This is a genomic window from Bacillus pumilus, assembly GCF_038738535.1.
Classification (GTDB): domain Bacteria; phylum Bacillota; class Bacilli; order Bacillales; family Bacillaceae; genus Bacillus.
Genome location: NZ_CP046128.1, coordinates 1,091,043 through 1,318,984 on the forward strand (window position 1 = coordinate 1,091,043; position 227,942 = coordinate 1,318,984).

A 227,942-nucleotide genomic window follows, 5' to 3' on the forward strand; every position below is an offset into this window, starting at 1 on the left:
TTGAGAGCAAAAAACCACAAGTGAAAGCTGTTGTTGTGTATGAAGCAGCTGATCATTTCTCTCATCATCTTGCAGCGGTTAGCTTAAAAGATTATTTACAGAAGTGGAACATTCCGCTTCTGACGCATACAGATACACGTGCAGTCGTGCAAAACATCCGGGCAAATGGGACGATGAACGCTGTGATCAGTGTAGACGAAAACGAAACACCGCCGGCCATGAAACAAGACAATGTGGTCGCACAGGTGACAGAGGACGAGATCTACACACAAGGCAGCGGCGAGGAACATGTAGCGCTCATTGATTTTGGCTTTAAAAAATCAATTGCAGATTCGCTTGAAGCGCGCGGCTGTAAAGTAACCGTCATTCCGTACAAACAGCTGGAAAAGGTGTTTGAGATCAAGCCAGATGCGATTCTGCTGTCAAATGGACCTGGTGATCCCAAAACAATGAAGCCATATTTAAAAACCATTCATGACATCATGATGACCTTCCCGACACTTGGAATCTGCTTAGGTCATCAATTAATCGCTCTCGCACTTGGCGGGGATACGTATAAGCTTCCATTTGGCCACCGCGGGGCGAATCACCCTGTACAAGATACAGAATCCAAACGTGTTTTCATGACAAGTCAGAACCACAGCTATGTGGTGAATGAAAAAAGCATGAATGACAAAGAAGTGGACGTGAAATTCCTTCATGTCAATGATGGATCTGTAGAAGGTTTCATTCATAAAGAGAAGCTAATTATGTCAGTTCAATTTCATCCAGAAGCACACCCAGGTCCTGCTGAAAGTGAATGGGTATTCGATGATTTTATTGAGAAAGTGAAACAAGCAAGGAGAGAAGTTGCACATGCCTAAAGATCAAAGCATACAAACCATTCTAGTCATCGGGTCTGGTCCAATCATCATTGGTCAGGCAGCAGAATTTGATTACTCAGGAACACAAGGATGTATGGCCTTAAAAGAAGAGGGCTACAAAGTCATTTTAGTGAATAACAACCCAGCAACCATTATGACAGACGAATCATTTGCTGATGAAATCTATTTTGAACCGCTTTCAGTTGATTCAGTGACAAGAATCATCGAAAAGGAAAAACCAGATGGTCTTTTAGCCAACCTTGGCGGACAGACCGCTTTAAACCTTGCTGTCGAGCTAGAAAAAGCCGGTGTGCTGAAGAAGCATGGGGTAACCCTGCTCGGAACGTCAGTTGAAACAATTGAAAACGGTGAAGATCGAGAGAAATTCCGTGCTCTCATGAAGCAGTTGAACGAACCTGTGCCAGATAGTGAGATTGTGGATAATGCGAAAGATGCCCTTCAATTTGCAAAAGAAGTAGGCTTCCCAGTCATCCTAAGACCAGCATACACACTTGGCGGAAAGGGCGGCGGAATTGCCTTAACAGAAGAAGCGTTTAAACCGCTCATTGAAGGAGCCCTTTTAGCGAGCCCGATTCATCAGTGTTTAGTTGAAAAAAGCATCGCTGGCTTTAAAGAAGTCGAATATGAGGTCATGAGAGACCGTCAAAATACGTGTATTACGGTTTGTAATATGGAAAATATCGATCCAGTTGGTGTGCATACAGGAGACTCGATTGTCGTTGCACCTTCCCAAACATTAACAGACCAGGATTATCAAATGCTTCGTTCAGCGAGCCTGAAAATCATTTCAGCACTGGATGTAGTCGGCGGATGCAACATCCAATTCGCCCTTGATCCACTCAGTAAAGAATACTTTGTCATTGAGGTGAATCCACGGGTCAGCCGTTCATCTGCTCTTGCCTCAAAAGCAACAGGCTATCCAATTGCTAAAATGGCGGCAAAGCTTGCGGTAGGCTATACACTAGACGAACTCAAAAACCCGCTCACAGGCACAACTTATGCTAGTTTCGAGCCGGCACTCGATTATGTCGTCGTGAAATTCCCACGCTGGCCGTTTGATAAATTTAAACAGGCAGATCGTCAATTAGGAACAAAAATGAAGGCGACTGGCGAAGTCATGGCGATTGACCGTAATTTAGAGTCAGCCATTCAAAAAGCCGTCGCCTCCCTTGAAATCAAAACAAAGGGCTTCCACCTGCCAGAATTGAAAGACCAATCGACTGAACAACTATTTGAACTGATCAAAACACCAGACGATCGACGTTTCTTCGCTGTCATGGAGCTTCTTTCAAGACAAGAAACGGTCGAAACGATTCATCAAGCGACGAAAATTGATCTATTCTTCTTACATGTGTTCAAGAATATGATCATTCTCGAACAGGAATTGAAGAACCATGAGGGAACGCTCTCAAAAGACACCTTGAAAAAGGTAAAGGAAAAGGGCTTCCTTGATGAAACGATTGCTCTTCTTACAGGCCACAGTGAAGAGGCCATTAGACAGCTTCGTCAAGAATATGACATTACGGCTTCATTTAAAATTGTCGACACATGTGCGGCAGAATTTGATGCAAAAACGAACTACTTCTATTCCACATACTTTGGCAAAAGTGATGGAGAGCATCAGGAGAAAACAAAGCAGCGTGCACTCATCATTGGCTCTGGTCCGATTCGAATTGGGCAGGGAGTCGAGTTTGACTATAGTGCAGTTCATGGCGTTCTTACCCTGCAAAAGCTTGGCTTTGAAACCATCATGATGAACAACAATCCAGAGACGGTCAGTACGGATTATGAGATCGCAGATCGTTTATATTTTGAACCCATTACATTAGAGCACATCTTAAACGTTGTCGAAGCAGAAAAAATTGATTTCGTCATCGTCCAATTTGGCGGACAGACTGCCATCAATGTAGCAGAAGGCTTAGAAAAAGCCGGCGTCACGTTGTTAGGTACATCCTTTGACACGCTAGATGCGCTCGAAGATCGTGATTTGTTCTATCAGCTTCTTGATGAACTGAATCTTCCTCATGCAGAAGGAAATACGGCTGACTCAAAAGAAGAAGCACTCGCACATGCCAGAATCATTGGTTACCCTGTGTTAATTCGCCCATCGTATGTCATTGGCGGAATGGGGATGATCGTTGTCCAGTCAGAAGCACATTTGACATCATTGCTTGATCAGCCAGATCATTTGCCGTACCCGATCTTAATTGATGAGTATGTCACTGGAAAAGAAGTTGAAGTGGATCTGATTTCTGACGGAAAAACGACCTTCATTCCAACGATCGTGGAGCATATAGAGAAAGCGGGCGTCCACTCAGGTGACAGCTTTGCCATTTTACCAAGTGTCTCCATCAGCGAAGACATCAAACAGCAGGTGCATACTGCGTCCGAACAAATAGCGAAGAAATTAGCGTTTAAGGGCATTATGAATATCCAATTTGTGATCAAAGGGGATCAGGCGCTTGTACTAGAGGTAAATCCGCGGGCAAGCCGGACGGTTCCAGTCGTCAGCAAAGTAATGGGCATTGACATGATTCCGCTTGCGACTCAATTATTAGCGGGTGCGACGCTTGAAGAACTGAACCCTGCAACGAAAAACAAAGGGGGAACAGCGGTCAAATTCCCAGTCTTCTCATCACATGCCATTCAAGATATTGACTTAAAGCTGACACCTGAAATGAAAGCGACAGGAGAAGGAATGTGTGTAGGCAAGAACGCCGAAAGCGCCTTGAAAAAAGTGTTTGCGTCAATCTGGCATCAGAAAGGCAGCCTCTTTATAAAAGGCAGTGAACAATTGGTAGATAAAGCGAAACATGCAGGCTTTGACGTCTGGACGGACAGCTTTGAAACTTGGCTGCAAAACGAAGATAAGTCGCTTCATATCCATTTAGGGGAAGATGAAGAGGCAAAAGAGCAGCGTGTAAAAGCACTCACACATGGCGTCCAAGTTCTAACCGAAGATGAAACAGCTCAAGCATTCCTGCAAGGAAAAAATGGAGATGTATCACCAGTATCGCTCAAAGAATTATATAAAAAGGAAGTGACGGCATGAGTCAAGTCGACGTGCAACCGGCATTATACGGAAAAGACTTTTTATCGTTAAAAGATTTCTCAATCAATGACATTGCTTATTTAATTGAAAAAGCGGAAGAAATGAAACAAAATCCCTATCAGGATTTATTCAAAGGGAAAACGTTAGCGATGATCTTTGAAAAATCGTCAACTAGAACTCGTGTATCGTTTGAAGCGGGAATGACGCAGCTAGGAGGACATGCGCTCTTCCTCAGCTCAAATGATTTGCAAATTGGCAGAGGAGAAACGATCAGTGATACTGCACAAGTGCTGTCTGGCTATGTGGATGGCATTATGATTCGGACCTTTGAACATGAGAAGGTCGAGGAGCTAGCACAATACGCGTCTATTCCTGTCATCAATGGACTGACTGACTACTCCCATCCATGTCAGGCACTTGCTGATTTATTGACAATCAAAGAAGTAAAAGGAACATTAAAAGGAATCAAAGTAGCCTATATTGGTGACGGAAATAACGTGGCTCACTCCTTGATGGTTGGCTGTGCGCAGCTAGGCTGTGACATTGCTGTTGCATCACCAGAAGGCTATGAACCGCTCCAAGAAGTAACAGACACGGCACGTGAGTTTGCAAAACAATCAGGCGCAGAAGTCATCGTTACGACAGACCCTGTCGCTGCTGTCCAAGATGCAGATGTCATTTATTCCGATGTGTTTACAAGCATGGGGCAGGAAGCAGAAACAGAGAAACGCCTTGCTGAATTTAAAGAATATCAAGTCAATGACGAACTAATGAGTTATGCAGCAAAGGATTATATTTTCCTTCATTGTCTCCCGGCACACCGCGGAGAAGAAGTGACAGCGGACATTATTGACGGGCCGCACTCAAAAGTTTTTCAGCAGGCAGAAAACCGTTTGCATGTACAAAAAGCGTTAATCAAAGAGCTCATGTATCAACAAACCAATTAAATGAAAAGTGTCCCTGACTCGTAGGAGCAGGGACTTTTTGCATAAAGGATTGGAGAGGCAAGTGACGGGACATAATAACATCATCGAGAAAGGAGGATGGGAATGGGTCAGAAGCATCAATTTAAATCAGGGAATAAAGCACCGAATAATGGTGTGTATATCGAGATCGGTGAAACCGGCAGTATGGTGAAAGATCCTTTAAAGATTAAGCTTCAAGCAGGCGACGTCTTTCCGGATAACTCGAACCATAATCGTGTTTGGACCTATCAAAGAAAGCCATAAGCAATTGACTAAGAGTCAGAAGGAATAAGTCTTTAGAGGCATGTGTCATGCCTCTTTTTTCTTTATAATAAAAATCAATTAAGTTCCAATTTTCAAAAAATAGTATGAAAAATAGAGAATTCAAGGTAAAATATGTAATTGGAATATATTGTTGAAAGGATTTGTGTGATGGAAAAGACGAATCTCAGTGAAAGTGTTTGGAATAAACGCTTCACCTCATTATTCATATCAAGACTGATTAAAAACACAGGAGAAAGTTTTGCTTTTACATCCGTCCTTTGGCTATTGATTTTGAGAGGGGATGGAGCACTCGGTACAGGACTTCTCCTAGCAGTAACCGTTCTTCCTTCATCTTTGTTAGCCCCAATACTAGGACCTCTTATGAAAAAGCACCATTTGTCTAAATGGATGTTCGCTTCAGACGTCGTTCGAGCAACAATTGTACTCATTATTCCGCTTCTGCATTTTTCACATCTATTGCCTTTATGGTTATTGATCTCATTAATGGTTATTCAATCGGCAACAGGTGCAGCATATAATCCAGCCTCTGTGGCCATTTTACCGCAGATTGTTCCGAAGCATCTGATTCAAAAAGCAAATGCCATCCTGCAATCTTCTTTTGAGATTGTCGCACTTGCAGCAGTCATGGTGGCTGGTCTCTTGGTCAAATTAATCGGACCTGCAGATACCCTGCTCATCACCACTGCCTTATTCATCATATCCGGCCTGTTTATTATCGGCGTCAAACTAAAGAAAACCGATGAAGAAAAAGCAGCAGGCATTAAACAAGCAAAGAATACATATTTGTATAACTTAAAAAGAGGTTTTCTCGTCGTCAAAAATCATCACATTTTATTTGCACTGACGCTGTATTGTATTTTAATGAATGTCGCCGCAGCACCGTGGCAGGCACTATCTGCTGTATACGTAGCAGAAGCACTGCAAAGCGATTCCATGGTGTATTCCATTTTAAGAGGTGTTGCCGCAGTCGGCGCGTTTATGATGGGCTTTGCTCTAGCGAAAGTGAAAATTAAGAGATTTGGTTTGTTCTTTATTGTCGCTGGTATGATTGAAGGAGCTGCGTTCTTTATCACAGGGATGAGTACATGGCTGCCGGTCGTTCTACTTGCATCCTTTATATTCGGTGCCGCCGTTAGTGCGATCAATGTACCGGAAATGGTCATTATTCAAACGTCTGTCGACCAAGACGATCAGCCGCAAGTATACGCCGTGATCAATGCTTCATCAAATGTTTTTCTCCCGCTTGCAGCTGTCGTATCAGGTGTTCTGGCAGAAAGGTTTGGAGCAGGACCTGTCATTGCTGGCGGTGGGGTCCTTGAAATTTTATCTGGTATCGCGATCTTCCTGTTTACAGGGCTTGCGAAAAGCCATTTGACAGCAGACAAACAGAAGTCCGAAACCGTCGAGGTGTAATCGATAAAAAAACCCCCTGTGGCTGCAGGGGGTTTTAGCGTACCGCTTTTCAATCAAAAAGAAAAAGAGCTAAAATCAACATCATTTTAGCTCTTCCTCAGCAATCAAGTCTTACGTATTAAGAGTGTTTTGTTGAACTTTCCGTTTCTTTCATTGGACTTACTTCAGCAAAGATGAATAAAATAACCGTAAACACCACTGCAAGAATAGAAGTCAAAGTAAAGTCATAAGCAGCGCCATTCATCGAGGCAACGATGTAGCCAGCCATATGTGTCAGCAGAAAAGTCCAAATGAGGGTGATAATATAATGCATAATCCCACCGTCCTTTATGTAACAATCTATTGATTATCATACCATAGATACGAGTGAGGGGAAAAGACTGTTTTAGCCTTTATGTGACCATTTTGAGACCTTCTGCTATAAAAATAAAAAGAATTCTTCTCTCTTTAGGGGATTTCCTTATTCCTACAAGAGTTGTTGTTCATATCATAGAAAGCAGAATCACTGAAAGGAGGCTGGCCATATGGGTGTAAGCGAACGGTTTTTCCAGCTTGGTTCCCAGTGGAACGTCATTCACCTTCCTCAAAAACCAAATGGCTTTGGCATTCTTATCCTCGGTGACCGAAATCACTTTGTGCAGGAAAATACATCATTCTGGCTTCAGCACTATGGAAGAAACCAGCTTTTAACTGCCTTAAAGGATGAAGGATATACATTGTTTAATAGTCATCTTCATGGGAATCACTGGGGATGCGAAGATGCTGTTTTTAGTGCAAAGCAGCTCGTTCATCACACATTAAAACAAGAAATATTAAACCGGGAAATTCATGTGCTGGCAGAGGGGATGGGCGCACTCGTTGCCATGAGCCTTGCTGAAGAGATGCCAGAAGTGCTAAGGTCCATTGCGCTCGTGAATCCATGTCTGCATCTCTATGCACAACGAGAAAGAGAAAAGGAACACAAATTCTTTTATAAACAGATGATCAAAGAATTAGCGAAGAGCTACGGCTGCTCTGAAAAGGAAGCGGAAACGTACCCGCTCCCTGCTTGCCCTGTTCATTCTGCTCATGTACCGATTCACATATGGCAAAGACTAAACGGCGCACCGTATGCATATGAACTGCATGCAAAGCCTTTTATAGATCAGCATATGAAGAATCCAGAGCATTGTCAGATCGATCTCACCTTGCATATGTTTGATCATCCGAGAAGAATCTTTCAATCCATTCACAAGTTTTATAAATCGCATGAAAGAGAATTGTGATGAATAGGATGATAACAGCCCTTCATGGAAAGGGCTCTTCTTTTTATTCGATAAGCTAAAAAAGGGGACATGAACATGGAAACAGGACTGATCATAGGAGCAGATGAATTTTTTGGTCTAGCGCTGTGTGAATATATGATGAAAGAGGGCATTCAAGTGGATATCACATGTCCTCATGATCATACAGAAGAGCAAAAGATGTTATTAGAAGAGCGAATGATGTGGCTCGGCAGAAATGATCTCTTCCGTGTCATTGACCTTCAGGATGGAAAAGACACGTATGACCTCATCTTTATTCAATCAGAGGAATCAGATAAACGACACAAAGACATGAAAGCGAAACATGGCATGTACCGGGTTCTTTACGAAAAACCCGAAGACGAATCGTCCAATCAGAATGTGCCGGCTGTTATTCTCCCTCGCATGTTCGGACCATGGGCACTTAATAAAGAAAGAACTAAGCGTGATGAAGCATTTTTTGTAGAAGATGTGGTAAGGGATTTGTTCAAGTGGGCATCGGGCACTGAACAAAGACAGGAAATGATATATGAATTGAAGGTAGAAAGACAAACGGATGACAAACAAGCAGAAGAAATGATGGTAGAATGGAAAAGACAAAACTCAACATTTTTCGACAAAAAGCAAGAATGATCTTCCATCTTATCTTTTTTCAGTATAAAATAAACCTATATTTAACATACAGGTTCATGCCTGCATGTGGCAAAGGGAGTTGAACATGGCATGAAGTATCAGCGGCTTGTCATGATCTTTTCGTTCCTTCTCCTATTATCTGCCTGCTCACAGGCACCTTTAAAAGGACAGATTGAGAAGGTGGGTTTACTCGTCCCCGATACAATTAATGATCAAGTTTGGGGAACGAAAGGTTATAAAGGCTTATTAAATATTCAATCAACATTTGGTGTAGATGTTTATTATAAGGAAGGAATGGTCGACAAAGAGAAAATCGTTGATGCCATTGAAGAATTTCACAAAAAAGGAGTCAATTTGATTATTGGCCATGGCAATGAATACAGCGAAATTTTCAACTTAATTAGTGAAGATTATCCGAAAACACAATTTATCACGGTAAATGGAAACAAGCCTCAGGCGGATAATGTCGCGAATGTGACGTTTAAAGGTGAAGCGATGGGCTTTTTCGGAGGCATGACAGCAGCACATATGTCAAAATCAAAAAAGATTGGTATTCTTGCTACATATGATTGGCAAAGCGAAGTAGATGGCTTTATCAAAGGTGCAAAATATCAAGATGAACATGTACAAGTGCTTGCCGAGTTTGTCGAAAACTGGGATGATGCTGACAAAGCCGTGGAGCTCTATCAAAAATTGAAAAAGCAGGGCGTAGATGTTGTATATCCAGCAGGCGATGGTTATAATATCCCTGTCATTGAACAAATCAAAGCCGATAATTTATCAGCGATCGGATATGTCACTGATCAATCCAACCTCGGCAGTCATACCGTCTTAACAAGCACAGTCCAGCATGTGGATAAAGCGTACACTATTATTGCGAAGAAATTTAATGAAGGCAAGCTAAACGAACAAGGTGACTACTCCTTTGATTTTAAAGAAGGAGTGATCGAAATGGGGAAATTTAGTTCCACCATTGACCGTGCTTTTGTGAAAGATATTGAAAGTGATATTGCGACTTACAAAAAAACTGGCAAACTGCCAAATGAAAAGTGAGGATACGACGATGCAGCACGAAAAATCGATGGAGTTTTTACAAATTGCCATGAAGTATTTTCCGCAGGCAAAAGAAGAATTAGATAAAGCGGGTATTCAGCTTGAGCCCGAAGCTCTTCAGCCGCTTTTATCATTGTTTACATCTGTCATGCAAGAGGCATATGAGCTGGGGAAAGCAGATGCAGAATCAGAAAAAGCCACAGAATAGTGGCTTTTTTTATGATAATTTTTTCTTGAAGGCACTAATCATAGGGCCAACATCTTTAAACACAGGCTTCAGTTCATCGATGGAGTTCATAATGTTCCCAATTTGATTCATGACATGCATGTAATCAATTGAGTCTTCACTTGGAGATGTCTCCTCACGTTCCTCCTTTGCTTCTGTCTTGCTTTTCTCCTTTTCAAGCGGCTGGCCAAACATCATAGCCGAAAAAATATCTTTTTGCGCCATATCACATGCTCCTTTCTACTATCGGTATATCAATAATCTATGAAAAAAGTGAGAGGAAAGGTTAGACGTTTGTATTGCCAAGGAGAAAAAAATAAGGTAAAATTAGTACCAGATACTAATATAAGATCACAATATTACATGCTCGTATGAGTAAAAGGAGTCTTATTCAATGAATGCTGGAATTATTGGCCTTGGCCGCTATATACCTGAAAAAGTGTTAACAAATCTTGATTTAGAAAAAATGGTTGAAACTTCTGACGAATGGATTCGTACTAGAACAGGTATAGAAGAAAGAAGAATTGCTTCTGATGATGTCAATACATCTCATATGGCGCTTGCTGCTGCAAAAAAAGCATTAGCTGACGCAGATGTGGCTGCAGAAGATATCGATATGATTCTTGTGGCGACAGTCACGCCAGATCAAGCATTTCCGACAGTCGCTTGTATGATTCAAGAGCAGCTCGGTGCACATAAAGCATGTGCAATGGATATTAGCGCTGCGTGTGCTGGCTTTATGTATGGGCTTGTTACTGGAAAACAATTTATTGAATCAGGTACGTTCAAGCACGTGCTCGTCGTTGGCGTTGAAAAGCTTTCTCGCATTACCGACTGGGATGACCGCAATACAGCTGTTCTGTTTGGAGATGGAGCAGGCGCTGCTGTGTTAGGAGAAGTCAGCGAAGGTAAAGGAATTCTCTCATTTGAGCTTGGAGCCGATGGAAGAGGCGGGAAGCACTTGTACTTAGATGAAAAAGATCATACAATCATGAATGGACGAGAAGTATTTAAATTTGCTGTAAGACAAATGGGCGAGTCAAGCGTAAACGTCATCGAAAAAGCTGGACTATCAAAAGAAGACGTTGACTTCTTGATTCCGCATCAAGCAAATATTCGCATTATGGAAGCAGCCCGCGAACGCCTAGAGCTGCCAGTTGAAAAAATGTCGAAGACAGTCCATAAATATGGAAACACATCAGCAGCATCTATTCCAATTTCACTATGTGAAGAAATCGAAGCCGGAAAAATTCATGACGGCGATGTGATTGTAATGGTTGGTTTTGGTGGCGGATTAACGTGGGGCGCAATCGCTATGCGATGGGGCCGATAAAAGAGTGAGGTGCACAAATTAATGGATAAAAAACGAGTAGTTGTTACAGGATTAGGTGCTTTGACACCTCTTGGCAACGATGTAGAGTCAACATGGAAAAATGCTGTAGCAGGTGTATCAGGAGTTGGACCAATCACACGTGTCGATTCAAGTGAATATACCGCAAAAGTAGCAGCAGAACTAAAAGATTTTAACATTGAAGATTACATGGAGAAAAAAGAAGCGCGAAAAATGGCACGCTTCACGCAATATGCAGTCGTTGCTGCTCAAAAGGCGCTAGAAGATTCACGTCTTGAAATCACAGATGAAATCGCACCGCGTGTTGGTGTATGGGTTGGGTCTGGTATTGGCGGACTTGAAACATTTGAAGAGCAGTTTGAAGTGTATTCAAATAAAGGGGCAAGACGCGTAAGCCCATTCTTCGTTCCAATGATGATTCCAGATATGGCAACAGGCCAAATTTCAATTGCACTTGGCGCAAAAGGGGTTAACTCTTGTACAGTGACAGCATGTGCAACAGGGACAAACTCAATTGGTGATGCATTTAAAGTCATTCAGCGCGGAGATGCAGATGCGATGATCACAGGCGGAACAGAAGCGCCGTTAACAAAAATGTCGTTTGCAGGTTTCTGTGCGAACAAAGCCCTTTCGACAAATCCTGATCCAGAGACAGCAAGCCGTCCATTTGACAAAAACCGTGACGGATTTGTTATGGGTGAGGGTGCAGGGATTATTGTTCTTGAAGAACTCGAGCATGCGTTAAAACGCGGGGCGACGATTTATGCAGAAATTGTTGGATATGGTTCAACTGGAGATGCGTATCATATTACAGCACCGGCTCCAAACGGAGAAGGCGGCGTCCGCGCAATGAAAGAAGCGATTCGAGATGCTGGTTTGTCTGTGGAAGAAATTGATTATATCAATGCCCACGGAACAAGCACACCTTACAATGATAAATTTGAAACAATGGCCATTAAAGAAGTGTTCGGAGAGCATGCGAATCAGCTTGCAATCAGTTCGACAAAATCAATGACAGGTCACTTACTTGGCGCAGCAGGCGGAGTAGAAGCTATTTTCTCTGTTCTTGCGATTAAAGACAGCGTCATTCCTCCAACCATTAACCTTGAAACACCGGATGAAGAATGTGATCTTGATTATGTGGCAAATGAAGCACGTTCAAAAGAAGTACAAGTGGCTCTAAGTAACTCACTTGGCTTTGGCGGACATAATGCGACAATTATCTTTAAAAAATACGAAGCGTAATATTTCCTAAGAAGGCGGCGATCTATAAACAGATCGCCGCTTTTTTGCATATGATGAAAATGGAGGTGTTTAGCGGTATGGGTCTAGTCAATACACAATATCTCATTCATCAATCATCATCATTTCAGGAGCTGGCATCGCGCTTTATTCCTTATTTTAAAGGGGCAGAGGAAAAAGAATGGTCCTCTATTCTCTCCCACCTGCAGCATCACGGAATGATTCGGTCTTTTAGATCATGCAAAGACATGATCGACAAGCTCAAAGAAAAAGGGTACTTCCAGCTCGTCATGAAAGAATACCAAACGCTGCAAAAGCAGTGGAAAGGCCCTGACATTCCTGTCTTTATTTTGCCAGTTAATGAGAGCAGCAAAGAAATTAGAGAACAATTTTATTATCAATCCGGCATGGCATTTGACGACAAGGTCTTTCTCTTTTTGTCGCCAAATACTCCGAAAGAACGTATCGGTACATTGCTGACTCATGAATATCACCATGTATGCAGGTTGCATTTTCTCACGAAAGAAGAAAAAGATTTTACATTCCTTGATACAATCATGATGGAGGGGCTCGCTGAATATGCTGTGTATCATAGATACGGAGAAAGCTATACAGCCAAATGGACCACTCTCTATGACGAAACGCAGCTTCAGCACTTGTATAAGAAATGGGTATCCAGTCATCTTGATCAAAAAGTGCAGGACGACGAAAGACTGATACAGAACCTCCTTTATGGAAAAGGGAACTACCCCAAAATGCTTGGTTACGCCACCGGGTTTTATATCGTGAAAAAGTATTTCAGTGAGCACCGAATCAGCGAGGAGTCTATGATTGCAGAGCCGTCCGAAACTTTTTTAAAGGCGGTAGACTCATAAAGTGAATGATTAACATAAAAAGAGACATATTACAAATTTACTAAATTCTTCTTGATTTCGTCATAACAATGTAATAATATACAAATATAAATTTTGATAATTCTTTTTATTCAAAAAAGACAGAATTTTTTATTCATTTCTATTGTCTATGGAGAAAGGGGCGAATGAATGACCAAGCTGCTTGAAGTGCAAAACTTAAAAACATATTTTTTTCGAAAAAAAGAACCGATACCTGCTGTTGATGGCGTTGATTTCAGCATCAACAGAGGAGAAACTGTCGCATTAGTCGGTGAGTCTGGATCTGGTAAAAGCATTACGTCCTTATCCATTATGGGGTTGATAAACGGCACTGGTGGAAAAATTATGGACGGTTCCATCAAGCTTGATGGAAAGGACCTAGTTACATATGGAGAAAAGGAATTATGCAGCATTCGTGGTAATGACGTATCTATGATCTTTCAGGAACCCATGACCTCACTTAATCCCGTCCTAACCATCGGGGAACAAATAACAGAAATCCTCATCTATCACAAAAAACTTTCAAAAAAAGAAGCGACGAAAAAAGCGATTGATCTGCTGAAGATTGTTGGTTTTTCCAGACCGGAACAAATCATCAAAGATTACCCGCACCGTTTATCAGGCGGCATGCGGCAAAGAGTGATGATTGCCATTGCGCTAAGCTGCGATCCGAAGCTTCTCATTGCAGATGAACCGACAACTGCCCTAGATGTAACGATTCAAGCCCAGGTGCTCACATTGATGAAAGATTTATGCACGACATTTGGTACATCTATTCTTCTCATTACTCATGATCTAGGTGTCGTGTCTGAAGTGGCAGATCGAGTCATTGTCATGTACTGCGGACAGGTTGTTGAAAATGGGACCGTCGAAGAATTATTTGATCAGCCGCTTCATCCTTACACAGAAGGGCTGCTTGAATCGATTCCTGTCATTGACGGAGACATACAGCCGTTAACGGCGATCAAAGGGAATGTCCCTGCGCCAGATCAGCTTCCGGCTGGCTGCCGCTTTGCTCCTAGATGCCCGCAAGTGAAGGAGCGCTGCCTAGGAGAGCTGCCTAAGCTGAGGACATTTGAGAATGGCAGAAGCGTCAGATGCTTCTTATATGAGGAGGCAGACCATACATGACCCTTGCTCAAAATCAACCACAGCCAACAGATCTAACAGAGAAAGAAACCATCCTTGAACTGAAACAGATCCGAAAACATTTTCCGATTAAAGCGGGCGTCTTTCAGAAGAAAGTCGGTGCAGTTAAAGCTGTTGACGGCATAGACTTGAAGATTTATAAAGGTGAAACGTTAGGCATTGTTGGGGAGTCAGGGTGCGGTAAATCTACACTAGGCCGGACAATGATTCGCTTATATCAGCCAACTGACGGTCAAATCTTTTTTAAAGGGCAAGATATCTCCCGCGTATCAGAATCAAAGCTAAGACAATCAACACGAAAAAACATCCAAATGGTTTTTCAAGATCCCTTTGCATCACTCAACCCTAGAAAAACACTTCGAAGCATCATCAAAGAACCCTACAAAACACATCACTTATATTCCTTAAAAGAAAGAAATGAAAAAGTAGAACAGCTTTTATCAAAGGTGGGCCTTCATCCAAGCTTTGCAAATCGCTACCCTCACGAATTTTCTGGCGGGCAGAGGCAGCGAATCGGCATCGCTCGTGCGCTTGCCATGAATCCCGAAATGATCATCGCAGATGAGCCGGTATCAGCACTTGATGTATCCATTCAGGCGCAGGTGATTAATCTGATGGAGGAGCTTCAGGAGGAATTTGACCTGACATATCTATTTATCTCTCACGATTTAAGTGTGGTCAGGCACATTAGTGATAGAGTCGGCGTGATGTATCTGGGCAAAATGATGGAGCTTGCCGATAAGCACAGCCTGTATGATGAACCGCTCCATCCATATACACAGGCACTGCTTTCTTCTGTTCCTGTTACCCGTAAAAAGGGTCAGATCAAAAGAGAACGTATCATGCTTCAAGGCGATCTGCCAAGTCCTGCGAATCCGCCAAAAGGCTGCGTATTTCACACAAGATGCCCGCATGCAAAGGGAATCTGTAAAGAAAAAATACCAGCATTTCAGGAATTAAAAACAAACCACTTCGTTGCCTGCCACCTCTACGACGCTTAATCAGCTTGGAAGATCTCATCTTTGAGAGGAGGGATGAAGCGGCATCTGTCGTCATTTCTAAAAAAAGATAGGGGGAATTGTATATGAAAGGTAGAAATAGAAAACCCATTTTGGTCAGTTTACTGCTGATCTTTACACTCATGCTTGCGGCTTGCTCTAGTGGAAATAAAACATCTGGAGATAGTGAAAAGAAATCAACTGGAAAACCTGTACAAGGCGGAGACCTTGTCATCGGTTCAATTGCAGAGCCTACGTTATTTAACTCGCTGTATTCAACAGACGTGGCAAGCTCTGATATTGAGGAAAGAATCTACAGCTTCTTACTTCAAACTGACGGAAAGCTGAACCCTCAGCTATCGCTGGCAGAGGATATTAAAGAATCTGATGACGGCAAGCAGTTTGATGTGACCATTAAAAAAGGCGTAAAGTTTCATGATGGTGAAGAACTGACGGCTGATGATGTTGTGTTTACATACAGCATTCCGATCAATAAGGACTACAATGGAGAGCGCGGATCAGGCTTTGAAGTATTAGATTCCGTTAAAAAGACAGGGGATTACTCAATCGAATTCAAGCTCAATAAAAAAGATCCCTATTTCTATAATGTCACACTAGGAAGCTATGGCATTTTGCCTAAGCATATTTTAGGTGATGTGCCTGTAAAGGATCTCGGTGAAAATGAATTTAACCGAAAAAATCCAATTGGTTCAGGTCCATTTAAATTTGCCGAGTGGAAAGAAGGAGACTACGTTAAACTAGAAGCCTTTGACGATTATTGGGATGGACGTCCATACCTTGATACCGTCACGATTAAAACCATTCCTGATCAGAATGCAGCGATTGCCCAGCTGTCAGCAGGCGATATTGATTTCTTTGCTGTACCGGGAGCAGAGCTGCAAACAGCTGAAAAAGTCAGCAACATTAAAATTGAATCTGATCTAGGGCTCAATTATTCATACATTGGCTGGAACCAAAAAAATGATCTCTTTAAAAGTAAAAAGATCCGCCAAGCGCTGACACATGCCATTGATCGCCAAACGATTGTCGATCAAGTGTTAGATGGAGACGGCAAAGTAGCCAACATTCCAGAAAGTCCGCTGTCATGGAACTATCCGAAGAATGATCGTGTTCCAGTATTTGAGTTTGATCAAGAAAAAGCGAAAAAGATGCTGAAAGAAGAGGGCTGGGAGGATACAGATGGAGATGGCTATCTTGATAAGAACGGCAAAAAATTCTCCTTTGTCTTAAAGACCAACCAAGGAAACAAAGTCCGTGAAGACATCGCTGTCGTTGTCCAGCAGCAGCTCAAAGAAATTGGTGTTGAAGCGAAGCCGCAAATTGTGGAATTCAGTGCACTCATTGAGCAGACGACACCGCCTAAATGGGATTACGATGCGCTGCTGCTCGGCTGGAGCCTTGCCACATTCCCTGATCAATTCAGCATCTTCCACTCAAGCCAGTCAGAAAAAGGCTTGAATAACATCTGGTATAAAAATGAAGAGGTCGATAAGCTGTTAGTGGATGCTAAGAACTTAAGCGATCGAAAAGAATATTCAAAGGCATATGAAAAAATTTATGAACTGATCGCAGAAGATCAGCCATATACGTTCCTTTATTATGCCAACTCACATCGCGCGATGCCATCTAATCTCCAAGGCTACTCTTACCACCCGAAAGATGAGTATTACAAAATCGAGAAATGGTGGATTGAACAGTAGGCTGCTATTGAAGAAGGGGAGGGTTCTCCCCTTTCAGTGTGAAGACAAACCTTTCTATTCGGTGTCAGTCCGGCGCGCTGGTGCTCACGGTGATTTCATTCACCAAGCACCAGTTAGATTTAAAGGGTTCTCATATCACGCTGCAAAGAAGACAGAGGGCTAAAATAAAGACTATTTTAGCCCTTTTTCATCACAGTATGGCGATCCGATGAAAAAGGAGTTGTGCATATGGTTACATATATCATTAGAAGGACACTGCTTTCCATTCCCATCTTATTTGGGATTACCATTTTGTCCTTCGCCATTATGAAAGCAGCACCAGGCGATCCGATGTCACTCATGATGGACCCGACCATTAGTGCCACAGACCGGGAAGCCTTTATTGATAAGTACGGCTTGAACGATCCTGAATATGTGCAATATATGAAATGGCTTGGCAATATGCTTCAAGGTGACTTTGGCACCTCCATTGTTAAAAAGGGAACGCCCGTGGCTGATTTGATTTTTGCCCGGCTGCCAAATACCCTCATCCTCATGATCTTTTCTACATTAGTCGCACTGATTATCGCCATCCCATTTGGTGTTCTTTCAGCAAAACGTCCATATACAAAGCTTGACTATGGCATTACGGTTACATCTTTTATCGGACTGGCTATTCCGAACTTTTGGTTTGGACTCATTCTGATTATGGTTTTATCTGTGAATCTAGGATGGTTCCCGACAGGCGGTGTTTCTACCTTAAATGCCGATTTTAATGTGTTTGACCGGCTCCATCACATCATTTTACCAGCCTTTGTTTTAGCAACTGCTGATATGGCAGGGCTCACCCGGTACACAAGGTCGAGTATGCTTGATGTCATGAGGCAGGATTATATTCGCACCGCAAGAGCGAAAGGCTTTCGAGAAAACAAAGTCATTTTCAAGCACGGGTTAAGAAACGGTCTTATGCCTGTCATTACGATTTTCGGATTGATGGTTCCATCCTTTATTGGCGGCGCAGTCGTGGTGGAACAAATTTTCACTTGGCCAGGGCTTGGAAAGCTGTTCATCGATTCTGCCTTTTCGAGAGATTATCCGGTCATTATGGCGATGACTGTTATTTCCGCAGTGCTCGTGGTGGTTGGAAATTTAATAGCGGATATTCTATATGCGATCGTTGATCCGCGTATTGAATATTAGAAGGGAGCTGAAGCACAATTGGCACAGCCTAATATGGGAACACGTCCTGTTGATCTCAAATTAAAAGAGGGTCTTCCGCCAAAGCCAGAGACGATGCTGCGTTTATTTTGTGAGAAATTTTTCAAAAATAAACTGGCGGTTGCCGGCTACGTGATCTTATTGGTCATTATCTTTTCAGCCATTTTCGCTCCAGTGATTGCCCCTTATGCACCAGAGCAGCAAGATTTATTGAAGCGGCTCCAGCCGCCAAGTGCTGAGCATTTGATGGGAACTGACAAGTTTGGCCGAGATATTTTCTCAAGGGTGCTTTATGGAGCGAGGGTCTCTCTGCTAGTTGGCTTCGTCTCAGTGGTCGGGGCGATCACCATTGGCACCGTCGTTGGAGCGGTAGCAGGGTATTTCAAAGGATTTGTTGATTCTATCTTAATGAGATTTGTTGATGTGGTATTGTCGATTCCTGACATTTTTCTATTGATCACGCTTGTTACCATTTTCAAACCGGGCATTGATAAATTGATATTAATCTTTGCTTTGACCGGCTGGACCACAACCGCGAGACTGATCCGCAGTGAATTCTTATCACTACGAACAAGAGAATTCGTACTTGCGGCAAGAACCATTGGAACGAAAAACCATGTCATCATCTTTTCGCATATTTTACCGAACTGTATCGGTCCTATTATCGTGTCAGCTACACTTAAAGTAGGTTCCGTCATTTTAGCCGAATCAACGCTGAGCTATCTAGGGTTTGGTATACAGCCGCCAACAGCAAGCTGGGGCAACATGCTGCAAGATGCACAAAACTTCTCGATTATGGTGCAAGCGTGGTGGTATCCGCTCTTCCCAGGTTTACTGATATTGCTGACCGTTTTATGCTTTAATTTCTTAGGAGATGGGCTGAGAGATGCGCTTGATCCTAAAAAGCTAAAGTAATGCCTCATTTTTTATGACAAGATGAAAGGGACTCTGCACACGCACTTTGTTTTCTTTATAAAAATAAAAAAATGCACGCCATCATTCGCTCCGCTTGAAGTTTTGATAAAGTTGGAATAATTTCTCTATCCCTTGCCCATACTGTGGACAACAGTTTTTAAAAAGTGAGGGATTGGTTATGTTATTTCTTCATGACGTATGGGTGAATTGGTTTGAAGGGGAAGAAAATGGCTACAATGTGTGTCATTTTCATGAGTGGCGCAAGGAGGACAGCGTTGAGCTGTTAGATCAAGTGCCTTTACTCAAGGTGCAGAGTCCTTTGTTTGATTACATAGAGAATGATCTTTCAGAGCTGCCGAAGACGCTGCTAGAATCTGTATTTGAGAAATCATATATTCGAAAAAATCATGAACGGCGTAAATTAGAGTATTGCTTTGTGGTCACGGACGGCATTCGAATCATTGCTGTGGATACGATTGGGTATTCCATTCCTGTGAGGAAAAGCCGCTTAATCCCAAGGCAGGAGCAATTGGTGTATGAGATGGTGAAAGATGTAAAGGCTGAGGAATATGAATTTTCTCTGGACAGTCTTGAGTCGGCGAAGGAGTATCATATTTTGTCTTTGCCGCCGCAGCACATCAGTGGATTAACGAGAAAAGAAAGACAGCTGAAGCAGCTAATGTTTATGGCGCTCGATCAATTAAAAGGTCTTCAAAACAGGGCGGAGATTGCGTATTGGTATACGGAATGGAACCCGCACATGTACAACCAAATCAAACGAATGTCATTCGAAGAGATTTGGAACATGCTTTACAATGAAACCATTGATGGATGGTCAGAGAATCATTTAGCTTTCTGTGAAAAAATGATTAAAGGACAGCCGTTTTTTGAAAAGCTTTGGGAAATGGAAAACGAATCAAAGGTGAATTAGAAAAAGCTTGCAGCGTGATGTGCTGCAAGCTTTTTTTATTTGCGTTTTCTGCCAAGACCCATCGCATTCTCCATTTTTTTCAGCATTTTGTTTGCTGCGCGGTTTGCTTTTTCAGCACCTTCGTCAAGAATGCGGTCAAGCTCGTCTGACTCAATGAGTTCATAGTACCGATCTTGTATTGGTTTTAAAGCATCAACGACTACGTTCGCAAGATCTCCTTTAAACTCACCATACCCTTTGCCTTCGTACTTTTGTTCCAGCTCTGAAATCGATACGTTACCTAATACAGAATAAATCGTCAGCAAGTTGGCAATACCAGGCTTGTTCTCTTTGTCGTATTTGACGATGCCTTCTGAATCCGTCACAGCACTTTTGATTTTCTTTTCTAGCTGCTTTGGTTCATCTAATAAGGTAATGAAGGATTTTTGGTTCGGATCGGATTTGCTCATCTTTTTCGTTGGATCTGTTAAAGACATAATCCGAGCGCCTTCTTTTGGAATTTTCACTTCAGGTACAGTGAAGATGTCATTGTATTTTCGATTAAAACGTTCAGCAAGCGTTCTAGTCAATTCAAGATGCTGCTTTTGATCTTCTCCAACAGGGACTAAATCAGTACCGTATAATAAAATATCGCCAGCCATTAATGGGGGATACGTTAATAGGCCTGAAACAACCGCTTCCTTACCAGCGGATTTGTCCTTAAATTGGGTCATTCTTTCTAATTCCCCAATATAAGCAACACATTGCAGCATCCATCCTGCCTGGGCGTGAGCAGGTACCTCTGATTGGATAAACAATGTTGCCTTCTCTGGATCAAGTCCAACTGCTAAATAAAGAGCTGCTAAGCTTCTAATATTTTGGCGAAGAGCTAGCCGGTCCTGACTCACCGTAATCGCATGTTGATCGACTACACAAAAATAGCCATGATAATCATGCTGCAAATCGACAAATTGCTTCATTGCTCCAATATAGTTCCCTAAAGTCACAGAACCGCTCGGCTGAATGCCTGAAAAAATTGTCTTCTTTGTCATACTAAAACCTCTTTTCTTCAATATAAAAAGGCCCACCCGTCACTTTTCAACAGAAAAGGGACGAATGAACCGTGGTACCACCCTTGTTATTTCACATAGAAATCACTCAAGACGTTGATATCGGAGACTGCTCCGTCTAAGCCTACTAACTTTCAAAAGTGTTCGGTTAGCTGCTCCAAAGCCCATTCCATACATGCCATTATCTGCTCGCACCAGCCGCAGACTCTCTGTAAATGGTGAATATATGTACTCTTCTTTTTCATCGCAACAGTATGTCTATCTATTATAAAGGATGACCATAAAAAAGTCACGAAGCCCTCATGTGACCTTCTCATCATGCCGTTTGACACTTAAAATTTTAGATAAAAAACCAACTATCTGTCAGAATTTTTTAAAAAAGGATGATTAATTATATGTATAAAACATTATTCCTGCTGAATTTGTTAAATTATTTTAATCAATTTACGCTTTAATTTGTTGAAGTGATTGAGACTTTAGTTTATAAAAATCCCTCTTTATCCCCATTTACGTTTTTTAAAAATATATGAAATTGATATTGCAATAAATTATTCTATTCATTATAATTAATTTGTTCACACGTTTGTGCTAGGCTCTATACATAGTGAAAATTCAGAAAAAACAAAAGAAATAGAAAGTAAGCTATTTAGGGACTTTTTTACGCTATTTCTTAAATCTGAATCTCATCTTCTATCGAGACCTTTGAACTAAAACATATTATAAGGGGGAATACAGTTGAAAAAGCGTTGGTCTGTTGTTACTTTAATGCTTATTTTCACACTTGTATTAAGCGCTTGTGGTTTCAGCGGAAACAAATCAGGCGACAGCACGAGCAGTTCTGGAGAGGCTAAAACAACATTAAATGTGAATATCTCCACTGAGCCTTTTTCTCTACATCCGGGATTGGCAAATGATTCAACTTCAGGAAGTGTCATCCGTCAGACTTTTGAGGGATTAACAAGAATTAACGCTGAAGGTAAGCCAGAAAATGCAATGGCTTCTGATATCAAAACAAGTGCTGATGGTAAAACATACACATTCACACTTCGTGATGCAAAATGGTCTAATGGTGACCCTGTCACAGCTAAAGATTTCGAATATGCTTGGAAATGGGCATTAGATCCTAAAAATGAATCTCAATATGCTTACCAGCTTTACTATATTAAAGGTGCTGAAGCAGCGAACAAAGGGAAAGCGAAAGTTGCTGATGTTGGCATTAAAGCTAAAGACGACAAAACGCTTGTAGTTGAGCTAGAGAACCCAACACCGTTCTTTACTGAACTAACTGCATTCTATACGTATATGCCAGTCAACAAAAAAGTGGCTGAAAAGAATAAAAACTGGTTCACAAATGCTGGTGAAAACTACGTATCTAACGGTCCATTCGTTCTTTCTAAATGGAAACATGGCGGTTCTATCACGCTTGAAAAGAACAATGAATACTGGGATAAAGATACTGTGAAATTGAAAAAGATCAACATGTCTATGATCAAAGATACAAACACTGAGCTTAGCATGTTCAAAAAAGGCGAGCTTGACTGGGCTGGTTCACCAACTGGAAGCCTTCCAACTGAGTCTTTAAAAACATTGAAAAAAGAAGGCGGTCTTAAAATCCAAACGATCGCAGGTATCTATAACTACAAATTCAACACAGAAGTAAAACCTTTAAACAATGCAAACATCCGTAAGGCCCTTGCATACTCAATCAACCGTCAAGCGATCGTTGACAAAATTACGCAAGGTGAGCAAGTGCCAGCTATGGCAATCGTTCCTCCAACAATGGAAGGATTCACTGATAACAAAACGGGCTACTTCAAAGATCACGATGTAGCAACTGCGAAAGAATTTCTTGAAAAAGGTGTGAAAGAATTAGGTTATAAGTCAGTTTCTGATCTTCCAGCATTGAAACTTTCTTACAACACAGATGAAGGCCACCAAAAGATTGCTCAAGCAATTCAAGAAATGTGGAAAAAGGATTTAGGCGTGAAAGTTGAACTTGATAACTCTGAGTGGAACGTATACATCGACAAAATCCACAGCGGAGATTACCAAATCGGACGTATGGGCTGGTTAGGTGACTTCAACGATCCAGTGAACTTCCTTGAGCTTTACAAAGATAAAGACGGTGGAAACAACGACACTGGATGGGAAAGCAAAGAGTACAAACAATTGTTGAATGATTCTGCTAAAGAAACAGATAAAACGAAACGTGAAGAAATGCTGAAAAAAGCAGAAGAAATCATCATCAACGATATGCCTATAGCACCAATTTACTTCTACACTCAGCTTTGGGTACAAGATCCAAAACTAAAAGGTGTGGTTGTATCTGGACTAGGTGATGTTCAATACAAATGGGCACATTTCGAAAAGTAAGAATTATAGTGTAAGAGATCTACGGCAAGGATCTTAAGGTATATGGAGGATGTCTCTCCATATACCTTTCTTGCTGATTAGAGAAAATGTTGTAAAATCATGGAGGTGCAATTCCGTTGCTTAAATATATCGGTAAGCGATTAATATATATTTTAATCACACTGTTTGTTATTGTAACTGCAACTTTCTTTCTCATGCAGGCAGCACCGGGTGGTCCATTCTCTGGTGAGAAGAAACTTCCTGCTGAAATTGAAGCAAACCTAAACGAGCACTACGGGTTGGACAAGCCCTTATTTGTTCAATATGTAAACTACTTAGGTTCAGTTGCAAAATTAGATTTTGGTCCCTCATTTAAATATAAAGGACAAACTGTAAATGACTTAATCAGTTCTGGATTCCCCGTTTCCTTTACCCTCGGAATTGAGGCAATTCTCCTCGCATTAGCATTTGGTGTATTGTTTGGGGTCCTTGCAGCGCTCTATCATAACAAGTGGCAGGACTATACGATTGCCATTTTAACGATCTTTGGAATTTCAGTTCCAAGTTTCATTTTAGCTGCGCTGCTACAATATGTATTTGCATCTGAGGCAAGCGTTATAGCGATTTTCCCAGTTGCAGGATGGGAGTCTTGGGCCAGCACCGTACTACCTTCTATTGCACTTTCCTTCATGCCTATGGCATTTATCGCTAGACTTGCACGGTCAAGTATGCTTGAAGTTCTAAACAGTGATTACATTAGAACGGCTAGAGCGAAAGGATTAACGAAATCAGCTGTGACGATTAAACACGCAATTCGAAACGCATTGTTACCTGTCATTACATATATGGGACCAATGGCTGCTTCAGTGTTAACAGGTAGTTTTGTCGTGGAGAAGATTTTCGGTATTCCTGGATTAGGCTCTCACTTTGTCACAAGTATTACAAACCGTGATTACACCGTCATCATGGGTGTCACAGTCTTCTACAGTATTATTCTATTAATCAGTATTCTAGTCGTTGACGTCCTCTACGGTATTATCGATCCTAGAATTAAACTGACGAAGGCGAAGAAAGGGGTCTAACACATGGAAGAGATGAGAAAAGATTTATTTGTTCCTGCGACAGCTGACGCAGCAGAATCTGAAAAAATTTCTAAACCTAGTCTATCTTTATGGAAGGATGCTATGCTTCGCTTCCGTGCAAATAAACTTGCAATGGTTGGTCTTTCAATCATTTTTATTATTGTGATGCTGGCCATCTTTGTTCCGATTTTTTCTAAATATGATTACTCGACGACCGATTTACTGAATGCAGACCAGCCACCTTCAAAAGAGCACTGGTTCGGTACAGATGATTTAGGACGTGACATGTTTGTCCGTACATGGGTCGGGGCAAGAATTTCGATCTTCATCGGTCTTGCTGCAGCGGTCCTTGACGTGATCATCGGTATTATCTGGGGAAGTATTGCTGCGTTCAAAGGCGGCCGTACAGATGAAGTCATGATGCGTATCGCAGACGTTTTATGGGCAATTCCAACACTATTAATGGTTATCTTAATGATGGTTGTTCTGCCAAAAGGATTATTAACAATTATCCTCGCCATGACAGTCGTAGGCTGGATAAACATGGCACGTATCGTTCGGGGACAGGTTCTACAATTAAAGAGTCAAGAGTACGTTCTTGCTGCACAAACATTAGGTGCGAAAACATCTAGACTTTTATTTAAACACTTAATTCCAAACTCAATGGGACCAATTCTTGTCACAATGACACTCACCATTCCTTCAGCTATTTTCACGGAGGCATTCTTAAGCTATCTAGGACTTGGTGTACCGGCTCCATTAGCGAGCTGGGGAACAATGGCGTCTGACGGAATTCCGGCCATGACGTACTATCCTTGGAGATTATGGTTCCCAGCCGCATTTATCTGTATAACAATGTTTGGTTTTAACGTGGTTGGAGACGGACTAAGAGACGCTTTAGATCCGAAGTTGCGTAAATAAGGAGTGATTAGGATGGAACGTGAACGTATTCTAGAGGTGAAAGACCTTGCAATCTCATTTAAAACATATGGTGGAGAGGTTCAAGCCATTCGTGGTGTGAACTTCCACTTAAATAAAGGCGAGACACTTGCTATTGTAGGTGAATCTGGCTCTGGTAAAAGTGTGACATCACAGGCCATCATGAGATTAATACCGATGCCGCCGGGTTATTTCAAGCGCGGACAGATCCTGTTTGATGGGCAAGATATCGTCAAGAAAACAGAAAAACAAATGCAAACCATTCGAGGAAAAGACATCTCAATGATCTTCCAGGATCCGATGACTTCTTTGAATCCAACGATGAAAGTCGGGAAGCAAATTACAGAAGTACTGTTCAAGCACGAACAAATTTCAAAAGAAGCGGCTGAAAAAAGAGCCATTGAATTACTGGAGCTTGTTGGAATTGCAATGCCTGAAAAAAGAATCAAGCAATACCCGCACGAATTTAGTGGCGGGATGAGACAAAGGGTTGTCATCGCGATGGCGCTCGCAGCAGATCCAAAGCTATTGATTGCCGATGAGCCGACGACAGCACTAGATGTAACGATTCAGGCGCAAATTTTAGAATTAATGAAAGAAATTCAGCAAAAGGTGGAAACATCTATTATCTTTATTACGCATGATCTAGGTGTTGTCGCCAACGTCGCTGATCGTGTAGCCGTTATGTATGCAGGACAGATTGTGGAGACAGGGACTGTTGATGAAATTTTCTACAATCCAAAACATCCATATACGTGGGGGCTTTTAGCATCAATGCCGAGCCTTGACACAGATGGCGGAGATGAAGGAAAGCTGACTGCAATCCCAGGAACACCGCCAGATCTGACAAACCCGCCGAAAGGAGATGCATTTGCACTCCGAAGCGATTATGCAATGAAAATTGACTTTGAACAAGAACCGCCAATGTTCAAAGTATCAGATACGCATTATGTGAAATCATGGCTACTTCATCCAAATGCACCTAAAGTTGAACCGCCTGCTTCTGTAAAGGCGAGAATGCGTGAACTAGAAGGTAGCTACGAAAAACCTGTATTAGTAAAAGAGGGTGAATAGCATGGCAGAAAAACTGTTAGAAATCAAAAATTTGAAGCAGCATTTCCATACAGCAAGAGGGACTGTGAAAGCAGTTGACGGAGTTTCATTTGATATTTATAAAGGTGAAACACTTGGCCTTGTAGGGGAGTCTGGTTGTGGTAAATCCACTACGGGCCGCTCCATCATTAGACTTTATGATGCGACAGATGGTGAGGTTCTTTATAAAGGGGAAAGTGTACACGGGAAGAAATCAAGACAAAAAATGCTTGAGTTCAACCGTCAAATGCAGATGATCTTCCAAGATCCATATGCCTCACTCAACCCTAGAATGACAGTGCTTGATATCATTGCAGAAGGCATCGACATTCATGGCCTTGCGAAAACAAAGCAAGCACGTAAAGAGCGTGTATACCAATTGCTTGAAACCGTTGGATTGAACAAAGAGCATGCAAACAGATACCCGCATGAATTCTCAGGTGGTCAAAGGCAGCGTATCGGAATTGCCCGTGCATTAGCAGTTGAACCAGATTTCATCATTGCCGATGAACCAATCTCTGCATTAGATGTGTCGATCCAAGCACAGGTTGTCAACTTAATGAAAGAACTTCAAGAAGAAAAAGGCTTAACGTACTTATTCATTGCCCATGACCTGTCTATGGTAAAATACATCAGCGATCGTATTGGTGTGATGTATTTCGGAAAATTGGTAGAGCTGGCACCAGCGAATGAATTATACGAAAATCCGCTTCATCCATATACAAAATCATTACTATCTGCGATTCCGCTCCCAGATCCAGATTATGAGCGTAACCGCAAACGAATCAAGTATGATCCATCTGTTCACAAAGGAACGAACACCGAGTTCCGTGAAGTGAAGCCAGGTCACTTTGTGAGCTGCACAGAGGAAGAATTCAAAGAGCTTCAAGCTAAACAATCATAAGAAGAAAGAAGCGCTGCTATGTCAGTGCTTCTTTTTTTATTTTACAAAAAATAAGATGATGGTAATTTCTAGATAACAACAAGCGGTTTCTAGGAGGAAATCAGATGTCGATATGGAAGACGTTTCGCTGCTCATTGGCATCGTGTCTTTTTCCGTGGAATATATGCTAAACCGAAAGACAAGCAATCAGAAGCAAGAATCACGGCGCATGAAGTATCTTTATTTCATTATGTTTCAAACTGGGATGACACTCATCCTCTTTGTTTGTTTTCAATTACTCATGGACCGTACGATATAAAACTTTTTTCTGTTGTTTGAAAAAAAGTGAAACTAGTGAAGTCTTTACTGCGTCTTACTAGTACAGGCGTTTAAATAGCAGAAAATCGGGAATATCTAAGGAAGTGGTTCTTAACGATATCATAAGGAGCGGATCCATGAATTGGTATGAAAAGCTCAGTGAATACTTCCCGATAGAAGAAATGAAGTCAAAAGAGCATATGGAAGCTTTATTAAAGGAAAGAAGTGATATTTATCATAAGGAGGAAGGACCTCATCATGTGATGATGTACGCCGAATTTGATTCTTTCATCTTTATTGATTATTTATTTGTTTCCAGAGATGCAAGAGGTGAAGGCCTCGGATCAAAGCTCATTCATAAGCTGAAGGAAAAAAAGAAACCGATCTTGCTTGAGGTCGAGCCTGTAGATGAAGATGATGCAGATACTGCAAAACGCCTAAAGTTTTACCAAAGAGAGCACTTCAAGCACGCAGAATCAATCGGTTATAAACGCAGGTCACTTGCAACAAATGAAGTGAACCGCATGGAAATCCTTTATTGGTCGCCTCTTACAGATAATGAGGAAGAAATGATGGAGGCTATGAGGAAGACCTATGAACGAATCCATACGTATAAAGATGAAGAATGGTATGGGCAGTCGTATGAGGATGTTGATGATGTATTGAAGGTCATTGAAAATAGAAAACAAAAAAATATTTTCGATCATCTCGACTAAATGAGAATGTTCAGACATCAAACGGCACCATAAAATGAATGAAATTGTCTAGTTTTTGTCACAAAAATTGCAAGAAAATCTGTTCACACTTACTTTTTTATAGTATAATCACTATAAAGATTACTTATTTAGAACAATTTTAATTTAAGAATACAGATCAATATTCATTCTACAAATTGAGGAGTGAAGATTTATGGTAACATTATACACATCACCAAGCTGTACATCATGTAGAAAAGCAAGAGCGTGGTTAGAAGAGCACAATATCCCGTATCAAGAGAGAAACATCTTTTCTGAGCCTCTTTCAATCGATGAAATCAAAGAAATTCTTCGAATGACTGAAGACGGTACAGATGAAATTATCTCAACACGTTCAAAAGTATTTCAAAAGCTAAATGTGAATGTTGAGACAATGCCGCTTCAACAATTGTATAAACTGATCAATGAGCATCCAGGTCTTTTAAGACGTCCAATCATCTTGGATGAAAAAAGACTACAAGTTGGCTACAATGAAGATGAAATTAGACGTTTCCTTCCAAGAACGGTTCGTACATTCCAACTAAGAGAAGCTCAGCGACTTGCTAACTAATAGAAAATTGAAAAGCTGCCGATCATTTGGCAGCTTTTTTTATTTGTTTTCAGCTGTTTGTTCGTAAAATAGGCTGGCTAAAATGACCATTACGACCGTTAAAAACGGAAGCATAAATTCGAGAGTCGCATGCTGAGCCATAAATTCATTCAATTTCACATCACGAACAATCATTTCACCGCCAGTAAAAGCCAAAAGAGCACTTCCTCCGTATAAAAGAAACGGGAATTTGGTTAAAGCGGCATGAATCAGTTTACTTCCCCAAATAATAATCGGTACTGAAATCATAAGGCCGAAAGCGGTCAGCAGCATGTTGCCTTTTGCCGCACCTGCAACTGCAATCACATTATCAAGTGACATAAAGAGATCTGCAATCACAATGGTCTGAACCGCACGCCAAAGGGAGCCGCTGCTTTTAATGCGAATCGATTCTTTCTTTTGTTCAATTAACAAATTGTATCCTATATAAAGGAGAAAAAGCCCGCCGATAAATTGCAAATAAGGGATGGTCAATAAATAAACTGCGGCACCCGTCATCATAATTCTCATCAGCACTGCCAAAAGTGTGCCGATCCATATGGCTTTATTGCGTTTGTCATTTGACAAGCTGCGGCTAGCCATCGCAATGATCAACGCGTTATCCCCGCCTAAAATCAGATCTATGCCAATAATCATTAGTAAGGATACGATCCACTCTGTTTCCATCCATTTCACCTCATGTCTAATAGAGCTCGTACAACCAATATATGAAGACAATTCAAATATATGTTTCTACAAGTTTTCTCTGCAAAAAATGCGTTTTTATTTCTTTTATTCATGTTTTATCATAAAATAGACAGTACGAAGTAATACCTCAATTCTTTAAACGGTTAACATGTAGACGGAACGGGTAAAGTGTAGTAAAGTACTATTAATTGGGAGCTTGTATGTCCCTTCAACATCTTATATAGAAGGGAAGGTTGGCAAAATGGAAATTGAAAGAATTAATGAACATACAGTGAAATTTTATATTTCCTACGGTGATATTGAAGATCGCGGATTTGACCGTGAAGAGATTTGGTATAATCGTGAACGCAGTGAAGAGCTGTTTTGGGAAGTAATGGACGAAGTGCACGAAGAAGAAGAATTTGCAGTAGAGGGACCGCTTTGGATTCAAGTGCAGGCACTTGACAAAGGTCTTGAAATTGTCGTGACGAAAGCCCAACTTTCTAAAGATGGACAAAAGCTCGAATTGCCGATTCCAGAAGATAAAAAAGATCAAACAGATGAAGAAAGTCTAGACGCACTGCTTGATGATTTTCAAAAAGAAGAGCAGGATCAAGAAGACCATAATGAGAAAGACAAAAAACTTCAACTTCAATTTGTGTTGAAAATGGATGACTTTGAAGATTTGATTGCACTTTCTCAATTAAATATGCAGGATTTTACCACAAGTTTATATTCGTTTGAAAACCGTTATTATCTATATGTTGACTTCCACGAGGATTTGTCAGATGAGCAAGTGGAGAATAAGCTCAGCATTTTGCTTGAATATGCTCATGAATCAGTGGTCAGCATTTACAGACTGAAAGAATACGGTCAGCTGATTATCGAAGGAAACGCCCTTGAAACGATTCAACAGCACTTCTCGTAACCAACAAAAGTCGATTTCTATAGAGGAATCGGCTTTTTTATCTGAATGAATAGGTAAATAAAGAGATCGGCAAGGAGAAAATGAAATGAGAAATTTAGTCAAAGTTCTATTTTTTCTTATCATTACGATAGGTGCTTATTTAGTCATTCAATTAATTGCCGGTGATTTAGCGGTAAGTGTATTAAGTTCTGTCAGTGTTCTATTCACTTTATCGATTATCTTCATCGGGTTTGTCATATTCTTGGAGAACCGGAATCCATCTCAAACGATTACGTGGCTTGTCCTGCTTGGCAGCTTTCCGTTATTCGGCTTTTTGTTCTACATTTTCTTTGGACGCAATATCAAAAAGCGCCGGCTGTTTGAAAAGAAAGCCATCCTGGACGAACAGTTAATCCAGGAAGATGAACATATTCATAGAGAAGCGATTGAGAAAATGACGCATATGGGTGATCATCAGCAGCTCTTATTTAAGCTGGCTCACAGACTTGGACATACCCCTATTACGTATCGCACGTCCTCTAAAGTCCTGACCAATGGAGAAGAAACATTCTCTCATATTTTTGAAGAAATCAAAAAAGCGACACATCACATTCATCTAGAATATTATATTCTCCGCCACGATGACCTTGGGCAAGAATTAAAGGATATTCTAATTGATAAAGCGAAAAATGGCGTGATTGTCCGCTTTTTATATGACGATGTAGGAAGCTTAAAGCTCTCTCGTCAATATATTGCTGACCTCGAAAAGGCTGGCGTTCAGATCGTTCCGTTTTTACCAGTCAGGCTCCCCCTGTTAAATAATAAAATCAATTTCCGAAATCACCGAAAAATTGTCGTGATTGATGGAGAAGCCGGATTTGTCGGCGGGCTGAACATTGGAGACGAATATATGGGCAGAAGCAGACAATATGGATTTTGGCGTGACACGCATTTGATGATTAAGGGGGAAGCTGTTCGTGACCTGCAGCAGATTTTCATGCAGGATTGGTACTATATGACGAATGAGAGATGCGCAGGTGTGGACTACTTCAAAGATTTCAGCCACCTTGAGAGCACAACAGAAGGCGTACAAATGATTGCTGGCGGTCCTGATAAACAGTGGGAGGTCATTAAAAATCTCTTTTTCTCCATGATTATCTCTGCCAAAAAGTCTATTTGGATCGCTTCACCGTATTTTGTGCCGGATGATGATATTTTGTCTGCATTGAAAATTGCTGCATTAAGCGGAGTAGACGTACGGATTATTGCTCCGAAGAATCCAGATAAACGGATCGTCTTCCATGCGTCCCGTTCATACTTCCCAGAGCTTTTAGAAGCAGGAGCAAAGGTGTATGAGTATGATCAAGGCTTTATGCATAGTAAATTTATCATTGTGGACAGCGAGCTGGCTTCGATAGGAACGGCCAACATGGATATGAGAAGCTTTCATTTGAATTTTGAAGTGAATGCCTTCCTATATAAAACGAAAAGCACAGAGAAGCTCGTGAACGACTTCTTAGGTGATTTAGAGCAGTCGCATGAAATTGTCCCAGAAGAATTTGCAAAGAGACCGTTAAGGGTAAGACTGTTTGAATCCACAGCAAGATTATTATCACCATTACTATAAAGATTGTATTTTCCCCCTTTTTATCAGGGGGTTTTTTCATTTTCCTCAGGAAAACATCAGTAAAATCATGTTTTGATACGATAAAAGTTCATTTTGCCTATTCGCTTCATAATAGACGAACAAGCTATAATACGGTCATCAAAGAGTAAGGGGCGAGCTGAATGAATACAGCGATCATGGATAATGGAAAGCTTATTCGAATTACACATCATTTATCGAAAAACCGGCTGGAGCATGTAAGAACGACATGCAAATTTTATTGTCCTGATTGCAGGGAGGAGGTGCAATTAAAGCTTGGTGAACAACGTGTCTATCATTTTGCACATAAACAGCTGACAGCATGTCCACTAGCCTCAGGCGAAACGGCTTATCATCAGGCGGGGAAAGAAGCCATCATGAATTGGCTTCAGCAGCTGGGACATAAACCGGTGCTTGAAAAGTATGTGTCAAAAGTTCATCAGCGTCCTGACGTGGCCGTCTCTATTGGAGGAACAAGCTATGCAATTGAATATCAATCTTCAAATATTTCCCGGCAAGAGCTGCGTAAAAGAACAGCAGGGCTCCGTGAAGCGGGGCTCATCCCTATATGGGTAATAGGGGCAAATCGTTTAAAGCGAATATCTGCCCAGCTCTTTTCCTTCTCCTCCATTCATTGGGGAATGTTAAGGGAATCACAGAAAGGGAGTCTGATTTTTTACTGTCCGCTCCAGAATAGATTCATCCATCTTGCTCAACTTCTCGTATTTCAACCAACGAAAATATGTGCCGCCATGACTGTCAGACCGCCAACAGCATACCGCGAACTTTCGGCGCTCCTATCTCAGCCCTCAAGCAAGCGTCCAGTCTACAAGCAATGGCTTAGATGTATACAGCAATTTAGGCAGCGGCCTCCCCGCATTTTATCAAATGAAAGCAAACGGTTGAGAGACATTTTCTATGAGCATCATCAAATGGCTTTCCCTTTTCTGCCAACTGAATTATTTATCCCGCTGAAAGAAACGTATATTTTTACAAGTCCTGTTTATGTCTGGCAGGGGTGTCTGTATGATTGGATGATGAGGAAAAAAGGAAGCAGTCCAGTAACGGTTCAACTGCTGATGAAAGAAATCAAGCGGTGTGTCCAGATGAAAGAAGTAAAGCTCCGATACGGTGATGTTTCAATAGAAGAAATACAAGAGGTCATCACTGCATATGTTAAGGCGCTTGTCAGACAAGGGTTTTTACACATGACGAAAGAGGGTAATTATGAAGTAGCGTCGAATCAAATGCCGATACGAACAGTAGATGAAGCGTTCAAACGAGATGCTTTCTTATTTCATTAGCATGTTTCATGCCCACTTTGATCATGATAAGAAAAAGGTGGTGCTGCGATTGAATAGAAAGAAACGCTTTTTTCTTATTTTTTTAGTCTGTTTGGTATTTATTTCTGCATATGATTTGACAAATATAGTTCAAAACAAAGAAGATAAATACAACACCAATTTCTTTCACTTTCCGAAAGGTTGGTTCAACACAACTTATGCAAGGGGGATTCATATGACTTCACAAAGCAAAAATAACCATTTACCAGACAGAAGCGAAGTAAAAGAAGAAAACAAATGGCGTCTTGAAGATATTTTCGAAAGCGTTGATGCATGGAACAAGGAATTCGAAGCTGTCAAAAAAGAAATTCCTAAGCTAGCCCAATTTAAAGGCAAGCTGGCCCATTCTGCTGATGTGCTGTATGAAGCCCTAACCTTTCAGGATCAGCTTTCTGAAAAGCTTGGTAAGCTTTATACATATGCGCACATGAAATACGATGAGGATACAACTAACTCATCATTTCAAGCGCTGAATGATAAAGCATCGAATTTATTTACACAGCTCTCTAGTACTTCTGCTTATATTGTTCCAGAGATTTTATCGATTCAAGAAGATAAGTTGCAGCAGTTTATTCTGGAAAAAGAAGAATTAAAACTGTATTCCCATGCTCTCGAAGAAATTAATAAAGAGCGTCCACATATTTTAAGTGAGGAGCAAGAAGCTTTATTAGCTGAGGCCTCTGAACCACTCTCAACTTCATCTACTACTTTTAGTATGTTTAACAATGCTGATATTTCGTTCCCTTCTGTAAAGGATGAAAATGGGGAAGAAAAGAAGATTACCCACGGCAACTTTATCACATTTTTAAACAGTGATGACCGTGAAGTGAGAAAGAATGCCTTTAAAGCTGTGTATAAAACGTATGATCAGTATAAAAACACGCTTGCTTCGACACTGAGCGGTTCGATTAAAAAGGATAATTTTTATGCAAAAGTACGAAATTATAACTCAGCAAGAGAAGCGGCACTATCTCGGAACAGTATTCCAGAAGAAGTATATGACAATCTGATTGATACAGTTCATCAATATTTACCGTTATTACACCGTTATATTGAATTGCGTAAAAAGGTATTAAAGCTTGATGAAGTGCACAATTATGACTTATATACACCACTTGTAAAAGATGCTGGTATGAAGCTAACCTACGATGAAGCAAAGGATTATATGCTAAAAGGGTTAGCGCCATTAGGAGAAGAATATGTGTCCGTGTTAAAAGAGGGACTGAGCAATCGCTGGGTAGACGTTTATGAGAATAAAGGGAAACGCAGCGGTGCGTATTCATCTGGAAGCTATGGCACAAATCCATATATCCTCATGAACTGGCAAAATAATATTGATAATTTATTTACTCTGGCTCATGAATTTGGGCACTCTGTCCACAGCTACTATACAAGAAAGCACCAGCCATATCCGTATGGAAACTATAGCATCTTTGTAGCTGAAGTGGCTTCTACGACAAATGAAGCGTTACTAGGCGAATACCTGCTGAATCACCTAGATGATAAAAAGCAGCGTTTGTATGTGTTAAATCACTTGTTAGAAGGATTTAGAGGAACGGTATTCAGACAGACGATGTTTGCTGAGTTTGAGCATCTTATTCATGTGAAAGCGCAAGAAGGAGAGGCTTTAACGCCGGAATTTATGACGAACCTTTATTACGACCTGAATAAGAAGTATTTTGGAGACGGCATGGTTGTGGATAAAGAAATCGGATTAGAATGGACGAGAATTCCTCACTTCTATTACAACTATTATGTCTATCAATATGCAACAGGCTATAGTGCTGCTCAGGCATTAAGCAAGCAAATATTAGAAGAAGGAAATCCTGCGGTGGAGCGCTACACAGACTTCCTTAAAGCAGGAAGCTCTGATTATCCAATCAATGTGTTGAAAAAAGCAGGCGTTGATATGGCTTCCAAAGAACCAATCAAAGCAGCATGTCAATTGTTCGAAGAAAAGCTGAAAGAAATGGAAGAGCTCATCTCTAAAACGGGTGAGTGATGAAAAGACTTCTGTCAGACGCGTGAGTGCAAACTCATCTTTTGACAGGAGTTTTTTTCTCATAAAAAAAGACCTCTTCGCATGTAGAGGCCGTTCCTTATCATCACCCTTTAAATCCCTTAAAGGTCTTCCGGTGGTTCATTCGATAAAGTGTAAAAAGAATAGAAGCAAATAAGAGTGGGGATGTTAGATAAAGAGGAAGCATTTTCATTAAGCCTAATATATTTAAAAAGAAACATAAGCCAATGGAAACAAGTCCAATGGTTGTGCTGCGCATGCAGATCCCTCCATTTTTTCGTTACTTTCACTATATGAAAGTGACAACCCTCTTATGTTTTGTGACAAAAATATGAACATATAGTATATCTGTTGTCATAAGTCGACAAAATTTGATATACTACAGATGTGAAATTAATCACATACAAACATTACCCCTTTGTTTGACCGTGAAAAATTTCTCCCATCCCCTTTGTTGTCGTTAAGACATAGTGAAACCGCGCTTATCCCGGCGCGGTTTCTTCGTGCTTAAAAATAGAATGTATGTTCCTTTTTAGGGTAAAGAAAAAACATGGGTCAGCACCCATGTTCATTCTCACAGCGGTAGAGATCAAGATCTGAATGATGATCATCTACTTTATAGCGCCAAAACATTTCTTGATGTACTTGTACACGTTCTACCTTTTTAGCGAAAGCCAGCTTTTTCATTTCTCGTTCAACTTCTTCAAGTGTCAGGTCATAAACGACAGCAATCTCTTTTGCAGATGCAAATTGAAAGTAAGCAATAAACCATTCAATTGGAGGCCGTTCTGAAGGTGTTGGTTTTTCACCAATCATTTCAAAAAGGATTTCCTCGTATACATCATAAGAGTACGCACCTGAAATTTTTAATCCTTCATCCCCGTTTACTGTATTAAAAAAGGCAAAGGTCGGAAGCTCAGATACGTCCATTTCAGCTGCAATTTTCATATCACATTGTAGTGCTTTAACAGCACTTTGAGAATGAATATCGCGCTGGAATTCCTCGATGTCCAGTCCAGCACTTTTTGCATTTTCTAGCAGCACATGTTCACTTGTCACATCTTGCTGATGGCAAAAAAGTGATTCTTGAATGAGACGCAGAAACTTCATTCCGCATTTTCTGCCTTGAAGCTCAGCCGCTTTTAATGCAAGCGAGGCGAGGTAGGGAGAAGTCACAATTTGTTCGGACAGCATTTGTTCTTTTTTGGTCTGAGTTTTGGTAGCAAATTTCCCCCATGCTTCGGTCAGTAAATGCTTTTTTCGTTTTCGATTCAATGCATTAATACTAGAACTTGTCACCGTTCGTAAAGTGAAAAAACGGCCGTACTTCATTTTCAATTTTTTAATGGATGGCTCTAATAACCAGCAGTCTGGACTTAGAGGGTCAATGAATACATAGATTTCAATCGGCTTTTGAGGATGTCCGTGACAGTGTGAGAAATATTGATCGTGCGTATTGCAGCTCAAGATCGTCCATCCTTTTCAGGTGTTTGATTGACCATATGACGAGCCGTTAGAGAAAGCCGCTCAAATAAAAAGTCACGAATATCGCCGGTTAATCCTACTTGATCCATCGCATCCTCCATGCATTCAAGCCATGCGTCAGCCCGCTCCTCAGTAATCGGAAAAGGGAGATGTCTCGCCCGCAGCATAGGGTGGCCATGCTCCTCTGTATAAAGCGAGGGTCCGCCTAAATATTGAGTTAAAAACTGTTTTTGTTTTCTTGCTGTTTCTTTTAAGTCATCCGGGAAAATAGGATGAAGCAAAGGATGACACTTTACATTTTCATAAAAAGTATCAACAAGTTGCGATAGAAGTTCCTCTCCAACCGCTTCGTAAGGTGCGTTAAACGATTGTACCATGTTGACTACTCCTTTTACTCGTAGTTAATAGGATGAAGCGCCCTATTGTAAATTCATTTATTTCAAAAGTGATATTCAGTTTGTTCTATTTTATTGTTTCTATTCTTGTATACTTATTTTAACAACCTCAACTCAATTCCACAAACAAACCGCTTTGGTCTATTGGAAATAAGGGGAGAGGCGGGTTCCGTGATCAATTGACCATATCATAACACATTCAGTCAAAAAAGGGTGAAAAGCGACATACAAAAAACCGAAGAGGTTATTCTCTTCGGTTTAAGCGAAATATTGTGCTGTGATTTTCTTTACATAATTTTGTGTTTCTTTAAATGGTGGTATGCCACCGTATTTATCAACATTTCCTGAGCCTGCATTATAAGCAGCTAAGGCGAGTGAGACATTTCCATTATATTTCTGAAGCATTTGTTTTATATACTTCGTGCCGCCTTCGATGTTTTGAGCCGCATCAAAGGCATTATTCACACCAAGTGACTTAGCAGTAGATGGCATAAGCTGCATGAGGCCAAGTGCTCCTGCATGACTGACTGCATTCGTACGATAGCCGGATTCTTGCTTGATGACCGCATGAATCAGCTTCTCTGGAACGCCATGCTTTTGAGCCATTTGTGACACGATTTGATTAATTTCTTTTGATGATGAGCCGTTTGAAACAGCCTTTTGAAGCGGCGGCGTGTAGCTGTTGTTTAAGACATTCCCAATGCCGTTCGCTGTATTCAATTGAGCGTCATTCGCATATGAAGATGGAGATTGAAGCTGCTCACTGCCAGCGATAGCAGACAAGTATGGGTTTGTACGTGCGTATTGCGTGTTCGGAGCCGTTGATGGGTCCGTTCCCATAAACGCAGAAATAGAAAGCGGCAGGCGTGATAATTCTGATCCGCCTAAAAAATCTTGCAGCAGCGACTGAAATGAAGCTTGTGCATTCGATTCTTGGCCGGCCGGTATTTGTGTTTGTCCAGGGTCTGATTGTAACGTTTTAAGCGCTTGAAGCTGCATAAAGGATTGAAGTTGATTGACGTTCATCATGTTCCTCCTTCAAGGAATTCATCTATTCTGTGTTTTCATTTTCTCTTCATAAAAACGTACGACTTTGTTTTTCGTGTTTCGTACAGGGATTTGGAATTTTTGGAGCAATGCGGAGAATGCGGCTTGTCCGATTTCCAGGTCGCTCACTTCAAATTCAAGTTCATAGTCCTCTACTGTTAAATATCGGCTGTGATCCAAAACAATTAAGCCTTCTTTGATCATTTTTTCAGCTCTTGATGTTTCAAGTGAACCAAAATACACAATTTGATCCTTTTGAATGTTCAGATGGTCTAACCTGTCAGCTACTTCACCTTCTGGCAGCTGAAAATCGTCAAGGCTTGAAGGAGGAGCGATCGTTTGGTGGGTTTCGAGCAAGCCTATTTCGTGTGGTTCCTTTAACGTGAGAACCCACTGACCGTCTTTTTCTCTCATTCTTAGTGCAGCGAATTGAGATTTTATATCAAATTGAGGTGTATCAAAGTAATAGTTGGTTTGTGTGTGAAAATCCGAATCCTTCAATTGAAAATGTTGTTTCAGCTGTTCAAATTCTTCTTTCATTAACAATTGCTTTAGCTCTATTTCAATTTCCTGTGCCATTTTGACATCAACCTTTCATTTAGAGGAAATATGATTATTGTACATGAAGTGTGTTCATCATGTAAAAGGCTGTTTTTATCTCTTATTTCTCTTTCCACATGTGCCAAAATAAATGGAGAATCATGTGAAAGGATCATTTATAAGAAGAAAATAGGATTTTCTCAAAAAGTTCGGTTTATCAATATTGAACTTGATATGATAAAATAAAGCTGTACTTTGTTGTAAAGGAGATCATGATGCAAAACCGAATTGAAATCACAGAAGCAACTTTAAAAGAAGACAGGCTAATTTTGACGACCACGTCAGAAGAGCAAATCCAAAAAGCAAAAGCATCAGGACAAATGCTTGTTGATTCTGATCACTTTGCGTTCGTTTACATACTTGAAAACGAGGAGTCCTTTTCGTATCTTATCTTAGGGGAACATACATGGGCTCCATTAAAAGAAGCAATGAATCTTGACATCCCTGTCTATTTGGCAGCGGGAGAACATTCGTTAGAACTCATTCAGCTTCATCAAGAATTACATTATTTAATCGACAATATTAAAGACAATGCCAATTACGGAGATATGGAAGAGAAAGTGAAGAGCACATTCCTCTGAAATAATTAGGTATATGGAATTGGGGGAAGTTTCATGGACAAAAAACAATGGGATCAATTCCTCGCACCGTATAAACAAGCAGTCGAAGAATTAAAAGTGAAACTAAAAGGCATTCGAAAGCTGTATGAATTCGAGGATGACCATTCACCAGTAGAATTTGTCACAGGCCGAGTGAAACCTGTTGCCAGCATATTAGAAAAGGCAAAGCGTAAAAACATCCCGATGCATGAAATTGAAACGATGCAGGATATTGCTGGGCTTCGCATTATGTGCCAGTTTGTAGAAGACATACAAGTCGTGAAAAAAATGCTCCAGTCACGAAAAGACTTTGTGGTTGTTGATAAACGCGACTATATTGCAGAACATAAAGAAAGCGGATACCGTTCGTACCACCTTGTTGTGTTATATCCGCTGCAAACGATCAGCGGAGAGAAGCAGCTCCTCGTCGAAATCCAAATTCGTACACTTGCGATGAACTTTTGGGCGACCATTGAGCATTCTCTGAATTATAAATATAGCGGGAATATCCCGGAGAAAGTCAAGCTGCGCCTTCAAAGAGCTTCTGAGGCAGCATCTCTTCTTGATGATGAGATGTCTGAAATTAGAGGGGAAATTCAAGAAGCACAAGTGGCATTTTCCCGGAAAAAGAAAAACGACAGCTGAGCCTGAGCTTGATCAAATATGATGCTGCCCTCTCATAGCAGCAAGGTGGAAAAGGAGAAGAATTCATGAAATTTGCAGTTTCTTCGAAAGGGAATTCTGTATCTGACACACTCAAAAATAAAATTCAGACCTACTTATTGGATTTTGGGATGGAACTCAATGAAGAGGAACCGGATCTTGTCATTACGGTTGGTGGAGACGGCACCCTTCTTTATGCGTTTCACCGCTATAGCAACCGTCTGAATGAAACAGCTTTTGTCGGTGTTCATACAGGTCATCTTGGTTTTTATGCTGACTGGGTGCCAAGTGAAATTGAAAAACTCGTCTTAGCTATTGCGAAAACGCCTTATCACATTGTGGAATATCCGATCTTAGAAGTCATTGTCAGATACAACGACGGCGGCAGAGAAGAGAAATATTTAGCGATGAATGAATGTACCATTAAAAGTATGGAAGGGACGCTTGTGGCAGATGTTGAAATTAGGGGTCAGCTGTTTGAAACATTCAGAGGTGACGGTCTTTGTCTGTCTACACCGTCTGGCAGTACAGCCTATAATAAAGCACTTGGGGGCGCCATTATTCATCCTTCCATTAGAGCCATTCAGCTGGCAGAAATGGCTTCAATCAACAACAGAGTGTTTCGAACGGTCGGTTCACCGCTTATTTTGCCAGACCACCATACTTGTGTCATTAAACCGATGAATGATGTCGATTTTCAAGTAACCATTGATCATTTGACGCTGCTTCATAAGGACGTCAAATCCATTCAATGCCGGGTAGCCGATGAGAATGTCCGTTTTGCCCGATTTAGACCATTTCCGTTTTGGAAAAGGGTGCAAGATTCCTTTATCGGAAAAGGAGAATAAGAAAGAGGTCGTTCTCGCTGGAATACTTTACGCTAAACAAAACCATGACAGCCAAAGAAGAAGGGCTGCTTTTAAAGAATTATTTAATAGATCTTGGCATTTCAAAAAGAATGCTGGCGGATATTAAATTTGATGGCGGTGATCTCCTCATTAATGGAGAGCATGTGACTGTGAGATACAAGCTGCATAACAGAGACAGGCTCACCATTTTATTCCCAGAGGAAAAAGTGAGTGAAGGGCTGAAGCCTGCTCCGATTCCGCTTGATATTTTATTTGAGGATGAGCATGTCCTTGTGCTGAATAAAAAGCCATATATCCCGTCCATTCCTTCTCGGGAGCACCCAGAGCACAGTATTGCGAATGGATTGCTGCACCATTATACAGAGCATTCTGTTCGGCTGACGGTTCATTTGGTGAACCGCCTTGATCGTGATACATCGGGCGTCATGCTCGTGGCCAAGCATCGCTTTGCCCACAGCCTTTTATCAAAGGCGCAAAAAAGTGGAGCGGTCAAACGAACATACAGAGCGTTTACACATGGCATGATCTCGGAAAAGTATGGAACCATTCGTGCAAAAATTGCCCGAAAAGGAGATAGTATCATCGAGCGAATGGTCGATGATACTGGACAGGAAGCAGTGACGCATTTTACAGTGCGAGCGGTGGACGCTGAGTTGAACATGTCAGATGTGGCTCTATCACTTGAAACTGGGAGAACACATCAAATTCGTGTTCATATGAAGTATCTTGGTCACCCCCTCATCGGAGATACGCTATATGGCGGAACGAGTGAGCGGATGAACCGACAGGCACTGCATAGTGAGACTCTTGTCTTTCCTCATCCGATGACTGGGGAGGAAATGACATTCTCGGCTCCGCTTCCTGAAGACATGAAATCATTGCTGCTTTAAATAGAGAAACCCGGCTACCTGCAAGCGCAGGACCGGGTTTTTTTATGATGTGAAATGCTGAAACCTTGAATCGTCATAAGGCATAGAGGAAGGAACAGAGACCGTTTCAAGCTCAGGATATGTGAGGGCAGACAGCCGGTGGCCAAATACGCAGCCTGTATCAATATTGACGGTTCTGCCAACGAATCGGGGTTCTTTCACTGGTGTATGTCCGTATACAATCCACGGTTTTCCGCGATATTCCTTTGCCCAATCCTTCCGCACAGGTCGTCCATCTGGCCATGTTTCTCCTGTGACCGCGCCAAATAATAGATAGGATCGCATCTGTTTGTTCGGCTTTCTTCCAATGTCCTTTTCCTTCATCGCTGCGTGAGCAATAATCAGTTCATCAGGAATGAGTACATCGTAAAGCGGAGCCTTCTCAAATAGCTGCTTAAATTCATGTGACAATTTGGTTTGTTCATGAAGGGGCAGCTTTTTTATTTCGTTCACTGTGGTTTCGATGCCATGAAGTAATTTCACGGGATTTCCTTTCAAATAGCGATAAAGCTTAAAGCAATGGTTGCCAGGTACGTAGCGGATCGCGCCGTGTGCGTAGGCATGAATGACAAATCGCATCACATCTACTGACTGAGGGCCTCGATCTGTTAAATCACCGACAAGGGCTAGCGTTCTCTTATCAGGATGGACGGGTAATCCATGTTTGAGTTCGTATCCTAGTTTGTGTATGAGGGTAAGCAGCTCTTCGTAGCAGCCGTGGATATCTCCAATGATATCAAATTTCATAAGATTTCCTCCTGATCTTTCTCATCCATTCATCGGGGTTAAAGAAGTTTGAATTTTAGAACATATAACGAATGGCTTTCTTTTCATTTAGGCAATTGTTAGAATCAATGCTTTAACGTAAAACTTAAAAGATTAAACATCAATGTTAGGAGGCTTTAGCCAATGGAGCATACATCTGTTTCATCACTCGTTGTCGTTATTATTGTCGCCTTTTTCACCCCACTTTTATTGCACCGATTTAAGCTGACCATTCCGGTCGTTGTTGCTGAAATCATCATGGGGCTCATCATTGGAAAAAGCGGTCTTCAACTGGTAGTTGAACATGATGCATGGTTAGACACGTTATCCATGCTCGGTTTTATTTTTCTGATGTTTTTAAGTGGACTTGAAATAGATTTTTCTTCTTTTGAGTCAAAGAAGAAAGCACGAGAACTGCCAAATGGTCTAAAAGAACCAAATACGTTTAAGGCAGCCACGATTATTTTTGTTGGCGTATTTAGTATTTCTTTTATCCTGTCCTATGCGTTTGTACTTGCAGGGTTTATCCAAAATGCCTTTTTAATGACGCTCATTATATCGACCATCTCATTAGGGGTCGTGGTTCCCACCTTAAAAGAGGAAAAGTTAATGCAGACGAATATCGGTCAAATCATCTTGCTTGTCGCCGTCATTGCTGATTTGGTGACGATGATTTTACTTGCTGTGTTTTCCTCCATTTATGGCGATGGTACAGGGAATATGTGGCTTCTGCTCTTATTATTTGCTGCGGGCATTCTGCTTTATTTATTTGGCCGCGTATTTAAGACAAAGTCAATTTTTCAGTCCATGTCAAAAGGGACCGTGCAAATTGGGACAAGGGCGATCTTTACTCTCATTATAGTCTTAGTTGCCTTATCTGAATCACTCGGTGCTGAAAATATTCTTGGGGCGTTTTTAGCGGGCGTACTTGTGTCCCTTCTTTCGCCGAATAAAGAGCTTGTCCAGCAGCTGGATTCATTTGGCTACGGATTTTTGATCCCCATCTTCTTTGTGATGGTCGGAGTGGATTTGAATATATGGGCACTGTTCAAGGACCCAACCATTATGATCATGATCCCGCTGCTGTTTATTGCATTACTGGTTAGTAAGCTCATCCCGATTCTTTATTTGAAAAAATGGTATGACATGAAAAAAGTGATCGGTTCTGGCTTTTTATTAACATCGACGTTATCACTCGTCATTGCAGCTGCGACGATCGGGGAGCGGCTCGGAGTCATTGACCATAAAATGTCTGGAGCGCTGATTCTAGTCGCGGTACTGACGAGTATTTTAACGCCTGTTTGGTTTAAAGCGCTGTTTAAAAAAGAACAAGCTGCGAGCCATAAAAAACGTGTGACCTTTATTGGTGCAAATCAGCTGACCTTACCTGTCACACTTGATTTACATCAGGATGAATATGATATTCGGATTTTGCATGTCTTTCAAGAAAATAAAGAAGCGCTGCTTGCTGACTCCATCTTTGAAGTCGAATCGATTGAAAAGTACGACGATGAGACGCTGCGAAAGGCAGGCGTTGGCCAGGAGGATGTCCTCGTCGTCGCAACAGGCAGTGAGACGAAAAATAAGGAAATTGCTTTATTTGCAAAGGAAGAAGGAGCGAAACAAGTCATTGCTAGTGTCAACAAAGCTGAGACAGAGCTGACATTGAAGGAAGCAGGCATTGATACGTTTTCTAATTTCCTATCATCTAAAACGGTGCTAAGAGCCTTGATTGAAGCACCTGATGCGATTCGATTATTAACAAATGAGGATACTTCCTTGTATCAAATTCAAATGAACAATCATCGTTATCACAATGTCATGCTGAGGGAATTTCCGTTTACCGGTGATTTGGTCTTTGTCCGTATTTTCAGAGGGGTAGACAGCTTAGTACCACATGGAGATACCACGCTTAGAAGCGGCGACCGTGTGCTTGTGTCAGGCTCTCGTGAGTATGTGGCAGGACTAAGAGCCCAATTAGAGTAAGAATGAACCCTTGACCAATGAACAATTCCTGATTAAGATAGAAGTACAACATCATATATTTGATCCACTAGGGGAGTCCTTTAAAAGGGCTGAGATAAAAGTGTCGACTTTTAGACCCTCATTACCTGAACAGGTTCATACCTGCGTAGGGAAGTGGTGCGGTTTTTGACTATGCTTTTTACAAATTCCAAGCCACTTTCCACGAGGAAAGTGGCTTTTTTATATGGAAAAACAGGAGGAGAGAAACATGACGTTTTCAACTGAATGTAAAGAAGCAGCAGCAACATGGTGGAATGGAAGCTTCACACACCCATTTGTCAAAGGGATTGGAGATGGCACGCTTTCACTCGATCGTTTCACGTATTATGTGATGCAGGATTCATATTATTTAACTCATTTTGCAAAGGTGCAAGCATATGGCGCAGCGATTAGTGAGGACTTACATACGACGGGCAGAATGGCGTATCATGCGCAGGGTACGTATGAAGCAGAGCTGTCGCTGCATAGAAAGTTCACAGAGCTTTTGCAGATTTCAGATGAAGCCATCGAGAACTTTAAGCCTTCTCCGACTGCTTATGCGTATACCTCTCATATGTACCGATCTGTGAAAAGCGGACGATTTGAAGAGATTTTAGCCGCATTATTGCCGTGCTACTGGCTATATTATGAGGTGGGTGAAAAGCTGAAACAAACCACACCTGACCATCCGATTTATCAGGAATGGATTTTGACATATGGAGGGGATTGGTTTAAGGAGCTCGTCTTTGAACAGGTCAACCGCTTTGATGAACTAGCTGAGAAAGCACCAGAACATGTACGGGCCAATATGAAAGAAAATTTTGTGATTTCAAGCTATTACGAGTACCATTTCTGGGAAATGGCGTATCAAAAAGAAACATGGCAAACAGCATGCTTAGATGGGGTTGGTGCAAATGGAACTCCACGCAGTGACAAATGATTCGCTTCCTGTGGATGAACTGATCAAACAAATAAAAGCCATCGCACCTGAAGTGGATTTTATTCATATCCGGGAACGGTCTAAAACAGCAAGTGAGCTTGTTGATCTCGTGAAAAGACTCTTTTTAGAAGGTGTACCGAAAGAGAAGCTCATCATCAACGACAGAGTAGACGTTGCACTGCTCACCAATATTCACCGGGTACATCTCCCAGGCCATAGCTTTTCGCCAAAAGAGCTGCGGCAAAAATTCCCTCACCTTCATGCGGGTGTCTCTGTTCATTCGATAGAAGAAGCGAAAGCAGCGGAGAAAAATGGAGCAGAGTATGTCATGTTTGGGCACGTATATGACACTACTTGTAAACCAGGACTTCAGGCAAGAGGCGTACAGCTTGTGAAAGAACTGACATCTGCACTGTCTATTCCAGTGGTGGCGATCGGTGGATTGACACCTGACCGCATTCCAGAATTGAAACACGCGAATGTGAAAGGGATTGCTGTCATGTCTGGGATTTTTACTCATCATCAGCCGCGCATGATGGCACAAGCATTTTCTAAACAGGTAAAGGAGCATCCTTATGAAGAAGCATTATGACGTTGCAATCATTGGTGGTGGAATCATAGGAATGTCCATTGCCTATCACCTTGCAAAAGCAGGAAAGCATGTCGTCTTACTTGAGGCGAATGAGGTAGGGAAGCAAACGACAAGTGCGGCTGCTGGGATGCTCGGTGCACATGCTGAAGGAGAGGGTCATGAGGATATTTTTTTTCAAGCAGGCAGAGCAAGCCAGGCATTGTACGAGAAGTTAAAAGTCGATCTACAGCATGAATCTGGCATTGATATTCGGACATCAGCGGGCGGTATCATGAAGGTAGCCTTTACAGAAGAAGAGAAACAAGCACTTTGCCGGATGCAGTATTTGTCTACATTTGATTGGCTTGACGCAAGCAGCGTAAAAAAATGCATGCCTCAAATGGCAGATAACATCTTAGGGGCAGGTTTGATTAAAGAGGATGTTCATGTCGAACCTTATGCGGTATGCCGGGCATTTTGGCAGGCGGCGGTAAGGTTCGGGGCAGATGTGAAAGAATGTACACCCGTGATCGAAGTGAAGCGGGAGAAAGAAGCGTTAGCAATTAGAACAACGAAGGGAACATTCACATGTGATGATCTGACTGTAGCGAGTGGTGTATGGTCTGGCCGTTTTTTTGAAGAGCTTGGATTATCTCATTCTCTTTATCCAGTAAAAGGGGAGTGTGTGTCTGTATGGAATAATGGTCCAGCACTCGCGCACACCATTTACCATGATCATTGTTATATCGTTCAACGAGATAGCGGCAAACTGGTCGTTGGCGCAACGATGAAGCCAAACGAATGGCAGGCTGTTCCAACGCTTGGCGGCATCGAAGCTGTGATTCAAAAGGCGTCTCAGCTTATGCCTTCGATCAAGGAGATGCCGATTGATCAGTGCTGGGCTGGTCTTCGTCCGGCTACAACTGACCGGCATCCCTACATTGGAAGACATCCAGAAGATCAGCGTATTCTTTTTGCTGCAGGGCATTACAGAAATGGCATTTTACTTGCCCCGATTACTGGAGAGATCATTTGCGACCTGATATTAGGTGAACCGGTCAAAAAGGAATGGCTTCACGCGTTTCGTATTGGCCGAAAGGAGGCACTGTTTGTATGAAAATTCAATTGAATGGCAGAATCGTTGATTTCGATCAAGAGAATGGAACGATCTATGATCTGCTATCAGCCTATCAGCTTGAAAATCGAGTAGTGATCGTGGAAAAGAACCAAGAAATTATTGACAAAGAAGCGTTTCAACAAGTAAAAATTCAATCTAATGACACGATTGAAATCGTTCACTTTGTAGGAGGAGGATGACAACATGCTGCACATTGGCGGAAAAACATTCACATCAAGATTATTACTTGGTACAGGGAAGTATCCATCATTTGAAGTTCAAAAAGAAGCCGTGAACGTATCAGAAGCAGAAATTTTAACCTTTGCTGTGAGAAGAATGAACATTTTTGAAGCATCTCAGCCTAATTTTTTGGAGCAGCTTGATTTATCAAAATATACGCTGCTTCCGAATACAGCTGGTGCAAGTACTGCGGAAGAGGCAGTTCGTATTGCTCGTTTAGCGAAGGCTTCTGGACTGTGTGACATGATCAAGGTAGAAGTCATTGGCTGCTCAAGGTCTCTTCTGCCAGATCCAGTCGAAACGTTAAAAGCAGCGGAAATGCTACTCGAAGAAGGGTTTATCGTGCTGCCCTATACATCTGATGATGTGGTGCTGGCGAGAAAATTAGAAGAGCTCGGTGTCCATGCTATCATGCCAGGGGCTTCTCCGATTGGTTCAGGTCAAGGCTTACTAAACCCTCTGAATCTCTCATTTATTATCGAGCAGGCGAAGGTACCGGTGATTATTGATGCTGGTGTAGGCTCTCCAAAGGATGCAGCTTATGCGATGGAGCTAGGGGCTGACGCTGTATTACTGAACACAGCTGTGTCTGGTGCAAAGGACCCTGTGAAAATGGCAAAAGCCATGAAACTGGCGATTGAATCAGGAAGACTAGGCTTCGAGGCAGGACGGATTCCTTTGAAAAACTATGGGACAGCAAGCAGTCCGCAGGAAGGAATGCCGGCATTTTGAGCACACGTTATTCGCGCCAAGAGCTATTTCAGCCAATCGGCACAGAGGGGCAAAAGCGGTTAAAAGACTCAAAGGCTGTCATTATTGGCGCAGGGGCACTTGGAACAGCCAGTGCTGAAATGCTCGTTCGTGCTGGCGTTGGATCTGTCACCATTTTGGATCGAGATTATATTGAATGGAGCAACCTTCAGCGACAGCAGCTTTACACGGAGCAAGATGTGCATGATCGGCTGCCAAAGGCTGTGGCGGCTGAAAAAAGACTCAAGCAGGTGAACAGTGACGTGCATGTCAAAGGAATTGTCATCGATGTGACCGCTCAACATATTGATGAACTTGTCAGCGGGGCTTCGATTATCGTGGATGCAGCGGATAATTTTGAGGTGAGGATGATTGCAAATGATGCTGCTGTCAAACATCAAATTCCGTTCCTTTACGGAGCCTGTGTAGCCAGCTATGGTATTCAATTCACTGTGATTCCTGGTGAGACGCCATGTTTACACTGCCTGCTTGAACATTTACCCGCACAAGGCATGACCTGTGATACAGCCGGTATCATTAGTCCAGTGGTGCAGCAGGTGGCGGCATATCAAGTGGCAGATGCCCTTAAATATTTAACAGGCCATCAAGTGACGCCAATTTTAAGATCCTTTGATTTATGGACCAATGAACGATCTGACATCCGATCAGCCAGTTCCTTAAAGAAGAAGCAATGTCCAAGCTGTGGGCTGAAGACATATCCTTTTCTCTCCTATGAAAAGAGAGCGAAGGCAGATGTACTATGCGGCCGCAATACGGTACAAATCCGCAGTGCTGCTGAAATCCCGCCGCCATTACACGAAGTGGCTATTCGCTTAAAGAAAGCAGGAATGGATGTGCTTGAAAATCCGTATTTACTTTCTTGTCAAAAGGATGAATATAAGCTTGTTTTATTTAAAGATGGCAGAGCACTTGTACATGGTACAAATGATATGGCCAAAGCAAGAACCATTTATCATCAATGGATTGGCTAATGAGAGGTGTGATGAAATGACGATCAAAAAAGCATTCACCATCGCGGGTTCTGATTCTGGCGGCGGAGCTGGCATTCAGGCAGATTTGAAAACCTTTCAGGAGCTCGGTGTATATGGAATGTCTGCGATTACAGCGATTACAGCGCAAAACACACTTGGCGTTCACGGGATATATCCACTTTCAATCGAGGCGTTAGAGCGCCAAATAGATGCAGTGGCAGAAGATTTACGGCCAGATGCCGTCAAAACAGGAATGCTGTGGAGTGCCGAAATGATCAATACGGTTGCTGAAAAAACGGTTCAATATGAGATGAAGCTGATTGTCGATCCAGTCATGATCGCAAAGGGAGGGGCTTCTTTATTAAATGAAGATGCGGTCTCTGCGTTGAAAACACACTTGCTGCCTGTCAGCTATGCCGTAACGCCGAATCTTCCTGAGGCAGAAGTGCTGACAGGCATGCGTATTCAGACAAAAGAGGATCGCTATCTAGCAGCGGAACGTCTATATGAGCTTGGTATGAAACATGTCGTGATCAAAGGGGGACACGGCCCCTCTGGCGGTATGATAACAGATCTGTTGTATGATGGAAAAGGCTTTATAGAAGTCACAAACGAACATATTGATACCCCACATACACATGGCACAGGCTGCACGTTTGCAGCGGCATTAACAGCTGAAATTGCGAAAGGATACTCCATGAGAGAGGCTTTTGAAACAGCAGAAACCTTTGTCCATGAAGCCATCAAATTCCCTTTGAATATTGGCGCTGGACATGGACCTACCAATCATTTTGCTTATCAGCAAAACAGGCTCAAACGATAAGAGAATCGAACCGTCTTCACTTGCGAGGACGGTTTTTTGATGAAAAAGAAACTTTCTTTCAGCGGAAATTGTCATTCTCTCATGATCTGTGATAATATTATGATCAGGTACTAATACTATGTCTTGAAAAAATAGGAGGCTTTATTACATATGAACTTTTCTTTAGAAGGCCGTAATATCGTGGTGATGGGTGTTGCCAATAAACGAAGCATCGCTTGGGGAATTGCCCGCTCACTTCACGAAGCTGGAGCTCGTTTGATTTTTACTTATGTTGGAGATCGTCTTGCTGAATCTGTAAAAGAACTTGCAAGCACACTTGAGCGCAATGATTCAATCATTCTTCCATGTGACGTGACAAGTGACGAAGAGATTGAAAAATGTTTCGCTACAATTAAAGAAAAAGTACAAGTCATTCATGGCGTTGCGCATGCGATTGCATTTGCAAACAAGGAAGAGCTTGTCGGTGAATACTTAAACACGAACCGTGAAGGTTTCCTTTTGGCGCACAACATTAGTGCATACTCATTAACAGCTGTAGCAAAAGCAGCACGTCCATTGATGACAGAAGGTGGAAGCATCGTCACGCTTACATACCTAGGCGGAGAGCGTGTGGTATCTAACTACAACGTAATGGGTGTAGCGAAAGCAGCACTTGAAGCAAGTGTGAAATACTTAGCAGCTGATTTAGGCGCAGAAGGTATCCGTGTGAACAGTATTTCTGCTGGTCCAATTCGTACGCTGTCTGCAAAAGGCATCAGCGGCTTTAATACAATCCTGAAGGATATTGAAGAACGTGCACCGCTTCGCCGTACAACGACTCCTGAAGAAGTTGGCGATACAGCTCTATTCTTATTCAGTGATCTATCACGCGGCATGACAGGTGAGAATCTGCATGTTGATTCTGGCTTCCATATCATTGCCCGCTAAACGAATTATTGACTTGCAGCATACCAAAGATGGTATGCTGTTTTTTTATTTTTCTTCTGATTTGAGACATCCGCTCATATATATAAGGAATGAATCATTCGGGAGGGATTAGTATGTCAAATAAAGGTGATGAGAACCAGAAGCCGCTTATGTATATTGTTCAGCCGAGTTATGATGAATCAATGCCGGCCATGCAAAATATCGTGAGAAAACGAAAGAAATCAGAAAAACCGCAAGAAAGTCATCAGAGTGCAAAAGACGTGATCGAAGAAAGCACGCACGAGGAACCCGTGGCTCAAGAAATAGAGAAGAAAAAAGAAGTCGGGCCGCCTGAACTTCAGCAAGAACAAGACATGATGCAAGAAGCAGAACTTGCACAAGAACAAGACTTCACACAAGAAGCAGAGCTTACACAAGAACAAGACATCACGCAAGAAGCAGAGCTTACACAAGAACAAGACATCACACAAGAACCAGAACTTATACAAGAACGAAAACCCCAGCGAGAAGAGGAAAAGCCGCCAGAAGGTGTATTTCATGAAACAAAAGAAGAACGTAGAAGAAAACGAGTGAAAAAGCCTTTAAGTCAGATGAGTATTGACGAAAAAGTCGATTTTCTCACAAGCCTGCCTCATAATATGCCAAGAGCCCTTTGCCTGATTGAAGCTGATGGTAAAACATATAGAGGGATTATCATGGATCGAAAAGAAGATCTAGTGGTCATTCGAACAGCGGGCGGGGGAAATCCAGTTGAATTAGCAATAGATGAAATTTCCTCGATTCATCCGCTTGGCTTTTAACGAATAAAAAAAGTCCCATAGAGGGACTTTTTTTGTTAGCAGTTACGGTTGATGAGTCGTGGATTTAAGCACTCGATTGCGCAGAAGCAGTCAAGATCTACTTCAATGCAATACTTCGATTTTTCTAATCGGAACACATCACATAAGGAATCTTTATCTGTAAAATCTAAAATATGACGGTCTTTGTCAAATGCAATAAGCAAGCTGAGTGTTGCGCAGTGATCACAGATGTGTTCGACTCTGAAAAATGCAGTGCTGAAGCAAGGACCTGCATCTACTTCTCCGACGTTTCCGAATGCGACGAATGGTTTTGATTTGGATGTAAAGAGAACAAACGGGACAGTGTCACCTAATGAATGGGATGTAGAAAGGAGATTGCTGTAACAGCTGGTCGGGCAATCTTCTTCGACGGCACTTTGTAAGTCGTTAATATTTTCAACAGCCTCTGCTACACAGCTCCATGAATGTTTGCGGCTCATATTCAACCCTCCTATACTAGGAAATTTGTTTGAGTGTTTGAGCACTGTCATCATCTACAAGCTTTTTTGTTTTGCCAGTTGATACTTCTACTTTCAATCAATGCGGAAGCGGCAGCTCTTATGCTGACTGCTCCGCATGATTGGCTGTCATTCGTAAGGAAGGGGATGCTTTGACTAATGACAAGTTAGGTCAACGGACGATTGGTTTAGCCGTGGTGATGATGCTTTTTATCTTTCGATGGCATGACTCTGTCGACAAGCTCTGGGTTTAAACATTGGATCGCGCAGAAGCAGTTTAGATCAACCTCAATACAAAAGTCCGTTTTTTCTAGACCAAAGAAGTCAGGGTCACAAGGGTGACACACGCTTAGCGTATGTCCGTGTACATCAACAGGTCTTAATACAGATAACGTAGCACAGCAGTCGTGTAATTTTTCAACCCGGAAGAAAATGGATTCGAAGCATTGGCAATCGTCAACAAATCCTCCAATGTTTCCGAAAGTAGAAAACAATCCGCCCTTTTTATCAAAAATTAAAAACGGAATTGTATCTTTTCCAGAAACTGTCGGGCTTAATAAATTACTGTAGCAGCTCGTAGGACACTTATCTTCTACAGCTTCCTGCTCTGCTAAAATCTTATCAACCGCATCGCATACACAGTTTTCATCATGTCGGCCATGGTGTTTTCCGCAGCTCATGGATTTCAGCTCCTTTAACAAGGTATTTGACTTTAGTCCTTAACAACATATGTATGCGCCCTCTAGTTGGTGTGGGTAAATGACTATTTATATTTGTTGTATTTTTATAAAAGGAAAAGCAGAGCTTTTCGCTCTGCTTTTGGACATTAGAGGATACCAATTGCAACGATTGTCGCAACAAGTGTTTGAGTAAGTGTTTGAATCGCGATCGAGATATCCGCATCGATTGTCGATACTGTAACGTTTCTAGAGTTTTCGATGACAAGTTTCTGGCGGTTTGTTTGTTTGTGAGTAGCGGCTTGTAAAAGATCTTGTGTGACGCGGTCAGCCAGATCACCGTCTGCGATTGAGATATTTGTAATGGTGATGATCGCTGTTTGAACAGCTACTTGGATAGATGCTGCAACCTGTGCATCAACAGAAGAGACGTTAATGTCACAAGAGTCTCTGACGATAATGACTTCCTCAGATGTCTGCTTTGTAAAACTCAATTGATCAAAGTCTTGCAAGACATCTTCATCATCATAATAGTGGCCATCACAAACTGCTTTTCTTTCATAGTTGTAATCGCCGTGGTGTCCGTGGTGTCCGTGGTGTCCGTGGTGTGTACAGTTACGATCTAGAGCGACCCAAGAATATGGTTTAGAATCCATTTCTATTCCTCCTTCCGTTTACTTTATTAAATGCTGGAATGCGTGGTTTTGTCTCGGGCATTTACCCTAGGAGGCAACCCATTTTTATTTAATCGTTATTACGCTGCGCATCACGGCGCTGCTGAATACGATCTCGAAGTGAATTTCGTTTTGGACGTACTTTTGGTTCAGGCTGTACTTCTTCCGCATGTTTTGCTGCCTCAGCCTGCCTTTTTTTCTCCTGCTGCTGTTCTACGAAATCATTTGCTTTCTTTTGTAAGTCCTCGACTAATTTCAAAATCATTCTTCTTTGATCATCTGAGATATTTGCTTTCTGATCATCTGTGATATTGTTTTTGTTTAACACATCACTTACAAGAAGACTCGTTAATGGATCAACATCAGTATTGATTTGAAACTCCTTTTTTTCGTTCTCTTCAGCCACGATGATTTCACCTCTTTCATACGTCATGTTAGAAAAGAAAGGGTCAAAGAATGCCGGCTTCAACTAAGAGTACATTCAATGTTTGAGTGAGAATTTGGACGGAGTTCATAATGGATGCATCTGATAATGTAATCGTAATGTTATAGCAGTTGATGATTTGAATCACAGTTTTCTTTTGGACTGTCACTTGTTGTGTGGATAAAAGCTGATCTGTGATGTCTGCAGCCAATTCATCGTCTGGTACAAGAAGTTGAATTAAAAGAGTAATGATTGTCGTTACGGTCGCTTGAAGGGAGAGTGCAGCTGTTACATCTGTTTTATGAATTGTGACATTTTCGGAATCTTTGATCTCAATGAAATCATCATAATTGCTGATTAATTCGTTTAACAGTTGTGTGTATAATAAATCAGCACTTTCTTCAATAGACAATACTTTCACTCCTTTCTTATCTATACATTATTTAATGCAGCAGAGGCTCAAGGTGGAATCGGAAAGCGTGAAAAAGTACAACCCAATTTTATTTCCGCTCGATTCATCATGGCGGTCTTTCTTTTTGCATATATAAAGAAAGGACGCAAAAAAGAAGAAAGAAGGAGGTGGAGGCTCCTGAGCGGTGCTTTGTCATTTGTCGTGTTTGCCCTCGCATCCTTTAGACTGACGAGGCTGATTGTGTTTGATACCATTACTGCTCCTTTCCGCCGTTTATTTCATGAAGAACAGGAAGAGGTCAATGAACAAGGTGAAGTGGAGACATATATCATCATTAAAGGTAAAGGGCTGCGGTCTTGGGTAGGAGAGCTGTTAAGCTGTTATTGGTGTACTGGCATGTGGTGCACTGCTGCTTTACTTCTGATATACATACTATTTCCTGTCTTTAGCATGTGGCTTAATTTACTATTAGCAATTGCCGCAGCAGCAGGCATTATTGAAGCGATCGTCTCAAAGCTGGTGAAATAAACAGGCATACTGATCAGACACGCTTTCAAAAAATGCATATACTATCATGGAATAGGAAAGGAAGGGTTGCGATGAAACCAACTGAAACACCGTCACATATGCTTCAAGGTTATCCAGCGCAGTCAAATCAACAATCTGTTTATACGAAGAAAATCAAAAAAGCAGATTGCGGCTGTGGAAAGAAAAAGAAACCTCAATAGAACAAAAAACAAAAGCCGGATTTATCCGGTTTTTTTGTTGCCCTTTTTTTGAGTGATGCATATGTAAGAGAGAAGGGGTGACCAGAATGGATGCATTCGAACAATTAATCGGCTCCTTGTTCACTAAACCTCATGATGGAAAAGAACAAGCGCACGAAAAGAGTGAAATGGATCTAGCGGATAAAGCGAATGATCTTGAGCAGCACTTAAAGGTATTTGGCGAGAAGATGGATGCTTTTGCGAAAGAAACAGAAGCATTCATGATGCGTCATGGAGAGGCAGATTACGTCTTTAAACAGCAGAAATAAAAATTCCGCACTTTTTTATGTGATCGTCCAAACCATTTGTAGTATTTTTCATATTTTGTAAGGGAGAAGAGGAGGTGCTTATATATGAGTTGTTACGGTTACGGTGGCGGTTCTTGCGGCGGCTACGGCGGAGGTTATGGCGGCGGATATGGATCAACATTTGTTCTTGTCGTCGTGCTTTTCATCCTTCTAATCATCGTTGGTGCTTCTTTCTTTAACTAAACAGTAAGAAGGTGAGGGAAGCAATGGGGGAGCCTTTTGCTTTCCTTTCTCTTTGGGCAAACAAGGCTTTAGGATAGGCACATATCTCGCCTATTTTCATATAGTAAGGTGATTACTCCACAAAGAGGAGGCAAATGAATGGATAATAAATTCTTTAAAAGCGTTGAAAATAAAACGGGTGTGAATATGAATGATGTTTTTAAGCTTGCAGGTTCTTTGCAAAATGCCAACTTTAAAGATGAAGCAACGGTTCGAGGCGTCATTAAAAAAGTAGCGCAGCTTGCGAATAAGCGTGTACCTAAAGAAATGGAAGACAAAATCGTTCAATCGATTACAAGTGGAAAAGAAAAGCTTGATTTCAATACAATCGCTAAAATGATGAACAACAAAAAATAAACAACAGGTCCTCCGCTTAAAGGGGGGCCTGTTGTTTTTCTGTGAATAATTCTCGGTTTTTCTTTAGTAGGGGATACAAAAAGCGCGAGCGATGAGCGGTTTTTCCACGTCTAAATGATGGAACAGATAGATAAAGAGATTGTTCAGCTCTTGTCATGGCCACGTATAATAAACGGCGTTCTTCTTCTAGGGCTTCTTCATCACCGTTTCTTAGTTCATCGAGTGAGAAATCATGAGGCAGTGCTCCGTCGACCACGCAAGTGATGTACACCGTTTGGAATTCAAGTCCCTTTGCGCGGTGAATCGTCATGAGCTGAACACCTGGTTCATCTGTTTTTTCCTTTTCGGCAGATTTCATATGTTCGGCATGTGCGAGAAAGGCTTCAATCGTTTCAAAGCGTTTGGCGGCGGTTTTTACATCTCGTACATCATCCGCCCCTTTTTCAAGCACATTCGTATCGTTCACTCGTTTTTTTAAGTAATCACCAAGTCCCATCTTTAGTTCAATAAACGCCACAGCGTCAGACGGCTTTAACGTTCGTAACGTGCGGAACAGAGGAACAATGGATTGCAGCTTTTTCCGTTGAAACGGCTGAATATCTGTTAGTTTTCCGAGTGCGTCTACCATTGAACAATCTTCCGTGATGGTCAGTGCCTTCATCGTGTTCAAGGTCTGCTGCTTTAAAAAGAAAACCGGAAGCAGCTGTTTCATAGCAGCCACATCATCGGCATCCTGACTTAAAGAGAGGAAGGCGAGAAGAACCCGAACAATTCGTCTGCTGTAGAAGGCTTTGACACCAGCCTCCGTCTCATACGGAATCGCGGATTGATGCAGACGCTCATAAATCGCGCGGCCTCCTGTATTGGTGCGAAAGAGCACGCAGATATCATTCGGCTTTGTGCCGTTTTTAATTTTCTCCTGAATATCTGCCACGATCATGGTCGCTTCCTCTTCCTCGTCATATGGATAAAAGAGCGTAGGCGGGATTGTCTCCGCACGGACGGCTTTTAACGTTTTTTCATAACGATGCTGATTTTTCTTAATAATGGCATCCGCACTTGCGACAATCGTATGATGCGACCGGTAATTCGCATGTAAATGGACGATTTGAGCCGAAGGATAGTCACGTTTGAATTCAAGAATGAAAGCAGGATTGCTGCCCCTAAAGGCATAAATGGCTTGATCATCATCACCTACACAAAATAGCTGCTCAGATTCTCCAGCTAACAGCTGAATCAATTGATATTGAACTGGATTAATATCCTGAAATTCATCCACTAAAATATACTTGAACCGTTCTTGATATCGTTTCAGCAGTTCAGGCTGTTCTGTCAGCATGTGCAAGCAGGCAATCGCCATGTCATCAAAGTCAAATTGCTGATTGTCTCGTTTTTGTTGTTCATAAGATTGATAAATCGTCCACATGTGCTTTTCCTTTTCATCTTTCAAATCAGGAAGCTCGCCTGGTAAAAAAGCATTTTTCCAAAAGCCGATCGATTGCAGTACTTGATCGGTAGGGTAGTCTTTCTCATCAAGTCCTTCATTCATGATGGCTTTTCGAATGTACTGTTCCTTCTGCCAGTCAAACTTGATCAGGTGCTGGCCGTTCCATTTGCTTGCGTCATCGTGAAGCAGCATTTTATAAAAAAGACTGTGGAAGGTGCCTGTCACCACTTGGCTTGCTTGTGATGGGTGCAGCTGGTATTGCTTGCGCAGTCTTTCTTTCATTTCACTGCTGGCTTTTGTGGTGAAAGTCACGAGTAAGATATGGTGAGCAGGAATATGATGATGTGACATGAGATATGCCGCTCTTGCTGTCAGGACTCTTGTTTTCCCGCTGCCAGCGCCAGCCAGCACAAGCATCGGACCGTCTTTATGTGTGACAGCTTGAAGCTGCGGTGTGCTAAAGGTAATATGCGGAAAGAGATCGATGGTATGTGCTTGTTCATTCTCTTCTAAATGTAACGCATCGCTAAATTGAATCGACCTTGGTTCCTGCCAGTCATATGATTCATTCGTTTGCGAGATGATTTGTTTACCTGTTGGAAAACGGAAGCCCCCAAGTTCTTTATAGGAAGCACTTTCCTCTTGCTCTGCATTTTTTTTCTGATCTTCTTGTTCTTCTGCTTGTTCACACATCTCTTGCTGAGTCATATGTTTATGAATAAAGGCAGGTTCTTCATGTATATTTAATCTGAAAAAGACTGGTTGTCCGCAATATGGGCAGGATAAGTGCCCTTTTTTTCCCTCGTCATGGAGGAATTGATAATGTTCTCTCGAATACGTATGTAATGAGATCGTTCGATCATGTCGTCGTGCGCATTTCAAAGCTAGTCCTCCAATAGTTAATCAATCTTAAAAAGAAACACATCTAATCATATCAAATGAGACGTGTTTCAAACAGTCATAATTAGGGAATAGTAGAGTAGAAGAGAAGCAAAGGAGGCGTTCTTGATGGGATATATAGCCCCGATTCAGCCGGATCTGTATTTTCAATATATCAATCGTCCTGCTCCTCAGGATAAAGAAGACTACGCGAAAGTAACAAAGGTTACTCGCACCTTTCATGACAAGGTATACAGAGAGCTGGAGAAAAAAGAGGACTTAGTGACAGAAGCAGAAACGAAAGTCCAGCAAAAAAAGCGGGAACGCTTTGTACGAGATATGTTTATGGAAGAAGGCAAAGGCGTTCATATTAATGCGTATATATAAATGATTACGCTTTCTTCCCTTGACGAACGATGATAAAGAAAAGCGAGGGCATCATGGATGCTCTCGCTTTTTCTTTTGGTCAAACAGATAGTGTTTTTGTCATTTTGACATGTGTGATCCCTGCTTCTTCAAACGGTTCAGAAACGGCTTTGTAGCCTTTCTTTTCGTAGAAAGGAAGAGCTTGGACTTGTGCGTGCATAACCGCTTCCTTCGCTCCATTAGCAATGGCTTCTGTTTCCAGCGCTTCTAATAGTTTGTGGCCAAGGCCGAAAGCGCGCGCCTCTTTTAACACACAAATTCGTTCCAGCTTTGCCTTTGGCCCTTCAATGATCCGCAGTCTAGCGGCTGCCTGAGGCTTCATTTCATCATTATAAATGACAAAATGAATGGCCTCGTCCTCTAGTTCATCTATTTCAATCTCTAACGGGACTTCTTGTTCTTTTACGAACACTTCTTTTCGAACGTAGTATGCATCTTCTCGTTGTATTTGTGCTGTTGCGATGACTGTTTTCAAATGTCTTTAACCCTCTTCTCCTAAAATAAATGTTTCATAGACGGTCCAAGATCCGTTCTCTAACTGATATAAAAGGTGGAAGCGATCCACGGTTTCTTCATGGTCAATCTTTCTCAGCTTTAATGTACCAAGTACGTCTGAATGCTCATCATCTGATAGTTTTTGAGCTACTGTCACATGCGGAACAAAAGCATATTCAGGTGTGCCAGCAAGTGGATCTGCGTACAACCTTTCATTGAGCGCCATGATTTCCTCGTTCGGTTCTACTTTCATATAAATGACGTTGTTTACAGGAGCGAATGAACTGAATTTTTTAATACGTAACGTAATAGGAGAAGCATTTTTTGCATACTCTCTTAACGTTGAGACGACCTCAGCCGCTTCTAGATCCGTTAATTCAAAAGGTGTTCTTAATGTTAAATGAGGCGGTATGAGTGCATAGTTCGGATCATAACGCTTCCGGTAAGAGTTCGCAATATCTTGCAATTTTTTTGATGGAAATATAACAACTCCGTATTTCATCGTGTTCCCTCCTGATTAAGAAAGTATTTATTATTGTTTATTATAACAAAATTCAGTTGATTAACGAATATGGGAGCATTCTTTTTAACGAAGGCGCAATGAGCGGCTGCCAAAACGTCCATTTATGATCCCCTTCGAATGTCTCAAATAAATAATCCGCACCTGACTGTTCAAGAAGGGCTTTTAAATCTTCGTTCGTCTGAATAAAATCAAGCACTTGGCCATCTGTCGTTTTCACAGCCGTTTCTTCCACCCCAATTTGATGGATAATGGCATAAGGAGAAAGGGCTGTCGACTGTTTAACGGCTTCTAGGACTGAATCATCAACGTAAGGAGACTGCAAAATCAGCCCGCCAAATAAAGAAGGATAATCAATCGCTGTCATAAGAGAAATCGTAGCACCTAGCGAATCACCAATAAACGTGCGTCCTGATCCAATTTGATAGGTTGGATAGTGCGTATCAATATACGGGACAAGTTCATTTGCTAAAAAGCGTTTATATGCTTCAAACTTTGTGCCATCTGGATGATACGTATTCCGTCTTTCCGAGACATTTTCATAAGGGACACCAATGATAATCGAGCGTTCCATTTCTTTGTTTTGCATCAATTCTTCCGCCTGTCTGCCTATTTTGCCTAAGCGGAAATAATCATGACCATCTTGGGCAATGATGACATGATATGTATAAAGGGGGGAGTAATTGACTGGCAAATAGATCAAAAGGGTCATATCCGCCCCAAGTTCTTTTGAATGTAAGGTTTCTTCTTGAATAATGCCTGTTTTCTTCACCATAATCCATTCCTCCAGCTAACCAATTTCATCACAAAGTGAAACGTTTCCATTCATTGTAACATGAAAAACAGCGTTGTTCCTATATGCTAACATGCAATCCATTCAGTTGACATCGAATCTGTTATAAAATACAGAAAATTTTAATTAATTGGTCCGATTCCTCTTGAAAAATGAGATTTAATGCGTTACAGTATTAAGAATTAGAACAGACAGACAACACATTCTTATCGTGAGAGGTGGAGGGACTGGCCCTTTGAAACCTCAGCAACCGGTATGCATCACTTCATGTGATGTACCAAGGTGCTAAATCCAGCAAGCAGCTTTTTTGCTTGGAAGATAAGAGGAAGCGATTAAAACCCCTTCTTCTTATGAAGAAGGGGTTTTCTGTTTTGAAATCAGATTTTTACTTAGGATGGTGTCAAATGACAGAACATGTGGAAACGACATTAGCGCAAATTGGAAACCGCAGCGAAGAGGCGACTGGCACGGTCAGTCCCCCCGTTTATCTTTCAACAGCATACAGACATAGAGGCATAGGGGAATCAACCGGATTTGATTACATTCGAACGAAAAACCCAACAAGGCAGCTTGTAGAGGATGCGATTGCTTCACTCGAAGAAGGGACGGCCGGCTTTGCCTTCAGTTCGGGAATGGCTGCGATCCAAACGATCATGGCATTATTTGAAAGCGGAGATGAACTCATCGTCTCATCAGACCTATATGGCGGTACATACCGTTTGTTTGAAAACGAATGGAAAAAGTACGGCTTACGTTTTCTTTACGATGATTTTTCAGATGAAGACTGTTTACGTTCTAAAATCACGCCAAACACAAAAGCGGTCTTTATTGAAACGCCGACAAATCCACTTATGCAGGAAGCGGATATTCAAAAAATAGCGAAGATTGCAAAAGAACACGGCGCTTTGGTCATTGTCGATAACACCTTTTACACACCCGTTTTGCAAAAGCCGATTACGTTTGGAGCGGACATTGTTATCCATAGCGCAACCAAATATTTAGGCGGACACAATGACGTCCTTGCCGGTCTTGTGGTGACAAAAGGAGAGCAGCTGTCTGAAGACATGTTCCAGCATCAAAACGCAATTGGAGCCGTTTTATCTCCGTTTGACTCATGGCTTTTAATGAGAGGAATGAAAACACTGGCTCTTAGAATGCGCCAGCACGAGGCAAATGCGAAGGAGCTGGCAGAGTTTTTAAAGAAACAGCCAGAAATTCAAGATGTCCTTTACCCAGGCAAGGGAGGAATGCTGTCATTCCGTGTAGCCAAGGAGGACTGGGTCAATCCATTTTTGAAGCAGCTGAAAACGATCTGTTTTGCTGAAAGTCTTGGCGGAATCGAAAGCTTTATTACGTATCCTGCAACGCAAACGCATATGGATATCCCAGAGGAGATTCGCATTGCAAATGGCGTTTGTAACAAACTGCTCCGTTTCTCCGTTGGCATTGAGCACGTAGATGACCTGAAAGCAGACCTGAAACAGGCACTATCACAAGTAAAAGAGGAGGTACACGCCAAATGACCACACACGATTGGACACTCGAAACCCAACTCGTTCATAATGCATTCAAAACAGATCGTTCAACAGGTGCAGTCAGTGTGCCAATTCAGCATGCATCCACCTTTCATCAAAGCAGCTTCGATGATTTTGGCCAATATGACTACTCAAGATCGGGGACTCCTACACGTCAAGCGTTAGAGGATACGATTGCGGCGCTAGAAGGAGGAACAAGAGGGCTTGCTTTTGCATCAGGCATGGCAGCCATTTCAACTGCTTTTCTACTATTATCAAAGGGAGATCATGTCCTTGTCACAAGAGATGTGTACGGTGGTACATTTCGAATGATCACCCAAGTTCTTTCGCGATTTGGCATCGAGCATACCTTTGTGGACATGACCGATTTGAATGAAGTCAAAAGAGGCATTCAATCAAATACAAAGGTCATTTACATGGAAACACCGTCCAACCCGACTCTAGGTATTACGGATATTGGGGGCGTCGTCCAGCTTGCGAAAGAACATGACTGTCTGACTTTTTTAGATAATACATTTTTAACGCCTGCTCTTCAGCGTCCGCTGGACCTTGGCGTTGACGTAGTCCTGCACAGCGCAACGAAATTTTTGAGCGGTCACAGTGATGTACTGTCAGGCTTAGCTGTCGTGAAAGACGAGAAGCTGGGAGAAGAACTCTATTCGCTGCAAAACTCCTTCGGTGCGGTGCTTGGCGTGCAGGATTGCTGGCTCGTGTTAAGAGGGTTAAAAACCCTTCAGGTCAGATTAGAAAAAGCAAGCCAAACGGCCTTCGAACTGGCCTCATTTCTCAAAGAGCATCCTGCGGTGAAAAAAGTGTACTATCCAGGCTTAGATGACCATCCAGGGGCGGACATTCAGCGAAAGCAGGCAAGCGGAGCAGGAGCTGTTCTTTCATTTGAATTAGAAAACCAAGCAGCTGTCAAAGAATTGGTGGATGCTGTCACATTACCTGTATTCGCCGTCAGCCTTGGCGCCGTCGAATCCATTCTGTCATACCCAGCCAAAATGTCACATGCTGCTATGCCAAAAGAAGAAAGAGAAAAAAGAGGGATTACGGACGGCCTGCTTCGATTAAGTGTAGGGGTCGAAAACGGAGAAGACCTCAAACGCGACTTCAAACAAGCACTAGATCAACTTAAGCCTGTTCTTGTAAACCAATCATAAAAGAGAGAAAAAAGCCGGTCCGGTTACCGGCTTTTTGACCTTTTTTGAACAAAACCATTGACGACTGATCATGATGGTTATATAATAGAGAATGTCAGTAACAGAAAGCCCAGAACTGATACATAACCCGATTCCGTAGCTCAGCTGGGAGAGCGCTACCTTGACAGGGTAGAGGTCGCTGGTTCGAGCCCAGTCGGAATCATCGTTGAAACCCTTGCACAGCAAGGGTTTTTTGTTTTTTTGACAACGAATATTTGTTCTGTTTCTCTTGATTGGGGACGAATTGGGGACGAACTTTATCCACCAGATTTTGTTTCTGAGTATTTTTAGGATTAAAACGATTAAAGTGTTCAACTTACCATCTGGCATCGTTAAAGTGACCGAATTGACAAGGGGCGCTAGAGTAAAAGCCCTACAGGGAGCACTGGCTGCTGTATTTTTTTATCCTGAAAAGGAAGTCAAAAACAATGGGAAAGATGGCTACTTTGGAACAAAACAGAAAATGCGGTCAAACGATTCCAGCACATGCATGGGCTTAGCGCTGAAGGTATCTATGGTCCGAAGACAAAAGCAGCTCTTCAAAGGTTATAAGGGTAGGTAAAACGTGATATGATTGTAAAAAGGAGGTAATATGATGACATTTAAAAGAGCGTTCAATATAGGTTATTTTGTTTTGCTTTTATTTTTTATTGTCGTATATTTCTTGCTTCCAGTCGATCAAATATTTACTGCAATCATCATCCTAACCGTACTATTTGGAGTATATCAATTTGTGATTTTCAAAAAACTAAAAGAACAAAAACAGCAATAAAAGACGCCCTAGTGCATTAGACTGGGGCGATTTTTTTCAACCAGTTCCACACATATACACTTTTCCTGGAGAACTTATTTCGTCCAGTTTTTTATTTTTACGTTTACTGTCTGAGAACATTTTCAAATGGCTCTTTCTTCATAAGTAACAAATGTCAGTGTCTGCACGTGTTCCCCAACGTACGGAGAAGTAACCTGTTTTCATTTTCAATTGGATCATTACTTGAGCAGCAGCAATCCAGCCAACATAAGGAATACGGTTTAAAATTGCTGCTGCAATTACTCCTACAGCTGCCTTTCCCTCTACTGTAACACGGTAATGATCATATTTGGACCACGCCCATTTTCCCTTTTGTTTTTGTGTTGTGAAATTATTATTCGCTAACTGTTCAAGAGAATTACTAACTTTATTCATATGATTTTCTAATACAATGCTATTTGCAATCTTATTTACTTGTTCTTCAATTGCGGCTATTTCGTAAGATTTTAGTTAGTTACTAGAAACAGAAATATTACCTGTCTCTTTGTTAGAGGTATAGGTGGTTGTTCCAAGTTCAGTTTTAAAAATTGTAGATTAATAGCTTTATGCACTTTTCGAATAAATTAAAAGAAGCCCTAATCTAGAAATAACAGAGGAAAGATAAACTGATAACGTTCAGGAGAATACACATTTGATAAAATATTTAGTGGAGGAGAGAAAGATATGAAGTCACTTTTACTAATTGGACAATCAAATATGGCGGGGCGCGGCTTCAAGCATGAAGTGCCTCCGATTTATAATGAAAGAATCATGATGTTGCGAAATGGTAGATGGCAAATGATGACTGAACCCATTCATTTTGATAGGCCGGTAGCTGGTGTAGGACTGGCGGCTTCCTTTGCGGAGGCTTGGTGCAAGGATCATGAAGGAGAGAAGATTGGTCTTATTCCATTTGCAGAAGGTGGCAGTTCCATTGATGAGTGGTCGCTAGACGGAGCATTATTTCGTCATGCAATAAATGAAGCTAAATTTGCAAAGGAAAATAGCGAATTGGTCGGGATATTATGGCATCAAGGAGAAAGTGACAGCCAAGATGGGAAATACAAAGCATACTATGAAAAAATACTAAGATTATTTCATGAACTAAGAACTGAATTATCTGTACCTAACATTCCGCTTTTAATAGGAGGTTTGGGCGATTACTTGGGAAAAGTGGCATTTGGCGCAGGGTGTGTGGAATATCAACGTATTAATGAGGAACTACAAAAATATGCACATCATCATGAAAATTGTTATTATGTTACTGCGAAAGGTCTTATATCTAACCCAGACGGAATTCACATCAATGCGATGTCCCAGAGAATATTTGGTATAAGATACTATGAAGCTTTTCGAAAAAAAGAACATATACATGAGCCATTACCAAATGAAAATGAGTTAGTCAATGAATGTCATAATAGAATGAATACCTCAGCGGAGAAAAAATACATAGCACTAGAAAAGTTCACGTTGGGCAAGATTACTTACGAAGAGTTGCTGGAGGCTTTATCGTAGGTTAAGCTTATGGTAGCCTTTGAATGAAACCGTTATAACTCATAGTTGTGATAGACAGAAACATTACATATCTCTTGAAAGGATGATTGTGGTGGTGAAATCAGATAAAGTCTCCTCCTGAATACATGAAATCACATTCAGGAGGAGATAAAAAATGTTTAAACAAATAGACGAAAATTACCCGCGAAAAGAGCACTTTCATCATTATATGACGTTAACCCGATGCTCATATAGCCTGGTGATCGATTTAGACATTACGACTTTGTATTCCATATTGAAAGAAAAAAAGCTAAAAGTATATCCTGTGCAAATTTATTTGTTAGCAAGAGCTGTGCAAAAAATACGAGAGTTTCGAATGGATCAAGTGAACGATGAACTTGGCTACTGGGAACTTCTCCATCCTAGTTATACGATTCTAAATAAAGAAACAAAGACATTTTCAAGTATTTGGACGCCTTATGACGAAAACTTTGCTCAGTTTTATAAAAGCTGTGTAGCCGACATTGAAACATTTAGCAAAAGCAGCAAGCTGTTTCCGAAATCTCATATGCCAGAAAACATGTTCAATATTTCAAGTCTACCGTGGGTTGATTTTACTTCTTTTAACCTTAATGTATCTACAAATGAGACTTATTTACTGCCAATATTTACGATAGGCAAATTTAAAGTGGAAGAAGGAAAAGTCATTTTGCCCGTTGCGATTCAAGTACCTCATGCTGTTTGTGATGGCTATCACGTCGGTCAATATGTGGAATATTTGAGGTGGCTTATAGAACATTGTGACGAGTGGTTAAATGATACAATGCAAATTACCTGAAGACAACAGGTACTCCCATGGAAATCTAGAAGATGAAGGCAGACTGAAATGAGTCTGCCTTTTTGTTTTGTGATGAATGTACAAGTACTTGTGCTAAAGGTTATTGGTGTGCAAAATAGCAATCAAGTTATGTTTCTCGGAAGTTCTTTATTGCGGTTTTTTTGCGGTGCTTTATAAATCCCTTTATGTGATAATAAATGTAATATAAGGTAATTTAATGGAAGTGAGTAGGAGGTGTGGGGAATTCTAGTTTAAACTGTCTTAAAGAGTATGCCTGTAAACTTGATTGTTACGATTCTGAGTGTTTGTTATATATGTTTTTTATCAAATATTATAGGTGATGAACTACGGAATTAAGAATAATCTTTCCTTTTAGTAAGAAGGGTGGGGTAGACTCTAAATAAAGAATAACAGTTATTTGTTAAATATACAAAACTTAATACTCACTGAAACTTCATACCGTTATATTGTACTATCAGTATATATTTTACTAGAAATTGACTAAAGGTGGTTTAAATTATGAAAAAAAGCAATACATTATTACTTTCTTCAATACTTTTAGCTGGAACGATATTCCCAGCAACTGTTTCAGCAACAAATGTTGCTAAAAATGAAAATGAATGGATAACGATTGCAGAGGATTCTGCAAGGGATTCTGTATCGCATTCAATTAACAAAAAATCGGCTAAATCTGACTATGTTACTAATTGGAAACTAAGAAAAACTGGTGGAGCGATTGGTGAGATATTTCAATGTAAATACAGCATGTTAACTACAGCGAAGTCAAAGGGGAAAATTGATTATATTGAAGCAAAATCTCGACTATATGGAGGAGATGGAGGACTTTCTAAAAGCAAAACCGATTCTGCAAAGAAATCTAATTATGCTGGAGCAAATGCTGCCGGTGGTGTAAGTGGGGGTTGGGGATGTAAAGGTAAAGCGATAGGAAACTCATTATATAAAGATAGTGGTTATAAAACTGTTAGTCGCCAAAAGACTTTTAAAATATAATATTAGTGATGAGACATAGAACAATTTTATTCATAACAATTTTCATAGTGTTACTAGTGACACTTATTTTATTTCTCAGACAAGAAAAAGTCTCTAGTGATAAAGAGTATAATGATGAAATGATGGATTTTACTGGTCCAGGAACAGATACCGTTTCATATGGTATGTATGAACCTGAGGGGAAATTGCTTGATACACTAGATATCGGTTTCATTAAAAATAACCAAATTAACAAAGTTCTTTCCTTCTCACATTACATAGATGCAGATAGAAAGTACACGTTACTCTTACTAGCAAATTTTAAACAAATAGAATTCTCTGCAGATAATCATAAGCCATCTAAATCATACACATTTGAGATGACTAAAGATCAGGTGATCGCATTACCAATTAAAGCTAAATTACCGAAAGATGTTGGAGAAATCGCGTTTATTATCGTTCCTGAGGCAAAGTATCATTTAAAAGACAATGATATAGAAATAGCCACTGGCTTACAAGAAAACTATATTATGCGCTACATTACAAAAAAAGCTTCATCTAATAAGTTTGGAAGTGAACTTCACCCCACATATAAAACGGATGAATTAACTGGAGAAGAAATTTTCATGGCTTCAGGAAAAATGTCAAATAAGGTTTTATATACTTCCAAAAGTCAAATGCCTGTCTATCTCCAATTGTATAATAACGGTAAAGAAAAAATGAATTATGCTTTAGTGGCTTTCTCGGAAAACAATCAACAAAAATTTAATGGGAAACATGTGATGTATGTATCTGTAGAGAATGAAAAAACAAATGTTTATAAAATAAAATTGCCAAAAGTTAAAAAGGAAAATAATTTTCAAATAATTGCTTTTCCTGCACCTTTTGATAATAGTACTAAATTTGAGGAAGTTAATTTTAGAGGCTATTCTTCAATTAGAACGTTAATTCAACCATAGGGGGCAATTTTATGTGGATTATCATTATTTTGTTAATCATATTGATAGGATTTACAGGAAACATTGTGTCGATTTTAAGGAATATAAAACAATCTAATGAAAAAATTATAAAATTATTAGAAGAAAATCAGCCACCAAAATAGATCATCAGTTCATAGTAACAAGCATAGAGCTAAAGTTTTATTACAGCTCAAAGAGAATAACAAATTAAGTATCAGCTAAAGAAAAGGTTATCTGACAACCTATGTATAGTTACACTACTATTCGTGTATTTTTTACATTGCTCCTTTGAAGGAGCTCTTTTTTATTTTTTAGTTGGTTTTCGGTGATTTGTAAATTATTGTATGTGATAATAAATGTAATATAAGGGAGTTTAGTGGAAGGGGAATAAGGGATGGAGAAAGTTCTTTCTTCACATGTAGGTGTGAAAATAAATGAATGGTATAAAATGATTCGGCAATTCAGTGTACCCGATGCAGAGATTTTGAAAGCTGAGGTAGAACAAAAAATTGAACGGATGGAAGAGGATCAAGATCTGCTCATTTATTATCAATTAATGTGTTTTCGACATCAGCTTATGCTCGATTATATTAAACCTTCAGAAAAACGATCGCCTTCTGTTTCTGATTTGGTTGATAAAATCGAAAATTCAAATCATCAACTTTCTGGTATGCTGCAATACTATAATGCTTTTTTTAGAGGAATGTATGAGTTTAGTAAAAAAGAATACATACAGGCTATCCAATATTATAAGATCGCTGAAAGGCAGCTCGCATTGGTTGTTGATGATATTGAGCAAGCAGAGTTTCACTTCAAGGTGGCTGAAGCCTACTATATTATGAAACAAACTCATGTTTCTATGCATCATATTATAAAGGCCTTAGACATCTATAAGCAGCATGAACAATATAAAGTTCGCCAAATACAAAGCTTGATTGTTATTGCAGGAAATTATGATGATTTCAAGCGATATGACAAGTCATTAGAGCATCTAAATACAGCTTTTTCTATAGCAGAAGAGCTCGCCGATAATATGTTAATTGCTAAAATTCTATTGAACATAGCGAATACATATGATCGACAACAAAAGTACACTGAAGCAATCATACGCTACAGAGAAGTTTTAGACATTATTACACCACGAAGTATTGATATAAAACCAATCACCCTATTTAGTTTAAGTTGGTCGTTGTATAAGTCTAGTCAACATGATGAAGCCGCTCCACTCGTAGAAGATGGTCTTAAGTGCTCCTTAGAGAGAAATGATTCGTTGTGTTTGATGTTATTTAAAGCTTTAAAAGCGATTTATATAGATGGTAATGAGAAAGCAATTCAAGAAGTGCTAGATTATTTTGAGGAAAAGCAACTATATGTCTATGTCGAGGCATTTGCTCAAAGTATAGGATTATCTTCTGAAAAAAAGGGGGACTTTGAAAAAGCTGCCGAATATTATAGAAAGGCTCTTAAAGCTCAAAATGATATTCAAAAAGGAGAGTGTCTGTATGATTATTAAAAAATTACTAGTCATTGTATCCATTGTATTGTTAAGTGTTTCAACAGCAGAAACTTTGAAAATCATTGGAACAAAATCAATTCGGAATACAACAATGGAGGAACAACAAAAATCAAATCGAAACACGACTATGATTGATCGAAATACAACCTCTGAAAACGTATAGACAAGATTAAAACAGACTTTAATAGTCTGTTTTTTTATGAAGTAGAATGAGCAAATGAACAGTTGGTCAATATTATACTTATCTCAATAGATATAGGGAGGCACCCACTTTGAAGCCATTTTGGGAGAAAGAAGAAGAGAGTCCTTTCACGTTAGAAAAGGTAGATGAGGAAAAAATTCGTGAAGCAGAAGGAAGACTTGGCGTCACTTTACCTGATACATATAAAAAGCTCATTTTAGATTGGAACGGTGGTTTTACAGTTCGTAATGCTTTTCCAACCGAACGGCCAAATTCTTGGGCAGAGGATCATGTTCAATTTGACCATCTAAGAGGAATCGCAAAAGGTGTTGGAATTATGAACAGTCCTCAGTTAAGTGATGAATTGGATCTGCCTGAGGGACTTATTTTCATCAGCGGGGAAGAAGATACATGGATCGCAATGGACTACCGAGAAACGAAGGAACGTCCTCCTATTCACTATTTTGATTTAGAGCTGGAAGTAGATTTTAAGCTGGCAGATACTTTCGATGATTTTATTGAGAAGTTATATACAGCTGAAGATGCGATGGTCGAAGTAGTAGAGATTGAGGAGGAAGCTTCGGATTTATATGTCTGTAAAGAAGAGCTTGAACACATATTTGATAGGCAGGACCTTCGTCAGCAGAATCTATTCAAAATGGCACATTATCCGATGGAAGAAACAGAAGAGATCGAATGGTTTTTCAATCGTATGAAACAATGCATCCAACAGATAAAAGATCAACATGTTTTGTATGAAGCAGCGACAACGATTCACTCCATCCTTCTGTTAAACCCGGATATGCCAAGGAATGACCGTATCAATCAAGAGTTGAAAGAAATAGCGGAGTTTCTAGAAAATAGTGGTGAGCCTAATACCGCTTTTTTGGGAGAAGACATTCATCCAGTGAAAAAACGATAGTGAAAGAATAAAAGCCCCTGAAAAGGGCTTTTAAAATGTAGTTTAAGACCTCTTTTTATTTAAAGTTTTCATGATGAATAATGCTATATATGAAGCAATGAATGAGCCTAAAGTGTAAACAACTGACCACCCTAAGAAAGAGCCATTAAAAAGTGTAAATGTCAGGATGAGCAAAAGATAAAGCTCACAACTGGCATGAAATAAACCTTTTGTACAAACAATGTGACGATAAAAGAAGCGATGATCGTACTTACTGGAAGCAAGCCGAATACGAATTCTAAATGAGTCATACCAATTCTCCCTTTAAATGACTTAGCTACATTTGATTTGTTCTAATTGCCTCTCATACACTCAAAATTCATAGTACATCGGGTTTTTGAGTTTAATAAATTTATTAGACAAAAGAATCAATAACCATATCATAACATAAGTAAATACATTTATTACATTATATGTAATTCGATGGGAAGTCGGATGATTTTAAATCCTTTTTTTTGTAATCTTATTGAAAGTCATATTTAAATAAAGTATAGTAACTTTATATGACAAAGAGGAGGATGGTTAAAGATGATGCATGCAGGAAGATTACGCCAGCAAACTTTGAACAATCAATAATTTCATATGTTCAAAGGCTCTGTTTTCATCAAACAGAGTAAACGGGGTAGTCTGCACATTTTTAAACATCTTCAGCGGTCAAGTATGTAACTTTACTTGAAGACAGACAGATATCGTTTCTGTCTTTTTTTGTAATTTTTTATTGATATAAAGAGAGATATGAGTCTAGCCGTGTTTACTCTAGCCACAGATAGCAGCCTATTTGTGGTTTTTTTGATGATTTTCTTAACGCCTGTTGATCATGAATAAATGAGCAATTGGAGGAAAAGAATATGAATAGACTAGATTTAAAGCAATTAGCCAATCATCACGGATTAGAGATTTTAGAGAATACCATCAAAATAAATGAATCAGGTGTTGATTTCCGTGTCGCACATGTCGAAGATTTACATGGTGATCAATGGATATTAAGAATGCCTCGCAGACCTGAATCAATGAAACATGCCTTACAAGAAAAAAAGACATTAGATCACATTAGTAAGCAGGTTCACTTTCAGGTCCCTAAGTGGTCTATTTTTACAGAAAGTCTGATTGCTTATAAACAATTAGAGGGTGTACCGGCGGCTAGTATTGATGTGGAACAGCAATCTTATGTGTGGAGTTTTGATCAAACGAATGTACCACAAGCTTATTATGAATCATTAGGAAGCGTTTTAGCGAATGTACATTCCTTAGATCAACAGCCTTTTAAAACGATCGGAGTGGAGATGCTCAGTGCTCATGAATTAAGAGCATCAATGAAACAGCGAATGGAACGTGTCAAATCGCAATACACCATTAACAGCGGTTTATGGGAGCGCTGGCAAGCATGGCTAGCTAAAGATTCTTTATGGCCGCCTTTCGTGGGGGTGAAGCATGGAGATTTACATCCTGGCCACATTCTGATTGATGAAAATCAATGTGTTACGGGTGTTATTGATTGGTCTGAAGTGGGGGTTGGTGATGTATCTGCAGACTTTTTGTCGCATCAACTTCTCTTTGGGAAAGAAGGATTAACAAAACTTATCCATGCGTATGAAAAAGCAGGCGGGAGAACTTGGTCAAGAATGGATGAACATATAAAAGAGCTTCTGACTACAAGTGCGATCACTGTGGCCGAGTACGCACAGAGATCAGGATTGAAAGATATGCATGAAACTGCAGCATACATGTTGGCAAACGAAAGATAATCAATCAGAACGTATCCAAAAAAAGCCCTGAAAAGGGCTTTTTTTAATCTAATTCATGAAAAAACTGTTTGAGCTGATCAATGAAAACTGATTTGGATTTTCCCTTTTTATAAATGAACTCGATATTGATGTTGAAATTGATGGATGGATCGATTGAAATTTGTTTTAATGTTCCTTGTTCTACCTCATTTCTAACGCAATGATGAGGTAGAAACGATAGCCCCATTCCTTGCAGCACTAAATTTTTTGCGGTTTCCATATGATCAACCTCAATGGAAATGTTCGGTGTGATGTTGTTCTTTTGAAATAATCGGTGGAGCATCAGCCAATCAAATGACCCATAGTCAAAGAAAATAAAAGGCTGTTCTTCTAGTTCTTTCATATTGATGTTGTCAAGGCTGGCAAGCGGGTGATGAGTTGGGACGAACAGCCCGATAGGATCACTGAAAATAGGGATCGATTCAATTTGAGGATGTGTTTCAGTCCTGACAATCCCAAAGTCCACTTGATTGTTGATGACTTTTTGAACAACATCCTTTGAATGTCCTGTTACAATTTTCACTTTCAGGTTTTCGTATTTTTCTTTCAGGGCAGGCAATATGTTAGGCAATAGATTATTGGAAATAGAGGATGCGCATCCAATCGTCAATTCATAAGGGATCATCGTTTGTTTGAGACTATGCTTTGCTTCTTGATAAGAATGGAGGATCTTTTTGGCATGCGGGTAAAACTGTTCACCTTTTTCCGTCAGAGACAGCTTATTTCTCTGCCTATCAAATAATTTCAGGTCTAATTCTTTTTCTAACGATTGAATACGTGCCGAAACAGAAGGCTGGGTTAAATACAGTGCTTCCGCAGCTTTATTGATACTGCCTAGCTGGCATACATAAATAAACGCTTCTATATTCTCAATATTCATTTTATCCCCTTATGTTGCGTTCTTTAAATGTTTAGCTTTTCAAGCTCATACACTAATTTTACAGCTTCTTTCGCCAAAATGACAGTAGGGTCAATCATTTTCACATCTTTAGTTGACCTTAGGACTAAGGGGATTTCTGTACAGCCGGCTATGATGGCTTCTGCCCCTTGATTGATTAAAATTTCTGCAGCTAACGCCAATTCACTTTCGCCTTTACTTAATTTTCCTGCTTTCACCGCATATATCCCATTCATAACGTTTTTCTGAAGATTTTCACTAGGAGTCATGACGTCAATCTTGTGATGAGCACAAGCCTTTTGATAGAGCTGGGTTTTTAATGTTCCATCAGTACATAGTAAGCCCACAGATGTATAGTGATGTTTGTTCAGGTAATTTGCGGTTTCTAATGGCATATTCATGATAGGGATATGAGTGGAATGTCGTACGTTTTCTAAAAAGAAGTGAGCGGTATTGCATGCAATGAGAATAAAGTCCGCTCCTGCACGTTCTAATCTCTTAGCTGATGAAATCATATCATCTGTAGGATCTTCGCCTTTCCCAAATATGGCATTGGTTCTATCAGGGATTTGAGGATAATTATCAGCAATCACATGGAGATGATCCTGATCTTTTATCGCTGGAGTATGTGAAATGATTTTTTTCATCAGATCTATCGTTGCTAAAGGACCCATCCCGCCCATAATTCCGATCGTTATAGACATATACGCCACCACATTTCTTTTTTTTCTATTATAAAAAAAGAAAGCATGGTGATCGTTATAGAAAAGTTCTATATGTATATAGAAGGTTTATCAAAAGCGTCTTTTAATGGCGCTTAGCGGCCCACTCCGATTGAAGAATCGCATATTGATATTCATCAATTCAATGTCCTTTTGACATATAATTTTGAAGTAAATGTCCTTCGCGTCTCATCTTTAAACGTTCCAGCACTTGAATAGATTTTTCATTGCGCACATCAGTAAAGGCAATGATTTTATACTTGTCCAGTGTAGTGAAAATATATTCGATCATTGAACTCAAGGCTTCGTGAATATAGCCCTTTCCTTGAAATTCAGGTGGGAGAGTAAATCCGATTTCAACGTTTCTGGGCTCACTGGCAAGTGTGTGAATTGCGCAATCTCCTATCAGTTGATTGGATTCAGGTAAGGCAATAGCGTATTGAAACCATGTCCCCGGTTGATTAGGTTTTTTTTGATGTTAAACAAATGATTCAGCTTCTTCGTACGTATAGTTTTCCCAAGATTGATATGTTGCAATAGAGGGATTTGCTCGGTACTGATAAAATGCTTCAATATCTTGCAGATCAAATTGACGAATAACTACCGGTTTGTCCTTGTGAATATGCTGTTTGCATTCTTCATGTTTTACCCTCATTTTTTAGTTTGTTTTTGATTTGAAAAAGTCTATCAGCCATTCAGATAGCTGCTGCTGTGCTTTACTGACAAATCGATCTGCATAATAAGTTAATTCTAAGTGACGAACAGGTGCCGGATCAGCAATAGGAATCGAAACAATATTTGGCCACGTCGAATGGTATTGCAGCAATCCTCGCGGCTGAATGGTTGCACCGATGCCGGCTTCAACCAGCTGCAATAATGAAGATGCGGACCCAACCTCCATGACAGTGTCTAGTTCAACACCCTGTTCTTTACATACGTCATCTACTAAATCCCTTCCTAGATATCCCTTCGGATACATGACCAAAGCATGCTGCATCAGCTCTTCCAATGTCACTTCACTCTTTTGGGCTAGATCACTTTCTGAATGAACAAATAATTCGTAGGGCTCACTTCCAAGTGGAATTTGAACGAGACGCTTATCCGCAGGCCCTCGCAGCCCGATGCCGAGATCCACTTTATGCGACAGTACTTCTTCACGAACGTAGATCGTTGAATATGCTTTCAGATTGGTTTCAGGATAAAGTGTTTTAAATTCTACAAATAGCGGAACAAGCTGAAAGTCAAGATCGGAGGGGAGTACTGCAAGTCGAACGTTTCCTCGTTTTTCAGATAACAGTTCTTTCATCGCATTTTTCGCATCTCTTTCAGCTTGAAGCATTTTCATACCATATTGATAAAGCAGAGAACCCGCTTCAGTTGCAACGACTTTTTTACCGATTCGATCAAAGAGCGGCATCCCAACTTCAGCTTCAAGCAGCCGGATCTGCTGGCTTAATGTAGGCTGTGATATCCCTAATTGCTCAGCAGCTTTTGTGAAATGTAAATGGTCGAATACAGCCATGAAATATGTAATATGACGAGTATCCATTTGTCATCCTTTCATAAATAATAGTTTTTTACTATCATCATAATACGAATTATTGTATTGATCAATGAATGCGGCAGATTTATACTCAAAGTAACTTCAACAAGATGAGAGAGGAAGAAGAGCATTGATGAAAAAAATATTTTATTTAGCCGCTTTATTTTTAGCTGCATTAAACTTGCGCCCAATCATTACGTCCGTGGCTTCTATGATGAGCATGATCCAAACAGACCTTGGAGTCAGTGCGCTGACAGCAAGTCTTCTAACCACTTTACCGGTCTTGTGCATGGGGGTGTTTGCACCTGTAGCAACTAAACTAAGCCGCCGTTTTGGTTTAGAGAGAACGCTTTTTTTCTCGATTCTTCTCATCACAATCGCTACTGGACTACGTGGGACGAGTCAAACGGTTGCCGTCCTTCTCATCACTGCATTTGCAGGAGGCGTTGGGATTAGCTTTGCAGGACCTTTATTGTCTAGTTTTATCAAAAAGTATTTTCCGAAAAGCCCGGGGATTGTGAGTGTCTATTCTATTTCGATGACGATTGGGGCAGCACTTGCTTCTGGCTTCACCATTCCGATATATCTTCGCAGTGAGCATAACCTTCCGCTCGCCTTGTCTTGCTGGGCGGTTTTAGGGATGATCGCATTAATCTTATGGCTAGGGCTGGCTCGGAAAAAACAACAGGCTGATCATGCAGTTTTACCGCTAAGGCTGCCGCTGCGAAACAAAAAAGCCATTCAATTCACCTTGTTCTTTGGCTTTATGTCCAGCATGTTCTATTCGTTAACAGCATGGATTTCACCCATCGCCCTTAGTTTTGGAAATAGTCCACAGTATGCCGCCATGCTGCTGACGATATTTACACTGATTCAGATTCCGGTGGCACTACTCGTTCCAGGAGTCGTCACTCGCTTAGGAAAACCGAAATTATTTCTGATTTTATGCAGCGTGTCAGAGCTGATCGGCCTTATTTTCCTTCTACTTCCAATGCCTATTTTGCCAGCCGTCATTTTTCTAGGGATTGGGGCAGGTGGATTATTTCCCTTAGCACTTATGCTGCCCATTATTGAGACGCGTACACCGGAGGAGGCTGGTACATGGTCCGCTATGTCGCAGATGGGCGGATACATCATGGGCGGGTTTGGTCCGTTTTTCATTGGCTTGGTTTTCGATCTAAGCGGACATTTTCAAGCTTCCATTGTTGCAATGCTCGTCATTGTCTCATTGATGATTGGCGTTCAGTTATCAATGAAATTAGGTAGAAAAGAGGAAGATGTGTCGAGTTAAATCATGCAGCTTCACATTTCAATCAAAACGGGGAGGTTTTATTGCTTAAGAAGGGGAGCCTGGGGAGAGATACTGGGTGCTTGTTTATGATGGAACGTAAGGAATGTCTTCATTTTTCGCAGCCGCTTTTATAGCTTTTCTTTATTGAGTTTGCGCAATAATGGAATATTTCACAAAATAATAGAGTCACCTAAAGGAGGCAAGTATTGTCTCTCTTTTGTTGTTTTAGGAGTAAACACCAGTGATACTTTCATTTAACTAGAAATGCTATTGCTTTTTTGCTCGATTAAGAGTTTGATTATAATAGAGACTGTAAAACAGAAGGCGATAGAATAATTCAGTATCATGAGCTCCAGTTATTTTTGCAAGATATGTTCCGAGAAAAATTTGCATAAAAAGAACTAGAGGTGAATAATATGACAAGCTATGAGTCGAAAGACATTTTAAAGCAAGCAATCATGAAGACGTACAATCAATACGATGAAGAATTCAATATGATTCCAGAAGAAATGAAAGATGATCGAATAGAGGATGTAAGCCGAACTCCTGCAGAAAATTTGGCCTATCAAGTTGGTTGGACAACCCTGCTGCTTCAATGGGAGCAACACGAAACTGAAGGAAAGGTTGTCCATACGCCAGCAGAAGGTTATAAATGGAATCAGCTTGGCACATTATATTCTCTTTTTAATGAGAAGTATGCCTGCCAATCACTAGTCGCATTAAGAGCTCAGCTCAAACAGAATGTTTTAACTATTTGTGATATGTTGGATCGTATGAGTGAAGAAGAAGTGTTTGAACCTCATCAACGAAAATGGGCGGATGATGCGACAGCAAAGGCTGTTTGGCCAGTTTATAAATTTATTCATGTGAATACCGTTGCTCCTTTTAAAAATTTCCGTACTCAAATTCGTAAATGGAAACGATTAAAACAAGTATGACGTGAAGGATATACGATGTACATATTTCGTTAGAACTAAACTTGATTGTATCATCTTATTTCAGAGAGAACAGGGGGCGCTGATTCGAGCCCAGTTATTCCTTCTTATCAAAATTACGATCACTCACATGGCTTCTTTACAGGAGCTTTTTTTCTTATTTTTGCGGTTTCTTTTCGGTGTCGGACGATTCACAAAATGATAATATATGTCATTATAGGGAAAATAGAGGAAGGGGTAAGGGCGGATGGAGAAAGTGCTTTCTTCTCACGTCGGCTTGAAAATCAATGAATGGTATTATCATATTCAAAGATTTAACGTACCGGACGCCGAGGCATATAAAGAAGAAATCAAATCAATGCTTGATCATATGGAAGAGAATCAGGATTTATTATTGTATTTCTCACTTATGGACTTCAGACATAAATTAATGCTTGATTACTTGAATCCTTTAGAAAATGGGAAAGAGCGGGCGAACTTTAGGGAACTCGCAATGAAGATCAAAAGGGATCAAGAGAAATTAACAGGATTGCTCGAGTATTACTTCAATTTTTTCTACGGCATGTACGAATTTGAAAACTACGAATACCTCAATGCGATTACCTTCTATAAGCGGGCAGAAAAAAAGCTGTCTCTTGTCAGCGACGATATTGAACGTGCCGAGTTCAATTACAAGATGGCAGAAATCTATTACCACATGAAACAAACCCATATGTCGATGCACCATATCGCACAGGCAATAGAATGTTATCGAGAAAAAGATACATACACAGTAAGAGAAATCCAATGTTCTTTTGTCATTGGATTAAACTATATAGATATGGGCTGCCCCGAAAAAGCAATACCCCATTTTCAACACGCACTAGAAAAAGCCGCCGACAACTCAACAAAACGATTAAAAGGATCAGCACTTTATAATTTAGGGTTGAGTTATTTTCATAACAATGATCTTTCAACTGCAATTAAATATTTTAATGAATCTATTCATTCGTTTAAAGAACAGGGATATGAGCATTTAAATAAAATTCTTGATCCGCTGGTCATGTTGACAAAATCATATTTTAAAAATGATCAGAGAGATTTAGGTTTATATGCATTAAACTATGGACTTGAATTAGCTGAAAAATTAAAGGATGATATTTTTATCAATACATTCGTTATGTTGAGATCACTTTATATTGATAACAATGAAAATCGTATAAAAGAGTCAATGGCTTATTTGGAATCAAAGTCTTTTTTTGCAAATCTTGAAGATTTAGCGAAAGATGCAGTGAAGCATTATAATAAAGCAGGAGATATAGAACGCTCAAACGAATTTTATGAGAAGATTCTATATTTCCAACACCAAATTAAAAGGGGAGACTGTCTTTATGAAATTTAAGTCAGTAGCAACCGTATTAATAATTGTCAGTGTGTTAGGTGCTTTTAGTTATGTTTCATCAAACGATATCCATAATGAAGCCCAAAGAGGACATACATCAAGTATCGGTTATTTTGCTTAAACTTAAAAAGCCTGTTCAATGGCTTTTTTTATTTAATTGTCGCTTTTCTCAATGTTAAGTCTTCAGAAAAAGCAACTAGGCGGACAATGTCCGTTCTTTTTTGTTTTAAAAGATTGAAATCTTGTTATGTTTTTCCATCATACATTCAATTATTTTTAATCACCTGCTGTATTATATTTTAAAGGATGTTACCGTTGTATGTAAGGAATGATTGGCCAATCTTCCAATAAGAGTTGGAGGGAAATCATGAATTGCAAAATTGAAATATTAAGCAATATGAAGATGGTGTATATGAGAAATATAGGACCATATGGAAGCAAAAAGAATATAGAGATGATGAAGCATTTTAAAAAATGGATCAACCAACATCAATTAAATGATGAATTAAAGAAACATGGCATATACGGTGTTCCTCAAGATGATCCTGCAAGGACTTTACCTGGAAAATGCAGATATGACCTCATGATCATGACAAATAGAGATTTCTCAAATAATCAAATGGTTCAGACTGGTTATTTTGAAGGAGGAAAGTATGCTGTTTTTACAGTGACGCATACAACTGAAAAAGTGAATTTGTTTTGGTGTCAATTACCTGACTATATTCAGAACAATCAATTGAACATGCGTCAAGCCCCTATTATAGAGCGATATAGAGAAGAGGAAGGCGAAGATAAGGTGTGTGAATTCTTACTGCCTATCTTTTAGACAATTTATCGAACGTCAATGAAAACAGACCTTTATGGTCTGTTTTTATGGTTAAATCATCTAGGACTCGTTGCTTCAAATGCTATACTAAGGCTAAACTATAAATGAAGGGTCATGATAGGAGGAGCATTGTGTGATATTCATCATAGGCATTGTCATTGCTTTTATGATTGCTATTTTAGGTTTTACTGTTTTCGTAGAAGTAGGAAATGGACTGGGGACGGCTCTCAGCATCATCGGAGGACTGGTCATTTTATTCATAGCCGGTAGATTACAAAGACGAAAAGAACAGAATGATCCCAACATATTATTAGATAAGATGATGATGTTTTTTCACGAAGATGGATTTCAGGCATCTGCATATATCTTTTCAGAGCAGGTTGATAAGGGATTTGCGATTGATGATGAGCTAGAGAAAATGCGCTTTATTGAACATCAACCTGGCGGGTCATCTAGAAAATATAGATTTGCAGTCACTGAGCTTTCCTTGAAAGATTTGAAACAAGTTGAGATATTAGAAGATGGTGTGCCGATTGATTATTCAGCTGAGAGTGATGATAAAGAAGAGGTCTCGACGCTTGAATTAAGATTAACTATGAATGATCAAGAATCATCAACGATCACGATCAACTTCTTGCAATTTGATGGACCTGTTCGTAAAAGCAACGCTCAATACTTAACTGAACGGGAAAATTTGCAGGAGATTTATCATGATATTGATGCAATGATGAAATCTGCGGATGAAATTGAATATCATCGCTCATAGAGAAGAAATCACAGTTTGATGTGGTTTCTTTTTTTTATGTGTACCCAAGAAAAGCTGGTCCGGTCATTGTAGTTGAATGTTTTTCTCAAAAATGAATAAAGATAGACTAGACGCGAAAGCGAACATGAAGATAGAAAGAACTCTCATGTGATGAGGAGGAAAAATAAATGAAAAAGCTTTGCAGGGAAGTTTGGATCGAAGTCAACCTTGACGCGATTAAAAGAAATATCGGGGCCATTCAAGCGCATATTCCGAGGAAAAGTAAGATCATGGCTGTCGTGAAGGCGAATGCTTATGGACACGGTTCAGTGGAGGTAGCGCGGCAGGCACTGGAAAGCGGTGCGACGGAGCTCGCAGTTGCTAGTTTGGAGGAAGGCATTGTATTGCGAAGAGCAAAAATTGAAGCGCCGATTTTGGTTCTTGGATTTACCCCGCTAGATTGTGTGAAAAGGGCTGCGGCCTGGAGAATTGACCTCTCCGGCCTTCGAGAAGACTGGATTGTTGAAGCAAATGAGATCTTAGCGGAAGAAGATAGTCAGCGCCGGCTTGGGATTCATGTCAATGTCGACACAGGGATGGGGCGATTAGGTGTACGAACGAAGGAAGAGCTGTTAGGAGTGGTGGAAGCACTTGAAAAGAGTGGAAATCTTAGATGGGACGGGATTTTTACGCATTTCTCCACTGCAGATGAGCCTGACCCTGATTTCACGCTGCTGCAGCACAGCATTTTTATTGATTTTCTTCGGTTTTTGAAAAAACAAGGAATTAAGCTGCCGACCGTACATATGAACAATACAGCGGCTGCCATCGCGTTCCCTGAATTTAGCGCCGATATGATTCGGCTGGGCATCGGGCTATATGGGCTGTATCCCTCGCAATACATTGAAAGCTTAGACGCTGTTCAGCTAGAGCCCGCTCTCAGTTTAAAAGCAAGGATTGCGTTCGTGAAGGAAATGGTGACAGAGCCAAGGACCGTCAGCTATGGTGCAACTTATGTAGCAAAACCTGATGAAATCATTGCCACCATACCGATCGGTTACGCAGATGGGTACTCACGTGCTTTATCAAATCGGGGATTTATGCTTTTCCGCGGCAAACGAATGCCGATTGCTGGCCGAGTCACAATGGATATGACGATGATCAGTTTAGGAGAAATGAAAGCAAAGCAAGGCGAGGAAGTCGTCATATATGGTCGTCAAAAAGACGGAGAAATTTCTGTTGATGAAATTGCTGAAATGCTCAATACAATCAACTACGAAGTCATCGCCACCTTAAGCCGCCGCGTCCCAAGGTTTTATCGTCGAGGCGGAAAGATTATTAAAATATCGACGCCGGTGATGTATGTGTGAGGGGAAATAGAGGGAAATGCTTATTATGATAAAAATTAAATTTTATTACAAATATGTCGATAAAAGGAGGGAAATTCAAGATATGGGGGAAAGAAACGATGAAAAAAGGATTATTGTTAGTGCTTTTGACCATTTTTATGATGGTTACAATTCATCCGTTAAAAGCTCATGCAGCAGAGACAAATGGCTGGACGAAGCGAGCGGACTTACCAGAAGAGAGACTTCATTCTAGTTCCGCAGTAGTAGATGGAAAGATTTTTGTTTTTGGGGGAAGTAGTGAAAAATCACATAGTAATAAAAATACCTACATGTATGATCCTCACAAAAATGAGTGGATCTCAAAAGCTGATATGCCAAGAGAAAGAACAGATAGCGCGGCAGTGGCGATAGGTAAAAAAGTATATGTCATTGGAGGAGCATATCAAGATAGCACAAAAACGATTGATATTTATGATACAGAATCCGATACATGGTCGGAAAAACCAATCCTAATACCAACTTTTGCTGTGACAAATGGAGATATTATTGCGACTGGAGAAAACGGAAAAATTTATATTCTTGCAACGAGTAAAAGTCCTCATCAAGAACATAATTTTTACAGTTATGATACAAAAACGGATAAATGGCAACAATTAAAAATGTTTCCTCAGAGTTTTACTGGGATGTCTATGTCAGAAGTCATTAACAATAAAATTTATGCTACAGGCGGATATAGAGGAACCCAAAATACCCAAATATATGAATATAACATTGAAACAAATCAGTGGGTACGAACAAAATCAAAGTTGGAGTTTTATCAAGTAGGAGCAGCGTTTACAACATATCAGGGAAAATTATTTATGGTAGGCGGTCAGCATAGCGTTGACAGATCCAGCCCAATATTACCATATACACAGTATTATGATGTGGATTCTAATTCTGTAAAAAAAAGTATAAATGAATTGCCTGAAGCTAGAGTTGGATCAAGTGCTGTAACACTTGATGGGATGATATATATCATAGGTGGAAGGAATTTCAAAGAATATTATAATTTTAAATACGTTAAAAGCAACTTCAAATCAGTAATCTCTATCTCATTAAAAGACTTGCAAATTGCTGAAGGTGAAACAAAGCCAGACGATGGTTCAGCAGAAGAACCGAAAGATCAGGACGGAACAAAGCCTGATGACGGAACAACAGAAGAACCGAAAGATCAGGACGGAACAAAGCCTGATGACGGAACAACAGAAGAACCGAAAGATCAGGACGGGACAAAGCCAGGTGATGGTACAACAGAAGAACCAAAAGATCAAGATGGAACAAAACCAGATGATGGAACAAGCGAAGAACCGAAAGATCAAGACGGAACAAAACCTGGTGAAGAAGCATCAAAAGGTATACTTTCAATTACCATGATAAACGGACTGCAAAAGGATTATTTGCTATCAACGAAAGAAATCAACGATTTTCTTAACTGGTATAAAGAAAGAAGCTTTGGAATTGGTATGAACTTCTATGAAATCAATGATGAACACAATAAAGGTCCTTTCGCAAGTAAGAAGGATTATGTGGTGTATCCAAATATCTTAATGTTTGATATCAAGCAATACTGATATCATAAAACGATAGAGCTGCTGATTATAGATCAGCAGCTTTTGTTTTTATAGGATTGTTAAAATTAGGATTAACGTCATGAGAAAAATGCGATATTTTTTTAAAAATCTGCTAAACATCCTATAAACACGTCCGATAATAGAATTGTCAGGGTTGATAAGCCCTAGAATAACGGACTTTTTTCAGACAAGGACGTCTGTCAGGTCCCAAATACATGGAGGTAATAGGAAATGAGAATTAACCACAATATCGCAGCACTTAACACATTAAACCGTTTGTCTGCAAACAACGCTTCAAGCCAAAAGAACATGGAGAAGCTTTCTTCTGGTCTTAAAATCAACCGTGCAGGAGATGACGCAGCAGGTCTTGCGATTTCTGAAAAAATGCGTGGACAAATCCGCGGATTAGAAATGGCATCTAAAAACGCACAAGACGGTATTTCTCTTATCCAAACAGCTGAAGGTGCATTGACTGAAACTCACTCAATCCTTCAACGTGTTCGTGAACTAACTGTTCAAGCGGGTAACACTGGTACGCAAGATGCAACTACAGATCTTAAAGCAATCCAAGATGAGATCGACAACCTTTTAGATGAAGTAGATGGTATCTCTAATCGTACAGCATTCAACGGTAAAAAATTACTTGATGGTACGGCTACAGATGGATTTACTTTCCAAATCGGTGCTAACAAAACTCAACAATTAACTGTTAATATTGGTAACATGGGTACTGCTGCTACTGGTCTTGATATGTTGAAAGCAGATTATGTTGTAACAACTGCTACAGCTGCTAATACAGATGCTTTATTAGACAAAGTAGATGCTGCAATCAATAAAGTATCTTCTGAGCGTGGTAAACTTGGTGCAGTTCAAAACCGTCTAGAGCACACAATCAACAACCTTGGTGCTTCTGGTGAAAACTTAACAGCTGCTGAGTCTCGTATCCGTGACGTTGATATGGCGAAAGAAATGAGTGAGTTCACAAAGAACAACATTCTTTCTCAAGCTTCACAAGCAATGCTTGCACAAGCGAACCAACAGCCACAAAACGTACTTCAATTACTACGTTAATGAAAGGCCCCTATATGGGGCTTTTTTTTATGTGCATTTTTCTTCGAATTTTCTCCAGTCTTATGATTCTTAAATCCCTCTGATGAAACATGAAAAATGACCTTTAAATTTGGCATACTCTAGCGAAACGATCATAATGAATGAGACTTATTCCTTATTTATTCCTTTTTTGTTAAACAAATTCCATACAGGTTCGATAAATGGATTGTAAGGCTTACAAAAAAATTCTAATTTAGAACTTTTGGACAAGGATGTTCAATTGGTTCAAACACATGGAGGTAATAGGAAATGAGAATTAACCACAATATCGCAGCACTTAACACACTGAACCGTTTGTCTGCAAACAATGGAGCAGGGCAAAAGAACATGGAGAAGCTGTCTTCTGGTCTTCGCATCAACCGTGCAGGAGATGACGCAGCAGGTCTAGCAATCTCTGAAAAAATGCGTGGACAAATCCGCGGATTAGAAATGGCATCTAAAAACGCACAAGATGGTATCTCTCTTATTCAAACAGCTGAAGGTGCATTAACTGAAACACATGCGATCCTTCAACGTATGCGTGAATTAACAGTTCAAGCGGGTAACGTTGGGACTCAACAAACAGAAGATTTAACAGCGATTCAAGAAGAGCTCACTGCTTTGGTAGATGAAATTGATGGGATTTCTCAGCGTACAGCATTCAACGGAAAGAATCTGTTGGATGGTAGCGTTGAAGATGGATTCCAATTTCAAATTGGCGCAAACATTGAGCAAAATATCAACGTACAGATCGGCAAAATGGACGCTGAAACCTTGACTGTCAAAGATATTAAAGTGAATGAAGATGGTTTTGATTTTGACGTCGAAGTAGCAAAAATTGATGAAGCAATCGGCGCAGTATCTAAACAACGTTCAGCACTTGGTGCTGTACAAAACCGTCTAGAGCATACAATCAACAACCTTGGTGCTTCTGCTGAAAACTTAACAGCTGCTGAGTCTCGTATTCGTGATGTTGACATGGCGAAAGAAATGAGTGAGTTCACAAAGAACAACATTCTTTCTCAAGCGTCTCAAGCGATGCTAGCTCAAGCAAACCAACAGCCGCAAAACGTTCTTCAATTATTACGTTAATGAAAAAGCCCCACTAAGGGGCTTTTTTTGTTTCAATCTAATGAAAACAGGTGCTGCAAACGAAAGTCAGGAACCGCTTCATGGAAAAAAGCTCGATTGCTTTCATCATCCTCTTTATCCCACTGACTCCACCATTCAGCAGTTTCTCCAGAGGCGTCGGCTTGAATCATGACATGCAGCTGTTCTAAGTTGATAACATTGATAAAACTTTTGCAGCGAGCATTCCCGTCATACCGCCGCCAATGGCGATCGCCTGCTCATATGTCATAGGTTGTCTCACAACATGCGCCTCCAATGAATATGTAAAATGATTACATGACCATTTCATCATATGTTGATGCTTAAATTATAGCAAATTTTCGTTTTGTTGAATATAGAGAGGGAATCTCCTTCTTTTTACTCGTACATATGAGAAATAACTTTAATCATCATCATTATTTTTAAAAAATAACTATTATTTTAAGAAGGACGACCGATAAATAACATAAGGGGGTAGAGAAATTGGATATACTACAGAGTATTGTGACAGCAGCACCTTATATGATGCAGATTTTAAAAAATGAAGTGACGATGGGTATCATTGACCGAGAGAAATTTTTGCTGTATTTGCCATCGAAAGATGTTGATTTTCAAATTCGAGCTGGTGAACATATTAAACCAGATGATCTGAATATGAAAAAAGCGCTGAGAGGTGAGACATCAAGTATGTTTGTACCTGAATCAGTGTATGGAGTACCATTAAATGCAATGGGATTACCAATTTTTGATGAAAATGGGCAAGTGATTGGTGCCCTCGCTTTAGGATTTCCGCTCAAAAATCAAATAGAGCTTGAAGCGTATATGGAATCATTAAATGACATTATTCAAAGTATTCAAGAAAAGGTGCACGTGGTGGCGGCACATTCAGAGGAGCTTTCTGCTACAAGTGAGGAGATGACCTTACAAACGCAGCAAACACTTGAAAGCTCGAAACAAACAGCCGATATTACAAAAATGATTAAAGGCATCTCGAAACAAACGAGTTTGCTAGGATTGAATGCGTCAATTGAAGCGGCCAGGGCAGGAAAAGAGGGAGCTGGTTTTAGTGTTGTAGCAAGTGAGGTTCAAAAGCTTTCAAGTGAAACTTCACGTGCAACAGAAAACATCGAAAGCTCATTACAAGGAATTTCCTCCAATATACATACATTACTTGAAAGTATGGACCACATGAAAGGTTCTTCATCGGAACAGGCTTTACTTGTAACAGAGTTTAGCGAAATTGTGGAACGATTGACGATCGTAAGTAAAGAAATGAAAGAATTCATGCAGCATGTGATGTCAACGTAAAAAACGAATCCAAGAGGGATTCGTTTTTTTGATGCGCTATTTTCTCTTGTTCTGATCAAAGCGATAATCATACGTGTCGCCCTTCACCACATTTAAAAACTCATGTCCAATTTGAACAAGCTGTCCGTTTTTCCATTTGATGAGAGGGTCTTTGTCAGGGTATTTCCAGTAAATCGTCTTCTTACGGTGGGTCAGTTTGTTTTCAATTTCTGCTCTAACTGCGTTTTCCTTTAGCTTTCCTCCGCTATGCTGATAGGTGTTGATGATGTACATTCCGTCAGGTGATGACATCGAGCGGATGAATGTTCCGTGAGACACGCCTTGAAGAGAGAAGCATTTCCAATAAATAATGCCAGCGAAGCTAAGGAGCAAGATGATAAGGATGAGGGTGGTTTTCTTTTTTAACATGAAAAATTCCTCCAGATGTAGATCACAATATTTCTAATTTATGAGAGAGAATACAAAAAGATTCATATAGTCCAAAAGTTCTATTCATTTCAATTATCGGTCATTTTTTCTCAAAATTCAACAGAAAGCCGTAAATGTAAGGAAAATTTAAGGAAGAATTCAAGTGGTATATTTGATTCGAAACCTCTTTACAAAAGAATAAGGGATCAGTAGACTTATGCTCATATAGAGAAATGGGGCAGATGACATGAGACAAATCATCGATACGTATCAAAGTTATGAAGAGCTTTCCGCTCATGAAAGAATAGGAATTGATTATCGAATTCTTCACGAGCGGAAAGGTGACCAGCTTCTGGTTTTGTCGCCTCATGCCGGAGGAATTGAATCCGGCGTGAGTGAGCTCATTCATGAAATAGCAAGTGATTATTCTATGTATTTATTTGAAGGCCTTAAAGTAAAAGGCAATCATGTTCTTCATATTACAAGTACACGTTTTGATGAGCCGGTTTGCCTTTCTTATGTGCATAACCATCATTATACGTTTGCACTCCATGGCTACGGAGAAACAGAGGTGCTTCAAACGTTAGTGGGAGGTACGGACAGAGAAAGAGCGGCAGAAACTGTGAAACGTTTAACGCTAAATGGCTTTCACGCATTGCTGCTATCTGAATCTGATCGTTTTTCTGGAACACATCCTGATAATATTAATAACCAATGTCTGACGGGAAAAAGTGTACAACTTGAAATTAGTCAGGCGCAAAGAAGAGCATTTTTTCAAGACTTTAGGCGTCGCTACCGGCGTGATACACAAACTGAACAATTTTACCGGTACACAAATGTACTCAAACAAGTATTAGCCCTTTATGAATAAACTTTTATCGTTTTATGTCCGAGTATTTACGTTTGATAAACGGCTTCTTTTTCAGCGACCCTTTCTGCTTTCATTAAATAAGACGTAAACTCCTGTTGAAAGCGAATGCCTGTTTTTCGCTGTTCGAATAAGGCAAGCCGCTTTTCAGCAAAAGCTCTGGTGACGTGAAACGTTTGAGCAATATGCAAAATGGCTTGCTGCCGAAGGGTTGGAAGCTTCATTTGCAGCAGCATAAAGGTTGGAACACAAAAGTGATACATGAATTGTTTTGCCTGAAACTCCTGCAGTTCTCGAAAAAGTTTGTTCATTTTGAAATGATTGCCTGTATGCTTTAGCACATGACAAAGCTCGTGGGCAAAATCCTGCCATTGTTCTTCAGATGATAGGGATCTGTTTAATATAATACTGTAAAGACCTTGATGCTGGATCATCATGCTGCCAGTCTCCTCGTAGTGGACCCATACATGAAATTCAGAAGCGATCCTTTGCATCTCTCTATAAGCAGGACCGCTTATTTGTAATTGAGCATATAACCGCTTAATATCTTCTTCTAAATGGGTTAAAAAACCAGTCATTTAAAAAACCTCCATACAAACGTATGTTCTATTTTTGGCGTAAAAGAAAAGTCCATATAGGACTAAATAGCTAATTGAGCTATTACTTACTTTTTATATCGGCTTATTTTTAACAATTTTAACATAAATTCAAGGAAAAATGGAAGTAATTCCTGTTTTTTTCTGTATTTTTGCACTTTCCACTACTAAAAAGAGTGATTGAATTCAAATTTTACCATAGTCTTCTCATGAAAACAAACAAGTATTGTCTTACGAACGCCACCGATTGATGAGAAAGATCAATTCAATCTAGCAAAAGGGAGTGCAGAACATGGTACAAATTTATCAAGATTTTATTCCAGTTGGAAACGGAAACCGCCCAGGATATGCGATGACACCGGAGTATGTGACGGTGCATAACACAGCAAACACGTCAAAGGGAGCGGATGCGAAAAGTCATGCGGCCTATGTAAAACGCCCAGCGACAGAGGTGAGCTGGCATTTTACAGTGGATGATCATGAAATATTTCAGCATCTGCCGTTAAATGAAAATGGCTGGCATGCAGGGGATGGACATGGGAATGGTAACCGGAAGTCGATCGGAATTGAAATTTGTGAGAATGAAGATGGAAATTTTCAGCAAGCGGTCAAACATGCACAATGGCTTATTCAAAAGCTATTAAAAGAACATCACATTCCGCTAGCAAACGTGGTCACACATCAGTACTGGTCTGGAAAAGCATGTCCACGCCAGCTTCTTTCTACATGGGATGAATTTAAAAAAGGGATTGAAACGGCAGAAGATCCGGAGCCGGTCATCACGTATGTCGTGAAAAGCGGAGATACGTTAACGAGTATTGCGAAAGCTCATGGGGTCACAGTTCAAGATTTACAGAAGTGGAATGACATTAGTGATCCGAATAAGATTCAAATTGGACAGGTTCTCAAAATTTATCGTAACGATGCAAAGAGCATGTATGAGCTGCCAGATGGGGTTTTAAAGGTGACGTCTCCATTGACAAAGGGAGAGCACGTACGCCTCGTTCAACAAGCGCTTGCTGCTGTTTATTTTTATCCTGATAAAGCAGCTGCAAATAAAGGGATCGACGGAGTTTTCGGAGAAAAAACGGCGAACGCCGTAGCGCGTTTTCAGCTGATGAATGGTCTGACAAGTGATGGGGTATACGGCTCTAAAACGAAGGAAAAGCTTCTGGAGCTGTTAAATAAGTGAGTGTTTCTGTTTGTATGATTGGATGACTGTTTCACTTCGTTCATTTAATCGACGAATATAAGGCGACGACTTATATTCAGCAAACTGAACATATCTCAATTGTTTGATTTTCTTTTTCATTTATTGGCACCTCAATTGTTGCAGCGTATAGATTATTGTATGCAAGTTTATGTAAAATCTGTTTGTATGATTGGATGACTGTTTCACTTCGTTCATTTAATCGACGAATATAAGGCGACGACTTATATTCAGCAAACTGAACATATCTCAATTGTTTGATTTTCTTTTTCATTTATTGGCACCTCAATTGTTGCAGCGTATAGATTATTGTATGCAAGTTTATGTAAAAAAGGAAACAGGACGCGGATTTTGTTCCGCGTCCTTTAGTGTAATCAAGCCCTTTTATTTTTATACTCATCCAAGAGCTGTTCATTCTTTTTGAAAATACGCTCTGTATGGGGGCTTACTTTGTAATCCGCCATACTGATATGGTGCTTTTTCTTTAAAATCTTAAAAGGGTTTTTCTTGCGATTGTTGTTATTCCCTTGAAGTGCGTGGTCCATCTTCATCACCTTCCTCTTCGTCAGGCAAGATTAGGTCATAAATTGTTGTAAGTGACGTCATTAATAAATAGTCGAACTCAGTGACAATCTCATCAGAGGTGAGCTTAATGACAAAGTGATCATCTGCTACAGAAAACGGGATGAGCACCAATTTGCCGAAATCATCGTAATAGACTTCCTGCCTGTCAAGCTTCGCCTGAATAAGAGCTCGCTGGTCAAGTGTCCGCAGCAGGTCATCTTTTTGTTCCTGCGTATCGTATGGACAAAGAACCGCTTGAATATTCATTTTGTCGGCAAAAGAATAAATGAGCCGTTCAATTCCCTCTATATATGCCTCTACACTTCCATAATATACATGGATCGGTTCGTTTTTCAATAGGTATTGGTACGTTTTTAGTTTGTTGAGGTAAGAATGAAGTAGATCGTTATTTTGTTCTAGGAGTTGGTGGGTGTCGGTTTCCAGTTCGTGATTTCCGAGTTTTTTAATATAGGAGCTGAGAAAGATGAATGCATCGGTTAATGCAAAAAAAACAGCAATAATCAAGTAGTGCATCCAATCGGTGAAGATTGAAGAAGGGTCATTTGTCCAGTACACAACAGCACCAGCTACATAAATCCAATACCACGTTTTTCGAATGGCAAACATCTTTTCTTTTACTTTTTGTTCAAAACGCCATACGGCAAATACATATACAGCAAGGGCACCTAGCAATAACCACACGGTCAATTGAAAAAATAGTAGCATGTTCTTCTCTCCCATAGACAGATGGATACTTATTTATTTCTATGGATATGATTGGAAACCCTGCTTCATGAAAAAATGGCTTGTAGGAACAAGGTGTTGAAGTGTGCGGGCAAATAAAAAAAGACCTGTCAGACAGGTCTTTGATATTAGATAATCGCATTTAACACAAAGTATATAAGAGCCCCTAGAGTTCCTGAAATCGGTAATGTGATCACCCAAGTGACAAGCATGCGTTTTGCCGTACCCCAGTTTACTCCTTTTACTCTGTGTGCAGAACCTACACCTAGAATAGAAGATGAGATCACGTGAGTGGTACTAACAGGTAAGTGAATAAATGTCGCACCGAAGATAATCGCTGCACCCGTTAAATCGGCAGATACTCCGTTTACTGGACGAATTTTCATAATTTTACCGCCGACTGTTTTAATAATCTTCCAGCCGCCAATAGAAGTACCTAGTCCCATTGCAAGCGCACAAGAGAATTGTACCCAGAATGGAATGTCGTCTGTTGTATGCAAATTACCTGCAATTAAAGCCATCGTAATAATTCCCATCGCTTTTTGCGCATCGTTTGTTCCGTGGGTATACGATTGCAGTGCAGCAGTTAAAATTTGAACACGTCGGAATTGTTTATTTGTTTTTGCGAGATTGTTGTTTCTGAATACAAATTTGATAATGGTATACACGATATATCCCAATACGAAAGCTAGGATAGGTGAAAGCAATAGTGCTTGAATGATTTTAATGAATCCCGAATAGTTTAAAGCGCCAAAACCAGCAGAGGCAATAACAGCTCCTGCAATTGATCCGATCAGTGCATGTGAAGAACTACTCGGAATCCCGTAATACCAAGTAAGCAAGTTCCAAGTAATGGCCGCAATTAAAGCAGCCAAAATGACAACAGAACCGTTTTGAAGTGTAAAAGGATCTGCGATGTCTTTTGTGATGGACTTTGCCACACCTGTAAATGTCATTGCTCCTAAGAAGTTCATGAACGCTGCCATAATAATAGCATGTCTAGGCTTTAACGCCTTTGTTGAAACCGAAGTGGCAATGGCATTTGCTGTATCGTGAAATCCGTTGATGAAATCAAAAGCAAGTGCACAAATGACAATAAATATGGTAAGGATGAGTAATGTGTCCATGTTTAACTAACCCCGTTACGCATTCTTCATAATGATTGTTTCTAGATTGTTGGCAACACTTTGACAGGAATCAGCGATTTCTTCAAGTGTTTCGTAAATTTCTTTGTATTGAATGACCTTGATTGGATCAGTTTCTTTTCCAAACAAGTTCTTTAGTGATTTACGATAAAGATTGTCACAATTATGCTCGATCTCTTTGATTTTGATTGCGTGTGGTTGAATATCTTTTAAGCGATTTTCAGCCAGTAAATCAATTGTAATTAAAATTTCCTTTGCACATTCTCTGATGTAGTGGCTGAATTTGTCGATATGTTCGTCAGAGCTTGTCATTGAATAAATTTCCATTGTCGCTGAAAAATGCTCAATTCCATCTAAAACATCGTCGAGGCTATTCGTCAATTGAAGAATGTCTTCACGTTCAATCGGTGTAATAAAGGCTTTGTTCAGCTCTTTAATCATAGTATGAACATGATTATCACCTTTTGTCTCATATTCCTTCAATGTGTCAGAAAATTCTTTCAGAGTGGTTTGATTTGTTACTTTATAGCTAACAAAATACTCAGCAGTTTCATCTAAATTTTTAGCAATTTCCGTTAACAAGACGGAAAACTTGTCTTTTTTCCTTTTTAACATGTAAAAACCCTCCATTGTATAAATGAGACAATGCACACATCAAATAATTATATATTCTTTTGTCGAAAAAAAACAGGTGTAGTCGAAAATTTCTTCACTTTTTCTATTTGATCTTATTCTGACCTAAAGATGTGTTCTCAACACACCTTTTTCAGAAAGGAGAAAAGAAATGAAAAAAGCGGTCCATTTTTGGCGCCGCTTAAAGCTTAAGAAGCTGAATAAACAAGTTTAAATCGCTCGCAAACAAGGAGCATGTCTTCTTTAAATTCTAATCCGTACGGTTTGAGTGCTTCTGTAAAAAATTCTTGATGGGCTCTGTACCAATAGTTATATGAAAGATCGCCTTCACCTTCTGCTTGTGCAAATGATTCTGGAACCTCATTCATTGGCATGACATCTACATGCGTGATCTCTATGATGGCTTTTGGTTCGTCATGGCTGTCCAAAATGACCGCATATTGTCCTGCCTTTGGAAGCGGCTCCTGTTCCTTTTCGTAAAAAAGGTGTCCAGAACAAGTCGCTGTTTTTTTCCCTCGCAGAACAAGGTCAAGCAAATGATCTGGGTCTGCTCCAAATGCCCAAGCGGAAACAGACGCGTCAATTGGTGCACTTTCTGATTTTTCTTCCCAATATGTTTCCCAAAATAAGGTGCTTTTCTGATTCATCATTCTTCCCCCTTTGTGATGTGTTTATTATACCGTGAAATCAAATACATGGAAGTATAGTGTCTTTATCCCTACTGAGTAAGTATGTCATATGTTTTGAAAATCCGCTTTATATTTGATGAATATAGGATGATAGAATGAAAATTTTAGAAATTTTAGAATAATCTATTGTATTCTGGTCAAGAAGTCGGTATGGTCAAAGTAAGAATATGGAAGGGGTGTTGTGTATGAAACGCATTTCTTTAACTATTTTGTCCATATGTCTGCTGGTTTTCTCGTTTTTTCTGCCTGTCAGTCAGGTCACTGCAACCGAAACTCATGGGAATAAAGTAGCTGTTGGGAAAGATGGCATGGTGGCTACTGCCCATCCGCTCGCATCAGAAGTGGGGGCAGATGTTTTAAAGAAAGGTGGAAACGCTGTTGACGCTGCTGTTGCCATCCAGTACGCACTGAATGTGACAGAGCCAATGATGTCTGGAATTGGCGGCGGAGGATTTATGATGGTTTATGATGGGAAGACTAAAGAAACATCCATCATCAATAGTCGAGAAAGAGCACCACAAGGCGCAACACCAGACATGTTTTTAACAGATGAGGGGAAAGTCATCCCGTTCGCTGAGCGATCCACACACGGTAATGCTGTTGGTGTTCCAGGGACTGTAAAAGGTCTTGAGGCGGCATTAGATAAGTGGGGGACCCGCTCGATGAAGGAATTGATTAAGCCTTCCATTCAGCTTGCAGAGGATGGATTTGAAATCGATTCTGTCCTGGCAAAAGCCATTGATGATCATCAAGGAAAATTGAAAAAAACGGCCGCAGCGCCAATCTTTCTTCCAGATGATCAGCCGCTCAAAGAAGGGGACCTCCTAGTTCAGCCAGGTCTTGCAAAAACATTTAAGCTCATTGCGAAAAAAGGAAGCAAAGCATTTTATGAAGGAAAAGTAGCAAAGGCACTTGCAAATACAGTCCAAGATTTTGGCGGAACGATGACAACTGATGACATTGATCGTTATGAGGTCAAGACTGACAAGCCTATCTGGGGAGACTATAAAGGATATCAGCTTGCAAGTATGCCTCCACCAAGCTCAGGCGGGGTGTTTATGCTGCAAATGCTCAAAATACTTGATCACTTTAACCTATCTCAATATGACCCCAAATCATTCGAAAAATATCAGCTGCTTGCTGAAACGATGCATCTCTCCTATGCTGACCGTGCTGCATATGCCGGCGACCCCGAATTCGTAGATGTTCCACTAAAAGGACTATTAGACGATGATTACATTTCAGAAAGAGCCTCTCTTATTGAATTAGATCAAATGAATCGTAACCCGAAAGAAGGAGATCCATGGGCGTATGAGGATGAAAAAACCCCATCCCCTATTGTCCCGCAGCCAGAAGATAAAACCATTGGTGAGACCACACATTTTACTGTTGCCGATCAGTGGGGAAATGTTGTGTCATTCACAACAACCATTGAACAGTTATTTGGTACAGGGATTCTCGTCCCGGAATATGGATTTTTCTTAAACAATGAACTAACAGATTTTGATGCAAGACCTGGCGGAGCAAATGAAGTTCAGCCGAATAAACGTCCATTATCCAGTATGACACCGACCATCATATTTAAAGATAACGAGCCTGTCATGACAGTAGGTTCACCGGGAGGAACGACCATCATTGCTTCTGTTTCACAAACCATATTGAATTTGCTTGAATATGACATGGAGCTTCAGGATGCAGTTGAAGAACCAAGGATTTATACAAACAGCCCAACTTCTTATCGTTATGAAGTAGGTGTCCCTCTCGATGTGAGAACAAAGCTTAATGATATGGGGCATCGTTTTGGCAGCTCGCCTATTGATATAGGAAATGTTCAAGCTCTACTCATTGATCGAAAAGCAGGAACCTTTACTGGAGTGGCTGACTCCTCGAGAAACGGGACTGCTGTTGGCGTCAATTTAAAACTCTCTGCCGATTAAGAACATTTCCCGGGAAAAGAAGCGCCTCTTGAGGATGGCGTTTCTTTTTTGTCTAAATATAAGGAAAACAGAGTAGAAAACTGAGAATAGTTTGAATCATACATAGTTGATCAGACAACCGAAGGCTCTTGGCCATTTGAAGTACAGGACTGTGATGTATTTCAATGGCTAAGGGCTTTTTTTTGCGTATGAATGACAAGGTTGTTGCTGACATCAAAGAGCAAGTACATGAGCTTTTAGAGAGAGGAAGTCACATTTAATAAGAAGTAGAGCAGATTTGAAGAAAGATGAAGCAAAGACATCATCTTTTTTTATAAGATTTTTCTTAGGAACATTGACTTATAATTTCGAATATTATAATATCTTTACAAAGGTAACAACATTGAACATTTTTTCAGGATGTGTAATTGTAAGCGCTTTATATGAGGTTTTATTCCAAAATGTTCTTTCTTTTTGTTACATGTGTTCATATTTATGCCAAATGAAAGGGGTGGTTGTTTGAACAACTTGTTTGAGTTAGATGAACAGCTGATCAAGCTGCAGTACGATGCATCTTCGAGAGAGGAGGTGACCACATATTTAGCAGAACGATTAGAAGCGGGAGGATACATTAAATCGAGCTTTTTACCTGCCGTGCTTGAAAGAGAAAAAACATATCCTACAGGCCTTCCACTGGCGACCTTTGGGGTAGCGATTCCACATACAGATCCTGAGCATGTGAACAAACCTGCGATTAGTGTAGCCACTTTAAAGGAACCTGTTATGTTTCACAAGATGGGGAGCCCTGATGAAACTGTGCTAGCCAAAATTGTGTTCGTCCTAGCAATCTCTGAACCTAGTAAGCAGCTCGTGATGTTAGAGAAGCTCATGACACTTTTTAGAAAAGAAGAAGTGATGACGAGGCTGTCTCACATGACATCGTATGAAGAAGCGGTTGACGTGCTTGAGCAAGAATTAAACCAATAGCCTTTCACAAAAAAATGTAAGCGTTTTATCTGAAAAATCCAGGAGGTGGATGTATGATCAAGCAAGCTGTCGATTTTATATTAGACCTTGGGCCAACTATTATGCTCCCGATTATTATGACGATTTTCGGTATGATTTTAAGGCAAGGCTTTAAGAAATCCTTCCGAGCCGGTATTACGATCGGCATTGGCTTTGTCGGTGTCAATCTTGTCATTAATTTGCTTGTGAGCGGCCTTGGGCCAGCAGCAAAAGCCATGGTTAATTCCCTTGGGCTAAAGCTCGATATTTTGGATGTTGGATGGCCGATTGGAGCTGCTATATCCTTTGGTACACCCGTTGCCCCTTTGATGATTCCTCTTGTGCTTTTGTTAAATGTCATCTTATTGTCCGTTAACTTTACGAAAACGCTGAATGTGGATATTTGGAACTTCTGGCATTTGATTTTCGCAGCCTCTGTGACTTACTACGCTTATCATAATATGTTCTTGGCCCTTGCTGTTGGTTTAATCGTCTCTGCTATCACGCTTAAATTAGCCGATTGGACGGCACCGACAATCGAACACCATTTTGGATTAAAAGGCGTATCGATGGCTCATGCTGAAACGGTCAACTTCGCGCCGCTTATGTATGCGTCCAACCGTATCATTGACAAGATCCCTGGCTTAAACAAAATTCATGCTGATCCAGAAACATTGAAGAAACGTTTTGGCATTTTTGGCGAACCGCTTGTGATGGGTCTCATACTTGGTATCATTATTGGTCTTCTAGGCGGCTATGATGCGAAAGGCGTCATGACGCTTGGTATTCAAATGGCAGCAGTTCTTGTACTAATGCCAAGAATGGTTGCGTTATTAATGGAAGGTCTTATTCCAATCTCTGAGGGCGCTCGTTCTTATATTCAAAAGCGTTTCCCTGGGAAAAATGTCTATATTGGTTTAGATACAGCGATTGTGATTGGTCATCCGGCGAATATGGCGGTAGCCCTTCTCATGGTGCCGATTACGATTTTACTTGCTGTCGTTCTGCCTTACAATGGCATGCTCCCGTTTGCAGACTTATCGGTTCTTCCATTTACAGTTGTTTGGGCAGTAGCAGCCGCTCGTGGAAATATTATTCGCGGTCTTATTAACAGCATTTTTACATTGATGATTGTCTTCTTTATCGCAACGAATCTCGCACCGCTTGCGACAACAATGGGGAAAGCAGTCGGCTTTGATTTCCCAGAAGGGGCCAACATGATTTCAGGTATTGACCTTGGTTCCCACGTCATTCCTTGGATCATGGTGAGACTTCTTGATCCGAGCAACCCGTACTTTATTGCAGCCATCATCTGTGCTCTGGCTTATGCGCTTCTATGGTACTGGGTGCGAAATGATATTAAAAAGCAGTATGCGAAAGAAATGGGCTTAGATCAGAAAGAACAATAAACGAGCTGGAGGGATTCTTATGGCAAAGAAAATATTGGTTTCATGCGGAACGGCGGTTGCAACTTCAACGGTTGTTGCAAAAAAGGTTGAAGAGACGTTAAAGGAAAAAGGATATGATGTTGTGGTGGAACAGTGTAAGGCATCTGAAGTCCCGCAAAAAGCGGAGGGCGCCGATTTAATCGTGACGACCACGCCAGTGAGTGATACGAAAGGAACGCCTGTGATTCAAACATTATCCTTTTTAACCGGATTTGGCATTGAAGATGATATTGAAAAAATCATCGATCATATTAAGTAAACACTCATTCCATTGAGGAGCTTTCGCGGCTCCTTCCATTTACCTGAAAGGAGGACGTCTCATGCAGCATCATGCTTATAGCCGAACGTCTGCAGTGTTGTCTATTTTTCTTCCAGCCGTGCTCATCTGTCTGTTTTTCCTCTGGTCTCTTTATACGTTAATGTCAGCAGGACCTGAGCCGTTAGCTGTGTTAGGCGTTTATACGCTGCCTATCCTCATGCTTTCTAGTATTACTGGACTGAACCAGCCGACAAACGTCATCATTAGTGAAGATAAGCTGAAAATCGGCGCTTTTGGCAGATGGCACACATATGCGGTCTCTGATATTAAAGGAAAGCTTTTTATCAAGCCATATCCTCATATCGGGAAAGTCTATGTCAGGGTGGGCCCATCGCGCATATTCGGAGGACGTTACTGGATATCCAGTGAGATGAGTGAGTACAAGCAGCTTGTGCAAACGTTGCAGGATTTTGCGAAGGGTGATGAAAAGGAGGATGCAGCTACATGAAATCAGCTGTCTTTTATTCTTCAGAGAACATTCGGTATGAGGAGCGGAACCGGCCTGCGATTGGTGATGATGAAGTGCTATTAAGAATGCGTGCCTGCGGCTTATGCGGAACGGATATTTACAAGGCAACACATGAGACGGTACCCTCTGGAACGGTGCTAGGGCACGAAATAGCTGGTGATATTGTTGAAACCGGAAAGCATGTGACAAATATCCGAACGGGAGACAGGGTTTATGTTGCGCACCATGTGCCTTGCTTTACCTGTGACTTTTGTCAAAAGGGATTTTATACAATGTGTCCGCAGTTTGCAGCCACTAATGTAGAGCCAGGCGGGTTTTCAGAGTATATCCGCGTACCTGCATTGCATGTCAAGCACACAATGGGCAAGCTCCCGAAGGACGTCTCATATGAGCAAGGGGCAATGGTGGAGCCAGTCGCCTGCTGCCTCCACGGGTTTGAACGAGCACCTGTTCATCCAGGAGATTCTGTGCTGATCCTTGGAGCAGGGCAAATTGGCTGTATCCAACTACAGCTCGCCAAACATTACTTGGCTGGGAAAGTGATGATAACGGATGTGAATGAGAACCGGCTGCTGCAAGCGAGAAATTTAGGTGCAGATGTTGCTTTTCATCCAGCCTCTGAGCCGGTGGAAGACCGGGTCATGAGAGAAACAAATGGAAAGGGAGCAGACCTCGTCATGATATCTGTTGGGAGCAGTGCGCTTTTAAAAGAAGCGTTTCAAGCGGTAGCGAGAGGTGGAACGATTTTAGTGTTTGCTCATTTTCCAAAGGGAGACGTCTCCATTCCGGCTGATCGGTTTTTCCATGATGAAGTGAAAGTCGTAGGAGCCTATTCCTCGCATCCTTATCACTATCGTGAAGCCCTTGAACTTCTAAGGGCAAAAGTAGTCAACACAGAAAAGATGGTGACGCACCGTTATCCGTTAAGTCAGCTCCTTCAGGCGATAGAATGCGCAAGGCACCCTGAAGGTGAGAGTGTCAAAATCATGATGTATCCAGATGAATGAGAACGTAAGAGATTGGAAGAGAAAGAGAAGTTCTTTAGAAAAGGGCTTTGCCTTTCTCTTTTTTTCTGATAAAAGATGAAAACGCTTAAAAATGAAAGAGAAATGCTTGACTTCAATGATACTTAAACGTATGATAATTACAAATGTAACACATAAGAACAAATGTAAAGGGGAGAGAATAAATGCAAAAACAAATCACTTTGCCTGGACAGATTAGTCATGAGAGATTAGCAGATTTATATAAACAAATGTGGTTGGTGAGATATTTTGATGAAAAGGTCGATCAATTCTTTGCCAAAGGACTTATCCATGGAACCACTCACTTATGTGTCGGACAGGAAGCGTCAGCTGTTGGATCGATTGCCGTATTAAAGAATGAAGATAAGATCGTCAGCACACACCGTGGACATGGTCACTGTATTGCAAAAGGTGCAGAGGTCAATAAAATGATGGCAGAACTATTCGGACGTGAGACTGGCTATTGCAAAGGAAAAGGCGGCTCGATGCATATCGCTGATTTAGAAAAAGGGAACCTTGGCGCAAATGGAATCGTTGGCGGCGGTATCCCGCTGGCAACAGGTGCAGCGCTCACATCTAAAATGAAACAGGAAGGCTTTGTCGTTCTTTGTTTCTTCGGAGATGGAGCGACAAATGAAGGCAGCTTTCACGAAGCGCTAAATCTTGCATCCATTTGGGATCTGCCTGTTGTATTCATTTGTGAAAACAACCAGTACGGTATGTCTGGTCCTGTAAAAGAAATGATCAACATTGAAGACATTTCAACAAGAGCAGAAAGCTACGGAATACCAGGGAAATCGATTGATGGAAATGACATGGTCGAGATTATGAACACAGTAGATGAAGCAGTCAGCCGCGCAAGAGCTGGAGAAGGTCCATCACTTATTGAAATGAAAACGTATCGCTGGAAGGGTCACTCTAAGAGTGATGCGAAAAAATACCGTACACGTGAAGAAGAAACAGAGTGGAGACAAAAAGATGGAATCAAACGCTTTAAGTCTCTCTTGATTGAACTGAATGTTTTGACAGAAGAGCAGGCAGCGGTTTTACAGGAAGAAGCGAAACAGGAAATTGAAGCGTCTGTTGAATTCGCCAAAAACAGTAAAGAACCGTCAATCGATACACTATTAGAGGATGTATACGCCTAATTAGGAGGGGAATCACGTGACAAAAACAACAGTGAGAGAGATTTCATATTTAGAAGCCGTTCGAGAGGCTATGAGTCAGGAAATGAGAGAGAACCAAGATGTATTCATTTTAGGTGAGGATATCGGCGTATATGGCGGCGCTTTTGGGGTTACGCGCGGCATGATTGAAGAATTCGGTCCAGAGCGTGTACGTAATACACCGATCTCAGAGGCAGCCATCGCAGGAGGCGCAGTCGGAGCGGCTTTGACCGGTATGCGTCCGATTTTAGAACTTCAATTCTCTGACTTTATTACAATCGCGATGGATCAGCTTGTAAACCAAGCAGCCAAAACACGATACATGTTTGGCGGAAAAGGAAAAGTGCCGCTCGTTGTGAGAACACCAGCAGGATCAGGGACGGGTGCCGCAGCGCAGCATTCACAAAGCTTAGAAGCGTGGATGGCTCATATTCCGGGATTAAAGGTGGTTCAGCCTTCAACAGCTTATGATGCCAAAGGACTTTTAAAAGCAGCAATGGATGATGACAACCCTGTCATTTTCTACGAGCATAAGCTTTTATATAAAACAATCGGCGAAGTGCCTGAAGAGCCTTATTCGATTCCTTTAGGGAAAGCTGATGTGAAAAGAAGCGGGAAGGACGTCACGATTGTAGCAACAGCGATTATGGTACACAAAGCGTTAGAAGCGGCGAAGGAACTAGAAGCAGAGGGAATCGATGTTGAAATCATTGATCCAAGAACACTCGTCCCATTAGATGAAGAAACCATAATCGAATCTGTGAAGAAAACAGGTAAATGTATCGTGGTTCATGAGGCGGTCAAACGAGGCGGCTACGGTGGAGAGATTGCAAGTATGATAGCGGAAAGTGAAGCGTTTGACTACTTAGATGCGCCGATTAAACGACTTGGCGGTCTTGCAGTCCCAATACCATACAACCCGACACTGGAAAAAGCGGTCATTCCACAAGTACCAGATATTATTGAAGCAGCAAAAGAGCTTGTGCGCTCTTAAATAAAGGGGAGAAGATCATGCCAAAAGAGATATTTATGCCGAAGTTAAGCAGTACGATGGAGATCGGAACCTTGCTTCAATGGTTTAAAGAAGAAGGAGATTCGGTTGAAATCGGTGAGCCTCTTTTTGAAATTATGACAGACAAGATCAACATCGAGGTGGAAGCCTATGATGACGGCATTTTTCTAAAGAAATACTACGAAGCTGATGATCAAATTCCAGTCAATGCTGTCATTGGATATATCGGAGAGGCAAATGAACAGGTACCAAGCGAGCCGCCAGCACAGGCAGATGAAGATTCCTCAGAAAGCGGCGAATCGTCTTCACCAGACACGGCTTCATCCAGTTCTACTGAAGCCCCAAAAACATCTGATGAAAAAGTACGTGCCACGCCCGCAGCGAGAAAAACGGCAAAGGATCATCATGTGGCGATTCATGAGGTATCTGGCACAGGGCCAAAAGGCAGAGTCCAAAAGCGGGATGTCGAGGCGGTCGTTCATTCTAGCGAGAAAGATCAGCGCGTCTCACCGCTTGCAGAAAAAATCGCTGCCCGTGAAGGAATTGATTTAGCAGCAGTTTCTGGATCTGGCGCTCATGGCAAAATCATGAAGAGTGATGTAAAAGCAGCAGCACAAACAGCAGAGGCTTCGCCTGTGAAAACACAAAAACTAGCTGGCATGAGAAAAGTGATTGCTGATCGCATGTCACAAAGTGCCTTTACAGCACCGCACGTCACATTAACAAGTGAAATTGATATGACGAAAGCAAAAGAAGTGCGTCAGCAGCTACTGCCAGCGATTGAAAAAGAGACAGGCTACCGATTGTCGTTTACAGAAATCATCATTCTTGCGGTCAGCCATGTACTCACGCGCCACCCGCAGATCAATATGACATTTGAACAAAATGAGCTCCATTTCCATGAGGATGTACACATTGGTCTTGCTGTTGCAGTGAAAGACGGCTTGATGGTACCAGTCATTTCTCATGCGAATCAAAAAGGATTAAAACAACTGACAAAAGAAGCGAAAGAAATTGGCCGAAACGCACGCGATCAAAAACTGCTTCCTGACCAGTTGAAAGGGTCCACTTTTACGATTAGTAACTTAGGCATGTATGCCATTGATACCTTTACCCCGATCATTAATCAGCCGGAAGCGGCGATTTTAGGTGTAGGACGGATTCAAGATAAACCTGTTGCAGTGGATGGAGAAATTCAGGTGCGGCCAATGATGGGGGTCAGTTTATCGTTTGATCACCGAGTCGTAGATGGCGCACCAGCGGCTGCCTTTTTAACAGACCTTAAGAAAGTGCTTGAACAACCATTTGAATTGCTAATGTAGGAGATGAATCGGATGACGAAAACGTATGATCTGACAGTCATTGGCGGAGGGCCTGGCGGGTATACTGCCGCCCTTCAAGCAGCTGAGCGCGGACGGAAGGTTGCTTTGATTGAAGAGGATTTTTTAGGCGGTACTTGTTTAAATCGAGGCTGTATCCCTTCAAAGACCCTGCTGAAACATGCAGAAGTGATTGAATCCATTGAAAAGGCGAAAAGCTGGGGAATAGAAACAGGTGACATGATCCTTTCCTTCGATAAAATGAGAAAGCGCAAAGATGACGTCATTGAAAAGCTCAGAGGCGGAATCGCCTTTTTATTAAAGCAAGGAAAGATTGATGTGTATAACGGCAGAGGCACAGCTGTGACAAAGCATCGGATTGAGATTGAAAAACAAGATGGATCAGAATGGATTGAAACGAAAGAACTGATCATTGCCACCGGATCTACACCGGCCATTCCGCCAATACCGGGGCTTAGAGACATTCAATTTGATACAAGTGATACGATCTTTGACATCTCAGATATCCCAGCTTCTGTCGTCATTATTGGCGGAGGTGTCATTGGGCTTGAGCTGGCTTGTATTTTCCAGAGTCTTCAATCAAAAGTCACCATTATTGAAGCAGCACCGTCCATTATTCCGCAAGAGGATGAAGAAGCATCTAAGCTGCTAGAAAGAGAATTGAAGAAAAAGGGCATCCATATCGCGAAGAAAACCACTGTGACAGAGTTGACGGAAAGCGAAGGAGTCAAAGCGGTTCATGCAACAGATGATAAAGGGGAGACACACATCTTTACGGCGGAAAGACTGCTTGTCTGCGTTGGAAGAAGACCGAATGTATCAGCTGTTAGCCAGCTTGATCTTCAACTGGATGGTCTGTTTATCAAGGTGAATGATCAGATGCAGACAAGTGCTGAGGGTGTATATGCAGTTGGGGATGTCGCTGGCGGCTATCAGCTGGCTCATGCGGCGATGTCAGAGGCTGCTGTTGCGGTCAGCAATATTTGCGGCGTGCCTGAAAAAATGAATGCTGATATTATGCCTAGATGTATTTATACATTACCAGAGGTAGCAAGTGTCGGTCTTACAGAGAAAGAGGCAAAAGCCAAAGGGCTCAGCGTACAAACAGAACGATTTGATTTAGCGGCCAGCGGTAAAGCGCTAGCGGCAGGTGTTCAATCAGGCTTTATTAAATTGGTGTACGATACAGCATATGGTGAAGTAATCGGCGCGACGATGGTTGGTCCGCACGTCACAGAGATGATTTCAGAAGCTTCCTCCTTTATGTATTTAGAAGGAACAGCAGAAGAGATGGCGAAAATGATTCATCCGCATCCGACCATCTCAGAAGGTTTTTATGAAGCAGCTCTTGATATCGTGAGTAAGCTGAGAAAATAAATCAAACAAGGGATAGGGAGGAGATGCATGTGCACGTCCAGCTTCATCAGAAAGCGGCACTTGTGACAGGTAGCACAGATGGATTTGGAGAAGCCATCTGCCTGGCTTTAGCCCGGGCAGGTGCACATGTTTTTTTACACACATTTTATGATGAATCAAAGGCTAGATCCATTTATGAAGACATTCAAAAAATGGGCGGTCAGGCGAGTATCATCATGAACCCGCTAGAAACACCGCGTGATGCCACGCGTATGCTGAGGCAAGTGATCGATACATGCGGGAAACTAGATATTTTGGTCAATCAAGCAGCGCAAGGAGCGGAAGCGGAGCTTGATGCCGCTCACCCTGATAAATGGGTGGACGAAGTGGAATCAGCTGTGAATACTGTCTTTCTTTCCAGTCAAGCCGCCGTATGGCACATGGTGGACCAGAAGCAAGGCTGTATTATTAATATATCATCATCAGGCAGTATCACAGGTGATGGCGGGATCTCACATGCTACATCGAATTCTATGCTGAATGCCATGACAAAAGGGCTGGCGCGAGAATTTAAAGACAAAGGTATCCGTGTGCTCGCCCTATTGCCGCCTCCTCTCCATTTGGTTCCTGACACAGAGCAAATCAAGGAGACTGTGGCCCATATGACGGTCTTTTTAAGTACATCATATGGCGCTTTTACAGATGGTGCAGCGATTATGCTTGATGGGGGTGAGAGTGCTGGCTAATGATCAAAAACCAGTTCTCATCGTTGGTGGTGCCCAAGGGATTGGAAAGGAAATTGCCGAGCGTTTTTTAAAAGAAGGGCACAGAGTCGCTGTGTCCGATATAGATGAACAGGGACTTTCGCTTTTAAAAAAACAGCATTCTCAGCTGCTGACATTTCAAGCTGACGTTTCATCGTGGGAAAGTGTTCAGCAGATGATCTCAGCAGCTGAAAGGGAGCTCGGCGGCATTGCTCATCTTGTGTATTCAGCAGGGATGACAAAATCACTTCCTTTTTTAGAAGTTGATTTTTCACTTTGGAAAAAGACACTTTCTGTGAACTTGTATGGTCTTTACTATTGCATCAAAGCGTCGGCACCTTATATATGTGAGCGGCAAGAAGGAAGCATTGTCATGATTGGATCAGGATCTGCTATAACTGGCTCAGGCGGCGGTATTCAGTATTACGCCTCAAAAGCAGGTGCTTTTGGCCTGATGCGTTCGCTTGTAAAGGAATTAGGGGCACACCATGTGCGTATCAATGTGATTGCACCCCGTGTGATTGAATCTCAAATGCTTGATACGCTCTATCCTACTGAGGAGGAGAAAAAGCAGCTGCAATCGCTCATTCCTGTCGGGAGATTAGGAAGACCAGACGATATCGCAGGACTCACTTTATTTCTTACAAGTGACGAGGGAAGCTATTTGCACGGACAAATTATCCTGCTAGACGGCGGGAGAACGTATCAGCCGAAATATACGGAGGGAAAAAGAGCGGAGAGGTAATCGCTCTTTTTGTCATTTTCGTAACAATTGTTCCAATTAGAAACGAATGTTTGGTATACTGGGAATCATAGTATATTAAAAGGATGATGTCACATGCTGAATTGGGAAGAAAGACGACAGCTCGTCAAAGTTGCTCATCTTTATTATACAGACGGGTGGACGCAGCAGGAAATCGCAAAAAAGCTCAATGTCTCAAGACCAGTCATTTCAAAGCTCTTACAAAAAGCAAAAGATGTGGGAATCGTTGAGGTGTACATTAAAGACGAAAGTATTCATACGGTGGAGCTGGAAAAGCAGCTAGAAACAACATTTCAATTAACAGATGCTGTCGTTGTCCCAAGTGTCGGGACAATGTCTGAGATGGTGAAACGGGCAGTCGGTCAAGCAGGCGCCTATTATCTATCTAAAAACATGAAAGATGCGGAGAAAATCGGCATTTCATGGGGAACCACACTGGCTGAGCTTGTAAAGGAATACCCGTTTGAGCGAAGAAACGATGTGAAGGTCATTCCTTTAGAGGGCGGAATGGGCAGGCAGGCAGTCGACATTCATGCCAATCAGCTGGCATATGAGCTGGCAAAGAAAATGAATGGCACGTGTTCCTATTTATATGCCCCGGCGATTTTAGAAACAGAAGAATTAAAAGAACGGCTTATGGCAATGCAGGATATAGAAGCTGTGCTTGAAGAAGGTAGAAATGTAGATATTGCCCTCATCGGTATTGGCAACCCGCATAAAGGTTCAACGTTAAAAACAGTTGGTTACTTAAAAGAAGAGGATTTATCTGGTTTAAGGCAATCAGGGGCTGTTGGTGATATTGGCTTTCGTTTCTTTGACGGTCAAGGCAAACCTGTCCAAGATGAACTGAACCAAAAGGTCATTGGTTTATCACTGGAGCAGTTAAAGAGTGTCAAAACGGTCATCGCTGTTGTAGAAGGAACCCATAAAGCTGAAAGTATTTTAGGGGCTTTAAATGGCGGCTTCATTCAAGTGCTGGTGACAGACGAACTAACGGCGGCAGCCATTTTAAAGGAAGCTTCCGTCCAATAAACGGCTGATAGCAATCGAATTGTATAAAAAGAGCAACATCAAACGAGAAAGGAGCTGTGTATCTTGAAGAAAACCGAAATGGAAGCAAACCTACATTGTACTCGGTGCCAAGAAGAGACCCTCCACAGCATCGTTTATGTGAATGATCAGATGAAAAGCGTTGAGTGTACAGAGTGTCATCAGAAGATCAGTGTGCAAGTCGACATCATGAAGGAATTTTACAAAGAAGTATACGAAAAAATTGCGACAAAGCCGAAGCGGATGACGCAGGAATATAAGGCGAATTTGAATGGGTTTATATCAAGACTCCCAATCCGCGTGCTTAGTAAGCCATACCGGCTCATGAGATATTTAAACGAATCATACAAAGTGATCAAGCAATATAAAAAATAGCAGAGCGCTGTTTAGCGCTCTTCTTCAGCGTGTAGATAAACCCTCGCATTCTTTGTCAGTTCTGCGCGCCGGTGCTCACGAATGTCAAATTCGCTCCGCTCCGGTACTCGTCCTTCCTAGGGCTGCAAAGGTTTTCTATCACGCTGAGAAGAAGGAAAAAAAGCAGAGCACTGTTTAGCGCTCTGCTTTTTTTTGTGCTTTTTTCATATAATAATAAATAGGCAGTCCAGCAATCCCGATCAGCATGGAGATTAGACAGCTTTTCCAGTCGGTGATCATGGTGCTGATTAAGACGAATAAAGAACCGATAATCGCAACGATCGGTGTGAGCGGGTAAAGTGGTACGCTATAAGCACGCTCCATTCCGCTATTTTGTTTTCTCAGCTTAAAGACTGCGAAAAAGGCCATGACATAAAAGATGTAGATCATGAAGATCGAAACCTCTGACAGTTTTTCTGGATTACTGACGATCATAAACACAATGGCGATCAAAATTTGCACAAATACAGCAATCCAAGGTGTTTTGAAGGTAGGGTGAATACGCGAAATCGCGTTTGCGAAAGGAATTTGCTTTCGTTCAGCCATCGCGAAAATCACACGTGGGAATGAAAGAACCTTTCCGTTCAAACAGCCAAAGATACTAATGATGATTCCGATACTAATGATCTTACCGCCGATTGGTCCAAAGAGCATTGTCGCAGCAGTACTTGTCGCATTTTCACCTAGCTGGACGATTTGATCTGCTGGTAACACGTGCAAAAGAGCGACATTAATAAAGAGATAACAAGCCGTGACGATTAAAATCCCGCCTGCCATTGCACGAGGAAGCAGCTTCTCTGGGTTTTTCATTTCACCGCCAAGTGCTGCAAGCAATATCCAGCCATCATAGGCAAACAACGTAGCCAAAATCGCTGCACCGAAGTTCATTTGAGCGATACTCTCGTTGACAGCCATAAAGATATTTTCGTTTCCTTTCCATAAGCCAAACACAATAATAGCGGCAATCGGGACAAGCTTTCCGATGGTGGTCAGCCCTTGTACAAAACCGCCGTATTTCGTTCCCATAATATTGATCAAACATAAAAATAAAACAGTGATAATGCCAATTGTTGTCGACCATAAAGAAGAAAGAGAAAATAAATTGGCTAATAATGAACCAAAATAAAGACCGAGCGCTCCAATGATGGCAGGTCCGTAAATGATAATCTGCACCCAGCCGCATAAGTAGCCCCAAAATTCACCATACACTTCTTCAAGATAGGCATACAATCCGCCAGTCCGAGGGATTTGTGTACCAATTTCAGCAACAGTCAGTCCGCCTGCAAGGGTTAAAATTCCACCTAGCAGCCAAGCAAATAAGGCGATGTCTGAGCTTCCTGAATAGGAAAGGACGTTGCCTGGCTTCATAAAGACGCCGGACCCGATAATGGTCCCGATGACAAGAGATAGGGCAAAAAATAAGCCGATGTCCTGTTTTAACGCTGGTTGTTCTTTGTTCATTACACACGACCTCCTGCATCACTTTCGTACGTTACTGTGACATGTATTTTGTTCATTGTAATACGATTTTAGGAAAACAAGAATTAAAAAAATTTTCTGATTTTCGTATTTGTATTTAAAAGTGTTCGTTTATTGGAGATATCAGGGTGAATGTTGTGTTAAAAACGAACAATAAAAGAATATTTACGATTTAATGTTAATTTAATCGCCAGAAACCGAACGTCCAGTAAACGTGCAGCCAAATGGTTGACTTTTCTTGAAAAATGACCTATTTTATTCATAAGGATATTATCTTGAATTCGAGATATTTTGAAATAGGAGTGAACGTAATGAAAATCAATGGGATTCACCACGTATCTGCATTAACAGCCAATGCTCAAAAAAATGTTGATTTCTACCGCCAGATTCTTGGCTTAAAACTTGTAAAGAAAACTGTCAATCAGGATGATCCATCTATGTATCATTTGTTTTATGGAGATGAGGTTGCTTCACCGGGTACGGAGCTCACCTTCTTTGAAATTCCAATGCTTGCCCGTCGTTTGAAAGGAACAAACGCCATCACAAGCACAGGCCTTCTCGTTTCTTCTGAGGAAGCACTTTCATTTTGGGAAAAGCGGTTTGATGAGACAGGTGTGCAGCAAGAAACGGCTTCCTTGAGAGGCGGAAGACCTGCCTTGCGTTTTCAAGATCCAGAAGGGCAGCAGCTATTTTTAACAGTAGAACCGAACGCACAAGAAGCGGGCTCACCGCCAGTGCATGACGATATTCCGGCAGAGTTTGCAATTAGAGGTTTGGGTCCAGTTGAATTAACCGTTGCAGAAGCGGACAAAACGATCCGTGTTTTAACAGACATCCTTGGCTTCACTGAAAGAGCGCGTGAACAATCAAATGATGGTGAGATCGTGACCATTTTTGAGTCAGGAAATGGCGGTGCTGGAACAGAAATTCATGTGATCGAAAAAGCTGAAGGACCTTCTGAGCGTTCCGGCAGAGGAAGTGTGCATCACGTAGCTTTTCGCGTGGAAGATGCAGATGAGCTGGAAAAATGGTATGACAAAATATCAAAAGCAGGCTTCACGAACTCTGGTGTTGTGGAACGATTCTACTTTAAAGCCCTTTACTTTAGAGAACCGAATGGTATTTTATTTGAAATTTCAACAGACGGCCCTGGGTTTACAGTCGATGAAGGGGTAGATGAGCTTGGTGATCAATTAGCCCTTCCGCCATTTCTAGAGCACAAACGAGCAGAAATAGAACAAAGATTAACGCCAATTCAGTCATCATAAAAAAAGCAGCTCATTCATGAGCTGCTCAGCGTGTAGACAAACCCTCGCATTCTTTGTCAGGGCTGTGCTCCGGTACTCACGAATGTTCAATTCGCTCCGTTCCGGTGCTCGCCTTTCCTAGACTGCAAAGGTTTTCTATCACGCTGAAAAGAAGACAAAGGGCTAAAATCAAGATGATTTTAGCCCTTTGTCAACAATCTGGGCAGCTCATGATGAGCTGCTTTTTGCTTTAGGAACTTACCTGCTTAGATTCAGATTGTATTAATGTAACCTTCTTTGTTTCTTCTTTTCCGTTTCGAATGAGTGTGATGCTCACGGTGTCTCCTACTTTTGTATTCGTGTATAGCTCATGACGTAATTCACTTCCGGTTTTGATTTGTTTCCCATCGATGGCGGTAATGACATCCTCTGACTTAAAGCCAGCTTTAGCAGCAGGTGAGCCTGCGGCGATTTCTTTGACGTACACACCTTTATCGAGCTGACTATTTTTGAGCCCGAGTGTTTCTTTCTGATGCACGTCCGGGACTTGTTCGAGATCCAGCATGCTGATGCCGATATATGGACGCTCAATCTTTCCTTTTGCGAGAAGCTGATCGGCGATTGGTTTGACATCATTGATTGGAAGCGCGAATCCAATGCCTTCAACACCTGTTTCAGAAATTTTCATACTCGTGATCCCCACAACCTTTCCATTTGTCGTAAGAAGTGGGCCGCCGCTGTTTCCTGGGTTAATAGCTGCATCTGTTTGAATGACATTAATGCTGCTTTCGCCTGCTGATGTGTTCATAGAGACTGTTCGGTCGACACCGCTGACAATTCCTTGTGTCACGGTTCTTGATAGATCTTCACCAAGCGGGTTTCCAATTGCGATGACGGTTTCCCCAGCACGCAGCGAGGAGGAATCGCCTAATGCTGCGACCTTCGTTACATGATTGCTGCTAATTTCTACAACTGCTAGGTCAGTCAGCGGGTCAGCTCCGACTAATTTACCTTCAACGGTTTTGCCATCGTGCAAGGAGACCGTTAGTTTATTTGCCCCTTCAATGACGTGGTTGTTTGTTAAGACATAGGCTTTACTTCCGGATTGTTTGAAAATCACTCCTGAGCCTGTACCTGTTTTTTCCTCTTGACTGCTTTTATTTTGCTGTGACTCATCAAAAGGTGTATTGAAATCGCCAAAGCTCATGTCTGTTTGACTTTGCGCTTGATAGTTTGTAATGCCGACAATGGCTGGCGATACATCTTCGACCATGCTTGAGATGCTGCTTGATGAATGTGATGTTTGGACGGCGGTTGTTTTTGACGATTTGGCACTTGTATCATTTGTCGATACAGCTTCTGTTTTTGCTGCTGAATTGTTTGCTGTGTTGTCTGATGCGTGCTGGGCATATGGCGTAAGGATGTAGACACCTAATGCTAGCGTACCACCCACAATGCCGCTGACGAATGGCTTAAACCAGCCACTGGGCTTCTTCTTTTGTTTTTGTGGCTGTTCAATTGTTTGAAGTTCATGAGAAGGGTGTTTTTCATTTTTGTGATGTGTCATTCGAATCACTCTCTTTCTTCAATTTTTCATGTATGGTTCGATGGGGTTTACCTTATGTGGTGGATACTGACTATATCGTAAGAAAAAAGTGTGGGATAAAAATGAAAACAATGTGGGAAATTGTTAAAATAAGTAGTGAATCTAAGCAAAATAGAGGAGATTAAACTGTGGAGACAATTGGAATGATTGGATATGGAAGCATGGCTGATATGATGGTGCAAAAATGGCTGGAAAAAGAGGTACTCAATGCCCATCAAATCATGATCCATACAAGAAGTGAAACGGACCGCCTGCATCAGCTCAAAGACAAGCATCAAGAAATAAATATCTGCTCATTAGACGAACTTTCTGCCTTATGTGATGTACTTTTTGTCTGCGTGCCGCCGCTTGTTGTACTTGATGTGCTCGATCAACTGCCTTCAGCAGCCAAATCGGTACATATTGTGTCAGTAGCCGCGGCTGTGACGTTAGACAAGTTATCAAAGCATACGACTCAACCAGTTTCGAGATACATCCCAACGCTCACGTCAGCTGTTGGAACGGGCGTATCCCTCGTTGCGCATGGTGAAACCGCAGGTCAGGAAGAAAAGGCGCGTTTGCACCGTCTCCTTTCAGCTTTTAGCATCGTCCGTGAAGTAGAGGAAGACCGGTTTGATGCGGCGAGTAATTTGACGAGCTCTTCTCCTGGTTTTATCGCTGCTCTTTTTGAAGAAATGGCGAGAGCTGCTGTGAGAAATAGTGAGCTTTCCTTAGAGGAAGCGTATGAATTTTTAACGTATGCCCTCTTAGGCACAGGTCAAGTCCTTGTAGAACGCGGCCTCACCTTTGCTGAAACCGTCGATAGAGTGGCGACAAAAGGGGGCATTACAGGTGAAGGTGCTGAGGTCATTCAAAAGCAGGCACCTCAGATGTTTGATGATCTATTTACACAAACCATGAAGAAATATGAACAGCTGAAATCACAGATTAACGAAGCTGACAAACACCACTAAAGACATAGTTAGTGGTGTTTTATTTGTTAAAAAAACCCTTTGTCATACAGTCTTTTGACCTGTATTATCTGAGTCTAATTTCCTTATTTTCAGACATTGTATTGAAAAATCAATCAAGTAATCATATAATTTTTTAGAAAATTTAGAAAAATATACACAAATTTTAAGTTTAATTAAAGGGGGATGGGGATGAAGCTCTATGTATCTGTCGATATGGAGGGGATTACTGGTCTAGCTGATCATACATTTGTCGATGCCCGTCAGCACAATTATGAACGGGGCAGAAAGATCATGACGGGTGAAGTGAATGCCTGTGTAGAGGCACTTCTTCAGCATGGCGCAACCGATATTTTGGTCAATGACAGTCATTCTAAAATGAATAATCTGTTGATCGAAGAGCTGCATGAAGAGGCTGCTCTTATATCTGGTGACGTCAAGCCTTATTCCATGGTGCAAGGATTAGATCAAACCTATGACGCTGCTGTTTTTTTAGGCTATCATGCGAGGGCATCTATGAAAGGCGTGATGTCTCACAGTATGATTTTTGGTGTCAGACATTTTTACATAAATGATCACCCAATTGGTGAAATGGGCTTTAATGCGTATGTTGCAGGCTACTATGGTGTGCCGGTGATTCTTGTTTGCGGAGATGATCAAGCAGCACTTGAAGCGGAAAAGCTGATGCCTGGTGTGAAAACAGTAGCAGTGAAAGAGACCATATCAAGGTCTGCTGTGAAATGTTTCACGCCTGCCAAAGTCAATCAACAAATCTCGCAGCAAGTGGAAGCCGCAATGAAACAGATTCATCACATCAAGCCGCTGACGCCTCCTGATCAGCCGCTGCTGAAGATTGAGTTTGCCAATTATGGACAAGCTGAATGGGCGAATTTAATGCCGGGTACTGCCATCATAGAAGGAACAACAACGGTGACGTATCAAGCAGAGAATATATTAGAAGCCTACCAAGCGATGCTTGTCATGACAGAGCTTGCCGCACGTACAACATTTTGTTAAGCGAGGGGGAGACGGCAGATGACCAGCTTTTTGCTCAAGCGTTTTATTGCGATGATTGCCACGATTTTAACGATTACGACTTTAACGTTTATTTTAATGAAGGTCATCCCAGGATCGCCCTTCAATGAAGAACGAAATACAAACGAAACCGTCCAGCGAAACCTCGAAAGCTACTATCACTTAGATGAACCACTGTATGTTCAATATGTCATCTATTTAAAATCCATCGTTACCTTTGATTTTGGTCCTTCCATTAAAAAGCCTTCAGAAAGTGTCAATGATCTATTGGCAAGAGGCTTCCCAGTCTCATTAGAACTTGGTCTTATCTCAATATTGATTGCTGTCATCTCCGGCATCCTGCTCGGGGTCATGGCTGCCCTCCGGCATAATGGCTTGATTGATTATATCGCCATGACCATTGCTGTTTTCGGTATATCCATTCCAAACTTTATCTTTGCTACCTTATTAATTCAGCAGCTTGCTGTGAATTTGAAACTCTTTCCTACAGCGATGTGGACAAGTCCGATGCATATGGTGCTGCCAACCATCGCTCTTGCTGTCGGTCCAATGGCTATTATTGCCCGTTTAACAAGATCGAGCATGATTGAAGTGCTGTCTCAGGACTATATTCGCACCGCCAAGGCAAAAGGACTTTCTCCCTTTAAAATTGTATTTAAACATGCGCTTCGGAATGCGCTTTTGCCTGTTGTGACCATTCTTGGGACACTTGTCGCAAGCATTTTAACTGGAAGTTTTGTCATTGAAAAAATATTTGCGATTCCTGGAATGGGAAAATACTTTGTCGAGAGTATTAACAACCGTGATTATCCTGTCATCATGGGGACTACTGTTTTTTACAGCATTATTTTAATCACACTTCTTTTCATTGTCGATGTGGCGTATCGCCTGCTTGATCCAAGGATTCAGCTGCATCAGAAAGGAGGAAAGGCATGAGTATACACCTACAGCAGGATCAACCGAATCCGCATCATGAAGTGCCAGACGAATGGTTTTCTCCGAGAGAGCAAAAGAAAACGGAGGCCCATGCCATTAAAAGACCCTCTCTTTCGTATTGGGCAGACACGTGGAGACGGCTGAAGCAAAATAAGCTTGCGATGTTTAGTCTATCGGTACTGATTTTTCTTTTTATCATGGCGCTATTAGGCCCATTGCTTGCGCCTAATAGTGTGACAGAGCAACGTCTTTCGATGCAAAATCTGCCTCCATCAGCTGCTCACTGGTTCGGAACGGATGAGCTTGGACGAGATGTGTTTACGCGTACATGGTACGGGGCGCGTATTTCGTTATTCGTAGGCGTCATGGCAGCCCTTATTGATTTTGCCATCGGCGTGATTTATGGAGGGATTGCCGGTTATAAGGGCGGGAGATATGACCATGTCATGATGCGAATTGTCGAGGTGCTCTACGGTCTTCCTTATTTACTCGTTGTCATTTTATTAATGGTCCTGATGGGGCCAGGGCTTGTCACCATTATTGTAGCGCTCACTGTCACCGGATGGATTGGAATGGCAAGAATCGTAAGAGGTCAAGTTCTTCAGCTGAAAAGCCAGGAATATGTCCTTGCCTCAAAAACCTTTGGTGCAAAGAGCCTGCGTATCATTCGCCGCAACCTGCTGCCGAATACGATGGGGCCGATTATCGTTCAGATGACCTTGACTGTGCCGACCGCGATATTTGCTGAAGCGTTCTTAAGCTTTCTTGGTTTAGGCATTCAAGCACCGTTTGCAAGCTGGGGCGTGATGGCCAATGATGCGCTGCCGACAGTACTGTCAGATAACGGACATTGGTGGCGTTTATTTTTCCCTGCGTTTTTTATTTCACTCACGATGTTTTGCTTTAACAATTTAGGTGATGGCTTGCAAGATGCGCTTGATCCAAAGATGAAGAGGTGATGGCGCTTTGAAAAAAGTTCTACAAATCATCGATCTGCACGTCAGCTTTCGGACATATGGCGGCTCAGTTCGAGCGGTACGCGGAGTGAATGTGGATGTATATGAAAAAGAAACCCTTGCCATTGTGGGAGAATCAGGCTGCGGGAAAAGTGTGACTTCACAAAGCATTATGAGGCTGCTGCCAGCTTACAGCGCTCATGTCGATCAGGGAGAAATCTGGTTTGAAGACCGCAATTTGCTGTCATTATCTGAAAAAGAAATGCGCGCCATACGAGGTGTCGATATCTCGATGATCTTTCAAGATCCAATGACCGCACTGAACCCAACCTTGACAATAGGGGACCAGCTCATGGAGGCGGCAAAGGAGCATCAAAAGCTGACGAAAAAAGAAGTGAAAGAAGCCGCCATTCGGATGCTTGATTTGGTCGGCATTCCGCAGCCGAAGGAAAGGTTAAAGCAATACCCTCACCAGTTCAGCGGGGGAATGAGGCAGCGGCTCATGATTGCCATGGCACTGATTTGCGAGCCCAAAGTGCTGATTGCAGATGAACCGACGACCGCGCTGGATGTGACCATACAGGCACAAATATTAGAGCTGTTTAAAGAGATTCAGAGAAAAACAGGTGTCACCATTATTTTAATCACACATGATTTAGGGGTCGTAGCCCAAGTCGCAGACCGAGTGGCGGTCATGTACGGGGGGAAAATGGTGGAGGTCGGAACGAGGCGAGATATTTTTTACAGTCCGCAGCATCCTTATACAAAAGGACTTCTACAATCCGTTCCAAGACTTGATATGAAAGATGAACTCATTCCAATTGAAGGAAGCCCGCCTGATTTATTTGCTCCGCCAAAGGGCTGTCCGTATACAGATCGCTGTCCGGCCGCCATGAAGGTGTGTGATCATATCATGCCGCATGAAACGCAGCGGTCACCTACCCATACAGTGCATTGCTGGCTCCAAGATGAGCGAGCGAATCAAACGGTTTTATCTTCAACACAAAGGGGGAGTTTTTGATGAGAAAAAAAGGGTGGATCATCAGTGTATGTTTGTTCACGATCATGCTGCTCGCAGGATGTACAGCCAATGAGCAAGCAGGGAAAGGATCATCAAGCAATAAAGGTGAAAAGAAAGTGTTAACCTTAAATAACGAAAATGAACCGACGTCGTTTGATCCGCCGATTGGTTTTAATAATGTATCGTGGCAAGGACTCAATAACTTAATGGAGGGATTAACAAGACTGAATGAAAAACACGAACCATCTCCTGCAATGGCGGAAAAATGGGAGATATCAGAGGATGGAAAAACGTACACGTTTCATTTAAGAGATGGCATCAAGTGGTCAAATGGTGATCCAGTGAAAGCGAGTGATTTTGAATATGCGTGGAAGCGGCTGCTTGATCCGAAAACAGGCTCTTCTGCATCGTTCTTAGCGTACATGATTGAAGGCGGAGAGGCATTTAACAGTGGAAAAGGCAAGAAAGAAGACGTGAAAGTCAGCGCTGTAAATGACAAAACGCTTAAGGTCACACTGGCTTATCCGCAGAAATCGTTCTTAAATATGACCGCAAACCCTGCCTTTTTCCCAGTCAATGAACAGGTAGCTAAGAAGGACCCAAATTGGGCAAAAGACGCCAAAACCTTTGTCGGAAATGGACCGTTCAAGCTGACAGAGTGGAAGCATGATGAGAGCTTCACAATGGAAAAAAGTGAGACGTATTGGGACAAAAAAACAGTCAAGCTGGATCAAGTGAAGTGGCTGATGATCAGTGATCGAAACACAGACTATCAAATGTATCAATCAGGAGATTTAGATACTGCCTTTGTTCCAGCAGAGCAAAGTGAAAATCTGCTGAAAAATAAAGATGTACAAATTGAAGACCAGGCTGGATTGTTCTTTTATCGTCTGAATGTGAACATAGAACCATTTCAAAATAAGAACATTCGCAAAGCTTTTCAAATGGCGATCAACCCGCAAGATATTGTGGATTATGTGACGAAAAATGAAGAGAAGCCAGCACGCGCTTTCGTCTCGCCAGGCATCCTAGATTCAAAGGGTGAGGATTTCAGAGAAGCTGGCGGGGATCTTGTGAAGAATGATAAGAGTGAAGCTGCGAAGCTATTAGAAAAAGGGCTGAAAGAAGAGAACTATTCGAAACTGCCAGCCGTCACATTAACATATAGTACAAAGCCTGAGAACAAGAAAAAAGCGGAAGCCATCCAGCAGCAGCTGAAAGAAGCGTTAGGTGTAGATGTGAAGCTTGCAAACATGGAAGCCAATGTATTTGCAGAAGATCAAAAGGCGCTGAAATTCCAATTCTCACAAAGTTCATTTTTAGCAGACTATGCAGATCCGATCAACTTCCTAGAGAGCTTCCAAACAGGGAATGCCATGAACCGGACAGGATGGTCTAATGATACCTATGATCAGCTGATCAAAAAAGCGAGCCAGGAAGCAGACGAACAAAAGAGAAACAGCTTCCTTCATGATGCAGAGGCACTTCTCATTGAAGAAGCACCGATCATTCCGATTCATTTTTATAACCAAGTCCATTTACAAAAAGAAGGCGTGAAGGGAATTGTCCGCCACCCCGTTGGGTATATCGATTTGAAATGGGCACAGGTAGATGGAGAGTGATATTAGGATCAAAAGACGCTTTTAGATAAAAGCGTCTGTTCCTTTATTCGTTCATGTTATGAAGCAGAAGCCCATAGATTGAAAGAAACAAAGAGAAAGAGGGGATATGGCATGAGCCAGCTGCCAGTGGCACTTCAAACAGGGGATACGGTGGGGATTATTGCACCAGCAAGCCCGCCTGATGAGCTGAAATTAGCAAAAGGGATTGCCTTTTTAGAAAGCCTCGGGCTAAAGGTGAAAAAAGGAAAGTATATCGACTGCCGGTATGGGTATTTAGCAGGCTATGATCATGAAAGAGTGGAGGATCTTCATCGCATGTTTCAAGATCCAGAAGTGAAGGCGGTTATTTGTGCTTGCGGAGGATATGGGACTGGAAGACTTGCGGAAGTCATTGACTATGACCTGATTCGCCGGAATCCAAAAATCTTTTGGGGCTATAGTGATATTACGTTTTTACATACGGCCATCCAGCAGCAGACTGGTCTTGTGACCTTTCATGGTCCAATGCTTTCCTCTGATGTGGGACTTGAGGAGGTTCATCCTTATACGAAAGATACCTTTTTACAGCTGTTTGCACCGAAAGCCTTTACGTATGCGCACCACTTGTCACCCCTTCATACTTTCTATCCGGGCACCGCTTCAGGTGAGATTGTAGGAGGAAATCTTGCCCTCATCGTGACAACACTTGGTACACCTTTTGAAATCGATACGAAGGGAAAGCTTTTGTTCATTGAAGATATTGACGAAGAGCCCTATAAAATTGATCGAATGATGCAGCACCTCACATCTGCTGGGAAATTGGATGATGCGGCTGGATTCATCATTGGAGATTTTCATCAATGTGAGCCAAAAAAGAAAGATCAGTCCCTTACATTGAATCAAGTATGGGGCACCTATATTGTCCCGCAAAAGAAACCTGCACTTGGGGGCTTCCGGATCGGTCATTCTTCGCCGAACTTTGCTATTCCAATGGGCACGCAGGCTGCATTAGATGCGACAGGAAAAAAACTGCACATTTCTCCAGGCGTTGCAGCGAAAGAGGCGATCAAATGAAAATCGTCGATGTTCGTACATGCAGAATGAGTGTACCGCTAAAAAAGCCTTTCAAAACCGCTTTACGAACGGTGTATGACGCAGCATCTCTGATCGTTATCATCACATATGATCAAGGTGACGTCAGCTACGGAGAAGCAGTCCCGACAACGGTGATTACAGGTGAAACGCTGGAAAGCATCGACTATGCCGTATGCGAAGTGATCAGACCGATTTTGCTTGGAGCTTCCTTGTCAGAATATGAACAAATTTTTTCTCATATGAACCGAGTGCTCGCTTGCAACACAAGCGCAAAGGCAGCGGTTGACATGGCCATTTATGATGGCTTAGCGAAGCAGGCAGGACTTCCGCTTTATCAATACCTTGGCGGATATCGCAGTCAGCTTGAAACCGATTATACGGTCAGTGTAAACCGTCCGCTTGAGATGGCGGAAGATGCGAAGCAATACGCAGCTGAAGGCTTTCAGACGTTAAAGATCAAGGTAGGAAAAGATGACATAGATACGGATATTCAGCGTATCAAGCGAATTCGAGAAAAGGTCGGGCCGGATATTCAGATCAGACTCGATGCGAACCAAGGATGGACGTGGAAGGAAGCGATCATAGCCATTCGGAAAATGGAGGCGCTGAATATCGAACTAGTAGAGCAGCCGGTTCCGAAAGAAGATATCGAAGGCCTGCGCCGTGTGACAGAAGCAACAGATACATTGATTATGGCAGACGAAAGCATTTTCAGTTTTCATGATGCGATCAAGGTGCTTGAAACGAGAAGCTGTGATCTGATCAATTTAAAATTAATGAAATCAGGCGGCATAAAAGAAGCCCTAAAAATCAATGCTCTAGCAGAAGCATACGGCGTAAAGTGCATGGTTGGCAGTATGATTGAGTCAAAACTTGGCATTACAGCAGCCGCTCATCTCGCCGCCAGCCAGCCGAATATCACCCGCTATGATTTTGATGCCCCGCTGATGCTAAAAGAGGACATGGTAGACGGAGGAATCGTGTACAAAGGAAAAGATATCTTTTTCCCGCCGCATCATGGGTTAGGCATTCAAGGGGTGAAAGGAGTCTCATGATGATATTTGAATCAAAGGTTGCAGTTGCGAACGTATGGACAGCGCCGCAGTCACCGAGAGAAATCGATCAAAAGGTACTTCAGGGCTCCTTCAAAATCAAAGAGTGGATTGACAAGCAAACATATGAAGAAAAACTGGCTTTATGTGAAGAAAATCTGATCCAATCGCAAGTACTGCTCGGCGAACGAGTCATTGGATTAGAAGAGACAGACGGCTGGATGAAAGTCGTCATTCCGCAGCAGGCCAGCCGGAAACATCCGCAAGGCTATCCTGGCTATATACCTGTTAACCAACTACAGCAAGTTACAGAGGGAAGTGCGCCAGCTGCATCTCATATCGTTTGTCAGAAAAAAGCCGTGCTCTATCGAAACGGGCAAGCGGACATGGAGATTAGTTTTTTAACAGAGCTGGCAGCTATAGAAGAAACGAGTGATCGCTTTCGTGTTGTCACACCAGCAGGAACAAGAGAAATCAACAAAGCAGATGTGCAGCCAGTTTCATCCATTTCCTCTATGACCGGCAAAGATGTTGTAGACACGGGGAAACAATTTATTGGTCTTTCGTATTTATGGGGGGGCATGAGCAGCTTTGGCTATGATTGTTCGGGCTTTGCTTACAGCATGTATAAAGCGTGCGGATATCTTTTACCGAGAGACGCAAGTGACCAAGCAGTGCAAGGAACACCGGTCGCATCAAGCCATTTAGAACAAGGCGACTTATTGTTTTTTGCCAATGACAACGGAAAGGGAGCTGTCCGCCATGTTGGGATCTACGCAGGTGACGGTATGATGCTTCATTCGCCTAAAACCGGCAGTGAAATTGAGCTGCTTTCCCTTTCTGGCACTTCATATGAAAAAGAATGGGCAGGTGCAAGACGGTATTTGCCAAGCGAGAGGAGGAATGGTCATGGCAGTTGAACCACTTTTACAAGTAAACAATCTCAAAAAACATTTTCATCTATCGAAAGGAAGAACGCTTAAAGCGCTAGACGGTGTCTCCTTTCAGCTGAAACAAGGCGAAACGTTTGGCCTTGTTGGCGAGTCTGGCTGCGGAAAATCCACACTTGGAAAAGTGCTTATGCGTCTTTATGAACCGACAGATGGGGAAGCCTTATATGAAGGGAAAAGTCTTCATCACCTTTCTAAAAAAGAATCATTTGATTTTAATCGGCAAATTCAAATGGTGTTTCAAGATCCGTATTCCTCCTTAAATCCGCGGCTGTCTGTAAAAGATATTATGCTTGAGCCAATGGAGATTCACAACCTTTACGGGAGTCAAAAGAAAAGAGTTGCCCGGGTGAAAGAACTACTTGAAGCTGTTGGACTTAGCTATGACTTTGCGACTCGCTATCCTCATGAATTCAGCGGAGGGCAGAGGCAGAGAATCGGTATTGCAAGAGCCCTCGCCTTAGCGCCGAAATTTATTGTGGCAGATGAGCCAATTTCTGCACTAGATGTCTCCGTTCAAGCGCAGGTTGTGAATTTGCTGAAGAAACTGCAAAAGGAGGAAGGGCTGACATTTCTCTTTATTGCGCATGACTTGTCGATGGTCAAATATATCAGCGACCGAATCGGTGTCATGTATTTAGGTCATCTCGTCGAATTGACCAGCAGTGATATGTTATATCAAACACCGCTGCACCCATATACACAAGCCTTGCTGTCAGCGATCCCCATTCCAGATCCTGACGTGGAGGACAAGCGCAAAAGATTCATTTTAAAAGGAGAAATTCCAAGTCCAGTGAACCCGCCAAGCGGCTGTGTATTTCGAACAAGGTGTCCTGCAGCGATGGATGTGTGTGCTGAAAAAAAGCCAACATTACAAGCAGTAGAAGAAGGACATGATGTCGCCTGTCATTTATACGATCGAACATAAAAATAGACAGAAAAAAAGCCAGCAAGTAGACAAGCTGTTCTACACGCTGGCTTTTTTAGTGGATGAACGCCGAATCGGCAATGTGCAGCATCTATAAGAGCCGCCAGATTTAATGATTTCTGAAAAATCCACTTCAATGACAGTGTACCCGTGAGCGGTTAATGCAGCATTTGTTTGTTGATTGATAGGCAAACTGATCACTTTTTTCTGCCCAATGGATAAAACGTTTGGTCCGAGTGTGAATTGCTCTTGTTCGCTTATTTCAATCAGATCATAATGCATTTTGAGCAGGTGAAGATCCTCTTTTTTGAACGCTTCAGGATAAATTAATATCTCATCATGAGACAGAATATTCATCACACAATCGAGATGCAAAATGTGAGGAGGAAGATGAATGGGAATGATGTCATGATCAGGCAGTTCTTTTTTGAGCTGATGGATAGCGGATGGGTTTGTTCTTTTGCTCGTTCCGACAAATACGCGTGTTTGATCCACAAGCACATCGCCGCCTTCAATCGTTCCATTTGTCAGGGTAACAGTTTTCAATCCATTTCCCTGTGCCCACTCTTTTAACAATTGTTCTTCCCCTTGCCGGACCGGGGCGGCCATGCTTGAAACAAATAGTGTATGTCCAATCGTAAACCCAATATCCCGAGTAAAGACTTGCTCAGGAAAGCGGTCATTTGCCGGAAGCATGATGGGGCGTACTTGATGGTTCTTTAGGGTTTGGATCAATTGCTTATGCTGAGCAACGGCTTTCATTTGAGAAATATTTTCTCTCGCAAAATGTTTCTGGGTTTCGTTGATGATCTGTTTGATTTCCATATAGATGGGACTGCATAAAAGGACTTCTTGTAAATCGTCATATTCACTCATGCATTGCGGCATTTTGTGTATTTGTTCTGCTCTCATAGAATCCATCAAATGGCCTCCTTGTTTGTTCATAGTTCTATTATTCCTCGTTCTAGTCATGGTTGAAACATTTCCGAAAGAAAATCTCTCACAAGAGACTAAAGCAAAAAGTTTAGACAAACCTAAAAGAATAGTGTTTAATAAAAGTCGTTCCGCATTCACGAAAACAGCAAGAAGGAGCTATGATGATGAGTGAAGAAAATTTCAAATACTGCAAGGAATCGAAAGTTGTTAAAACCAGCAGGGTATTCCCTCTCGATACGAATAACCACCAAACCTTATTTGGCGGGAAATTAATGAGTTATATAGATGACATTGCTTCCATCTCGGCAGCAAGACACAGCCGCAGTGAAACGGTCACGGCGTCGATGGATTCTGTTGACTTTTTAGAGCCGATTGGACAAAAAGAGTCAGTATGCTTGGAATCCTATGTGACGTGGGTCGGCACGTCTTCCATGGAAGTGTTTGTCAAAGTCATGAAAGAAAACTTGATGTCTGGAGAGCGCAGACTTGCAGCGACTTCATTTCTGACTTTTGTCTCGCTAGATGAAAACGGAAAGCCAAAACGAGTACCACAAGTCGTACCGGAAACAGAGGAAGAAATCATGCTGCATCAAACAGCGAAGCAGCGGGCAGAGGAAAGAAAAAGCCGCCGAAAGCATAGCAAGGCACTGGCTGACGCACTTGGAACAGATAAACCATGGGCGTAAAAATCACCCTTTCAGCGGTGATTTTTTTCTAGGATAGTATCTTGCATGACAAGATAGTGTGTGGTAAGATGATGCTATCTTGTGATGCAAGGTACTGGAATCGGAGGAACAAAGATGACAACATCCACACAAATGCTAAAAGGAATTTTAGAAGGCTGCCTGCTGTCGATTATTTCTGAGGGTGAGATTTATGGGTATGAAATGACAAAGAAGCTCGCGCATTACGGGTTTGATCAAATTAGTGAAGGAAGTATCTATCCGATCCTGCTGCGTATGCAAAAGGAACAGCTCGTGACCACTGTCACAAAAGCATCAGCGAGCGGACCGAAAAGGAAATACTATACGCTCACACAAGCTGGAGAACAAGCGCTCACAGAGTTTATTACCCGCTGGAGTGAGCTTTCAAAAAATGTAAACCGCTTATTACAAAAAGGGAAGTGAGATTATGGTATCAAAAGAAACAAGACACATCCTACTAGAGCTGAAATTATATCTCATATCAAAGGGAAAAAATGTGGACGAAATTGATGAGCTGATGGATGAATTGACGACACACGCGGTCGAGGCTGAAAAAGATGGTAAAACAGGGGAGGCTGTGTTTGGCGGAGATCCGCGGAGCTATGCTGATGAACTCGCAAAAGAGCTGTCAGGACACCATAAAGACTGGGTTCCCTTCATCAGTGCCTTCTTAATCGGGTCTCTCTTCTACATGATTTTATCAGATGCGATCAGTCAAAGTTTATCGTATTCTTGGTATGCTTTGATTGGCTATCCGCTCGTTTTAGTGGCCAATGTCATTATGATCATTCTGATGTTTAGAGCGTCTGCCTTTCAGACAAGCCGCCGGGCATTTCTTTACTTTTGGATCTTAGGGATCTTTCAGCTGACCGCGATGGTCACAATCAAACTATTGGATCAAAAACTCGGCACACCATTACTTGTCCTGACCTCAGGTCAAAGATGGGGCGTCATCCTGCTCATGCTGCTATGTATCATTGTCTTTAATGCAATCTTAAAGGCGAATGTCGTTTCATTGATTCCGATCATCTTTTTCGGACCGCAGCTCCTATTTGAATGGATTGGCTGGACATCACCAAGCGTGCTTCTCTTGCAAAGTCTACTATCGGTTGTGATCTTAATAGGGCTTATGCTCATTGTCTTACGCCGGACGAATAAGAAAAATGAAAATACGTTGTAAAAAACAGAGCACATCTATAATCCTATAAGATGTGCTTTTCTTTTTCTAAAAAAATGTAGAAATGGTATCGTGTTTTTCATTACAATGGGAAGAGGACAAAAACGAAAAGGGGTTCTGTGCTTGGATATTTTATGGGGATATGTACTTGTGTTTGTATTGGCTGCTCTGCCTTTTTTTGAAGTGGTAGGTGTCGTTCCGTTGGCCATTTTAAGTGGCATGCATCCTGTACCGACTGCGGTCATTGGATTCATCGGCAATTTTTTTACCGTTTTACTTCTCATTGTTTTCGTAGACCGCTTCAAAGCATGGCGGTTGAAGAGAAAAGAGGACAAAAGTGATGAAAAAGGAGAGAAAAAGCAGCTGCGGGCCAGAAGAATTTGGGAACGATATGGTCTCCCGGGATTAGCACTCGTCGGTCCTTTTATCATCGGCAGTCATCTAGCGGCATTTATGTGCATGAGCTTCGGGACGAAAAGAAAGCAAGTCGCAGTGTGGATGACAGTCAGTTTAATGATGTGGACAGCGCTGGCAGCTAGTTTAACCGGTGCGGGAATCCATTACTTTGCCCCAGATTCAAATGGATTGTTCGGAGATATTTTTAGTCAGTAAGTGAGGGGAGGATCATAAATGAAACTTCAAACACGGACAGTGCTTGAAACAGAGCGCCTTAGACTGAGAACGATGAATGAACATGATGCGCCATTTTTATATGATATGTTGTTCCAAGATGAAGAAGTGATGAAGTATTATCCTTCTTTGAAGGATGAGCAGCAGACGAAAGAGTGGATTGCATGGAATCAAAAGAATGACCGCATGTATCATACTTCCCTCTGGATCATTGAAGAGAAAGAAACGAATGAACCACTTGGACAAAGCGGGATTGTTCTGCAAAACATTGAAGGACAAACAGAACTTGAAATCGGCTATATGCTAAAGAAAGCAGCATGGGGGAATGGCTATGCTGCTGAAGCCGCAAAAGGCTGTCTCACCTATGGCTTTGAAGAAATGAAGGTCAGACGAATGGTCAGCTTAATACGCCCAGAGAATGAATCGTCTGTAAAGGTCGCTTTAAAAATGGGTATGAAAAAAGAAAAAACCATTTCAAAATGGGATCAGATCATTGATGTATACAGCATCATCCGTAACGAAGAAAACGGCTCGCTTACCGAATAAGCAGAGCCGTTTTTTCTTTTATATACGCTGTTCTAGCTGAAGCAAATATTTCTTCCGTTCAACTCCGCCGCCGTAGCCCCCGAGTTCACCACTTGTTTGAATGACGCGGTGGCATGGAATGATAATCGCTAATTGGTTGGCACCATTTGCATTACCAATCGCCCGGACCAAATGAGGATCGCCCAGCATCATAGCAAGCTCGCGGTAAGAACTTGTTTCGCCTGATGGAATACGCGTGAGCAGGTCCCACACCTTCATTTGAAAAGGGGTGCCATGTAAGGAAAGTGGTACCGAGAACTGCGTGAGTTTTTTCTCAAAATATAAGGTCAATTCCTTTGCTAATTGCTGATGGACGTTTGTTTCCCCGACTAAAATACGGGCTTGATGCTTTTTTCTCATGTTCTCAATTTCCTTTTCGAGTCCCCGCCTGTCCACAAATTCCAGTAAATACACATGCGTCGCATCTGTCACGCTGATCATCCGCCCGATCGGTGTAGAAATAAAATTAGCGTGGAGAATCTTGGTTTGCGTCTTTTTAGGGGGATTTCCCATAATTTTCGTAAATGCATCATTGAAGGCACTCGAAGATTCATAGCCCAAGGCGACCTGCTGATCAATCACTTTTTTTCCATTCAGAATTTCTTTAAAGGCAAGTCCCATTCGGCGTGATCTCGCATATTGAACAAAGGTCATACCATAGATTTCTTTGAATTTCCGCCGTGCCGTTGCAGAGTGAATCCCTAATTGATGAAAGTCTTCTTCTTTCCAGCGTTTTTCAGGATGTGTTTCAACTGCAGAAACGAGTGTTTTGACTTCTTCCGGAATGCTGTTAGGGTATGTTAATGGTGTGCAGCGCTTGCACGGACGATATCCTGCTAGCAGTGCTTCCTCTGCTGTAAAGAAAAACTCACAGTTCTCATATTTTGGTTTTCTAGCGGTACATGTGGCATGGCAGAAGATACCAGTGGTCTTAATGCCGGCAAAGAATGTGCCGTCATATTGCGGGTTCTTGTCAACCAGTGCTTGATAAAATTCATGTTTCTGTTCGTCGGTTATCATCATACGATCCACCTCTTGGTTTCCTATAAAATGTGATTCAGCGTACTTTGTGCTGGTAAACAAAGCGTCATCTTGGATCGTTCATCACATCAATCTTATTTCATTATATCAGCGATGTGATCATTTCTCTGTCTATCATTTAGTATACGCCGGTCTCATATCATTTCTTTCGAAAAATGAACAAGTATATTTGAAGAGGGAGAGCAAACTGGTAGACCGGCATATCGGGGTGTGATAAGATTTTTAATACAGAATCTGCTCTAAGTCAGGTCTGTATATCATGAATTGGTTTTCTAGGGTTCCGTGCGCTGGTGCAGTCTGGTCCGAGAGAAAACACATAGGGTCTTAGAAGAGGCCATATGGACACGGAGGGATAAAAGCCCGGGAGATTTGATCAAACGATCGATTTCCAGGCTTTTTTTGTTGGTTGGAATCGTTCAGAAAGGAGAAGATCAGATGAAATGGGGAAATGTCTTTATTGCGGCCATATTTGAAGTCGGCTGGGTGATGGGGCTGAAATATGCTCACTCGCTCATAGAATGGGGCGCAACCATCGTTTGTATTATCGTGAGCTTTTATTTACTCATGAAAGCAACAAGTGTACTGCCAGTTGGCACACTTTATGCCGTTTTTACCGGGCTTGGGACAGCAGGTACCGTCCTCATAGGCATGGTGCTTGGTGAGCCGGTTCAGCTTGTCAAACTGCTTTTGATTGTCATGCTTTTGTGCGGTGTATTAGGGCTGAAGCTGACAACAGGTGAAAAGAAGGGAGAGGCTGAATCATGAGCTGGCTTTTACTCATTGGAGCAGGCATCTTAGAAATGCTTTGTGTGACCATGATGAATCAATTCCAAAAAGACCGGCATGTCAAATGGATTTTATTCATTGCAGCTGGCTTTTCGATGTCCTTTCTGATGCTGTCTCTTGCGATGAATACGATTCCGATGGGAACGGCGTACGCCATTTGGACTGGAATCGGAGCTGCTGGAGGCGCCATGGTCGGTATGCTGTTTTACGGAGAGTCGAAAGACGCAAAACGTATTTTCTTCATCGCCTTGATTTTATCTGCGGCAGTAGGATTGAAAATCATTGAATAAGAAAAGGCTGGCAGATAGATGCCAGCCTTTTGTTACATTGAATGATGATTGGAATCGTTTTCATTTTTGCGGTAAAGCTGGCTCACAAGCAGAAAACACACACCAAATGTGAGAAAAGGAATGAGTCTTTCACCGGCTATAAAAAGGGAAATACCTGTGATCAGACAAACGATGCCGAGCCAAAAGCTCACTTTACCAAACAAAGTCATACTTTTCATCTCCATCACTCCTTTTATGATAAAAGGTCTATTCACATTATATCACGCCAGGTGCAGAATTGAATGAATATTCAATAAAAAATAGGACTCTACATTGCTTTTTCTCTTTCCAGTCCAGTATAATATTTCATTAGAATGAAAACGTAAATGAGGTCATGATACATGAGAACTTTGATAACAGAGAAACTTGAATTACACAGACAAAAGCATGAGCAAAAAGGAAGGTTGCTTGTCAGCTGTCCGGATCAGCCTGGAATTGTATCAGCTGTTTCTTCCTTTTTATTTGAGCACGGAGCGAATATCATTGAATCCAGCCAATACACAACAGATCATGAAAGCGGCCGGTTCTTTTTAAGAATTGAATTTGATTGGAAAGACATCTCGGCAAATATGGATCAGCTGAAACATCAGTTTGAGCCAATTGCAGCATCATTTCAAATGACGTGGAGCATGTCGCGTGCAAGTGAGCTTAAAAAGCTGGCGATCTTTGTGTCAAAAGAGCTTCATTGTTTACATGAGCTGCTATGGGAATGGCAAAGCGGAAATGTCATGGCTGAAATTGCGGTCGTGATCAGCAATCATGAAACGGCAAAAGATACAGTAGAATCGCTTGGAATCCCGTTCCATTTTGTGAAGGCGAACAAAGACATTCGCAAAGAAGCGGAAAAACAGCAGCTCGCATTATTAGAAGAGTATGATATTGATGCCATTGTGCTTGCTAGATACATGCAAATTTTAACGCCTGAATTTATTGAACAGCACCCGAACAAAATCATTAATATTCATCATTCTTTTCTGCCAGCGTTTATTGGTGCAAATCCATATAAGCGGGCATATGAGCGGGGAGTCAAATTAATTGGCGCGACTTCTCATTATGTGACCAATGATTTAGACGAAGGACCGATCATTGAACAGGATATTGAGCGTGTAGATCACCGGGATGATGCAGAAGCATTAAAAAATATTGGCCGAACAATTGAGCGGAGTGTGCTTGCACGTGCCGTCAAATGGCATCTAGAAGATCGAATAATTGTGCATGAGAATAAAACGATTGTATTTAATTGACGGCTTGACTTTTCCTGAGCAATTGGTGATAATATAAAAAAATTAACGAGCGTTGAAAAGGAATAGTAAGCAGGAACTGATGCGTAAAGAGAGCAAATGATATGCTGAAACATTTGCCGCAGACAGCTGCTGAACCTGCCCTTTGAGCCTTAGAGGAAAAATCTAAGCGCGTGCCTGGCGTTACAGGAGTTGAGTGGAATAAGCTAGATGTATGCTTATTCAATGAAGGTGGTACCACGGAAAATCCCTTTTCGTCCTTTACATAAGGAGAAAAAGGGATTTTTTTGTGCCTAAAGGTATAGCGGAGGGAATCAATAATGAAAAAGCAAAGGATCGTCATCAAAATTGGCAGCAGTTCATTAACAGAGCAAAAAGGAGCCATTGATGAACAAAAAATGCAGGATCATGTGAAAGCGATAGCAAAGCTGAAAGAGGCTGGGCATGAAATCATTTTAATTTCGTCAGGAGCCGTTGCAGCAGGGTTTGGCAGCTTAGGGTATCCATCAAGACCTGTGACTTTAAAGGGGAAACAGGCAGCAGCAGCGGTTGGACAGGGCTTGTTAATGCAGAAATATACAGAGCTATTTTCACAGTTTCACATGACACCTGCACAAATGCTTTTAACCCGTAATGACTTTTCAGATCGAACAAGATATCGAAATGCTTACGCTACGATGATGGAGCTGCTGGAAAGAAAAATTTTACCGATCATTAATGAAAATGATTCTGTTTCCATTGAGGAGCTTACCTTTGGGGATAATGACATGCTGTCAGCTCTTGTCAGTGGATTAATCCATGCAGACCAATTGATCATCTTAACGGACATTAACGGAATATATGATGCAAATCCAAATGAGCATCCTGAGGCGAAGCGTTTTGATGTACTGACACACATTTCAGAAGAATTGTTTTCATATGCGAAGAGCACAGGCTCAAAAGTGGGAACAGGCGGGATGAAATCAAAGCTGTCTGCTGCACAAACGGCACTTTCACTAGGCGTTAAAGTCTTCATTGGCACAGGTACTGGAGAAGACAAGCTGCTTCACATTCTAGCGGGTCAAGGAGACGGAACGTATATCGGAGAACAGGACTTATCAGCCGTCAACAACCGCCGTCAATGGATTCAATTCCACTCACCCGTCTCTGGGAAAATCATGATAGATGCAGGAGCGGAAGCGGCGATTTTGCATAACGGCAGAAGCCTTCTTCCGGCTGGAGTCATTGATGTCGCTGGTGACTTTTCTAAAGGAGAGGTCGTTGAAGTGGTCGGTCCGAACGGATTAGTGGGTAAGGGACAAACCTTGTACGCATCCGATGAGCTTCTCGGCATTAAAGGGATGCGAAGTGATGAGCTTTCAAATGAGAAGCCTGAGGTTATACACAGAGATCACTGGGTACAGCATGTACAAAACTGAGGAGGGAATACGATGAATGAAGTTCTTGAAAAAGCAAAAAAAGCAAGTACAGCCAAAGATCAGCTGCTGCTAAAAACGACGGAGCAAAAAAATGCAGCTTTACATGCCATCGCAACTGCACTTAAAGCATCTTCCGCTTATTTATTGGGGGAGAATAAAAAGGATGTTCAGGCTGCTGAGGACAAGCAGTTCACGCCTTCTGTCATTGACCGGATTACACTCACAGAAGAGAGAATTGACGCCATTGCAGACGCTACTCTTCAGCTGATTCACCTAAAAGACCCAATTGGTGAAACATTAGAAACCATTCAAAAAGAAAACGGTCTGTTCATCGAAAAGGTGCGTGTGCCTCTTGGAACGGTTGGAATGATTTATGAAGCAAGACCAAACGTGACAGTAGATGCTGCCACCCTTTGCCTCAAAACTGGGAATGCTGTTATTCTTCGCGGGAGCTCCTCTGCCATTCATAGTAATAAAGCGATTGTCAAGGTGATCCATGAAGCGCTTCAGACAACGGATATTCCAGTAGACAGTGTGCAATTGATTGAAGATACAGGCCGTGAAACGGCGAAAACGCTGTTCACTTTAAATGAATATCTGGATGTCCTTATTCCGCGCGGCGGGAAAAATTTAATTGATCTTGTCGTGAGAGAGTCTACCGTGCCAGTGCTTGAGACAGGTGCAGGGAACTGTCATATCTACATTGATGAAACAGCGAAAAACGAAATGGCTGAGCAGATTGTGCTGAATGCTAAAACCCAAAGGCCATCTGTTTGCAATGCGATCGAGAGCATTGTCATTCATGAAACATGGGCAAAAACATATGGCGCTTCGTTATTTGAAGCCCTTCATGCAAATGGGGTAGAGATACGGGGCGATGAAGCCGTATGTGCCCTTGCGCCTAGTGCTTCATTAGCGACAAAAGAGGACTATGAAACAGAGTTTTTAGCGCCGATTGTCAGTATTAAAATCGTAGAGAGCATAGAAGAAGCGATTCAGCATATTCAAACGTATAGCTCCAAGCACTCTGAAGCGATCATTTCGGAAAATGATCAGCATGCTTCACTTTTCTTAACAGCTGTCGATGCTGCCGCTGTCTATCACAACGCTTCTACTCGGTTCACAGATGGCTTTGAATTTGGCTACGGAGCAGAAATAGGGATTAGCACACAAAAACTGCATGCAAGAGGGCCGATGGGTCTGCCGGCTTTAACCTCTGAAAAATTTGTCATTCGTGGTCAAGGACAAATAAGAGAATAACGAATTCAAAAGAGAGTCTTGTGACAGCAGGCTCTCTTTTTCCTTTCATTTCATTTTTGTATTTCTTCGGTCAAGTATGATAAAATATGGTAATGTTTTATATTTTGAGAAGATTGGAGAAGGCAACGTATGGCGAAAATCATTCCCTCTTCGGATATTGGAGTGAAAATCAACAAGTGGTATGAATTAATCCGCAGATTTGATTCAGAACAAGCAGAACAATTAAAGCAGGAAATTCGCACCTCTCTTGATTCAATGGAAGAAGATCAGAATTTGCTTCTCTATTTTTCTTTAATGGAATTCAGGCATGAGGTCATGCTCGATTACTTAAAGCCATTAAAGGAAGGAAAGCTTCGCGCCAACTTTTCCGAGCTTTCGAAAGAAATAGATGAGCATCAAACACATGTCACAGGCATGCTTGAATACTACTATCATTTTTTCAGAGGCATGTATGAATTTGGCCGTAGGCAGTATATTGCTGCCATCTCGTCTTATCAAAAGGCAGAGCACAAGCTTTCTTTTGTGTCAGATGATATTGAACGTGCGGAATTTCATTTTAAAATGTCAGAAATATATTATCACATGAAACAAACACATATTTCGATGCACCATGCCAAACTGGCGCTGGATGTCTATATTCAGCATGAGCTATATGCGCTTCGCACGATCCAATGCGAATTTATTGTGGCCGGTAACTATGATGATATGAGAAGACATGAAAAGGCATTACCACATCTCGAGAGAGCGCTTGCGAGATCAAGAGACTTTCAGAATGTGCGTTTTATTGCTTCCTCTTTGTTTAATATGGGCAACAGTTATTACCGAATGGGAGATCTTGACCGCGCACTCGAACTAATGAAAGAATCCATCTCGTTATTTGACCAAAATCAATCCGATCACCTTCGTCGATCTATAGACCCTCTTTATACCGCTGCTCAGATATTATACAAACAAGGTAAACACGAAGAAGCCTTACACTACAGAGAAGAATGTATGAAGCGAGCAGAAGCACTTCAGGATGACATCCATATTCAGAAGACGATATTTTTAGAAGCATTGTACTTAAAGCAAGATGCGGAGCATATTAAACGAATTTTTCATTTTTTAGAGTCCGCCTATGCATATCCTGATATAGAGGAACTGGCATTAGACACCGCAAAGTATTATAATGAAATGGAGGATTATGAAAAATCTTCCATGTTCTACGGAGAAGCGGAACATGCTCGAATCTATATTCAGAGAGGGGATTGTTTATATGAATTTTAAAAAATGGACAGTCGTCTGTACAAGCATCACCATCCTGGCGTTATGGCTGGCAGCAGCAAATGCCGACCCGGATAACAGAAACCACACGCTAGAACAACCAAATGCGCAGCATGACATCATCTAAAAGCTCTTGTCAACAATCTGAAAAGCCCTTATTAAAGGGCTTTTTTTACTGTCTAAAAATGAATCTGCGTGACATGCTCATAAAATAGAGGTGAGAAGGAAATCTTAAAAAAGAGTGTTTATTCATTGACTCTTGAATTTAAATTGTGTACAATTCAATTGTAGAAAATATTATTAGAGAGAAAGAGGGTTATATTCATGTCAGACGTTTTATTTACTGCAACGGTATCAGCTGTCGGAGGAAGAGAAGGAAAGGTTGTTTCAACCGATGGTGTGCTTGAGCATGATGTAGCAATGCCTGGAACACCAAGAGCGAAAAAACTTGAAAAAGCAACAAATCCAGAGCAATTATTCGCAGCAGGCTACTCTGCATGTTTTGATTCAGCCCTTCAAATGGTCGCGAGACAAGAGCGTATCCGTTTTGAAAGTGAAGTAACAGCACATGTGAGCTTAGTGAAAGACAGTTCAGATGACGGCTTCAAACTAGGCGTTAAGCTAGAAGTAAAAGGAACTGGAATCGAGCAATCAGCATTAGATGAGCTTGTTCATAAAGCACATGGCGTATGCCCATATTCAAAAGCAACTCAAGGAAATATCGAAGTAGAACTAGTAGCTGTCGCACAATAATTGACATCATAAAAGGCTGAGGGTATGTTCCCTCAGCCTTTTGGTTGTGTTAATTTTTGCAAAAGCTCATGTAAAGAGGCGCGCAGTGTTTTTAACTCTTCTTCCGATCTGCCTGTCCCAGACAGCATATGAAATGGAATCGCAGTAGCTTTCTCTTTTAGCTGTTCGCCATATTCCGTTAAACGAATTTGCACAGAACGTTCATCCTCTTTCGAGCGCTCGCGGATGATGAGTCCGTTTTGCTCCATCCGTTTCAGCATAGGTGTGAGTGTACCGGAGTCTAAATATAAAAGCTCTCCCATCGTTTTCACATTTAATGTCCCATGCTCCCACAATAAAAGCAGTGCCAAATATTGCGGATACGTAATGTCTAACTCTTCTAATAACGGTTTATATTGCTTCGTCATCTCTCTTGAACTTGCATATAACAAGAAACAAAGCTGATTTTCCAGCTTCATATGCTCGAATTCATTTGTCATGTCAGTCACCAACTATTTTTTGTCATACTTATTATTGTATAAGATTTTCTTCCTTTTTAAAATAAATACAGCCCAAAAATGAAAAATTCTTTAATGTGCGATAAATGTTTGAGAAATGGATAGAACGTGAAAAGAATAAATAGATAAAGGAGGAGATGAAGATGAAACCATTATTCACAGCAAAAGTAAAGGCGCAGCATGGAAGAGCAGGACATGTTCGTTCAGAAGATGGTGTACTCGATCATAACATTGTCATGCCTAATGCAAAGAAAGACGGAGAGACTGGTACGAATCCAGAGCAATTATTTGCAGCCGGCTATGCAGCTTGTTTCGGAGGGGCACTTGAACAAGTAGCGAAGAAGCAAGGGATAGACATTGAATCAGAAGTAGAGGGACATGTCAGTCTTTTAAAAGATGAAAGTGATGGCGGCTTTAAGCTTGGTGTCAAGCTGATTGTGTCTGCAAAAGGCCTTGACCATGACAAAGCGAGAGAGCTTGTCGAGGCTGCGCATGAATTCTGTCCATATTCAAAAGCAACAAGAGGGAACATCGAAGTAGAGCTTGAAGTGGCTGAATAAAAAAGGTTTTCTATCACGCTGAAAATCAGAAACACCTGCTTACCAGCAGGTGTCTTTTTTTAATATTCTTTCTTTTGTTCGTATGTTTCCCAAGCTTCAAACGGTGCAAGGTTTTTTTGAAGTGTCAGCTGATAAAATGGAATATTTCTTGATTCGTAATCCTTGTTGATTTCTTCATAAATAAACGAGTCATCAAAACCAGAAGTCGCTGCATCCTGATGTCCAGCAGCAAAATACACCGCTTTTGGTCTAGCCCAGTAAATAGCGCCAAGGCACATCGGGCAAGGCTCACAGCTTGTATATAAAATACAATCTTCTAATTGGTATGTATGTAGCGTCTGGCACGCCTTTCGAATGGCTGTGACTTCTGCATGTGCGGTTGGATCATTTGTTGTTGTCACATTGTTGCTTCCCTCGGCAATAATCTGTCCATCCTTGACAATGACTGCTCCAAAAGGGCCGCCAGTACCACTATTGACTCCTTCTATTGCAAGATCAATTGCACGTTGTAAAAAATCTTCGTGATTCATTGTCTTCCTCCCTTTGTTCGACTGACTTCTCTAGTATAAACGAATCATGCTAGAAAAGGAAACATCCTAGTAGATGGTCAAACAGGACAATCTGCGCATAAAAACCCCCGCCATGTTCGGCAGGGGAGAGGGAATCAATTATGCATGCTGCGCCAGCTTTTTACGAGCGACTTCAGCAGCCGTCACCATGTTTTTCAAAGCAGCAATGGTTTCAGGCTCTTGTCTCGTTTTTAGACCACAGTCAGGATTCACCCAGAAGCGATCTGTCGGACATACGTTCAGCGCATCATCAATGATTTGACTCATTTCTTCGACAGATGGAACGCGCGGGCTATGAATGTCATATACACCAAGTCCAAGTCCTTTCAAATACGGATGCTTTTCTAAGTAATCGAGGAATCCGCCATGACTGCGTGAATGTTCAATCGTAATTACGTCGGCATCAAGGTCTTCGATCGTATCGACAATATCCTCGAAGTTACTGTAGCACATATGTGTATGAATTTGCGTTTCATTTTGAACAGATGATGTTGATAGTCGGAACGACTCTGCTGCCCAGTTTAAATATTCTGCCCAATCACTTTCTTTGAGTGGAAGACCTTCTCTTAGCGCAGGTTCATCCACTTGAATAACTTGAATCCCTGCTTCTTCTAACGCTTCTACCTCTTTACGTAATGCGAAAGCGATTTGGAAGGCAATGTCTTTCCGGGAAATATCTGTTCTTGGGAAAGACCAGTTTAAAATGGTGACAGGTCCTGTCAGCATTCCTTTGACCTTTTTCTCCGTTAAGCTTTGTGCGTAAACCGTCTCTTTCACGGTCATTGGCGCTGTAAACTCGACATCTCCATAAATGATTGGCGGCTTCACGCAGCGTGATCCGTAGGATTGTACCCAAGCAAATTTCGTAAAGGCAAATCCGGCTAGCTTCTCACCGAAGTATTCAACCATGTCTGTACGTTCGAATTCCCCATGTACGAGAACGTCCAGGCCAATTTCCTCCTGAATATCAATCCATCTTTGTGTTTCTTTCTTAATAAATTCATCATACTCGGCATCTGTCCACTCATTTTTACGCCATTTTTGACGAGCACTGCGCACTTCAGCAGACTGCGGGAAGCTGCCAATAGTTGTTGTTGGCAAGAGCGGCAGTTCAAGAGATTCGTTTTGGATACGAAGGCGCTCTTCAAAGGCAGCTGGACGCTTAAAGTCTTTCGATGAAAGATTGTTGCGTTCTGCTGTGAAATCCGCATTGGTTCCTTTTGCAAATTCTTTTAAAGTAAGAAGTGCTTGCTTGGCTTCATTGATGGCGGCTTCAATCGCTGCGGCTCCTTTTGTTAAGCCTTCTTTTAATGTTGTTAATTCATCCAGCTTTTCAGTGGCATAAGACAGTCCGTTTAATAGTTTTTCTTCAAGCTGTTCGCTTGGGTGTTTTGCAACTGGTACATGCAGCAAACTGCTTGATGGCTGCAGCCATACTTCCTTCGGCTGAGCGTCAGCAATGACCTCAGAAATGAATGACAATCTTTCTCCAAGATCTGATCTCCAAATATTTCTTCCATCAATGACGCCTGCTGCTAAAATTTTATCTTTCGGGAAGCCATGCTTTTTCACTTGATCAAGATTGCGTCCTTGATCATGGACAAAATCAAGACCGATGGCTTCAACAGGATATGTGACAAGCTCTTCATAGGCATCTACTGAATCAAAGTATGTTTGAAGAAGAATGTTTAAGGCAGGTACGGCTTCTTTAATCGTTTGATAGATTTCTTTTACGGCTTTCACGTCTTCATATGAAGCGGTGACAAGTGCTGGTTCATCAATTTGAACCCATTTGACGCCAGCTTCTTCAAGTTCTTTTAAAACCTGAGTATAAAGCGGCACGAGACGCTGCTGAATCTCTTTTACTTCATTTGGTTCATAGCCTTTAGAAAGTGAGACAAATGTATAAAGACCAAGTACAACAGGTTTTGTTTCAACACCAAACGCCGTTTTCACCTTTTCGTAAGCTTCAAGCGGTTTGTTATGTGTGAGTTTGAATTCGGTGCTTTTTTCGTATTCTGGAACGATGTAGTGATAGTTTGTATTAAACCATTTTGTCATTTCACTTGAGACAGCATCTTTTGTTCCTCTTGCCATCGCAAAGTATGTATCTAGTGGGTCTTTCAAGCTGCGGAAGCGCTCTGGAATCCAATTGAACATGACAGCAGTATCGAGCACGTGATCGTAGAAGGTAAAATCTCCAGAAGGAACAACATCAATTTGTTGATCAATTTGCTTTTTAATGGCTGTTAAAAATTGTTCATCCAGTGTGCTTAAGAGGGTTTCGCGGTCTGTTTGACCCTTCCAATAAGACTCAAGTGCTTTTTTCCATTCTCTGTTTAAACCAATTCGCGGAAAACCTAGATTACTTGTTTTAACAATTGTCAATTCCAATTCCTCCTCTAAATATAAAAAGACATTTACACTCATGGCGAAGATTGATGAGGGCAAATGTCTGGTTTAAAAAGACAAAATGTGTGTGCGAAATAAGGCGTGAGCATAACTGACGCTTTTTCCGACATCTCCTATCAACCGTAGGGGGTTTGATGTGATAGAGCGGCTGGTATCCTGGCTGGTGAATCTGCAAGCTTTTCATCCTTCCCATCCTTATGACAGTGGATTCATGAGAAAAGCTCTCCTCACTCACAGTGGCGGGACCGCGCCGGATTTTCACCGGTCTTCCCAATTAAAATTCGACGTATGATCGAATTACCGACTCTCAAACTATGAATTTATTGTGTTCGATTATATAACGTCCACTTCATTTCGTCAAAGTAAATTTTGAATAATTTTAATTAAAAAAATCCTGAGAAAATTCAATCTATTCTCAGGACCTCTATTCAAGCTATAGAGATAAAAGATCTGCTTCCAATGTTTTTTCTAAAAGGACATCAGGCGCAGTTAAATATAAAAATCCATTTCCTACGAGGGCTTTCGACTGCTTCAGTGGAAGGGTTCTTCTGACAAGCTGAGCATAGACCTCAGGCTCTGTCAGCTTGCGCTGGAACGCTTCTTCCTCGGCATTTTTAATAATGGCTAGTGCACCGCTTACGTGAGGGGCTGCCATTGAGGTGCCTGTGAGTCTGCCGTATTTATGGTTTGGGAGAGTGGATAAAATATCTTCTCCTGGAGCGACGAGGTCGATTTCTTTATTGGCATTAGAAAATTCTGAGGATTCTCTTGCAAGGGAAACAGAGCCGACGGCAATGACTTCATTGTATGCTGCTGGGTAGGAGAACTCTTCCGTACGCTCGTCCCCGTCCCCTTCATTTCCTGCTGCGCACACAACAAGTACACCGCTTTTCACCGCGTTTTGAATGGCTTCCTGCAAGGCGGGCTCATTGCTTGGACCACCGAGAGACATGGAGATAATATCCACCTTCTGCTCAGCGGCATAGTTGATGCCATTAATGATCCATTCGTATTTCCCGCTGCCATTTTCACCGCCAAGAACTTTCACGATCAGCAGCTTAGCTTCAGGGGCAACCCCTAAAATTCCACCATTTTGATCTGTTGCAGCAATCGTCCCTGCTACATGGGTGCCATGCCCGTTGTAGTCTTTCACATTTTCAGCATCTCCGTTGTCATCATCGGTAAAGTTCTTGCCTCCGATAATCTGATCTTTTAAGTCGGGATGCCCCGTGTCGCAACCTGTATCAAGGACAGCAATGGTTATGCCTTTTCCTTTGAAGCCACTTGACCAAAGTTCGGGTGCTTTAATCTCCTGAATACTTTCCGGCGTCTCTTTCGCTTCCATCACATTGGCTTTTACTTCATACGGAATTAAGCGAATTTCACCTTTCATAAGAAAGCCCTCCTTATTTTGTTTTCAAAGTAGATTCAGGCTGCGTAATGTTATTGTATAAAAGAAACTTTTGATCGGAAAGGGTCAATTGTAATAATTTTTCAAATAATCAATCTATTATCAAAAGCGCAGTTCTCCTCACTTCTTGACGAAAGAACTCAGCTTTTGAGGAAAACTCTTGATATCATATGAAAAAGGAGGATATGCTGCATAGTGAGCTTGCACCTGTCCAGATGAAAATGGGTGAAAAGGACTAAAAGAGGCAAACTAAAAAACAAGGAAATCAAGCATTAAATGCGATATAAAAAGTTTTTGTTCAAAAATAAATGTTTCTTTCATAAAAAATAGACGTGAAGATTGTGACTGTTCCAAATGCGAAAGACAACATATAATAATGGAAAGACAAGCTTGCCTTTCAGATAGGAGAGATAGAGATGAACAAAGGGAAGATACTCGTAGTCGAAGATGAAAAGAAAATTGCAAGGGTGCTGTCACTAGAGCTTGAATATGAAGGATATGAGGTGACAGTCAAAGAGACAGGAATGGATGGACTCCAGGCTCTTGAAGAGGAAAGCTTCGATTTGGTGCTGCTTGACGTCATGCTTCCAGAATTAAGCGGTCTTGAAGTGCTGAGAAGGGTTCGAAAGACAAATACAGCGACACCTATTATTTTGATAACAGCAAGAGGGAGTGTGCCTGATAAAGTAAGCGGCCTCGATCTTGGGGCGAATGATTATATTACAAAGCCCTTTGACATAGAAGAATTATTAGCGCGAATTCGTGCGCAGCTAAGGTTGAATATAAAGGCGCAAGAAGAAAAGGAAACAGAGCTTAGCATAGCAGATTTGACCGTCAACGAGAAAACAAGAGACATACAAAGGGCCGGGCAAATGCTTGAGCTCACACCGAGAGAATATGACCTGCTTGTCCACTTGCTGAAGCATCAGCAGCAAGTGCTCACAAGAGATCAGCTTTTAACAGCCGTTTGGGGCTTTGATTACTTCGGTGACACAAACGTAGTGGATGTCTATATTCGTTATTTAAGGAAAAAAGTCGATTACCCATTCGAAAAACAGCTGATTCACACAGTGAGAGGTGTGGGTTATGTGATGAAAGGATAAAGAATGAGATTAAAAAATAAAATCCAGCTTTATACATCGTTGTCCTTGTTTTTAATGGTGCTTCTGTTTCATACAGCCATTTATTTTATTTTTTCGATAACCTTGACGCAAAAAGATATGTCCCGGCTGTCTGAGGTCGCTGAAAATATTGCCATTGCTTTAAAAAAATCAGAAGAAGAGGGTCTTCCATCCTCGGAGCTGCTGAAAGCGTACTTGCCCCAAAATGGCATGATCCGTGTCGTGACAGAAACGGGTGAATCAAAGCTGACTGTCACAAAGGAGTCAACGTTTAGTTCACTGCCTTTTACATATGAATCTGGGCAGACAGCAGAAATCAAAGAATACAACAAGCATATGACTGCGTTCGCTGCAATTCCGGTCATTTGGACAAATGGAGAGATTGTGTCGCTTCAAGTATATGAAGAAATCGAAAATACGGAAGAAAATTTGGCGTTATTAAGAATGATTTTAATCGCTGCTGGCGTTTTAATTATAGTGCTTTCCTATTTTGCTGGCCACATTTTAACAAAACAAATCGTACGCCCTATTAGTAGAATGACGAGCACCATGAAGGCAAGTATGAAGGAGAAGGCGTTTAAGCGAATCAAACTAGCAGGCGATTCAAAGGATGAATTGTATCAAATGGGACAAACCTTTAATGAAATGTCAGAAATCCTCGAGAAGCATTATGAGAAAGAGCAGCAATTCTTGCATGATGCCTCTCATGAATTGAAGACACCGATTACCGTCATTATGAGCTACAGCAATTTACTAAAACGCTGGGGACAGACACGTCCAGAAGTGATAGAAGAATCCTCTCAAGCGATTCATGATGAAGCGAAAAAAATGAAAAGGCTGACAGATCAATTATTAACACTTGCGAAAAATGGTCAGCCGCTTTACTTGGACATGAAGCCAGTTGATCTTGGTCATTTATGCAAGCAGGTATGTCATACACTTGAAGTCGCAACCAATCGAACCATTCAATCTCTTGTGCAAACAGATCAGCCGCTCGTCGCTGAGGGGGATGAAGAGAAAATCAAACAGCTTTTGACCATCTTGATTGATAATGCAGTTAAATATAGTACAGAGCCAGTTGATGTGACATGCGGATGGGCGGGAGAGAAACCGTTTATTTCAGTCGTTGACCATGGGATTGGCATAAAAGAAAAAGATCTGCCGAAAATCTTTGACCGCTTTTTTCGTGTGGATGAAGCAAGAAACAGTGAGACGGGCGGAACCGGACTTGGTCTTTCAATTGCGAAGCAAATTGCGGAAGAGCACGGGGCCGACCTGAAGGTGGACAGTCATATCGGCGAAGGGACAACCATGACCATTCTTTTTAAGAAATAAAATAGGTCTTTTCTCATCAATTTCTCATTTCCTCCTTATAAAATAGGAAATAGGAAGGAGGCGCTGCATGTCTAGAAAAACGAAAATGGTGCTTGCGCTCGCAGGATGTCTCGTCGTTCTTGCTGCCTTTGCAATGCTCATGATTCAAACCATTGATCAAAAAATATTAAGTGAAGCAGAAATCAAAAAAATCATCGCAAAAGACTACAATGGAAACATTACAAATATTGATTTAATCAATCATAAACAGGACTATACATTGACGCTGGAAAATGCAAATGGCATCTATCAAATCATTGCATCTTCTGCAAGCGGTCAAATGAAAGAAATCAGACAGATCAAAAGCTATCAAAAGCCAAATGAAAAAAATGCTGAGCTCCAGGCAGAGGAAGCGGCTGTTAAAAAAGTAAGCGGTACTGTCATCCAAAAGAAAGAAAAGTCAGATCGTTTTATCTTTACGATCCAATCAAAAAAAGAATTATATCAAGTCGATGTCGACAAGCAAACGTTTAAGGTGCTTGTAGCAGAAAAGAAAAGCCCAACCTCTAAAGAAAAGAAAATGACAAAAATCACGGTCGAAGAAGCCATCCGAATTGCGGTAAAAGAAGTCGGAGGGACAGTGGATGATGCAGATCTTGAAACATTTAGCGGTATGCTTGTCTTTGAGGTGGAGCTGGATTTGCCTGACGGGCGAGAGGCAGAGGTGCTTGTGAACGCATATACAGGAGACATTGAAGGTATTACGTACGAAAACTAATCCTTTTCTCATGATTTTCTCATGTTTCTTTCCTTCCTTTATCATCTTCTTTCTTTAAGATAAAGGAGAAATCAAACAGAGGAGGACATGAACATGATGAAAAAAGTACTAGTAGCTACAGCATTAACAGGAACTCTTGTCGCAGGTGGTTTCACACTTCAAGCGCAAAATACAAATCAAACAGCACACGCCGAGCAGGTGGTGCAAAAGAAATCATCGTTTGTCTCAAAGAAACAAGCTGAAAAAGCAGCCCTAAAAGTGGTGAAAGGGTATGTGGACGATGTCGATCTTGAGCGTAAAAAAGGAAAATGGGTGTATGAGGTCGAGATTAAAAAAGGCGGCTTTGAATATAAAGTATATGTCGATGCCAAAACAGGAAAAGCGCTGAATGATCCAGTCAAAGAAAAGAAACAGAATGTGAAAATCACTAAAAAGCAGGCTGAAAAAATTGCCCTTGCAAAAGTAAAAGGAACAGTCACAGATTCTGATTTAGATAAAGAAAATGGTGTGTACTTGTATGAAGTCGAAATCACCACACCAAACGGCGAGGAAGTTGATTTTGAGATTTCCGCTAAAACAGGCAAAATCCTGAAGCAAGAATGGGATGATTAAGCCGCCAGCAATCCTAAGATAAATTTGTATGCGGTCTGAACCATTTATCCATCATGGATAGCTGGTTCAGACCGCTATTTTTGCTTAAATGATTGTATACAAGTACAAATGAATATCATCTTTTAAACTGAATAGGGTACTTCCATGTATCTGTACACCAAGCATGTTAATGCTTTTTATGTTGATTGCTTATCATTTCAGTTGTTCTTAAAAATGTCTCAATATCTTGAATATTATGACAATGGAGAGGTGATATTCTAATAGCCCCTTTAATTCCAAAGGAATCCAGCATCCTTTTAGAATAAATGCTTGTATTCAACCTTTCATATACGATCACACCGTGCTGTTCATATTCTCTTACTGCATCTTCATGGTTTGTTCCTTCTAACGATATGGCCACGATGAAATCTCTTTTTGATAAATCACGGTAATCAAGATGCACGGTCACTCCTTCGATCTCTCTTAGCCCTTTTACGTTGGGTGTCCCGTCTAGCATTATTTTTAATAAAGCCCTTTCTTGTTTTCCGATAGCTTCCATACCTGCTGCGAATAACTGTCGTCTGGCATTCACTGTTGTAAAATGACTTCCAAGCCAGCACACATAATCAACAATTGCGCTAATAGCCGCATAATGCGCAGGTGCTGGAGTTCCTAGACCCCATTCAGTTTCTTTCTTTCCTTTTAACTTATGATGAGGGAGAAGAGCAGCTCTTTCCGATAAATAAGCAACCCCGCAGCCTCTAACACCAAAAAATTTATATGGGGCAAAATTTATCACATCAACAGGGGTTTTTTCAATATCAATTAAACCATGAGGTGCATGTTGAACGGCATCAACCATGATAAATAAGTTTGGCTTCTTTTTTCTTGCCTCTTGTACAATTTGTTCAATGTCTAAAATAGCACCAGAGATATTCGAAGCATAGATGACGCTTAGAAGAACAGTATCTTGATCGATTAATGCCAAGATGTCTTCTACGTTCACTCCACCTGTTAAAGGATTAGACTTGGCCACTCTCAGCTCCTTGTTTAATTTATTTGCATAAAAACTAGCTGCGTCATAAGCTGCTGGATGTTCTAAGGATGTTGTGACAATATTTGTTCCTTTAATATGTTCTGCAATGATACCCGTAGTCTCAAAGATAGCTTGTGACGCTGTCAGATATGTAGCGAAGCTTCCTTGTTTCACGTTAAAAATGGTTTGAAGATCAACAATCCCCTTTTTCTGGATATCAATCAAGTGTTTTGCTGTTTTATGATTTCTTTCAGAACAATCTGGGATGCCATCAATGATTGAAAATATATGATTTGCCTGTTTTAAACGAAGGGAACCACCTGCATTATCAAAAAAAAGGCGTTCCTTTTTTAGGATAGGGTCCTCATCAATATATAAAAATTGTTCTCTTACTTTTTTTAATAAATCATTTGAAATGTGCATGTTCAGGTTAGTTTGGTTCATCATCTTATCCCCCAATATTCAATTCTTATACTTAGTATTATACATTGTGTTATCAATCAATGGTTGTACCCTAATCAGAGAGATCCTTTTTTTCTGTAAACAATATTTCATTTTTAGCTAAAGCGACAGTTGTCAGCGCATTGTCAATGTGACATTCGCCGCACCTTTATGAGTTCAGCTGTTTTATACTAATCACTCCTTACACTTTCATGTGTAAGGTTTTTTCATTGGGACAAACTACGGGAAAGGAGGCGAGAGAATATGAAGAAAAAAGAAGAAGAGCAGACAATGGACCATGCGGAATATGTTCCGCATCCTGATGGAGAAGGATATGCTTTGTTTTTGCATGATTCCTTTCATCTCCTCTCCCAAGAGGATATGAATCAGCCAGAAGAGGAATAAAAGACATGAAAGGGCGATGGTTTACTTTGTCTATCGCTCTTTTTTTCAAAAGTAAGCGAATACATGAGGAAACTTGGCATCTTGCTTATTGACATCACTGCGCTTTTTCTGTAATCTCAGTGTGTCAACAATATGAGACTTCGTTAGGTGAGGCTCCTGTATGGAGATACGCTGCTGCCCAAAAATGTCCAAAGACGCCAATGGGTCAACAGAAATCATCGACATAAGGTGATTTTTAATGCAGCTGGATTTTTCCTATGCCATACAGTGCTAAAGCTCTACGATTGAAGGAGCAAGTGTTTTATTTGTCATGCTTACAAAGCGCCTTCATTCGGTTGAAGGTGCTTTTTTATGGGAAAAGGAGGTGTGGGGATGGATCATCCCGATTCGAGACACATAGAGAATATGTCAAAAGATCAGATTGAGACATCAGATAGAGGAGATCCTGACCCCCGCACATTCTAAGGGATTCGGGTATCTCCTGACTTTGGGGAGGTAACAGCTATGATACAAAATATTACGTATGATGAACTCATTTTACGCATCATTATTTTACTAAGAGATGGAAAACGCAAAGAATTTAAAAACATCATGGAAGAACTTCAGCCATATGATATGGCCTACTTATTTAAAGAGCTTCCAGAAAAACACCGCGGCCGCTTCCTTAGCTTTTTACCAGTCGATGACGTGACAGAAATGATGGGTGAGCTGGAGCGGGAATACCAAGAAATCGTTCTTGAAAAAGTAGGGAAAGACAAAGCTACGTTCGTCACAAACAAAATGGATAACGATGATCTAGCCAACTTATTTGATGAGATGGAGGATGAGCTAAAGGATCAGCTTTTATCTAACATGGAAGCAGAGGAATCAAAGGCCGTCCAGCTTCTTATGAATTACCCTGCTGAGACAGCGGGACGGATCATGACCAACCGGTACGTTTGGATTCCTCAGCATTATACGGTGCAGGATGCCGTTGTGAAGCTGAAAAGCTTTGCTGAAATTGCAGAATCAATCAACTATTTATATGTGATTAATGATCAAAAACAGCTTGTAGGCGTTCTCTCATACCGTGACCTTATTTTAGGTGAACCGGATGAAAAGGTGCAGGATCTCATGTTTACAAGAGTCATTGCTGTTGGAGCCTTTCAAGATCAGGAGGAAATCGCAAAGCTGATTGAACGGTATGATTTTCTTGCCATTCCTGTTGTGGAAGAGAACAATGTCCTAGTCGGAATCGTTACAGTCGATGATATCATTGATGTTGTCATTCAAGAGGCAGGCGAAGACTATGAGAAGTTTGCTGCCTCTGGTAAAGATATTACGTTCGATACGCCGGCATTTGTGGCGGCATACCGCCGTCTTCCATGGCTCATTTTGCTCTTGTTCATTGGGCTGATTTCAGGCAGTATTTTAAATTATTTTGAAGATACCCTTCAGCAAGTCGTTGCTTTAGCGTTCTTCATGCCGATGATTGCCGGGATGACAGGGAATACAGGCACACAGTCTCTTGCCGTCGTGATTAGAGGGCTTTCAAAAGAAGAATTAACGAAAAAAACCATTATGCGTCTTATTTTTAGAGAGCTGAGAACAAGTATTTACATTGGGATCGTCTGTTCCATTATTATTACAGTCGTCGCAATGGTGTGGCAGGGCAATATGATTTTAGGTTTTGTTGTCGGCTCCTCACTGCTTGCAACACTGATTATTGGGACAATGGCAGGTACGGTCGTGCCGATTATTTTACACAGATTAAACGTGGACCCAGCCATTGCATCTGGCCCGCTGATCACAACATTGAATGATATTCTATCCTTACTGATCTATTTTGGAATTGCAACAGCATTCCTTCATACACTGATGTAGCAAGAAGACTGTAAAACGTTACGTTTTACAGTCTTTTTTGAATAAAGATTGCATATAGCGCTTCCATCCTTTACATTTTAAGGAGAAGGTGGGAGAGAAAAATGAAGAAGTTTTTATTCATTTTAATGTGCATTGTTTTGCTAGGTGCATGTTCAAGGGAAGACGAGGGGAAAGACAGAAGACTTGTGGCAGCAGAGCATATGATTGAAGCGATTACCGAAGGAAATAAACGAAAAATAGAAAACATCTATGTTGAAGGCGCTGTCCCAAGCCCAAATGACATTCTAAAGCTGAAAAAGGAATGGGGCATAGAGACGCTTTCTTATGAAGATTTTCAATTAGAAGAAGCCAGCATTCATGTCTTTCATGCGAATTACGAAGATGAAAAAACAGGGAAGAAAAAGGCACTTGCCCTGCGGGTAATAGAAGATCCTGAAAAAGGCGGTGTACGGATTGACTTTGTAGGGGTCGTTGAAGGAACTGATGCTTCCTCTCAATGAAAAATTTTATTAAAAGACAAGGTATAAGCTAAAATGATTTTATTTAAAAGGATAGAAGAGCTGAAAGAACTTCGCTCTATCTATCCTCTTTTTTACCACAAATGACCTGATCACATATGAGTTATGCCCATTAACTCCATAAATCGTGAGAGGGCACTGGTCATGTACGAATCGCGGCGCCTTATAAACACAGTGGGCACGATTCTATGTGGTTCCGGTAATGGATGACAGGTAAATCTGCCTTGCATCCGAGCTTCAACCATAGATTTTGGTAATACGGTGACTCCTAGCCCGTTTTCAACGCATTTAAGCACGCCCTCTAAAGTGCCATATTCCATTACCTTCATCGAAGCAAAGCCATTGCTCTCTAACCATCGCTGCCAACGCCCCAAATAGATGCAATGCGCGAATGACGAAAGCAATGGTTCATGTAAAATTGATTCTACCTGGAATTCCTCCCGGGAGTAGCTTGTAATCAGAACAAGTGATTCTTCCAATACAGGGTACTCAATAATGTCCGGATGAAGAATTGGCCCATCAACCAATGCACCGTCTACCTTGTAGTTAAGAATAGCACTAACCTGATCTACAGTAGGTGCCATATACATGCTCAATTCTACTTGTGGAAATGTCTTATGATATTCTGTAAAAATGATTGGCAATCTTGTAGAAGCGGTTGACTCTATAGATCCGATGTGTAAAGTTCCCCGCGGAGTAGAGGAAAGCTTTACTGCCTCTATCGCTTCTTCAAAATCGTAGAGTAATTTGTTTACATATGGCAACAGTTCACGTCCTGCAGGCGTTAAGGATATCTTCTTGTGATATCGATAGAGAAGAGGAACACCTAATTCTTGTTCAAGACGTTGGATTCGTGCAGTGACATTCGACTGCACATAATTTAATTTCTCAGCAGCTTTTGTAATGCTTTGTTCAATAGCTACTGCTTTAAATATTTCCAAAGATTTAATATCCAAAATAACGCTCCTTTTGCATCGCAAATTGTGATGAACTATACACTATTTTTTGATTTTACGTGATCCAATAGAATAAGTAAACTTAATGATATAAGAGATTTATCATGAGGAGGAGAATTGAGAGATAGGAAATTTTAGCTAGGAAAAGATAAAACAGGCGTTTCCAATTAAATGAGGAGGGAATTTATTGATTTCAAAGATTAATATCCAAGAGAAATTTTTGCAAATAAATGCTTATTGGAATCCTAGAATAAGTGGAGAGTTGAACGACTCATACATTAAAATGGTAAAAATTAAGGGTGAATTCATTTGGCATCACCATGATGACGAGGATGAAATGTTCTTTGTATGTAAAGGGAATCTAGTCATCCGTTTTAGGGATAGAGAAATAGCTCTTAATGAAGGGGAGTTTCTTGTGATTCCTAAAGGAATTGAACATCAGCCAATTGCTGAAGAAGAAGTTCATTTGCTATTAATTGAACCAAAAACGACTCTAAACACGGGGAATGTGGTCAATGAACGAACTGTTTCGATTCCTGAACGAATGGATGAACACTAGATCGTGCACTTAACAGGTGCTTTAGTTGAAAAAGAGGCAGCAATCGCTGTCTCTTTTTACTACGTTATCATACATTCACTTGTCTTTAATTTTAAAGAGTAAGCGAATCTTTATTTGTTTATCGATTTTTGTACCGGAAGTGTGCGTTAATCTGGCCTTCCAGCATTTTTTTCTTATATTGTCCGCTTTTTAATGCCTGTTCTTTTTTCTTCATGTCTTTCAAAATCTCGGCTGTTTGCACACCGTCTTCTCGTTTGTTGGCGATGTCCATTAAACGTTCTACATCAGAAAAAGAATATTTACGCGTGCCTCTTGTTGAGCGCTGGGGGTAGATGAGTCTGCGTTCCTCATAATATCGGATTTGCCTGACGGATAGCCCTGTTAATTCACTGACAATCCCGATTGAAATGACTTTTTTATCTTTATAAGAAACATCTTCCTGCGTCATATACTCACCCCTGCAAGTCTTTTCTTCATATTATACAGAACGAGAAGGAAAAAAACCTATCATTTGTCAGAAAATATAACACAAAAACGAAAAAATGAAAAAACAATGGAAGGAAAGATAACAACAAATGTGAAATGAGTGTTGCGCGTGCATATAATGATGATGAGTTGAACTAGGAGGAGGAGCAAATGATGGAGCAAACACAGATCATCTGTATGGCAAAAGAAATCATCGCATTAGATATGAAGAGGGATGAATTACTGGAGCGATTCATGCAGGCGGCAGGTCAGAATGCACATGCTCTTCTAAGAGCCGTACAAAATGATTTGTATAAAAGCTCTTCATAAGCACCTGGTCCAGATCACTTGATAGGAGGGGATAATCGGTGCGGCGTATCTTAACAGAAGCTTTAGCAAAGGAAAGACATTATTATACGAAGCAGCTCTGTTCATTAGGAGTTTACAGCCCTGATGCGGCCAAGAACATGACAATTAGTGACTTAAAAAAAGAGTATCACTTCTTTTTCAACAAAACAGAGCGTAATTTGTGAAAATCCCTTGAAATGTGCGTATGTCACATAAAGGGTTCTTTTTTTGCGTGCTTAATATTATAGCAATATTGAATTTTGTAGAAATTTGACGAATACAGTGTAAGGAAACGCAGTTCCTTTACAGATTATGTTAAACTATGTCGCATCTTGATGGTTTGCTAAAAAAGCTTTTTTTCGAGATGATTGTGAAAAATAAGAAGGATTTTAAAAGTTTATATCGAAATCTTATACATAACACGAATGGAGTCACTTATGTGGTTGAAAGGGTTTTCAAAAACGTACTTCTATTTTTTACGAAAGGCTCCAACTGCACCGCAAGAAAGCCTTGAAGTTAAAAAAATATTATAAGAGGTAGATATGTGATGAGACTATCGTTTAATGAAGAAGAAGTAGAACGTTCAATGACACTTTACAAGGTATTTGCAAGAGCATTTAAAAGCGTTTCAGAACACAGTATTAGAGACAGCAAAGAGCATGGATTTAATCCAACTGAATTTGCCGTTCTTGAATTGCTGTACACAAGAGGTGCTCAAAAACTTCAGCAAATCGGCTCAAGACTCCTGCTTGTCAGCGGGAATGTGACGTACGTAATTGACAAATTAGAACGAAATGGTTTCATTGAAAGAGAGCAGGACCCAAAGGATAAACGGTCGGTTTATGCCCATTTAACAGATAAAGGGCGCAGTTATCTTGATAAGATTTACCCGATTCATTCTCTCCGGATTGCGCGAGCGTTCTCTGGCCTCTCGCGTGAAGAACAAGAACAATTGATTAGTCTATTGAAAAAAGCAGGCATTCACAGTCAACATTTATTATTTAGATAGAACGAAAAGGTGCCATGATTGGCACCTCTCAGATTGTTGACAAAGGGCTAAAATGATCTTTATTTTAGCCCTTTGTCTTCTTTTCAGCGTGACCTGAAAACCTTTGAAGTCTAGGAAGGACGAGCACCGAAGCAGAGCGAATTTGACATTCGTGAGCATCGGAGCGCAGAACTGACAACGAATGCGAGGGTTTGTCTACACGCTGAAAGGTGCCATGATTGGCACCTTTTTTATGTGTCCAGCTGATGCGCCGGATAGGCAATGAATTTTTCGATATCGGTTGCTGGAAGGGGCTTTGCATAATAAAAACCTTGCAGGTCGTCACATCCTTGCGCAGATAAAAGCTGCGCCTGCGCAAAGGTTTCAACACCTTCTGCTATGACTTCGAGAGATAATTGATGTCCCATCGCGATAATGGCACCTGTAATCTGTTCAGACTTCGAATCATTTAAAATATCTTCAATGAAGGATTTGTCGATTTTCAGTCGATGAATGGGCAAATCCTTTAAATAGCTTAAGGAGCTATGACCTGTACCAAAGTCATCAATACTAATGCGAACGCCCAGATGTTTCAGCGACGTCAGCACCTGTTTTGATTGCTTGATATTGTCCATTGTCATACTTTCTGTCACTTCAAGCTCGAGCAGTGACGATGTCAGGTTGTATTTTTTCAGTGTCAGCTTAATCAAATCAATTAAGTCTTCAGAATTGAATTGTTTCGCAGATAAATTGACAGCCACAGGAATTTTCAGCCCGTTGTCATACCACGTTTTAGCCTGCCTGCATGCGGTATCAATGACCCATCTGCCAATATCAATGATCAGCCCTGATTCCTCTGCCAGCTCAATAAAAGCCTCAGGTGATTTTAAGGAACCATCTGGTGCCTTCATTCTTAGAAGAGCTTCTACGCCAGTCATCTTTCTTGTTTTCGCACTGACTTGCGGCTGGTAATGAAGCACAAACTGTTCTCTCTGAATGGCATCCCGCAACTCAAGCTCTCGATTTAACCTGTCTTCACTTGATCTTTCCATTGATTCGGTAAAGAACTCATACCGGCTTTGCTTATGTTTTTTGGATAAATACATCGCCATATCGGCTTTCCTCATCAATTCCATCCCATCTTTGCCATTTTGAGGTGAGATGGCGATCCCAATGCTGATAGATGTAATGAGCTGATGATTCTGGATGAAAAAAGGACGTTCAAATTGACGAATGATATTTTGAGAAAGCTGCTCAATTTTGTGTGTGTCATGTCCCATGTGAGGGAAGATCATTAAAAATTCATCCCCGCCTAGTCTTGCAATAAAGCCATTGTCCGGTAAACATTGTGTCAGTCTGTTTGCAGCTGCTTTAAGTAGTAAGTCTCCTATGTTATGACCAAGTGCATCATTAATAATTTTAAAACGATTCAAGTCAAGAAACAGAACAGCCGTCGATGTTCCTGTCTCTTCTTGAGCGGAGAGAACATCATTTAAATGGTTGATGGCGTGGCGCCGATTAGGAAGCTCAGTTAACGCATCATAATGTGCCATGACATGAATTTCTTTTTCTGCAATCCGCTGCTGCGTTAAATCTTTTAAGACAAGATAAATACTGTCAAGAGTATTGTTGACATGAACAGGTATGTAAGTGACATGATAATAATAAAAACGATCTGCTGCTTTCAGTTCTGCTTCACGTGTGATGGCTTTTTTTGACCGGGAAATAAATTCTTCCCACATCTCAGTCGGCATCACGTATTGACTGACATCATCACCAATCCAAGAATTGCACATTTTTAAGATTTGTTTACCTAAGTCGTTCGCAGAAAGCACCTTTCGATCGACAGATAACACGATAATGCCATCGATATTATGTTTAATGAGCGATTGAAACCGCTGTTCATTTTCCTTTAACTGATCTGACTGCTTCATGATTCGGTGATCTATATAGGCACCAAAGATCATCAGTGTTTGGACAATCAGTGTCATCAAGCCGATGAAAATCGACAGACTGAATGGCGACATTTCAAGAGAGCCGCCTGCAGCGGACTGTCCATCTGAATGAACAAACATAGTAGAAGCAGCCATACCAGTATAATGCATGCCAGAAATAGCCCCACCCATCACGAGTGCACCAGCTATTTTTAACAGATGATCCTCCTTTTTTTTCTCGGATCGATGGAGCCGAAAAAAGAGATGCAGTGAAAAGAAAGATGCCAGCGCAGCAATGAAAAACGAAAGAAAAAAGAGGACTGGATCATAGCTGATTGAGACATTGGCCATTGATTCCATTCCAAGATAATGCATGCTGCAAATAGCTGAGCCCATGGTGATTGAACTAATGAGCAGCCGTCTTATGGAAAGCTGCTCTTGAATGCATATCGAGAATGCGATCAAAGAACCGACAAAAGACGCCAAAATCGATAAAATCAGTAAGGGAGTTTCATATGTGATGCCGGTTTGCATGTGAAATGCCATCATGCCAATAAAATGCATCGACCATATGCCCATCCCCATGATCATTGCACCAATGACCAGCCATACCTTTTTCTTTGCACCGCTTGACTGTATCACTCGGCTGGCTAACTGAAGAGCTGAGTAGGAGGCCACAGCGGCGACAGCGACTGACAGAAAGACAAGCCATCCGTTGTAGCTTCCTGTTAATTGGGTCATGTGAGAAAACCTCCAGTATCTTAAAACAGACATATACTTAATATATCGGATCGCATGGCTTCTGTGTTCACTTTTCCTTCACTTAAATACCACAATCAACGTTTTTTTCACGTGTCTTTTATAGTAAAATCAAATTTAATGTAAAAAAACGACGAAAAGTGAATCGTTTCTTCGGTTTTATTCGTTTAATATATGGTGTGATTCTAAAAGAGATAGAATCATTCAAACGATTATGTGTGAAAGGGATTGATAAACATCGAAGATTTTATTATTTCTTTAGCTGATGCTTTTAAGAACTTGTCGTACTTTGGCATCTTCCTCGCATTATGCATTGAATTTGTTCCTGCTGAAGTGGTTCTGCCTCTTGCGGGTTACTGGGTCTCAGAAGGGGACATGGCCTTCATCGGTGTTGTGGCTGCCGGCTCCATTGGCGGCGTGGCTGGCCCTTTGACCTTGTACTGGTTAGGACGTTATGGCGGCAGACCCTTTTTAAATAAATATGGGAAGTACTTTTTTGTCAAACCTGAGTCGCTTGATAAATCGGATGCTTTCTTTGAAAAGCATGGTGGTTTCGTCGCCTTTAGCGGCCGGTTTATTCCAGGGGTCAGAACGCTTATTTCCATCCCGTGCGGTATTGCCAAGATGAATGTGTGGGTCTTTTGCTTGTATACGTTTTTGGCGATTACGCCCATTACATTTGTGTATGTGTATCTTGGGTTTGTGCTCGGGGAGAACTGGAAAGAGGTTGGCGCTATGTTAGATCCATATCTTTTACCGATTGGGATCGGGGTTGTGTTGTTGTTCGTTGTTTATATATGGCTGAAACGTAGAAAAAGAAAAACAGAAACACCCACTGCCTAATCACTGAATCGAAGTGAAAGTCACCTGTTGACAATCCAGTGTCTATTGATTATGATATAAGTAATCTAAATATTCTTAAATCCCACCAAAGGGGAGTAGCGTCCGGTTTTTACCGGAAACAAAGTCGTCATTACATGGACTTAAGTTCCATCGGCTTTGTTGGCATGATTCTACATATCACATGTCTAGCAAGACCTTTGCCATTACAGGCAAAGGTCTTTTTTGTATTCATAAGCCTTTGTCTGTTGTGGGACAATAGATAAAAACAAGGAGGAATGATGATGGATGCAGCAACTATTTTAGAGTACGGGTGGGTTCTTCTCGTACTGATTGGATTAGAAGGGATTTTAGCAGCTGATAACGCGCTGGTCATGGCTGTGATGGTTAAACACCTTCCTGAAAAGCAAAGAAAAAAGGCATTGTTTTACGGACTTGCGGGTGCGTTTGTCATGCGATTTGGTTCCCTGTTTCTTATTTCGTTTTTAGTGGATGTGTGGCAAGTTCAAGCCATTGGCGCAATTTATCTTCTTTATATTTCCATTCACCATATTTTAAAATCGCACGTATTTAAGAAAAAGGAATCAGACACAAACATGAAGCAAAGCGGCTTCTGGGCAACAGTCGTAAAAGTCGAGCTTGCCGACATCGCTTTTGCTGTAGATTCCATCTTAGCGGCCGTCGCATTAGCCGTGACATTGCCGAAAACGAGTCTTCCGCAAATCGGCGGACTCGATGGCGGTCAATTTATTGTCATTCTTTTAGGTGGTATCATCGGTCTTATCATCATGCGATTTGCAGCTACTGTCTTTGTGAAACTGCTCAAAACAAGACCGAGCCTAGAAACAGCAGCCTTTGTCATTGTCGGATGGGTTGGTGTGAAGCTCACGCTTTATACACTGTCACATCCAGCTATTGGTATCGTGTCCTCTCATTTTATTCATTCAGCATTATGGAAAGTGATTTTCTGGACGGTGCTTCTCGCAATTGCAGCATTTGGCTGGTTTTTATCAAGTCCATCAAGAAAAGGCGGCCAAGAAAACGATGGAAAACAAGAGGGACGCCTAGAAGAGTAGGTTTTTTGAAAGAAATATCATTTCATTTTCATAACACGTATATTACAAATAAGGGGGAGATACCCCCTTATTTCTTTGCTTTTAGACGAAACATTGTAAAGTAGATGATGATATACATGTCATAATTGAGTAACAGGAAATGAATTCCTCATTTCTTCCTTTGCGCTTCCCTCATAAATTAGCTATCATAAATGAGTAATATAGGGAGAACTGAGGTGAAACCATTGCTTAGCCTTTTGTTTAAAAAAGGAAAGAAAAAGCAAACATTAGAGCAGTCGGCTATCAGTATTCAACAAGGTGATATCGAGCTGCAAAATGCATTAATAGAGCAATACAAACCATTTGTCGCTAAGACGGTTTCATCCGTTTGTAAACGATATATAGATGAAAAAGATGATGAATTCAGCATAGGCTTAATTGCCTTTAATGAAGCGATAGAAAAATACTCTGCCGAAAAAGGAAACTCACTCCTTGCTTTCGCAGAATTAATTATTAAAAGAAAAGTGATCGACTATATTCGAAAAGAAGCGAGAAATGCGCCAACGGTTCAAATGGACCTGCAAGAAAGTGAAAATGGCGAGTACTCTCAAAGCATGATTGAAGCAGAGCTGTCTACAAATGAATATAGACGTTTAATTGAACAAGAACATAGAAGAGAAGAAATAGAACATTTTAAAGAACGATTAAAAGTATACGGTCTCACGTTTCAAGAGCTGCTTGAACATTCACCAAAGCATGCAGATGCCAGGCAAAATGCCATTAAAGTAGCCCACACACTCGTTGAACACGATGAGCTCAGAACCATTTTATTTCAGAAAAAACAATTACCAGTCAAACAGCTTGAAAAGCTAGTGGAAGTCAGCCGCAAAACGATTGAGAGAAATAGAAAATACATCATTGCGATGGCGATCATTATGACAGGAGATTATGTGTATTTGAAAGATTACCTTAAAGGGGTGCTTAATTCATGAGAAGAGGCATTATAGTAGAGAAAAACAAAAAATATGTCACGCTGCTGACCCCTGATGGACAATTTCTGCGGACAAAATATGAACAGCAAGACTATGAAATCGGTCAAGAAGTGACATTTCCGAATGAATCACGTCTCGAAAGAAAAAGAGCCGGTTTTTTTGACCTGCTTCGTTTACGTCCGTTAAATGCAGGAATCCTATCAATCGCAGCGATTATTGTCGTGATTTTTACTATGATGCCATCTTTCTCAAGTCAAAAAGCATATGCATATATGACAATTGACATTAACCCGAGCTTTGAACTGAAGCTTGATCACGATTATCAAGTGATCGGTGTCACACCACTGAATAAAGATGCGAAACAAGTACTGGCCAGTATGAAGGATTTGGAAAAAAACGACATGACCAAAGTCGTGCAGGAAATCATAGATGACTGTGACAAAAAAGGTTACGTGAACCACTCTAAGAGCATTTATATTTCAACGGTTTATGAAAACAAGCAGGACCATACATATAAAACCAACGTCAAAAGTAAAATTAACACCATCTCTGGTGAATATCAAAAGCGCGATTACAAGCTAGAAACTGTAGAAAGTGACCTGGAAACAAGAGAAAAAGCTCAAAAGGCAGGCATTTCAACAGGCACATATATCAGAAATCAAGAAATGCAAGACAAAGATCAAGAAGACATTAAAAAGGATGAAGACGCAGCAGAGAGTGATGCTGTCAAAGAAGAAGAGCCTAACAAAGATGATGAAGATCAAACAGACAAAGACAAACAAGAAGACGTCAAGACAGACGATAGCGAAGAGATGAAGCCAGATCAAGAGGCTCCTGAAGCTGAAGACAAAGAGCAGAAGGATCAAGAGAGGGAAGAGCAAGGATCTATTCAAAAGCCTCACCAAACAAAACCTGATGATGAAAGCAAAGACAATCAAATAAAGGAAGAAAAGGATCGTTCTATCGATAAAGAACAAAAAAAAAATCACTCAACGGAACCTGATGACAAAAGAAATCCAAACGGCACATCACGTGGTGGCGCTGAAAAGCACACAAAAAAAAACGACAGGGATCAGAAACGGCCGTCCGCTGAACGAAAAAGAGAACATATGAAGCAAGGAAAAGGTGTACCGTCCCCTTATCGTGAGAACCGGGATGAGCACACATATGAACAATAAAAAAACGCCAGAATAGCTCCGGCGTATTTCACCATGTTTTTATTTAGATTGATTGCCCATTTGTGATTGAGCCTGTTGAACGAGTCTTTTTGTAATTTCACCGCCAACAGAACCATTTGCACGTGCGACTGTATCTGAACCGAGAGTCACGCCAAATTCTTGAGCGATCTCGTATTTAAATTGATCTAATGCTTGTTCTACTCCAGGAACAAGAAGTTGATTTCGGTTTGCCATGTCCATATTCCTCCTTTCACCTCATGTTTGTTGCGCCTTCTTATTTTGAAGAAAACAGCGTACAATTATGCTGGCAATTGCTGCACAAAAAACCGAGGTGATGATTCACCTCGGTTCTTCTTTATCCTGATGCTGCAGTGTATGAAACATCATTTCTTGTGCCGTACTTTGCAAGTGTGAAGTAAAGACAGAAAAAACGGTTGAACTGATAATGCCTTTGATCAAATGCCATTGGTGCTGTGTCAATTCAGAAAATTCTTCACGGAGCTTATCTGTCTGTTCCTCTGTGATTTCCCGTAAGTTTGTTTCTTTTAACGGAAAAAGAGTATGATGATAAATAAAATCAAGGACATGCGCATATGCTTCATAAAAGCGCAGTGGACTAATAATATCATCAGTTCGATCCGTAATTGTGTTAAATAAGGCAGATAAGATGGTACGGATGGCATCAAAGTCAAAAACTGATTTTAAATCTCTAACAATTAATAAAATAACGACCTGATCAATTGAGTACTTCTTTCCAAGCTCAGGGTGGCCAATCATATCTTTAATATCACGTTTGATCCAGTTTTGAATCGCTGTCGATTTAAGAGAAGTCAGTTCGCATAGGTTTCCTAATTCTACAATTTCATTTGTGGAGAGTCCATGCTCTGATTTGTGTTTCCGCCGTTCAAGCCTCTCAAAAAAAGAAGGGATTTTTAGCTCGTCATGTTCGTGATGTTTGTCTTTTTTTACAGATAAATTTAATAGCTGAAGCGGAGTCAGATCTCCCTCTCCTTTTAGAGAATAGAGAAGACTTGTCATGTCAATTCTCGTTAATTTAAAAGCACCCATTATTCCACCTCGTTTGTACGTCAAAAACGTCATAATTGATCTAATTCAACATCATAATCTCTTTTTGATGAAAATGCAAAATAAACTAAAATCCAGAAAGCGGCGTCACAATTTGTTCACTTTTCAGCTGTAGCAAATGTCGTAAATATTGAAGTGACGGGGCTTAAGCCGTTATGATAAACATAGGAAATGATTCCTTTTTCCTTGCAATTTGAGACGTTTATTTTTATAATTTTATTAATAAGTTCAAATGAACTTAATATGACAGCGGAGGTTATGTATGGGTAAAAGAATATTTCTGTTTATATTAACGAACATTCTTGTTATCACTACGATTGGTATTGTACTATCGGTTATTAGTGCAGCAACTGGTGTTGGTTCTTATATAGGAGCAGATGGTGGAATTAATTTTGTGGCATTGCTAGTATTCAGTGCAGTTGTTGGTTTTGTTGGCTCGTTCATGTCACTTGCAATGTCTCGCTGGATGGCAAAAATGATGATGGGTGTGCGTGTGTTAAACCCTGAAAAGGATTCATTAACATATGATGAGCAGCAGCTTGTTGACCGCGTGCACAGATTATCAAGAGCAGCAGGCCTTTCTAAAATGCCTGAGGTTGGTATTTATCAATCATCTGAAGTAAATGCTTTTGCGACAGGTCCTTCTAAGAGAAGATCACTTGTTGCGGTTTCCACTGGATTGCTTCATGAAATGGATGATGCAGCAGTTGAAGGTGTAATCGCTCACGAAGTTGCTCACGTTGCGAACGGTGATATGGTGACAATGACGCTGCTTCAAGGGATCGTCAACACGTTCGTTGTCTTCCTTTCAAGAATTGCGGCATGGATCGCAAGCCGCTTTGTTCCGCGTGAAGAGCTTGTGCCGATTGTTCATTTTATCGCAGTGATTGTTTTCCAAATCATTTTCTCTATCTTAGGAAGCCTTGTCGTGTTTGCATATTCTAGACACCGTGAATTCCATGCAGACCGCGGCGGAGCTGACCTTGCCGGTAAAGATAAAATGATTCATGCGCTTCGCTCACTTGAGGCGTATACGTCAAGAATCAAAGATGATGATCAAACAGCAGTTGCTACGCTTAAAATCAGTGGTAAACGAAAAGCTTCTCTTTTCTCAACACACCCTGATTTAAACGAAAGAATCAGAAGACTAGAAGCAAAATAAGAGAGACGAAAAGACATTCTGTTACAGGATGTCTTTTCTTTTTTGATGAAAAAGTAAATAAAGCATAAAATACCTTTAAAATCATGTCTCTTTTCATTAAAATGATAAGTATTGAAAATTGAAAGTTAAAAGAAGGAATGACAATGAACCCAATTAAAAAGCTAATTGACCGGCTATCGGCTTTCCAGCTGATTGCCCTTTATTATTTTCTTGCTGTGACCGTCTCATTTATTCTTCTAAGTTTGCCAGTCGCTCATCAAGATGGGGTGGTGAAGTGGACATTTATCGATGCATTATTTACGGCAGTGAGTGCGGTAAGTGTCACAGGACTCACCGTTGTTGATACCTCCCAAACATTTAGTGTGGCAGGTATGTGGATCCTTGCGTTTGTCCTGCAAATCGGAGGTATCGGCATTATGACGCTCGGTACCTTTGTGTGGATTGTCATGCGAAAAAGGATCGGGATTAAAGAAAGAAAGCTCATCATGGCAGATCAAAACCAGAGCAATTTATCAGGAATTGTGAAATTAATGAAGCAGGTCTTATATTTAATTTTGCTCATTGAGTTTGTAGGCGGTCTGATTTTAAGCATGTATTTTCTCAAATATTACGATGTGCAGGCAGCATTCTTACATGGCTTCTTCTCAAGTATTAGTGCGACCACCAATGGGGGCTTTGATATTACAGGGAACTCGCTCATCCCTTACAAAGATGATTATTTTGTCCAATTTATTACGATGCTGCTGATCATCTTTGGAGCCATTGGCTTTCCTGTCCTCGTAGAAGTAAAGGATTACTTATTTAATCAAGACCGAAAGCACGCATCGTTCTCATTGTTTACAAAAATCACAACGATTACGTTTGGCAGCTTAGTCATTGTTGGCGCTATTGGGATTTATGCCCTTGAAGCCCGGTTTACGTTTTTAGGGAAGAGCTGGCACGAAGTTTTGTTTTATTCATTGTTCCAATCGACCGCCACAAGAAGTGGTGGACTTTCCACATTAGATATTACTCAATTGACAGAACCGACGCTGTTATTTTTATGTCTGCTCATGTTTATCGGGGCATCTCCAAGCTCGGTTGGGGGCGGAATTCGGACAACCACCTTTGCCCTTAATTTACTCGCACTGTTTCATTTTGCTCGGGGAAATAAGTCCATTAAAATCTTCAAAAGAGAGCTGCATCAAGCGGATATAAACAAATCTCTAATGGTGACGATGATGGCCTTTATATTGGTGTTTGGCGCTACATTCTTATTAACCTTATCCGAGCAAAATACGCTTCTTCAAAATTTATTTGAAGTCTGTTCTGCATTCGGAACAACAGGGCTATCACTAGGGATTACCTCTGAGCTCTCTGTTTTCGGTAAGTGTATCATTATGATGGTCATGTTTATTGGACGGATCGGCATTCCAAGCTTCTTGTACTTAATTGGCCGAAGAGAAAGCGAAGCGAATTATCATTATCCGAAAGAGCGTGTCATCATCGGCTAAACAGCATTCCGAGCGAATGCTGTTTTTTTATTTCCATTATCTAACTGGCTAAATCACGCGAGATGTTCGCAATCTATAGGTAAGAGGTGAACGAGACGTGCTGGATGTAATATGGAAAGCAATTGTCATGCTGCTAGTTGGTACCTTGCTGCTGAGAATAGCAGGGCCTAAATCCATTAGTCAATTAACTGTTCAACAAACAGTGATCATGATTTCAATCGGATCGATTATTATCCAACCCTTTATTGAGCACAATTTACTTGAAACGATTTATGCCGCTGCTACATTTATCATTGCACTCGTCATCATGGAAAAATTGTCTATCCAATCTGATTTCTTTGAAAAATTGGTTTCAGGGAAATCTGTGGTCATTTTGCAGGATGGAGAAATGCTTGATCACAAGCTGAAGAAAACGAGGCTCACTAGGGATGAATTCAAAATGCGCTTAAAGCAGCAAGGCATCACAGACATCAGCTGTCTCAAAAAAGCCACCCTAGAAGCCAATGGACAAATTGGCTATGAGTTAAAGCCAGAAGAAAAGCCCGTGACGGTCAAACAAATGAAGGAACTCCTAGACCAATTAAGAGAAGAACTAAATATGTTAAAAAAGGACTGATTTCAGATGAAAAGAAAAGCAGCGAAAAATGAAGCACTGACAAATAATATGACACCGACAGAAAGCCTGGCACATGATCAAGGACAAACCCAATTTGATGAACAATCAAGAGATCGTCAGGCAAACCGAAATTCTCACAAAGGGAAACAAGGAGGAGGATCTCATGACTAAAAAGCATGTGAAGAGCAAGGACATGAAAGATCATAAGAGGCCAATGGACCCAGATATCTTAGAAGAGGAATTTGGCAGTGAGCTTGGAGATATCAACAGCAGCAAATGGATTGATACTCTTGTAAAACCTAAGAAAGATGCTGAATGTCACAATGGACACATGGATGAAAAATAGAAAAAACGATCCTTGCGGGATCGTTTTTTATTTGATATAACTGCCTTGTCTGCCGGTGATTGTACGCAAAAGATTGTTCATTTTGAGCTCAATCACTGGCTGTGCAACGTTTTTAACAAAGGTGCTAGACAGGGTAAAGGTTAACAGAATGGTCAGCAGCAATAACATCAGTACACTTGCTGTATTCAGGGCCCAGTCGTCAAACCAAGTCGTTCTAAGCAGCTTGATCACAAAGCCATGTAGTAAATACACATATAACGTTCTTGTGCCCCATTTTGTAAAGAAGAAACGGCGTGTTGGCACTAATGCAAAGAAGCTGAATGTAGCGCCAAATGCAAGCATGTACCATGCCATTCGTTTCATTGCCGCAATCAATCCCTCATCTCCAAGAGAAGCATATGACTGTGATCCAAATAAGAAGGAATAATCAAATTCATAGAAATAGCAAAATAAGAATACAGCCATTAATACAAGAAGTGCTGCCAGCTTTCCTTTGCTTGTACGGATGAATTCAAAATGCTGCTTTTTTAAATAGAAGCCAGCTAAAAACATCGGCAAAAAGACAAACGTACGCGATAAGCTGAGCGTATTGCTGATGCTGTCCACGTAACCGACAAGTAACGCAATCGACAAACTGACGATCATCGCCCAGTGAAACGGAAGTTTAGAAAAAGGAATGAGCAGCAAATTCCAAAAAAATAAACTAATTAAAAACCATAAAGACCATTGCGGATCAATTGGATTTAAATTGGCCATGCTTTGATCCTGCAAGAGATAATAGTAAACTGAATAGATCACCTGAAAAATTAAATATGGGATGATCAGCTTAACGGCGACTTTTTTCATAAAACCTGGCTTTCTAAAGCCTTTTGCAAAGAAGCCGGAAACCAAGATAAAGGCGGGCATATGAAAAGTATAAATAAACTTGTATAAATAGAGCATCCAATCATTATCATGAATGAATGATCGTAACAAATGACCAAAAACAACTAGAAAAATCAGAAGAAATTTCGCATTATCAAAATAACTATCTCGTGAAGATGCCATAACATCACCTTTCCTGCTTGATTTCAAACATAAATGTTCTATGTGCACTATTCCCGTATTTGCCCCATTTTAAAATACATTTTGGCTCATTTCGCTATTTGATGTGAAATTGTAGAACGGTTGTAAAAGAAGCGTAAGAAAAGAGAATCGCAGTTCGATCCTGTCATCCAAATGAAATAAAAGAGACAGTCTTCGTGTAAAAAGTTATTTTTTTTATGAGTCGAATGAAGGAACAATGAAAATATTGTAGAAATATTGTAGAGGAATGAGGCTGGAAAAGGAGTGTAAGAGAATGACTGAAACGCTCGATGGCGCAGAAGATATCAGAAAATTAGAAAAAGAGAACGAATATTTGCGAACAGAGTTGATGCAGCAAAAGAGGCTGTTAAATAAGACGTTAGATGCCATTTTCATATTTGATCAGCACCTCAATATTATCCAAGCCAACGAAGCGACATGCAGGCTTGTACAGACATCGAAAGAAGACCTCCTCAATAAATCCGTTCTAGATTTCCTATACGGCATCCCGAAAGACAAAATTGAATGCTCCCTTGATTTATTTTTTCGAAAAGGAAAGTTAAGAAGAGAAATCTCCATTCAGCTTGAAAACGGGGAAACAAAATACATTGAATTTGTTGCAGAGAATGACGTCGTGAATCAGCAATATATCGTGGTCATGCGAGATATTTCCTCAAAGAAAATACTAGAACGAGAACGCTCCATGAATGAGCAGCTGTTCAAAGATTTGTTTGACCGAGCCATTGACGGGATGGTCATTTTTGATCAGGATGGCTGCATGATCGACGCCAATCACTCTTTTTGTCAGAGCTTTGAGCTACAAAAGACCGATTTAACCGATCGTTATTTAAATGAATTTGTCGAAGATGAAAATCTTCCAGCCTTGCAGCACCTTTTAACGTCACTTAAAGAAACAGGGAAAGCCAAGGGAGAGCTTCCCGTTACCCTTCAATCTGGCCAGCAAAAATTATTCGAGCTCACGATTACATCAAATGTCATGAGCGGTTTTTATATGTCCATCATGCGGGATATTACAGAAAAAAGGTTAATGGAAGAAAAGCTGTTAAAAAGTGAGGAACGCTTTAGAGAAATTTTCGAAAATGCAATGGATGCGATCATCATATGGGCAGATGATGGAGAGATTGTGAGAGCAAATGAATCAGCCTGTCGAATTTTTGAATTGCCTATGCACTCACTGATTGGCAAGAAACTCACAGACTTTCTCGTGAAATCTGATCAGAGATATAGGCCGACTAGAAGACGTTATATTCGGAATCATGAAATAAGGGAAGAGCTGTTGTTCAGAATGGCAAATGGTCAGTTTAAAGAGCTCGAGTTTACATCAAAGCATGCGGTATTAGAAGGACAGCACTTAACCATTTTACGTAATGTGAGTGATCGAAAAAGAATGGAAGAGGAGCTGCGCGAAAGTGAGCTCAAATTCCGTAAAGTATTTAATGGATCAATGGACGGCATTGTTCTTTTTGATAACCAGTACCGCATTATCGAAGTCAATCCATCCGCAAGCGAGCTGCTCGGATTGAAAGACGATCATTTAACGGAAATGAACCTTTTCCATATCCTTGCGCCTTATCAAATTGAACATTTGGCACAGCCTGCTCAGGCGATGTCGTTAGATGAAATGGACAATGAAGTTCCGTTTGTGCTGAACCATCCAGATCAGCGTATATTGGAATTCTCTTTTAAACGCAACATTATTCATAATATGAATTTGGCGATCTTTAGAGATGTGACAGAGCGGAAGGAATTAGAAGAGCGGGTGAGAAAATCAGATACCCTTCATGTGGTCGGAGAGCTTGCCGCTGGAATTGCTCATGAAATTAGAAACCCGATGACAGCATTAAAAGGCTTCATACAGCTGTTAAAAGGAAATATTGAAGGGGAGTATTCGCTCTATTTCAATGTCATCACTTCAGAGCTGAAAAGAATTGAATCCATCATCACCGAATTTTTGATTTTAGCGAAACCGCAAGCCATCGTATATGAAGAAAAAAATGTTGTGCAAATTATGAAAGACACGATGGATCTTTTGCACGCACAGGCGAACCTCGGCAACGTTCAAATGCATCTCAATGTGTTGGATGAGATTCCGCTCATTTATTGTGAACAAAACCAATTAAAACAGGTCTTTATTAACATTTTGAAAAATGCAATTGAAGTCATGCCGAGAAAAGGAAATGTCTATGTGAGCATTCAGCGGAAGGGCGAAGAGCATATTGTCATTTCACTGCGGGATGAAGGCTGCGGAATGGCAGAGGACAAGCTCAAGCGTCTAGGGGAACCATTTTATACGACAAAAGAAAGAGGAACTGGACTTGGCTTAATGGTTAGTTATAAAATTATTGAAGAGCATCAAGGAACGATTGAGGTAGAAAGTGAGGAAGGGGTAGGAACCGTCTTCCATCTCACGCTTCCACTGAGGCAGAAGAAACAAGAAGGAGAGCACTAACGTGTATTATACCGTCTATCACGCACCAATTGGGGCATTATACATACTAGAAAAAGACGATGCCATCATCGAGGTGATGTTTGATGATGAGCCATTTTTAGTAAAAAAGCAGAAAGCCGATCTAAAAGAAGAAGAAACGCCTGTATTACAAGAAGCGAAAAAGCAGCTAGATGAATATTTCAAGGGAGAGCGCCAAGTATTCGATCTCCCGCTCAAGCAAAAGGGATCTCCGTTTCAAGAGCAGGTGTGGGAAGCACTTTCGACTATTCCATATGGTGAATCAAAAAGCTATGCAGACATTGCAGAAGCGATTGGCAACCCAAAAGCTGTAAGAGCGATTGGACAAGCGAACAGACGCAATGCATTACCTATTTTTATTCCCTGTCACAGAGTGATTGGAAAAGACCGCTCTCTGACGGGCTATGCAGGAACAAAAACAGACATGAAAGCGGTTCTGCTAGAATTAGAAGGTATCCCATTTGTTCAAAAATAAATCGATTGACCTGTTCCAAATGTTTGTCAAGCGACATATCCTTTTATTAAGCTAAAAAAGTTGGTTGAGGGAAAAAGGAGGGCGCTAGGGAATGTTTTGGGGCAAAAAGAATAAAATGTATGCCGTCACATCACTATGTGTCAAAATGAACGTTTTGACAGAAGAACAGAAAAAAGAAATCTTAGCAAAAACGAATGAAATAAAAAAGCGCGGTGCTCTTAAATAATAAGTACACGGCGCTTTTTTTATGATTAGAGTGAGGTGCTTTCAGCGAACAGAGCATCAATCTCTTCTGTATAGTTCGACGTGATAATCCCTTTCTCTGTAATAATACCTGAAATGAGATGGTGAGGAGTGACATCAAAGGCGGGATTGAATACCTGAACATCAGGCGGTGCAATTTGGACGCCGTTTAATTCCTTTACTTCCAGCGGATCACGCTCTTCAATTGGAATATCTGCCCCGTCTTGGGTTGATACATCAAAGGTGGAAAGCGGTGCAGCTATAAAAAACGGAATTTGAAAATGCTTAGCTAAAATGGCGAGACTTAACGTTCCAATCTTATTCGCCGTATCTCCATTACGGGCAATACGATCAGCTCCAACAATGACAGCGGAAATTTGCTTTTCTTTCATCGTATGGGCTGCCATGTTATCTGTAATGAGCGTCACATCTACGCCGCCTTGCATGAGTTCCCATGTTGTCAGCCTAGCCCCTTGAAGAACAGGGCGTGTTTCACAGGCATAAATGTGAAGATCGAGATTTTTCTTTTTGGCTAAATAAAATGGAGCAAGGGCTGTTCCGTACCGGCTCGTGGCGATGGAGCCTGCATTGCAAATGGTCATAATACGATCACCCGATTTAAAGAGCTGGAGTGCATTTTGACCGATTTGTCTGCATGTTTCTTCATCTTCAATTTGAATTTGAATGGCTTCATGGACAAGGTCTGTTTTGGCTGCATTGACCGAAGCTGCACGCTCAATGCGCTGCAATAATCGCTCTAAAGCCCAGGCTAAATTCACAGCGGTTGGACGAGCACTGTTTAAATATTCTTTTATCTGAATGACTTCTTGTTTAAAAACATCAATTTCTTCTGTCTCAATGTCTTGGGCACTGAGCGCCAGTCCAAAAGCTGCTGTAATGCCAATGGCAGGTGCTCCCCGCACTTTTAACGTGACAATGGCATCATACACGTCTTCTTTTGTATATAAATGCTCAAACTCAGTTTCGGCCGGTAATTTTTGCTGATTCAAAATGTTAATATGGTTTTCTTCCCATTCCACAGAACGGGGGACTTCAAATTCTTTAGACAAAACCCGTCACTCCTTTACAGATTGATGGAATAATGCGACGAGGTCAGACGCTGCTTCCACTGCATGATATTGTTTGATCATTGTTTTTCCGAGCGTTAGTGCTGCTTTTTTCTGCTGAATCCGTCTAGATGGTGATGGAATCGCATCGAGATCAGCGGCATGAGCAAGGCCGATTGTTCGGCGGACAAGCTCACAGCCCGCAAAGCCTGCCGCTTCTTTTAAAATACGGTCAAAGGTTGTTTCTAAAAAACTGTCAGATACACTAAACGCTTCAATGCTGTCTTCTTTCCAAGCTTTTGCGAACACTTCTTTGAATGTCGCCCATACATTGATGACATGGTCAAAGAGGTACTGCTGATCGTGTTCATTCTCACGAGACAAAGCATTGAGGAACAGGTTAGCGATAAAGTGGCCAATATCGAATCCAAAGGGACCATAAAAGGCGAATTCTGGATCAATGATTTTTGTTTCCGTCTCACTTGCAAAAATACTGCCTGTATGAAGATCTCCATGAACGAGTGTTTCAGCAGATGTCAGGAAAATACGCTTCAGTTCGGCTGCTTTGGCCTGCACTTCAAGATCTGCCCAAAGCGCTTCGGCAGCTTCTCTTAATTCTTCTTCGAAATCATTTGTGCCGCTATCAAAGAAAGGATCTGTGAAGACGAGCTTTTCGGTAATGTCACAAAGGTCCGGATTCGTAAATTGCTTCACAAATTGTTTTTTGATTTTAGGATTTGTGGCAAAGTCAGAAGTGTAAAAAAGTGTTTTTCCTAAAAATTCTCCGACATGATCGGATAAATGCGGATATTGTTTTCCGGCAATTAGCCCTTTTCTGACGATTTCCAGGTGTGATAGATCCTCCATTGCCGTCACAGCAAGAGCTGTATCTGAATAATAGACTGCAGGTACAAGGTGCGGCGTATATTCTGACTGCTTGATCAGGGCAGCACTTTCAATTCTCGCGCGGTCTAATGTAAGCGGCCAGCTCTCTCCGACCACCTTGGCATAGGGCAGGGCCTGCTTGATGATCAATCCTTTTTCTTGTTTGTGATCAAAAATATGAAAGACGTAATTTAAATTCCCGTCACCGATTTCCGTACATGTCAAATGACTGCTTTCTTGGATCAAGCCAAGTCTAATTGCGAGTGCAACTGCCGAGCTTTCTGTTAATTCTTCATATGATGCCGTAAGTGTAACCAATTGCTATCCCTCCAAATCATATAAAAAAGCCTCTTTCTCCTGAGAGAAAGAGGCTTGATGGCGTGTATGCTCAAAGCCTCTCTTATCTCTCAGCACATACGTCTGATGGAATTAGCACCGTGCCCTATAAGACAATTGTCTTGGCGCTTACTTGCTGCGCCCCACTTCACAGTGGTATTAACGGTCGGTTGCTGTTGGGGTCAAAAGGCCAAATCCCTCGCCCAACTCTCGATAAGAGAAATCAATATGTAATTGTTTCGTGTCTGTTTGCATTTCTTAATTCAAGATATTATCAGAGCTGCGCTTCACATGTCAATCTTTTTTCAAAATTGCTTTACAATTCATAAAACAATCCATTACAGTGTTTGTATTGTTACGTAACTTGAATAGAAGGTGAAGAAATGGAATTCCAGCAATCAGATGTATTGAAACAATTACCGAAACAATTTTTTGCGTCTCTTGTCCAAAAGGTGCAGAAAAAGGTGCAGGAAGGGGCAGATATCATTAATTTAGGGCAGGGAAATCCTGATCAGCCAACCCCTTCGCATATTGTAAAAGCCATGCAGGAAGCGGTATTAAAACCTGAAAATCATCAATACTCGTCATTCCGCGGAACAGCGAAATTAAAAAAGGCTGCCGCCGCCTTTTATGAAAGAGAATATGGTGTCACGCTTGATCCGATGAAGGAGATTGCGATTTTATTTGGCGGGAAAGCGGGACTTGTTGAGCTGCCGCAATGCCTGCTGAATCCTGGAGATACACTCCTTGTCCCAGACCCTGGTTACCCTGATTATTGGTCAGGTGCCGTGCTTGCTGGAGCTCAGATGGTGACGATGCCGCTTCTTGAACAAAATGATTTTTTACCTGACTATGATCGATTGCCTGAGAATGATAAGAAAAAAGCAAAGTTGATGTATTTAAATTATCCCAACAATCCGACAGGTGCCACGGCAAGTCGTGCGTTTTTTGAAGAAACCGTTACATTTGCGAGAGATCACAAACTCTGTGTTGTCCATGATTTTGCGTATGGCGGCATTGGGTTTGATGGGAAAAAGCCGATCAGCTTTTTGCAAACAGATGGAGCGAAAGAGACGGGTATTGAAATTTATACATTGTCTAAAACGTATAATATGGCCGGCTGGAGAGTGGGTTTTGCAGCAGGAAATCCGTCTGTTATTGAAGCGATTGAGCTTTATCAGGATCACCTGTTTGTTTCACTGTTTAAAGCAACTCAAGATGCAGCAGCGGAAGCCCTATTAAGCGACCAAACGTGCGTACAGGTGCAAAATGATCGATATGAGAAAAGGCGAAATGTGTGGATCGCTGCCTGCAAGGAGATTGGCTGGGAGGTCACAGCACCAAAGGGGTCATTTTTTGCTTGGCTAAAGGTGCCAGAAGGATATACATCTGAATCTTTTTCTGACGTATTATTAGAGAAAGCACATGTTGTTGTGGCTCCGGGGAATGGGTTTGGTACTCACGGTGAAGGGTACGTGAGAGTTGGGCTTTTAACAAGTGATGAGCGGTTACAAGAAGCCGCTCGGCGTATCGCTGCCTTGAATCTGTTTGAAAATAAGCCATTGACAACATAAAAAAATGGTGCGATAATTCAGACAATATTTAAGAAAATTGAATATTCTTATCAAGAGTAGGCAGAGGGACTAGCCCAATGAAGCCCGGCAACCGACTTCCATGAAGCACGGTGCTAATTCTTGCAGCAAGCGCTGAGAGATAAGATTCGGATGAATGACACGAAATAACCTCTTTAAGGCGCTGACAAAGCACTTGAAGAGGTTTTTTATTGACCATATGCATGACGCAATCGAAAGGGGATTCCTAGTGAGTGAATTACTGGCAACATACGTATTAACACATCGAGAGGATGAACAAGTGAACCGAAAAGCGGAGCAGATCGCACTTGGTTTAACAGTGGGATCATGGACAGATTTGCCGCAGCTCAAAAAGGAGCAGCTTCAAAAACATAAAGGACGGGTAGAAAAAGTATCAGAAAAGGTTGCTTCAGCCGAAAATGGCCTATATCAATCTGAGGTGACCATTGCTTATCCTGAGGCTAACTTTTCAGCTGATATACCGGCCGTTTTGACGACGATCTTTGGAAAGCTTTCACTTGATGGAAAAGTGAAGCTAGTCGATATACAATTCTCGGATAGATTTAAAAGAAGCCTGCCAGGACCGGTATTTGGAATTGATGGCATACGCAAAAAAGCAGGCGTGTTTGATCGTCCGTTGTTGATGAGTATTTTTAAAGGTGTCATTGGCCGTGATATGGCGGATTTAAAAGAGCAGCTCCATTTACAAGCATTAGGCGGCGTTGACTTTATCAAAGACGATGAAATTTTATTTGAGAGCCCGCTAGCCCCTTTTGAAGAACGAATCAAAGAAGGAAAAAAGATATTAAAAGAAACATATGAAGAGACAGGGCACCGAACGTTATATGCCGTTAATTTAACAGGCAGAACCTTTGAACTGAAGGATCGAGCAAGAAAGGCAGCTGAACTCGGAGCGGATGCACTCTTATTCAATGTCTTTGCCTACGGACTAGATGTCATGCAAAGCTTAGCTGAGGATCCAGATATTCCATTGCCTATCATGGCCCATCCCGCAGTAAGCGGCGCTTTGACATCATCGCCTGAATATGGATTCTCGCATTCTCTTCTTTTAGGTAAATTAAATCGATATGCTGGCGCTGATTTGAGTCTTTTTCCCTCACCTTATGGGTCGGTCGCACTTCCGAAAAAAGATGCTTTTGGAATCTATGAAGCTTGTGTAAAAGAGGATTTGGTGCAAAAAACGTTCCCAGTCCCGTCAGCAGGCATTCACCCTGGAATGGTTCCAGTATTGATTAAAGATTTTGGACTCGATCATGTGATTAATGCTGGTGGAGGAATTCACGGACATCCGCGTGGAGCCATCGGTGGAGGGAAAGCATTTCGATCGATCATTGATGCGGTGATACATGGAGAGTCGATCCAAGAGAAGGCAGCTTCTTGCCAAGACTTAAAAGCAGCACTTGATCTATGGGGAAGGGTAGCGGAATAAATGAAAAAACCAATTGTATGTTGTGATTTTGATGGAACAATTACGAAAAATGATAATATCATTCGCATCATGAAACACTTTGCACCAAGTGAATGGACGAAGCTGAAGGATGATGTTCTCTCAAAGGAGATCACCATTCAAGAAGGCGTCGGGCAGATGTTTCAATTACTGACGAGTGATCAAAAAGAAGCCATTCAGTCGTTTATTTTAGAAGATACAGAGATTCGAGAAGGATTCACGCAATTTGTTGATTATGTGAAAAAGGCTGATATCCCTTTCTATGTGCTAAGCGGCGGGATGGACTTTTTTGTCTATCCCATACTCGAGGGCATTGTGGGCAGAGACAATATTTATTGCAATCATGCCTCATTTGGGGAAGATCATATTCAGATTGAATGGCCGCATGCCTGCGATTCGCAATGTCAAAATGGCTGTGGATGCTGCAAGCCGTCAATCATTCGAGAGCTGACCCATAAGAATGACTTCATCATCATGATCGGAGATTCAGTCACCGATGTGGAGGCGGCAAAGCATGCGGATCTCACATTTGCGCGCGACTACTTGCTGAATGAATGTAAGGAGCTTGGGCTTATATATCAAGAGTATGAAACATTTATTGATCTTAAAGCGCAATTTGATCAAATAAAGGAAGTGAAGGAATGGCAGACGCAAAGAGCAAGCGCTGGCAGGAGCTAGCAGACGTCAAACGTGAACTGGCACAAAGAGACTGGTTTTACGGAACAAGCGGCAATTTATCGATCAAGGTGTCGGATGATCCAATCACGTTTTTGGTGACGGCAAGCGGTAAAGATAAACGAAAAGAAACGGATGAAGATTTTGTTTTAGTGAACGCAGCAGGCAAGCCTGATGATCCGAACGAACAGCTTAGACCATCAGCCGAAACACTGCTTCACACATACGTGTATGAGCGGACGGAAGCAGGTTGCTGCCTCCATGTCCATACAATCGATAATAATGTGATGTCTGAGCTGTATGGGGGTAAGGGCGAGGTTCGTTTGAAAGGAAACGAAATCATCAAGGCGCTTGGTTACTGGGAAGAGGATGCAGAAGTGTCGATACCGATTATTGAAAATCCAGCCCACATTCCGCATCTTGCAGCACAATTTGCAAAGCATCTCACTGAAGAGTCAGAATCAGGTGCGGTGCTCATTCGAAATCACGGCATCACTGTCTGGGGAAAAACAGCCTTTGAAGCAAAACGAGTATTAGAGGCGTATGAATTTTTATTTAGCTACCACTTAAAATTAATGCTTTATCAAAAGCAGCTTGTCAGATAAAAAGGAGGAAAAGCACATGGCGACGATTTTGATTCATAACGAAGAGAACACATTACTTGAAAGCGAGCAAGAGGTAGCAGCATATTTAGAAAAGCAAGGGGTCATTTATGAACATTGGGATATTGCAAAGCTGCCAAACCGGTTATCAGAAAAGTATGATTTAACAGATGAGGAAAAGGAAGAGATTTTGACTGTTTTTCAAAAGGAAATCCAGCGTATATCTGAAAAACGAGGGTACAAAGCGCAGGATGTGATTTCATTATCTGACGCCACACCAAATCTAGATGAGCTGCTCCAAAATTTTAAGCGTGAGCATCATCATACAGATGACGAAGTACGTTTTATTGTAAGCGGGCATGGAATCTTTGCCATTCAGAGTAAGAATGGCGTCTTTTTTGACGTGAGACTGAATCCAGGCGATTTAATTTCTGTCCCGCCACATATTCGTCACTACTTTACACTTCAAGAGGATCGCAAAGTGGTCGCAGTTCGCATATTTGTCACAACTGAGGGCTGGGTGCCAATTTACGAGGAAGAAACGGTTTAATAACAGGAGCTGATCATTCCGCATGAGGCGGATGATCAGCTTTTTTTTAGGAAAATAGGCATAAAATGAGAAAGAAAATAGTTGATTTTGATCTTCCGCATAGGATAAAATTCTGTTTAATCCATGTGTCAGTCCTGTCCAAATTTGAAGTTTACCCCCAAATTAGATTGGGTAAGAGGTCTTTAGGCTGTAAAAAATTAAATAAAATAAGCATATTTAATTTAATTTACAAATAAAGTATAATTTTGGTGTCGGATCATTTTGAGCATAGACAGTCGAATTCATTGCGGGAGCTGAGATCATGAATATTTATGTAAGGAAAGAACAATTGCTGATGTCCATTGATGAGAAGAGAAAACAGATGGTAGAAGCTGCTCAAGCGGAAGGCTACACTGGTGAGACGACAATTAAATATAGTCAAGAACTAGACAACCTGATGAATGAGTATCAGTATCTCCTTTTTCATGAGAAACAATCTGCCCCCTCCTTTCATGATCTTGTATCTCAAATGAGTCTTCTATCTGTGAACCGCCCTTCTTATTGACATGAAAAACCGGTCTTGCCTAAGCAAAACCGGCTGAATGTTTCAGCTATGCTGAGTGAGCAGAAGGAAGCATGATCATGACGGTTGTTCCTTTATTCACTTCGCTCTCGATATCAATTGTCCCGCCATACATCGAAATGATTCGTTTACACACGACAAGCCCAAGACCTGTCCCTTTTTCCTTCGACGTAATAAAAGGAAGGAAGATATGCTTTAACATTTCTTCTGGTATGCCTTCACCCGTATCTTTCACTTTAATGATGACATGTTCTTTTTCAGCCTCAATCAAAATCTTCAAATGACCGCCATTTGGCATCGCTTCTAACGAGTTCTTCGCTACATTTAATACGACTTGTTTAATGTGATCCTTTGTGCAATATACCCCAACATCCTGAATCGTATTAATTTGCAAATCAACCTCAACATTATAAAGGTTCGCCTCAGAGAAAACGATCGGCATGATCTCACTTACAATTTCTTTTACAGAGTTATTCTGCCATTTTTCTGCCGTTGGTTTCCCTAATACAAGAAACTCACTGACGATTTGGTTGATTCGTTTAATTTCTTCTTCAATGACAGAAAAATAGAGCTGATCTTCTTCTGAATGATACTTCTTTTGCAAAAGCTGTATAAATCCGCTGATCCCTGTTAATGGGTTGCGAATTTCGTGTGCCGTACTTGCTGCGAGGGTTCCGATTAATTCAAGCTTTTGCGCTTCATTTTGGTGACGCTCCTGCTGGGTTTGACGCCTTAAAATGATATATTGAACAAGTGTGAATAAAATATTTAATAAAATAAAAGCACTGGATAAAGGGATCAACATAACAGACAGCACTTCACCTGTAGACGCGCGCTGCGGAAAGACCTCCAGCTTCCAGCTGTTTTCATCTAAATATGTAGACACGGTGCTGCCATTTTCTGATGCTGGCTGCGGACCACTTGTAAACACCACATGTCCATTTTGATTCAGCATCTTAAAATGAAGATCAGGGTTCAATACATTCATAATATTTCTTAAATAATCAATTTGAATGGCGGCAATTAGCACATTGGTGACTTCTTCATTTTCATCCAGAACAGGCACGCAAATGGAGAGAATCCGCTGTTTTGTAATTCGGCTCACATAGTTATCTGTGATCACCGTCTGCTTGGTCACTTGAATGCGCTTAAAGTAATCTCTAAATGATAGGTTGATTTTTTCCTTTAACGGTGTGGTGCTTACTGATACATTTCCTTTTTTGTCTAGGAGATACAGACCTGAAAAACGAGGTTCTTGTTTATAGATTTTCTCTAGGATGTTTTCTACTTTTTTCGTCTCGAGAGGCTGGTCAAATCCCATGGCAAGTGAAGTTAATCTCGCTTCTGTTTCACTAATTAAATAATTCATTTGGTTTTTGTGAATATTTAACATAAGTGTAGCAGTTTGTTTGTTTTTTAAGTCGATTTTTTCCGTTTCTTTTTCGTAGATAAAATAACTAATGATTAGGGTTGGAATCATGACCAAAATAAGGTACAGCCTGATCTTTTTCCAAAACCCTTTCAGTATACTCATCATTCATCGCTCCAACGTATTACCTAATAGACTTATTATAGCATTGAACCTATCTTTATTACGATGACTTGTGTGATTTTTAAAAAATTAGGTGATTCGTTCTGGTCTCATTTTCATGCTAAAGATGGATCAAGATGTTGACATTTTACTTATTGTTTATTAATGTCACATTAGTGGGTTGCATTTCATAAAGGATGATAAAAAAATGGAAAATCATAATGTTGAGAAATCTTTGAAATTATTTATTGTATTATCACGTGCCTATCGCTCGATTAATCATCACATGAACAAACATATTGTGAAGCACGGGCTGAATCCGACTGAATTTGCAGTATTAGAATTACTGTATCATAAAGGGGATCAGCCGCTTCAGCAAATCGGTGATAAGATTTTACTTGCAAGCGGCAGCATCACGTATGTGGTCGATAAATTGGAGAAGAAAGAACTCCTCAGTCGTAGGGCCTGTGCAGAAGACCGCAGGGTGACATTTGCGCATATTACCAAGCAGGGACGAGCTTTGCTTGATGATATCTTCCCGGATCATGCGAAAGAAATTCATGAGATGATCAGTGTCCTGAGCGAAGAAGAGAAGGATGCCTGCATTGATATGCTCAAACATGTGGGACTGCGTGCAAAGCATTTATATGATCATACAGAATAAATAGAAAAGGAAGCCGAGGGCTCCCTTTTTTATTTCGCTTTTTTCTCAATCGGTAAAATGAGTACTTCTACGCGTCGGTTTTTACTTCTGCCTTCTGCTGTATCGTTTGAAGCAACCGGCTTGAATTCACCGAAACCTTTTGTACTAAAGTTCTCTTGGTCTAGATTGCTGTTCTCAAGTAGAATACTCAAGAAGTTTACAGCACGAATGGCACTTAAATACCAGTTGGATTCAAATTCTGAATTTCTGATCGGTACATTATCAGTATGTCCGCTAATGACGATGTCACGAGCGGGGTTAATGACAAGTAGTTTTGAGATTTCCTTTGCTAACGGGACATCTTGAGGGCGAATAACCGCCCGGCCAGAATCAAAGAAGATACTGTCTTCTATCGTAATGAGCAAACCTTCGTCCGTGAGCTTTGTTTCGAGCTTAGCTCCAAGTTTCTTATTGGCAATGAAGGAATCCACTTGCTTTTTGACCTTTGTGAGAACGGCATGGTCTCGAGCTTTCGCTTTGGCTTCTTCATCTTCTTCGGCTGCTTTCTTGGTCTGGTTGCTATTTTCAGTTTCTTCAGTGCTTTGCATGCTGGTTTGATCCATGACACCAGTACCGCCCGTAAAGACGACATTAAAAGACTTTGCCATCTGTTCATATTTTGCCGCATCAATCGAACTAGATGCAAAAAGCACAATGAAGAGAGCGAGTAGAAGCGTCAGAAGATCGGCATAAGGGATCAGCCAAGATTCATCTACATGGTCATCGTGATCATGTTTTTTACGTTTCCTAGCCATTTTGTTTTTCTCCTTCTTCAATGACAAGATTTGCACGTTCTTTCGCTGGTAAGTACATGAGAAGTTTTTGTTCAATCACTTTTGGAGATTGACCTTCAAGAACAGAAAGGATCCCTTCGATCATAATCAGACGAAGCTTTACTTCTTCCTTTGATTTACGCTTCAGCTTGTTGGCAAATGGATGCCATAACACATACCCGGTAAAAATCCCAAGCAGTGTGGCAACGAAGGCTGCACTGATTGCATGTCCAAGTGCTTCAATATCTCCCATGTTTGCAAGTGCGGCAATAAGTCCGACAACGGCGCCAAGTACACCAAGCGTCGGAGCGTATGTACCGGCTTGTGTAAAGATTAATGCGCCTGACTGATGTCTTTCAGACATGGCGTCAACCTCTTCTGTTAAGACGTCGCGAATAAATTCTGCACTTTGACCGTCAACGGCCATACTTAAGCCGTTCTTAAGGAAATCGTCATCTACTTCCTCAATGCTAGCTTCTAATGCCAAAAGACCTTCACGACGCGCAATTTGTGCCCAGTTTGAAAAAAGAGGGATCATTTCTTGAATCGTTGGAAGCTGGTTGTCTTTGAAAATTTTGCCGAACAATTTTGGCGTTTTCTTAATTTCACTAGATGGGAATGCGATGACAACAGCTGCAATCGTCCCAACCACAATGATCAATATAGCCGCTGGGTTGATAAGAGCGGTTAGACTTACACCTTTCAAAACCATACCGACACTCAGTGCAATAAATGCTAAAATAATACCTATTAACGATGTTTTGTCCATTATCTCACCAAATCCTTTAACTATCTTTTTCTATAGTTAATATCGGTGTCTTCTAGAAGGGTTTTAGTCAGAATATAAAATTAAGGCAGTTTCTGTGAAGAAATTTTGACGAAAGCGCTTTCTATTACCTTAAAAAAGAAACTCCCTCTGATATAAAGGGAGTTTCTTTTTAATTTCTTTGAGCAGTTTCATTTAAAAGCAGCTCTTTTAATTTTTCTTCATACATAATTTTGACAAGATCATAGCTCCAATTCATCATGTGATCCACCTCTTTTTCTTTTATCGTAAAGGAAAAGAGGCGGAGGGGGCGTCGGCGTGCGGATGGAACTTAGACACCGCAACATGATGGAGCTGTAGATCCTTCTTAGGATGTACTTATCCTTTTTTTACTACAATTTCGTCATCTTCAACATCTACAGTAAATCCTGAAAGCTTTTCTTCTTCAAGCAATATTTCCGTCATTTGATCTTCAACATGCTCTTGAATGGTTCTTCTCAGTGGACGAGCACCAAATGCAGGATGATATCCAAGTTCTGCAATTTTTTCTTTCGCTTCTTTTGTCACATGGACTGTTAAATGTTGCTCTTTTAATTGCTCTGACAGCTCATTGAGCAGAAGATCCACAATCTTCACTAAATCATCTCTATCTAATGAGTCAAACTGAATGATGCTGTCAAAACGGTTCAAGAATTCTGGCTTGAAATAGGCGCTGAGTGAATCAATGAGTGATTGTTCCTCAATCGCTTCTTCCTGATCAGACTGGAAGCCGACTTTGACCGTTTTATCTGTGCTGCCTGCGTTACTTGTCATGATGATGACCGTATCTTTAAAGCTGACGGTTCTGCCTTGGCTGTCTGTTAACCGGCTATCTTCCATGATTTGAAGGAACATATGCTGCACATCAGGATGTGCTTTTTCGATTTCATCCAGCAAAATGATGCTGTATGGTTTTCTGCGCACTTTTTCCGTCAGCTGACCCGCTTCATCATGTCCAACATAACCAGGAGGAGAACCAATGAGCTTGGATACTGAGTGTTTCTCCATGTACTCACTCATATCTAAACGGATGATCGCATCTCTTGAACCGAATAATTCTTCAGCTAGCGTTTTTGACAATTCGGTTTTCCCGACACCTGTTGGTCCAACGAATAGGAAGGAGCCTGTTGGTCTATGTTTCGATTTTAAGCCGGCTCTGCTTCTTTTCACAGCTTTCGCCACTTTTTCAACCGCATGTTCCTGACCAATCACCCGTGCTTTTAAGCGGACGTCAATTTCTTTCATTTTGGTTTGTTCGTCTGCTTGCAGTTTGCCGACAGGGATGCCTGTTTTTTGTTCCACAATGGCTTGAATGGCTTCTGCTGTGACGACATGTTCTTTGTCATTTGTTTTGTTCTGAAGTCTTGCTTCAATGGCTTCTTCTTCATCTCGAAGCTTCGCTGCTTTTTCGTATTGTTCTTCTTTTAAAGCAGCTTGTTTTTCAGCAGCGATTTCTGTCAGACGATTCGTTAGTTCATCTTCACTTGCTGCATCAATGGAGAGGTTCGCTTTTGAACCTGCTTCATCCATTAAATCAATGGCTTTATCCGGCAAATGACGGTCTTGAATATACCGGGAAGATAATTGAACACACGCTTGAATAGCTTCGTCTGAATAAGTGACGCCATGATAACTTTCGTACTTATCTTGAATGCCTTTTAAAATCTCGATCGCTTCATCTTGTGTTGGTTCATCTACAATGACGGGCTGGAAGCGTCGTTCAAGGGCGGCATCTTTTTCAATTTGACGATATTCTTTTAATGTCGTCGCACCTACTAGCTGAAGCTCGCCTCGTGCAAGGGCTGGTTTTAAGATGTTTCCAGCATCCATTGACCCTTCGGCAGATCCTGCGCCTACAAGAAGATGGATTTCATCTACAAATAAGATAATATTTTTACGGCTTTGCAGCTCTTTAATTAACTGCTTCATTCTTTCCTCAAATTGACCACGTATCCCTGTATTCGCTACAAGGGAGGAGACATCTAATAAATAGATTTGTTTGTTCTTTAATTTATTTGGTACATCGCCACTTGCAATTTTCAGTGCGAGTCCTTCAGCGATCGCTGTTTTCCCAACACCTGGTTCACCAATCAGAACAGGGTTATTTTTATTTCTTCTATTTAAAATTTCAATGACTCTTGCGACTTCTTCATCACGGCCGATGACTGGATCAATTAAACCAGCATTTGCGCCATCTGTTAAATTCCGGCCAAGTTCATCGAGTAAGCCTTTTTGCTTTGGCTGCTCTCCGCTTTGTGCATGTCCTGCTTGCTCAGAGAAGAATGAGCTTCCCCCGAACAATTGAGGTCCCATTTTCATTTTTGATTGCTCCATCAAAGAGGTGTAGCAGTCTTCACATAAAACCATTTGGCTCCGGGACGAATTCACTTGCATATTCAGGCGAATAGTTGCTTCATTTACTTGACAATATTGACAACGCATTTGCCATAACCTCCTTAAAATAAAGTTTGACTTTATTTGACCAATGAATGTTAAAGAAAATGGTCTGTTGTTTGACCATCTTTGACTATAGTATACTCTGACCTATTTTGACTTTCAACTGTTTTGCTCAAAGGCAGTTGAAAATCCTTTTTTGCATTTAATCATGGTTTGTCCTTCTTTTCAAGGAACTTGTCTCATAGGATAAAAAAAGACAATCGAAAGTGATGGGTGCGGAGGGGTCACATGAAACGTTCAAATGAATCCGCTTTTCAGCTTGCCTTTTTATATGTAGGAACAGTGGTTGGAGCTGGGTTTGCGACAGGAAAAGAAATCGTAGAATTTTTTGTTCGTTTTGGCTGGATTGGACTATTCGGAATCTTGATTAGCGGCGCTATTTTTACTGGACTTGGTGCAAAAATGATGCTCATTTCTAAACGAATTCAAGCAGAGTCTTATCAAGATATGAACCGGTTTCTATTTGGCGCAGCTGCAAGCAGGTATATTAATGTCGTCATGTTTTTTATTTTACTAGGCGTCACTTCAGTGATGATTTCTGGCGCAGGGGCTATTTTTGAAGAGCAGCTTGGCATATCAAAGGAATATGGAATCTTTTTGACGATCATTCTGAGCGTCATTGTGCTTTTGAAAGGTTCAAAAGGATTATTTGGTGTCAATGTTCTCGTCGTCCCAATGCTTATTTTCTTTTCATTGATCGTATTTCTTGATTCATTCGTTTTTAGCAGTAGTGAAAGTTATGTTCTTGCGCTTCAATTGGGTGAGGGAGAGTGGATTTTATCAGCTATCTCATATGGAGCTTTTAATTTAGCACTTTCTCAAGCAGTGTTAGTGCCCGTCGCAAATGAAATGACCTCTGAAGCGGTGATTAAAAAGGGAGCTGTGCTTGGGGGCGTCATGCTGACCCTTATTTTACTGGCATGCTTTTTATCTCTTTCTTCATTAAATATGCTGGAGGCGTTTGATATTCCAATGGCTCAGGTAGTGTATCAAGTAGCAAACTCCATTCACCTCATTTATTTATTTGTGATCTTCGGCGAAGTCTTTACATCCGTCATAGGCAATTTATATGGACTCGAGAGACAAGTGAGGGCGTATATTCGGATGAACAGTGTCTTGACAATATCCCTTATTCTCTTATGCTGCTATGTGATTAGTAAAATCGGTTACGGTACATTGATATCAACGGTTTATCCTATTTTTGGCTATGTGAGCATCTTTTTTATCCTCTTTCTTTGTCTAAAAAAAGTGCCTGCATCTCTTGATAAGTAAAGAAGGGATAGCCTGCATGAAAAATATGTGGTACACTATCCTCTGTGAAAATTGAACAAAAATCCGTGTAAACGGGAGAGGTTCTAGCAAAACCCTCTATAAAAAACTAAGGACTTGCCGTATCCTTGGATGTGGCATTTTTTATTTTTTATGGCTGGGACACCTCATACACATGTAAAGGTGTCTTTTCTTTTGAGAAAAATAGGGGTTTTCAAGAGCCTTTCAGATGCAGCTTTGTACGATTGTATAGATCTGCAAAAGGAGGAGAACAGAAAATGAAAAATGAAAAAGCAGTCGTTGTCTTTAGCGGGGGACAAGACAGTACGACATGTTTATTATGGGCACTTCAACAATTCGAAGAGGTAGAAACTGTGACCTTTCATTATAATCAGCGTCATCAAGAAGAAATTGATGTCGCGAAAAGAATTGCTGACAAGTTAGGTGTGAAGAATCATCTATTAGATATGTCTCTTTTGAATCAGCTTGCACCAAATGCTTTAACAAGAGATGACATTGACATTGAGGAAAAAGAAGGAGAGCTGCCTTCCACATTTGTACCAGGACGAAACTTAGTGTTCTTATCCTTCGCTTCTATTCTTGCGTATCAAATCGGAGCAAGACATATTATCACAGGTGTATGTGAAACAGACTTTAGCGGCTATCCAGATTGCCGTGACGAGTTTGTAAAGTCTTGTAATGTCACAGTGAATTTGGCGATGGAAAAACCATTTGTGATCCATACACCACTCATGTGGCTCAATAAAGCAGAAACATGGAAGCTTGCGGATGAGCTGAATGCGCTGGATTTTGTAAAAAATGAAACGCTCACTTGCTATAATGGCATCATTTCTGATGGCTGCGGGGAATGTCCTGCGTGTAAGCTTCGGAAAAATGGCTATGACACTTATATGGAAATGAAGGAGGCAAAATAAATGCTTTCTCAAATCTATCCACAAACGAATCATCCATTTTCATTTGAATTGAACAAAGATATGCATGTATCGGCTGCCCATTTCATCCCAAGAGAAGATGCAGGTGCTTGCAGCCGCGTACATGGTCATACGTACACCATCAATATAACCATTGCGGGAGACGAGCTAGATGAATCGGGTTTCCTTGTCAATTTCAGTACATTGAAGAAGCTCATTCATGGTCAGTACGATCACACGCTGCTCAATGATCATGAGGAATTCTCATCAACCGATCCATACGCGATGCCTACTACAGAGGTTGTGGCAAAGACAGTCCATGACAAAGTGGCAGCGTATTTATCGACTTTAGCGAACAAACCGGTATGTGTTCAGGTCTTTGTGAGGGAGACTCCAACAAGCTACTGCATTTACCGGCCGAAACGAGTTGAAAACAATGGCTAAAGCGATTCCTGTATTAGAAATCTTTGGTCCGACCATTCAAGGAGAAGGGATGGTCATTGGACAAAAAACCATGTTTGTCAGAACAGCTGGCTGTGACTACTCTTGCAGCTGGTGTGATTCCGCCTTTACATGGGATGGCTCAGCGAAGCATGACATTCAGTGGCTTCACGCAGAAGACATTGTCAAAGAATTAAAAAGAATAGGCGGACAGGCTTTTTCTCATGTCACCATTTCAGGAGGAAACCCTGCCCTTTTAAAACAAATGGAATCACTCATTGATTTGCTGCACGAAGAAGGAATTGATACAGCGCTTGAAACACAAGGGACGATGTATCAGGACTGGTTTTTGAAAATCGATGATTTAACCATTTCTCCGAAGCCGCCAAGCTCAAAAATGAAAACAGATTTTACGAAACTAACACGAATCATAGATGAGCTGAAAAGCGGAAACAGATTGCAGCATGCAAGCCTGAAGGTCGTGATCTTTGACGATCATGATCTAGCCTATGCAAAGGATGTTCATGCGAAATATCCAGAGCTTCCTTTTTATCTGCAGGTAGGAAATGATGACACGACGACAGGTGATGATGCGTACTTATTGACGCATTTATTAAAGAGATATGAAGCGCTTGTCGATCAAGTAGCGCAAGATCCAGACTTAAATCGCGTAAGAGTGCTGCCGCAGCTGCACACATTATTGTGGGGAAATAAACGAGGCGTATAGAAAGGAAGAGACGACATGACGACAAGAAAACCAGAAGAATTAGAAGGTGTCACTTTACTAGGAAATCAAGGGACCAATTATTTGTTTGATTATGCACCACAAGTGCTTGAAACGTTTCCGAATAAACATACAAATAGAGATTATTTTGTGAAATTCAACTGCCCAGAATTTACGTCACTTTGTCCGCAAACAGGTCAGCCTGATTTTGCGACAGTTTATATCAGCTATATCCCAAATGAAATCATGGTCGAAAGTAAATCACTAAAATTATATTTGTTCAGCTTCCGTAACCATGGTGACTTTCATGAGGATTGTATGAACATTATTATGAACGATCTCATTGAATTGATGGACCCAAGATACATTGAAGTGTGGGGCAAATTTACACCAAGAGGCGGTATTTCAATTGACCCGTATACGAACTACGGAAAACCTGGTACCAAATATGAAGAAATGGCATCATATCGTATGATGAACCATGATATGTATCCAGAAACGATTGATAATCGCTAATCAATAGGAAAAGACATGCCTGATGACATGTCTTTTTTTACGGGGTTAAAATGAATCAATCAGGCTGAACTTATAAAAAAAGAGAAGAGTCATGTCGCTCTTCTCATACAAATGGGAATAGAACTTGCTAGGACGGCTGGGGGCTACCAGCTCGTAAACATATTATATATGACAGAACGTATGTTTGTAAAGGTAAATCGTGTTTTTTTGCTTATCCTATTTGCTTTGAGATAAAATAGGGGGCAATGAACGGAAAACGGAGGCGTTTGAGTTGGCAAACAAAGAAGAAAAGACAGAGAAGCTGCTGATGGAGCTAAGAGAAGAGCTTCAAATGCTCGAACATCAAAACAAAGAACGATATAAATGGAGTGCCTCCACATTGCTTGGAGTGATTGCACTTTTGATTGATAAAGGCGTTATCACCCCCGAGGAAGTTGACATGTACAAGACGAAAGCGGAAATGCAAACCTTTCATACGCAAAAAGACTGACACCGCTTCATATAGTGTCAGTCTTTTTCATATGTGATTGTCAAAGAGAGCTAACTGTCAAACGAGAGCAGCTTTGCTTCGTATTTACGTATGTAACGATAGTCTGAATTGAGGATTGCAAATTAATGTACGGAGTCTTTGATGATTTTATAGTTTTTATGATTAACGACTGTTAGTGAATCCAGTTCTAAATCTCTATAGTTGTCCATAATGGTGACATCCACAATGACAGAGTTTTCATTCACTTTTTCAACTACACCTGTTAAACCATTTCTAAATTCGATCACATTTCCAATTTTTGCAATCTTCAACCGATCCCTCTCCTTTAAAAACAGATTTCATTCCCTATTAAAAAGTATTTTGCAATATTTTCATACCAATGTAAAGGATAAAGACGTTTTTGTTTCGTTTTCGTTGTATGCTTTCCTAACGGATGATATATTTAATATTTGATGATGGCTGTAAAGGAGCGGTTTTTTTGACTGAAGAACAAATCCTCACAATCCTTGAATCGTTACGAAATGGGACGGAAAAGCAAGTAACCATCCAAAAAGATGATTTTTTAACGTTTCGTTCGGTCTTGGTGAATCAAGATGATTTTAAGCATTTTCGCGGGATTGCGAAACATGGTGGAGATGTTATTTTTGAATATCTTACAGAAGCAAGAAGCTAAAGCTTTTTCTCATGAATGAGAGAAAGCTTTTTTATTTTAGTTCTTTTGTCACACTTCATACCAGCTTGATACATCTGAAAAGAAAATGTAATAACCCATAATCAGGAGCATAAGGATGATTATAGGCGGAAACAGGACCTTTTCAAGCGCTAACAATGCCAGTTGATATGAAATCGAACTAATAAATTCCATTTAATGACGGAATTTGGACAGGCATGCAAATCTTTGTGCGTGAAAATAGAAGGAGCTCTTGTTAGAGTGGACAAGTATCTTACCGCCTATTTTGATTAAAGGAGGAATGAGGCGAATGATGAAAATTCATACAGCTCTTTTTGTCATCCTTATGCTGGTCGCAGCCATGAAGATGGACAACCTACAAGAGCAGCAAGGCACATTAAGTCACGAACTTTCACAAGCACCTGTTAAGCATGAGCTTTCATATATAGATCAAGATGATCACGATCAAGTCATCCCAGCATTTTCAGAGGAGAAGCGACAGCCGAAAGTCAAAATGCTAAGTACGTCTACAGAAGAAAAGTCTTCAAAAACGAAGCAAAAGAAAAGAGTAAAATCAGAAACGACGAATGAGGAAAGCGCCAAACGCTATTCTAATGAAGAAATGGAGCTACTCTCACGATTGGTACACGCTGAAGCGAAAGGTGAATCTTACGCAGGTAAAAAAGCTGTGGCAAGCGTCGTCTTAAACAGGGTGGAGCATCGCTCGTTTCCTGACAGTGTCAAAGGTGTTATTTATCAGCGAAATGCTTTCCAGCCAGTATCGAATGGAAGTATCCATGATAAAGCAGATCAAGATTCTGTTAAAGCTGTGAAACAGGTAGTGAAAGAACATGACAGAACAACAAAGGCCATCTATTTTTATAATCCCAAAACGGCAACAGATAACTGGATTCGTTCCCGCAAAATTGTAGAACGTATCGGTCGTCACGTATTTGCCGTATAAAGAAAAGAAGCGATCAATCAGATCGCTCCAGCGTGTAGACAAACCCTCGCATTCGTTGTCAGGTCTGCGCTCCGGTGCTCACGAATGTCAATTTCGCTCCGCGCCAGTGCTCGTCCTTCCTAGACTTCAAAGGTTTTCTATCACGCTGAAAGGAGGACAAAGAGCTAAAATAAAGATCATTTTTAGCCCTTTGTCAATATTCTAAAGCGATCAATCAGATCGCTCTTTTTTTTGTCTTCAATTATCAAAATATTTTCAGGACTTGTCTCATAGAATGTGAAAAGAATTTGCTTTTAGACAAAGGGGAGGCTACATGAATCGATTTGTAAAAGGGGTCATTCTGCTATCTGTCGCAGCTTTCATTGCGGAGTGTATAGAGTTTTTAGTCAATATGATTTTAGCGAGAGAGCTTGGAGAACATGGAATGGGTCTATATATGAGTATCCTTCCAATCATCATGCTTGTCCTTGTGATCGCCAGCTTAGAGCTGCCAGTCTCCATTTCTAAATTCATTGCAGAATCGCATGAGCGGCTCCACAAAAGTATGCTCCGCCATGCGTTTAAAATGACGCTTGTGGTGACATGTACAACAACGGGGATCGCAGCGATTGTACTGCCGTTCATTCCTGTATTTCAGTCATATCATCCGCTCATGAAAGGGCTGGTGCTGTCTCTTATTCCGATTATTGCGTTTACCTCTATCGCACGCGGCTATTTTATGGGAAAGCAGCAAATGGGCAGGATCGCTCTCGCCAATATGCTGAAGAAAACGATCCAGCTTATCTGCTTGTTTTTGTTTTTTCATTGGTATTCGTTTGATATTGAAACAGCGGTACTCATTGCCATCGGTGTCATTGTCGCGAGTGATCTCGTCGTCTTTATTTATTTATACTCCCAATACGTCATGGCGAAAAATGCTGTCAATGTCAGGTCTGTTGAATTAAGAGGGATTGACGTGAGAAAGCGCCTCTTAGCCGTTTCCATTCCGACAACGGGCATGCGGATTTTTCATGCGATCGCCAATGCGGTTGAACCGTTTTTAATCAAAGGAGCGCTTATTGCAGCAGGCATCTCTGGCACACTTGCTGTTGATCATTACGGCATGCTGGCTGGTGTCGCGATGTCGATTGGTTTTTTCCCAGCGTTTATCGCCCATTCCATCATGATTGTGATGATTCCCAATGTATCTGAAGCCTATGCATTAGGTCAGTATGATCTTGTGAAAAAACGTGTCAGGCAGGCAATACTCATTACGTTTGGGTACGGGGTGCCGGCAGTGATGGTGATGTATTATTTTGCTTATCCGCTCACACATCTCTTTTTTGATTCACCGCAAGCTGCTGTCTATTTACAGCTGCTTTGGCCGTACTTTTTATGCCACCTGTTTGTGATGCCATTTCAAGCGTGTTTAATCGGTATGGGGCTCATTAAAGATGTGTTCCTACATAATATATGGGTGCATGTCGTCTCGTTTTCTATGGTCTATTTTCTTGGTTCAATTGAAAGCTTAAATATGATGGGGGTTATATTAGGGATGAATACGGGGATGCTGCTGCTGACTGCACTGCATTATGCGACGATATGTAAGGAGCTCGGCGTTTCCATGTTTCTTAGAATGAAAAAAGCTTGAATGTCATTGTGATCGAGAGGGCAAGCTATAAGAAAACTGGGAAGGAAGATCCTGATGAATCGTAAATATCTACCCGCCAGTCTTCTCATGATGACCCTGCTTCTATTACTCATAGGCAACGATGCTGAAGCAAAAGAATCCGTTATGGCGCCAAGGATAGAGGCTCCTACATTAACTGGTGATACGCAGATGATTCCGCCGAAAGGAAAAAAGACCATCCTGCATTTTTGGACAACATGGTGCCCGTCCTGCAAAATGGAACTGCCCGTATTTGACCAAATCGTGAAAGAAAATCAGAGTGATGTTGATATCTTAACCGTGAATTTACTAGGGGCTGAACAAAGTAAACATGCGGTTGCCGAATTTGTGAAAGACAGAAAGTTTACATTCCCGGTCATTCTAGATGAGCACGGAGAAATGATGAAGAAATACCAAATCATCACCATTCCAACCACCTTTTTGATAAATGAAAAAGGGGAAATAGTGAAAAATCATGTAGGTCCACTGACGAAAAAACAAATCAAAGAGTGGACGGATTTTTAGAACGAAACCTTATTGTTAAGAACCAAGGCTCATTCCTTTGGTTCTTTTTTGTGTTCAATTGCTTTTCATCTGAATAAACTGTGCTCAGAAGAGATGGAATGGTCCACATCAATAATGATAATTATTATCAAAAAGAAATTATAATAATTATTAATTGAAAATTGATCAGAACCTGTTATAATGAATGACAGACCTATAAAAAGCTTGAAATAGCAGAAAATATAGATGAAAAAAGGAAACGGGCAACGATTGATGATGTGAAAACCATTATCAATTAGAGAGGAGAAAACAATCATGAATGAGAATACAGCACTTTATCAAACAACAAATCAAAAGGAATCGAAATGGTCCCTTCATCAATGGGCACAGCACGGAGAATTAATAGCAGCAGGTATCTCGGGGATTCTCATTTTGATTGGATGGATTCTAAAGGATGAGAGCATGTGGAGTATTCCTTTATTTATCCTTGCGTTTATAATTGGAGGTTTTGCAAAGGCGAAGGAAGGAATTGAAGAAACCATTTCGTCTAAAAGCTTGAATGTTGAACTTTTAATGATTTTCGCAGCCATAGGCTCAGCTATCATTGGATATTGGGCAGAGGGCGCTATCTTAATTTTTATTTTCTCACTAAGTGGTGCGCTTGAAACGTATACGTCAAATAAAAGCAAGAAGGATTTAACAGCTTTAATGAGCATCGCACCAGATGAAGCGACTTTAATTGAAGAAGATGGCACGACCATTCAAATCTCTGCTTCATCTTTAACACCAGGTGACCGTATCATGATCAAAGCTGGGGAACGTATTGCAGCAGATGGTGTGATTTTAAGCGGGAGAACAAGTGTAGATGAATCTGCGCTCACTGGCGAGTCTGTACCACAAGAAAAAGGGCAGGGCGAAGACGTGTTTGCAGGAACAGTGAACTTAAATGGTTCCTTAACGGTAGAAGTCACCAAACATAATGAAGAAACGCTTTTCCATAAAATTATTAAGCTTGTCGAATCGGCTCAAGAAAGTGTGTCGCCAAGCCAGGCATTTATTGAAAAATTCGAAGGTGCGTATGTAAAAGGTGTACTGATCACCGTCGCGATTTTAATGGTTCTACCTCATTTTGTACTAGGCTGGAGCATGAGTGAAACCTTCTACCGGGCCATGGTATTTATGGTTGTTGCATCACCTTGTGCGCTTGTTGCATCCATTATGCCAGCTGCTTTGTCACTGATTTCAAACGGCGCAAGAAACGGAATGCTTGTCAAAGGAAGCGTCTTTTTAGAAAAGCTAGGCACAAGCAGCATGATAGCTTTTGATAAAACGGGGACGATTACAAGCGGAAAGCCGGCTGTAGATCAAGTTGTGATAGCTAAAGGACAAGAGGAAGCTGCTTTTTATCAGGCGCTTTATCAAATTGAAAGTCAATCAAACCACCCGTTAGCGAAAGCGATCTCTGATATGGCAAAAGAGCACCACATAGAAAGATCAGCTCATGTCACCATTGAAGAAACCTCTGGTTTTGGTGTAAAGGCACAATTGAATGGAGAAACGTGGCGGATTGGGAAGAAAGACTTTGCCGGCAAGGCTTCAATGGACCGCGAGATCGAAGAGAAGGAAGATTATCTTTCTGAAAAAGGATACACAGTGGTGTATGTTCAAAAGGATCAAGAAGTCGTTGGTTGCCTTGGTCTTAAGGATCAAATTAGACCTGAAGCTAAAAAAATGATTCAAGAGCTGAATGATTTAGGCATCCAAACCGTTATGCTGACAGGAGATCAGCAAAAAACGGCTGAAGCCATTGCGCAGGAAGCCGGCATCCAAACGGTTGTCGCTGAGTGCCTTCCAGATGAAAAGGTACATGAGGTCAATCAACTTAAAAAACAAGGTAATTCCATCATCATGGTAGGAGACGGAATAAATGATGCACCGGCACTCGCCACAGCAGATGTAGGGGTTGCGATGGGCGGAGGCACAGACGTGGCCTTAGAAACAGCAGATCTGATCTTAATGAAGAACAATTTAAATAACTTAACAAAGATGATCCGTCTTTCAAGAAAGATGAATCGAATCATTAAGCAAAATATTATTTTCTCATTAACGGTGATTTGTTTGTTAATTTGTGCGAATTTCTTACAAGTGCTTGATTTGCCTTTTGGCGTCATCGGGCATGAAGGAAGTACGATTTTGGTCATTTTAAATGGACTGCGTCTTCTTCGGGCATCTTAAGCGAATCATCATAGCGCACTTGGCTTCTGCCAGTGCGCTTTTGTGCGAAATATAGCAAAAACTGATACAATAGATCAGTAGAAAAACGTGTGAGGAGGATCACGATGAACCGAATGAAGAGCTTGTCTTCTTGGCTAAAGGAAAAAGACATTCAAGGTGCATTTATACATACAAAGGAAAATGTGTTTTATCTATCTGGATACTTCACAGAGCCGCATGAAAGAGTAATGGGGCTGTTTGTGTTTCAAGAGGCAGATCCATTTTTTGTTTTGCCTAAAATGGAAGTCGAGCAGGCGAAAAATGCTGGATGGTCAGGCGATATCATTGGTTATGAAGACCATGAGAATCCATTTGATTTCATTCAGTCAGCAGTAGAAAAACGCGGTGTAAGAGCAACTCAACTTGCAATTGAAAAAGAGTCGATTCCGCTTCAAAGAGCAGAGCAGCTTCAAGCTGCCACTGGGGCAGAAACTTTTGTCCGGGCAGAAGAAGAGCTCAATCAGCTAAGACTGATTAAAGATGAATCTGAAATTGCTACACTGAAAAAAGCCGCTCAATTGGCAGATGAAGGTGTAAAAATTGGGGTGGACGCCTTAAAAGAAGGAATCACCGAAACAGAAGTGCTCGCTGTCATTGAATATGAGCTAAAGAAAAAAGGCATTCAAGGCATGTCCTTTTCGACGATGGTTCTCTTTGGCGAAAAATCAGGAGAGCCTCACGGAAATCCAGGGCAGACAGCCTTAAAAAAAGGCGATTTTGTGTTATTTGACCTTGGTGTCATTGTTGATGGCTATTGCTCAGACATTACAAGAACTTTCATCTATCAGGAAGCTTCTGACAAGCAAAAGGACATCTATCAAACCGTCCTGAACGCAGAAATGGCGGCACTTGAAATGAGTAAGCCGGGCGTGAGAATTGGAGACCTGGACTTAAAAGCACGCGGGCTGATCACAGAAGCTGGATATGGGGACTATTTCCCTCACCGCCTTGGGCATGGTCTAGGGGTGTCTGTTCATGAGTTTCCTTCTATGAGCCAGGCAAATGATGATCTTCTCCAAGAAGGCATGGTGTATACGATCGAACCGGGGATCTACGTCCCAGGAGTCGGCGGCGTCAGAATTGAAGATGATGTACTGATCACAGCAGATGGTCCAGTCACTTTAACCAATTATCCGAAAGAGCTGACGATCATCAAGTAATAAAAAAATCACGATGAACGTCCATGTCTTGGAAGTGTCATCGTGATTTTTTGTCACTCTTTTCGATCCTTATCAACAAAAAAATCATCAATTGATTCAAACGGTTTGATTTTATGTTCTTTTCCTAAAGGATGTAGTGCAAAACGAGCAGAAAACAAAACAGTCATACATAATATAATCCATATGATGATACCCATCTTGAATTCCCCTTTCCATCCAGTGATTTGTTCAGCTCACATACATCTTAAAGTATGAAACGCTTACCATAACAAGAGAAAGTAGGAGAAAAAATGCCAAACATAAGGGAGATTGCGAAAAGAGCGGGCGTATCTGTGACAACTGTATCACGTGTGTTGAATGATCATCCTTATGTCAAAGAAGAAAAACGAGAACGAGTGCTACATGCGATGAAAGAGCTCAAATATACGAGAAACATTCAGGCTGTACATTTAGCAAAGGGCTATTCAAATATGCTTGGCATCGTTCTTCCAACGATTGATCATTCTTATTTCAGCAGACTTGTCACAGGGATTGCCGAGAAAGCACAGGCGTGCGGTATGCATTTTGCTTTGTTTCAAACAGGGTATGATCCTTTAAAAGAAAAAGAAGCATTGATGAGTTTAAAAGAGCGCCGCGTGGATGGGTTAATCTTTTGCTCAAATGCGTTAAGTGATCGAGACATTTTAAGGTGGCAGGAATCCGGGCCTATTATTTTTTGCCATCCGGCGCCTTTTGAAGACTGCTCAACGGTGTCGATCGCACATGATCAAGCATTTAAAGAAGGGCTGCATCATTTAGCAGCATGCGGGCATCAGCGAATCGCGATTGTACTAGCCAGAATAGAAGGCGCAAACAGCCAGTCACGACTTCAAGCTTATCAAGATATGATGAAATCGCTCGGGCAGGAGATTGATGAAGAATGGATCATCGAAGGGAAGCTCACACTTTTTGATGGAAAACAATTATTCACAGAGTGGCAGGAGATGAAGAATCGCCCCACAGCATTATTCATCACAAATGACGACGTATCAGCAGGCTTTTTATTAGAGGCGCAGCGTCATGATATAAAAGCAGGAGAATCTCCAGCCATACTCGGCTTTCAAAATGATCAATTGAGTGAGGCTTTGGGGATTTCCAGCATTGATATTCCGCTTAAACGTATGGGTCAGGAAGCGTTTGACTTGTTCGACCGGGCCGTAAAGGGAGAGGCACCAGAAAAAAGAATGCTACCATTTCGCCTGATCGAGCGTTCAACTACCGTTTTCAAAAACAATCGTTGACGCACGTTTCATCTGTTTTGTACGATAAGAGGGATTGAATAAGAAGGAGGTGGGGATGTTCATGGAATCCTTCACCGTTGATAAAGCGTTAAATAATAATGTCATCATCGCAAGACACCCTTCTTGGGGCGAAGTGGTTCTAATTGGGAAAGGAATCGGCTTCGGGAAAAAATCGGGTGATGTTCTCGATCAAGACACATTTGAAAAAATGTTTGTCCTTAAAAATACAAAAGAACAAACAGAATATAAACAGCTGCTTCACCACATTGATGAGAACATGATCGAGCTTGCCAATGACGTCATTTATCATATACGAGAAAAAATGGGGCACCGTTTGAATGAGCATATTCATATTGCCCTGACTGACCATATTGCCTTTAGTTTTAAGCGGGTGCAGCAAGGATATGATATCACCAATCCCTTTATGCTTGAGACTAAATCGCTGTATCCAAAAGAATACGAGGTCGCAAAGGAAGTCGTTGAGCTGATTAACGAGCGTTCAGATGTCGAAACAAAGCTGCCAGAAGGAGAGATTGGTTTTATTGCGCTCCATATTCACTCGGCTTTGACGAATCGGCCCTTATCTGAGGTGAACCGTCATTCGCAGCTTATTACGCAGATGGTCCAAGTCATAGAAGATTCATTTCATATGAAAGTAGACCGTGAAAGTATTCATTATTTACGCTTATTGCGCCATATTACATTTTCGATTGAGCGCATTAAACGGGAAGAATCATTAGAGGAGCCAGAAAAATTGCTTCATCTATTGAAAAATGAATATCCTTTATGCTACAATACTGCTTGGAAAATGATCAAAATATTACAACATGCATTGAAAAAGCCTGTACAGGATGCGGAGGCTGTCTACCTGACACTTCATCTGTACAGATTGACAAATAAAATTTCATAGTTTCCTTGAAACGTGTAACTGATTCGATCAGGCATGAGTGACTTAAGGTAAATACAGGATAAGATCCTGTTATTTGCGCAACCTTATATCACCATGCCTTTTTTTGTGTTTGAAGGTGAAATGTAAACGGTTAATTATGAAATGTACGTCAGGGAGCGTCCCACATGTATGTTGTAAGCGAAAACAAAAGGAGGTTCAACCAGTGTTTAAATCACTTTTTGGTGTGTTGCAAAAAATTGGACGAGCACTTATGCTTCCAGTTGCGATCCTTCCTGCTGCTGGTATTTTACTAGCACTTGGGAATGCGATGCAAAATCCGCAGCTGATTGATGTAGCTCAATTTTTAAGCAATGATACAATTCAGCTTGTTGCAAGTGTCATGGAAAATGCGGGGAACATTGTCTTCTCGAATCTTCCGCTCTTATTTGCTGTAGGGGTTGCCATCGGTCTTGCTAATGGAGACGGTGTGGCAGGGATTGCCGCAATTATCGGTTATCTTGTCATGAACGTGACAATGAGTGCCGTATTAATGGCCAATGGATCGATTCCATCCGATTCCATCAAATTGGCTAAGTTCTTTAAGGAAAGCCATCCAGCGTATATTAATATGCTCGGCATTCCGACCTTGTCTACCGGCGTCTTCGGCGGGATTATTGTCGGGGTATTAGCAGCTTATATGTATAATAAATTTTACAAAATTGAGCTCCCGCAATATCTCGGCTTCTTTGCTGGTAAACGTTTTGTTCCAATCGTTACATCTATTTCAGCACTTATTTTAGGGCTTTTGATGCTAGTCATTTGGCCGCCAATTCAAGGTGCACTGAACTCGTTTTCAACAGGACTGCTCGCAGCGAATGAGCCGCTTGCTGCCTTTGTATTCGGTGTGATTGAACGCTCATTAATTCCGTTTGGTCTGCACCACATTTTCTACTCGCCATTCTGGTATGAGTTCTTTAGTTATAAGAGCTTATCAGGTGAGCTTGTCCGTGGTGATCAGCGTATCTTCATGGCACAGATCAAAGATGGTGTTCAGCTGACAGCTGGTACATTCATGACAGGGAAATATCCGTTCATGATGTTTGGTCTGCCAGCAGCAGCACTTGCGATTTACCATGAAGCAAAACCAAAGAATAAAAAGCTTGTCGCTGGAATTATGGGATCAGCAGCCCTGACTTCTTTCCTAACAGGGATTACTGAACCGCTTGAATTCTCATTCTTGTTTGTTGCACCAGTGTTATTTGCAATCCACTGTGTATTTGCTGGATTATCCTTTATGATTATGGATATTCTAAACGTGAAAATCGGTATGACCTTCTCAGGGGGATTAATCGACTTCTTCTTATTCGGTATCTTGCCAAACAGAACCGCTTGGTGGCTTGTGATTCCAGTTGGTCTCGTACTTGCTGCTATTTATTACTTCGGATTTAGATTCGCCATTCGCAAATTTAATCTGAAAACGCCAGGCCGCGAGGATGAAGCAGCTGACGGTGCAGATAGTGCTAAGTCTGAAAAGGGTAATGACTTACCTTATGAAATTCTTGAAGCAATGGGTGACCAAGAAAACATTAAACACCTTGATGCTTGTATTACGCGTTTACGTGTCACTGTCAATGATCAGAAGAAAGTGGACAAGGACCGCTTGAAAAAGCTTGGTGCTTCAGGAGTTCTCGAAGTAGGAAACAACATCCAGGCCATCTTTGGACCACGCTCTGATAATTTAAAAACACAAATGCAGGACATCATTGCAGGCCGCACGCCTCGTCCAGCGAAAGACCCTTCTGCAAAAGAAGAAGTCAGCCAGCAGGTCGAAGAAGTCATTGCAAAACCGCTTCAAAACGAGCAAGGTGAAGAAATCTTTGCTTCACCAATTACAGGGGAGCTTCATCCGATTACAGATGTACCAGATCAAGTATTCTCAGGGAAAATGATGGGTGACGGTTTCGCCATCTTGCCAACAGATGGAACGGTGGTTTCACCGGTGAAAGGGAAGATCTTAAATGTATTCCCAACGAAACACGCAATTGGCCTGCAATCTGACGGTGGACTTGAAATTTTAATCCACTTCGGTATTGATACGGTCAGCCTTAAAGGAGAAGGATTTGAAGCATTTGTACAAGAGGGAGATCAAGTAGAAATCGGTCAAAAACTCTTAGAGGTTGATATTGATAAAATTAAGTCTGAAGTACCATCTTTGATGACACCAATTGTATTTACCAACTTAGGTGAAGGACAATTTATTGACCTTCAAGAATCCGGTGAAATCAAAGCTGGTCAAGAAAACATCATGAAAATTTCAAAATAATTTTCATAACTGCCGTTCTTGTTAGATGACAAGCTCGGCAGTATGATATAATATTGTGGATGTATTAATTGTATAAAAAGGAGATTGATAAAAATGGCTCAACAAACATTCAAAGTAACTGCAGATTCTGGAATTCACGCACGTCCTGCAACAGTTCTTGTACAAACTGCTAGTAAATATGATGCTGATATCAACTTAGAATATAATGGTAAAACAGTGAACCTGAAATCTATTATGGGTGTAATGTCTCTAGGAATTGCGAAAGGTGCTACAATCACAATCTCTGCTTCTGGTTCTGATGAAAATGATGCACTTGCTGCGCTTAAAGACACAATGAAAAGTGAAGGCCTAGGCGAGTAATGCAACAACTGAAAGGAATCGGTGCTTCAGCAGGCGTTGCGATTGCAAAAGCATACCGTCTGGAAGAACCAGATTTAACAGTTCACCAAAAAGACATCAACGATCCAGAGACAGAAGTGAAGCGTTTTGAAGAAGCAATTCATGTTTCTAAACAAGAACTTGAAGCAATTAAAGAACATGCGCTAAAAGAGCTTGGCCAAGACAAAGCAGATATCTTTTCTGCACACCTTCTTGTGTTAAGTGATCCAGAGCTGCTAAACCCAGTAAAGGATAAAATCAACTCTGATAAAGTAAATGCTGAATTTGCTTTAAAAGAAACAGCGACAATGTTTGTCACCATGTTCGAAGCAATGGACAATGAATACATGAAGGAACGTGCAGCGGATATTCGCGACGTAACAAAACGTGTAACTGGACATTTGCTAGGCGTTGACATTCCAAATCCAAGCATGATTTCTGAAGAAGTCATCATCATCGCTGAAGATTTAACACCTTCTGATACTGCTCAGCTGAACAGACAATTCGTCAAAGGTTTTGCGACAGATATCGGCGGCCGTACTTCTCACTCAGCGATCATGGCAAGATCTATGGAGATTCCAGCAGTTGTTGGAACAAAAGAAGCAACAAAAACGGTGAAAAACAATGATCTGATCATTGTCGATGGTATTAGCGGAGACGTCATCATTCAGCCTTCTGAAGATGAAGTGAAAGCGTATCAAAAAAAGCATGAAGACTACTTAGCTAAAAAAGCGGAATGGGCGAAACTGGTGGACCAGCCAACGGTCACAAAAGACGGCGTTCACGTAGAGCTAGCTGCAAATATCGGAACACCTGAAGATGTAAAAGGTGTACTTGAAAATGGCGGCGAAGCAGTCGGATTGTACCGTACAGAATTTTTATACATGGGCAGAGATCAGCTTCCAACAGAAGAAGAACAGTTCAATGCTTATAAAACAGTGTTAGAGAAGATGGAAGGTAAAGCGGTTGTTGTCCGCACACTTGATATTGGTGGCGATAAAGAACTCCCTTACTTGCAGCTTCCAAAAGAAATGAACCCGTTCCTTGGCTTTAGAGCGATCCGCCTTTGCCTCGAAGAACAGGAGATTTTCAGAACACAACTACGCGCCTTACTTCGTGCAAGTACATATGGAAACTTGAAAATCATGTTCCCTATGATCGCGACATTATCAGAATTTAGAGAAGCAAAAGCCATTTTACTTGAAGAAAAAGAAGCATTGGTTGCCGCTGGTACAGACGTATCCGATTCCATTGAAATCGGTATAATGGTAGAAATTCCATCAACCGCTGTCATCGCAGACCAATTCGCAAAAGAAGTTGATTTCTTCAGTATTGGAACAAATGATTTGATTCAATACACAATGGCTGCTGATCGAATGAACGAACGAGTGTCTTATCTTTACCAGCCTTACAATCCAGCGATTTTACGTTTGATTACGCTTGTTATTGAAGCAGCGCATAAAGAAGGTAAATGGGTTGGCATGTGCGGCGAGATGGCAGGAGATGAAATCGCAATCCCACTTCTACTTGGATTAGGATTAGATGAATTCTCAATGAGTGCAACATCTATTCTTCCAGCAAGAACACAGCTAAGCAAGCTTTCTAAGGAAGAAGCTGCATCATTTAAAGAGCATATTTTATCACTTAGCACAACAGAAGAAGTGGTTGATTTCGTGAAGAAAACGTTTCAACATCACTAAGTGAATTCAAACCAGACAGTAACCCTGTCTGGTTTTTTTGTCGAATTTTATCATATTGGGTCATATCCGGCAGAGAGAAGGGCATCCTATAAGAAAAATGGAGGTGACCAGATTGCCTTTCTCAGACTATAAACCGGGTGATCAAGTATATGTGATTTATCGAAATCCACATGCTGCAAACGTAGCACAAATCAAAGAAGCAGAAATTGTTTCACATCCATATAACGAAGAGGAGCTTGCCCTATTTTTACTTGAAACGTATCATCCTTTAGCTCCAGATGATGCGGTCTTTCCGACATATGAAGAAGCAGAAGCTCTTTATCAAGATTTGTTTGAATAAGGGAGATTTTAGAAAGGATAAAAGCCATCCTGCGCGGTTAAAGTAACCGTATGAAAACCTATAAGGTAAGGATGTGCTAAATATGATCAAACCTTTTGTGCCCCAGCTTGTTTACATTGAACCAAGGGCGTTAGAGTACCCGTTAGGACGAGAGCTGAAGGAAAAGTTCGAGGGTATGGGTATTGAAATAAGAGAAACGACTTCACATAACCAAGTAAGAAATATTCCGGGTAAAAATGACTTGCAAAAGTATCGTAATGCGAAATCAACGCTTGTCGTTGGTGTGAGGAAAACGTTGAAGTTTGATACGTCTAAACCATCTGCAGAGTATGCGATCCCATTTGCGACAGGATGTATGGGGCATTGCCATTATTGCTATCTGCAAACGACAATGGGAAGTAAGCCGTACATTCGAACATATGTGAATGTTGAAGAAATATTAGATCAGGCGGAGCAGTACATGAACGAGCGTGCGCCTGAAATCACGAGATTTGAAGCTTCTTGTACTTCAGATATTGTAGGAATTGACCATTTGACACATACACTAAAGGCAGCGATTGAATACTTCGGCCAGACTGATCTTGGTAAGCTTCGCTTTGTCACCAAATTTCATCATGTCGATCATTTACTTGATGCAAAGCATAATGGCCGAACAAGATTCCGCTTTAGTATCAATGCGGATTATGTCATTAAATATTTCGAACCCGGAACATCACCGTTAGATCAGCGGATTGAAGCAGCTGTCAAGGTCGCAAAAGCAGGCTATCCTCTTGGCTTTATTATTGCCCCAATTTACATTCACGAAGGCTGGCAGGAAGGATATAAAGTTCTTTTTGAAAAGCTCGATGCAGCCCTAACTGAAGATGTCAGGCACGATATCACCTTTGAAATGATTCAGCATCGTTTTACAAAACCAGCGAAGCGTGTGATCCAAAAAAACTATCCGAAATCAAAATTAGAATTGGATGAAGAAAAAAGAAGATACAAATGGGGTAGATATGGAATTGGGAAATATATCTACCAAAAAGATGAGGAACAAGAACTAAGACAGACGTTAGAATCATATATCGATCAGTACTTTCCGTCTGCAAAAATTGAATATTTTACTTAAAGCAAGCCTTTATGGCTTGTTTTTTCTATTTAAATTTTCTTACAACTATTGAATGCGGTACCAATTTTGCCGATATACAAAATAAGATGCGAAAGTAGGATGTAGGGGTGATGAGATGTTTAAGAAACTTCAAGTGAGAATAGCTGTTTTCATCTCAGTTATTTTAATTTTAACCGTCGTGGCCGTTCAAGTGGGTTCCAACATAGTATTAACACCACTCATTGAACGGGATGCAAAAACCACCACAGCGGCAACAGCAGAAAGCATGAGAGATATTATTGCACAAAAGCTTGATAATTACGGGGGTACAATTAACAAACTGGCAACAAGTACACTGACTGAAGATTTTGCACAAAAGCAAACAAAACAAACATTAGCCTTTGAAAACGATGAACTAAAAGTCTTGCAGGAGCAGGATGAACTCATCTCACTTGCCTATATAGGAACAAGTGACGGTAAAATGTTTGCCTTCCCAGAGTCTGATTTTGGTGAAGGATATGATCCAACTAAGCGAGATTGGTTTATCAATTCGGCTGAAAAGCCTGATGAAGTCATCTGGACAGATCCGTATATTGATAAAGCAACGAATGAAATGGTTGTCTCAGCCACCAAGGCAATTGTGCGAAATGGAAAGGTTGTTGGAGTCGCAGGACTTGATTTGAAGCTGTCTTCCATTCAATCGTATATAAAGGAACAAAAGATTCCTTATATGGGAAACGCTTTTTTAGTTGATGGCAAAGGAACGATTTTGGCACATCCAACTGAGCAAGGAAAAAACATATCAAAAGTCGCTTCTGTAAAAAAAGCGATCGACAATTCCGGTCTTGATGATAACAAAGAACTGACGGTCATATCTAAAATCAAAGAGGCCGATTGGACAATAGGTGTCAGCTTTGAGAAAAAGAAACTGCTTTGGATCACAGAACAAATGAATCAGACAAGCATCATGATTTCAGTCATTGCTATTGTTCTTGCGATCATTCTCAGTTTCTTATTAGCAAGAAGCATCACAACGCCAATCAAGCGTCTGATCGAGCATGTGCGTAAGGTGTCTGAAGGTGATTTAACCAGCTCACTTGAAACGAAATCTCAAGATGAGATTGGTTTCCTCACGAAGAGCTTTAATCAAATGACCGAGGGGATCAGAGAGTTAATTGAAAAAGTAAAAGGGGCTTCAGACCAAGTAGTGACATCAACGGATGAAGTCACGCAAATTTCAAATGAAACCTTACTGTCGAGCGAACAGATTGCAACGGCCATTCAAGAGGTGGCAACAGGTGCGTCTAAGCAGGCTTCAGAAGCAGAAACGATTAATGAGAAATCAGAGCATTTATATGAAAAAGTACGTCATATGGGTGAGCTTGCCACGCAAATGCAAGCCAACTCAAAATCATCTGAAGATGCAGGCTATAGAGGGCTCGATGCACTAGGTATGCTCGTTCAAAAATCAACACAAGCGAACGAGGAATCGAAGAAAGTGGAGCAAATGCTGCTTGACCTTGAACATAAAACGAAAAATATTGAAAACGTTGTGACCGCCATCTCTGAAATCTCTGATCAAACGAATTTACTTGCACTGAATGCAAGCATTGAAGCAGCGAGAGCCGGAGAAAGCGGACGAGGATTTGCTGTTGTTGCAGAAGAAGTCAGAAAGCTTGCTGAACAATCTGCGCAATCAACCAAACACATTAGTGAAACCGTCAAACTCATTCAAGATGAATCGAAAAAGGCGGCTGAAGCGATGACGGCAGCAAGTAAGATGAATGAGGAACAAGGTGAAGCCATTAATGCAACAGGCGAGGCACTGAGCAGCATCACAATGGAAATGCAGGCACTTGTCGGCTCAATTGACAGCATTCATACACAGATCAATGAAATGACAGACGAACAGCAGAAAATGAATGATTCCATTCAAAGCATTGCTGCGATCTCAGAAGAATCTGCGGCTTCAGCTGAGGAAGTGCATGCGTCTACAGATGAACAAGTCCAAGCTTTAGAAAGAACGAAAACTTCGACTGAAATGCTGAACGAATCAAGCCAGGCATTACGTCAGGCGGTTGATCGGTTTAAGCTGTAATCAAGCGGAAAGGAACCTTGCGACGTGAGCAAGGTTCTTTTTGTATGATAAAATAAGAGTAGAGGAGGTGTTGACATGGATGTCAATCTATCTGGAAAAAAAGCCTTGGTCGCTGCAAGCAGTCAAGGTATTGGAAAAGCCATTGCCTTTGCTCTAGCAAAAGAGGGAGCAGATGTGATGCTTTCAGGAAGGCATGAGCACACGCTGAAAGAAACAGTCAAAGAATTATCTCCGCTTGTAAAAGGAAAGCTGACTTATCAAGTATGTGATGTGTCTGACGCGCAGCAAATCAAGGCGCTAGTTCAAGCGGCAGCTGGTGATGAGAAGTGTCTAGACATTCTTGTGAACAATACAGGCGGGCCTAAAACAGGGACGCTTGAAACCTTAATAGATGAAGACTGGATGGAATCATTTCAGCTTCATTTACTCAGTTATATTCGATTATTAAAAGAGGCATTGCCTTATTTGAAAAAACACGGCGCACGCGTGCTAAACATTGCGTCTATGTCAGTGAAAGAACCGATCCCAGGCTTGATGCTGTCAAATACTTTTAGACCGGCTATTGCCGGCTGGACAAAAACAGCCGCTCAGGAGCTTGCAAAGGATGGCATTTTAATCAATACGTTAGCCCCAGGGAAAATTGAAACAGACCGCGTCAAACAGCTGGACAAGCACCGCGCACAGGCAGAGCACCAAACAGTTGAAGAAATCAAAGCACAGGCTGAACGTGCGATTCCGCTTGGCCGTTACGGACAGCCAGAGGAATTTGCAGCATATGCAGCTTTTCTTTTATCTGAAGCCAATACATATATGACAGGTCAAACACTCATCATTGATGGTGGACTGACAAAGTCTCTTTAAGGAGGAACAAGTGATGACACAAATCAAAACAGTTGGTTTTATTGGAATCGGTGTAATGGGACGCAGTATGGCAGGACATTTAATGGATGCCGGATATGAAGTTCTCGTTTATACAAGAACAAAAGCGAAAGCAGATGCACTCATTCAAAAAGGCGCATCATGGAAGCCGGAAGTGAAGGAGATTGCAGAACATGCAGATGCTGTCATCACAATGGTAGGATATCCATCAGATGTAGAAGAAATCTATTTAGGTGAAGAAGGGCTTGTGGCACATGCTGCGCCTGGTACCTATCTGATTGATATGACTACATCGAAGCCTCAGCTGGCAAAAGAAATTGAAATGAAAGCAAAAGAAAAAGGGTTGTTTGCATTAGATGCACCAGTTTCTGGCGGAGACGTAGGGGCAAAAAATGGAACGCTTGCGATTATGATTGGCGGAGAAAAATCAGCCTATGAAGCGTGCCTGCCCTTATTTGAGCAAATGGGCGAAAACATTCAATATCAAGGACCTGCAGGAAGCGGTCAGCATACCAAAATGTGTAACCAAATTGCGATCGCAGCAGGTATGGTAGGCGTTGCAGAGGCCATGGCCTATGCCGAAAAATCAGGACTTGATCCAGAGCATGTGCTCAAAAGCATTACAACGGGCGCGGCAGGAAGCTGGTCCTTGTCAAACCTTGCACCAAGAATGCTGAAAGGTGATTTCGAGCCAGGGTTCTACGTGAAGCATTTTATCAAGGATATGGGCATTGCACTTGAGGAAGCAGAACTGATGGGAGAAGAAATGCCAGGACTCGCGCTTGCAAAGTCACTTTATGAAAAGCTGAGCGAACAGGGCGAAGAAAACAGCGGCACACAGAGTATATATAAATTATGGGTAAAATAAAAAGACCTGTCCCACTTAGAGACAGGTCAGCGTGTAGACAAACCCTCGCATTCGGTGTCAGTCCTGCGTGCCGGTGCTCACGAATGTCAAATTCGCTCCGCTCCGGTACTCGTCCTTCCTAGGGCTGCAAAGGTTTTCTATCACGCTGAAAAGAAGACAAAAGGCTAAAATGAAGATCATTTTAGCCCTTTGTCAACAATCTGGTCTGTCCCACTTAGGGACAGGTTTTTTAGATATCTTATTTTCCGATGAATTGCTGCGTCCAGTAGTTGCCAGATTTCACATAACCAACACCGATATGTGTATAGTTTTTGTTTAAGATATTTGCTCTGTGGCCTTCACTGTTCATCCATGCAGTCACAACTTCTTGAGGAGATCTTTGACCTTGGGCAATGTTTTCACCTGCTGTTTTGTAAGTGATACCGAATTGCTTCATTTGATCAAATGGAGATCCGTAAGTTGGGCTTGTATGAGAGAAATAGTTTTTATCTTTCATATCTTGAGATTTTGCGCGAGCAGATTTGCTTAGTTTTGAATCAACAGAAAGTGCTTTTAACCCTTGTTTTGCACGCTCTTTATTTGTAAGCTCAACGACTTCTTTTTCAAATGCATTCAAGCTGCTATCTGCTTTTGCTGCCGTTGTGTCTTTTTGGTCAGCTTTTGTATTGTTATTGTTGTTTGTGTTTTGTTTAGCTGGCGTACTTGGTTTAGAAGCAGTTGGTTTTTTCACTGATTCTTGTTTTTGTTCATTTTTTGCTTTGTTTACTTCTTTCACCACTTTTGTGCCAGTAACAGGTTGACCGCTTTTGATCAGCTTGTTTAAAAGAGCTTCGATCTCTTTTTGATTCGACTTGCTTAGCTTGTTTACATCTGAAGAGATATGTAATTTTGCAGCTAATGTATGAAGATCAATGGTTTGATGCTGTACATGTATCACTTGTTTCAGGTTAAGCTCCTTCGCATCAGCTGAATGTCCTCCAGTGAACGTGATGAGTGCAGCAGCCGTTAGCGCTGAAAAAAAGAATGATTTCTTCTTCATATTGTAACTCCTCCTAAAATCTTTGTTTTGTTTTCTCACAGAAAATCATAACATGGACTTTTTGTTATAAACGTACCAGCATCCTCCATTGACAATGCCTGTTTGTCATTTTTGTTAAAGTCATAAAAAAAGCCGCCTCATATCAAAGGATAGGGAATTCTTCCATTTAAAGAAAACGACATAAACATACCAATATTTTAAAGTGTTAGTATATTTTTTTGCATAATAGGGATTGACAGCTTTTTTTCACTTGTTTCGCTGTAACAACTATTACAAAAGTGTTACAATAATGAGTGGTAATTGTAAAAGATTGAAAGGATGAGAGGAGCTACATAAGTGGGAGAGAAACAGCATCAAGGTAGTGCCGAGCAGAAAAAAATCAAGCGCCGGAACGCCTGGAGGATTAATCTCTTTTTCTTCGCTGTCTTTAGTTTATTTGCTGGACTTGTGATCAAGCTTGGTGTGCTGCAGATCGTCAATGGTGAGGATTATAAAAAGCAAGCAAACCGAACAGAGGTCAAAACAGCATCATACCCGTCCCCAAGAGGAAAAATGTATGACGCGAGAGGAAGAGTCGTCGTTGATAACGAAAGTGTACCTGCCATCGTTTATACATCAGAAAGCGGTGTGAAAGCGAAGGATAAGATTAAGGTAGCAAGAAAACTTGCGACTTATATAAAAATGGATACTGATTTTTTGAGAGAGCGTGACATTCGAGATTTTTGGCTGGCGAGCCATCCGAAAGAAGCGGATAAGCTCATTTCAAAAGCAGAGAAAAAGGATCTTAAAGCAAAGGATGTCTATCCGCTTCAAGTAGAGCGTGTGCCTAAGAAAGAAGTCAAGGCGATCGAAAAGGATGCAGAGGAAAAAGCAGTTGCAGCGATCTATCGTAGATTTACAGGCGGATATGCCTTTGAGCCTCAAATCGTGAAAGCAATGGACCCAAATGAAGAGAAAAAAGGGGACGAAAAAGTTGCTTTACTCGATGAAACAAAAGAGTCAAAGCAGACATCATCCGTGAGTTTGACATATGAAGAGATTTCACTTGTGTCAGAGCATCTGGATGAACTGCATGGTGTAAATGTCATCAATGATTGGACAAGAAAATATCCGTATGAAAAGACCCTTTATAATGTACTTGGCGGTGTGACCACACCAGAGCAAGGCATTATAAAAGAGCGTGAAGATTACTATATGGCAAGAGGCTACTCGCGAAATGACCGGGTAGGGAAGAGCTATTTAGAGTATCAATACGAAGATTTTCTGAATCCAGAGAAAGCGACTGTTCAATATACACAGGTTGGCGGGAAGCTGCTCGATGAAATCAAGCGGACAGAGGGACGAAGAGGACTTGATCTTGCACTGACATTTGATATGGAGCTGCAAAAGGAAGTCGACAAGATCGTCGAATCAGAGCTTAGATCCGCTAGTGCGAGAAACTATATGATGGACCGCGCATTTGTCGTGATGATGGACCCTAACACTGGGGATGTTCTCGCAATGTCTGGCAAGAAAATGGATGGCAGAGACGTCACAGATTATGCCATCGGAACATTTACGACCCAGTACGAAATGGGCTCTGTTGTCAAAGGAGCCACAGTACTTGGCGGTTATCAGGACGGGATGTCACACAACCAATCCTATATGGATACACCGCTTTATTTTGCAGGAAGTAATGGAAAGCCGAAACAGTCTTACAAAGTTCTTGGATGGGTCAATGACCTTCAGGCTCTCCAAAAAAGTTCCAACGTCTACATGTTCCAAGTAGCGATGAGAATGGCGGGCATCACCTATCAAAAGGATGGTCCGTTACCGGCAAGACCTGAGCACCTGCAAAAAATGAGAAACTATTATGCGCAATTCGGTCTTGGCGTAAAAACAGGGATCGACCTGCCGCAGGAATCAAGCGGGATGCAGACACATCCTAAGACGGTCGGCGGACTTTTGCTCGATGAAGCAATTGGCCAGTATGACACGTATACACCGCTTCAAGTTGCCCAGTACATGTCGACGATCGCCAATGGAGGAAATCGCGTTCAGCCAAGAGTGGTGAAAAGCGTTCACCTTCCAACGAAGAAGGATGAAGTAGGCCCAGTCGTGAAAAAATATGAGCCGAAGGTGCTGAACACGATTAACAACTCGAAAGCAGATATTGACCGCGTCAAAATGGGGCTGAAAATGGTCACATCGACCGGCGGTACTGCCGCTGGCCGCTTTGGTCAGCATGATGTCGCTGGAAAAACAGGGACGGCCCAAACCTTTTACTATGGTGCCAACCGCAGCTGGTGGGGAAATCCCACATACAATTTAACCTTTGGGGGATATTATCCGTCGTCCAATCCGAAGGTGGCTTTTAGTGTCGTGACACCTTATGTCTCAGATAAAGATTCCGTCATTAAAACCATCCCAAGTAAAATTATTGATAAGTACGTTGAATTACAAAAGAAATATGAAAAGCAGTAAACAGCAGAGAGCACAGCAAGAGAATGTGCTCTTTTTTGTTGAAAATATGGACGTTTCCCTCGATGACGGAAGGAAAATACGGGTTTTCTAGCGAATCTTTTTTATACATCAATCTAAGGACAACCCTAAAAAATGAAAAGGAGGGTCGGACGACGATGGAACAAAAAATGAAAGATTCGAATCAGCTTTATTCGAATATCGATTTACATGCCGTTCTTTCTTCTAATGGCCGCTTTCTCTACATTTCTTCTAACTGTAAGCAGCTTTTGCTCTATGAACAAAAGGATTTACTAGGGTGTTTTTTGAAAGACTATGTTCATACCGAAGATCAATTTCTCGTCGAGAGTTATTTCTACAATCAGCACATGCTAGAGATTTGCCACTTTAGGCTGCTTAGAAGTGATCTAACAGCTGTATGGATTGAAGCAAGTATTGATTTTGTTGCTTGTGATGAGTTAGACAGCGAATTAAGTAGAGAAATGATCCTAAAAATGAGGGTGCTGGACGCTGAACCGCAAAAAGCAGCATTTCAAACAACATCAGAAGTGTCAGAACAGTCGTTAGGCAGTCTGCCGGCTTTCCAACATGTCAGTGAAGCTGAACAATTGATTGCCATGCTGCCAAATCCGTTGTGTATTACGATATTAGGGGAAATTGTTTATGCGAATGATGCGATGCTTCAATTAATGGGGGTATGTACAAGAGATGACATGATCGGCAAATCTGCATTTGACTTTATTGCTGAGGAGTACCATGACATTGTGAGAAGCCGAATTACGAGGCTGCAGCAAGGTCTTCCAGTCGGAATGATTGAACAGATTTGGAAGCGGAAAGATGGAAGCAGCATTCATATCGAAGTGAAGTCATCACCTACGATCTATCAAAATCAGCAGGCAGAGCTTTTGCTGTTAGTAGACATCTCATCCCGTAAGAAATTCCAAACCGTTCTTCAAAAAAGCCGGGAGCGGTATCAGCTGCTCATCCAAAACTCCATTGATACGATTGCGGTCATTCATGATCATAAATGGGTGTTTATGAATGAATCAGGCATTAAATTATTTGAAGCCGAGCATTACGATAAATTAATAGGAAAGGATATTTTCCACCAGATCCATTCCTGTGACCAGCAAAAAGTGAAAAAGAGCTTGTCGCGTATTATTGAAAGAGCATCAGATTCCGAGATTGTCACGATGAGCTGTCATACATTTAAACACAAGCTGATTTATACTGAAATGGTGTGTATCCCAACCACATTCTTTGGGGAAACAGCCGTTCAAATTATTTTAAGAGATATATCGGAACGTAAGCAGACAGAAGAGCTCATGCTCCGATCTGAAAAATTATCGATCGCAGGTCAATTGGCAGCTGGCATTGCACATGAAATCAGGAACCCATTGACCGCTATCAAAGGCTTTTTGCAGCTCATTAAACCGAAAACAAAAGATCGCGATCAATATTTCGAGATTGTTTTCTCTGAGCTGAGCCGGATAGAGATTATATTAAGCGAGTTGCTCATGCTGGCAAAACCGCAGCAAACGGCATCGATGCAGACACTTGATTTGAAAAAAATCATCAGCGAAGTCACGGCTCTATTAGAGACACAAGCGAACTTAAATGGTATTTTAATGAACACAAGTGAGATAGAAGAGGATCTCCTGATGAACGGGGATCAAAATCAGCTCAAGCAGGTGTTTATCAATTTAATCAAAAATGCCGTCGAATCCATGCCGGACGGAGGTAAGGTTGACATTACGGCCAAAGCAGAAAGAGATGGGATTCTCGTTACCATTCGTGATGAAGGGGTCGGCATTCCTGAATCGGTCATGAAGCGAATAGGAGAGCCCTTTTTAACGACAAAGGAAAAAGGCACTGGACTTGGCCTCATGGTGACATTTAATATTTTAGAAAATCACAACGGGACGATCCGTGTGGATAGTCATCCCGAAAAGGGCACCGTATTTCACATCATGTTTCCTGCAAAATAAAAACAACGGCAAGAGAGCCGTTGTTTCAGTCTGTGAAATGAATGGAACGTTTTTCAAGGACGAATTGTTCTAGGCGGTCAAGTCCTTCTTTCAGTGTTTCAAGTGAATAAGCATAGGACAGACGCACATACCCTTCGCCGAGTGGAGAGAAAGCAGACCCTGGTACAACCGCAAGTCTTGTACTTTCTAACAGCTCCATACAAAAATCAAAGGAACTCATCCCAAACGATTCAATGGATGGAAAAATATAAAAAGCGCCAGAAGGCTTAATGACCGGAAGCCCCATTGAAATGAGCCGATCATATACATAATCGAGTCTTTTCTTATATTGCTCTCTCATGATGAGTGCATCATCCACACCATTTGTCACAGCTTCAAGTGCCGCCTTTTGTGAGACAGCCGAGGCACAAGACACGTTATATTGATGTACTTTTAATACATGTTTAGCAATTGGAGCTGAAGCAAATAAAAAGCCAATTCTCCAACCGGTCATGCTATGAGATTTAGACAGTCCGTTAATCACAATGGTCTGTTCCTTTAAGAAAGAGGCAATTGAATGATGCGGCCGGTCAAATGTCAGCTCGCTATAGATTTCGTCTGATAAAATAAAGATGTCTTTTCCTTCAAGGAGCTGGGCAATCTCTTTCAATTCTTCTTCCGAAAGCGTGACACCAGTTGGATTCGAAGGATAAGGAAGTACAACACACTTTGTCTTTTCCGTTAATGCATCCTCAATCAGTTTGGCATTTAATTTAAAGCCAGCATTCGTTGTGTCGATATGTACGGGCTTCCCGCCGCACATTCGAATGATCGGTTCATAGCCAGGGTAGACAGGTCCAGGTAAAATGACCTCGTCACCCTCTGACAAAATGGTTCGAAACGCAGCATCAATCGCTTGACTTGCACCTGTCGTCACAATGATTTCTGACTCTGCATCATAATCAAGATTGACTTTCTTCTTGATGTAGTGCTGGATCGCTTGTCTTAGCTCTAGGAAACCAGCATTATGAGTGTACGAGGTGAAATTCTCGTCAATGGCTGCTTTGGCAGCTGTTTTGACATGATGCGGCGTATAAAAATCGGGCTGGCCTATCGTCAAAGAAACGACATCCTCATATGACGATACGAGATTTGAAAATGTTCGAATGCCTGAAATTTCAATATCCTTTACTCTTGGATTCAGCAAATGCTCCATTTCTCATCACCTTAAAAATTTATGTTTTTATCCTATTTTACCATTCACTGCATAAATGTCACCCGCGAAAGGCACTGGATATCATTATCTGTAGTCTATTCTCCTATTCATCACAGCATGAGTGATATATTGAAGAAAGAGCAACATTTATTATAGCGTAACCTCACTAGAAAATACAGGCTGCGGTGAACAGGATTAGAAAACGTCACAACTGTGTAAACTGAAAGAACGTGAGAATCAGGTCATGGGAATTGCTTTTATAGACATACGATCTCCTAAAGGAGGACGATAGATGGAACAATCAGCGAAGACATCGAAAATCGCGTTTCTATCCGTGATGAGTAACACATTTGTTGTCATCTTAAAAATCATTGTGGGGCTGTTGACTGGATCTGTTGCGGTTTTATCAGAAGCCATTCATTCTTTTCTCGATTTAATGGCATCTTTTATTGCATTTATCTCTGTTCGTATTTCAAGAAAGCCAGCAGATTCTAAACATCCTTATGGACATGGAAAAGTCGAAAATATTTCAGGAACGATTGAGACCTTGCTGATTTTCGTTGCCGGCATTTGGATCATATACGAATGTGTTCACAAATTAATGCACCCAGAGCCAGTCAAGCTGCCTGTGCTTGGCATTGTGGTGATGCTGATAGGCGCGCTCATCAATTTTATAGTATCGAAGGTTGTGAACAAAGAGGCGGAGCGAGTGCATTCTGTTGCCATGAAATCGAATGCATTGCACCTGTTAACAGATGTGTATACGTCACTAGGGGTCGCATTCAGTTTATTGCTTGTAGCATTAACCGATTGGTATTTCTTAGATCCGATCATTGGAATGATACTCGCTCTCTTTATTATGCGTGAAGCATTTAAACTCATGAAAGAAGCCTTCCCGCCGCTTGTAGACGCCCGGCTAACACCCGAGGAAGAACAATCGATAGAAGCAATCATTCAAGGATTCAGTCAAGAGTTCATCGAATATCATGACTTTCGAACAAGACGATCCGGTGCAGAGGAATATATTGATTTCCATTTGATTGTAGATGGCAAGACAACGATTGAAGATGTTCACCAATTATGTGATCGAATTGAAGAGAAGATTCAGCAAGAATTTCCGCATGCACAAATCTTTATTCATGTAGAGCCTGAAAGTGAAAGAACATCACAAACGTAAAAAAGGCGATCAACCAACTTAGGTTGTATCGCCTTTTTTACGCTTCATCTATGAAATGAAATCAATATCCATAAGCAGTATCGTAATCTTCATACCAAGAGATATAAGCTGCGTCATCATTTGACAAATCATGCTTCATGTCCAAAAAATCAGCTTCGCAAATATCTTCAATTACAGTTATTTCGTTGTTCTTTAATAGTACGACAGTTCCCATCATGAACACCTTTCTTTAAAAAATCCTTGACTATTGTACCATGTGAAGAGCGGTTGTCAACAGCAGAATGGAAACAAGACGAAAATATCACAAAATGTTAAAAAATCAGGAGGTAAAAGAACTAGAAGTGCCATGATTTTCACAAATTTTCAGTATTTATTCACATAAAACATTAAGAACAAACTGATCTAAAATATATGTAAAAGTTAACAGCTCCATTGATCTTACTATATTCATAAGATATAATAACGAATGATTATAAGAAATTTATAGAAAACATACATAATAAAGGAGAAATAGGATGGAAACAAACATAACAGAACCACACATTCAAGAAAAGAAGCATCCTGAGCTAGCAGGCGTGGGCTACCGCTTTCTTGCCCACCTTTTGGACGGCGTCATTATCAGTGTTCCTTATGCCTTCATCATGTTTATTTTGTTCACACTCTTTTTTGTCTCAAGCCCAGAGGCAGCATTTATGCTAGAGGATGACAGCTATTACTATTCCACAACCGTCATGACGGATGAAGAATGGGCTGTCATTATGGGACTTATCTTTTTCTACGTAGCATCGATCTTAATCGGTATCGTGTTGACATGGCTTTATTACGCTATTATGGAAGCATCAAAACTGCAAGGAACTCTTGGTAAGATGGCTCTTGGGATCAAAGTGACAAAAGTAACGGGCGAAAAAATAACATTCGGACGAGCAACTGGCCGCTTTTTTGCAAAAGTCTTTTTGTCTCCAATCTTATGTATTGGGTACATCATTGCCTTTTTCACAGAGAAAAAACAAGCGCTTCACGATTTAATTGCAAGTACGATTGTTGTGAAGAAATAAAGAAAAAAAGCACCTCTGCTCAATAGTAAGGGGTGCTTTTTGTATAGATTGCTTGTATGGAAGAGGGAAGCATGACATAAAATAGAATGATAGTGAAAAATCAGGCAGGGAAGGGAGACAAACGATTGAGAACAGGAAAAAAGACCATGCAGAAAAAAGGGGCAGGCTTCGGGTTGTTTTTGACAGCACCCGTTTTGGCCTGGGCATTGTATGACTTTGCAAATACGATATTTTCATCCAATATGATCACCATTTTCTTCCCGTTCTACTTGCAGGAAACGATTGGAGACAGTGCGAGAATGGATCAGATCGCCAGTACGTTTATTTCTTATGCAAACGCACTAGCCAGCATTTTTCTCGTCATTTTTACACCATTATACGGGGTTCTGATCGATCGTACAGGAAAAAAGAAGCGCTACATCACAGTGTTTACTTTAATATGTATATCTTGTACGTTTTTGATGGGGATCTTTGCTGGAATTGATTTCTCAAGCGAATGGTTTGGGCTGCCTGTCTCCTTATTAGTAGTGGTCACCTTGTTTGTGATCGCAAAATTTTTCTATCACTCGAGCCTAGTGTTTTATGACACCATTCTGCCCGATCTTGGGACAAAGGATGAAATACCGCTTATTTCTGGGTTTGGCATTGCCGTTGGTTATTTAGGGACACTTGTCGGTCTCTCAGTTTATTTACTTGTTGGCAATGACCAATTTCATGAAGCATTTATTCCGACAGCGCTTTTATTCTTTCTCTTTTTCCTGCCCTTTCTCTTTTTTGTAAAAGACCCTCATCCGCTGCCGCAGCAAGAGAAAAAGGCGTCATTTTTCAGCGGGTATAAAGAAATTATTCGCACGTTTAAAGAGATGAAGCAATACAAGCCGGCTTTTATCTTTATGATTGCTTTCTTTTTTATGAATGATGCCTTACAGACAGCGATTGCGATGATGGCTGTTTATGCCAAAATCATCATTGGCTTTACCGCTGGGCAATTTATTCTGCTTTATCTGGTGTCGACCATTTCAAGTATCATTGGCTCCTTTCTATTTGGATATATCACAAAGGCGATTGGGGCAAAGCGCTCGATTACAGTCGTGTATGTGATTTTGATCGTGGCCCTGATTTTGGCTGTGACAGCCACAACGGAATGGGTTTTCTGGGTGGCCGGCAGTTTATTCGGAATTTCACTCGGCGCAAGCTGGGGGGCATCACGAATATTGATAATTGAGCTGACACCTAAGGAAAAGAGAGGACAGTTCTTTGGTCTCTTTGCATTCTCAGGGAAGGTGTCTTCCATTATTGGACCCATCATTTATGGCTCAGTCACTCTGCTGTTTGCAGAGCACGGAAATCTCGCAAGCCGTCTTGCACTAGGGTCTTTACTCATTCTTGCAGCGATAGGACTTGTGATTCATCAATTCGTACGAGAGAAAGCGTAAAGAAACGTCAACTTTTTACCTATGCTGCCGATATAAAAAGTACAATCTTATATTGAAGAATAGAGGGATTTCCGTGGCTTTAAACAAACAAGAAATTTTACTTGACTCTGGTACCAATGAATTGGAAATTGTGAAGTTTGAAATTGGTTCAAATCAATTTGGCATTAACGTCATGAAAGTAAGAGAAATCATTCAGCCGGTTGAGGTGACGGTTGTACCGCACTCTCATCAAGATGTAGAAGGGATGATTAGTTTACGAGGCGAGATTTTACCAGTCATCAATCTATTTTCCTTTTTTAATGTCGAGTCAGATCAGTCAGAACAAGAGAAATATATTGTGACTGAATTCAACCAACGGAAATTTGTGTTCCATACAGGAACGGTATCACAAATTCACCGCGTCAGCTGGGAAGAAATTGAAAAGCCAACTGCACTCAATCAAGGGATGGACCGTCATTTAACGGGCATCATTAAGCTGGATGAAAAAATGATTTTCCTTCCAGATTATGAGAAAATCATTTATGATATTGAATCCGCTTCTGGAGTAGAAACGTATCATATGTTTGACGGTGAGAAAGACGAGAGAAGAACAGGGAAGAAGCTTTATGTCGTTGAAGACTCTCCGCTTCTCATGCGTTTATTAACAAATGAATTAACCGAAGCAGGCTATAAAAACATTGTGACCTTTGAAGATGGCAAACAGGCATATGACCACGTCATGGACCTTGTCAGCAAAGGAATCAGTGTGACAGAAGAAATTGATATGATTATTACGGATATTGAAATGCCAAAAATGGATGGTCACCGATTAACGAAACTGTTGAAGGAAAATCCTTTAACGAGTTCCATTCCGATTCTCATCTTCTCTTCGTTAATCACTGAAGATTTGCGGCATAAAGGGGAAACAATCGGTGCAGATGATCAAATTAGTAAACCAGAAATTCATCAGCTGATTGAAAAAGTCGATCACTTTATTATCTAAACAAAAAACCACTCGGCATGAGTGGTTTTTTGTTTAAAAATAACTTTCCCCGAGTCGTTTGAAGACGGGCTTTGTGTAATGTGATTTTTGTTTTGTGGCGGTAGGTTTTTCTTTTAAACCGACATACGTTTGAAGTAGTTGCTTTGCTCGGTTTAATGACATATTCGCTTTCGGATTGCGATATGATTGATTTAAATTTCCTAAGTGTGGCAAAAATTCGAAGTCTTCTTTGGTTGGTGGCAGGTGAAAATAATAATCTCCAATTTCAATCAGCACGTCGGACTGTTGTTGACTATATTTGGGATTGTTAGAGAAATGTAGGCCCACTTTTCTTCCTTTACCTTCTTGCAATAGTTTTTGCAGCGCACGTTTTTTCAAAAGATAAAGAAACTTGGGATTTGGTGCGGTTTTAGCATGGCGGTTAACGGTATAAATGGCTTTTGCGATGTTTTCTGCTGTAGGTTCTATGTCTTTAGTATGAGCATAATCGTCCATTTTTTCTCTCCTTTGTCTTTCGTCTTCCTGTGCTTAGTATAAATTATACGTTTTTATTAGTAAATTGCAAATAGAGTTATTGTAAAAGCGATAGGATTCCTAGCTCTCTTATCTACAATAGCCATTCAGGAGGGTTCTAAAACGTGGTTGAATATAAAAATGGCAGAATGATCAGCAAAGACACAGCATCTATTCACTATGATTTTTCTTCTATCTGTTTCAGGTGGAAAGAATGCGGCGCATTTCATTTTCTATATGCTAAAGGTGTTGTATATTCATTCTTTTAAGCATAGTTGAAGCTGCATTGGTAAGCAATTTCTGTATTGAAGTCCGTTTTTTGAAGCAGGATGAGGCTTTGTTGAACTTTCACATAATGAGGAGGTAACTTCTATAAACTTCTTTAATTGAAGGATCTGCAGCATACAGAGCGGTAGCTGACTTGCACGAGCGATATCTTGAAGAAGCACTTTTTCGATAATGTTGGCAAATCCATTGCTGACGGTGTCATTGGTGGGCAAAGGAGAAGAGACGTTCATTGCAAGAAGGGCAGAAGAATTGACTGAATGAAATATATATGAAGTGAACTATTAGTTCATGATAACTACCTATTTTAAATAAATGGGTAGTTTCTCAATTTGGATTCATTTTTACATATTGCGTCTGAAACTTTACCATATGCCTGACAACATGTCGAACATATGGTTTAACAACATGGTCTATTTCTTATGACTTGAATAAGCGCAATAGAAGCAACCATTAAAATCAGTTTCATTCGTCATTTGTTTAGCTTCATCAATGGCGCTCTCGCCACTCATGTGCAGACCAATCAATTTACGGCTTGCAGCATCACCTAAAAATGCACAATCTTCTGTATGTACAACATACTGTCCTTGATCATCTTTTGTATGAATAAAATAATAACTTTTTAGCATACCCCTCACCTCCAACCTGACTATCCTACTATAAAACTTCCAAAGATGTAAAGAAATTTTATAAAAATTTTTGCAATTTTATACACGTTCCTGTTTTTTGAAAAAAAGAAATAAAGGCTAAATAATGAAAGGGATTGATAGAATGGATGTAAGAGGTAAAAGTTAAAAGAGAAGAAAGGATCGATTGAAGGGCATGTTGACTCCTCTATTGGTTGTTGTTGCTTCAAATAGCTTCAATCAACAGAGTAAATAACGTCGTAGGGCGTTTCAGCTATGAAAAAAAGGACTTCCTTTTAAAGAAAGCCCTTTTTCCTGTTCAATTATTGCGCTCCCTGGCCTTTTAGTTCTCGCTGCACGTCTAAGTCGGCAGCTTCTCTGCTGAACTTCGGCAGTGTAATGAAGTAAAAAAGGAAAACGAGTAAAATAATAACGCCCATTCCGTAATAAATATAAGAAACGTTTGTAATGAGTTTTGGAAATAGTACCGCAATCAGACCTAATGTCATGGATTGAGCAAACATGGTAAGTGGATCAACCCATCCTGACACACGTCCCATCAGACGAGGATGGACGATTCTCGGCAGCCAGCCGCCAATGACAATGTTGACCGGGCCAATACATGTACCAATGACAAATGATGTGACATAAAACAACCATAGTGTATGGGTGGAACCAAGTACAAAAATCAGTATGCCTGCAACCAATATTGGAAGCGACATGAGATATTGCATCTTTACTTTTTTAGCGAGAACAGAGCCCATTAAGCTGCCAACAAGCAGGCCTGCACCGATCGCGATTGTAAAGAAGGATGTATGCAGTTCAAAATGGTCCGGTGAAAGGCCATATTTCATTGTAAACATCGGAAGTACAGCAAATGCGCCATTGACTAGACCAAAAACAAAAAAGCCAAAAATTAAAGAAGCCAATAATTTATTTTTTATAATGTAAAGAATGCCTTCTTTAAAATCTTTTAGAGACGTTTTAATGGTCATGCCTCTCCAGCCTGCTTGTCCATTTGGCTGACGTGCTTCAATTGGAATGTTACATGAACGAATCAGGATGCCTGAAACAATAAAACTGATCAAATCAATGGTAATGGCACCGTGAAGTCCAATTGTCTTATACATAATAGCACCGATTCCAACACCAAATACCATGAATAAACTAAACAGCATTTGATTTAAGCCAGCGGCTTTGGCATATTGATCTTTATTTAAAATCGCCTGAACGAGAGAGGCTTCAGCAGGATAGAAGAACTTCGTAATGGCACTTCGTATAAACAAGATCAAGAAAATAAGTGGAAGTGAATTGAAATAAATCACAATGAATAAAACAATCGTCAGCCCAGCTCGTATCCAATCGCAATTCTCTGCGACTTTTTTACGATCAAAACGATCTGCTACTACACCAACCATAAAAAAGACAAAGATCGTTGGAAGTGAATACATGAGCTCTGCTAATGTGGCATAGGCGGGCTGATGACTAAAATGATCGAGCAAATAAAAGGCAAACGCCATATTGCCTACTGTTGTCCCCATTTGCGAAGCAAGTGCTGCAAAAAAGAGACGAACAAAATTTCTGTTTTTAAAAATATCCATAAATACGCTCCTTAACCTGAAGATCCCACTTTATATCATATAAAATTTTAAGCATTCATACAATTAATTTCTCCTACTGGCTAATGGTCACAGGTGTTCCATTTGGAACGATTGAAGCAAGTTCGATGACATTCTGATTATACATACGAATGCATCCCCTAGACACAGCTTTACCAATTGAAGACGGGTTATTCGTACCGTGGATGCCGTAATGAACTTTCGAGAGGCTCAGCCAATAGGCGCCAAAGGGACCTCCTGGGTTTGGCTGTCTGTTGACAATATAATAAGAACCTGTCGGTGTCATATTTAAAATTCTTCCTGTTGCAATCGGATACGACCGAATAAGCTGTGATCCAGAAAACAATACGAGACGTTTGCTTGAAATCGAAACAGAGATGCGGTAAGGGATCGTATTAGGATCGGGCAGACCAGGAATGATGATGACCTCATTTTGTACCGGCTCTTGACCTTGAAGTGACGGATTTGCAGCCTTTAAGGCATCTGTTGTTGTTCGGAAATCAAGCGCTATAGAAGCAAGGGTTTCTCCATTTTTCACCGTATATCGCAGCACCAAAGTACACTCCTTTTGCTCAAATAAAAGAAGCCATGATGCCCATCACTTGATCTATATATTGACGGAATCAGGCTAAGGAAGGTTTCTCCTAACATTTGTCATGAGAAAGATCTTTGATTATACATATGCAAATAGGAGCGGTTTGGCTTCTGTCTAAATGCGAGAGGAGAGGGTGAAAAAGGTTAATTCAGGTTTGGCTAAAAATCGAAGCGGCAGTCTTGTTGTCCCAAGTCCGCGGTTGACATAGATTCGGTGCTGATAACTTCCGTATAAACCTTCCACATATGTATGGCCGTAAGGTGCTGAGAGAATGGGGCCATAGAAAGGAAGCTGCACCTGTCCGCCATGGGTATGTCCAGAAAGCTGCAAGTTAATGGGAGTTGTATTTAACTCCAATGCTGCATCAGGCTCATGTACGAGCAGTAACGTAAATAAATCAGAGGATACTTCCCGCTTAATCAGGTCATAATCGGGCACACTCATCATCAGGTCATCCAATGTAGCAATCTGAATATGCGCCCCTTCTTTTTCTAATTGAAACACATCATTTTTACATATTGTAAAACCGCAAGCTTTCATCGTTTGCTCATAAAGATCAATGCCAAATGGTCCGTAGTCATGATTTCCGCATATCGCGAGCTTACCAAACGGGGCATGGAGCTTGGTCAAATATGCTTTCGCTTTTTCATGCTCTTCAATCGATGCTTGAAAATCAACGAGGTCACCTGTGAACACAATGAGGTCTGGAGACTCAGCGTTGATTTGCTGGACGACGGATTCTAATTCTTTCGCAGGAAATGTATCACTTAAATGAACATCACTAAATTGAGCGATTTTAAACTGGTCAAATGAAGCTGGAAGCTGAGCATCCTGAATGGTCAGTGACACGGTATCGATCATGCGTGGTTCGATGTATCTGGCATATCCGTATCCACATGTTGTAGCTAAAAAACCGAGAATGCTCGCGCCAGCTGCTCCTTTTAAAAACTGTCTCCGAGAAAGTTGCTTCATATAAGACTCCTTTATAAATAAAATTAAGTATAGCATCATATTTGATGAATCTCCCATATGGTGCATCTAGGGTCAATCATGATATGATAGAAAATAATGAATGAATAGTCATTCAAAACCACAGAGGGGGAGAACAAATGACGAAACAAACAGTGATTGTCACAGGGGGATCAAGCGGAATGGGGAAGGCGATGGCTGCCCATTTGGCACACGGAGGCTGGAATGTCGTGATTACTGGAAGAACGGAAGAAACGTTAGAAAAGGCGGCAAATGAAATAAAGCAGAATGGCGGCTCGATCGCTTACTTCCAAATGGATGTGCGAAACCCAGAGGATGCAGATCAAATGGTCAAGTTTGCGGTAGATACATTTGGTGATGTGGACGCTCTGATTAACAATGCTGCAGGAAACTTTTTGGTTCCAGCAGAAAAACTGTCTCCTAACGGCTGGAAGGCTGTCATTGATATTGTATTAAATGGAACATTTTTTTGCAGTCATGCAGTGGGCAATTACTGGATTCGTCAAAAGAAAAGGGGAAGTATGATCAATATGGTGGCTACCTATGCATGGGGTGCTGGTGTAGGTGTGGCGCATTCAGCGGCAGCAAAGGCAGGTGTTTTATCTCTGACTCGAACGCTTGCAGTGGAGTGGGGAAAGCAATATCGAATTCGCGTCAATGCCATCGCACCAGGACCAATCGAGAGAACAGGCGGTGCGGATAAACTGTGGGAATCGGAAGAGGCAGCGCAAAGAACATTAGATAGTGTTCCTCTTGGCAGACTGGGTACACCAGAGGAAATTGCAGAGCTTGCGAGCTTTTTATTATCTGAGCAAGCTTCATATATAAATGGAGATTGTATCACAATGGATGGGGGTCAATGGCTTAACCAATCCCCATTTTGAATGACGATGTAAGACCTGCTTTTGATGTGTTATAATCACACAAAGAGAGAAGCAGGTGATGAAAATGGTCGATCCATTGGATATTTTAACGAATATTGAAGATGTTTTCCCGCACTATCAAGCCATATTCAGTGCGGAAGAGCAAAAAGTGATAGGCTATGAAATTTTAGGAAGAATGAAGCTTGAGTCTGAAACAGTTAGCCTAGGCTCCTTCTTTACGGATTCATCTATTCCTGACGAATATAAAGTGGAAGTAGATCATAAAGTACTGACGCAAGCACTCGATCTTTTCACAACAGCAGATGATGATTTGCTCATTTTTATTAATCATGATGCCAATATCCTGATGCTTGATCATGGTGAAAGCTTTTTAGAACTTTTGAAGGAATATGAAGCAAGGGGCATTCAGCTTAATCGGTTTGTTATCGAATTTACAGAGCATACGTTTAGCGGCGATATTGAACAGCTTTACCATACGTTAACGTATTTTCGTACATATGGTATTAAAATCGCCATATCGAATATAGGAAAAGAAAGCAGCAATCTTGACCGGATTGCCTTGCTCTCACCCGATCTATTAAAAATAGATTTACACGCATTAAGGGCATCGGCTCCTTCTCCTTCCTATGAATATGTCTTGTACAGTATTTCATTGCTTGCGAGAAAAATAGGGGCGGCTTTAATTTATGAAGACATTGAAGCAAATTTCCAGCTGCAGTATGCTTGGAGAAATGGCGGCAGATATTTTCAAGGGTTCTATCTTCACGAGCCTGCGGCGGAATTAATCGACCGCAATAAACGAAAAGATCAGCTTAGAGAAGAATTCCAGCAATTTATTGCCCATGAGAAAAAGAAACTTCAAACTGTCTACGAACATTCTGAAACATTTTATAAGCGAATTCATCAAGCGGTCACGACCTTAAAAAAATCATGCAGCACAAATGATGAACTTATACAAAAGCTGGCATTAGAATTAACGGATTGCAGCTTTCGGATTTATATGTGTAATGAAGAAGGCTTTCAAATCACTGGAAATGTGTTTAAAAAAGAAAAAGAATGGCTGTTTCAGCCTGAATATATCGAGAAAAACTGGAGCTGGCGCCCTTATTTCCTAGCGAATATTCTCCAAATGAGAATGAGCGGGAAAGGATTTTTCAGTGATATTTACAGCGATTTAGAAACCGGTGAGAGGATACGTACGTTTTCTTATCCGTTAGAGGGAGACATGTATTTGTTTATAGACCTTCCGTATGCCTATTTATATGAGCAAGATGGATTAATTTAAAAGCAGCCGTTTAGGCTGTTTTTTTTAATAGAAAAAAGAAATAAAAAATGGTTGACAATGAAACTGATAATCATTATCATTTAGTTATAGAGAGAAGCTACTCTCTGTTCCCCAACCCCTCTATCAGATCAAGATCCAAAAAACTTGGCGCTACCCCCGCCAAGTTTTTTTTGTGCTTTTCATCTTCCCCTCATGCATAGGACATCCCAATCCCTCCATACATCTTAAGTGATGATAGTTAGACGGTAGGAGGGAACGTCATGATCAAACGCGACAAGCGGCTGCTGATTGATTTGCCAAGACCAGATCACCCAGATGCAAATGGTGCTGCTGCTGTGCAAGAATTACTCGGCGGAAAATTCGGTGAAATGTCCACATTAAATAATTACATGTTTCAATCCTTTAACTTTAGAGGAAAACGAAAGCTCAAACCGTTTTATGACCTCGTATCCAGTATTACGGCTGAAGAATTCGGTCATGTAGAACTTGTTACCACAGCTGTGAATCTTATGATTACAGGGACCACTCATGGCGGAGATCCAGATACGACACCGATGAAAGCGGCTGTCGATAAACGAAATACACAGCATTTTATTCAAACGGCTCAAACAGGCTATCCGTTTGATTCCATGGCAAAACCTTGGACCGGAGAGAATGTGTTCTCAAGCGGCAACCTGATTCTTGACCTCCTTCATAACTTCTTCCTTGAATGCGGAGCTCGTACGCACAAAATGCGCGTATATGAAATGACAGATCATCCTACAGCAAGAGAGATGATCGGTTATTTACTTGTGCGAGGCGGTGTGCATGTTGTGGCATATGCAAAGGCGCTTGAGGTAGCCACAGGAGTAGATGTAGGAAAGATGCTGCCGATCCCAAACCTCGACAACAAATACTTTGATTCAGCGAGGAAATTTGAAGACCAAAATGTTCATACAAAACTGTACACATTTAGTGATACGGATTACAAGGACATTAATAAGATTTGGAAAGGCAGCCATCCGATTGATGGAAAGCCGCTCACAGTGATTGAGGGTACGCCTCAAGGAGCACCTGTGCCAGATTATAGAGAATTACCGGAAGAGTTTGCCCCAGGCATTTCCAAAGAGGATTTTGACGAAATTGCCAAACGGCTGATGAGATCTGCGGGTTTATAAAAAACATGGTGCATGAGATCAGAAAAAAGACTCAAACTAAAAAAACAGATTCTTTTTCTTTTTTTGAATTCAAGAGGAAAAATATCATCTGAGAACACTTTATGGTATGATGCTTTGTAGGACTTGTGTATAATCAATACGGGTTCATCTTGAGTTGTTTTTTTGAAAGGAGTCTTTTTTTAGAATGTCACAATTAATGGGTATCATTACAAGGCTGCAAAGTCTTCAAGAGACAGCAGAAGCTGCAAACGAACCGGCACAGCGTTATTTCGAAGTGAACGGTGAGAAAATCTGTAGTGTTAAGTATTTCGAAAAGAATCAAACGTTTGAATTGACTGTTTTTCAACAAGGGGATAAGCCAAATACTTTCCCATTTGACAACATTGATATGATTTCGATTGAGATTTTTGAGCTTCTACAATCCTAAGCTGAATCGTATGAAATGTTTTTTCTAAGGATTCCTTCGTTTATTTGCGGCAATATACATGTGTCATTATTGGCGGTGTACAAATGGAAGATGATCAATCAGCGCATATTTCGGATAAGAGACCATTAAAAAGGAGTTCCTTTCTGTGAGTGATTCTTTTTACTACAATCTTTCTGAAGATTATTTAGCGTTTTCTGATGTCGTCATGAGAATGAAAGACTTTATTCGAAAAGACCCTAGATCCGCCTATGTGTTATCAATTGGTACGGACTCTCAGGTCAATCAAAATGTCACAAGATTTATGACTGCAATTCATCTCCACCGGATTGGCAAAGGGGCTTGGGGCTGCCTCACACAACAAGTGATCAGCAGGCCTGTGCAAAGTCTTAGAGAAAAAATTTCATTAGAGACAGCGTTTAGCCAAAAGGTATGTGCAGACATCCTTGAGGGACCTTTAACAGAACTGATGGATTTGCTTCTTCCGTTTGCTGAGGAAGGGGCAGACCTCCGTTTTGAAGCCCATCTAGATATTGGCAAAAAAGGAAGTACGAAAGAGCTGATCCAGGAAATGACCGGAATGATCACAGCTATGGGAATTGAAGCTAAAATAAAACCCGACTCATACGCAGCATTTTGCTATGCCAATCGATACACAAAATAAATTCCGTCATTTTTCTCCAAACCTTGTCGAAACGTGCGGTTGACGATTCGATTCTAGTTCCTTATTCTAGCTGTATAGAGAGGAAGCAGACATTCAAAAGCCTGCTAATCAATATAAAAGCATATATGAAACAGGGGGCCTGATGTTGGATGAGCGTCATCGAAAATCGTTTTAATGAAGAAGAGAAAAAGCTATTATTAAACGTATTGCTGAATCAGGAATATGCTGTCGAATTACTAAGCAGTGAGATCAATGATATAGAATGTGGAACAAAAAATGTCGATGACAATACGTATAAGCAATTGATCACATTGTATGACAGAGTAAGGTTTGAGAATTAATATTGATTTAACATTCTATTAGATACTCGGGAGCTGAGTATCTTTTTTATGCAGAAAAAATCTTTCGACAAATTTCGTTTTAGTTTAGCTTAATGATAAAGGGGAATGTATGATTGATGATCGAGAGAAAAGGGGTCGAAGAAACATGATAGAGATAGAACCAACTCAATTGCTTGAGTCAACAATAGCCGAGCATATGATTGATGCAGATAAAGTGGCACATGTTCAAATTGGAAATAACCTTGAGCATGCCTTATTGGTCCTAACAAAAACAGGATATACAGCCATCCCGGTTTTAGATCCTTCTTATCATCTGCATGGGTTAATTGGAACGAATATGATCATGGATAAGATCTTTGGTTTAGAACGAATTGAATTCGAAAAGCTGGACCAACTGAAGGTAGAAGAGGTCATGCTGACTGATATTCCAAGACTTAAAACAACGGACCCTGTGCTAAAAGGCGTTCACGCTGTGACGAATAATGGATTTGTTTGTGTAGAAAATGAGGAGCAAGTCTTTGAAGGAATATTTACACGACGTGTTGTATTAAAGCGCTTAAATGAAGTGATTTATGCCGCGAAAAAATGAGCTGAAGCCCAGCTTATTTTTTTTGCCTTCATAAGCTATAATTTATATAATGACCATATGGAATAAGAAAATCTTATAGAGAGAAAGGGGACGCCCATGCAGCTTCAGGAGTTACATATGCTTGTTGTGCTTAGTGAAGAATTGAATATGAGAAAGGCTTCGGAGCGGCTCTTTGTCTCTCAGCCTGCTTTATCCCAAAGATTGCAGACGATCGAAAAGGAGTGGGGAACCAAAATCTTTTTTCGTTCTCAGAAAGGGCTCACCGTGACTTCGGCAGGTGAACAGATCATTCAATTTGCAAAAGAGGTGACGGTTGAGCAAGATCGAGTGAGAGAACGAATCGATGAACTTGAAGGGGAAATTCACGGTACACTAAAGCTTGCGGTTGCATCCATTATTGGACAGCACTGGCTGCCGAAAGTGTTAAAGCGGTATGTCGAAAA

243 protein-coding genes, 1 tRNA gene, 3 pseudogenes, 9 riboswitches and 2 other annotated features (2 of these 258 cut by a window edge) are annotated in these 227,942 nt (G+C 41.1%); of the genes and pseudogenes, 180 read left to right on the plus strand and 67 right to left on the minus strand.

Annotated elements, in window-relative coordinates; translation table 11 throughout:
• From GKC25_RS05270 to GKC25_RS05290, 5 genes are all read left to right on the plus strand, one after another.
• Positions 1 to 863: the 3' portion of a carbamoyl phosphate synthase small subunit gene (locus tag GKC25_RS05270; RefSeq protein ID WP_066031043.1), read on the plus strand. It extends 199 nt beyond the left edge of the window; the window shows 863 of its 1,062 coding nt (coding positions 200-1,062); its start codon lies off the left edge, out of view; its stop codon occupies positions 861 to 863.
• On the plus strand, positions 856 to 3,936 hold the full coding sequence (locus tag GKC25_RS05275) for a carbamoyl phosphate synthase large subunit (protein ID WP_060595991.1): 3,081 nt from the start codon (positions 856 to 858) through the stop codon (positions 3,934 to 3,936). Before GKC25_RS05270 ends, GKC25_RS05275 begins: the two co-directional genes overlap by 8 nt.
• Complete coding sequence (gene argF / locus GKC25_RS05280; RefSeq protein WP_034663317.1) at positions 3,933 to 4,883, plus strand: ornithine carbamoyltransferase; 951 nt, start codon at positions 3,933 to 3,935, stop codon at positions 4,881 to 4,883. The genes GKC25_RS05275 and argF overlap by 4 nt, the downstream gene beginning before the upstream one ends.
• A 102-nt stretch (positions 4,884 to 4,985) precedes the next feature.
• Positions 4,986 to 5,165, plus strand: coding sequence for a YjzC family protein (locus GKC25_RS05285; RefSeq protein WP_034663316.1), 180 nt, complete (start codon positions 4,986 to 4,988; stop codon positions 5,163 to 5,165).
• Between the two features lie 168 nt (positions 5,166 to 5,333).
• Positions 5,334 to 6,599: an MFS transporter gene (locus GKC25_RS05290; RefSeq protein WP_034663308.1), complete on the plus strand. Its 1,266-nt coding sequence runs from the start codon at positions 5,334 to 5,336 to the stop codon at positions 6,597 to 6,599.
• A 118-nt stretch (positions 6,600 to 6,717) separates the two neighbouring features.
• Here GKC25_RS05290 and GKC25_RS05295 read toward each other — a convergent pair whose 3' ends face one another.
• Positions 6,718 to 6,912: a YjzD family protein gene (locus GKC25_RS05295; protein WP_003211779.1), complete on the minus strand. Its 195-nt coding sequence runs from the start codon at positions 6,910 to 6,912 to the stop codon at positions 6,718 to 6,720.
• 211 nt (positions 6,913 to 7,123) lie between these two features.
• Here GKC25_RS05295 and GKC25_RS05300 point away from each other — a divergent pair, with 211 nt between their 5' ends.
• The 4 genes from GKC25_RS05300 to GKC25_RS05315 all read left to right on the plus strand — a co-directional run bounded on the left by GKC25_RS05300 (position 7,124) and on the right by GKC25_RS05315 (position 9,776).
• The gene (locus GKC25_RS05300; RefSeq protein ID WP_034663305.1) at positions 7,124 to 7,864 is read left to right on the plus strand and encodes a hypothetical protein; all 741 of its coding nucleotides are present in this window, start codon (positions 7,124 to 7,126) and stop codon (positions 7,862 to 7,864) included.
• Between the two features lie 75 nt (positions 7,865 to 7,939).
• On the plus strand, positions 7,940 to 8,515 hold the full coding sequence (locus tag GKC25_RS05305; RefSeq protein WP_034663302.1) for a hypothetical protein: 576 nt from the start codon (positions 7,940 to 7,942) through the stop codon (positions 8,513 to 8,515).
• Between the two features lie 90 nt (positions 8,516 to 8,605).
• Positions 8,606 to 9,568 (plus strand): BMP family ABC transporter substrate-binding protein, encoded by a 963-nt coding sequence (locus tag GKC25_RS05310; protein WP_034663299.1) that lies wholly within the window; start codon positions 8,606 to 8,608, stop codon positions 9,566 to 9,568.
• Positions 9,569 to 9,578: 10 nt separating this feature from the next.
• Positions 9,579 to 9,776: a ComZ family protein gene (locus GKC25_RS05315; protein ID WP_003211983.1), complete on the plus strand. Its 198-nt coding sequence runs from the start codon at positions 9,579 to 9,581 to the stop codon at positions 9,774 to 9,776.
• A gap of 9 nt (positions 9,777 to 9,785) precedes the next feature.
• Here GKC25_RS05315 and GKC25_RS05320 read toward each other — a convergent pair whose 3' ends face one another.
• Entirely contained in the window at positions 9,786 to 10,019 is a 234-nt protein-coding gene (locus GKC25_RS05320; RefSeq protein ID WP_034663296.1) for a hypothetical protein, read from the minus strand.
• A gap of 169 nt (positions 10,020 to 10,188) precedes the next feature.
• Between GKC25_RS05320 and GKC25_RS05325 the strand changes: the two genes are divergently transcribed.
• The 9 genes from GKC25_RS05325 to GKC25_RS05365 all read left to right on the plus strand — a co-directional run bounded on the left by GKC25_RS05325 (position 10,189) and on the right by GKC25_RS05365 (position 20,191).
• Positions 10,189 to 11,127, plus strand: a complete 939-nt coding sequence (locus tag GKC25_RS05325; protein WP_012009552.1) for a beta-ketoacyl-ACP synthase III — start codon at positions 10,189 to 10,191, stop codon at positions 11,125 to 11,127.
• A gap of 21 nt (positions 11,128 to 11,148) precedes the next feature.
• The gene (gene fabF / locus GKC25_RS05330) at positions 11,149 to 12,390 is read left to right on the plus strand and encodes a beta-ketoacyl-ACP synthase II (RefSeq protein ID WP_034663293.1); all 1,242 of its coding nucleotides are present in this window, start codon (positions 11,149 to 11,151) and stop codon (positions 12,388 to 12,390) included.
• Between the two features lie 77 nt (positions 12,391 to 12,467).
• On the plus strand, positions 12,468 to 13,262 hold the full coding sequence (locus tag GKC25_RS05335; RefSeq protein WP_034663290.1) for a DUF2268 domain-containing protein: 795 nt from the start codon (positions 12,468 to 12,470) through the stop codon (positions 13,260 to 13,262).
• Positions 13,263 to 13,430: 168 nt separating this feature from the next.
• Positions 13,431 to 14,411 (plus strand): ABC transporter ATP-binding protein, encoded by a 981-nt coding sequence (locus GKC25_RS05340; protein ID WP_045210037.1) that lies wholly within the window; start codon positions 13,431 to 13,433, stop codon positions 14,409 to 14,411.
• Positions 14,408 to 15,430, plus strand: a complete 1,023-nt coding sequence (locus tag GKC25_RS05345) for an ABC transporter ATP-binding protein (RefSeq protein WP_034663288.1) — start codon at positions 14,408 to 14,410, stop codon at positions 15,428 to 15,430. Before GKC25_RS05340 ends, GKC25_RS05345 begins: the two co-directional genes overlap by 4 nt.
• Before the next feature lie 83 nt (positions 15,431 to 15,513).
• Positions 15,514 to 17,148 (plus strand): peptide-binding protein, encoded by a 1,635-nt coding sequence (locus GKC25_RS05350; RefSeq protein ID WP_034663286.1) that lies wholly within the window; start codon positions 15,514 to 15,516, stop codon positions 17,146 to 17,148.
• Between the two features lie 228 nt (positions 17,149 to 17,376).
• Positions 17,377 to 18,327: an ABC transporter permease gene (locus tag GKC25_RS05355; protein ID WP_034663283.1), complete on the plus strand. Its 951-nt coding sequence runs from the start codon at positions 17,377 to 17,379 to the stop codon at positions 18,325 to 18,327.
• Positions 18,328 to 18,360: 33 nt separating this feature from the next.
• A complete protein-coding gene (opp4C, locus tag GKC25_RS05360; RefSeq protein ID WP_187704563.1) occupies positions 18,361 to 19,260 on the plus strand; it encodes an oligopeptide ABC transporter permease in 900 nt (299 codons plus the stop codon).
• Positions 19,261 to 19,438: 178 nt separating this feature from the next.
• Positions 19,439 to 20,191, plus strand: coding sequence for a YjbA family protein (locus GKC25_RS05365; RefSeq protein WP_187704445.1), 753 nt, complete (start codon positions 19,439 to 19,441; stop codon positions 20,189 to 20,191).
• Positions 20,192 to 20,226: 35 nt separating this feature from the next.
• On the opposite strand, the gene trpS is transcribed toward GKC25_RS05365, so the two are convergent.
• A complete protein-coding gene (trpS, locus tag GKC25_RS05370) occupies positions 20,227 to 21,222 on the minus strand; it encodes a tryptophan--tRNA ligase (RefSeq protein WP_034663275.1) in 996 nt (331 codons plus the stop codon).
• Between the two features lie 53 nt (positions 21,223 to 21,275).
• Positions 21,276 to 21,494: a binding site (T-box leader), on the minus strand.
• Between the two features lie 481 nt (positions 21,495 to 21,975).
• On the opposite strand from trpS, the gene GKC25_RS05375 reads away from it, so the two are divergent.
• The 7 genes from GKC25_RS05375 to spxA all read left to right on the plus strand — a co-directional run bounded on the left by GKC25_RS05375 (position 21,976) and on the right by spxA (position 29,211).
• Positions 21,976 to 23,613 (plus strand): peptide ABC transporter substrate-binding protein, encoded by a 1,638-nt coding sequence (locus GKC25_RS05375; RefSeq protein ID WP_034666712.1) that lies wholly within the window; start codon positions 21,976 to 21,978, stop codon positions 23,611 to 23,613.
• Positions 23,614 to 23,729: 116 nt separating this feature from the next.
• Entirely contained in the window at positions 23,730 to 24,674 is a 945-nt protein-coding gene (locus GKC25_RS05380) for an ABC transporter permease (RefSeq protein WP_034663268.1), read from the plus strand.
• A gap of 3 nt (positions 24,675 to 24,677) precedes the next feature.
• The gene (locus GKC25_RS05385; RefSeq protein ID WP_034663265.1) at positions 24,678 to 25,595 is read left to right on the plus strand and encodes an ABC transporter permease; all 918 of its coding nucleotides are present in this window, start codon (positions 24,678 to 24,680) and stop codon (positions 25,593 to 25,595) included.
• 12 nt (positions 25,596 to 25,607) lie between these two features.
• Entirely contained in the window at positions 25,608 to 26,687 is a 1,080-nt protein-coding gene (locus GKC25_RS05390) for an ABC transporter ATP-binding protein (protein WP_034663262.1), read from the plus strand.
• A gap of 1 nt (position 26,688) precedes the next feature.
• Positions 26,689 to 27,609: an ABC transporter ATP-binding protein gene (locus GKC25_RS05395; protein ID WP_034663259.1), complete on the plus strand. Its 921-nt coding sequence runs from the start codon at positions 26,689 to 26,691 to the stop codon at positions 27,607 to 27,609.
• A 434-nt stretch (positions 27,610 to 28,043) separates the two neighbouring features.
• Entirely contained in the window at positions 28,044 to 28,622 is a 579-nt protein-coding gene (locus GKC25_RS05400) for a GNAT family N-acetyltransferase (protein WP_034663254.1), read from the plus strand.
• 193 nt (positions 28,623 to 28,815) lie between these two features.
• Positions 28,816 to 29,211, plus strand: coding sequence for a transcriptional regulator SpxA (spxA, locus tag GKC25_RS05405; RefSeq protein WP_003211421.1), 396 nt, complete (start codon positions 28,816 to 28,818; stop codon positions 29,209 to 29,211).
• Between the two features lie 39 nt (positions 29,212 to 29,250).
• Here spxA and GKC25_RS05410 read toward each other — a convergent pair whose 3' ends face one another.
• Positions 29,251 to 29,916, minus strand: coding sequence for a TerC family protein (locus tag GKC25_RS05410; RefSeq protein WP_034663251.1), 666 nt, complete (start codon positions 29,914 to 29,916; stop codon positions 29,251 to 29,253).
• A gap of 175 nt (positions 29,917 to 30,091) precedes the next feature.
• Here GKC25_RS05410 and GKC25_RS18480 point away from each other — a divergent pair.
• The 5 genes and pseudogenes from GKC25_RS18480 to pepF all read left to right on the plus strand — a co-directional run.
• A pseudogene (locus tag GKC25_RS18480) lies at positions 30,092 to 30,212 on the plus strand (hypothetical protein); the annotation flags it as partial.
• A complete protein-coding gene (gene mecA, locus GKC25_RS05415; RefSeq protein WP_012009573.1) occupies positions 30,179 to 30,844 on the plus strand; it encodes an adaptor protein MecA in 666 nt (221 codons plus the stop codon). The pseudogene GKC25_RS18480 and the gene mecA, both read left to right, overlap by 34 nt.
• Positions 30,845 to 30,929: 85 nt before the next feature.
• A complete protein-coding gene (gene cls / locus GKC25_RS05420) occupies positions 30,930 to 32,450 on the plus strand; it encodes a cardiolipin synthase (RefSeq protein ID WP_034663247.1) in 1,521 nt (506 codons plus the stop codon).
• Positions 32,451 to 32,611: 161 nt separating this feature from the next.
• Positions 32,612 to 33,772, plus strand: a complete 1,161-nt coding sequence (locus GKC25_RS05425) for a competence protein CoiA (protein ID WP_034663244.1) — start codon at positions 32,612 to 32,614, stop codon at positions 33,770 to 33,772.
• Positions 33,773 to 33,986: 214 nt separating this feature from the next.
• Complete coding sequence (gene pepF / locus GKC25_RS05430; RefSeq protein WP_302621039.1) at positions 33,987 to 35,813, plus strand: oligoendopeptidase F; 1,827 nt, start codon at positions 33,987 to 33,989, stop codon at positions 35,811 to 35,813.
• Positions 35,814 to 35,916: 103 nt separating this feature from the next.
• Here pepF and GKC25_RS05435 read toward each other — a convergent pair whose 3' ends face one another.
• The 5 genes from GKC25_RS05435 to GKC25_RS05455 all read right to left on the minus strand — a co-directional run bounded on the left by GKC25_RS05435 (position 35,917) and on the right by GKC25_RS05455 (position 39,337).
• The gene (locus GKC25_RS05435; RefSeq protein WP_034663238.1) at positions 35,917 to 36,090 is read right to left on the minus strand and encodes a hypothetical protein; all 174 of its coding nucleotides are present in this window, start codon (positions 36,088 to 36,090) and stop codon (positions 35,917 to 35,919) included.
• Positions 36,091 to 36,386: 296 nt separating this feature from the next.
• A complete protein-coding gene (locus GKC25_RS05440) occupies positions 36,387 to 37,298 on the minus strand; it encodes a ClpXP adapter SpxH family protein (protein WP_034663234.1) in 912 nt (303 codons plus the stop codon).
• A complete protein-coding gene (locus tag GKC25_RS05445; RefSeq protein WP_003211417.1) occupies positions 37,295 to 37,693 on the minus strand; it encodes a thiol management oxidoreductase in 399 nt (132 codons plus the stop codon). The genes GKC25_RS05440 and GKC25_RS05445 overlap by 4 nt, the downstream gene beginning before the upstream one ends.
• A gap of 276 nt (positions 37,694 to 37,969) precedes the next feature.
• Positions 37,970 to 38,737 (minus strand): lytic transglycosylase domain-containing protein, encoded by a 768-nt coding sequence (locus GKC25_RS05450; protein WP_034663232.1) that lies wholly within the window; start codon positions 38,735 to 38,737, stop codon positions 37,970 to 37,972.
• A 21-nt stretch (positions 38,738 to 38,758) separates the two neighbouring features.
• On the minus strand, positions 38,759 to 39,337 hold the full coding sequence (locus tag GKC25_RS05455; RefSeq protein WP_034663230.1) for a CYTH domain-containing protein: 579 nt from the start codon (positions 39,335 to 39,337) through the stop codon (positions 38,759 to 38,761).
• Between the two features lie 236 nt (positions 39,338 to 39,573).
• Here GKC25_RS05455 and GKC25_RS05460 point away from each other — a divergent pair, with 236 nt between their 5' ends.
• The 4 genes from GKC25_RS05460 to GKC25_RS05475 all read left to right on the plus strand — a co-directional run bounded on the left by GKC25_RS05460 (position 39,574) and on the right by GKC25_RS05475 (position 42,379).
• Positions 39,574 to 39,939, plus strand: a complete 366-nt coding sequence (locus GKC25_RS05460; protein ID WP_034663228.1) for a hypothetical protein — start codon at positions 39,574 to 39,576, stop codon at positions 39,937 to 39,939.
• Positions 39,940 to 39,972: 33 nt separating this feature from the next.
• Entirely contained in the window at positions 39,973 to 40,602 is a 630-nt protein-coding gene (locus GKC25_RS05465; RefSeq protein WP_034663227.1) for a GTP pyrophosphokinase, read from the plus strand.
• Between the two features lie 65 nt (positions 40,603 to 40,667).
• Positions 40,668 to 41,468, plus strand: a complete 801-nt coding sequence (locus GKC25_RS05470; RefSeq protein ID WP_034663225.1) for an NAD kinase — start codon at positions 40,668 to 40,670, stop codon at positions 41,466 to 41,468.
• Positions 41,469 to 41,512: 44 nt separating this feature from the next.
• On the plus strand, positions 41,513 to 42,379 hold the full coding sequence (locus GKC25_RS05475) for an RluA family pseudouridine synthase (RefSeq protein WP_262417141.1): 867 nt from the start codon (positions 41,513 to 41,515) through the stop codon (positions 42,377 to 42,379).
• A gap of 42 nt (positions 42,380 to 42,421) precedes the next feature.
• Here GKC25_RS05475 and prpE read toward each other — a convergent pair whose 3' ends face one another.
• A complete protein-coding gene (gene prpE, locus GKC25_RS05480) occupies positions 42,422 to 43,165 on the minus strand; it encodes a bis(5'-nucleosyl)-tetraphosphatase PrpE (RefSeq protein ID WP_034663218.1) in 744 nt (247 codons plus the stop codon).
• A 162-nt stretch (positions 43,166 to 43,327) separates the two neighbouring features.
• Between prpE and GKC25_RS05485 the strand changes: the two genes are divergently transcribed.
• The 10 genes from GKC25_RS05485 (at position 43,328) to GKC25_RS05530 (ending at position 52,347) form a co-directional block, all read left to right on the plus strand.
• Positions 43,328 to 45,169 carry a monovalent cation:proton antiporter family protein gene (locus GKC25_RS05485; protein WP_034663215.1) on the plus strand — a complete coding sequence of 614 codons (1,842 nt, stop codon included), beginning with the start codon at positions 43,328 to 43,330 and terminating at the stop codon, positions 45,167 to 45,169.
• A 59-nt stretch (positions 45,170 to 45,228) separates the two neighbouring features.
• Positions 45,229 to 45,338: riboswitch (TPP riboswitch) on the plus strand.
• Between the two features lie 78 nt (positions 45,339 to 45,416).
• Positions 45,417 to 46,127: a thiaminase II gene (tenA, locus tag GKC25_RS05490; protein ID WP_034663213.1), complete on the plus strand. Its 711-nt coding sequence runs from the start codon at positions 45,417 to 45,419 to the stop codon at positions 46,125 to 46,127.
• On the plus strand, positions 46,102 to 46,719 hold the full coding sequence (tenI, locus tag GKC25_RS05495) for a thiazole tautomerase TenI (protein ID WP_034663211.1): 618 nt from the start codon (positions 46,102 to 46,104) through the stop codon (positions 46,717 to 46,719). Before tenA ends, tenI begins: the two co-directional genes overlap by 26 nt.
• Entirely contained in the window at positions 46,703 to 47,815 is a 1,113-nt protein-coding gene (gene thiO, locus GKC25_RS05500) for a glycine oxidase ThiO (protein ID WP_342689929.1), read from the plus strand. Before tenI ends, thiO begins: the two co-directional genes overlap by 17 nt.
• Complete coding sequence (thiS, locus tag GKC25_RS05505; RefSeq protein WP_034663206.1) at positions 47,812 to 48,015, plus strand: sulfur carrier protein ThiS; 204 nt, start codon at positions 47,812 to 47,814, stop codon at positions 48,013 to 48,015. Before thiO ends, thiS begins: the two co-directional genes overlap by 4 nt.
• A gap of 4 nt (positions 48,016 to 48,019) precedes the next feature.
• Complete coding sequence (locus GKC25_RS05510) at positions 48,020 to 48,787, plus strand: thiazole synthase (protein ID WP_034663204.1); 768 nt, start codon at positions 48,020 to 48,022, stop codon at positions 48,785 to 48,787.
• On the plus strand, positions 48,784 to 49,797 hold the full coding sequence (locus GKC25_RS05515; RefSeq protein WP_095285023.1) for a thiazole biosynthesis adenylyltransferase ThiF: 1,014 nt from the start codon (positions 48,784 to 48,786) through the stop codon (positions 49,795 to 49,797). Before GKC25_RS05510 ends, GKC25_RS05515 begins: the two co-directional genes overlap by 4 nt.
• Before the next feature lie 16 nt (positions 49,798 to 49,813).
• Positions 49,814 to 50,620: a bifunctional hydroxymethylpyrimidine kinase/phosphomethylpyrimidine kinase gene (thiD, locus tag GKC25_RS05520; RefSeq protein WP_342689930.1), complete on the plus strand. Its 807-nt coding sequence runs from the start codon at positions 49,814 to 49,816 to the stop codon at positions 50,618 to 50,620.
• A 150-nt stretch (positions 50,621 to 50,770) separates the two neighbouring features.
• A complete protein-coding gene (gene fabI / locus GKC25_RS05525; protein WP_034663198.1) occupies positions 50,771 to 51,547 on the plus strand; it encodes an enoyl-ACP reductase FabI in 777 nt (258 codons plus the stop codon).
• 113 nt (positions 51,548 to 51,660) lie between these two features.
• The gene (locus GKC25_RS05530; protein WP_034663195.1) at positions 51,661 to 52,347 is read left to right on the plus strand and encodes a CotO family spore coat protein; all 687 of its coding nucleotides are present in this window, start codon (positions 51,661 to 51,663) and stop codon (positions 52,345 to 52,347) included.
• Between the two features lie 35 nt (positions 52,348 to 52,382).
• Here GKC25_RS05530 and GKC25_RS05535 read toward each other — a convergent pair whose 3' ends face one another.
• The 5 genes from GKC25_RS05535 to GKC25_RS05555 all read right to left on the minus strand — a co-directional run bounded on the left by GKC25_RS05535 (position 52,383) and on the right by GKC25_RS05555 (position 55,031).
• Positions 52,383 to 52,826 (minus strand): CotY/CotZ family spore coat protein, encoded by a 444-nt coding sequence (locus tag GKC25_RS05535; RefSeq protein WP_034663193.1) that lies wholly within the window; start codon positions 52,824 to 52,826, stop codon positions 52,383 to 52,385.
• 206 nt (positions 52,827 to 53,032) lie between these two features.
• The gene (locus GKC25_RS05540) at positions 53,033 to 53,524 is read right to left on the minus strand and encodes a CotY/CotZ family spore coat protein (RefSeq protein WP_034663191.1); all 492 of its coding nucleotides are present in this window, start codon (positions 53,522 to 53,524) and stop codon (positions 53,033 to 53,035) included.
• 146 nt (positions 53,525 to 53,670) lie between these two features.
• Positions 53,671 to 54,177, minus strand: coding sequence for a spore coat protein (locus GKC25_RS05545; protein ID WP_095285024.1), 507 nt, complete (start codon positions 54,175 to 54,177; stop codon positions 53,671 to 53,673).
• A gap of 88 nt (positions 54,178 to 54,265) precedes the next feature.
• Positions 54,266 to 54,601, minus strand: coding sequence for a hypothetical protein (locus GKC25_RS05550; protein ID WP_034663892.1), 336 nt, complete (start codon positions 54,599 to 54,601; stop codon positions 54,266 to 54,268).
• A 43-nt stretch (positions 54,602 to 54,644) separates the two neighbouring features.
• Entirely contained in the window at positions 54,645 to 55,031 is a 387-nt protein-coding gene (locus GKC25_RS05555; RefSeq protein ID WP_034663185.1) for a spore coat protein, read from the minus strand.
• Positions 55,032 to 55,208: 177 nt separating this feature from the next.
• Here GKC25_RS05555 and GKC25_RS05560 point away from each other — a divergent pair, with 177 nt between their 5' ends.
• The 5 genes from GKC25_RS05560 to GKC25_RS05580 all read left to right on the plus strand — a co-directional run bounded on the left by GKC25_RS05560 (position 55,209) and on the right by GKC25_RS05580 (position 56,685).
• Positions 55,209 to 55,559 (plus strand): DUF1360 domain-containing protein, encoded by a 351-nt coding sequence (locus GKC25_RS05560; RefSeq protein ID WP_034663889.1) that lies wholly within the window; start codon positions 55,209 to 55,211, stop codon positions 55,557 to 55,559.
• Between the two features lie 71 nt (positions 55,560 to 55,630).
• Positions 55,631 to 55,759: a hypothetical protein gene (locus GKC25_RS05565; protein WP_258182060.1), complete on the plus strand. Its 129-nt coding sequence runs from the start codon at positions 55,631 to 55,633 to the stop codon at positions 55,757 to 55,759.
• A gap of 86 nt (positions 55,760 to 55,845) precedes the next feature.
• A complete protein-coding gene (locus GKC25_RS05570) occupies positions 55,846 to 56,067 on the plus strand; it encodes a hypothetical protein (RefSeq protein WP_106037852.1) in 222 nt (73 codons plus the stop codon).
• Positions 56,068 to 56,151: 84 nt separating this feature from the next.
• On the plus strand, positions 56,152 to 56,289 hold the full coding sequence (locus GKC25_RS05575; protein ID WP_003212017.1) for a YjcZ family sporulation protein: 138 nt from the start codon (positions 56,152 to 56,154) through the stop codon (positions 56,287 to 56,289).
• 138 nt (positions 56,290 to 56,427) lie between these two features.
• Positions 56,428 to 56,685: a stage VI sporulation protein F gene (locus tag GKC25_RS05580; protein ID WP_003212292.1), complete on the plus strand. Its 258-nt coding sequence runs from the start codon at positions 56,428 to 56,430 to the stop codon at positions 56,683 to 56,685.
• Between the two features lie 16 nt (positions 56,686 to 56,701).
• On the opposite strand, the gene GKC25_RS05585 is transcribed toward GKC25_RS05580, so the two are convergent.
• Positions 56,702 to 59,014, minus strand: coding sequence for an ATP-dependent helicase (locus tag GKC25_RS05585; protein WP_342689931.1), 2,313 nt, complete (start codon positions 59,012 to 59,014; stop codon positions 56,702 to 56,704).
• A 126-nt stretch (positions 59,015 to 59,140) separates the two neighbouring features.
• Between GKC25_RS05585 and GKC25_RS05590 the strand changes: the two genes are divergently transcribed.
• Entirely contained in the window at positions 59,141 to 59,398 is a 258-nt protein-coding gene (locus GKC25_RS05590; RefSeq protein ID WP_034663177.1) for a hypothetical protein, read from the plus strand.
• Between the two features lie 79 nt (positions 59,399 to 59,477).
• Here GKC25_RS05590 and GKC25_RS05595 read toward each other — a convergent pair whose 3' ends face one another.
• Genes GKC25_RS05595 through GKC25_RS05605 form a run of 3 tightly spaced genes read right to left on the minus strand, consistent with a single transcriptional unit; the run spans position 59,478 to position 61,227 of the window.
• Positions 59,478 to 59,912, minus strand: a complete 435-nt coding sequence (locus GKC25_RS05595) for a GNAT family N-acetyltransferase (RefSeq protein ID WP_034663175.1) — start codon at positions 59,910 to 59,912, stop codon at positions 59,478 to 59,480.
• A gap of 6 nt (positions 59,913 to 59,918) precedes the next feature.
• Positions 59,919 to 60,434: a YjcG family protein gene (locus tag GKC25_RS05600; RefSeq protein ID WP_034663172.1), complete on the minus strand. Its 516-nt coding sequence runs from the start codon at positions 60,432 to 60,434 to the stop codon at positions 59,919 to 59,921.
• 52 nt (positions 60,435 to 60,486) lie between these two features.
• Positions 60,487 to 61,227, minus strand: a complete 741-nt coding sequence (locus GKC25_RS05605; RefSeq protein ID WP_342689932.1) for an esterase family protein — start codon at positions 61,225 to 61,227, stop codon at positions 60,487 to 60,489.
• Between the two features lie 221 nt (positions 61,228 to 61,448).
• Positions 61,449 to 61,570, plus strand: a riboswitch (SAM riboswitch).
• 79 nt (positions 61,571 to 61,649) lie between these two features.
• Between GKC25_RS05605 and GKC25_RS05610 the strand changes: the two genes are divergently transcribed.
• The 5 genes and pseudogenes from GKC25_RS05610 to GKC25_RS05630 all read left to right on the plus strand — a co-directional run bounded on the left by GKC25_RS05610 (position 61,650) and on the right by GKC25_RS05630 (position 64,754).
• Positions 61,650 to 62,768 (plus strand): methionine biosynthesis PLP-dependent protein, encoded by a 1,119-nt coding sequence (locus tag GKC25_RS05610; protein ID WP_095285026.1) that lies wholly within the window; start codon positions 61,650 to 61,652, stop codon positions 62,766 to 62,768.
• The gene (metC, locus tag GKC25_RS05615) at positions 62,765 to 63,943 is read left to right on the plus strand and encodes a cystathionine beta-lyase (protein WP_034663166.1); all 1,179 of its coding nucleotides are present in this window, start codon (positions 62,765 to 62,767) and stop codon (positions 63,941 to 63,943) included. The genes GKC25_RS05610 and metC overlap by 4 nt, the downstream gene beginning before the upstream one ends.
• 129 nt (positions 63,944 to 64,072) lie before the next feature.
• Positions 64,073 to 64,145 (plus strand) — tRNA-Val (locus GKC25_RS05620).
• A gap of 147 nt (positions 64,146 to 64,292) precedes the next feature.
• Positions 64,293 to 64,534: pseudogene (locus GKC25_RS05625) on the plus strand (peptidoglycan-binding domain-containing protein); the annotation flags it as partial.
• Positions 64,535 to 64,577: 43 nt separating this feature from the next.
• The gene (locus GKC25_RS05630) at positions 64,578 to 64,754 is read left to right on the plus strand and encodes a hypothetical protein (RefSeq protein ID WP_187704447.1); all 177 of its coding nucleotides are present in this window, start codon (positions 64,578 to 64,580) and stop codon (positions 64,752 to 64,754) included.
• Between the two features lie 138 nt (positions 64,755 to 64,892).
• Here GKC25_RS05630 and GKC25_RS05635 read toward each other — a convergent pair whose 3' ends face one another.
• On the minus strand, positions 64,893 to 65,168 hold the full coding sequence (locus GKC25_RS05635) for a hypothetical protein (protein WP_106037847.1): 276 nt from the start codon (positions 65,166 to 65,168) through the stop codon (positions 64,893 to 64,895).
• 288 nt (positions 65,169 to 65,456) lie between these two features.
• Here GKC25_RS05635 and GKC25_RS05640 point away from each other — a divergent pair, with 288 nt between their 5' ends.
• From GKC25_RS05640 to GKC25_RS05670, 7 genes are all read left to right on the plus strand, one after another.
• The gene (locus tag GKC25_RS05640; protein WP_342689933.1) at positions 65,457 to 66,287 is read left to right on the plus strand and encodes a sialate O-acetylesterase; all 831 of its coding nucleotides are present in this window, start codon (positions 65,457 to 65,459) and stop codon (positions 66,285 to 66,287) included.
• A gap of 154 nt (positions 66,288 to 66,441) precedes the next feature.
• Positions 66,442 to 67,104 (plus strand): type A chloramphenicol O-acetyltransferase, encoded by a 663-nt coding sequence (catA, locus tag GKC25_RS05645; protein ID WP_187704449.1) that lies wholly within the window; start codon positions 66,442 to 66,444, stop codon positions 67,102 to 67,104.
• 519 nt (positions 67,105 to 67,623) lie between these two features.
• On the plus strand, positions 67,624 to 68,115 hold the full coding sequence (locus GKC25_RS05650; protein WP_187704450.1) for a hypothetical protein: 492 nt from the start codon (positions 67,624 to 67,626) through the stop codon (positions 68,113 to 68,115).
• A 56-nt stretch (positions 68,116 to 68,171) separates the two neighbouring features.
• On the plus strand, positions 68,172 to 69,053 hold the full coding sequence (locus GKC25_RS05655; protein ID WP_262417143.1) for a hypothetical protein: 882 nt from the start codon (positions 68,172 to 68,174) through the stop codon (positions 69,051 to 69,053).
• Positions 69,054 to 69,447: 394 nt separating this feature from the next.
• Entirely contained in the window at positions 69,448 to 70,566 is a 1,119-nt protein-coding gene (locus GKC25_RS05660; RefSeq protein WP_106031524.1) for a Rap family tetratricopeptide repeat protein, read from the plus strand.
• On the plus strand, positions 70,556 to 70,732 hold the full coding sequence (locus GKC25_RS05665) for a hypothetical protein (RefSeq protein ID WP_060596049.1): 177 nt from the start codon (positions 70,556 to 70,558) through the stop codon (positions 70,730 to 70,732). Before GKC25_RS05660 ends, GKC25_RS05665 begins: the two co-directional genes overlap by 11 nt.
• Before the next feature lie 109 nt (positions 70,733 to 70,841).
• Complete coding sequence (locus GKC25_RS05670) at positions 70,842 to 71,672, plus strand: SMI1/KNR4 family protein (protein ID WP_106061931.1); 831 nt, start codon at positions 70,842 to 70,844, stop codon at positions 71,670 to 71,672.
• A 42-nt stretch (positions 71,673 to 71,714) separates the two neighbouring features.
• On the opposite strand, the gene GKC25_RS05675 is transcribed toward GKC25_RS05670, so the two are convergent.
• Both GKC25_RS05675 and GKC25_RS05680 read right to left on the minus strand, forming a co-directional pair.
• Positions 71,715 to 71,846, minus strand: a complete 132-nt coding sequence (locus GKC25_RS05675; RefSeq protein ID WP_223251124.1) for a DUF2651 family protein — start codon at positions 71,844 to 71,846, stop codon at positions 71,715 to 71,717.
• Complete coding sequence (locus GKC25_RS05680; protein WP_262417145.1) at positions 71,834 to 71,962, minus strand: hypothetical protein; 129 nt, start codon at positions 71,960 to 71,962, stop codon at positions 71,834 to 71,836. Before GKC25_RS05680 ends, GKC25_RS05675 begins: the two co-directional genes overlap by 13 nt.
• Positions 71,963 to 72,559: 597 nt before the next feature.
• Between GKC25_RS05680 and GKC25_RS05685 the strand changes: the two genes are divergently transcribed.
• The gene (locus GKC25_RS05685) at positions 72,560 to 73,456 is read left to right on the plus strand and encodes a macrolide 2'-phosphotransferase (RefSeq protein WP_034663146.1); all 897 of its coding nucleotides are present in this window, start codon (positions 72,560 to 72,562) and stop codon (positions 73,454 to 73,456) included.
• A gap of 43 nt (positions 73,457 to 73,499) precedes the next feature.
• Here GKC25_RS05685 and GKC25_RS05690 read toward each other — a convergent pair whose 3' ends face one another.
• The 4 genes and pseudogenes from GKC25_RS05690 to GKC25_RS05705 form a co-directional block, all read right to left on the minus strand.
• Complete coding sequence (locus GKC25_RS05690) at positions 73,500 to 74,375, minus strand: LysR family transcriptional regulator (protein ID WP_034663143.1); 876 nt, start codon at positions 74,373 to 74,375, stop codon at positions 73,500 to 73,502.
• Positions 74,376 to 74,398: 23 nt separating this feature from the next.
• Positions 74,399 to 75,097 (minus strand): aspartate/glutamate racemase family protein, encoded by a 699-nt coding sequence (locus GKC25_RS05695; RefSeq protein WP_187704565.1) that lies wholly within the window; start codon positions 75,095 to 75,097, stop codon positions 74,399 to 74,401.
• 160 nt (positions 75,098 to 75,257) lie between these two features.
• Positions 75,258 to 75,757: pseudogene (locus GKC25_RS05700) on the minus strand (GNAT family N-acetyltransferase).
• A gap of 16 nt (positions 75,758 to 75,773) precedes the next feature.
• Entirely contained in the window at positions 75,774 to 76,664 is an 891-nt protein-coding gene (locus GKC25_RS05705; RefSeq protein WP_106041620.1) for a LysR family transcriptional regulator, read from the minus strand.
• 127 nt (positions 76,665 to 76,791) lie between these two features.
• Between GKC25_RS05705 and GKC25_RS05710 the strand changes: the two genes are divergently transcribed.
• From GKC25_RS05710 to hag (GKC25_RS05750), 9 genes are all read left to right on the plus strand, one after another.
• A complete protein-coding gene (locus tag GKC25_RS05710) occupies positions 76,792 to 77,949 on the plus strand; it encodes a CynX/NimT family MFS transporter (RefSeq protein ID WP_187704454.1) in 1,158 nt (385 codons plus the stop codon).
• 416 nt (positions 77,950 to 78,365) lie between these two features.
• Entirely contained in the window at positions 78,366 to 78,887 is a 522-nt protein-coding gene (locus tag GKC25_RS05715) for a ClbS/DfsB family four-helix bundle protein (RefSeq protein ID WP_060596056.1), read from the plus strand.
• Positions 78,888 to 79,131: 244 nt separating this feature from the next.
• Complete coding sequence (locus tag GKC25_RS05720; RefSeq protein WP_187704455.1) at positions 79,132 to 80,265, plus strand: Rap family tetratricopeptide repeat protein; 1,134 nt, start codon at positions 79,132 to 79,134, stop codon at positions 80,263 to 80,265.
• 367 nt (positions 80,266 to 80,632) lie between these two features.
• Positions 80,633 to 81,091, plus strand: coding sequence for an AraC family transcriptional regulator (locus GKC25_RS05725; protein WP_106037839.1), 459 nt, complete (start codon positions 80,633 to 80,635; stop codon positions 81,089 to 81,091).
• Between the two features lie 133 nt (positions 81,092 to 81,224).
• Entirely contained in the window at positions 81,225 to 81,857 is a 633-nt protein-coding gene (locus tag GKC25_RS05730; protein ID WP_106037838.1) for a hypothetical protein, read from the plus strand.
• A 167-nt stretch (positions 81,858 to 82,024) separates the two neighbouring features.
• Positions 82,025 to 83,206, plus strand: coding sequence for an alanine racemase (gene alr / locus GKC25_RS05735; RefSeq protein ID WP_034663119.1), 1,182 nt, complete (start codon positions 82,025 to 82,027; stop codon positions 83,204 to 83,206).
• A 98-nt stretch (positions 83,207 to 83,304) separates the two neighbouring features.
• Entirely contained in the window at positions 83,305 to 84,798 is a 1,494-nt protein-coding gene (locus GKC25_RS05740; RefSeq protein WP_187704456.1) for a Kelch repeat-containing protein, read from the plus strand.
• A 231-nt stretch (positions 84,799 to 85,029) separates the two neighbouring features.
• Positions 85,030 to 85,869, plus strand: coding sequence for a flagellin Hag (hag, locus tag GKC25_RS05745; RefSeq protein ID WP_095285038.1), 840 nt, complete (start codon positions 85,030 to 85,032; stop codon positions 85,867 to 85,869).
• Between the two features lie 288 nt (positions 85,870 to 86,157).
• On the plus strand, positions 86,158 to 86,979 hold the full coding sequence (gene hag, locus GKC25_RS05750; RefSeq protein WP_044141245.1) for a flagellin Hag: 822 nt from the start codon (positions 86,158 to 86,160) through the stop codon (positions 86,977 to 86,979).
• A gap of 32 nt (positions 86,980 to 87,011) precedes the next feature.
• Here the strand turns inward: hag (GKC25_RS05750) and GKC25_RS05755 are convergent, their stop codons facing one another.
• The gene (locus GKC25_RS05755) at positions 87,012 to 87,149 is read right to left on the minus strand and encodes a hypothetical protein (protein ID WP_262417149.1); all 138 of its coding nucleotides are present in this window, start codon (positions 87,147 to 87,149) and stop codon (positions 87,012 to 87,014) included.
• A gap of 331 nt (positions 87,150 to 87,480) precedes the next feature.
• Here GKC25_RS05755 and GKC25_RS05760 point away from each other — a divergent pair, with 331 nt between their 5' ends.
• Positions 87,481 to 88,305 (plus strand): methyl-accepting chemotaxis protein, encoded by an 825-nt coding sequence (locus GKC25_RS05760; RefSeq protein ID WP_095285039.1) that lies wholly within the window; start codon positions 87,481 to 87,483, stop codon positions 88,303 to 88,305.
• A gap of 36 nt (positions 88,306 to 88,341) precedes the next feature.
• Here the strand turns inward: GKC25_RS05760 and GKC25_RS05765 are convergent, their stop codons facing one another.
• Positions 88,342 to 88,713, minus strand: a complete 372-nt coding sequence (locus GKC25_RS05765; protein ID WP_034663103.1) for a DUF5412 domain-containing protein — start codon at positions 88,711 to 88,713, stop codon at positions 88,342 to 88,344.
• A gap of 247 nt (positions 88,714 to 88,960) precedes the next feature.
• Here GKC25_RS05765 and GKC25_RS05770 point away from each other — a divergent pair, with 247 nt between their 5' ends.
• Positions 88,961 to 89,584, plus strand: coding sequence for a poly-gamma-glutamate hydrolase family protein (locus tag GKC25_RS05770; RefSeq protein ID WP_106041633.1), 624 nt, complete (start codon positions 88,961 to 88,963; stop codon positions 89,582 to 89,584).
• 26 nt (positions 89,585 to 89,610) lie between these two features.
• On the opposite strand, the gene GKC25_RS05775 is transcribed toward GKC25_RS05770, so the two are convergent.
• On the minus strand, positions 89,611 to 90,159 hold the full coding sequence (locus GKC25_RS05775) for an ImmA/IrrE family metallo-endopeptidase (RefSeq protein WP_095285040.1): 549 nt from the start codon (positions 90,157 to 90,159) through the stop codon (positions 89,611 to 89,613).
• Positions 90,160 to 90,469: 310 nt separating this feature from the next.
• Here GKC25_RS05775 and GKC25_RS05780 point away from each other — a divergent pair, with 310 nt between their 5' ends.
• Positions 90,470 to 91,369, plus strand: coding sequence for an N-acetylmuramoyl-L-alanine amidase (locus GKC25_RS05780; protein ID WP_187704457.1), 900 nt, complete (start codon positions 90,470 to 90,472; stop codon positions 91,367 to 91,369).
• Here the strand turns inward: GKC25_RS05780 and GKC25_RS05785 are convergent.
• The 6 genes from GKC25_RS05785 to GKC25_RS05810 form a co-directional block, all read right to left on the minus strand.
• Entirely contained in the window at positions 91,358 to 91,489 is a 132-nt protein-coding gene (locus GKC25_RS05785) for a hypothetical protein (RefSeq protein ID WP_262417150.1), read from the minus strand. The two genes, GKC25_RS05780 and GKC25_RS05785, sit on opposite strands and share 12 nt — an antisense overlap.
• Before the next feature lie 272 nt (positions 91,490 to 91,761).
• The gene (locus tag GKC25_RS05790; RefSeq protein ID WP_080869520.1) at positions 91,762 to 91,938 is read right to left on the minus strand and encodes a type II toxin-antitoxin system SpoIISB family antitoxin; all 177 of its coding nucleotides are present in this window, start codon (positions 91,936 to 91,938) and stop codon (positions 91,762 to 91,764) included.
• On the minus strand, positions 91,907 to 92,677 hold the full coding sequence (locus GKC25_RS05795; RefSeq protein WP_034663092.1) for a type II toxin-antitoxin system SpoIISA family toxin: 771 nt from the start codon (positions 92,675 to 92,677) through the stop codon (positions 91,907 to 91,909). Before GKC25_RS05795 ends, GKC25_RS05790 begins: the two co-directional genes overlap by 32 nt.
• Before the next feature lie 146 nt (positions 92,678 to 92,823).
• On the minus strand, positions 92,824 to 93,822 hold the full coding sequence (locus GKC25_RS05800) for an inorganic phosphate transporter (RefSeq protein ID WP_034663089.1): 999 nt from the start codon (positions 93,820 to 93,822) through the stop codon (positions 92,824 to 92,826).
• Between the two features lie 15 nt (positions 93,823 to 93,837).
• Positions 93,838 to 94,455 (minus strand): DUF47 domain-containing protein, encoded by a 618-nt coding sequence (locus GKC25_RS05805; RefSeq protein ID WP_003212390.1) that lies wholly within the window; start codon positions 94,453 to 94,455, stop codon positions 93,838 to 93,840.
• A gap of 206 nt (positions 94,456 to 94,661) precedes the next feature.
• The gene (locus GKC25_RS05810) at positions 94,662 to 95,120 is read right to left on the minus strand and encodes an ASCH domain-containing protein (RefSeq protein WP_060596067.1); all 459 of its coding nucleotides are present in this window, start codon (positions 95,118 to 95,120) and stop codon (positions 94,662 to 94,664) included.
• 227 nt (positions 95,121 to 95,347) lie between these two features.
• Between GKC25_RS05810 and ggt the strand changes: the two genes are divergently transcribed.
• The 14 genes from ggt (at position 95,348) to GKC25_RS05880 (ending at position 109,170) form a co-directional block, all read left to right on the plus strand.
• A complete protein-coding gene (ggt, locus tag GKC25_RS05815) occupies positions 95,348 to 97,099 on the plus strand; it encodes a gamma-glutamyltransferase (protein WP_106037834.1) in 1,752 nt (583 codons plus the stop codon).
• Positions 97,100 to 97,597: 498 nt separating this feature from the next.
• A complete protein-coding gene (locus GKC25_RS05820; RefSeq protein WP_095285042.1) occupies positions 97,598 to 98,065 on the plus strand; it encodes a PTS sugar transporter subunit IIA in 468 nt (155 codons plus the stop codon).
• A 53-nt stretch (positions 98,066 to 98,118) separates the two neighbouring features.
• On the plus strand, positions 98,119 to 99,492 hold the full coding sequence (locus GKC25_RS05825) for a PTS galactitol transporter subunit IIC (protein WP_095285043.1): 1,374 nt from the start codon (positions 98,119 to 98,121) through the stop codon (positions 99,490 to 99,492).
• Positions 99,493 to 99,511: 19 nt separating this feature from the next.
• Positions 99,512 to 99,790, plus strand: a complete 279-nt coding sequence (locus GKC25_RS05830) for a PTS sugar transporter subunit IIB (protein ID WP_003212259.1) — start codon at positions 99,512 to 99,514, stop codon at positions 99,788 to 99,790.
• 61 nt (positions 99,791 to 99,851) lie between these two features.
• Entirely contained in the window at positions 99,852 to 100,298 is a 447-nt protein-coding gene (locus GKC25_RS05835) for a hypothetical protein (RefSeq protein ID WP_003211419.1), read from the plus strand.
• The gene (locus tag GKC25_RS05840) at positions 100,295 to 101,326 is read left to right on the plus strand and encodes an alcohol dehydrogenase catalytic domain-containing protein (RefSeq protein ID WP_095285044.1); all 1,032 of its coding nucleotides are present in this window, start codon (positions 100,295 to 100,297) and stop codon (positions 101,324 to 101,326) included. The genes GKC25_RS05835 and GKC25_RS05840 overlap by 4 nt, the downstream gene beginning before the upstream one ends.
• Positions 101,327 to 101,508: 182 nt before the next feature.
• Positions 101,509 to 102,492 carry a pyruvate dehydrogenase (acetyl-transferring) E1 component subunit alpha gene (gene pdhA / locus GKC25_RS05845; RefSeq protein ID WP_034663073.1) on the plus strand — a complete coding sequence of 328 codons (984 nt, stop codon included), beginning with the start codon at positions 101,509 to 101,511 and terminating at the stop codon, positions 102,490 to 102,492.
• 31 nt (positions 102,493 to 102,523) lie between these two features.
• Positions 102,524 to 103,504 carry an alpha-ketoacid dehydrogenase subunit beta gene (locus tag GKC25_RS05850; RefSeq protein ID WP_034620051.1) on the plus strand — a complete coding sequence of 327 codons (981 nt, stop codon included), beginning with the start codon at positions 102,524 to 102,526 and terminating at the stop codon, positions 103,502 to 103,504.
• 17 nt (positions 103,505 to 103,521) lie between these two features.
• A complete protein-coding gene (locus tag GKC25_RS05855; protein ID WP_106037832.1) occupies positions 103,522 to 104,844 on the plus strand; it encodes a dihydrolipoamide acetyltransferase family protein in 1,323 nt (440 codons plus the stop codon).
• Between the two features lie 12 nt (positions 104,845 to 104,856).
• Entirely contained in the window at positions 104,857 to 106,239 is a 1,383-nt protein-coding gene (gene lpdA, locus GKC25_RS05860; protein WP_187704458.1) for a dihydrolipoyl dehydrogenase, read from the plus strand.
• A 23-nt stretch (positions 106,240 to 106,262) separates the two neighbouring features.
• Positions 106,263 to 106,964: an SDR family NAD(P)-dependent oxidoreductase gene (locus GKC25_RS05865; protein ID WP_252067764.1), complete on the plus strand. Its 702-nt coding sequence runs from the start codon at positions 106,263 to 106,265 to the stop codon at positions 106,962 to 106,964.
• Positions 106,942 to 107,727, plus strand: a complete 786-nt coding sequence (locus GKC25_RS05870) for an SDR family NAD(P)-dependent oxidoreductase (RefSeq protein WP_187704566.1) — start codon at positions 106,942 to 106,944, stop codon at positions 107,725 to 107,727. The genes GKC25_RS05865 and GKC25_RS05870 overlap by 23 nt, the downstream gene beginning before the upstream one ends.
• 93 nt (positions 107,728 to 107,820) lie before the next feature.
• Positions 107,821 to 108,777 carry a sugar-binding transcriptional regulator gene (locus tag GKC25_RS05875; RefSeq protein WP_034663059.1) on the plus strand — a complete coding sequence of 319 codons (957 nt, stop codon included), beginning with the start codon at positions 107,821 to 107,823 and terminating at the stop codon, positions 108,775 to 108,777.
• A gap of 63 nt (positions 108,778 to 108,840) precedes the next feature.
• Positions 108,841 to 109,170, plus strand: a complete 330-nt coding sequence (locus GKC25_RS05880) for a hypothetical protein (protein WP_008358910.1) — start codon at positions 108,841 to 108,843, stop codon at positions 109,168 to 109,170.
• Positions 109,171 to 109,344: 174 nt separating this feature from the next.
• On the opposite strand, the gene GKC25_RS05885 is transcribed toward GKC25_RS05880, so the two are convergent.
• Positions 109,345 to 110,670: an APC family permease gene (locus GKC25_RS05885; RefSeq protein WP_034663056.1), complete on the minus strand. Its 1,326-nt coding sequence runs from the start codon at positions 110,668 to 110,670 to the stop codon at positions 109,345 to 109,347.
• A 329-nt stretch (positions 110,671 to 110,999) separates the two neighbouring features.
• On the opposite strand from GKC25_RS05885, the gene GKC25_RS05890 reads away from it, so the two are divergent.
• Complete coding sequence (locus tag GKC25_RS05890) at positions 111,000 to 111,956, plus strand: ring-cleaving dioxygenase (protein WP_034663055.1); 957 nt, start codon at positions 111,000 to 111,002, stop codon at positions 111,954 to 111,956.
• A 229-nt stretch (positions 111,957 to 112,185) separates the two neighbouring features.
• On the opposite strand, the gene GKC25_RS05895 is transcribed toward GKC25_RS05890, so the two are convergent.
• Positions 112,186 to 113,502 (minus strand): S1C family serine protease, encoded by a 1,317-nt coding sequence (locus GKC25_RS05895; protein WP_342689934.1) that lies wholly within the window; start codon positions 113,500 to 113,502, stop codon positions 112,186 to 112,188.
• Between the two features lie 167 nt (positions 113,503 to 113,669).
• On the opposite strand from GKC25_RS05895, the gene proG reads away from it, so the two are divergent.
• The 10 genes from proG to GKC25_RS05945 all read left to right on the plus strand — a co-directional run bounded on the left by proG (position 113,670) and on the right by GKC25_RS05945 (position 124,065).
• Positions 113,670 to 114,494, plus strand: coding sequence for a pyrroline-5-carboxylate reductase ProG (proG, locus tag GKC25_RS05900; protein WP_342689935.1), 825 nt, complete (start codon positions 113,670 to 113,672; stop codon positions 114,492 to 114,494).
• A 189-nt stretch (positions 114,495 to 114,683) separates the two neighbouring features.
• The gene (locus GKC25_RS05905; RefSeq protein ID WP_066030997.1) at positions 114,684 to 115,508 is read left to right on the plus strand and encodes a M55 family metallopeptidase; all 825 of its coding nucleotides are present in this window, start codon (positions 114,684 to 114,686) and stop codon (positions 115,506 to 115,508) included.
• Between the two features lie 18 nt (positions 115,509 to 115,526).
• Positions 115,527 to 116,462 carry an ABC transporter permease gene (locus tag GKC25_RS05910; protein WP_034663045.1) on the plus strand — a complete coding sequence of 312 codons (936 nt, stop codon included), beginning with the start codon at positions 115,527 to 115,529 and terminating at the stop codon, positions 116,460 to 116,462.
• Positions 116,459 to 117,421 carry an ABC transporter permease gene (locus GKC25_RS05915; RefSeq protein ID WP_044138912.1) on the plus strand — a complete coding sequence of 321 codons (963 nt, stop codon included), beginning with the start codon at positions 116,459 to 116,461 and terminating at the stop codon, positions 117,419 to 117,421. Before GKC25_RS05910 ends, GKC25_RS05915 begins: the two co-directional genes overlap by 4 nt.
• 7 nt (positions 117,422 to 117,428) lie before the next feature.
• On the plus strand, positions 117,429 to 118,439 hold the full coding sequence (locus tag GKC25_RS05920) for an ABC transporter ATP-binding protein (protein WP_034663040.1): 1,011 nt from the start codon (positions 117,429 to 117,431) through the stop codon (positions 118,437 to 118,439).
• Positions 118,439 to 120,061 carry a peptide ABC transporter substrate-binding protein gene (locus GKC25_RS05925; protein WP_066030996.1) on the plus strand — a complete coding sequence of 541 codons (1,623 nt, stop codon included), beginning with the start codon at positions 118,439 to 118,441 and terminating at the stop codon, positions 120,059 to 120,061. Before GKC25_RS05920 ends, GKC25_RS05925 begins: the two co-directional genes overlap by 1 nt.
• Before the next feature lie 111 nt (positions 120,062 to 120,172).
• Positions 120,173 to 121,114: a S66 peptidase family protein gene (locus GKC25_RS05930; RefSeq protein WP_106030742.1), complete on the plus strand. Its 942-nt coding sequence runs from the start codon at positions 120,173 to 120,175 to the stop codon at positions 121,112 to 121,114.
• The gene (locus tag GKC25_RS05935) at positions 121,111 to 122,190 is read left to right on the plus strand and encodes a dipeptide epimerase (RefSeq protein ID WP_342689936.1); all 1,080 of its coding nucleotides are present in this window, start codon (positions 121,111 to 121,113) and stop codon (positions 122,188 to 122,190) included. Before GKC25_RS05930 ends, GKC25_RS05935 begins: the two co-directional genes overlap by 4 nt.
• Positions 122,190 to 123,107 carry an NlpC/P60 family protein gene (locus GKC25_RS05940; RefSeq protein WP_342689937.1) on the plus strand — a complete coding sequence of 306 codons (918 nt, stop codon included), beginning with the start codon at positions 122,190 to 122,192 and terminating at the stop codon, positions 123,105 to 123,107. The genes GKC25_RS05935 and GKC25_RS05940 overlap by 1 nt, the downstream gene beginning before the upstream one ends.
• The gene (locus GKC25_RS05945) at positions 123,097 to 124,065 is read left to right on the plus strand and encodes an ABC transporter ATP-binding protein (protein ID WP_060596082.1); all 969 of its coding nucleotides are present in this window, start codon (positions 123,097 to 123,099) and stop codon (positions 124,063 to 124,065) included. The genes GKC25_RS05940 and GKC25_RS05945 overlap by 11 nt, the downstream gene beginning before the upstream one ends.
• A gap of 39 nt (positions 124,066 to 124,104) precedes the next feature.
• Here the strand turns inward: GKC25_RS05945 and GKC25_RS05950 are convergent, their stop codons facing one another.
• Entirely contained in the window at positions 124,105 to 124,986 is an 882-nt protein-coding gene (locus tag GKC25_RS05950) for a dimethylarginine dimethylaminohydrolase family protein (RefSeq protein ID WP_342689938.1), read from the minus strand.
• A 179-nt stretch (positions 124,987 to 125,165) separates the two neighbouring features.
• Between GKC25_RS05950 and GKC25_RS05955 the strand changes: the two genes are divergently transcribed.
• From GKC25_RS05955 to GKC25_RS05975, 5 genes are all read left to right on the plus strand, one after another.
• A complete protein-coding gene (locus tag GKC25_RS05955; protein WP_060596084.1) occupies positions 125,166 to 125,687 on the plus strand; it encodes an acyl-CoA thioesterase in 522 nt (173 codons plus the stop codon).
• Positions 125,688 to 125,801: 114 nt separating this feature from the next.
• Entirely contained in the window at positions 125,802 to 126,128 is a 327-nt protein-coding gene (locus GKC25_RS05960; protein WP_034663027.1) for a PadR family transcriptional regulator, read from the plus strand.
• A gap of 4 nt (positions 126,129 to 126,132) precedes the next feature.
• On the plus strand, positions 126,133 to 126,885 hold the full coding sequence (locus GKC25_RS05965; RefSeq protein WP_309415468.1) for an HAAS domain-containing protein: 753 nt from the start codon (positions 126,133 to 126,135) through the stop codon (positions 126,883 to 126,885).
• A 120-nt stretch (positions 126,886 to 127,005) separates the two neighbouring features.
• Entirely contained in the window at positions 127,006 to 127,494 is a 489-nt protein-coding gene (locus GKC25_RS05970; RefSeq protein WP_034663025.1) for a small multi-drug export protein, read from the plus strand.
• A gap of 18 nt (positions 127,495 to 127,512) precedes the next feature.
• Entirely contained in the window at positions 127,513 to 128,058 is a 546-nt protein-coding gene (locus tag GKC25_RS05975) for a GNAT family N-acetyltransferase (protein ID WP_342689939.1), read from the plus strand.
• An 18-nt stretch (positions 128,059 to 128,076) separates the two neighbouring features.
• Here the strand turns inward: GKC25_RS05975 and GKC25_RS05980 are convergent, their stop codons facing one another.
• Positions 128,077 to 129,120, minus strand: coding sequence for a trifunctional transcriptional activator/DNA repair protein Ada/methylated-DNA--[protein]-cysteine S-methyltransferase (locus GKC25_RS05980; RefSeq protein WP_342689940.1), 1,044 nt, complete (start codon positions 129,118 to 129,120; stop codon positions 128,077 to 128,079).
• Between the two features lie 279 nt (positions 129,121 to 129,399).
• Positions 129,400 to 129,507: riboswitch (guanidine-I (ykkC/yxkD leader) on the plus strand.
• Between the two features lie 66 nt (positions 129,508 to 129,573).
• On the opposite strand from GKC25_RS05980, the gene GKC25_RS05985 reads away from it, so the two are divergent.
• Together GKC25_RS05985 and GKC25_RS05990 are read left to right on the plus strand one after the other, a co-directional pair.
• A complete protein-coding gene (locus tag GKC25_RS05985; protein WP_034663015.1) occupies positions 129,574 to 129,903 on the plus strand; it encodes a DMT family transporter in 330 nt (109 codons plus the stop codon).
• Entirely contained in the window at positions 129,900 to 130,214 is a 315-nt protein-coding gene (locus GKC25_RS05990; protein WP_034663013.1) for a DMT family transporter, read from the plus strand. Before GKC25_RS05985 ends, GKC25_RS05990 begins: the two co-directional genes overlap by 4 nt.
• Before the next feature lie 32 nt (positions 130,215 to 130,246).
• Here the strand turns inward: GKC25_RS05990 and GKC25_RS05995 are convergent, their stop codons facing one another.
• Positions 130,247 to 130,432, minus strand: coding sequence for a hypothetical protein (locus GKC25_RS05995; protein WP_034663011.1), 186 nt, complete (start codon positions 130,430 to 130,432; stop codon positions 130,247 to 130,249).
• Between the two features lie 162 nt (positions 130,433 to 130,594).
• Between GKC25_RS05995 and purU the strand changes: the two genes are divergently transcribed.
• The 6 genes from purU (at position 130,595) to GKC25_RS06025 (ending at position 136,188) form a co-directional block, all read left to right on the plus strand.
• Positions 130,595 to 131,497, plus strand: coding sequence for a formyltetrahydrofolate deformylase (purU, locus tag GKC25_RS06000; protein ID WP_034663009.1), 903 nt, complete (start codon positions 130,595 to 130,597; stop codon positions 131,495 to 131,497).
• Between the two features lie 43 nt (positions 131,498 to 131,540).
• Positions 131,541 to 131,759 (plus strand) — a binding site (T-box leader).
• 55 nt (positions 131,760 to 131,814) lie between these two features.
• Positions 131,815 to 132,912 (plus strand): glutamate 5-kinase, encoded by a 1,098-nt coding sequence (proB, locus tag GKC25_RS06005; protein WP_034663006.1) that lies wholly within the window; start codon positions 131,815 to 131,817, stop codon positions 132,910 to 132,912.
• Positions 132,913 to 132,924: 12 nt separating this feature from the next.
• On the plus strand, positions 132,925 to 134,172 hold the full coding sequence (locus tag GKC25_RS06010; protein WP_342689941.1) for a glutamate-5-semialdehyde dehydrogenase: 1,248 nt from the start codon (positions 132,925 to 132,927) through the stop codon (positions 134,170 to 134,172).
• 129 nt (positions 134,173 to 134,301) lie between these two features.
• Entirely contained in the window at positions 134,302 to 135,438 is a 1,137-nt protein-coding gene (locus tag GKC25_RS06015; protein ID WP_095285060.1) for a Rap family tetratricopeptide repeat protein, read from the plus strand.
• Complete coding sequence (locus GKC25_RS06020) at positions 135,428 to 135,562, plus strand: phosphatase (protein WP_282068432.1); 135 nt, start codon at positions 135,428 to 135,430, stop codon at positions 135,560 to 135,562. Before GKC25_RS06015 ends, GKC25_RS06020 begins: the two co-directional genes overlap by 11 nt.
• Before the next feature lie 197 nt (positions 135,563 to 135,759).
• Complete coding sequence (locus GKC25_RS06025) at positions 135,760 to 136,188, plus strand: organic hydroperoxide resistance protein (RefSeq protein WP_034662992.1); 429 nt, start codon at positions 135,760 to 135,762, stop codon at positions 136,186 to 136,188.
• A 32-nt stretch (positions 136,189 to 136,220) separates the two neighbouring features.
• On the opposite strand, the gene GKC25_RS06030 is transcribed toward GKC25_RS06025, so the two are convergent.
• A complete protein-coding gene (locus GKC25_RS06030) occupies positions 136,221 to 136,667 on the minus strand; it encodes a MarR family winged helix-turn-helix transcriptional regulator (RefSeq protein WP_034662988.1) in 447 nt (148 codons plus the stop codon).
• Positions 136,668 to 136,828: 161 nt separating this feature from the next.
• Here GKC25_RS06030 and GKC25_RS06035 point away from each other — a divergent pair, with 161 nt between their 5' ends.
• The gene (locus GKC25_RS06035; protein WP_034662985.1) at positions 136,829 to 137,245 is read left to right on the plus strand and encodes an organic hydroperoxide resistance protein; all 417 of its coding nucleotides are present in this window, start codon (positions 136,829 to 136,831) and stop codon (positions 137,243 to 137,245) included.
• A gap of 59 nt (positions 137,246 to 137,304) precedes the next feature.
• On the opposite strand, the gene GKC25_RS06040 is transcribed toward GKC25_RS06035, so the two are convergent.
• The 3 genes from GKC25_RS06040 to GKC25_RS06050 all read right to left on the minus strand — a co-directional run bounded on the left by GKC25_RS06040 (position 137,305) and on the right by GKC25_RS06050 (position 141,619).
• The gene (locus GKC25_RS06040) at positions 137,305 to 137,775 is read right to left on the minus strand and encodes a nucleoside deaminase (protein ID WP_342689942.1); all 471 of its coding nucleotides are present in this window, start codon (positions 137,773 to 137,775) and stop codon (positions 137,305 to 137,307) included.
• Positions 137,776 to 137,913: 138 nt separating this feature from the next.
• Positions 137,914 to 140,202: a 5-methyltetrahydropteroyltriglutamate--homocysteine S-methyltransferase gene (gene metE / locus GKC25_RS06045; RefSeq protein ID WP_342689943.1), complete on the minus strand. Its 2,289-nt coding sequence runs from the start codon at positions 140,200 to 140,202 to the stop codon at positions 137,914 to 137,916.
• A gap of 153 nt (positions 140,203 to 140,355) precedes the next feature.
• Positions 140,356 to 140,547, minus strand: a riboswitch (cobalamin riboswitch).
• Positions 140,548 to 140,659: 112 nt separating this feature from the next.
• Positions 140,660 to 141,619, minus strand: coding sequence for a S8 family peptidase (locus GKC25_RS06050; RefSeq protein ID WP_034662977.1), 960 nt, complete (start codon positions 141,617 to 141,619; stop codon positions 140,660 to 140,662).
• Between the two features lie 434 nt (positions 141,620 to 142,053).
• Here GKC25_RS06050 and GKC25_RS06055 point away from each other — a divergent pair, with 434 nt between their 5' ends.
• The 4 genes from GKC25_RS06055 (at position 142,054) to GKC25_RS06070 (ending at position 145,462) form a co-directional block, all read left to right on the plus strand.
• A complete protein-coding gene (locus GKC25_RS06055; protein WP_034662974.1) occupies positions 142,054 to 142,740 on the plus strand; it encodes a response regulator transcription factor in 687 nt (228 codons plus the stop codon).
• Between the two features lie 3 nt (positions 142,741 to 142,743).
• Entirely contained in the window at positions 142,744 to 144,093 is a 1,350-nt protein-coding gene (locus GKC25_RS06060; RefSeq protein ID WP_342689944.1) for a HAMP domain-containing sensor histidine kinase, read from the plus strand.
• 67 nt (positions 144,094 to 144,160) lie between these two features.
• Positions 144,161 to 144,850 (plus strand): PepSY domain-containing protein, encoded by a 690-nt coding sequence (locus GKC25_RS06065; RefSeq protein ID WP_034662968.1) that lies wholly within the window; start codon positions 144,161 to 144,163, stop codon positions 144,848 to 144,850.
• 93 nt (positions 144,851 to 144,943) lie between these two features.
• On the plus strand, positions 144,944 to 145,462 hold the full coding sequence (locus tag GKC25_RS06070; protein WP_034662966.1) for a PepSY domain-containing protein: 519 nt from the start codon (positions 144,944 to 144,946) through the stop codon (positions 145,460 to 145,462).
• Between the two features lie 166 nt (positions 145,463 to 145,628).
• Here the strand turns inward: GKC25_RS06070 and GKC25_RS06075 are convergent, their stop codons facing one another.
• Positions 145,629 to 146,921, minus strand: a complete 1,293-nt coding sequence (locus GKC25_RS06075) for an aminotransferase class V-fold PLP-dependent enzyme (RefSeq protein WP_262417166.1) — start codon at positions 146,919 to 146,921, stop codon at positions 145,629 to 145,631.
• A 261-nt stretch (positions 146,922 to 147,182) separates the two neighbouring features.
• Between GKC25_RS06075 and GKC25_RS06080 the strand changes: the two genes are divergently transcribed.
• From GKC25_RS06080 to GKC25_RS06090, 3 genes are all read left to right on the plus strand, one after another.
• On the plus strand, positions 147,183 to 147,323 hold the full coding sequence (locus GKC25_RS06080; protein WP_003212346.1) for a hypothetical protein: 141 nt from the start codon (positions 147,183 to 147,185) through the stop codon (positions 147,321 to 147,323).
• Positions 147,324 to 147,455: 132 nt separating this feature from the next.
• Positions 147,456 to 147,619: riboswitch (M-box (ykoK) riboswitch) on the plus strand.
• A 208-nt stretch (positions 147,620 to 147,827) separates the two neighbouring features.
• A complete protein-coding gene (gene mgtE, locus GKC25_RS06085) occupies positions 147,828 to 149,186 on the plus strand; it encodes a magnesium transporter (protein ID WP_034662959.1) in 1,359 nt (452 codons plus the stop codon).
• Positions 149,187 to 149,287: 101 nt separating this feature from the next.
• Positions 149,288 to 149,686 carry a hypothetical protein gene (locus GKC25_RS06090; RefSeq protein ID WP_034662956.1) on the plus strand — a complete coding sequence of 133 codons (399 nt, stop codon included), beginning with the start codon at positions 149,288 to 149,290 and terminating at the stop codon, positions 149,684 to 149,686.
• Positions 149,687 to 149,796: 110 nt separating this feature from the next.
• Here GKC25_RS06090 and GKC25_RS06095 read toward each other — a convergent pair whose 3' ends face one another.
• Positions 149,797 to 150,660: a LysR family transcriptional regulator gene (locus GKC25_RS06095; RefSeq protein ID WP_342689945.1), complete on the minus strand. Its 864-nt coding sequence runs from the start codon at positions 150,658 to 150,660 to the stop codon at positions 149,797 to 149,799.
• 187 nt (positions 150,661 to 150,847) lie between these two features.
• Between GKC25_RS06095 and GKC25_RS06100 the strand changes: the two genes are divergently transcribed.
• A complete protein-coding gene (locus tag GKC25_RS06100) occupies positions 150,848 to 151,219 on the plus strand; it encodes a cupin domain-containing protein (protein ID WP_342689946.1) in 372 nt (123 codons plus the stop codon).
• Between the two features lie 118 nt (positions 151,220 to 151,337).
• On the opposite strand, the gene GKC25_RS06105 is transcribed toward GKC25_RS06100, so the two are convergent.
• The gene (locus GKC25_RS06105) at positions 151,338 to 151,667 is read right to left on the minus strand and encodes a MerR family transcriptional regulator (RefSeq protein ID WP_012009715.1); all 330 of its coding nucleotides are present in this window, start codon (positions 151,665 to 151,667) and stop codon (positions 151,338 to 151,340) included.
• 191 nt (positions 151,668 to 151,858) lie between these two features.
• Between GKC25_RS06105 and GKC25_RS06110 the strand changes: the two genes are divergently transcribed.
• The 3 genes from GKC25_RS06110 (at position 151,859) to GKC25_RS06120 (ending at position 153,041) form a co-directional block, all read left to right on the plus strand.
• Positions 151,859 to 152,014 carry a hypothetical protein gene (locus GKC25_RS06110; protein WP_162839372.1) on the plus strand — a complete coding sequence of 52 codons (156 nt, stop codon included), beginning with the start codon at positions 151,859 to 151,861 and terminating at the stop codon, positions 152,012 to 152,014.
• A 38-nt stretch (positions 152,015 to 152,052) separates the two neighbouring features.
• On the plus strand, positions 152,053 to 152,217 hold the full coding sequence (locus GKC25_RS06115; RefSeq protein ID WP_034662950.1) for a hypothetical protein: 165 nt from the start codon (positions 152,053 to 152,055) through the stop codon (positions 152,215 to 152,217).
• Between the two features lie 359 nt (positions 152,218 to 152,576).
• Entirely contained in the window at positions 152,577 to 153,041 is a 465-nt protein-coding gene (locus GKC25_RS06120) for a MarR family winged helix-turn-helix transcriptional regulator (protein WP_088004396.1), read from the plus strand.
• A 230-nt stretch (positions 153,042 to 153,271) separates the two neighbouring features.
• Here the strand turns inward: GKC25_RS06120 and GKC25_RS06125 are convergent, their stop codons facing one another.
• Positions 153,272 to 155,695: a bifunctional diguanylate cyclase/phosphodiesterase gene (locus tag GKC25_RS06125; protein ID WP_342689947.1), complete on the minus strand. Its 2,424-nt coding sequence runs from the start codon at positions 155,693 to 155,695 to the stop codon at positions 153,272 to 153,274.
• Between the two features lie 246 nt (positions 155,696 to 155,941).
• On the opposite strand from GKC25_RS06125, the gene GKC25_RS06130 reads away from it, so the two are divergent.
• From GKC25_RS06130 to GKC25_RS06145, 4 genes are all read left to right on the plus strand, one after another.
• Positions 155,942 to 156,556, plus strand: coding sequence for a DedA family protein (locus GKC25_RS06130; RefSeq protein WP_034662945.1), 615 nt, complete (start codon positions 155,942 to 155,944; stop codon positions 156,554 to 156,556).
• A gap of 78 nt (positions 156,557 to 156,634) precedes the next feature.
• A riboswitch (yybP-ykoY riboswitch) is annotated at positions 156,635 to 156,806 on the plus strand.
• A gap of 31 nt (positions 156,807 to 156,837) precedes the next feature.
• Positions 156,838 to 157,629 carry a TerC family protein gene (locus tag GKC25_RS06135; protein WP_034662942.1) on the plus strand — a complete coding sequence of 264 codons (792 nt, stop codon included), beginning with the start codon at positions 156,838 to 156,840 and terminating at the stop codon, positions 157,627 to 157,629.
• 215 nt (positions 157,630 to 157,844) lie between these two features.
• Positions 157,845 to 158,600, plus strand: a complete 756-nt coding sequence (gene sigI, locus GKC25_RS06140) for an RNA polymerase sigma factor SigI (protein WP_034662939.1) — start codon at positions 157,845 to 157,847, stop codon at positions 158,598 to 158,600.
• Positions 158,597 to 159,778 carry an anti-sigma factor domain-containing protein gene (locus tag GKC25_RS06145; protein WP_034662936.1) on the plus strand — a complete coding sequence of 394 codons (1,182 nt, stop codon included), beginning with the start codon at positions 158,597 to 158,599 and terminating at the stop codon, positions 159,776 to 159,778. Before sigI ends, GKC25_RS06145 begins: the two co-directional genes overlap by 4 nt.
• Positions 159,779 to 159,817: 39 nt before the next feature.
• On the opposite strand, the gene GKC25_RS06150 is transcribed toward GKC25_RS06145, so the two are convergent.
• Together GKC25_RS06150 and GKC25_RS06155 are read right to left on the minus strand one after the other, a co-directional pair.
• Positions 159,818 to 160,012 (minus strand): alpha/beta-type small acid-soluble spore protein, encoded by a 195-nt coding sequence (locus tag GKC25_RS06150; protein WP_003211343.1) that lies wholly within the window; start codon positions 160,010 to 160,012, stop codon positions 159,818 to 159,820.
• A gap of 105 nt (positions 160,013 to 160,117) precedes the next feature.
• Positions 160,118 to 160,846 carry a DUF1836 domain-containing protein gene (locus GKC25_RS06155; protein WP_187704469.1) on the minus strand — a complete coding sequence of 243 codons (729 nt, stop codon included), beginning with the start codon at positions 160,844 to 160,846 and terminating at the stop codon, positions 160,118 to 160,120.
• 280 nt (positions 160,847 to 161,126) lie between these two features.
• Between GKC25_RS06155 and htpX the strand changes: the two genes are divergently transcribed.
• The 5 genes from htpX (at position 161,127) to GKC25_RS06180 (ending at position 164,481) form a co-directional block, all read left to right on the plus strand.
• The gene (gene htpX, locus GKC25_RS06160; protein ID WP_034662931.1) at positions 161,127 to 162,026 is read left to right on the plus strand and encodes a protease HtpX; all 900 of its coding nucleotides are present in this window, start codon (positions 161,127 to 161,129) and stop codon (positions 162,024 to 162,026) included.
• 143 nt (positions 162,027 to 162,169) lie between these two features.
• Positions 162,170 to 163,519 (plus strand): TrkH family potassium uptake protein, encoded by a 1,350-nt coding sequence (locus tag GKC25_RS06165; RefSeq protein ID WP_080869518.1) that lies wholly within the window; start codon positions 162,170 to 162,172, stop codon positions 163,517 to 163,519.
• Positions 163,520 to 163,616: 97 nt separating this feature from the next.
• Positions 163,617 to 164,135, plus strand: a complete 519-nt coding sequence (locus GKC25_RS06170) for a DUF421 domain-containing protein (protein ID WP_034662926.1) — start codon at positions 163,617 to 163,619, stop codon at positions 164,133 to 164,135.
• 6 nt (positions 164,136 to 164,141) lie between these two features.
• Positions 164,142 to 164,306, plus strand: a complete 165-nt coding sequence (locus GKC25_RS06175) for a hypothetical protein (RefSeq protein ID WP_187704470.1) — start codon at positions 164,142 to 164,144, stop codon at positions 164,304 to 164,306.
• The gene (locus tag GKC25_RS06180) at positions 164,299 to 164,481 is read left to right on the plus strand and encodes a hypothetical protein (RefSeq protein ID WP_034662925.1); all 183 of its coding nucleotides are present in this window, start codon (positions 164,299 to 164,301) and stop codon (positions 164,479 to 164,481) included. The genes GKC25_RS06175 and GKC25_RS06180 overlap by 8 nt, the downstream gene beginning before the upstream one ends.
• Before the next feature lie 27 nt (positions 164,482 to 164,508).
• Here GKC25_RS06180 and GKC25_RS06185 read toward each other — a convergent pair whose 3' ends face one another.
• On the minus strand, positions 164,509 to 165,528 hold the full coding sequence (locus GKC25_RS06185) for an acyltransferase family protein (protein ID WP_034662922.1): 1,020 nt from the start codon (positions 165,526 to 165,528) through the stop codon (positions 164,509 to 164,511).
• 292 nt (positions 165,529 to 165,820) lie between these two features.
• Here GKC25_RS06185 and GKC25_RS06190 point away from each other — a divergent pair, with 292 nt between their 5' ends.
• The 3 genes from GKC25_RS06190 (at position 165,821) to GKC25_RS06200 (ending at position 168,735) form a co-directional block, all read left to right on the plus strand.
• Entirely contained in the window at positions 165,821 to 168,016 is a 2,196-nt protein-coding gene (locus GKC25_RS06190; protein ID WP_034662920.1) for a PAS domain-containing sensor histidine kinase, read from the plus strand.
• Position 168,017: 1 nt separating this feature from the next.
• Positions 168,018 to 168,509 carry a methylated-DNA--[protein]-cysteine S-methyltransferase gene (locus GKC25_RS06195; protein ID WP_066030983.1) on the plus strand — a complete coding sequence of 164 codons (492 nt, stop codon included), beginning with the start codon at positions 168,018 to 168,020 and terminating at the stop codon, positions 168,507 to 168,509.
• Positions 168,510 to 168,600: 91 nt separating this feature from the next.
• Positions 168,601 to 168,735 carry a hypothetical protein gene (locus GKC25_RS06200; RefSeq protein ID WP_262417168.1) on the plus strand — a complete coding sequence of 45 codons (135 nt, stop codon included), beginning with the start codon at positions 168,601 to 168,603 and terminating at the stop codon, positions 168,733 to 168,735.
• A 25-nt stretch (positions 168,736 to 168,760) separates the two neighbouring features.
• On the opposite strand, the gene mtnA is transcribed toward GKC25_RS06200, so the two are convergent.
• Together mtnA and mtnK are read right to left on the minus strand one after the other, a co-directional pair.
• Positions 168,761 to 169,822 carry an S-methyl-5-thioribose-1-phosphate isomerase gene (gene mtnA / locus GKC25_RS06205; protein ID WP_034662913.1) on the minus strand — a complete coding sequence of 354 codons (1,062 nt, stop codon included), beginning with the start codon at positions 169,820 to 169,822 and terminating at the stop codon, positions 168,761 to 168,763.
• 6 nt (positions 169,823 to 169,828) lie between these two features.
• Positions 169,829 to 171,022 (minus strand): S-methyl-5-thioribose kinase, encoded by a 1,194-nt coding sequence (mtnK, locus tag GKC25_RS06210; protein ID WP_034662911.1) that lies wholly within the window; start codon positions 171,020 to 171,022, stop codon positions 169,829 to 169,831.
• A gap of 79 nt (positions 171,023 to 171,101) precedes the next feature.
• Positions 171,102 to 171,260: riboswitch (SAM riboswitch) on the minus strand.
• Positions 171,261 to 171,423: 163 nt separating this feature from the next.
• Here mtnK and GKC25_RS06215 point away from each other — a divergent pair.
• The 6 genes from GKC25_RS06215 (at position 171,424) to GKC25_RS06240 (ending at position 176,471) form a co-directional block, all read left to right on the plus strand.
• Positions 171,424 to 172,614, plus strand: coding sequence for a pyridoxal phosphate-dependent aminotransferase (locus tag GKC25_RS06215; protein WP_034662908.1), 1,191 nt, complete (start codon positions 171,424 to 171,426; stop codon positions 172,612 to 172,614).
• 44 nt (positions 172,615 to 172,658) lie between these two features.
• Positions 172,659 to 172,760, plus strand: a riboswitch (SAM riboswitch).
• A 101-nt stretch (positions 172,761 to 172,861) separates the two neighbouring features.
• On the plus strand, positions 172,862 to 174,082 hold the full coding sequence (mtnW, locus tag GKC25_RS06220) for a 2,3-diketo-5-methylthiopentyl-1-phosphate enolase (RefSeq protein ID WP_106037813.1): 1,221 nt from the start codon (positions 172,862 to 172,864) through the stop codon (positions 174,080 to 174,082).
• A complete protein-coding gene (locus tag GKC25_RS06225; RefSeq protein WP_034662901.1) occupies positions 174,083 to 174,778 on the plus strand; it encodes a 2-hydroxy-3-keto-5-methylthiopentenyl-1-phosphate phosphatase in 696 nt (231 codons plus the stop codon).
• Positions 174,742 to 175,380 (plus strand): methylthioribulose 1-phosphate dehydratase, encoded by a 639-nt coding sequence (locus GKC25_RS06230; protein ID WP_095285068.1) that lies wholly within the window; start codon positions 174,742 to 174,744, stop codon positions 175,378 to 175,380. The genes GKC25_RS06225 and GKC25_RS06230 overlap by 37 nt, the downstream gene beginning before the upstream one ends.
• Before the next feature lie 16 nt (positions 175,381 to 175,396).
• On the plus strand, positions 175,397 to 175,927 hold the full coding sequence (locus GKC25_RS06235; RefSeq protein WP_106037812.1) for a 1,2-dihydroxy-3-keto-5-methylthiopentene dioxygenase: 531 nt from the start codon (positions 175,397 to 175,399) through the stop codon (positions 175,925 to 175,927).
• 301 nt (positions 175,928 to 176,228) lie between these two features.
• Complete coding sequence (locus GKC25_RS06240; protein WP_034662891.1) at positions 176,229 to 176,471, plus strand: aspartyl-phosphate phosphatase Spo0E family protein; 243 nt, start codon at positions 176,229 to 176,231, stop codon at positions 176,469 to 176,471.
• 46 nt (positions 176,472 to 176,517) lie between these two features.
• Here the strand turns inward: GKC25_RS06240 and GKC25_RS06245 are convergent, their stop codons facing one another.
• On the minus strand, positions 176,518 to 178,023 hold the full coding sequence (locus GKC25_RS06245) for an ATP-binding protein (protein WP_034662888.1): 1,506 nt from the start codon (positions 178,021 to 178,023) through the stop codon (positions 176,518 to 176,520).
• Positions 178,024 to 178,228: 205 nt separating this feature from the next.
• On the opposite strand from GKC25_RS06245, the gene GKC25_RS06250 reads away from it, so the two are divergent.
• Positions 178,229 to 178,684, plus strand: coding sequence for a MarR family winged helix-turn-helix transcriptional regulator (locus GKC25_RS06250; protein WP_034662884.1), 456 nt, complete (start codon positions 178,229 to 178,231; stop codon positions 178,682 to 178,684).
• Positions 178,685 to 178,713: 29 nt separating this feature from the next.
• Here the strand turns inward: GKC25_RS06250 and motB are convergent, their stop codons facing one another.
• The 3 genes from motB to GKC25_RS06265 form a co-directional block, all read right to left on the minus strand.
• Positions 178,714 to 179,478: a flagellar motor protein MotB gene (gene motB / locus GKC25_RS06255; RefSeq protein ID WP_060596120.1), complete on the minus strand. Its 765-nt coding sequence runs from the start codon at positions 179,476 to 179,478 to the stop codon at positions 178,714 to 178,716.
• Positions 179,471 to 180,265 carry a flagellar motor stator protein MotA gene (motA, locus tag GKC25_RS06260; protein WP_034662877.1) on the minus strand — a complete coding sequence of 265 codons (795 nt, stop codon included), beginning with the start codon at positions 180,263 to 180,265 and terminating at the stop codon, positions 179,471 to 179,473. Before motA ends, motB begins: the two co-directional genes overlap by 8 nt.
• Positions 180,266 to 180,640: 375 nt before the next feature.
• Positions 180,641 to 182,743 (minus strand): ATP-dependent Clp protease ATP-binding subunit, encoded by a 2,103-nt coding sequence (locus GKC25_RS06265; RefSeq protein ID WP_187704472.1) that lies wholly within the window; start codon positions 182,741 to 182,743, stop codon positions 180,641 to 180,643.
• A 243-nt stretch (positions 182,744 to 182,986) separates the two neighbouring features.
• Between GKC25_RS06265 and GKC25_RS06270 the strand changes: the two genes are divergently transcribed.
• From GKC25_RS06270 to GKC25_RS06295, 6 genes are all read left to right on the plus strand, one after another.
• Positions 182,987 to 184,030 (plus strand): YkvI family membrane protein, encoded by a 1,044-nt coding sequence (locus GKC25_RS06270; protein WP_095285070.1) that lies wholly within the window; start codon positions 182,987 to 182,989, stop codon positions 184,028 to 184,030.
• A 71-nt stretch (positions 184,031 to 184,101) separates the two neighbouring features.
• A riboswitch (PreQ1 riboswitch) is annotated at positions 184,102 to 184,146 on the plus strand.
• Between the two features lie 159 nt (positions 184,147 to 184,305).
• Positions 184,306 to 184,962, plus strand: a complete 657-nt coding sequence (gene queC, locus GKC25_RS06275; protein ID WP_024424683.1) for a 7-cyano-7-deazaguanine synthase QueC — start codon at positions 184,306 to 184,308, stop codon at positions 184,960 to 184,962.
• Positions 184,963 to 185,403 (plus strand): 6-carboxytetrahydropterin synthase QueD, encoded by a 441-nt coding sequence (gene queD / locus GKC25_RS06280; RefSeq protein WP_095285072.1) that lies wholly within the window; start codon positions 184,963 to 184,965, stop codon positions 185,401 to 185,403. It begins immediately after the preceding gene.
• Complete coding sequence (gene queE / locus GKC25_RS06285; protein ID WP_095285074.1) at positions 185,396 to 186,127, plus strand: 7-carboxy-7-deazaguanine synthase QueE; 732 nt, start codon at positions 185,396 to 185,398, stop codon at positions 186,125 to 186,127. The genes queD and queE overlap by 8 nt, the downstream gene beginning before the upstream one ends.
• A gap of 15 nt (positions 186,128 to 186,142) precedes the next feature.
• Positions 186,143 to 186,640: a preQ(1) synthase gene (queF, locus tag GKC25_RS06290; protein WP_003211403.1), complete on the plus strand. Its 498-nt coding sequence runs from the start codon at positions 186,143 to 186,145 to the stop codon at positions 186,638 to 186,640.
• Positions 186,641 to 186,911: 271 nt separating this feature from the next.
• Positions 186,912 to 187,130, plus strand: a complete 219-nt coding sequence (locus GKC25_RS06295; protein ID WP_034662856.1) for a hypothetical protein — start codon at positions 186,912 to 186,914, stop codon at positions 187,128 to 187,130.
• A 122-nt stretch (positions 187,131 to 187,252) separates the two neighbouring features.
• Here the strand turns inward: GKC25_RS06295 and GKC25_RS06300 are convergent, their stop codons facing one another.
• Positions 187,253 to 187,441: a YkvS family protein gene (locus tag GKC25_RS06300; RefSeq protein WP_003211747.1), complete on the minus strand. Its 189-nt coding sequence runs from the start codon at positions 187,439 to 187,441 to the stop codon at positions 187,253 to 187,255.
• A gap of 167 nt (positions 187,442 to 187,608) precedes the next feature.
• On the opposite strand from GKC25_RS06300, the gene GKC25_RS06305 reads away from it, so the two are divergent.
• The 6 genes from GKC25_RS06305 to GKC25_RS06330 all read left to right on the plus strand — a co-directional run bounded on the left by GKC25_RS06305 (position 187,609) and on the right by GKC25_RS06330 (position 194,350).
• On the plus strand, positions 187,609 to 187,803 hold the full coding sequence (locus GKC25_RS06305) for a hypothetical protein (RefSeq protein ID WP_024424688.1): 195 nt from the start codon (positions 187,609 to 187,611) through the stop codon (positions 187,801 to 187,803).
• A gap of 307 nt (positions 187,804 to 188,110) precedes the next feature.
• On the plus strand, positions 188,111 to 188,764 hold the full coding sequence (locus GKC25_RS06310) for a cell wall hydrolase (protein WP_095285075.1): 654 nt from the start codon (positions 188,111 to 188,113) through the stop codon (positions 188,762 to 188,764).
• Positions 188,765 to 189,077: 313 nt separating this feature from the next.
• The gene (locus GKC25_RS06315; protein ID WP_034662848.1) at positions 189,078 to 190,394 is read left to right on the plus strand and encodes a polysaccharide biosynthesis protein; all 1,317 of its coding nucleotides are present in this window, start codon (positions 189,078 to 189,080) and stop codon (positions 190,392 to 190,394) included.
• A 54-nt stretch (positions 190,395 to 190,448) separates the two neighbouring features.
• Entirely contained in the window at positions 190,449 to 190,937 is a 489-nt protein-coding gene (stoA, locus tag GKC25_RS06320; RefSeq protein ID WP_034662845.1) for an endospore biogenesis thiol-disulfide oxidoreductase StoA, read from the plus strand.
• 294 nt (positions 190,938 to 191,231) lie between these two features.
• Positions 191,232 to 193,151: a heavy metal translocating P-type ATPase gene (locus GKC25_RS06325; RefSeq protein ID WP_034662843.1), complete on the plus strand. Its 1,920-nt coding sequence runs from the start codon at positions 191,232 to 191,234 to the stop codon at positions 193,149 to 193,151.
• Positions 193,152 to 193,255: 104 nt separating this feature from the next.
• Positions 193,256 to 194,350, plus strand: coding sequence for a M24 family metallopeptidase (locus GKC25_RS06330; protein WP_034662840.1), 1,095 nt, complete (start codon positions 193,256 to 193,258; stop codon positions 194,348 to 194,350).
• A gap of 53 nt (positions 194,351 to 194,403) precedes the next feature.
• On the opposite strand, the gene GKC25_RS06335 is transcribed toward GKC25_RS06330, so the two are convergent.
• Positions 194,404 to 194,547: a hypothetical protein gene (locus tag GKC25_RS06335; RefSeq protein ID WP_162839370.1), complete on the minus strand. Its 144-nt coding sequence runs from the start codon at positions 194,545 to 194,547 to the stop codon at positions 194,404 to 194,406.
• 93 nt (positions 194,548 to 194,640) lie between these two features.
• Between GKC25_RS06335 and GKC25_RS06340 the strand changes: the two genes are divergently transcribed.
• The 10 genes from GKC25_RS06340 (at position 194,641) to GKC25_RS06385 (ending at position 206,195) form a co-directional block, all read left to right on the plus strand.
• Positions 194,641 to 195,630 (plus strand): LacI family DNA-binding transcriptional regulator, encoded by a 990-nt coding sequence (locus tag GKC25_RS06340; RefSeq protein WP_034662836.1) that lies wholly within the window; start codon positions 194,641 to 194,643, stop codon positions 195,628 to 195,630.
• A 55-nt stretch (positions 195,631 to 195,685) separates the two neighbouring features.
• Positions 195,686 to 196,540 carry a glucose PTS transporter transcription antiterminator GlcT gene (gene glcT / locus GKC25_RS06345; RefSeq protein ID WP_034662832.1) on the plus strand — a complete coding sequence of 285 codons (855 nt, stop codon included), beginning with the start codon at positions 195,686 to 195,688 and terminating at the stop codon, positions 196,538 to 196,540.
• Positions 196,541 to 196,742: 202 nt separating this feature from the next.
• A complete protein-coding gene (gene ptsG, locus GKC25_RS06350; protein ID WP_034662827.1) occupies positions 196,743 to 198,842 on the plus strand; it encodes a glucose-specific PTS transporter subunit IIBC in 2,100 nt (699 codons plus the stop codon).
• 93 nt (positions 198,843 to 198,935) lie between these two features.
• Positions 198,936 to 199,202 carry a phosphocarrier protein HPr gene (locus GKC25_RS06355; protein WP_003211078.1) on the plus strand — a complete coding sequence of 89 codons (267 nt, stop codon included), beginning with the start codon at positions 198,936 to 198,938 and terminating at the stop codon, positions 199,200 to 199,202.
• Positions 199,202 to 200,920, plus strand: a complete 1,719-nt coding sequence (gene ptsP / locus GKC25_RS06360; RefSeq protein ID WP_034662824.1) for a phosphoenolpyruvate--protein phosphotransferase — start codon at positions 199,202 to 199,204, stop codon at positions 200,918 to 200,920. Before GKC25_RS06355 ends, ptsP begins: the two co-directional genes overlap by 1 nt.
• A gap of 97 nt (positions 200,921 to 201,017) precedes the next feature.
• Positions 201,018 to 201,260: a transcriptional regulator SplA domain-containing protein gene (locus tag GKC25_RS06365; RefSeq protein ID WP_044331928.1), complete on the plus strand. Its 243-nt coding sequence runs from the start codon at positions 201,018 to 201,020 to the stop codon at positions 201,258 to 201,260.
• Between the two features lie 82 nt (positions 201,261 to 201,342).
• Positions 201,343 to 202,371 carry a spore photoproduct lyase gene (gene splB, locus GKC25_RS06370; RefSeq protein WP_034662821.1) on the plus strand — a complete coding sequence of 343 codons (1,029 nt, stop codon included), beginning with the start codon at positions 201,343 to 201,345 and terminating at the stop codon, positions 202,369 to 202,371.
• 115 nt (positions 202,372 to 202,486) lie between these two features.
• Positions 202,487 to 204,448, plus strand: coding sequence for a methyl-accepting chemotaxis protein (locus GKC25_RS06375; RefSeq protein ID WP_034662818.1), 1,962 nt, complete (start codon positions 202,487 to 202,489; stop codon positions 204,446 to 204,448).
• 75 nt (positions 204,449 to 204,523) lie between these two features.
• Positions 204,524 to 205,309: an SDR family oxidoreductase gene (locus tag GKC25_RS06380; RefSeq protein ID WP_034662815.1), complete on the plus strand. Its 786-nt coding sequence runs from the start codon at positions 204,524 to 204,526 to the stop codon at positions 205,307 to 205,309.
• A 13-nt stretch (positions 205,310 to 205,322) separates the two neighbouring features.
• A complete protein-coding gene (locus GKC25_RS06385) occupies positions 205,323 to 206,195 on the plus strand; it encodes an NAD(P)-dependent oxidoreductase (RefSeq protein WP_034662811.1) in 873 nt (290 codons plus the stop codon).
• Between the two features lie 238 nt (positions 206,196 to 206,433).
• On the opposite strand, the gene GKC25_RS06390 is transcribed toward GKC25_RS06385, so the two are convergent.
• Positions 206,434 to 207,234, minus strand: a complete 801-nt coding sequence (locus GKC25_RS06390) for a CAP domain-containing protein (protein ID WP_034662807.1) — start codon at positions 207,232 to 207,234, stop codon at positions 206,434 to 206,436.
• A 336-nt stretch (positions 207,235 to 207,570) separates the two neighbouring features.
• Here GKC25_RS06390 and GKC25_RS06395 point away from each other — a divergent pair, with 336 nt between their 5' ends.
• Together GKC25_RS06395 and GKC25_RS06400 are read left to right on the plus strand one after the other, a co-directional pair.
• A complete protein-coding gene (locus GKC25_RS06395; RefSeq protein WP_095285084.1) occupies positions 207,571 to 209,697 on the plus strand; it encodes a peptidoglycan D,D-transpeptidase FtsI family protein in 2,127 nt (708 codons plus the stop codon).
• A 155-nt stretch (positions 209,698 to 209,852) separates the two neighbouring features.
• Positions 209,853 to 211,682, plus strand: coding sequence for a PAS domain-containing sensor histidine kinase (locus GKC25_RS06400; RefSeq protein WP_034662800.1), 1,830 nt, complete (start codon positions 209,853 to 209,855; stop codon positions 211,680 to 211,682).
• A gap of 25 nt (positions 211,683 to 211,707) precedes the next feature.
• On the opposite strand, the gene GKC25_RS06405 is transcribed toward GKC25_RS06400, so the two are convergent.
• Entirely contained in the window at positions 211,708 to 212,877 is a 1,170-nt protein-coding gene (locus tag GKC25_RS06405) for an aminotransferase A (RefSeq protein WP_106037807.1), read from the minus strand.
• 292 nt (positions 212,878 to 213,169) lie between these two features.
• On the opposite strand from GKC25_RS06405, the gene GKC25_RS06410 reads away from it, so the two are divergent.
• On the plus strand, positions 213,170 to 214,054 hold the full coding sequence (locus GKC25_RS06410) for a cation diffusion facilitator family transporter (RefSeq protein WP_034662794.1): 885 nt from the start codon (positions 213,170 to 213,172) through the stop codon (positions 214,052 to 214,054).
• A 61-nt stretch (positions 214,055 to 214,115) separates the two neighbouring features.
• Here GKC25_RS06410 and GKC25_RS06415 read toward each other — a convergent pair whose 3' ends face one another.
• A complete protein-coding gene (locus tag GKC25_RS06415) occupies positions 214,116 to 214,268 on the minus strand; it encodes a hypothetical protein (RefSeq protein WP_187704474.1) in 153 nt (50 codons plus the stop codon).
• Positions 214,269 to 214,569: 301 nt separating this feature from the next.
• Here GKC25_RS06415 and GKC25_RS06420 point away from each other — a divergent pair, with 301 nt between their 5' ends.
• The 3 genes from GKC25_RS06420 (at position 214,570) to GKC25_RS06430 (ending at position 217,527) form a co-directional block, all read left to right on the plus strand.
• Positions 214,570 to 215,109 carry an RDD family protein gene (locus tag GKC25_RS06420; RefSeq protein ID WP_034662790.1) on the plus strand — a complete coding sequence of 180 codons (540 nt, stop codon included), beginning with the start codon at positions 214,570 to 214,572 and terminating at the stop codon, positions 215,107 to 215,109.
• A 125-nt stretch (positions 215,110 to 215,234) separates the two neighbouring features.
• Positions 215,235 to 216,545, plus strand: a complete 1,311-nt coding sequence (locus tag GKC25_RS06425; RefSeq protein WP_170938378.1) for an MFS transporter — start codon at positions 215,235 to 215,237, stop codon at positions 216,543 to 216,545.
• A gap of 73 nt (positions 216,546 to 216,618) precedes the next feature.
• Entirely contained in the window at positions 216,619 to 217,527 is a 909-nt protein-coding gene (locus GKC25_RS06430) for a chemotaxis protein (protein WP_034662787.1), read from the plus strand.
• Positions 217,528 to 217,560: 33 nt separating this feature from the next.
• Here GKC25_RS06430 and GKC25_RS06435 read toward each other — a convergent pair whose 3' ends face one another.
• From GKC25_RS06435 to GKC25_RS06455, 5 genes are all read right to left on the minus strand, one after another.
• Positions 217,561 to 218,022 (minus strand): YkyB family protein, encoded by a 462-nt coding sequence (locus GKC25_RS06435; RefSeq protein WP_012009774.1) that lies wholly within the window; start codon positions 218,020 to 218,022, stop codon positions 217,561 to 217,563.
• A gap of 716 nt (positions 218,023 to 218,738) precedes the next feature.
• Entirely contained in the window at positions 218,739 to 218,954 is a 216-nt protein-coding gene (locus GKC25_RS06440; protein WP_003211341.1) for a hypothetical protein, read from the minus strand.
• 320 nt (positions 218,955 to 219,274) lie between these two features.
• Complete coding sequence (locus GKC25_RS06445; RefSeq protein WP_034662784.1) at positions 219,275 to 220,552, minus strand: MFS transporter; 1,278 nt, start codon at positions 220,550 to 220,552, stop codon at positions 219,275 to 219,277.
• A 73-nt stretch (positions 220,553 to 220,625) separates the two neighbouring features.
• Entirely contained in the window at positions 220,626 to 221,123 is a 498-nt protein-coding gene (locus GKC25_RS06450; protein ID WP_187704475.1) for a L,D-transpeptidase family protein, read from the minus strand.
• Between the two features lie 156 nt (positions 221,124 to 221,279).
• Positions 221,280 to 222,137, minus strand: coding sequence for a metallophosphoesterase (locus GKC25_RS06455; RefSeq protein WP_106037805.1), 858 nt, complete (start codon positions 222,135 to 222,137; stop codon positions 221,280 to 221,282).
• 137 nt (positions 222,138 to 222,274) lie between these two features.
• Here GKC25_RS06455 and fadH point away from each other — a divergent pair, with 137 nt between their 5' ends.
• The 8 genes from fadH to GKC25_RS06495 all read left to right on the plus strand — a co-directional run.
• Positions 222,275 to 223,039 (plus strand): 2,4-dienoyl-CoA reductase, encoded by a 765-nt coding sequence (gene fadH / locus GKC25_RS06460; RefSeq protein ID WP_034662771.1) that lies wholly within the window; start codon positions 222,275 to 222,277, stop codon positions 223,037 to 223,039.
• 64 nt (positions 223,040 to 223,103) lie between these two features.
• Positions 223,104 to 224,324: an EAL domain-containing protein gene (locus GKC25_RS06465; RefSeq protein WP_095285090.1), complete on the plus strand. Its 1,221-nt coding sequence runs from the start codon at positions 223,104 to 223,106 to the stop codon at positions 224,322 to 224,324.
• Positions 224,325 to 224,584: 260 nt separating this feature from the next.
• Positions 224,585 to 225,481, plus strand: coding sequence for a manganese catalase family protein (locus GKC25_RS06470; protein ID WP_003210823.1), 897 nt, complete (start codon positions 224,585 to 224,587; stop codon positions 225,479 to 225,481).
• Positions 225,482 to 225,665: 184 nt separating this feature from the next.
• Positions 225,666 to 225,908 (plus strand): YkuJ family protein, encoded by a 243-nt coding sequence (locus tag GKC25_RS06475; RefSeq protein ID WP_003212254.1) that lies wholly within the window; start codon positions 225,666 to 225,668, stop codon positions 225,906 to 225,908.
• 145 nt (positions 225,909 to 226,053) lie between these two features.
• Complete coding sequence (locus GKC25_RS06480; RefSeq protein ID WP_034662766.1) at positions 226,054 to 226,569, plus strand: ribonuclease H-like YkuK family protein; 516 nt, start codon at positions 226,054 to 226,056, stop codon at positions 226,567 to 226,569.
• A 149-nt stretch (positions 226,570 to 226,718) separates the two neighbouring features.
• Positions 226,719 to 226,910 (plus strand): antirepressor AbbA, encoded by a 192-nt coding sequence (abbA, locus tag GKC25_RS06485; RefSeq protein WP_003210802.1) that lies wholly within the window; start codon positions 226,719 to 226,721, stop codon positions 226,908 to 226,910.
• A gap of 145 nt (positions 226,911 to 227,055) precedes the next feature.
• Entirely contained in the window at positions 227,056 to 227,499 is a 444-nt protein-coding gene (gene cbpB / locus GKC25_RS06490) for a cyclic-di-AMP-binding protein CbpB (protein ID WP_187704476.1), read from the plus strand.
• A gap of 96 nt (positions 227,500 to 227,595) precedes the next feature.
• Positions 227,596 to 227,942 carry the beginning of a LysR family transcriptional regulator gene (locus GKC25_RS06495; RefSeq protein ID WP_003211236.1) on the plus strand. It continues 535 nt past the right edge of the window, so 347 of the gene's 882 nt are visible here — the first part of the coding sequence; its start codon is at positions 227,596 to 227,598; the stop codon falls past the right edge of the window.

Bases quoted from the DNA above. Each gene is read 5' to 3' on its own strand.
- GKC25_RS05275 (WP_060595991.1), top strand. From the start codon at position 856: ATGCCTAAAGATCAAAGCATACAAACCATTCTAGTCATCGGGTCTGGT.
- argF (WP_034663317.1), top strand. From the start codon at position 3,933: ATGAGTCAAGTCGACGTGCAACCGGCATTATACGGAAAAGACTTTTTA.
- GKC25_RS05285 (WP_034663316.1), top strand. From the start codon at position 4,986: ATGGGTCAGAAGCATCAATTTAAATCAGGGAATAAAGCACCGAATAAT.
- GKC25_RS05290 (WP_034663308.1), top strand. From the start codon at position 5,334: ATGGAAAAGACGAATCTCAGTGAAAGTGTTTGGAATAAACGCTTCACC.
- GKC25_RS05295 (WP_003211779.1), bottom strand. From the start codon at position 6,912: ATGCATTATATTATCACCCTCATTTGGACTTTTCTGCTGACACATATG.
- GKC25_RS05300 (WP_034663305.1), top strand. From the start codon at position 7,124: ATGGGTGTAAGCGAACGGTTTTTCCAGCTTGGTTCCCAGTGGAACGTC.
- GKC25_RS05305 (WP_034663302.1), top strand. From the start codon at position 7,940: ATGGAAACAGGACTGATCATAGGAGCAGATGAATTTTTTGGTCTAGCG.
- GKC25_RS05310 (WP_034663299.1), top strand. From the start codon at position 8,606: ATGAAGTATCAGCGGCTTGTCATGATCTTTTCGTTCCTTCTCCTATTA.
- GKC25_RS05315 (WP_003211983.1), top strand. From the start codon at position 9,579: ATGCAGCACGAAAAATCGATGGAGTTTTTACAAATTGCCATGAAGTAT.
- GKC25_RS05320 (WP_034663296.1), bottom strand. From the start codon at position 10,019: ATGGCGCAAAAAGATATTTTTTCGGCTATGATGTTTGGCCAGCCGCTT.
- GKC25_RS05325 (WP_012009552.1), top strand. From the start codon at position 10,189: ATGAATGCTGGAATTATTGGCCTTGGCCGCTATATACCTGAAAAAGTG.
- fabF (WP_034663293.1), top strand. From the start codon at position 11,149: ATGGATAAAAAACGAGTAGTTGTTACAGGATTAGGTGCTTTGACACCT.
- GKC25_RS05335 (WP_034663290.1), top strand. From the start codon at position 12,468: ATGGGTCTAGTCAATACACAATATCTCATTCATCAATCATCATCATTT.
- GKC25_RS05340 (WP_045210037.1), top strand. From the start codon at position 13,431: ATGACCAAGCTGCTTGAAGTGCAAAACTTAAAAACATATTTTTTTCGA.
- GKC25_RS05345 (WP_034663288.1), top strand. From the start codon at position 14,408: ATGACCCTTGCTCAAAATCAACCACAGCCAACAGATCTAACAGAGAAA.
- GKC25_RS05350 (WP_034663286.1), top strand. From the start codon at position 15,514: ATGAAAGGTAGAAATAGAAAACCCATTTTGGTCAGTTTACTGCTGATC.
- GKC25_RS05355 (WP_034663283.1), top strand. From the start codon at position 17,377: ATGGTTACATATATCATTAGAAGGACACTGCTTTCCATTCCCATCTTA.
- opp4C (WP_187704563.1), top strand. From the start codon at position 18,361: ATGGGAACACGTCCTGTTGATCTCAAATTAAAAGAGGGTCTTCCGCCA.
- GKC25_RS05365 (WP_187704445.1), top strand. From the start codon at position 19,439: ATGTTATTTCTTCATGACGTATGGGTGAATTGGTTTGAAGGGGAAGAA.
- trpS (WP_034663275.1), bottom strand. From the start codon at position 21,222: ATGACAAAGAAGACAATTTTTTCAGGCATTCAGCCGAGCGGTTCTGTG.
- GKC25_RS05385 (WP_034663265.1), top strand. From the start codon at position 24,678: ATGGAAGAGATGAGAAAAGATTTATTTGTTCCTGCGACAGCTGACGCA.
- GKC25_RS05390 (WP_034663262.1), top strand. From the start codon at position 25,608: ATGGAACGTGAACGTATTCTAGAGGTGAAAGACCTTGCAATCTCATTT.
- GKC25_RS05395 (WP_034663259.1), top strand. From the start codon at position 26,689: ATGGCAGAAAAACTGTTAGAAATCAAAAATTTGAAGCAGCATTTCCAT.
- GKC25_RS05400 (WP_034663254.1), top strand. From the start codon at position 28,044: ATGAATTGGTATGAAAAGCTCAGTGAATACTTCCCGATAGAAGAAATG.
- spxA (WP_003211421.1), top strand. From the start codon at position 28,816: ATGGTAACATTATACACATCACCAAGCTGTACATCATGTAGAAAAGCA.
- GKC25_RS05410 (WP_034663251.1), bottom strand. From the start codon at position 29,916: ATGGAAACAGAGTGGATCGTATCCTTACTAATGATTATTGGCATAGAT.
- mecA (WP_012009573.1), top strand. From the start codon at position 30,179: ATGGAAATTGAAAGAATTAATGAACATACAGTGAAATTTTATATTTCC.
- cls (WP_034663247.1), top strand. From the start codon at position 30,930: ATGAGAAATTTAGTCAAAGTTCTATTTTTTCTTATCATTACGATAGGT.
- GKC25_RS05425 (WP_034663244.1), top strand. From the start codon at position 32,612: ATGAATACAGCGATCATGGATAATGGAAAGCTTATTCGAATTACACAT.
- pepF (WP_302621039.1), top strand. From the start codon at position 33,987: ATGACTTCACAAAGCAAAAATAACCATTTACCAGACAGAAGCGAAGTA.
- GKC25_RS05435 (WP_034663238.1), bottom strand. From the start codon at position 36,090: ATGCGCAGCACAACCATTGGACTTGTTTCCATTGGCTTATGTTTCTTT.
- GKC25_RS05445 (WP_003211417.1), bottom strand. From the start codon at position 37,693: ATGGTACAATCGTTTAACGCACCTTACGAAGCGGTTGGAGAGGAACTT.
- GKC25_RS05450 (WP_034663232.1), bottom strand. From the start codon at position 38,737: ATGAACGTCAATCAACTTCAATCCTTTATGCAGCTTCAAGCGCTTAAA.
- GKC25_RS05455 (WP_034663230.1), bottom strand. From the start codon at position 39,337: ATGGCACAGGAAATTGAAATAGAGCTAAAGCAATTGTTAATGAAAGAA.
- GKC25_RS05460 (WP_034663228.1), top strand. From the start codon at position 39,574: ATGCAAAACCGAATTGAAATCACAGAAGCAACTTTAAAAGAAGACAGG.
- GKC25_RS05465 (WP_034663227.1), top strand. From the start codon at position 39,973: ATGGACAAAAAACAATGGGATCAATTCCTCGCACCGTATAAACAAGCA.
- GKC25_RS05470 (WP_034663225.1), top strand. From the start codon at position 40,668: ATGAAATTTGCAGTTTCTTCGAAAGGGAATTCTGTATCTGACACACTC.
- GKC25_RS05475 (WP_262417141.1), top strand. From the start codon at position 41,513: ATGACAGCCAAAGAAGAAGGGCTGCTTTTAAAGAATTATTTAATAGAT.
- prpE (WP_034663218.1), bottom strand. From the start codon at position 43,165: ATGAAATTTGATATCATTGGAGATATCCACGGCTGCTACGAAGAGCTG.
- GKC25_RS05485 (WP_034663215.1), top strand. From the start codon at position 43,328: ATGGAGCATACATCTGTTTCATCACTCGTTGTCGTTATTATTGTCGCC.
- tenA (WP_034663213.1), top strand. From the start codon at position 45,417: ATGACGTTTTCAACTGAATGTAAAGAAGCAGCAGCAACATGGTGGAAT.
- tenI (WP_034663211.1), top strand. From the start codon at position 46,102: ATGGAACTCCACGCAGTGACAAATGATTCGCTTCCTGTGGATGAACTG.
- thiO (WP_342689929.1), top strand. From the start codon at position 46,703: ATGAAGAAGCATTATGACGTTGCAATCATTGGTGGTGGAATCATAGGA.
- thiS (WP_034663206.1), top strand. From the start codon at position 47,812: ATGAAAATTCAATTGAATGGCAGAATCGTTGATTTCGATCAAGAGAAT.
- GKC25_RS05510 (WP_034663204.1), top strand. From the start codon at position 48,020: ATGCTGCACATTGGCGGAAAAACATTCACATCAAGATTATTACTTGGT.
- thiD (WP_342689930.1), top strand. From the start codon at position 49,814: ATGACGATCAAAAAAGCATTCACCATCGCGGGTTCTGATTCTGGCGGC.
- fabI (WP_034663198.1), top strand. From the start codon at position 50,771: ATGAACTTTTCTTTAGAAGGCCGTAATATCGTGGTGATGGGTGTTGCC.
- GKC25_RS05530 (WP_034663195.1), top strand. From the start codon at position 51,661: ATGTCAAATAAAGGTGATGAGAACCAGAAGCCGCTTATGTATATTGTT.
- GKC25_RS05535 (WP_034663193.1), bottom strand. From the start codon at position 52,826: ATGAGCCGCAAACATTCATGGAGCTGTGTAGCAGAGGCTGTTGAAAAT.
- GKC25_RS05540 (WP_034663191.1), bottom strand. From the start codon at position 53,524: ATGAGCTGCGGAAAACACCATGGCCGACATGATGAAAACTGTGTATGC.
- GKC25_RS05545 (WP_095285024.1), bottom strand. From the start codon at position 54,177: ATGGATTCTAAACCATATTCTTGGGTCGCTCTAGATCGTAACTGTACA.
- GKC25_RS05565 (WP_258182060.1), top strand. From the start codon at position 55,631: ATGAAACCAACTGAAACACCGTCACATATGCTTCAAGGTTATCCAGCG.
- GKC25_RS05570 (WP_106037852.1), top strand. From the start codon at position 55,846: ATGGATGCATTCGAACAATTAATCGGCTCCTTGTTCACTAAACCTCAT.
- GKC25_RS05575 (WP_003212017.1), top strand. From the start codon at position 56,152: ATGAGTTGTTACGGTTACGGTGGCGGTTCTTGCGGCGGCTACGGCGGA.
- GKC25_RS05580 (WP_003212292.1), top strand. From the start codon at position 56,428: ATGGATAATAAATTCTTTAAAAGCGTTGAAAATAAAACGGGTGTGAAT.
- GKC25_RS05590 (WP_034663177.1), top strand. From the start codon at position 59,141: ATGGGATATATAGCCCCGATTCAGCCGGATCTGTATTTTCAATATATC.
- GKC25_RS05600 (WP_034663172.1), bottom strand. From the start codon at position 60,434: ATGAAATACGGAGTTGTTATATTTCCATCAAAAAAATTGCAAGATATT.
- GKC25_RS05605 (WP_342689932.1), bottom strand. From the start codon at position 61,227: ATGGTGAAGAAAACAGGCATTATTCAAGAAGAAACCTTACATTCAAAA.
- GKC25_RS05610 (WP_095285026.1), top strand. From the start codon at position 61,650: ATGACAGAACATGTGGAAACGACATTAGCGCAAATTGGAAACCGCAGC.
- metC (WP_034663166.1), top strand. From the start codon at position 62,765: ATGACCACACACGATTGGACACTCGAAACCCAACTCGTTCATAATGCA.
- GKC25_RS05630 (WP_187704447.1), top strand. From the start codon at position 64,578: ATGACATTTAAAAGAGCGTTCAATATAGGTTATTTTGTTTTGCTTTTA.
- GKC25_RS05635 (WP_106037847.1), bottom strand. From the start codon at position 65,168: ATGAATAAAGTTAGTAATTCTCTTGAACAGTTAGCGAATAATAATTTC.
- GKC25_RS05640 (WP_342689933.1), top strand. From the start codon at position 65,457: ATGAAGTCACTTTTACTAATTGGACAATCAAATATGGCGGGGCGCGGC.
- catA (WP_187704449.1), top strand. From the start codon at position 66,442: ATGTTTAAACAAATAGACGAAAATTACCCGCGAAAAGAGCACTTTCAT.
- GKC25_RS05650 (WP_187704450.1), top strand. From the start codon at position 67,624: ATGAAAAAAAGCAATACATTATTACTTTCTTCAATACTTTTAGCTGGA.
- GKC25_RS05660 (WP_106031524.1), top strand. From the start codon at position 69,448: ATGGAGAAAGTTCTTTCTTCACATGTAGGTGTGAAAATAAATGAATGG.
- GKC25_RS05665 (WP_060596049.1), top strand. From the start codon at position 70,556: ATGATTATTAAAAAATTACTAGTCATTGTATCCATTGTATTGTTAAGT.
- GKC25_RS05680 (WP_262417145.1), bottom strand. From the start codon at position 71,962: ATGACTCATTTAGAATTCGTATTCGGCTTGCTTCCAGTAAGTACGATC.
- GKC25_RS05685 (WP_034663146.1), top strand. From the start codon at position 72,560: ATGAATAGACTAGATTTAAAGCAATTAGCCAATCATCACGGATTAGAG.
- GKC25_RS05690 (WP_034663143.1), bottom strand. From the start codon at position 74,375: ATGAATATTGAGAATATAGAAGCGTTTATTTATGTATGCCAGCTAGGC.
- GKC25_RS05695 (WP_187704565.1), bottom strand. From the start codon at position 75,097: ATGTCTATAACGATCGGAATTATGGGCGGGATGGGTCCTTTAGCAACG.
- GKC25_RS05705 (WP_106041620.1), bottom strand. From the start codon at position 76,664: ATGGATACTCGTCATATTACATATTTCATGGCTGTATTCGACCATTTA.
- GKC25_RS05710 (WP_187704454.1), top strand. From the start codon at position 76,792: ATGAAAAAAATATTTTATTTAGCCGCTTTATTTTTAGCTGCATTAAAC.
- GKC25_RS05715 (WP_060596056.1), top strand. From the start codon at position 78,366: ATGACAAGCTATGAGTCGAAAGACATTTTAAAGCAAGCAATCATGAAG.
- GKC25_RS05720 (WP_187704455.1), top strand. From the start codon at position 79,132: ATGGAGAAAGTGCTTTCTTCTCACGTCGGCTTGAAAATCAATGAATGG.
- GKC25_RS05725 (WP_106037839.1), top strand. From the start codon at position 80,633: ATGAATTGCAAAATTGAAATATTAAGCAATATGAAGATGGTGTATATG.
- alr (WP_034663119.1), top strand. From the start codon at position 82,025: ATGAAAAAGCTTTGCAGGGAAGTTTGGATCGAAGTCAACCTTGACGCG.
- GKC25_RS05740 (WP_187704456.1), top strand. From the start codon at position 83,305: ATGAAAAAAGGATTATTGTTAGTGCTTTTGACCATTTTTATGATGGTT.
- hag (WP_095285038.1), top strand. From the start codon at position 85,030: ATGAGAATTAACCACAATATCGCAGCACTTAACACATTAAACCGTTTG.
- hag (WP_044141245.1), top strand. From the start codon at position 86,158: ATGAGAATTAACCACAATATCGCAGCACTTAACACACTGAACCGTTTG.
- GKC25_RS05755 (WP_262417149.1), bottom strand. From the start codon at position 87,149: ATGATTCAAGCCGACGCCTCTGGAGAAACTGCTGAATGGTGGAGTCAG.
- GKC25_RS05765 (WP_034663103.1), bottom strand. From the start codon at position 88,713: ATGTTAAAAAAGAAAACCACCCTCATCCTTATCATCTTGCTCCTTAGC.
- GKC25_RS05770 (WP_106041633.1), top strand. From the start codon at position 88,961: ATGAGACAAATCATCGATACGTATCAAAGTTATGAAGAGCTTTCCGCT.
- GKC25_RS05775 (WP_095285040.1), bottom strand. From the start codon at position 90,159: ATGACTGGTTTTTTAACCCATTTAGAAGAAGATATTAAGCGGTTATAT.
- GKC25_RS05780 (WP_187704457.1), top strand. From the start codon at position 90,470: ATGGTACAAATTTATCAAGATTTTATTCCAGTTGGAAACGGAAACCGC.
- GKC25_RS05785 (WP_262417150.1), bottom strand. From the start codon at position 91,489: ATGAAAAAGAAAATCAAACAATTGAGATATGTTCAGTTTGCTGAATAT.
- GKC25_RS05790 (WP_080869520.1), bottom strand. From the start codon at position 91,938: ATGAAGATGGACCACGCACTTCAAGGGAATAACAACAATCGCAAGAAA.
- GKC25_RS05795 (WP_034663092.1), bottom strand. From the start codon at position 92,677: ATGCTACTATTTTTTCAATTGACCGTGTGGTTATTGCTAGGTGCCCTT.
- GKC25_RS05800 (WP_034663089.1), bottom strand. From the start codon at position 93,822: ATGGACACATTACTCATCCTTACCATATTTATTGTCATTTGTGCACTT.
- GKC25_RS05805 (WP_003212390.1), bottom strand. From the start codon at position 94,455: ATGTTAAAAAGGAAAAAAGACAAGTTTTCCGTCTTGTTAACGGAAATT.
- GKC25_RS05810 (WP_060596067.1), bottom strand. From the start codon at position 95,120: ATGAATCAGAAAAGCACCTTATTTTGGGAAACATATTGGGAAGAAAAA.
- ggt (WP_106037834.1), top strand. From the start codon at position 95,348: ATGAAACGCATTTCTTTAACTATTTTGTCCATATGTCTGCTGGTTTTC.
- GKC25_RS05825 (WP_095285043.1), top strand. From the start codon at position 98,119: ATGATCAAGCAAGCTGTCGATTTTATATTAGACCTTGGGCCAACTATT.
- GKC25_RS05830 (WP_003212259.1), top strand. From the start codon at position 99,512: ATGGCAAAGAAAATATTGGTTTCATGCGGAACGGCGGTTGCAACTTCA.
- GKC25_RS05835 (WP_003211419.1), top strand. From the start codon at position 99,852: ATGCAGCATCATGCTTATAGCCGAACGTCTGCAGTGTTGTCTATTTTT.
- GKC25_RS05840 (WP_095285044.1), top strand. From the start codon at position 100,295: ATGAAATCAGCTGTCTTTTATTCTTCAGAGAACATTCGGTATGAGGAG.
- pdhA (WP_034663073.1), top strand. From the start codon at position 101,509: ATGCAAAAACAAATCACTTTGCCTGGACAGATTAGTCATGAGAGATTA.
- GKC25_RS05855 (WP_106037832.1), top strand. From the start codon at position 103,522: ATGCCAAAAGAGATATTTATGCCGAAGTTAAGCAGTACGATGGAGATC.
- lpdA (WP_187704458.1), top strand. From the start codon at position 104,857: ATGACGAAAACGTATGATCTGACAGTCATTGGCGGAGGGCCTGGCGGG.
- GKC25_RS05865 (WP_252067764.1), top strand. From the start codon at position 106,263: ATGCATGTGCACGTCCAGCTTCATCAGAAAGCGGCACTTGTGACAGGT.
- GKC25_RS05870 (WP_187704566.1), top strand. From the start codon at position 106,942: ATGGGGGTGAGAGTGCTGGCTAATGATCAAAAACCAGTTCTCATCGTT.
- GKC25_RS05875 (WP_034663059.1), top strand. From the start codon at position 107,821: ATGCTGAATTGGGAAGAAAGACGACAGCTCGTCAAAGTTGCTCATCTT.
- GKC25_RS05885 (WP_034663056.1), bottom strand. From the start codon at position 110,670: ATGAACAAAGAACAACCAGCGTTAAAACAGGACATCGGCTTATTTTTT.
- GKC25_RS05890 (WP_034663055.1), top strand. From the start codon at position 111,000: ATGAAAATCAATGGGATTCACCACGTATCTGCATTAACAGCCAATGCT.
- GKC25_RS05895 (WP_342689934.1), bottom strand. From the start codon at position 113,502: ATGACACATCACAAAAATGAAAAACACCCTTCTCATGAACTTCAAACA.
- GKC25_RS05905 (WP_066030997.1), top strand. From the start codon at position 114,684: ATGAAGCTCTATGTATCTGTCGATATGGAGGGGATTACTGGTCTAGCT.
- GKC25_RS05910 (WP_034663045.1), top strand. From the start codon at position 115,527: ATGACCAGCTTTTTGCTCAAGCGTTTTATTGCGATGATTGCCACGATT.
- GKC25_RS05915 (WP_044138912.1), top strand. From the start codon at position 116,459: ATGAGTATACACCTACAGCAGGATCAACCGAATCCGCATCATGAAGTG.
- GKC25_RS05925 (WP_066030996.1), top strand. From the start codon at position 118,439: ATGAGAAAAAAAGGGTGGATCATCAGTGTATGTTTGTTCACGATCATG.
- GKC25_RS05930 (WP_106030742.1), top strand. From the start codon at position 120,173: ATGAGCCAGCTGCCAGTGGCACTTCAAACAGGGGATACGGTGGGGATT.
- GKC25_RS05935 (WP_342689936.1), top strand. From the start codon at position 121,111: ATGAAAATCGTCGATGTTCGTACATGCAGAATGAGTGTACCGCTAAAA.
- GKC25_RS05940 (WP_342689937.1), top strand. From the start codon at position 122,190: ATGATATTTGAATCAAAGGTTGCAGTTGCGAACGTATGGACAGCGCCG.
- GKC25_RS05945 (WP_060596082.1), top strand. From the start codon at position 123,097: ATGGCAGTTGAACCACTTTTACAAGTAAACAATCTCAAAAAACATTTT.
- GKC25_RS05950 (WP_342689938.1), bottom strand. From the start codon at position 124,986: ATGGATTCTATGAGAGCAGAACAAATACACAAAATGCCGCAATGCATG.
- GKC25_RS05955 (WP_060596084.1), top strand. From the start codon at position 125,166: ATGAGTGAAGAAAATTTCAAATACTGCAAGGAATCGAAAGTTGTTAAA.
- GKC25_RS05960 (WP_034663027.1), top strand. From the start codon at position 125,802: ATGACAACATCCACACAAATGCTAAAAGGAATTTTAGAAGGCTGCCTG.
- GKC25_RS05965 (WP_309415468.1), top strand. From the start codon at position 126,133: ATGGTATCAAAAGAAACAAGACACATCCTACTAGAGCTGAAATTATAT.
- GKC25_RS05975 (WP_342689939.1), top strand. From the start codon at position 127,513: ATGAAACTTCAAACACGGACAGTGCTTGAAACAGAGCGCCTTAGACTG.
- GKC25_RS05980 (WP_342689940.1), bottom strand. From the start codon at position 129,120: ATGATGATAACCGACGAACAGAAACATGAATTTTATCAAGCACTGGTT.
- GKC25_RS05985 (WP_034663015.1), top strand. From the start codon at position 129,574: ATGAAATGGGGAAATGTCTTTATTGCGGCCATATTTGAAGTCGGCTGG.
- GKC25_RS05990 (WP_034663013.1), top strand. From the start codon at position 129,900: ATGAGCTGGCTTTTACTCATTGGAGCAGGCATCTTAGAAATGCTTTGT.
- GKC25_RS05995 (WP_034663011.1), bottom strand. From the start codon at position 130,432: ATGAAAAGTATGACTTTGTTTGGTAAAGTGAGCTTTTGGCTCGGCATC.
- purU (WP_034663009.1), top strand. From the start codon at position 130,595: ATGAGAACTTTGATAACAGAGAAACTTGAATTACACAGACAAAAGCAT.
- proB (WP_034663006.1), top strand. From the start codon at position 131,815: ATGAAAAAGCAAAGGATCGTCATCAAAATTGGCAGCAGTTCATTAACA.
- GKC25_RS06010 (WP_342689941.1), top strand. From the start codon at position 132,925: ATGAATGAAGTTCTTGAAAAAGCAAAAAAAGCAAGTACAGCCAAAGAT.
- GKC25_RS06015 (WP_095285060.1), top strand. From the start codon at position 134,302: ATGGCGAAAATCATTCCCTCTTCGGATATTGGAGTGAAAATCAACAAG.
- GKC25_RS06020 (WP_282068432.1), top strand. From the start codon at position 135,428: ATGAATTTTAAAAAATGGACAGTCGTCTGTACAAGCATCACCATCCTG.
- GKC25_RS06025 (WP_034662992.1), top strand. From the start codon at position 135,760: ATGTCAGACGTTTTATTTACTGCAACGGTATCAGCTGTCGGAGGAAGA.
- GKC25_RS06030 (WP_034662988.1), bottom strand. From the start codon at position 136,667: ATGACAAATGAATTCGAGCATATGAAGCTGGAAAATCAGCTTTGTTTC.
- GKC25_RS06035 (WP_034662985.1), top strand. From the start codon at position 136,829: ATGAAACCATTATTCACAGCAAAAGTAAAGGCGCAGCATGGAAGAGCA.
- GKC25_RS06040 (WP_342689942.1), bottom strand. From the start codon at position 137,775: ATGAATCACGAAGATTTTTTACAACGTGCAATTGATCTTGCAATAGAA.
- GKC25_RS06050 (WP_034662977.1), bottom strand. From the start codon at position 141,619: ATGAAAGGTGAAATTCGCTTAATTCCGTATGAAGTAAAAGCCAATGTG.
- GKC25_RS06055 (WP_034662974.1), top strand. From the start codon at position 142,054: ATGAACAAAGGGAAGATACTCGTAGTCGAAGATGAAAAGAAAATTGCA.
- GKC25_RS06060 (WP_342689944.1), top strand. From the start codon at position 142,744: ATGAGATTAAAAAATAAAATCCAGCTTTATACATCGTTGTCCTTGTTT.
- GKC25_RS06065 (WP_034662968.1), top strand. From the start codon at position 144,161: ATGTCTAGAAAAACGAAAATGGTGCTTGCGCTCGCAGGATGTCTCGTC.
- GKC25_RS06070 (WP_034662966.1), top strand. From the start codon at position 144,944: ATGATGAAAAAAGTACTAGTAGCTACAGCATTAACAGGAACTCTTGTC.
- GKC25_RS06075 (WP_262417166.1), bottom strand. From the start codon at position 146,921: ATGAACCAAACTAACCTGAACATGCACATTTCAAATGATTTATTAAAA.
- GKC25_RS06080 (WP_003212346.1), top strand. From the start codon at position 147,183: ATGAAGAAAAAAGAAGAAGAGCAGACAATGGACCATGCGGAATATGTT.
- mgtE (WP_034662959.1), top strand. From the start codon at position 147,828: ATGATACAAAATATTACGTATGATGAACTCATTTTACGCATCATTATT.
- GKC25_RS06090 (WP_034662956.1), top strand. From the start codon at position 149,288: ATGAAGAAGTTTTTATTCATTTTAATGTGCATTGTTTTGCTAGGTGCA.
- GKC25_RS06105 (WP_012009715.1), bottom strand. From the start codon at position 151,667: ATGACGCAGGAAGATGTTTCTTATAAAGATAAAAAAGTCATTTCAATC.
- GKC25_RS06110 (WP_162839372.1), top strand. From the start codon at position 151,859: ATGGAGCAAACACAGATCATCTGTATGGCAAAAGAAATCATCGCATTA.
- GKC25_RS06125 (WP_342689947.1), bottom strand. From the start codon at position 155,695: ATGACCCAATTAACAGGAAGCTACAACGGATGGCTTGTCTTTCTGTCA.
- GKC25_RS06135 (WP_034662942.1), top strand. From the start codon at position 156,838: ATGGATGCAGCAACTATTTTAGAGTACGGGTGGGTTCTTCTCGTACTG.
- GKC25_RS06145 (WP_034662936.1), top strand. From the start codon at position 158,597: ATGAGAAGAGGCATTATAGTAGAGAAAAACAAAAAATATGTCACGCTG.
- GKC25_RS06150 (WP_003211343.1), bottom strand. From the start codon at position 160,012: ATGGCAAACCGAAATCAACTTCTTGTTCCTGGAGTAGAACAAGCATTA.
- GKC25_RS06155 (WP_187704469.1), bottom strand. From the start codon at position 160,846: ATGGGTGCTTTTAAATTAACGAGAATTGACATGACAAGTCTTCTCTAT.
- htpX (WP_034662931.1), top strand. From the start codon at position 161,127: ATGGGTAAAAGAATATTTCTGTTTATATTAACGAACATTCTTGTTATC.
- GKC25_RS06165 (WP_080869518.1), top strand. From the start codon at position 162,170: ATGAACCCAATTAAAAAGCTAATTGACCGGCTATCGGCTTTCCAGCTG.
- GKC25_RS06175 (WP_187704470.1), top strand. From the start codon at position 164,142: ATGAAAAGAAAAGCAGCGAAAAATGAAGCACTGACAAATAATATGACA.
- GKC25_RS06180 (WP_034662925.1), top strand. From the start codon at position 164,299: ATGACTAAAAAGCATGTGAAGAGCAAGGACATGAAAGATCATAAGAGG.
- GKC25_RS06185 (WP_034662922.1), bottom strand. From the start codon at position 165,528: ATGGCATCTTCACGAGATAGTTATTTTGATAATGCGAAATTTCTTCTG.
- GKC25_RS06190 (WP_034662920.1), top strand. From the start codon at position 165,821: ATGACTGAAACGCTCGATGGCGCAGAAGATATCAGAAAATTAGAAAAA.
- GKC25_RS06200 (WP_262417168.1), top strand. From the start codon at position 168,601: ATGTTTTGGGGCAAAAAGAATAAAATGTATGCCGTCACATCACTATGT.
- GKC25_RS06215 (WP_034662908.1), top strand. From the start codon at position 171,424: ATGGAATTCCAGCAATCAGATGTATTGAAACAATTACCGAAACAATTT.
- GKC25_RS06225 (WP_034662901.1), top strand. From the start codon at position 174,083: ATGAAAAAACCAATTGTATGTTGTGATTTTGATGGAACAATTACGAAA.
- GKC25_RS06230 (WP_095285068.1), top strand. From the start codon at position 174,742: ATGGCAGACGCAAAGAGCAAGCGCTGGCAGGAGCTAGCAGACGTCAAA.
- GKC25_RS06235 (WP_106037812.1), top strand. From the start codon at position 175,397: ATGGCGACGATTTTGATTCATAACGAAGAGAACACATTACTTGAAAGC.
- GKC25_RS06240 (WP_034662891.1), top strand. From the start codon at position 176,229: ATGAATATTTATGTAAGGAAAGAACAATTGCTGATGTCCATTGATGAG.
- GKC25_RS06245 (WP_034662888.1), bottom strand. From the start codon at position 178,023: ATGAGTATACTGAAAGGGTTTTGGAAAAAGATCAGGCTGTACCTTATT.
- GKC25_RS06250 (WP_034662884.1), top strand. From the start codon at position 178,229: ATGGAAAATCATAATGTTGAGAAATCTTTGAAATTATTTATTGTATTA.
- motB (WP_060596120.1), bottom strand. From the start codon at position 179,478: ATGGCTAGGAAACGTAAAAAACATGATCACGATGACCATGTAGATGAA.
- motA (WP_034662877.1), bottom strand. From the start codon at position 180,265: ATGGACAAAACATCGTTAATAGGTATTATTTTAGCATTTATTGCACTG.
- GKC25_RS06265 (WP_187704472.1), bottom strand. From the start codon at position 182,743: ATGCGTTGTCAATATTGTCAAGTAAATGAAGCAACTATTCGCCTGAAT.
- GKC25_RS06270 (WP_095285070.1), top strand. From the start codon at position 182,987: ATGAAACGTTCAAATGAATCCGCTTTTCAGCTTGCCTTTTTATATGTA.
- queC (WP_024424683.1), top strand. From the start codon at position 184,306: ATGAAAAATGAAAAAGCAGTCGTTGTCTTTAGCGGGGGACAAGACAGT.
- queD (WP_095285072.1), top strand. From the start codon at position 184,963: ATGCTTTCTCAAATCTATCCACAAACGAATCATCCATTTTCATTTGAA.
- queE (WP_095285074.1), top strand. From the start codon at position 185,396: ATGGCTAAAGCGATTCCTGTATTAGAAATCTTTGGTCCGACCATTCAA.
- queF (WP_003211403.1), top strand. From the start codon at position 186,143: ATGACGACAAGAAAACCAGAAGAATTAGAAGGTGTCACTTTACTAGGA.
- GKC25_RS06310 (WP_095285075.1), top strand. From the start codon at position 188,111: ATGATGAAAATTCATACAGCTCTTTTTGTCATCCTTATGCTGGTCGCA.
- GKC25_RS06315 (WP_034662848.1), top strand. From the start codon at position 189,078: ATGAATCGATTTGTAAAAGGGGTCATTCTGCTATCTGTCGCAGCTTTC.
- stoA (WP_034662845.1), top strand. From the start codon at position 190,449: ATGAATCGTAAATATCTACCCGCCAGTCTTCTCATGATGACCCTGCTT.
- GKC25_RS06325 (WP_034662843.1), top strand. From the start codon at position 191,232: ATGAATGAGAATACAGCACTTTATCAAACAACAAATCAAAAGGAATCG.
- GKC25_RS06330 (WP_034662840.1), top strand. From the start codon at position 193,256: ATGAACCGAATGAAGAGCTTGTCTTCTTGGCTAAAGGAAAAAGACATT.
- GKC25_RS06335 (WP_162839370.1), bottom strand. From the start codon at position 194,547: ATGGGTATCATCATATGGATTATATTATGTATGACTGTTTTGTTTTCT.
- GKC25_RS06340 (WP_034662836.1), top strand. From the start codon at position 194,641: ATGCCAAACATAAGGGAGATTGCGAAAAGAGCGGGCGTATCTGTGACA.
- glcT (WP_034662832.1), top strand. From the start codon at position 195,686: ATGTTCATGGAATCCTTCACCGTTGATAAAGCGTTAAATAATAATGTC.
- GKC25_RS06355 (WP_003211078.1), top strand. From the start codon at position 198,936: ATGGCTCAACAAACATTCAAAGTAACTGCAGATTCTGGAATTCACGCA.
- ptsP (WP_034662824.1), top strand. From the start codon at position 199,202: ATGCAACAACTGAAAGGAATCGGTGCTTCAGCAGGCGTTGCGATTGCA.
- GKC25_RS06365 (WP_044331928.1), top strand. From the start codon at position 201,018: ATGGAGGTGACCAGATTGCCTTTCTCAGACTATAAACCGGGTGATCAA.
- splB (WP_034662821.1), top strand. From the start codon at position 201,343: ATGATCAAACCTTTTGTGCCCCAGCTTGTTTACATTGAACCAAGGGCG.
- GKC25_RS06375 (WP_034662818.1), top strand. From the start codon at position 202,487: ATGTTTAAGAAACTTCAAGTGAGAATAGCTGTTTTCATCTCAGTTATT.
- GKC25_RS06380 (WP_034662815.1), top strand. From the start codon at position 204,524: ATGGATGTCAATCTATCTGGAAAAAAAGCCTTGGTCGCTGCAAGCAGT.
- GKC25_RS06385 (WP_034662811.1), top strand. From the start codon at position 205,323: ATGACACAAATCAAAACAGTTGGTTTTATTGGAATCGGTGTAATGGGA.
- GKC25_RS06390 (WP_034662807.1), bottom strand. From the start codon at position 207,234: ATGAAGAAGAAATCATTCTTTTTTTCAGCGCTAACGGCTGCTGCACTC.
- GKC25_RS06400 (WP_034662800.1), top strand. From the start codon at position 209,853: ATGGAACAAAAAATGAAAGATTCGAATCAGCTTTATTCGAATATCGAT.
- GKC25_RS06405 (WP_106037807.1), bottom strand. From the start codon at position 212,877: ATGGAGCATTTGCTGAATCCAAGAGTAAAGGATATTGAAATTTCAGGC.
- GKC25_RS06410 (WP_034662794.1), top strand. From the start codon at position 213,170: ATGGAACAATCAGCGAAGACATCGAAAATCGCGTTTCTATCCGTGATG.
- GKC25_RS06415 (WP_187704474.1), bottom strand. From the start codon at position 214,268: ATGGGAACTGTCGTACTATTAAAGAACAACGAAATAACTGTAATTGAA.
- GKC25_RS06420 (WP_034662790.1), top strand. From the start codon at position 214,570: ATGGAAACAAACATAACAGAACCACACATTCAAGAAAAGAAGCATCCT.
- GKC25_RS06435 (WP_012009774.1), bottom strand. From the start codon at position 218,022: ATGGACGATTATGCTCATACTAAAGACATAGAACCTACAGCAGAAAAC.
- GKC25_RS06440 (WP_003211341.1), bottom strand. From the start codon at position 218,954: ATGCTAAAAAGTTATTATTTTATTCATACAAAAGATGATCAAGGACAG.
- GKC25_RS06445 (WP_034662784.1), bottom strand. From the start codon at position 220,552: ATGGATATTTTTAAAAACAGAAATTTTGTTCGTCTCTTTTTTGCAGCA.
- GKC25_RS06455 (WP_106037805.1), bottom strand. From the start codon at position 222,137: ATGAAGCAACTTTCTCGGAGACAGTTTTTAAAAGGAGCAGCTGGCGCG.
- fadH (WP_034662771.1), top strand. From the start codon at position 222,275: ATGACGAAACAAACAGTGATTGTCACAGGGGGATCAAGCGGAATGGGG.
- GKC25_RS06465 (WP_095285090.1), top strand. From the start codon at position 223,104: ATGGTCGATCCATTGGATATTTTAACGAATATTGAAGATGTTTTCCCG.
- GKC25_RS06470 (WP_003210823.1), top strand. From the start codon at position 224,585: ATGATCAAACGCGACAAGCGGCTGCTGATTGATTTGCCAAGACCAGAT.
- GKC25_RS06475 (WP_003212254.1), top strand. From the start codon at position 225,666: ATGTCACAATTAATGGGTATCATTACAAGGCTGCAAAGTCTTCAAGAG.
- abbA (WP_003210802.1), top strand. From the start codon at position 226,719: ATGAGCGTCATCGAAAATCGTTTTAATGAAGAAGAGAAAAAGCTATTA.
- cbpB (WP_187704476.1), top strand. From the start codon at position 227,056: ATGATAGAGATAGAACCAACTCAATTGCTTGAGTCAACAATAGCCGAG.